Source organism: Streptomyces sp. C36 (assembly GCF_040932295.1).
In the GTDB taxonomy this organism is placed as follows: domain Bacteria; phylum Actinomycetota; class Actinomycetes; order Streptomycetales; family Streptomycetaceae; genus Streptomyces; species Streptomyces triculaminicus.
Genome location: NZ_JBFQGI010000002.1, coordinates 790,144 through 953,568 on the forward strand (window position 1 = coordinate 790,144; position 163,425 = coordinate 953,568).

Consider the following 163,425-nt stretch of genomic DNA (forward strand, 5'->3'; position numbering starts at 1 on the left):
CGTCGTCGCCGCCCTGCTGGGCGGCTTCACGCTTTCCACCGGCGCCGAGGCCGCGATAGCCCAGGACCCCGGCAGGCCCGGCCCGGCGCACGGGCTCCAGGGGGTGGGGTCCGCGTCGCTGTCCGGGGCGAGCACCAGCGACCTGAAGTCGTGGGTCAACGCCCGCCTGGCGAACGACCGCAAACGTCGCGCCGGCACTCTCACCGTCACCCCGGCACCCGCCCCGAAGGCCACGGTCACCGCCGCACAGACGCTCGCCGCCGCACCCGGCACCTCGGCCCTGGTCCTCTACGACACCACCGGCCCCTACGGCCACCTCGGCGAGCTCTACGCCATGGCGATCGCCAACCTGGCCGGCCACTTCGGCACCGTCACCGCCAAGCCGGTCTCCGCCTACACCGCGGGCATGGTGGAGCAGTACACCTCCACCGTCTACGTCGGCTCGACCTACTACGGCGGCTCGATCCCGGACGCCATCCCCGCCGCCTTCTACCAGGACGCGCTGAAGACCACCAAGCCCGTCAACTGGGTCGGCGACAACATCTGGGGCATGGCCAACGCCGTCGGCGTCGAGAACTTCAAGAAGAAGTACGGCTGGGATCCCACCAACTCGTACTTCGAGACCGGCGGCAGCGTCGGCAACATCAACCAGGTCACGTACAAGAACCAGACGCTGACCCGGAAGATCCCCGCCGGCTTCGACGGCGGCGTGCTGCACCCGGCCGTCGTCGACGGCCCGGACTACCCGGACATCACCGAGCTCGCCCAGGCCAAGGACGCCAACAGCGGTGCCACCAGCCCGTGGGCGATCCGGTCGGGCAACCTCACCTACGTCGGTGAGATCCCCTTCACCTACGTCTCCGAGTCCGACCGCGTCATCGTCTTCGAGGACCTCCTCTTCGACTCCCTGGCCCCCGCGACCACCGAGCGCCACCGGGCGTTCGTCCGGCTCGAGGATGTCAGCCCCAAGGCGGACCCGGCCCAGCTGCGGGCCATCGCCGACTACCTCTACGCGCAGAAGATCCCCTACGGGATCAACGTCATCCCGACCTACACCGACCCCAAGGGCGCGTACAACAACGGTGTGGCCGAAACCGTCACACTGGCCCAGGCCCCGCAGGTCGTCTCGGCGCTGAAGTACATGCTCCAGCGCGGCGCGGTGCTGATGAACCACGGCTACACCCACCAGTACGCCAAGGTCGCCAACCCCTACACCGGGGCCACGGGCGACGACTTCGAGTTCTTCCGCGCCCACGTCGACGCCGCCGACAACGTGATCTACGACGGGCCGGTGGCCGAGGACTCCACGATCTGGGCGCAGACGCGGGTGACGGCGGCGCTGAACGGGTTCACGCTGGCGGGCCTGCCCAAGCCCACGCTGTGGACTACCCCGCACTACGCGGCGTCCGCCACCGACTACAAGGTCTTCGGACAGAACTACACGGCGCGGCTTGAGCGTTCGCTGTACTTCGCGGGAACCCTGAGCGGCGGAACGGTGAACCCCGCCCGCTACATCGGCCAGTTCTTCCCGTACTCGGTGAAGGACGTCTACGGTACGACCGTGCTTCCCGAGAACATCGGCAACTACGAGCCCGAGCCCTACAACAACCACCCGGCCCGGCTGCCCGCGGACCTGGTCAACTCGGCCAAGGCCAACCTGGCCGTGCGGGACGGCGTGGCGAGCTTCTTCTACCACCCGTACTACCCGGTGGAGCCGCTGAAGCAGACGATCGAGGGCATCAAGGCCCTCGGCTACACCTTCGTCGGCCCCACGGCCCTGGCGCAGTGAACGCGATGAAGAGGGCGGCCGCCGTGCTGGCGGCGGCGGCCGCCCTCTTCGTCGCCGGATGCTCCTCCTCCGGTGACGGCGACGACCCCGGGCCGTCCCCCGACCGCACCCGGCCCGACAGCAGGAAGGTGAGCGGAATGCGGGGCATGACGCTGCCCTCGTGGAACACCGACGACTACGGCAGCCCCCAGGCCGAAACGTATCTCCGGCAGATCGCCGCCACCGGCGCCCGGTGGGTGACCTTCACCCCCACCTGGTACCAGGACCGCGTCACCGACGCGGCCATGCGCGTCACGGGGGAGACGGCCGGCGACGACAGTCTGCGCCACATCATCGGCCTCGCGCACGACGCGGGCCTGAAGGTCATGCTCAAGCCGCACGTCGACCTCACCAAGGGCGGGGACCGCGCCGAGATCAGGCCACGCGACCGCGACGCCTGGTTCCGCGCGTACGAGCGCTTCATCACCCACTACGCCGACCTCTCCCGCACCACCGGCGTCGAGCAGTTCTCCGTCGGCACCGAGCTCGCCGGGACCTCCGAGGACGGCGAGCGCTGGGGCCACGCCATCGCGGCCGTGCGCGAGCGTTACAAGGGCCCGTTGACCTACGCCGCCAACTACGACGAGTACCGCAAGGTCGCCTTCTGGAAGGACCTCGACGTCATCGGCGTCGACGCCTACTGGCCCCTGGCCGACAAGGCCACCAGCGACCCGGCCCGGCTGCGCCGGGCCTGGCAGCCGATCGCGGAGGAGCTCGCCGCGTTCTCCGAGCGGCAGCACCGCAAGATCCTCTTCACCGAGGCCGGCTACGTCAGCCAGCGCGGCTCCACCACCGCCCCCTACTCCTGGACCGTCAGCAGGCGCGACGGCGACGCCGAACAGGCGGCCGCCTACGAGGCCCTGCTCGCCGCCTTCGAGGGCAAGCCGTGGTGGGCGGGAGTGTGCTGGTGGATGTGGGACGACTGGCCCGACAGCGGCGAGACCGCGAAGCGGCTGGCGTACACGCCGCACGGCAAGCCCGCCGAGAAGGTGCTGCGCAAGTGGTGGGGCACGTCCTGACCGGCCCCCACCGGCGCGCGGACGAACGCGAACGCACTGCCAGCGGAGCGCTTAGGTGTCGCACTCCAGCTCCGTGCGGCACAGCGCGCAGCGCGCCCGCAGCCGCCCGCGCACCGGCACCCGGATGCGCTGGTGGCACGTGGGGCAGGGGAAGCTGACCCGCAGCGGGTCGGAGCCCTCGAAGGCGTAGCCGGCCTCCGCCGAGGCGGTCCGCGTGCGGCGGTCCCGGGCGTAGCGGTGCCGGCCCAGGCGGCCGGCGGCGGCCAGCGGGGGCCGGCGCCCGTCCCGCCGGGCGTGCTCGCGCCCCCGTGCGTACGCGTCGTACGCCTGCGCGCTGGTGAACCACGGTGAGGGGTCCTCGCCGAAGGCCTCGGCCCGCTTGGCCAGCACGTACCCGAACTCCTCGGGCGTCAGATAGCCCAGCTTCTGCGTCGTCACCGACGACTCGCGGTAGGCGTCCAGCAGCAGCCATCCCGCGCCCAGGTAGGCGGCCGCCGTGTCGGTGAGGATCTCGTTGTCCCGGGTGCCGGGGAACTCCAGGCCCAGCCGGTGCAGGTAGACGTGCATGACCTCGTGCGAGAGCGCGGCGCCGATGTCCTTGCGGTGGGTCTTGAAGCGGGAGTTGAGCTCGATGAAGTACTCGGGCCCGGCGGCGAGTTCGACGCTGCCCGCGTGCCGCATGTCGCGGAAGCTGACGATCATGCGGGCGTCCGGCAGCCTCAGGTGCCGGACCATCTCGCCGGCGATGCGCTGCACGCCCAGATACGGGTCTTCGTGGTCGGAGAAGGCCACGTCGGCCGGCGGCATGCTGGCCGCGAAGGAGCGCACGCCGTCGTAGGAGAGCCGCTTGTAGAGCGCGGTGATCGCCGCCCGCACCGTGTCCACGTGCGGGAATCCGTGCTGGATCGCGACGTCCGGGACCGAGCCGCCCACGCGTGACCACCCCCGTGCGGTTGCCGCTGCCCTTCCACTGTAGGGCGGGCGGCAAGACCGCCCCGGTCCCCGGCCCGCGGGCGCGTCCCGACTGGCCGAAAACCCCGCTAGGTGCGCGTGCCAACCGGTTCGATAATCACAGCGCGCATCGTTGTCATGAGCTCTACAACCCCCACCACGCGATGCGCACAACCTCCCACGGAAGGAAGCACGTTGCGCAATCACCTCATCGTGCTCAAGAGAATCCTTGCCGCCGGCGCGGTCGCCCTCGCCGCCCTCAGCCTCCAGCCCGGCACCGCCCAGGCCGCCCAGGACCGCGACCCCGACCCGCGCCCCGGGCCCGGCGTGGTCGGCGGCGTTCCGGCCGCACAGGGCGAGTTCCCCTGGATGGTGCGGCTGTCCATGGGCTGCGGCGGCGCCCTCTACACCCAGCAGATCGTCCTCACCGCCGCCCACTGCGTGAACGGCAGCGGCGCCAACACCTCCATCACCGCCACCGCGGGCGTCGTCGACCTGCAGTCCTCCCAGGCGATCAAGGTCAAGTCCACCCGCGTCCTGCAGGCCCCCGGCTACACCGGCACCGGGAAGGACTGGGCGCTGATCAAACTCGCCAAGCCCATCGGCCTCCCCACCCTCAAGACCGCCGACACCACCGCCTACAACCAGGGCACCTTCACCGTCGCCGGCTGGGGCGCCGACCGCGAAGGAGGCAGCCAGCAACGTCTCCTGCTCAAGGCCGACGTCCCCTACGTCGACGACCAGGCCTGCGCGGGCGCCTACGGCGACAGCCTCACCCCCGCCGAGGAGATATGCGCCGGCTTCCTCGAGAAGGGCGGCGTCGACACCTGCCAGGGCGACTCCGGCGGACCCATGTTCCGCAAGGACGACGCCGGCGCCTGGATCCAGGTCGGCATCGTCAGCTGGGGCACCGGCTGCGCCCGGCCCGGCTACCCCGGCGTCTACACCGAGGTGAGCACCTTCGCCTCCGCCATCAAGTCCGCCGCGGCGAGCCTCGGCGGCTGAGTCCCCTCACCGGCTGAGTCCCCTCACGGCCGGGCCCGACGACCGGCCCGTACCGGCGGGCCCGGCCGTCCGCTGACCCGGACGGCCCAGCCCGGTACGGGCCCGGCGTGTCCTCCCCGGCGTCTCCGGAGACCGGTTCCTCAGGGCCCGGACCGGTCTCCGGTATGACACGGAGGGGGGTCCGTCATCCTTTCGGCCGAGACGACAATGGTCGGACAGTCGAGGTGTGGGGCGCGTAAACGTCCGTAACGTAAGGGGAGTGCCACCGAACGACCGGCGGCCGCAGTCCGAGCCGTCCGTTACGGAAAGGCACTCTCCGTGTCCGTCAAGTCCCGCCTCGCCGCCACCGCCGTCCTCACCGCCGCCGTCGCGGCCGTGGTGTACCCGACGGCCAGTGCGTTCGCGGTGGACAAGCCCGACCACGACGCCCGCCCCAGGACCACCACCGTGCGCCAGGTCCTGCTCCCCGACGGCAGCCGCGCCAGCCTCACCACCGGCAGCGGCGGCACCAGCGTCACCGTCACCACCCACGGCACGCGCCGGAGCACCATCGACGCCGCCCGCCCCTCCGCCGACCTCGACCGGCTCCACCTGCGCATCATCGACGGCGGGGGCACCCGCCCCACCCTGCGCGCCCAGCTCGACGGCAGCCGCCTGACGCACTACTACGACTTCGCCTCCGGCACCCTGCGCCACACCCCCGAGGCCTCCGCCACGACCACCGGCCACCAGGCCGTCACCGGCGCCACGAGCGGCGGCCCCGCCACCGCCGCCGTCGTGGCCCCCGCCACCCCGCCCGCCGTCTCCCCGCAGGGCACACCGCAGACCGCGCCGGCCGCGCACCGCCCGCCCCACGACACCTCCGGCAACCCCGTCAAGCGCGTCGTGGAGGCCGGCCAGGTCATCAAGGCCAGCCACGACGTCGGCGACGCCGTCACCCCCGCCCTCGCCGGCGGGGTGGCCCTGCTGGCCGTCGGCGGCGGCGCGTACGGCGTGCGCGTGGCGCTGCGCCGCAACGGACGCACCGAGGGCTGACCGGCCGGGCGCCCGCCGGAGCGCCCGCGGAGTGCCTGCGGTTGCGGCGCGCGGACGCCCCCGGTGACATGGAAGACGCCCCGGCATACGGCGTGTGAGGAACGAGGGCACAGTTATGGCGATCACCGTGGTCATCGCGGACGACCAGGAGATGGTCCGCACCGGCTTCCGGATGATCCTGGAGAGCCAGTCCGACATCGACGTCGTCGCCGACGTCGTCGACGGCGAGGCCGCCCTGGAGGCCGTCGAGCGCCACCGGCCCGACGTCCTCCTCCTCGACATCCGCATGCCCAAGCTGGACGGCCTCGAGGTCACCCGGCGGCTCTCCGAGCTCTCCGCCGCCCACCCCGAGCGCGGCCCGCGCCCCCGCATCGTCATCGTCACCACCTTCGACCTCGACGAGTACGTCCACACCGCGCTGCGCAACGGCGCCTCCGGCTTCCTGCTCAAGGACGCCAGCCCCGCCATGCTCGTCGAGGCCGTGCACGCCGCCGCCGTCGGCGACTCCCTCATCTCGCCCGCCATCACCGTCCGGCTGCTGCGCGACATGGCCGCCACCGGCACCGGCTCCGCCTCGCCCGCCGTCAAGCAGCCCGCCGAACCGCTCACCGACCGCGAGGCCGACGTCGTCCGCTGCCTGGCGCGCGGCGCCACCAACGCCGAGATCGCCTCCGAACTGTTCGTCTCCCTGTCCACGGTCAAGACCCACCTGGCCAACGTGCAGCTCAAGCTCGACGCCCGCAACCGCGTCGAGATCGCCGCCTGGGCCTGGGAGAGCGGACTGGCCACGAGCGGCACGTGAACGGCCACGAGCGGCACGCGAATGTTTACGCGGGGCACGGGAACCGGGCCCGCACGTGAACCCGTGGGTCCTGCGGACCGCCCGCTCCCCCCGGCGGGCGGGCTGCGGCAAGGCCGCCCTCGGGGCCGCCCTGCTCTTCCTCGTCGGCTTCGAGGGCTTCTCCCTCGCCCGCCAGCCCAGCCAGCCGCACGCCGTCGTCCTCGCCTCCGGCGTCGCCGTCTGCCTGTGCGCCCTGCCCTGGAGCTGGATCCCGCTGACCGTCCGCGCGAGCGTCGCCGTCGCCGTCTCCTGGACCGCCTCGCTCATCCTGATGACCGGACAGCACCCCACCGTCGTCTGGGGCGTCGGCGAGGACGTCGCCCTGCTCGTCCTCCTCACCGAGATCGTCTCCCGTTCCCCGGCCCGCGTCGCCCGCGTCCTGGGCCCCATGCTCGCCATCGCCGCCGTCGCCGCGCCCGTACGCGACCTCAACCCCGGCGGCTTCACCGCCCTCTTCGTCGTCCTGACCGCCGTCGTCGGCGCGTACTCCCTGATCCTGCGCGGCCACGACGCGCAGCGCGTCCGCGACATGGCGGCCGTACGCACCGCCGAGCGCCTCGAACTCGCCCGCGAGCTCCACGACCTCGTCGCCCACCATGTCACCGGCATCGTCGTCCAGGCCCGCGCCGCCCGCTTCACCGCCCTGGAGGGCCCCGCCGCCGCCGACACCCTCGAGCGCATCGAGACCTCCGCCAGCCAGGCCCTGGGCGCCATGCGCCGCCTGGTGGGCATCCTGCGCGAGGGCGAGGCGGAGACCGAACCGGTCGCCGGGCTGCCCGAGGTCCGCGAGCTGACCGAGGAGTTCACGCGCACCGGCCCGCCCGTCGCCCTCTACATCGAGAAGGGCATGGAGAGCTGGCTGCCCGGCGAGGTCGCGGCGGGCGTCCACCGCGTCGTCCGCGAGTCCCTCACCAACATCCGCAAGCACGCGGCGGACGCCACCGCCGTACGCATCGGCGTGCGCGGCGTCCCCGACGGGGTGGAGCTGCGCATCGCGGACGACGGCAAGCGGGCCGCCGGCCTCTCCGAGCAGGCGCGCGGCGGCGGCTTCGGCCTGGTCGGCCTCGCCGAACGGGCCAAGGCACTGGGCGGCCGGCTGCACGCCGGACCCGTGCCGGAGGGCGGGTGGCAGGTGACGGCGCTGTTCCCCGTGGACCGCGAGCGGCGGGGCTGAGCGGGAGCCCGGCAGTTCCCGGATCCGGTTCGCCGGCGGCTCAATCCGCGCACGGCGCAAAGGCTTGGGGCGGCGCCTTCTTGATCATTAGCGTGACGGGCATGACAACGATGCGGACCGTCGAAGTGACGCCGGACATATGGATGCTGCAGTTCCCCGTCGGACAGGCCTACGTGCTGCGCCTGCCGGGCGCCCACGGCTGGGCGATGGTCGACGCCGGGCTCCCGGGCCATGCCGAACCGGTCCTCGACGCCCTCGCCGGCCTGGGCGCGCGCCCCGAGGAGCTCCGGGACATCGTGCTGACCCACTCCCACCTGGATCACACCGGTTCCGCCGCGGCCCTGGCGGCGGCCACGGGCGCGCGCGTCCTGGCGGGCGCGGCCGACGCGGCCGTGATCCGTGGCGAGGCTCCCGAGCCGCCGCCGGTACTGGAGGACTGGGAGGTGCCGCTGTGGGAGTCCGTCCAGGCGGGCCTCACCGACGCCCCGCCGCCGGCGCCCTGCCCGGTCGACCGTGAGCTGGGGGAGGGCGACACCCTCGACTGGGGCGAGGAGGCCCGCGTCGTCCACGTCCCCGGGCACACCGCAGGCAGCATCGCGCTGCACCTGCCGGCCTCCGGCGTGCTCTTCACCGGCGACACCATCGCCAATGTCGAGCAGCTGATGCCGGGCGTCTTCAATGTCGACCGGGCGGGCGTCATCGCCGCCTTCCGCCGCCAGGCGTCGCTCTCGGACGTCGACGTCGCCTGCTTCGGGCACGGCGCGCCGGTCGTCGGCGGCGCGGGCGAGGCGCTGCGCGCGGTGGCGGCCGGGCTGTAGCGGGTCCTAGCCCTAGTCCTGGCCCTGCTGTCCGTAGCAGAGGCAGAAGGGGTGCCCCGCCGGGTCCGAGAACACCCGGAAGCCGGACGGGCTACCGCCGCTGTCGTACAGGAACGTGGCACCCAGCGCGACGACCTCGCGCTGGGCACGCTCGACGTCGTCGACGTCGAAGTCCAGGTGGAACTGCTGCGGGTGCGCCGGCTCGGGCCAGCGGGGCGGGTGGTACTCGCCCTGGACGCCCTGGAAGGCGAGCCGCTGGCTCTTGCCGGGCGCGTTCAGCCACACCCAGGAGGGGTCGCTCTCGTCGGCCTCGACCTCCCACCCCAGGACGGCCGCGTAGAAGTTCGCCAGGGCGAGCGGGTCGGGACAGTCGATGACGGTGCACTGCATGGTGGCGATCATGAATAGATGATGCCGCAGGGGCCTATGTGAGTGCGGTCCGCTTCACGGACGCGATGAAGGCGGACCAGGCCGGCGCCTGGAATATGAGCGGGGGGCGGGTGGTGTCCTTGCTGTCACGGACCGGGACGATGCCGGTGGGATGGTGCGGGGCGAACTCCAGGCAGTTGCCGCCATCCCCACCACTGTGGCTCGACTTGGTCCAGACGGCCCGACATATGTCGGGGGTGCTTCTCATGGAACGTACGCCTCCATCACTTCACGAATGAGGGCCAGTGAGTCGTCCGCTGACAATGCCGAGGCGCGAAGCCGGTCGTATGCCGCCCGCGCCTCAGCGACGTCCGTCGCGGAGTCGTGCACCTGCCCGCCGATCTGCGGACTCTCCACGTAGAGAACCTGCTGCCCGTCATGCTGAGTCAGCACGATAAACGGCAGGTGCGAGGTCGGTGCTCCCGCCCTGAACGGAAGCACCTGGAGCACGACGTGCGGCGACTCGGCCGCGTTCAGGAGATGCCGGAGCTGCCCGCGCATGACGTCGGTGCTGCCCACGACTGTCCGCAGGATCGACTCGTGCAGGATGACCCACAGCAGCGGGGGATTGGGTGCCTCCATGACCTGGCGCCGCTGCAGGCGCGCCTCGACGCGCCGCTTGATGTCCTCGGCCGTCTCGCGAGGGTGCGCGGCGCGGAAGACGGCCTCCGCGTACTCCGGTGTCTGCAGAATGCCCATGATGAACGCGTTGGAGTAGTCGCAGATCGTCGCGGCTTCCCGTTCCAGCTTCAGGTAGGGCACGAACCATGCCGGATGGCCGCGCTCGCAGATGCGGTCCCGTAGGCGGCTGAAGTAGCCGGACGTGCGGAAGAACCGGTCGCACGCCGCCGCGAAGCTCTCGCTGCCGAGCTGCTTGCCGTTCTCGACCTTGCTGACGTAGGGCACTTGGTACAGCGTCGCTTCCGCGAGGTCTTTCTGGGTTTTACCCGCGTGTTCGCGGGCGTACCTGACCTCGAGGCCGAAATAGGCCGGTCCGTCCTGGGGCTCGCTGGCGCGTGAAGGTTCGGTCATGTGTTCAACCCCCGGTGTTTCCAGTGCTGTTGGAAACCTCTTTCCTCTTCCTGAGCCTATGCGCGGGGCGCAACTCTCGAGTTGCGCACAGTGAAAGTCGCTCCCCGCGGGCGACACGACCGCAGAGGTTGCCCCATGCCCCATACCCCCGAACGCGCGGGCGAAGCCACCGCCTACACCCCCGCCCTCGGCGAACTCGTCTGGGACGCCGCGCGCAAGCGCGTAGGCGAGGTCATGGACCGCCAGTGGTCCCGCTACCAGCTGCGCCCACCCGGCGGCGGCATCGAGTGGCACGCGGAACCCCACGACCTCCGCCCCTCCGGGGCCACCCGGCAAGGGCAACGCTGCGAGGAGTGCTCGCGCATCAAGTCCGCGTACTACGCGGCATCGCGCGTCGGCGACCGCGACGGCGCCGCGCAGTGGACCACGGCGATGGGCCTGCACCAGTGGGCGGCGCACGAATGATGGCGACGCGGACGCGAACGTGCCCCCACCCCGAGGGCGGGTGGGGCGTCACGCACGGGATCGCCACCTGCCGCGCCTGCGGGGTCCGGCGGTTCGTGGACTACGGGGCGCTGCGTCTGCCGGGCCAGGCCGTCGCCACGGGGGAGAGAGTCTTCGCGACAGGCCCATCGGCGGCGGTGCCCGGCTGGCATGATGGCGCTACGACGACGGAGGTGCGAATGTGACCGAACCGGCTGATTGGGCGGCTGTCTGCGACCAGGCGCGTCAGGAGAGCGGCTACAGCGGGCCGGAGCCCGCCAGGACCGTCGATGCGATCGGCGCGGCTCTCCGGCTCGACCATAGAGCCGACTTCTACGCGGAGCTGGGCACCTTGGTCGACGGTGCCGCGTTCGACGTGTTCCTCGATCACTGGTGGACACAGGCCCTGGCCGACAACGCTCGCGACGAGGCGGCCAGAGAGGCGGCCATCGACTTCGCCGACCTCGCCGTATCACTCCGCGCACGCGCCGCGGATGGCCCCACCTACACCATGGCCGAGGTGGAAGCCATGCTGGCGGATGCCTCGTGACGTATACCGTGATCTGGGAGAAAGAGGCGACCGCCGGCCTGCACCGTCTGAAGGCTCGCGACGGCGACAAGGTCAGACCGCTGGTCCGGGCGGTCAACGCGCTCGCCGGGGATCCCGAGCCGGCTGCGAGCAGCAAGCTCGGCAACGGTGGGCTGCGACGTCTGCGTGTCGGTGACTACCGGGCGACGTACGAGATCGACGGCAGGCACATGGCGATCAAGGTGCTCATGGTGGGCAAGACCTTGGCGTGACCCGCCTACCGCGCTGTGGGCCGTGGCCGTGCCGGGGGCGGCGAGGACCTGGCCGCGTTCGACGTCGTCGACGGCCGGTCGTTCGACGGGCCAATCGAAAAAATCATGGATTGCGGGAAACCCGGCTCCGGGGCGCGCGCGAGGCTGCACGATGTGAATCCGCCGACTCTCCGCAGCTCATCCCCTAGGTGGCCCGCATGCCCGCACCGCATTCCCGAAGCGATCGCAGCTACGCCCTGTGGGCGGCGGTCATCACGGCGGTGGGCGCGCTGCTGGCCGCGCTGATCACCAAGTACGGGCTGCCGTCCTTCTCGTCCGACGCGTCCGACCGCTCCTCGGCCCGGCACGACGGCGGCGTGCCGGACGCGTTCCTCGGGCAGTGGCGGGGCGACGTCACCGAGGAGGGCGTGCGGCCGTCCGTCTATGCGGCCGCCGTGTCGATCACCGAGGCCGGGCCGGGAGGCGAGGCCGGCGGCATCGAGTACACGGCTCCCGGGCTGCTGTGCAAGGGGGTGCTCGTGCTGCAGGAAGTCGGTGACGACCGCAGGACGATCACGCTGGGGGAGGAGATCAGGTCCGGACGGTGCGTCCCCAGGGGGCGGATCACCCTCACCGCGGGGGCCGAGCGCCATGTGACGTTCTTCTACACCGGCAAGAGGCACGACGGCACCCTCCAGGTGGTCAGGGGAGAGCTGGACAAGGGCGCCTGAGCCCGCGCGCCCGCAACATCAGTCCAATACCGCCCCCGGTTTGTCCATGGTCACCCCAGGCCCCGCAGCCCCACGGTGAGGCGGTGACCGCAGACCAACCGCGCCCCCACGGCCCCAGCCGACGGGCCGTCGTCGTCACCACCGCCCTGGCCGGACTCGGCCTCGGCACGGCCGAGGCGGCAGCGCACGGCACCGAGGCCGTCCTGCGCTCCGCCGAGCTCGACGTCCGCGTCGACACCTCCTTCCCCCGCGTCCTGTCCTACACCGACCGCGCCACCGGCGCCGTGCTGCACGGCCAGGAGGACGCCGTCACCTCCCTGCTCGTCGACGGCGCCGAGCACACCCCCCGGGTCACCCACGCCCTCTCCCCGGCCGGCGACCGCGCCGCCTACGTCCTCGCCCTGGCCGGCGGCACCCGGATCGACGTGGAGATCCGCGTCGAGGGATGGCGCGTCGACTGGCGGGTCACCCGCCTCGCCGACACCCCCGCCCTGCCCGTGGGAACCCTCGCCGTCCCGGGCCTGGCCCTGCTGAGCGTGCGCAGCACCCAGCCCGGCGCGGCCCTGCTCGCGGCCCGCATCCAGCTGGACGCGGCGAAGAGCGGCGACACGCTCGTACGCCTCACCCCCACCCCGCCGCCACCCGACGCCTCGCCCATCGGATGCGCGTACGCCGTCGTCAGCACGGACCGGCTCGCCGCGGCCGTCGAGACCAACACCGTCCACGACCGGCCCGACCGGTCCACGGCATGGGAGAACGGCCGCCTGTGGCGCCAGACCCTCAGGCGCGACGGCTACACCAAGGCCCAGCTCACCTGCGGGCAGTGGACCCACCGTGCGGCGGGCGCGCACACCACCGACCCGCTGCCCTGCGCGAGCGTCATCGTCACCCGGGACCGCAACGGCGACGGCACCGTCGACTGGCAGGACGCGGCCATCGCGATGCGGGACATCATGGTGAACCCGCCCGGCGCCGACGAGCAGCACCTGCGCGTCGTCCCCCACATCCCGTTCAACTTCGCCAGCCAGGCGACCAATCCCTTCCTCGCCACCCTCGACGCCGTCAAACGCGTCCACCTCTCCACCGACGGACTGCGGCAGTTCACGCTGCTCAAGGGGTACCAGTCCGAGGGGCACGACTCCGCGCACCCCGACTACGGCGGCAACTACAACGAGCGCGCGGGCGGCCTGGCGGACCTGAACACCCTGCTGCGCGCCGGAAAGCGGTGGAACAGCGACTTCGCCGTCCACGTCAACACCACCGAGTCGTACCCGGTCGCCAACGCCTTCTCCGAGACCCTCGTCGACAAGAACGACCGGCAGTGGGACTGGCTCGACCAGGCCTACCGCATCGACCCGCGCCGCGATCTGGTCTCCGGCGACATCGCCCGCCGCTTCCGCCGACTGCGCGAGGAGACCGACCCCGCCCTGACCACCCTCTACATCGACGTCTTCCGCGAGTCGGGCTGGAACTCCGACGCCCTCCAACGCCTGCTGCGCGAGCAGGGCTGGCAGATCACCAGCGAATGGGGGCACGGCCTGGAGCGCTCCAGCCTCTGGTCCCACTGGGCCACCGAGACCGACTACGGGCCCGACACCTCGCGCGGCATCAACTCCCGGCTCATCCGCTTCCTCCGCCACCACCAGAAGGACGTCTTCGCCGACAAATGGCCCCTCCTCGGCACCGCCAGAACGGGCAGCTTCGAGGGCTGGCGCGGCAAGACCGACTGGCACGACTTCACCCGGCGGATCTGGGAGGAGAACCTGCCCGCCAAATACCTGCAGGGCTTCGCCATCCGCACCTGGGACGACCACGAGATCACCCTGGCGACCGAGGCGGGATCCCGGTCCACAGGGGGCGGCTCCGCGTCGCCGGCCGTGATCACGACCCGCGTCCGCGACGCCGACGGCACCCGCCGCGTCACCACCGACGGGCGTACGGTCCTCGCCGGCCGCGCCTACCTCCTGCCCTGGGAGCCCCGGCGCGCCACCGACCCCGCCCGGCTCTACCACTACAACCCCGACGGCGGCACCACCACCTGGACCCTGCCCCGCGGCTGGTCCCGGCAGCGGACCGTCTTCCTCCACCGCCTCACCGACCAGGGCCGCGCCGACACCGCCGAACTGCCCGTACGCAGGGGCAGAATCACCGTCACCGCCCGGCCCGGCACGCCCTACGTCCTCACCCGCCGGCGCGGCCGCCCGCCGGCCGACCCCGGCTGGGGCGAAGGCACCCCCCTGCGCGACCCCGCCTTCCACTCCGGAACGCTCGACGCCTGGCGCGTCACCGGCCACGCCACCGTCGAGACGAGCCCCCTCGGCGACGGGGAGCTGGTCATGGGCCCCGGCCCGGCGACCGCCGTCGGCCAGCGGCTGAAACGGCTCGCGCCCGGCACGTACGCGGCGTCCGTGCAGGTCGAGGTCGGCGCCACGGCGGGGGAGCGGCGCCGGGCCGCGCTCGAGGTCCGTACCGGCGACGGCCTCACGGCGGTCAACTGGACCGACACCTCCACCGCCGTCAATCACGTCGCCGCCGACCGCAAGCACGGCACCCGCTTCCAGCGGCTGTTCACCTGGTTCACCGTGCCGCCCGGCGGCGGACCGGTGACGCTGTCGCTGACGGCGGCGGCGGGCGACGCCCGCGTCAGGTTCGACGCCGTCCGCATCGTGCCCGGCCGGCGGGCGAGGGCCGAAGGGGCCCTGGTCTTCGAGGACTTCGAGAACGTGCCCCAGGGCTGGGGGCCCTTCGTCAAGGGCGACGCGGGCGGCAGCACCGACCCGCGCACCCACATCGCGCGCCGCCACGCGCCCTACACCCAGCGCGGCTGGAACGGCAAGGCCGTCGACGACGTCATCGACGGCACCCAGTCCCTGAAGTCGCGCGGCGAGAACCCGGGCCTGGTCTACCGCACCGTCCCGCACACCGTCCGCTTCGAGCCCGGCCGCCGCCACCGCGTGAGCTTCCGCTACGAGAACGAGCTGGCGGGGCAGTACGCCTGGGTGACGGCCGTCGATGAGCCCGGGGCGCGCGAGCTGTCGCGTACGCCCCTGCCGGTCGCCGTGGAGCCCACGACGTACTCCTACGAGTTCACGGCGCCCGCTACGGGTGAGGCGTGGGTGGGGCTGCGGAAGACCGGGGAAAACGGGACCGCTGAGTTCGCTCTGGACGGCTTCATCGTGCAGATAGTCGGGCAATAAACATTCACGGGGTTCCGTCCCGTTGGTCACCGTCATCGGCCGGTGACCAGCGGGACGGGAGTACCACCCGGACCGAGGGCCCACCGGCCCACGCCCCACCGCCCCACGCCCCAGGGCTCGCGCTCATGCGGCGGGGCTCAGCCGGAGCACCGGCCCGCCCGCCCCCTCGCACTCCAGCACCAGCAGCTCGTTGTCCCCCTCCCGCAACACCGGCCCCGGAACGTACAGCGCCCGCTGCGGCCCCCGGTCCCAGTAGCGGCCCAGGCAGAAGCCGTTGACCCACACGAAGCCCCGCACCCAGCCCGGCAGCTCCAGCACGGCGTCACCCGCACCGGCCACCGCGCACGAGGCCCGGTACAGGCCCGGCTCCCCGCCCGCCGCCCCGGCCGACCGCCACCCCACCGCCTCCACCGCCCCCGGCTCCTCCAGGGCGTCCAGGCGCAGCCCGCGCGCCGCCACCTCGTGCACGTACTGCCGCTCGTGCAGCAGCCCGCCCGTGACGCCCTTGGGCTCGCCCAGGCGCGGCCCGTAGTTGACCCGGCCGAGCGACTCCACCCACAGCTCCACCTCGGCCGGCCCCGCCACCTCGCCGACCGGCGCCGGGTCGCGCGCGTCGTCGAGCACGGCCACCCGCACCCCGTCCACGGACACCACCGCCACATCCCGCAGCCCCGCCACCCACAGCGGATATGCCCGGCGCGGCCCCGGCACCGTGAAGCGGTAGCGGACCACCCCCCGGTCGACGCCCAGGTCCTCGAAGGACGGCGGCACCGGCCCCCGCTCCTCCGGCCCGCCGAGCACGTCCATCACCTCGCCCAGCGGCGCCCACCCCGCCGGGTGCGCCACGACCGGCGCGCGCAGCACTGGCGGCGCCGACGGCACGGCGGGCAGCGGCCCGTCCGCGTACCGCGACAGCACCCGCCGGAACGCCCGGAACTTCTCCGTCGCCCGCCCGAACTCGTCGATGGGGGCGTCGTAGTCGTAGGAGGTGACCATCGGCCGCAGCCCGCCCCGGAAATCGTCACCGGCACGGTTGGCCCCCGCCCAGCCGCCGAAGTTCGAGCCGCCGTGCGCCATGTAGATGTTCACCGACGCACCGAGGCCCAGGATCTCCTCGAGCACCCCGGCCGCCTCCCGCGCGTCCCGGGCCGCCTCCTGGCCGCCCCAGTGCGTGAACCAGCCGCACCAGAACTCCGTGCACATCAGCGGCCCGCGCTCCTGATGGCGCCGCAGCGCCGCGAAAGCCTCCCGCGCCCCCGACCCGAAGTTCACCGTGGCCAGCGCCCCCGGCACCGTACCGCCCGACAGCATGTGCTCCTCCGGACCGTCCGAGGTGATCAGCGGAACGGTCACCCCCAGCGCCCGCAGCCGTTCTACGAGACGCCGCAGATAAACCCGGTCGCTGCCATACGATCCGTACTCGTTCTCCACCTGGACGAGCACCACCGGCCCGCCCCGGTCCACCTGCCGCCCCACCACCTGCTCCGCCACCAGAGCCAGCCACCGCTCCGCGGCCCGCACGTACTCCTCGTCGCGGGTACGCACGCGTGCCCCCAGCCGCCCGGTCAGCCACGCGGGCAGCCCGCCGTTGTCCCACTCCGCGCAGATGTACGGACCCGGGCGCACGATCGCGTACAGCCCCGCCTCCCGCGCCGCGTCCAGGAACCGCCCCAGCTCCCCGACGTCCCGCGCCCGCCCCGGAGACGGCTCGTGCCGGTTCCACGGCACATACGTCTCCACGCAGTCGAGGCCCATCGCCCGCAGCATCCCCAGCCGGTGCCGCCACAGCCCCTCGTGCACCCGGAAGTAGTGCAGCGCCCCGGACAGCAGCCGCACCGGCCGCCCGCCGAGCAGGAAGGCGTCGTCCCCCACCACGAATTCCGGCACGTCCCCCGCCTCGTCCCTCGCCGCCCGCGCACCTCGGCCGCACACCATCCTCGCCCTCTGGCGGGGGCGGGGGCCATGGACAAAGATCGGGGCTGATTGGACGGAAGACAGAAGACAGAAGACGCAAGACGGAAGACGGGGACGGCCACCGGAGCTACGGGAGGCATCGGGCGCGTGTACCACTCCTGGATGCGGTACTTCACCCCCGGACCGGTCCACCACCGGCTCGGCCTGGTCTGCCTCGGCGTGGGCCTGCAGCACGGCGCGCTGCCCCCCGTCGGGCCCCGCGTCCTGGACCACCACGTCGCCGTCGTCATCGCCGCCGGCGGCGGCTGGTACCGCACCCCCGACGGCCGCACCCACCCCGTCACCGCGCCCGCCCTCATCTGGCTCGTCCCCGGCGTACCCCACCACTACGGCGCCGGGCCCGGCGCCGGCTGGGACGAGAGCTTCGTCGACTTCGCCGGCTCCGCCGTCGCCGCCTACACCGAGCTCGGCTACATCGGATCCGGCCACCCCGTCGTGCCGCTGGCCGACACCACCGCCGCCCGCGCCGCCGTCGGGCGCATCGCCCGCGCCGCCCGGCGCGGCAACCCCCTCCTGGAGGTCGAGACCGCCGCCGCCGTCCACGAACTGCTCGTCGCCCTGCGCCGCGCCCGCACCGACACGGCAGACGCCCCCGGCGCCACCGATCCCGTGCTGCGCGCCCTGGCCCGCGACGCCTTCCTGCCCCTGTCCGTCACCCAGCACGCCGCCCGGCACGGCATGACCCCGGCCGAGCTGCGCTCGGCCGTACGGCGCGGCGCCGGCTGCAGTCCGAAGGACTACCTGCTCGGCATCCGCCTGGGCCGCGCCAAGGAGCTCCTGGCCGCCACCGAGCTGCCCGTCGCCGCCGTCGCCCGGCGCGTCGGCTACGACGACCCCGCCTACTTCAGCCGGCTCTTCACCCGCCGCGTGGGCACCGCACCCGTGCGCTTCCGCCAGCGCTGCGGCAGGGCCGTACCCGGCGGGTGGAGCAACGAGATCCCCGATCCGGAGCACCCTCCGGTCATCGAATCCCGTCCTTCCGCATAGGCTCGGTGGGTGGACATGAACAACAGTGCCAAAGACGAGCCCGTACGCAGCCTCGGCGACGCGTCCGCGAGCGCCGAGCTGGGCCGCCTGCGCGACAGCATCGACAACATCGACGCCGCGGTGATCCACATGCTCGCCGAGCGCTTCAAATGCACCCAGCAGGTCGGTCACCTCAAGGCCGCCCACAAGCTGCCCCCGGCGGACCCGGCCCGCGAGGCCCGCCAGATCGCCCGGCTGCGCGAGCTGGCGGAGAACGCCAAGCTCGACCCGGCGTTCGCGGAGAAGTTCCTGAACTTCATCATCGCCGAGGTCATCCGCCACCACGAGACGATCGCCCGCGCCTGACGATCGCCCGGCTGCGCGACCTGGCGATCGCCCGCGCCTGACGGCCGCCGTGCCTGACGGCCGTCCGCGCCTGACGGGCGGGCGGGCCCCGGAACACCGGGCCCCGCCCGCCCGGGCGAAAAATCACCGGCCCCCCTCAGGACGGGTGCGGCAGCATGACCCCATGCCTGTACTGACGCGCGACGAAGCGCAGACCCGAGCCCGCCTCCTCGACGTTCACCGCTACGAGATCGACCTCGACCTCACCCGCGGCGACGAGCACTTCGGCTCCACCACCGTCATCCACTTCACCGCCCGCACGGCGGGCACCACCTTCGTCGAGCTCAAACCCGCCACCCTGCACAGCGCACACCTCGACGGCACCCCCCTCGACCCCGCCGCGCTCGACGACAACCGCCTCGCGCTCACCCTCGCCGCCGGCGAGCACGAACTGCGCGTCGAAGCCGACATGCGCTACTCGCGCACCGGCGAGGGCATGCACCGCTTCACCGACCCCGCCGACGGCGAGACCTACCTCTACACCCAGACGTTCATCGACGACGTCCAGCGCGTCTTCGCCGCCTTCGACCAGCCCGACCTCAAGGCCCTCTACGACGCCACCGTCACCGCGCCCCCCGAGTGGACCGTCCTCGGCAACGGCGTCGCCACCCGCATAGGGCCGCCCGGGCAGGGCCGCTGGCGCCTGGCCACCACCAAGCCGCTCAGCACCTACTTCGTCGCCTTCGCCGCCGGCCCCTGGCACAGCGTGCGCACCGAGCACGCCGGGATCCCCTTCGCCCTGCACTGCCGCCGCTCCCTCGCCCCCCACCTGGACGCCGACGCCGACGAGATCCTCGACATCACCCGGCGCTGCTTCGACCGCTTCCACGAACTCTTCGACGAGCCCTACCCCTTCGACTCCTACGACCAGGCGTTCGTCCCCGAGTTCAACGCCGGCGCCATGGAGAACCCGGGCCTGGTCACCTTCCGCGACGAATTCGTCTTCCGCTCCGCCGTCACCGCCACCGAACGCCAGACCCGCGGCGTGGTCATCGCCCACGAGATGGCCCACATGTGGTTCGGCGACCTCGTCACCCTCCGGTGGTGGGACGACATCTGGCTCAACGAGTCCTTCGCCGAGTACATGGGCTACCACGTCCTCGCCGACGCCACCCGCTTCACCGGCGCCTGGACCGAGTTCGCCGTCTCCCGCAAGAGCTGGGGCTACGACGCCGACCAGCGGCCCTCCACCCACCCCGTGGCCCCCACCCCCGAGGACGTCACCGACACCGCCTCCGCCCTGCTCAACTTCGACGGCATCTCCTACGCCAAGGGCGCCTCCGCCCTGCGCCAGCTCGTGACCTGGCTCGGCGAGAAGGACTTCCTCGCCGGCATCAACGACCACTTCGCCCGCCACCGCTTCGGCAACGCCACCCTCGCCGACTTCATCGACTCCCTCGCCCGCCACTCCGACCGCGACGTCCACGCCTGGGCCGCGAGCTGGCTGCGCACCACCGGCGTCGACACCCTCACCCCGCACGTCACCGCCCCCGCCCCCGCCCCCGGACAGTGGCGGCTGGACCTCCACCACGACGGCACCCGCCCCCACCGCCTCACCATCGGGCTCTACGACCACGCACCCGGCGACACGACCACCCTCGTGGCCCGCGACCGCCTCACCACCGACCTCCCGGCCGGCGGCGGCACCCACACCCTCGACCTCACCGGCCCCCGCCCCGCGCTGATCCTGGTCAACGACGGCGACACCTCCTACACCAAGGTCCGCCTCGACCCCCACTCCTGGACCACCGCCCTCGGCTCCCTGTCCGCCCTGCCCGACCCGCTCAGCCGGGCCGTGCTGTGGAACGCCGCCCGCGACATGGTCCGCGACGGCGAGCTGCCCCACGGCGCCTACCTCGACGCCGCCCGCGCCCACCTGCCCCACGAGACCGACGTCGCCATCGCCCAAGGCGTCCTGTCCTTCGCCCGCGGCGAGATCGCCGACCGCTACACCGCCCCCGCCGACCGCCCCCACGCCCTGGCCACCCTCACCGCCCTCTGCCACGACCTGCTCGGCCGCCACCCCGGCGCCGACGGCACGGGCCTGCGCCTGACCGCCGTACGCACCCTGATCGACAGCGCCACCACCCCCGGCGACCTCCGGGACTGGCTGACCGCGGGCACCGCCCCCGGCGGCCCGGCCCTCGACCCCGAACTGCGCTGGCGCGTCCTCGCCCGCCTCGCCGTCCTCGGCGCCGTCACCCCCGCCGAGATCGACGCCGAACTGGCCCGCGACCCCAGCGCGACCGGCCAGGAGGGCGCGGCCCGCTGCCGTGCGGCCCTCCCCGACCCGGCCGCCAAGGCCGCCGCCTGGGAAGCGATGTACGGCGGCGACGAGCTGTCCAACTACCTGTTCACCGCCACCGCCCAGGGCTTCTGGCAGGCGGAGCAGACCGAGCTCGTACGCCCCTACCGCGACCGCTACTTCCCCGCGGCCGTCGCCGTCGCCGCCCGCCGGGGCCCCGCCCTGGCCTCCGCCGCCGGCGGCCCCGGCTTCCCGCGCACCCTGGTGGACGAGGAGACCCTGCGCCAGGGCGAGGCCTGCCTGCGCGAGGCCGACCCCACCCCCGCACTGCGCCGCAGGATCGCCGACCAGCTCGACGACCTGCGCCGCGCCCTGGCCGTGACGGCGGCGCCCACGGCGTAGGCGGGCCCGGAGTCCCGGAGTCCCGGAGGCCCGGAGCCCGGAGGCCCGGAGCCCGGAGGCCCGGAGTCCGGGGTCCTGGGGTTTCTGGGGCCCGGGCTCCGGGACGCCCGGGGCCTCTCGCGGGAACGACAAGGCGCCCGCACCCCTCGTGGGGTGCGGGCGCCTGGGCCTTGGCTTCGCCGGTTGTCAGCCGGTGGGTCAGTCGCGCTTGGTGGCCGCGTCGGACGGCTGGGCCGCGCGCAGCTCCTCAAGGAAGCGGTCGACGACGCCGCTCTCGCGGGCGTAGTCGGCCATCGACTCGCCGACGATCCGGCCCGCCAGCTCCGTCGCCAGCGCACCGACCTGCTCGCGCAGCTCGGCCTCGGCGACCGCGCGCTCGGCGTCGATCACCGCGTGACCCGCGGAGATGATGTCCTCGCGCTGACGCTGGCCCTCGGCACGCAGCTCGGCGATGATCGCCGTGCCCTGCTCGAGCGACTCCTGGCGCAGGCGCGCGGCCTCGTGCCGGGCCTCGGCCAGCAGCGCCTGGTACTCGGCGTGCACCCGCTCCGCCTCGACGCGCGTCTCCTCCGCGTCCTCGAAGGCACCGTCGGTGGCCTTCTCACGCTCGACGAGCACCTTGTTGATCCGGGGCAGGATCACCTTCGCCATCACGGCGAAAACGAGGAAGAAGAGCACCAGCCCGAGAACGAGCGGCGCGGGCTCGGGCTTCAGCGGCCCCACGTCGATAGCAAAAGTCATGGCCATGGTGTGCACATTACCTTGAAGCGCCGCCCCGCCGGAGACCCGCACCCCACCCGGCGACCCAACTCACCCCCGCCACAAGGCCATGCCGGCCCTCTACAGCCAACGCATGCCGGGCCCGTACCACCATCGGGCGAAACCTCCCCCACTCGGGGTCACGCAGCGTATACAGCCGGTAGCTTGAGCCGTCCGCCCCGGCCCGGACCCCCTCACGGGCCGCGCCCCAGGCCCGTAACGGACCGGAAGCAGCACCCGAACCGATCAAGACCGCTCGTAAAACCGCTCGCGACAGATCAACACGACATATCAACTCGATCAGACTCGATCAAAGAGGCCTTCCTCATGCCCGCGCCGCCCACCGCCCGACACACCCCCGCGACAGCACTCGCCGGCGGCACCCAAGGCACCCGCGCCCTGCGCCCCCTCCTCGACACCACCCTGCGCGCCCTCGCCCGCGGCGCCACCGCCCGCGGCGGCCCCCTCCCCGCCGGCGGCCCCGAAGCCGTCGCCGCCCGCATACGAGCAGCCGCCACCCCCGCCCTCCCCGAACACGGCACCGGCCCCGACGAAGCCCTCCACACCCTCGTCCAAGCCCTCGCCGAAGGCGCCGCCGACCCCGCCGACCCCCACTGCGCCGCCCACCTCCACGGCCCGCCCCTCGCCCTGGCCGCCGCCGCCGACCTCGCCGCCGGCGCCCTGAACCCCTCCCTCGACTCCTGGGACCAGGCCCCCTCCGCCACCGCCCTCGAAGCCCTCACCACCCAGGCCCTCGCCGCCCTCGCCTACCCCGACCACCCCCACCCCGACGCCCTCGTCACCACTGGCGGCACCGAATCGAACCAGCTCGCCCTCCTCCTCGCCCGCGAAGCCGCCCGCACCACCACCCCCGACCGGCCCCTGCGCATCATCTGCGGCGCCAACGCCCACCACAGCGTCCACCGCTCCGCCTGGCTCCTCGGCCTCCCCGCCCCCCACACCCTCCCCACCCCCACCGGCACCCTCAACCCCCACGACCTCCACACCGCCCTCACCGACCCCACCGCCGCCCCCGGCGCACCCCACCTCGTCGTCGCCACCGCCGGCACCACCGACACCGGCCGCATCGACCCCATCCCCCCCATCGCCGACCTCTGCGACGCCCACCGGGCCCGCCTCCACATCGACGCCGCCTACGGCGGACCCCTGCTGTTCAGCCACACCCTCAAGACCGCCCTCACCGGCCTCGAACGCGCCCACACCATCACCCTCGACCTGCACAAACTCGGCTGGCAGCCCATCGCCGCAGGCCTCCTCGCCGTCCCCGACCCCGCCGCCCTCCACCCCCTGGCCCACCAGGCCGACTACCTCAACGCCCCCGACGACACCGACGCCGGCCTCCCCGACCTCCTCCACCGCTCACTGCGCACCACCCGCCGACCCGACATCCTCAAGATCGCGGTCACCCTCCGCGCCCTCGGCCGCCGCGGCATCGCCGACCTCGTCGAACGCGTCTGCGCCACCGCCCACCACCTCGCCGACCTCATCGACGCCCACCCCGCACTCGAACTCCACTCCCGCCCCACCATCAGCACCGTGCTCTTCCGCCCCACCGGCGCCGACCACCACACCACCGCCCGCACCAGAAGACGCCTCCTGCACACCGGCCACGCCGTCCTCGGCCGCGCCACCACCCCCGAAGGCCTCTGGCTCAAAGCCACCCTCCTCAACCCCCACACCACCCCCGACGACCTCCGACACCTGCTGAAACTCGTGGAAGGCCACACCACCCGATGACCACCCCCCAGCCCCCAGCCTCAGCCCCCGACCAACCCCTCGACCTCGTCGGCATCGGCATCGGCCCCTTCAACCTCTCCCTCGCCGCCCTCGCCCACCCCCTCGACGACCTCCGCACCGCCTTCTACGACCAGAACCCCGCCTTCCAATGGCACCCCGGCCTCCTCATCGACGGCACCACCCTCCAAGTCCCCTACCTCGCCGACCTCGTCACCCTCGCCGACCCCACCAGCCCCTGGACCTTCCTCAACTACCTCAAAACCCGCGAACGCCTCTTCCCCTTCTACTTCTCCGAGCGCCACCACATCCACCGCGCCGAATACGACGCCTACTGCCGCTGGGTCAGCGAAAACCTCACCGGACTCCACTTCAACCACCACATCGACGCCGTCCGCTGGAACCCCGAACGCGTCCTCTTCGAAATCGACTACACCCAACTCGACCCCGAAGGCGAAGCCGACGCCCTCGGCCGCGCCTACACCCGCAACCTCGTCCTCGGCGTCGGCACCGCCCCCTACATCCCCGAACCCCTGCGCCCCCTCGCCGAAGCCCCCGGCGTCCCCGTCATCCACTCCGCCGACTACCTCGACAACCGCGCCAAACTCCTCGACGCCGAACACATCACCGTCATCGGCTCAGGACAATCAGGCGCCGAAGTCTTCCTCGACCTCCTGCGCCACCGCCCCACAGGCCGCGAAAAACTCCACTGGCTCGCCCGCAGCCCCGCCTTCGCCCCCATGGAATACAGCAAACTCGGCCTCGAACACTTCACCCCCGACTACACCCACTACTTCCGCACCCTCCCCGAACCCGTACGCGACCAGGTCCTGCCCCAGCAATGGCAACTCCACCAGGGCATCGACGCCAAAACCATCGCCGACATCCACGACGAGCTCTACCGCCGAAGCCTCGACAGCGGATGGCCCGACACCGTCCTCACCCCAGGAGTCTTCGTCCGCACCGCCGGACGCGTCGGCGCCACCCGCGTCGAACTCCACCTCGAACACACCCAGCAAGGCACCCGCTCCCGCCTCACCACCGACGCCGTCGTCCTCGCCACCGGCTACCGCGAACGCCGCGTCGACACCCTCCTCGCCGCCCTCGACCCCTACATCCGCCGCGACTCCAACGGCCGCCCCCGCATCGACGAACACCACCGACTCGTCCTCGACCCCTCCGTCAAGGGCGCCGTCCACGTCCAGAACGCCGAAACCCACACCCACGGCGTCGGCACCCCCGACCTAGGCCTCGCCGCCTGGCGCAGCACCGTCATCCTCAACGCCATCACCGGCAAGACCACCTACCCCCAGCCCCAGCGCACCGCCTTCACCACCTTCGGCCTGGAGCCGCGGCCACAACCACGACTCCAGAACCACCACACCTCAGAAAACCGGCACACCATCCCGCGTCAGCTTCCAGTCCACTGACGCGAAGCCGGCCACATCGATCGACCCCTTGGCCTTAACCCAGCCGATGATGGTGTTACGAATCTCCTCCGAATTCGCCCACAACTGCTTGGCGCGCGCCACATGCGGGAAATTACCGCCACCGCTCGCCCGATAGTTGTTCACCGCCAGGACGAATTCGGCGGAGTCCTCGAGCGGCTTCCCGCCGAACGAAAGATTCACGATCCGCGACCCCGGCGCCTTCGCAATGTCGATCTCGTACGACAGGCCGCTCACCACGTCATAGTTGTAATCCGGAATCGACTCGGCATTCGTCAGCTTCGCCGGATCCACCGGCACACCGGCCGCCGTCCGCACGTAATACCGCGCCGAGAACTCCAGATACTCCCGCAGCTGCGCACCCGTCAACAGCCGCGCCTCCAGCGTGTTCTCGAACGGATACAGCCCCGCCACCTGGCGGATCGACACCTTCCCCGCCGGAACCGCGGCCGTACGCGAGAAGCACGACGCCTGCGACAGCACCGGCAGCTTCCCGTACGCCGTACCCGCCAGCGCCGCCTTCACCGTCTCGACCTGCACATGGTTGATGAAATCGATCACCGGCGTGTCCTTGTACGCGGCCTCCGCCGCGCTCATCGCCGCCGTCGACGTACCGATCACCTGGTTGACATACGCCACCACCTTCCGGTGCTCGTCACCCAGCAGACGCGTGATCCTCCGGTCCTCGGCCGCCGTGTTGGAGTTCAGCACCTTCGCGCCCACCGACTCCACCTGCCAGGCACCGTGCTCCCACACCACGGAGAAGTCGAACAACGTCAGCCGCTGCCCCCACTTCAGCGGCTCGGACAACACCACCTGCTTGCCCGTCTTCTTGTTCGCCACCCGGTACTCGGGAATCTCCGTATGCGCATGCCCCACCAGAATCGCGTCGATCCCCGGCACCTGCTCGGCCACCAGCGCCGCCGCGTTCTCCACATACGGAAGCTGATCACCGTACGACGACATCCCACTCGAACCCGAATGCGCCGACACGATCACCACATCCGCACCCAGCGAACGCAGCTTCGGCACCCACTTCGCTGCCTGCTCCTCAAGCCCCGGGAAAACCATCTTCCCCTGCACATTCGCCTTGTCCCAGATCGCGATCCCCGGATTGGTCAGACCCAGAATCGCCACCCGCACATCACGACCGAACGGCGTACACACCTTCTTGATCACATAAGGCCGGAACGCCGGACGCAACGTCTTCGCATCCAGCGCGTTCGCCCCCAGCAACGGGAAATCACACTGCTCCTCGAACTTCCGCAGCGTCGGAATACCGTAATTGAACTCGTGATTGCCCAACGCCGCCGCGTCATACCCGATCGCGTTCATGGCCTGCGCCATCGGATGCACCGGACCGTTCGCACCCGTGATCGGGTCGACCTTCGCGTAGTAGTACGACAGCTGAGTGCCCTGAATCGTGTCACCCGCGTCGATCAACAGCGTGTTCCGGCGACCCTTCTCCGACCGCACCTGGCTCACCAGCGTCGAGATCTTCGCCAGACCCACATCGTTGTGCGCCTTGTCGTCGAACTCGGCATCCGTGAAGTAGTCCCAGTTGAAGACGTTCCCATGCAGGTCCGTCGTCCCCATCACGGTGAACGCGTACCGCTTCTTCCGGCGCCCCGCGGACTCCGCCTCGGCCGGCACCGTCCCCACCGCACCCGCAAGGGCCACACCCGCACCCGTCACGGCCGTACGCCCCAGGAAATTCCTACGATTGAGCGGCATATGTTCTGTTCTCCCCATTCATATCCAGAACCAACGCGCGTAGATTCTGGCCCAGCCCCCACCCCCACCGACACCCTCACAAGGTTGCGATCCCGTCACCACCTGGGACGCTGAACCCCATGACCACACCCCAACACCCCACCACCCCAACCGAGAACCCCCACCTCCCCTACGGAACCCCCGACACCCCCCGCATCGCAGTCCGCGGCGAAGCCCGCCTCGAAGTCGACCCCGAAATCGCCCACCTCGGCATCACCGTCAGCGCCCGCGGCACCGACCGCCGCACCGCCCTCGGCGACCTCACCCGCCGCAACAACCACGTCCTCGACCTCCTCAAGTCCTACGGCGAAGCCGTCGAAAAAATCGAAACCGGCACCTTCACCATCACCCCCCAACTCGCCGAAAAAGGCCGCCACGAACGCATACGCGCCTACCACGGCCGCGTCCGCGTCACCGCCACCCTCATCGACTTCACCGCACTCGGCGAACTCGCCACCCGCCTCGCCGAACTCGAACTCACCCGCGTCGACGGCCCCTGGTGGAGCCTCCGCCCCGACTCACCCGCCCACGGCGAAGCCCGCCGCCAAGCCGTCCACGAAGCCGTCCAACGCGCCCGCGAATACGCCGCCGCACTCGGAGCCCAACTCACCGCCGTCGTCGAACTAGCCGACACCGGAGCCGAAAACCCCACCCCCATGGGCCTCCCCGCCCGACCCGCCGCCGCCGGCCGACCCCGCGCCGGCGGCTCCGGCTTCGCCGGAGCCGCCCCCGAACCGGCCCCCACCCTCGACCTCGAACCCCAGCGACAGACCCTCTACGCCCACGTCAACGCCCGGTTTACGATGACGCGCCCGACCCTGTGAAGCACCCCTGAGGCCCTGAGGCACCCCCTGGGGGCGCTCATCGGAGCGCCCCCCTGCACGTTTCACAAGGTGTCAACAAGCTTTCACTAAAAGGTCGTTGGTCAGATGCGGCAGGACAATTCTCTACCCATGAGTAGGTCATAAGGTCGTGCCATGCGCCGAGCGAAAATCGTCTGCACCCTGGGGCCGGCCACCGACTCGTACGAGCAGATCAAGGCCCTCGTCGAAGCCGGAATGGACGTCGCCCGCTTCAACCTCAGCCACGGCACCTACGCCGAACACGAAGCGCGATACCAACGCGTCCGCAAAGCGGCCGACGAAACAGGCCGCAACATCGGCATCCTCGCCGACCTTCAGGGCCCGAAGATCCGCCTCGGCCGCTTCCGCGAAGGCCCCGTACTCCTTGAACGCGGCGACGAGTTCACCATCACCGTCGAAGAAGGCGTCGAAGGCGACCGCCACCACTGCGGCACCACCTACGAAGGCCTCGCCGGCGACGTCACCCAAGGCGAACGCATCCTCGTCGACGACGGCCGCGTCACCCTCGAAGTCATCGAGGTCCGCGGCCCCCGGGTCAAGACCATCGTCATCGAAGGCGGCATGATCTCCGACCACAAGGGACTCAACCTCCCCGGAGTCGCCGTCTCCGTCCCCGCCCTCTCCGAAAAGGACATCGACGACCTCCGCTGGGCCCTCACCACCGGCGCTGACATCATCGCCCTCTCCTTCGTCCGCACCGGACACGACATCCACGACGTCCACCGCGTCATGGACGAAGAAGGCCGCCGCCTCCCCGTCATCGCCAAGATCGAAAAGCCCCAGGCCGTACAGAACCTCGACGACATCATCGCCGCCTTCGACGGCATCATGGTCGCCCGCGGCGACCTCGGCGTCGAAATGCCCCTCGAAAAGGTCCCGATCGTTCAGAAGCGAGCGATCAAGCTCGCCAAGCGCAACGCCAAGCCGGTAATCGTCGCCACCCAGATGCTCGACTCCATGATCGACGCCTCCCGCCCCACCCGCGCCGAGGCCTCCGACGTCGCCAACGCCGTCATCGACGGCACCGACGCCGTCATGCTCAGCGGCGAGACCAGCGTCGGCAAATACCCCATCGAGACCGTCAAGACCATGGGCCGCATCGTCGAGGCCGCCGAGGAAGACGTCCTCGCCAAGGGCCTCCCTCCGCTGACCGAACGCAGCAAGCCCCGCACCCAAGGCGGCTCCGTGGCCCGCGCCGCCGCCGAGATGGGCGACTTCCTCGGCGCCAAGTTCCTTGTGGCGTTCACTCAATCCGGTGACACGGTACGGAGGCTGTCGCGTTACCGGTCGCCCATCCCGCTGCTGGCCTTCACCCCCGAGCCGGCGACCCGGTCACAGCTCAACCTGACCTGGGGGGTGGAGACGTTCCTCGGGCCGATGGTGCAGACGACCGACGAGATGGTCGAGCAGGTCGACGAGTACCTGCTGCGGATCGGCCGCTGCCGCAAGGGCGACATGGTCATCATCACGGCCGGCTCCCCGCCGGGCACCCCGGGGACGACGAACCTGGTGCGGGTGCACCACATCGGGGAGGACGACTCGCCGAAGTAGGGGTGATCAGTACTTCGGGCCTATGTGGGTGTCCATGAGGGCGACGGAGGCTTTGCGGGCTACGGAGATGTTGTACGGATCGCTGCCGCGCCGGGTCACCTTCCACTCGACCCCGACCTTGTCGAGGGTGTCGCAGTAGAGCTTTCGGATGTCGTCCGACTTGTTGGTGAAGAAGTAGCGCGGGTACTCGTAGCGCTTGCGTTCGCCACCGACAAGGCGGACGGTCCAGTTGGTGATGCGGCAGCCGTCGGAGTGGACAAGTCCGCGGATGAACTCCCAAGGATGTGCGTCCACGATCTGCTGCTGCCAGGGCTCGAGCTCGATCCGCCGCTCGTGCTTCCTGCCTGGGCCGTGTTGGGGGAACATGCACCACAGGTGCTTCGAGTAGACCTTCACGTTGTGGCAGCCGATCTTGCGGACCCGGCAGACGGAGTTGTCGGGGAAGACCGCTTGCATCGCGGCGTGGCACGCGTCCATGAGTCCGGGCCATACGTCACCACAGGTGATCATCAGGCTGGGCACCCGGTGCTGGGAGTACTGGACGATGTGTCCGTCGCCCAGGTACAGACCGAGCAGGTACGAATAGGCGGCCTCGTCGAGCTCACGACCGGTGCACCGAGGACAACTCGTCTGGTGGGCGCCTGGACATTCGCCGCGCTTGGATCTGTCCATATGGAGCCAGTAGCTGACAGTGCCCGGCGGCACAGCCAGTCGTCGGGAGACTTCGGCGTTGGTGACACCTGAGGCGATGAGGTCCAGCGCCCGCTGGCGCACCTCGGAACCGTGAAACTGCATGGCATCACTGTGCGTGATTACTTGTTCACGGTGCGGCGGATTCGTGAAGATTCACGCGATGGGAAAAATCCGCTTTGTGGATGTTGGGTGCCCGGTGTGGGATTCGAACCCACATGCCCAAAGGGCACGAGTGTTTGAGACTCGCGTGTCTGACCAGTTCCACCAACCGGGCGTGCTGCTCGAGACACCATACCGCGTGCGTGTTGTGGGCAGGTGCTAGGTACGCTCGTATGGCACCACCTGCCCTGAGCGAGGAGACCCGTGAGCGCCGCCGAGCCCCAGCCGCCTGTCGACGACGAGCCGCAGCACACCCCTCCGAACGTCACGCGCGTCGTGATCGCCGAGGACGAGGCTCTGATCCGCCTCGACCTCAAGGAGATGCTCGAGGAAGAGGGCTACTCCGTCGTGGGCGAGGCGGGCGACGGCGAGACCGCGGTCGCGCTGGCGCGGGAGCACCGTCCCGACCTGGTGATCCTGGATGTGAAGATGCCGGTGCTGGACGGGATCTCCGCGGCCGAGCGGATCGGTGCGGAGTCGATCGCGCCGGTGTTGATGCTGACGGCGTTCTCGCAGCGTGATCTCGTGGAGCGGGCGCGGGACGCGGGGGCCATGGCCTACCTGGTGAAGCCGTTCAGCAAGAGCGATGTCGTTCCGGCGATCGAGATGGCGGTGTCGCGGTTCACGCAGCTGAAGGCGTTGGAGCGGGAGGTCGCGGATCTTTCGCAGCGGCTGGAGACGCGGAAGCTGGTGGACCGGGCGAAGAGCATTCTGCAGACGCAGTACGGGCTGACGGAGCCGGCGGCGTTCCGGTGGATTCAGAAGACGTCGATGGATCGTCGTTTGTCGATGCAGCAGGTGGCGGAGGCTGTCATCGAGGATGCCAAGGAGAAGAAGGCCGCGAAGGATCAGTAGCGGTTCTGATCGTTTGGTTGTTTGAGGGGCCCGTGTCCGGTTGGATGCGGGCCCTTTTGCATGCCCTCAGTCTTCGCCGAGGTAGGCCTTGCGGACGGATTCGTCGTGGAGGAGGTCGGTGCCGGTTCCGGAGAGGACGATTTTGCCGGTTTCCATGACGTGGGCGCGGTCGGCGAGGGAGAGGGCGGCTTGGGCGTTCTGTTCGACGAGCAGGATGGTGGTTCCGGTGGTTTTGAGTTCGGTGATGGTGTCGGTGATTTTTCGCATCATGATCGGTGAGAGGCCCATGGAGGGTTCGTCGAGCATGAGGAGTTTGGGGCGGGACATGAGGGCGCGGCCCATGGCGAGCATTTGTTGTTCGCCGCCGGAGAGGGTTCCGGCGGGTTGTTTGGCGCGTTCGCCGAGGATGGGGAAGAGCTCGTAGGCGCGGTGGATGTCGTGGGTGATGCCGGTGGTGTCCTTGCGGAGGTAGGCGCCGAGTTGGAGGTTTTCGGTGATGGTGAGGCGGGGGAAGATGTGGCGGCCTTCGGGGGAGTGGGCGAGGCCGAGGGCGACGATGTGGTGGGCGGGGGTGCCGGTGATGGGGTGGCCGTTGAAGCGGATGGTGCCGGTGGTGGGGGTGTGGAGGCCGGAGAGGGTGCGGAGGGTGGTGGTTTTTCCGGCGCCGTTGGTGCCGATGAGGGTGACGATTTCGCCGGCTTCGACGGTGAAGGTGATTCCTTTGACGGCTTCGATTTTTCCGTAGGCGACGCGGAGGTTTTCGACTTCGAGGAGGGCGGTCATCGGTCGGTGTCCTCTGCTGCGTGGGCTTCGGCGGCTTCGACTTCGGCGGCTTCTTCGGCGCCGGGTGCTCCTTCGAAGGGTGTGCCGAGGTAGGCGGCGATGACGCGGTCGTCGCTCTGGACGGTTCGGGGTGTTCCTTCGAGGAGTTTTTCGCCCTGGACGAGGACGGCGACGTGGTCGCAGAGGTTGAAGATGAAGCGCATGTCGTGCTCGATGACGAGGACGGCGATGCCTTGGTCGCGGATGGCGAAGACGAGTTGTTCGGTGGTGCGGGTTTCCTGGGGGTTCATTCCGGCGGTGGGTTCGTCGAGGAGGAGGAGTCCGGGGTCGCTGGCGAGGGCTCGGGCGATTTCGAGCTTGCGTTGTTCGCCGTAGGGGAGGTTGCGGGCGAGGTGGTCGCGTTTGGGGGCGAGGCCGGTGAACTGGAGGAGTTCCATGGCGCGTTCTTCGGAGTTTTTTTCGGCGCGGCGGAAGGCGGGGCCGCGGAGGAGGGCGGAGAAGAGGCCTTCTTTGGTGCGGGTGTGGCGGCCGACGAGGACGTTTTCGAGGACGGTCATGTTGGCGAAGAGGCGGATGTTCTGGAAGGTGCGGGCGATGCCTGCCTGGGTGACGAGGTGGGGTTTGGGGGGTAGGTGGGTGCCGCGGTAGGTGACGGTGCCTTCGGTGGGTACGTAGAGGCCGGTGAGGCAGTTGAAGAAGGTGGTTTTGCCGGCGCCGTTGGGGCCGATGAGGCCGACGATTTGGCCTGGGTTGACGGTGAGGTCGACGGCTCGTACGGCGGTGAGTCCGCCGAAGCGCATGGTGACGCCGGTGGCGGTGAGGACGGGTGTGTCGTCGGGGGCGTTGGGGGTGTCGGGGGCGGTGGCGGTGGTGGTCATGGTGGTTATGCCTCCGCCTTGGTGAGGGGTGTGGGGCCGGCCGTGGCGGGTGGTTCGTGGAATTCGAGCTGTTGTCGTCGGTTGGGGATGATTCCTTCGGGGCGGAAGCGCATGAGGAGGATGAGGGCGGCGCCGAAGGCGAGGAGTTGGTAGTCGTGGAGGAACTGGAGTTTGGCGGGGATGAGGTAGAGGAGGGCGGCGCCGAGGAGGGGGCCGGTGATGGTGCCCATGCCGCCGAGGATGACGGCGGCGAGGAGGAAGGCGGAGTTGGGGGGTACGGGGCCGGCGAAGACGTATTGCTCGGGTACGACGGTGGTGGAGACGTGGGCCTGGACGGTGCCGGCGAGTCCGGCGAGGGTGGCGCCGAGGGCGAAGGCGATGAGTTTGACGCGGAATCCGTTGATGCCCATGGCGGTGGCGGCGGTTTCGTCCTCGCGGATGGCGATCCAGGCGCGGCCGATGCGGGAGTTTCCGGCGCGGCTGAAGACGAGGATGACGAGGAGGGTGACGAGGAGCATGAGGAGGTAGTAGTTGGCGAAGGGGTTGAGGGTGAGGCTGCCGAGGGTGTGGGTGTCGCCGAAGTTGTAGCCGAGGATGTTGAGGTTGGGGATGTTGGGTATTCCGTTGGGGCCGTTGGTGACTGAGGGGCCGGATTCGCCGTTGAGGTTGCCTACGGCGATGCGGAAGATCTCTCCGAAGCCGAGGGTGACGATGGCGAGGTAGTCGCCGCGCAGGCGGAGGGTGGGGGCGCCGATGAGGACGCCGAAGACGAGGGAGGCGGCGGCGCCGGTGAGGGCGGCGGCCCAGAAGGGGAAGTGGATGTGGAGGGTGGAGGCGGTGGAGCCGGAGACGAGGGCGGCGGTGTAGGCGCCGACGCCGAGGAAGGCGACGTAGCCGAGGTCGAGGAGGCCGGCGAGGCCGACGACGACGTTGAGGCCGAGGGCGACGGTGGAGAAGATCAGGATGTTGACGGCGATGAGGGTGTATTCGTCGGTGTCCTGGGTGAGGGGGAAGAGGGCGGCGGCGGTGAAGGCGGCGGTGATGGTGATGCGCCGGTGTTTCGCCGTGAGCTGGGAGAGGCGGGTGATGAGTCCGGCTTTGGCGAGGGCGGCGGTGGTGAAGCCGGTGAGGAGCAGGAAGCCGGTGAAGAGTTCTCCGTAGGCGGTGCCGATGCCGTAGGTGAGGACGTAGAGGCCGGTGCCGAAGGCGGCGGCGATGATGAGTATTTCGGCCCAGGGGGGCAGGGGCTTGGCCGGCGGTGGTGGGGTGGCCTGGCCGGTGGGCAGGGCGTGGGCGCCGAGGAGGGTGATGAGGGAGGCCGCTCCCGCGAGGTAGCCGCCGGGTTCGAGGTTGACGATGCCGCCGAGTTGTACGGCGATGGTGATGAGGGTGTACCAGGTGGTGGCGAGGGTGCCGAGGGCGAGGTGGCGGGTGGCGGTGTGGCTGCGGGTGGGGCTGAGCCGGCGGAGGCCGGGGGTGCCTGAGGCGGCGAGGGTGTGGGCGATGGTGAGGATGGCGCCGGTGAGGGTGAGGACTTGGAGTCCGCCGGGGTAGCCGGTGACGGTGAGGTTGCCGGGGAAGGCGTGGGTCCAGGTCCAGGGGAGGAAGGTGGAGGCGAGGGTGAGGGCGGCGCCGCCGATGACGGTGACGCGGGCGGTGGCGGGGGGCAGGGGGATGCGGGGGATGCCCCTGCTGCCAAAGGTGCGGGCGGTGCGGGCGGTGTCGTAGGGGTGCGGGTCGTCGTCGGGGGTGCCGGGGGTCGTGCCGGTGGGTGGGTTCTTCCGGTTCATGGGTCTCACGCCCGATCCGCTACGCGTTCGCCGAGCAGTCCTTGTGGCCTGACGAGGAGGACGACGATGAGGAGGACGAAGGCCCAGACGTCCTTCCAGCCTCCGCCGCCGAGTTGCTGCATTCCGGGGATGTGCTGGATGTAGGTGGTGGAGGCGGCTTCGGCGATGCCGAGGACGACTCCGCCGAGCATGGCGCCGTAGATGTTGCCGATGCCGCCGAGGACGGCGGCGGTGAAGGCCTTCAGGCCGAGGATGAAGCCCATCTCGAAGTTGATCTGTCCGGCGCGCAGGCCCTGGGCGACGGCGGCGACGGCGGCGAAGGCGCCGCCGATGGCGAAGGCGATGACGATGATGCGGTCGGTGTTGATGCCCATGAGGCGTGCGGTGTCGGGGTCCTGGGCGGTGGCCTGCATGGCGCGGCCGGTGCGGCTTTTGGCGACGAAGAGGCCGAGGGCGAGCATGCACAGGGGGGCGGCGGCGAGGACGAAGAGGTCGTCGCGTTGGAGGTGGATGCCGCCGGTGAGGGCGAAGGCGTCGCCGTGGAACTGGGGGAAGCCGCGGGATTTCTTGGCGTCGGGGTAGAAGGCCCAGATGATTTGCTGGAGGGCGATGGACAGGCCGATGGCGGTGATGAGCGGGGCGAGGCGGGGGGCGCCGCGCAGGGGGCGGTAGGCGAAGCGTTCGGCGGCGGTGGCGACGGCGACGGAGGCGATGGCGCCGCCGAGGAGCATGAGGGGGAGGGCGGCGGTGAGGGGGACGGAGTCGGGGAGCCAGAGGCGGACGGTGAGGGCGCCGAAGCCTCCGATCATGACGATCTCGCCGTGGGCGAAGTTGATGAGCTGGACGATGCCGTAGACCATGGTGTACCCGATGGCGATGAGGCCGTAGAGGGCGCCGAGGGCGAGTCCGCTGACCAGCGTTTGCGGCAGTTCGTGCACCGCGTTCCTCCCCGTTGGGGTGTGGTGGGGGCCCGCGCGAGGGCGTGTGGCCGGCCGGTTCGCGCGGGTGCGGGTGGGTGCTGCGGGGTGGCTGTGGTCAGTCCTGGAAGGTGGCGCTCTTGACGGACTTCCATGCGCCGTCGGTCACCTGGTAGACGGTGAGCTGTTTGTTGGTGGTGTCGCCGTACTGGTCGAAGGAGACCTTTCCGGTGACGCCGTCGAAGGAGACCTTGCCCACGGCGTCGAGGATTTTGGCTCGGGGTTCCGCGGGGAGTTTGCCGTTGTTGTCCTCGACGGTTTTCTTGACGGCCTGGATGATGGCCCAGGCGGCGTCGTAGGAGTATCCGCCGTAGGTGGCGTAGGGGTCTTTGTAGCCGGCGGAGTTGTAGTGGGTGACGAAGGCTTTTGCGGAGTCGAGTTGTTCGACGGGGTAGCCGACGGAGGTGCCGAGGTCGCCGTCGTTGTTCTCGCCGGAGGCGGTGATGAAGCCGGGGTTGTAGATTCCGTCGCCGCCCATGAGGGGGATGTGGGCTCCGGCTTTTTTGACCTGGTCGGAGAGGAGTCCGCCTTCGGGGAACTGGCCGCCGAAGTAGACGGAGTCGGCTCCGGAGGTCTTGATCTTGTTGGCGATGGCGGTGAAGTCGGTTTCCTTGACGGTGAGGTGGTCGGTGCCGGCGATCTCGCCGCCGAGGCGTTTGAATTCCTGGATGAAGATGGAGGCGAGTCCGGCGCCGTAGGTCTGTTTGTCGTCGACGACGAAGACCTTTTTCTTCTTGGCGTCCTTGTAGAAGTACTGGGCGGCGAAGCGGCCTTGGATGATGTCGGTGGTGGCGGTGCGGAAGTAGGTGGCGAAGGGGCGTTTCTTCTCGCCCTTGGCCCAGTCGTCGCCCTGGGTGAGGGCGGGGTTGGTATTGGCGGGGGATATCTGGGTGAGGTCGGCCTTGGCGAAGACGCCCTGCATGGACTGGGCGACGCCGGAGTTCATGGGGCCGACCATGCCGACGACGCTTTTGTCGGCGACGAGTTTGGCGGCGTTCTGCTGTCCGGTGCCGGGGACGGCCTGGTCGTCGAGGGCGATGGTCCTGAAGGTGACGCCCTTGACCTCGTTGTTCTTGTTGGCGGTCTTCACGGCGAGGTCGACGCAGTTCTTGATGCCCTGGCCGAAGGGGGAGAGCGAGCCGGTCAGCGGGGCGTCGACGCCGATGGTCACGGTGGTCTGCTTGCCGCCGCCGCTGTCGCCTCCTGCCGTGTCGTCGCGTGATCCGCAGGCGGACAGGGCGAGGGCTGTGGTGGTGAGCGCGGTGGTGAGGACGAGGAGGGAACGGTGGCGCACGGTGAGTCCTTTCCCTGGCGCGGCGGCCTCTGCCGAGGTGCCGGTTCGCTCGCCGGGCGCGAGGAAAGGTGCTGTGCTGGCTGGGTGATTCGCCCGGCGGGGTCGTGATGGGCCGTGACTCTAAGGGGTGGGCGCCGGGGTGGGGCAGAGGTGCTGACCGTGATGTGACTGTCTTGTTATGACGCAGATCACGTTCCGCTTGGGCGCCGGTCGCGGTGGGCGGCGGCCGGCGCCTGCGGGGCCGGCCCCGTGGCGGGGCGGGCGGGGGTGCGGGTCAGCTCGCGTCGTTGTCGCGCAGGAGGCAGGTGAGGCGTGCGGAGCAGACGCGCTTGTCGTGCTCGTCGGTGACGACGATCTCGTACGTGGCGGTGGTGCGGCCGCGGTGGACGGGGGTGGCGACGCCGGTGACCAGGCCGGAGCGGACGCCGCGGTGGTGGGTGCAGTTGAGGTCCACGCCGACGGCGTAGCGGCCGGGGCCGCCGTGGAGCATGGCGCCGACGGAGCCGAGGGTTTCGGCGAGGACGGCGGAGGCGCCGCCGTGCAGGAGTCCGTAGGGCTGGGTGTTGCCCTCGACCGGCATGGTGCCGACGACGCGGTCGGGGGAGGCCTCGACGACGCGGACGCCCATGCGCTCGCCGAGGTGTCCCGCCGAGAACAGGGCGTTCAGGTCGAGGCCGCTGCCGGCCCACTGCTCGAGGATCTCCGGCGGGAAGGTGGTCCTGCTGTGCTCGCCCATGCGTCGTCGCTCCGATCGTTGTCGGTCGTTGTCGTGTGAACGTCTTTTCAGCTGAACGATACTTCCGTCAACTACCGGCCCCTGCTTGTCCGCTACTGCACCAGACGTCTACCGCGGTGTGGCGTCCGGTGCCGCCGGGGTGCCCTCGGCCCGTCCGGCCGGCTCCAGGCGGATGACGACGGACTTGCTGGCGGGGGTGTTGCTGGTGTCGGCGGTGTGGTCCAGGGGGACCAGGACGTTGGTCTCGGGGTAGTAGGCGGCGGCGCAGCCGCGTGCGGTGGGGTAGTGGACGACGCGGAAGCCGGGGGCGCGGCGTTCGCTGCCGTCGGTCCATTCGCTGACGAGGTCGGCGTAGTCGCCGTCGGCGAGGTGGTGGGCGGCGGCGTCGTCGGGGTGGAGGAGGACGACGCGGCGGCCGTTCTTGATGCCGCGGTAGCGGTCGTCGAGGCCGTAGATGGTGGTGTTGTACTGGTCGTGCGAGCGGAGGGTCTGCAGGAGCAGGCGGCCTTCGGGCACGCGCGGGTACTCGACGTGGGCGGCGGTGAAGTTGGCCTTGCCGGTGGCGGTGGGGAAGGTGCGGCTGTCGCGGGGGCCGTGGGGGAGGGTGAAGCCGCCGGGGCGGGCGACGCGGGTGTTGAAGTCCTCGAAGCCGGGGATGACGCGGGCGATGCGGTCGCGGATGGTGGCGTAGTCGTTCTCGAACTGCTCCCAGGGCGTGGTGCTGGTGGTGCCGAGGACGCGGCGGGCGAGGCGGCTGACGATGGCGGGTTCGGACAGCAGGTGGGGGCTGGCGGGGGCGAGGCGGCCGCGGGAGGCGTGGACCATGCCCATGGAGTCCTCGACGGTGACGAACTGCTCGCCGGTGTGCTGCCGGTCGCGTTCGGTGCGGCCGAGGGTGGGCAGGATCAGGGCGCGCGCTCCGGTGATGACGTGGGAGCGGTTGAGCTTGGTGGAGACGTGGACGGTGAGGCGGGCGCGGCGTACGGCGGCTTCGGTGACGTCGGTGTCGGGGGTGGCGGAGACGAAGTTGCCGCCCATGGCGAAGAAGACCTTGGCCTGTCCGTCGCGCAGGGCGCGGATGGCGCGGACGACGTCGAGTCCGTGGGCGCGCGGCGGGGTGAAGTGGAATTCCTTCTCGAGGGCGTCGAGGAACGCGTCGGAGGGGCGTTCGAAGATGCCCATGGTGCGGTCGCCCTGGACGTTGCTGTGGCCGCGGACGGGGCAGACGCCGGCGCCGGGGCGGCCGATGTCGCCGCGCAGGAGCAGGAGGTTGACGACCTCCTTGATGGTGGGGACGGCGTGCTTGTGCTGGGTGAGGCCCATGGCCCAGCAGACGACGGTGCGCCGGGAGGCGAGGATCATGCGCAGGGCGGTCTCGATCTCCTGGCGGCGCAGGCCGGTGGCGCGCAGGGTTTCGTCCCAGTCGGCGGTGCGGGCGGTGGCGGCGAAGTCCTCGAAGCCGTGGGTGTGCTCCTGGATGAAGGCGGTGTCGAGGGCGCCTTCGGTGTCGAGGAGGAGTTTGTTGAGGAGGCGGAAGAGGGCCTGGTCGCCGCCGAGGCGGATCTGCAGGAAGAGGTCGGTGAGGGCGGTGCCGCCGCCGGCGAGGCCGCGGGCGTTCTGCGGGTTCTTGAAGCGTTCGAGGCCGGCTTCGGGGAGCGGGTTGACCGTGATGATCTTCGCGCCGCCGCGCTTGGCCTGTTCGAGGGCGCTGAGCATGCGGGGGTGGTTGGTGCCGGGGTTCTGGCCGGCGACGATGATCAGTTCGGCCTTGTGGAGGTCTTCGAGGAGGACGCTGCCCTTGCCGATGCCGATGGTCTCGGTGAGTGCGGTGCCGGACGACTCGTGGCACATGTTGGAGCAGTCGGGCAGGTTGTTGGTGCCGAATTCGCGGGCGAAGAGCTGGTAGAGGAAGGCGGCTTCGTTGCTGGTGCGGCCTGAGGTGTAGAAGACGGCTTCGTCGGGGCCGGTGAGGGCGTGGAGCTCTTCGGCGATGATGTCGAAGGCGCGTTCCCAGGTGACGGGTTCGTAGTGGTCGGCGCCTTCGGCGAGGTACATGGGGTGGGTGAGGCGGCCCTGCTGGCCGAGCCAGTAGCCGCTGCGGTCGGCGAGGCCGGCGACGGGGTGTTCGGCGAAGAAGGCGGGGGTGACCCGGCGCAGGGTGGCTTCCTCGGCGACGGCCTTGGCGCCGTTCTCGCAGAATTCGGCGGCGTGGCGCTTGTCGCCTTCGGGCCAGGCGCAGCCGGGGCAGTCGAAGCCGTCCTTCTGGTTGACCTTGAGGAGGGTGAGGGCGGTGCGGCGTACGCCCATCTGTTCGTGGGCGATACGCAGCGTGTGGGCGATGGCGGGCAGGCCTGCGGCGGCGTGCTGCGGGGCGGTGACGTCGGGTGCGTCCTGTACCGGATCGCCGGTGGGCGGGTTGCCTGCCATCTCGCTCCCCCTTGAGCGGTCGGTGGTGCGCGGGTCCGCGCGTTCGGTGCCGATCCTGCCACGGGGTGCGGCGGGGGTGGGGGTGAGGGCGGTGTGGCCGGGATTGTCAGTGGTCCGTGGCAGGATCGGGGGCGTGGCAGCAAAGGCATCGAAGACGAATGAGACGACCGGCACCGAGGCAGTGGAGGGAGGCCGCCCCCGTCTGCTGTTGATGGACGGGCACTCCATGGCGTACCGGGCGTTCTTCGCGCTGCCCGCGGAGAACTTCACGACCTCGTCGGGTCAGACGACGAACGCGGTGTACGGCTTCGCGTCGATGCTGGCCAACACGCTGCGTGACGAGCGGCCCACGCACTTCGCGGTGGCGTTCGACGTGTCGCGCAAGACGTGGCGCTCGGAGGAGTTCCCGGACTACAAGGCGACGCGTTCGGCGACGCCGGACGAGTTCAAGGGGCAGGTGACGCTGATCGGCGAGCTGCTGGACGCGATGGGCGTGCGGCGGTTCGCGGTGGACGGTTTCGAGGCCGACGACGTGATCGCGACGCTGGCCACGGAGGCGGAGGCGGAGGGTTTCGAGGTCTCGATCGTCACCGGTGACCGGGACTCCTTCCAGTTGATCACCGATGCGGTGACGGTGCTGTATCCGACGAAGGGCGTCTCGGAGCTGACGCGTTTCACGCCGGAGAAGGTCGTGGAGAAGTACGGGCTGTCGCCGCGGCAGTATCCGGACTTCGCGGCGCTGCGTGGCGACCCGTCGGACAACCTGCCGGGTATCCCGGGTGTGGGGGAGAAGACGGCCGCGAAGTGGATCAACCAGTTCGGTTCGTTCGCGGAGCTGGTGGAGCGCGTCGAGGAGGTCAAGGGCAAGGCCGGGCAGAATCTGCGCGATCACCTGGAGGCGGTCAAGCTCAACCGCCGCCTGACGGAGATGGTGCGGGACGTGCAGCTGTCCACGCACCCGGACGACCTGGAGCGTCAGGCGTACGACCGTCTGGCGCTGGTGTCGTTCCTGGAGCGGCTGGAGATCCGTAACCAGGGTCTGCGGGACCGGCTGCTGGCGGTCGACCCGGGCGGGGAGTCCGTCGAGGAGGAGCCGGTGGAGGCCGGCGCCGAGGTGGACGGCGTCGTGCTGGGCACGGGCGAGCTGGCGCCGTGGCTGGCCGGGCACGGCGTGGGCCCGTTGGGTGTGGCCGTCACCGACACCTGGTCGCGGGGCGCGGGCCGGGTCGAGGAGGTGGCGCTGGCCACGGGTGAGGGCCCGGCGGCCTGGTTCGACCCCGCGGAGCTGGACGAGGCCGACGAGCGGGCGTTCGCCGCGTGGGTCGCGGACCGGGAGCGGCCGAAGGTGATGCACGACGCGAAGGCCGTGATGCGGGTCTTCGCCGATCACGGCTGGGTGGTCGAGGGTGTGGTGATGGACACCGCGCTGGCCGCCTATCTGGTCAAGCCGGGCCGCCGGTCCTTCGCCCTGGACGCGCTGTCGGTGGAGTATCTGGGCAGGGAGCTGGCCACGGCCGCGGCCGGTGACGGACAGCTGGCCTTCGGCGCCGACGAGCAGGCCGAGGCGGACGCCCTGATGGGCCGGGCCCGTACGGTCCTGGACCTGGGGGACGCGTTCGCGGGCCGGGTCAAGGAGGTGGGCGCGGCGGATCTGCTCACGGACGTGGAGCTGCCGACCAGCGCGGTGCTGTCGGACCTGGAGCGGTCGGGCATCGCCGCGGACCGGGGCTGGCTGGAGCGCATGGAGCAGCAGTTCGCCGCCGCGGTGCAGCAGGCGGTGGCCGAGGCGCACGCGGCCGCGGGCCGGGAGTTCAATCTGGGCTCGCCCAAGCAGCTGCAGGAGGTGCTCTTCGGGGAGCTGGGCCTGCCGAAGACGAAGAAGACCAAGACCGGTTACACCACGGACGCCGACGCCCTGGCCTGGCTCGCGGGCCAGACGGAGAACGAACTCCCGGTGATCATGCTGCGGCACCGTGAGCAGTCCAAGCTGCGGTCCACGGTCGAGGGGCTGATCAAGGCGGTCGCGCCCGACGGCCGTATCCACACCACCTTCAACCAGACGGTGGCGGCGACGGGCCGGCTGTCCTCCACCGACCCCAACCTGCAGAACATCCCGGTGCGCACGGACGAGGGCCGGGCGATCCGCCGCGGCTTCGTGGTCGGCGAGGGCTTCGAGTCGCTGATGACGGCCGACTACAGCCAGATCGAGCTGCGGGTGATGGCGCACCTGTCCGAGGACGAGGGCCTGATCGAGGCGTTCGCCTCGGGGGAGGACCTGCACACCACGGTCGCCTCCCAGGTGTTCGGCGTGGCCAAGGACGAGGTCGACCCGGAGATGCGCCGCAAGATCAAGGCGATGTCGTACGGCCTGGCCTACGGTCTGTCGGCGTTCGGTCTCTCGCAGCAGCTGAACATCGCGCCCGATGAGGCGCGTCGTCTGATGGACACGTTCTTCGAGCGGTTCGGCGGCGTGCGCGACTATCTGCAGCGCGTCGTCGAGGAGGCCAGGGCCACGGGCTACACCGAGACGATGCTGGGCCGCCGCCGCTATCTGCCGGACCTCAACAGCGACAACCGCCAGCGTCGTGAGATGGCCGAGCGGATGGCGCTCAACGCCCCGATCCAGGGCACGGCCGCCGACATCGTGAAGATCGCGATGCTGCGGGTGGCCGTGGCGCTGGAGGGCGAGCGGCTGACCTCCCGCATGCTGCTGCAGGTGCACGACGAAATCGTGCTCGAGATCGCGCCGGGGGAGCGGGAGCGGGTGGAGGAGCTGGTCCGCCGGGAGATGGCCGGTGCCGTCGAGCTGCGGGCGCCGCTGGATGTGTCGGTGGGTGTCGGCGCGGACTGGGAGTCCGCGGCGCACTGATCGCGTCCCTGTTCGCGTCCCTGTCGTGTGCGGCCCCTCTCCCGTCCCGGGAGGGGGGCCGCGCGCGTTCTCGCGCGTGCGTGTGGTTCTCATCGGCGGCGCGCGTTGCTACCGTGCCCATCCCTGACTCCTCGTCAGGTCCGGGGATTTCCGCCGGGAGGCTTCGCATGCGCGCACTGGCCGCCGCGGCCGCCGGACTGGCCGCCGCCCTCGCCCTCGTCCTCGCCGTCACCGCCCTCGGGCCGCCGGGCGGCGACACCTCCCCCGAGCCCCTGCTGTCCTCCCCGCCCGCGCACCCCTGAGAGGGGCCGCCGTGCGCCGCCGAGCGAGCCTGGTCCTGCTGGCCCTCGCCGTGTTCTGCACGGCCCTGTCACCCCTGCTGCGCTGGTACGTCTTCCCCCGGCTCGCCAAGGTGCCCGCCCACCACTACCAGGCCGTCGTCCTGGAGGCGAAGGACGCCACCCTCATCGACTACGCCACCCTCGAGCCCCGGCGGGTCTCCACGGTGACCATGGTCCAGACCCTCAAGGGCAACGTCGAACAGGCCCGCCGGGTCAAGGCCGCCACCGGCCGGGACGTCGTCGTCTGGGACACCCTCACCTACGCCGCCGGACCCGACGGCGCGATGGTCTCCCGCATCCCCGAGCGCTACGTCTTCGACGCCCACAGCCAGCAGCCCGTCCACGCGGGCGGCGAACACGTCGACGACACCCCCGTGCGCCGCGACGGCATCGAGTTCAAATGGCCCTTCCTCGTCGAGAAGCGCGACTACCGCTACTTCGACCTGATGACCCGCACCTCCGCCCCCATCCACTACAAGGGCACCCGCACCTTCCGCGGCCTGGACGTCTACTACTTCGAACAGACGATCCCCTGGACCGAGGTGCCGCTGCCCAGGCGGCTGCCGCTCGGTATCACCCCCGACGCGGTCCGGCAGCTCGGGCTCGAGCGCTGGTACACCACCCGGCGCATGTTCTGGGTCGACCCCGTGACCGGCGCCCCCGTCAACGGCGAGGAGATCCACCGCGAGGAGCTGCGCTGGACCGGGCACCCGGAGAAGAAGCCGGTCACCGCCTTCGCCGGGCATGTGAAGATCCGCCCCGACTACGTCGCCGACACCGTCGCCACCGTCAAGGCCCAGCGCCGGCTCGTCCTCCTGCTCACCCGCGACCTCCCCCTGGGCCTGATCGCCCTCGGCGTGGTGCTGCTCGCCGCGGCGCTCGTCCTCGAGGCCCGAGATCGTCGTGCGCCCGCGACCGGTGTGCCACACGATGGAGGGAAACCCGGACGGCCGCCCCCCGGCGAGGGGGCGCTGAGCAGAGGAGGCTCGCCGTGAAGGAGAGTCCCGAGGACACGTCCACCACGTCCCGCCCGCGCCGGCTCTACACCGGCGGCGAGCGGCCCTTCGACCCCGAGGACCTGGTCATGGCCTCCGGCCGGGATGTGACGCCCGAACGCGTCGAGCTGGCCAGGCGCCTCATCGAGGAGAAGGGGGCCGCGGCTGTCGAGCGGTACCTCCCCTGACGCACCCGGCCATCACCGCCGGGCGGCGGTCGCTCAAGGGCGGCGCGTGTTGGTGCGGCGCGTCGCCGTGGCCGTGGAAGGGTCCTCGGGCCACGGATGCCGGGGGTAGCGGCCGCGCAGCTCGGCCCGTACCGACCGGTAGCCGTCCTTCCAGAACGACGCCAGATCCGCCGTGACGGCGGCGGGCCGCCCGGCCGGCGACAGCAGATGGACCAGGACGGGCACGCGCCCGCCCGCCACGCGCGGCGTTTCCTGCAGCCCGAAGAGCTCCTGCAGCTTGACGGCCAGTACGGGCTGCTCGCCGCCGTAGTCGATGCGGACGCGCGAGCCGCTGGGCACCTCCAGGCGCTCCGGCGCCAGCTCGTCCAGGCGGGCCGCCTCCCCGGTCGCCCACGGCAGCAGGCCCCGCAGCGCCGCGCCGGCGTCCACCCGCTCCAGGTCCGCGCGCCGGCGCGCCCGGTCCAGTTCCGTACCCAGCCAGTCCCCGGCCCGCTCCAGCAGCGCGGCGTCCGAGACGTCCGGCCAGGGCTCGCCCAGCTCACGATGGAGGAACGCCAGCCGCTGCCGCAGGGCCGCCGCGTCCGCGCCCCAGCGCAGCAGCCCCCATCCCTCGGCCCGCAGTCCCTCGAGCAGCGCGGCCCGTACGAGCCCGGCATCCGGCGAGGGCAGCGGGCTCGAGGCGAGCTCCACGGCGCCCAGCCGCGCCACGCGCCGGGCCACCACGTCACGGCGTTCGGCCGACCAATGCACCTCCTCGCCCTCGGCGAGCAGCGCCCCGGCCGCCGCCCTCGCCGTGTCCTCGTCGATCACGGCGCCCAGCCGTACCCGGGCGGAGGCGGCCGTGACCGGCCGGTCGGCCACGGCCACCGCGAGCCAGGGCGCGCTGCGCAGCCGCGAGGCGTCGCCCAGCTCGGCGCCCGTCCCCGACACCATCAGATACGCGCCCTCGCCGCGCGCCCGTGCCACCCGCTCGGGGAAGGCCAGGGCCGCGACCAGACCCGCCGCCGCGTCGTCGGTGAGCGCTCCGGCCCCCGGCGTGTCGCCCGTACGCCCCGCCGGGGCCGCGGCCTCGCCGGTGACGACCCGCAGCGAGCCCTCCAGCCGGCGCGCCTCCGCCCGCCAGCGGGCGCCGTAGGCGTCGCCGCCGCGGCGGGCGGAGCGCCAGGCGGCCGCCAGGTCGTCTCCGTACTCGCGGGGCGGTTCCTCGCTCAGCAGAGCCACGATCTCCGCCGCGCGGCGCGCGCCCACCTCCCGCGCGCCGTCCAGGAGGGCGCGCGCGAGACGCGGGTGCACCCCCAGGCGCGCCATTCGGCGGCCCCGGTCGGTGGGGCGCCCCTCGGCGTCGACGGCGCCCGTGGCCGTCAGCACGGCGCGCGCGGCGCCGAGCGCACCGGCCGGCGGCGCGTCGAGGAGGGCGAGGGAGGACGCCGTCGGGTCGCCCCAGCAGGCGGCCTGCAGGGCGAACGCCGTCAGGTCCGCGACCGTGATCTCGGCGGCCGGGAACGCCGGCAGCCGCGTCTCGTCCGCCTCCGCCCAGCAGCGGTACACCGCCCCCGGCGCCTCGCGCCCCGCACGGCCGGCGCGCTGCCGGGCCGAGGCACGGGACGCCCGTACGGTCGTGAGCGCGCTCAGCCCCCGGGCGTGGTCCGTACGCGGCTCCCGCGCCAGGCCCGCGTCCACCACGACCCGCACCCCCGGCACGGTCAGGCTCGATTCGGCCACCGACGTCGCCAGCACCACCCGCCGCGTCCCCGAGCCGCCCGCCAGCACCGCGTCCTGCACGGCGGCCGGCGCCCTGCCGTGCACCTGCAGCACCTCCGCGCCGCCGAGCGCCCCCGCACCGCCCAGCAGTCCCGCGACACGCCCGATCTCGCCCACGCCGGGCAGGAAGCACAGGACGTCGCCCTCGCGCTCGTCCAGGGCCCGGCGGACGACGGCGGCGACGTGCTCGAGGAGGGCGGGATCCACGCGCATCCCGTGCGGCGGCCGGACCGGGCGGCGCGGCGGGGCCCGGACCACCTCCACCGGGTGCGAGACGCCCTGGGCCTCGACGACGGGCGCGTCGCCGAGCAGGTGCGCCCAGCCCGCGGCGTCCGTCGTGGCGGACGCCGCGACCAGGCGCAGCTCCGGGCGCAGCGCGGCGCGCACGTCCAGCAGGAAGGCGGCGGCGGTGTCGGCGTCCAGATGCCGCTCGTGGCACTCGTCGAGCACCACCGTGTCGACCCCGGCGAGCTCGGGGTCGCGCTGCAGGCGCTGCAGCAGCACACCGGTGGTGACGACCTCGACCACGGTGGCGGGCCCGACCCGTCGCTCGCCGCGGACGGTGAAGCCCACCCGGCCGGTCGCACCCCCCACGTCCTCGCCCAGCAGCCAGGCCATGCGGCGGGCGGCGGCGCGCGCGGCGATCCGGCGCGGCTCGGCGACGACGACGCGCCGCACGGGGGCGGAGGGGGAGGCGGCGCCGGGCCCGTCGGCCGCCAGCCCGGCCAGGACCAGCGGCACCAGGGTGGTCTTGCCCGTGCCGGGCGGGGCGCACAGGACGGCCGCGCCGTGATCGTCGAGGGCCCGGGCGAGGGCGGGCAGGGCCGCTCGTACGGGCAGCCGGTGCAGGGCGTCGGTGCGGGCGGCGGGGGCGTCGGTGCGGGTCACGCACCCAGTCTCGCCGAGGGCGAGGGGCCCGCCCCGCCGGGGCGGGCCCCCGGCCCGGTGCGTCAGTCCCGCTCGCAGACGAAGATCGCGGTGCCCGGGATGAGGCTGCCGCGCAGGGGGGACCAGCCGCCCCACTCCTGGTGGTTCCAGGCCGGCCACTCGGGCTCGACGAGGTCGACCAGCCGGAAGCCGCCGGCCACCACGTCGCGCACCCGGTCGCCGATCGTGCGGTGGTGCTCGACGTAGACGGCCCGGCCCTTGTCGTCCTGCTCCACATAAGGGGTGCGGTCGAAGTAGGAGGCGGCCACCGACAGGCCCTCCGGGCCGGGCTCGTCGGGGAAGGCCCAGCGGATGGGGTGGGTGACGGAGAAGACCCAGCGGCCGCCGGGCCGCAGCACCCGGTGCACCTCGCGCATCACGCGGACCGGATCGGCGACGAACGGCACCGCTCCGTAGGCGGAGCACGCCAGGTCGAAGGAGCCGTCGGCGAAGGGCAGCGCCCCGGCGTCGGCCTCCACCAGCGGGAAGCCGTCGCCGATGCGCAGCGCGTGCTGCAGCTGCCGGTGGGAGAGGTCCAGGGCCACCGGGCGGGCGCCCTGGGCGGCCAGCCAGCGGGAGCACTGGGCGGCGCCCGCGCCGATCTCCAGGACGCGCAGGCCCTTCAGGCCGCTCGCGGGGCCCAGCAGGGCGGCCTCGGCCTCGTCCAGGCCCTCGGGCCCCCAGACGAAGCGGTCGTCGCCGAGGAAGCCGCCGTGCTCGCGCTGGTACTCGTCCGCGTTGCGGTCCCACCAGCCGCGGCTGGCCCGGCTGCTCTCCGTATCGCCGGTCTCACGGCGGGTGGCTTCGGGCTCGTATTCTTGGGTCATCTCGGCGGTCGCACCTCGGTGGTCGATCTTGGGTGCTCGATCTTCGCAGGTTCTCACCTGAACATGACGCTCGGGCGCTGCCGGGGCCCTCGTGGCCTCGCAAAACCTAAGTTGTGCCGGATTTCATGCGATTCATCCCGGGTGTGCGCCTTCGCGCATTGACCCCGCCCGGCTGCCCCCGTATGCTACAAGTTGCGCTGCGGGCCTGCGCGCCTCAGACGGAGCAGGCCGCGCTCGCACTTGTTGTATGTCCCCTCGGTTGTCGAGGCGCTCCCGTTTCCATACGGGTCCTAGGACTCTTTTCGAAGAGTGCGAAGAACGCGTCTCCAAGGCTGTCCGGCTTCGGCGGTGCGATACGGGCTCTCGGCGTAGCAGTGCCTACGACTTCAATGTCCGTACCGGAGCCCTTTCCCACATGACGAGCAGCACCGAGACCACCGCCACCACCCCGCAGGTTGCGGTCAACGACATCGGTAACGAGGAAGCCTTCCTCGCCGCGATCGACGAGACGATCAAGTACTTCAACGACGGCGACATCGTCGACGGCGTCATCGTGAAGGTCGACCGGGACGAGGTCCTGCTCGACATCGGTTACAAGACCGAGGGTGTCATCCCCTCGCGCGAGCTCTCGATCAAGCACGACGTCGACCCGAACGAGGTCGTCAAGGTCGGCGACGAGATCGAGGCCCTGGTTCTCCAGAAGGAGGACAAGGAAGGCCGCCTGATCCTCTCGAAGAAGCGCGCCCAGTACGAGCGCGCCTGGGGCACCATCGAGAAGATCAAGGAAGAGGACGGCATCGTCACCGGTACCGTCATCGAGGTCGTCAAGGGTGGTCTCATCCTCGACATCGGCCTCCGTGGCTTCCTGCCGGCCTCCCTGGTCGAGATGCGTCGCGTCCGCGACCTCCAGCCCTACGTGGGCAAGGAGCTCGAGGCCAAGATCATCGAGCTGGACAAGAACCGCAACAACGTGGTCCTGTCCCGCCGCGCCTGGCTGGAGCAGACCCAGAGCGAGGTCCGCCAGACCTTCCTCACCACCCTCCAGAAGGGTCAGGTGCGCTCCGGCGTCGTCTCCTCCATCGTCAACTTCGGTGCCTTCGTGGACCTGGGCGGCGTCGACGGTCTCGTCCACGTCTCCGAGCTGTCCTGGAAGCACATCGACCACCCGTCCGAGGTTGTCGAGGTCGGCCAGGAGGTCACCGTCGAGGTTCTCGACGTGGACATGGACCGCGAGCGCGTCTCCCTGTCGCTCAAGGCCACCCAGGAAGACCCGTGGCAGCAGTTCGCCCGGACCCACCAGATCGGTCAGGTCGTCCCGGGTAAGGTCACCAAGCTCGTTCCCTTCGGTGCGTTCGTGCGCGTCGACGAGGGCATCGAGGGCCTGGTCCACATCTCCGAGCTGGCCGAGCGCCACGTGGAGATCCCGGAGCAGGTCGTCCAGGTCAACGACGAGATCTTCGTCAAGGTCATCGACATCGACCTCGAGCGTCGTCGCATCAGCCTCTCGCTGAAGCAGGCCAACGAGTCCTTCGGTGCCGACCCGTCCGTGGTCGAGTTCGACCCGACCCTGTACGGCATGGCCGCGTCCTACGACGACCAGGGCAACTACATCTACCCCGAGGGCTTCGACCCCGAGGCCAACGACTGGCTGCCGGGTTACGAGAAGCAGCGCGAGGAGTGGGAGCGCCAGTACGCCGAGGCGCAGCAGCGCTTCGAGCAGCACCAGGCGCAGGTCATCAAGTCCCGCGAGGCGGACGCCGAGGCTGCGGCCGAGGGTGCCCAGGCCGCCCCGCAGGCCGGCGGTGGCCAGGTTTCCGGCGGTTCGTACTCCTCGGAGTCGGCCGACACCTCCGGCGCCCTGGCGTCGGACGAGGCTCTCGCCGCCCTGCGCGAGAAGCTCGCCGGCGGCCAGAGCTGAGGCTCTGACCGGCAGCAGCTGACAGCTGACTGATGTAAGGCCCGCTCTCCTTGGAGGGCGGGCCTTACTCATGCCCCGAAACCGGCCGACCCCGGGAATGGCCGGGGCCTCCAAGAGCGTTCCCCCGTACGGAACATGAGGAGGAACGGTCACTGTGTTGGATCCGCAGGATTTGTACGAATGGGAGCCCAAGGGGCTCGCCGTCGCCGACCTGGCCCTGGCCCAGGACACCGCCGGCCTGGTCATGCTCTACCACTTCGACGGCTACATCGACGCCGGCGAGACGGGCGACCTGATCGTCAAACGGCTGCTCGACGGCCTGCCGCACCAGGTCGTCGCCCGCTTCGACCACGACAGGCTCATCGACTACCGCGCGCGTCGCCCCCTGCTGACGTTCCAGCGCGACCACTGGGCCGCCTACGAGACCCCGGCCATCGAGCTGCGCCTGGTGCAGGACGCCACGGGCGCCCCCTTCCTCCTCCTCAGCGGCCCCGAGCCGGACGTGGAGTGGGAGCGGTTCGCCGCCGCCGTGCGCCAGCTGATCGAGCGGCTCGGCGTGCGCCTGTCCGTGAACTTCCACGGCATCCCCATGGGCGTGCCCCACACCCGCCCGGTCGGCATCACCCCGCACGGCAACCGCACCGACCTCATGCCCGGTCACCGCGGCCCCTTCGACGAGGCCCAGGTGCCCGGCAGCGCCGAGTCCCTCATCGAGTACCGCCTGGCCGAGTCCGGCCACGACGTCCTCGGCGTCGCCGCCCACGTCCCGCACTACGTCGCCCGCTCCCCCTACCCCGACGCCGCCCTCACCGCCCTCGAGGCGATCACCGCGGCCACCGGCCTCGTGCTGCCCAACGCCGCCCACTCCCTGCGCAACGCCGCGCTGCGCACGCAGGAGGAGATCGAGCGCCAGATCGCCGAGGGCGAGGAGGAGCTCGTCTCGCTCGTACGGGGCCTCGAGCACCAGTACGACGCCGTGGCCGGCGCCGAGACCCGCGGCAACCTGGTCGCCGAGCCCGTCGACCTGCCCTCCGCCGACGAACTGGCCGCGGAGTTCGAGCGGTTCCTCGCCGACAGGGAGGGCGACGGCGGGCGCTGACCGGGCGCCCGATAGCGTGGGCCCATGCTGAAGGTGGGCCTCACGGGCGGAATCGGCGCGGGCAAGAGCGAGGTGTCACGGCTCCTGTCCTCGCACGGAGCGGTGATCGTCGACTCCGACAGGATCGCGCGGGAAGTGGTCGAGCCGGGCACCCCCGGACTCGCGGCGGTCGTCGCCGAGTTCGGGCCCGGCGTCCTCACCCCCGAGGGCACCCTCGACCGGCCGAAGCTCGGCGCGATCGTCTTCGCCGACCCGGACCGGCTCGCCGCCCTCAACGCCATCGTCCACCCGCTCGTCCGCGCCCGCTCCGCCGAGCTCGAGGCAGCGGCGGGCACGGCCGCCGTGGTCGTCCACGACGTCCCCCTCCTCGCCGAGAACGGGCTCGCCCCCCTCTACGACCTCGTCGTGGTCGTCGACGCCTCGACCGACACCCGCCTCGACCGCCTCGTACGGCTGCGCGGCATGGCCCCCGAGGAGGCCCGGGCCCGGATGGCCGCGCAGGCCTCACGCGAGGAGCGGCTCGCCGTCGCCGACGTCGTCATCGACAACGACGGCCCCCTCGAGACGCTGGAACCCCGGGTCACGGCGGTGTGGGAGGACCTGCGCCGGCGGGCCGACCAGGACTGACGGCGGCTGGACCGTTCGCCCTATCGGGTGAGGCCCGCGGCGGCCCGCGGGGAGTGCCGGACGGCCCGTACGCGGCCTCGTACCGGCCTTTCCGGCCCCGCCGAGACGCGTGAGCGCCGGCCGGCGTGCTTCGCGGCGCGCGCGGACGCCCGGCGCGGATGAGTAGCGTTGCGCCCTCGACAGCGTCAGTGGAGCCGTCGTGAGGGGAGCACTCATGGCCATGCCCGAACTGCTCGGCGTGAGCCCGCTCGCGCCACCGCCCGTCCGCAGGTACCGGACCCGCGTCGGCGGCTTCTGCGTCGTCCTGGCGGGGCTGGCCCTCATGGAGGTCTCGGTCACGCACGCGGTGAAGGCCGCCGGCTATGTGGCCGACAAGGGCACCGTGACGGTCGCCCACTGCCGGATCCACCCGGCGCGGGGCCGCCGGAACGAGGAGAGCGTCTGCGACGGCGTCTACCGCCCCGCCGGCGGCGGCGCCGCGCGCGACGACGCCGAAATCGACGGGTGGTACGTGCCCGGGGAGCAGGTGACCGTCTACCGCGAGGCCTCCGAGTACTTCCTCCTGAGCATGCGGGCCTTCTGGGGCTGGATGATCCTCTTCTTCCTCGGCATGCTCGGCGCCGCGCACGGCATGGTGACCATCGTCGTCGGCTTCCGCCGCACGACCATCGCCCAGTTCACCGCCGCCCGCGAGATGGTCGGGTGCTCCCTGATGGCGGAGCCCGTGAAGTGGCTGCGACGGGTGGGAGGCGTGGGCGCGCTGCTGTGCCTCCTGCTGGCGCTGGTATCGCCGTAGGACGCACGGGGCGTCCACGGGAAAGGGGGAGGAATCCGATGCGACTTCAGGTGGACACCGGCCGGCTGGAGCAGTTCTCCCGGCAGGTCGGCAGAGGGGCCGAGGACGCGGGGGAACTTCTCGCCTACGCCCGCGGGTTCACGCGTATCTCCGTCGAGCGGGCCGGGCTGATGGCCGACGTGGCCGGACACCATCGCGCCGTACGTGCCGACGTCCTGAGCGCCCTCGAACGGCTCGCCGGCGTTCTGCGGCACTCCTCGGACGAGCTGGGCGCCTCGGCGTCCTACTACCGGCACACCGACCGGGACGTGGCGGCCGACTTCGACGCGGCCCGCCCGCGGGTGAGGCGACCGGGCCGGCCGTGACGTTCACCGATGTCGCGGACCCCACGACGCATCTCGTCCCCCCGGCGAAGCCGGAGGAGTTCACCGATCCCATGAAGCCGATCAACGCCGTGGCCGACGTGCTCAGCCCCGGATCGTGGTTGCTGAAACTGGCCGAGCTGATGCTGCCCAGAGACCCGGTGGAATGGGCGCAGCAGATCTTCGCCGGTGACTGGACGGCCTACGCCGAATGCTCCCAGGCCTGGCGGAACCTCGGCCTGGCCTGCGACGCCCTGGCCCGCAACCTCGAGTCGGGCAACGACGCCATCGACGCTGCCTGGCACGGCAACGCCGCCGACGCGGCCTTCCTCTACTTCGACGCCCTGCGCAGGAACCTCGAGGAGTTCCGCGACTCCCTGAACGCGATGGGCGGCGAGTACCTGGCCATCGCGCAGTCGGTCTCCCTCACCGCCGAGGCCGTCGGCCAGTGCATCGGCGCGATCGTCGACGCCGCGGTCACCGCCGCCATCGCGGCCGCCGCCTCCACGGCCGCCGGGTGGACCGGCTGGGCCGCCGCGATGGGGTACGCGCTGGGGGCGGCGGAGGCCAAGGTCATCCTCAGGGAGTGGGGGCGGATGACCCACCTCGTCAACGCCGCCCAGGTGAGCGTGAGCGCCGGCTACGCGTCCATCGAGCGCCTCGGCGGTCAGATCACGGCCGGGCTCAACGCCTTTCCCCTGCCCCGCGCGAGCTACGACCATCCGGCAGTCTGAGCCAGGAGCGACCCATGGGTGAACGAGAAGTCGGCCACGAGGAGTTCCTCGCCCCGGGCCGCGACGAGACGCAGGCCCGCGTCGTCCACCGGGCGCTGCGGCACCTGGCCGACGGCAGCGCGGGCGAGGTCCTGCGGGAGATGGCCCGCGAGGTCCTCTCCGGCCGTCTCGGCCTCGACGAGGCCGTACGGGTCGGCGCGTACGCCGAGGCGCTGGGCGAGCGGACCCGGCCGCTGCGGGAGGCGTGGGAGCGCGGCGCGCCGCGCGGCCCGCAGGACCCGGAGGCGACGCCGCCGGGCGGCCGGTAGCGGGCGTCGGGCATCGGCGTGCGCCCCCCGAGGGCGGCGCACGCTAGCGGCGCGGCTTTCCTTCGTGGACCGGTTCGTAGGGCGGGACGTCGCGGCCCGGCTGGTAGTGCGGGCCCTGCCGGATATGGCGGATGATCACCGTCAGGTCGACGACGGTCACCAGGAGTAGCAGCCCGCAGGCGACCGCCCATCCCACCCGGCCCGCCAGGGCGAACGCCGCCGTGCCGGCCGCGGCGCACACCAGGCCGAAGACGGCCAGGCCGCAGCGCAGCCGCAGCGGACTGCGGGCGGTGCTCGGTTCGTTGCCCGTACGCATGGCGCACCATCTCCCACCCCCAGGATCCACCCGCGCGGGCGGATCCGGGCGTCAGAGCAGGCGCTGGATCTCGCCGCGCACGCGGTAGAAGCCGGACGCCGTGGGGGACAGGGCCTCGACGACGTAGCGGGCGCCGGCCTGGCGTATGTGGCGGGGGAACTGGACGTTCCAGGTGGGTTCGTAGCCGTCGGAGACGACGTGGACGCGGAGCCGGCCGCCCTGCCGCACGCACTCGACCACGATGCCGGAGGCGGGCGGGGCGGAGACCGTGGCGACCGTGGTGGCGGGGGCGTAGGTGGGCAGCGCGGCGGCCGACTTGATGTCCAGCGGCACCGGGACCGTGCCGCCCTGCGCGGCCGCGATGGCACCCTCCGAGGCGTCGACGCAGACCAGGGAGCCGTCCGTGGTGACCATGTAGAGCTTCTCGTCGAGGTACTGCATGGACAGCGCCGAGCCGCCGCCCGTGCCGAGCTTCCACAGCCGCGTGCCGTCCGCCGCGAAGCAGTACACGGACGAGGAGGAGTCGCCGGCGAAGACGTAGCGGCCGTCGGGGGCGGTGGCGCAGGAGTAGACCGCCGCGTCGCAGCGGTACGTGGCCTCCACGGCGCCGTCGGCCTTGGCCAGCCGCTGGACGACGTTGCGGTGGGTGCCCGCGTACACCGCGTGCGCCTCCTGCCAGCCGAAGAGCACCGAGCCGGTGGTCCGCGTGTGCCACAGCTCGCCGCCGCCGTCCTGGGCGTACGCGGTGACGCCGGCGCTGTGGCCGTGGTAGACCGCGCGCTCGTCGCGGCGCACCATCCAGGCCGCCTGCCCGGAGCTCTTGCGCGACCACTGGTACTCGTCCTCGTGGTCGATGACGGTGAGCCCGCCGTCGCGGTCGGCGACGTTGAGGACCCCCTCGTGGATGTCGAGCCAGAAGATGTCGACGTCGGAGGCGATCTCGTAGGCGGCGAAGGGCACCTTGGCGGACAGGTCGTACACCGTGCCGTCGTCACAGCCCGCGTAGATCCAGAAGTCGTCCGCCACCAGGCACTTGACGCCGTCCGGCAGGCGGTAGCGGGCGAGGACCTCGCCGTCGTGGCCCAGGGTGTAGACGTCGCCGGCCTGGTTGCCCACCCAGCAGCGGTCCTCGCCGATGTGGATGCCGAACGCGGCGGAACCGGTGCGGAAGCGCCACAGGACCGGGGCGACCGCGCGGGCCGTGGAGGGGGCGGAGGCGACCTGGCGGCGCGTCACCGGCCGGGCCGCCCGGCCGCCGGGCACCGCGGGGGCGTAGCCCTTGCGCACCTTCTCGCCGACCTTCCTCGCCGCCGCGGCGCGCGCCTTCTCGACGGTGGGGAAGACCGAGCTCTGCGCCTGCCCGGCCGCGCCGATGCGTCCGTAGCGCACGGCCACCGTCGTGCCGTCGACCGTCACCTCGTAGAACTTGTGCGCCCCGCCGCCGTCCTGGGACAGCTCCAGGTACGTCGTGTTCCCCGCCATGGCAAAGCCCCTCTCCCACCGGCCGCGGCGACCGGTCTCGACTGACGGGAACGCTAGGGGCAGCCACTGACAATCGGTCACGAGCCGGGGGACGAGCGGGCGGAGGAGGGCGCTCCGGCGGCCGGGCCGGAGCGCCTGACGTGCAGGTCAGCGGCGGTTCACAGCGTGTCGGCCAGGGCGGCCTCCGCGTCGGAGGTGGTCGGCAGCCCGTCGAGGAACGAGGGGTCGTCCCCGTCGTCGCCCAGGGCCTCGGCGATGACGTGCGGGGCGTTGGTGATGATGCCGTCGACGCCCATCCGGGCCAGGGCGACCGCCTCGTCGGCGTCGTCGACGGTCCACGCCGAGACCTCCAGCGGCCGCCCGTGCGGGCCCTTGAGGGCGTGGACGGAACGCAGCCAGGAGGGGGTCACGCTCTTGTACGAGGGGTTGATCTGGTCGGCGAAGGCGGCGTAGGAGCGCAGCTCGGAGACCTTGGGGGCGCCCAGGAAGCCCTTCTTGAGGTCGGGGCGGAGGGTGTGCAGCGTCCTCAGGGACGAGGCGTTGAAGCTCTGGACGACCAGCCTGCCTCTGACGTGCGCCGCGTCGAGCCAGCCGGTGCGGCGCAGTTCGGCGACCATCTGCCGCTCGATGCCCGGGTAGAGCTCCGGAGCCTTCACCTCCAGCAGCAGCTTCTGCCGGTTGTGGTCGACCCGGCGCAGATAGCGGTCGAGGGTCGGCACCCGCTCGCCCTTGAAGCGGCGGTCGTACCAGCTGCCGGCGTCCAGCGTGCTGATCTCGGCGAGGGTGAAGTCGGAGACCTTCCACGGCGCGCGCCCGGGGTAGAGCCGCTTCACGTCGGTGGTCCGCTCCAGCGTGGTGTCGTGCATGACGATCAGGGCGCCGTCCTTGGTGCGCTGGACGTCGTTCTCCACCCAGACGGTACCCAGCCGGGCGGCCCTGTCGATGGACGCCAGGGTGTTCTCCGGCGCCTGGACCGGCACCCCGCGGTGGCCGATGACGACGGGCTCGGCGTGGCGCGTGGTGGCGGCCGCCGGGGCGGCGGCGAGGCCGGCCATGGACAGGGAGGCGAGCGTCGTCAGGGAAAGGGAGAGAAGTGCGCTGGTCACGGTGGAGACGGGGCGGATGCGCATGGCGGCTCCTCGTGGCGTCCGGACCGGGTGCGCGGCTCGCGCCCGGCCAGCGTGTACGGAAAGTCGTACCTGGTGCACGGAAAGTCGTACCTACGTGCACGGAAAGTCGTACACGAAACACCTACGCGATCGCGACGGGCAGGGCGCCCGGACGAAGGACCCTTTGCCGAGTCTTCGCCGCGCGTTCGCCCGCGACGGGCCCGGAAAACGGGGGCCGAACGGGCGGGGCGAGGCCATTGTCAGTGGTGGGCCGTACGGTGGTCTCATGCGGCCCGTATCGAAGATCGAACGCAAGGTGGCGCCTTTCGAGGTCGTCAGCTCCTACCAGCCCAGCGGTGACCAGCCGACGGCCATCGCCGATCTGGAGCGGCGCATCCGGGCGGGCGAGAAGGACGTCGTCCTGCTGGGTGCGACGGGTACCGGCAAATCGGCGACCACGGCGTGGATGATCGAGAAGCTGCAGCGGCCGACGCTCGTCATGGCGCCGAACAAGACCCTCGCGGCCCAGCTCGCCAACGAGTTCCGCGAGCTGCTGCCCAACAACGCCGTCGAGTACTTCGTCTCGTACTACGACTACTACCAGCCCGAGGCGTACGTCCCCCAGTCGGACACGTACATCGAGAAGGACTCCTCCATCAACGAGGAGGTCGAGCGGCTGCGCCACTCCGCCACCAACTCGCTGCTCACCCGGCGGGACGTGGTCGTGGTGGCGTCCGTCTCCTGCATCTACGGCCTGGGTACGCCCCAGGAGTACGTCGACCGCATGGTGCCGCTGAAGGTCGGCCAGGAGACCGACCGGGACGAACTGCTGCGCCGCTTCGTGGAGATCCAGTACACGCGCAACGACCTGGCGTTCACCCGCGGCACGTTCCGGGTGCGCGGCGACACCATCGAGATCTTCCCGGTGTACGAGGAGCTGGCCGTCCGGATCGAGATGTTCGGCGACGAGATCGAGGCGCTCTCCACGCTCCACCCGCTCACCGGCGAGGTCATCTCCGAGGACCAGGAGCTGTACGTCTTCCCCGCCAGCCACTACATCGCCGGCGCGGAGCGGATGGAGAAGGCCATCGCGGGCATCGAGGCCGAGCTGGAGGAGACGCTCGCCCGCATGGAGAAGCAGGGCAAGCTCCTCGAGGCCCAGCGGCTGCGCATGCGCACCACCTACGACATCGAGATGATGCGCCAGGTCGGCTCCTGCTCGGGCATCGAGAACTACTCGCTGCACATGGACGACCGCGAGCCCGGCTCCCCGCCGAACACCCTGCTCGACTACTTCCCCGAGGACTTCCTCCTCGTCATCGACGAGTCGCACGTCACGGTCCCGCAGATCGGCGCGATGTACGAGGGCGACGCCTCCCGCAAGCGCACGCTGGTCGAGCACGGCTTCCGGCTTCCCTCGGCCATGGACAACCGCCCGCTGAAGTGGGAGGAGTTCACCGAGCGCATCGGACAGACCGTCTACCTCTCCGCGACGCCCGGGAAGTACGAGCTCTCGCGCGGCAAGGGCTTCGTGGAGCAGATCATCCGCCCCACCGGCCTCGTCGACCCGGAGGTCGTCGTCAAGCCGACCGAGGGCCAGATCGACGACCTGGTGCACGAGATCCGCACGCGCACCGAGCGGGACGAGCGCGTCCTGGTGACGACGCTGACCAAGAAGATGGCCGAGGACCTCACCGACTACTTCCTCGAGCTGGGCATCCAGGTGCGCTACCTGCACAGCGACGTCGACACCCTGCGCCGCGTGGAGCTGCTGCGCGAGCTGCGGGCCGGCGAGTTCGACGTGCTGGTGGGCATCAACCTGCTGCGCGAGGGCCTCGACCTGCCCGAGGTGTCGCTGGTGGCCATCCTCGACGCCGACAAGGAGGGCTTCCTGCGCTCCGGAACGTCCCTGATCCAGACCATCGGGCGCGCGGCGCGCAACGTCTCCGGCCAGGTGCACATGTACGCCGACAAGATCACCCCGGCGATGGAGAAGGCCATCGAGGAGACCAACCGCCGCCGCGAGAAGCAGATCGCCTACAACACGGAGCGGGGCATCGACCCCCAGCCGCTGCGCAAGAAGATCGGCGACATCGTCGCCACGCTCGCCCGCGAGGAGCTCGACACCCAGGAGCTCCTGGGCACGGGCTACCGCAAGGGCGACAAGGACAAGGGCAAGGCCCCGGTGCCGGCCAAGGGCAAGGCGCGCGGCAAGGCCAAGGCGGCCGCCGTGCCCACGGACCGCCCCGCGGCGGAACTGTCCCAGCTCATCGAGGACATGACCGACCGGATGCGGGCGGCCGCGGCGGAGCTGCAGTTCGAGGTCGCGGCCCGGCTGCGCGACGAGGTGGGCGAGCTGAAGAAGGAGCTGCGGCAGATGCGCGAGGCCGGCCTGGCCTGACGGTCCGTGACGCGCCGGGTGCACCGGGTGGGGTGGCGCGCCGGAGGCGGGGCGGGAGCGTACGGAACCCGTGGCGGGGCATGTTGCAAGACCGCCACAAAGCCCCCCTCGGGTGCGTACACCGCGCCCGCCTGTGCATAGGGTCGTTCAAGAAGACCGCGCGAACGGCGCGGTCACGGGGATGAACGAACGAGAGGGACGCGCGTGACGGTCAATTTGTCCAAGGGCCAGGGCATCAGCCTGCAGAAGGCCGATGGGGGCACCCTGACCGCGGTGCGGATGGGGCTGGGCTGGCAGGCGGCCCCTCGCCGCGGACTGTTCGGATCGCGTACGCGGGAGATCGACCTGGACGCGTCCGCGGTGCTCTTCGCCGACAAGCAGCCGGTCGACGTGGCCTTCTTCCAGCAGCTGGTCAGCAAGGACGGCTCGGTGCGCCACACGGGCGACAACCTGGTCGGCGGCGCGGGCCAGGGCGGCGACGACGAGGCGATCCTCGTCGACCTGCAGCGCGTCCCCGTGCACGTCAACAACATCGTCTTCACGGTGAACTCCTTCACCGGCCAGACCTTCGCCGAGGTCCAGAACGCCTTCTGCCGCCTGGTCGACGAGACCACCGGCCAGGAGCTCGCGCGCTACACCCTCGACGGCGGCGGCCAGTACACCGCGCAGATCATGGCGAAGGTGCACCGCGTGGGCAACGGCTGGCAGATGACGGCCATCGGCACCCCGGCCAACGGCCGGACCTTCCAGGACCTGCTGGCGGAGATCCAGACCGTCCTGTAACCGTCCGGGCCGCCATGGGCGGCCCGACGAGCGGCGACAGGGCCCGGCGGAGCATCCGCCGGGCCCTCGGCACACAGCGAGCACGACACAACGAGGGGAAGCGGCGATGACGGCCGAGCTGGTGCGGGGGCAGAACCACCCGCTGTCCGGGACACGACTGGAGGTCCGGGTCTCGGCGGGCCAACCGGTGATGGCGGGGGTGACGCTCGGCGACGCGGACGGCAGGGTTCCGGGCGATGAATGGGTCGCTCACCCCGCGTCGCCGAAGCTGCCGGGCCTGGAGGTTTCCCGGCAGGCCGCCGCCGAGCACCGGCTGGCGGTCGACCTCGACGCCCTCCCGGAGACCGCGCACCGGGTCAACGTGCTGCTCGCCCTGCCCTCCGGCACCTCCGGTCCGGACCGCTTCGGGGCGCTGGCCGCCCCCTTCCTCGCCGTCACCGGCACCGACGGTACGGAGATGGCCAACTACACCGTCACCGGACTGGACGCCGAGTCGGCGGTCGTCGCCCTGGAGCTCTACCGCAGGCAGGGCGCCTGGAAGGTACGGGCGGTCGGCCAGGGATACGCGGGCGGCCTGACCGCCATGCTGCACGACCAGGGACTGCCTCGGGCCGCCGAGACGGCGGCCCGCATCGAGGAGGCGATCGCCCAGGGCGTGGCCCGCGCGGTCGCCGCGCCGCCCGCGCAGGTCGGCGGCGGTGCCGCGGACGGCCGGACGGCGGCCGGCGCGGCCGGCCACGACCCGGCGGTGCCGGCCGCCCCGGCGGCGGGCGGTGGCGCGGCGGGCGGTGGCGGTCCGGCCGGAAGCGGGGGTTCCGTCCCGGAGCCGGGCACGGCCTCCGTCGGCCCCGTCAGCTACCGCCATCCCGGACGCCGGACCTCGGCGCCGCCGGAGCCGGCGCCCGCCGCCCCGGCCGCGGAGCCGGGACAGCCGTACCAGCCGGTCGCGGGCGACGCCACGGGCTGGACCATGAACGAGCGGCTCTACAACCAGGTCTGGGGCATGTTCGAGGACCTGGCCCGCGCGACCGCCGCCTACCGCAGCGCGGTCGACTTCGCGGAGTCGCGCCTGGAGCAGGAGCTGGACCGGGTGCTGTCCGACCCGAGCACCCGGGTCGGCCCGGCCGCCGACGCCGCCCGTCAGGAGGCGCGGGCCCGCCAGGCGGAGCTGGTCGAGCAGGCGCGCGCCGCGCTCGACCGGGACCTCGACCGGCTCGTCGTGGAGGCCGAGGTCGTCGAGCACGCGCTGCCGCCCGCCTTCGCGCGCTGGGACAACCCGGTGTGGCAGGCCTACCAGGTCCCGCTGGAGACGCCGATGGCGCTGCGGCTGGGGGACCTGCACCTGCCCGAGCGCAGGGACCTGCGCATCCCCATGCTGGTGCGGCTGCCGCTGGAGCGCGGGCTGTGGATCGACAGCGGCCGTTCCGCGGGCGGCGCGGACGCGAGCCTGGTGGACGCCGCCGAACGGCGCCGGCTGGCCCTGGACTGCGCGGTCTCCCACGCCGCGCGGCTGCTGGCCGTCCACCCGGTCGGCGACTACTCGGTGCACGTCATCGACCCGGCGGGCGCGGCCGGCACGGCGCTGGCCCCGCTGCTGGAGCACGGGGCGCTGAAGGAGCCGCCCTTGGCGGGGGCCCGGGCCGTGTCGGAGGTGCTGGGACGGTTGACGCAGCGCGTCGATCTGGTGCAGATGGCGGTCCGCAGCGGGGCCGTGGACTCCCTGCCGCCGGACCTCGACACCGCCGAGCAGCTGCTGATCGTCAACGACTTCCCGCACGGCTTCGACGACCGCTCCGTGACCCAGCTGCGCTACCTCGCGGACGAGGGGCCGTCGGTGGGCGTGCACCTGATGATGGTCGCCGACCGCGACGACGCCCGGGCGTACGGGCCGGTGCTGGACCCGCTGTGGCGCTCGCTGCTGCGCGTCACGCCGGTGCCCGACGACCACCTCGCCGACCCGTGGGTGGGGCACTCCTGGACGTACGAGCCGTCGCTGGCCCCGTCCGGCAGCGATGTGCTGCGGCAGGTGCTCCGGCGCGTCGGGCAGGCCCGAAAGGCGTATGGCATCTGACGGAGCAAACCGGCTCTGAGCTGGGGTTTTGGCTTCCTCTTTACTGTTCCTTGGTGTTTCCTGTACTGTTTTGGGAACTGCCGTACGCCCGTACGACGTACCGGAGGAACAGTGGACGTCTCCCTGACCCTGTGGACGCTGACCATCCTTGGTCTGTGCGCCCTCATCGCCGCCGACTTCTTCATCGGAGGCCGTAAGCCGCACGAGGTCTCCGTGAAGGAGGCGGGCGTGTGGACGGCGGTCTGGGTGGCCCTGGCCGGGCTCTTCGGGCTGGGACTCTGGATATTCGGCGGCGGTGCTCCGGCCGGCGAGTTCTTCGCCGGCTTCATCACGGAGAAGTCGCTGAGCGTCGACAACCTCTTCGTCTTCGTCCTGATCATGGCGAAGTTCGCCGTCCCGCCGGTCTACCAGCAGCGGGTGCTCATGGTGGGCGTCCTGATCGCCCTGGTCCTGCGCGCCGTGTTCATCGGCGCCGGCGCCGCGATCATCGCCAACTTCGCCTGGGTCTTCTACCTCTTCGGCGCCTTCCTGATCTGGACCGCGTGGAAGCTCATCCAGGAGGCGCGGGCGGACGAGGACGAGGAGGAGTTCGAGGAGAACCGCTTCCTGAAGCTGGTCGAGCGGCGCTTCCCGTCCACCGACCGCTACCACGGCACGAAGCTGTTCATCACCGAGAACGGCAAGCGGCTGGTGACCCCGATGCTGATCGTCATGCTGGCGATCGGCACCACCGATGTGCTCTTCGCGATGGACTCCATACCCGCGATCTTCGGCCTCACCCAGGACCCGTACATCGTCTTCACCGCCAACGCCTTCGCCCTCATGGGCCTGCGCCAGCTGTACTTCCTGATCGGCGGCCTGCTGAAGAAGCTGGTCCACCTCTCCTACGGCCTGTCGGTCATCCTCGGCTTCATCGGCGTCAAGCTCGTCCTGCACGCCCTGCACGAGAACGGCGTCGCCGTCCCCGAGATCAGCATCCCGGTCTCGCTCGGCGTCATCTGCGCGGTGCTGGCCGTCACGACCGTCACCAGCCTGCGGGCCTCGGCCCGGCAGGCGCGGGAGGAGGCCGCCGAGGCCGCCGTGGCGGCACCGGCGGCCGGGGAGGACAAGGACGACCGGGCGAGCGCCCGCGTCTGACCCTCCCCTCCGGCGGACGCCCGCTCAGGCGGGGGCGGGACCGGTGGCGGCGGCGGGGGGTGCGGCGGGCGTGGGACGGGTCTCGGGCAGCAGCAGGAAGCAGGCCATGCTGAGCAGGGCGACGCCGGACAGATAGGCCGCGACGCCCCAGGGCGTCCCGTCGCCCCGGGCGGCGGTGGTGGCCACCAGGGGGGTGACGGCACCGCCCAGGATGCCCGCCAGGTTGTAGCCGACGGCCGAGCCCGTGCAGCGCACCCTGGCCTCGAACAGCTCGGGCAGGTAGGCGCCGATGGCGCCGAAGGCGGTGCCGAAGGCCAGCATGGCGACGACGAAGCCCAGCAGCATCAGGGCGGGGCGGCCGGACTGCAGGAGGCCGACCAGCGGGAACATCCACAGCGTGACGGCGGCGCAGCCGGCCAGGCACAGCGGGCGGCGGCCGTAGCGGTCGGAGAGGAGGGCGACCAGCGGGGTGGCCGCGCCGTTGACGGCGACCGCCGCCATGGCGCAGCCGAGCATGACGGTCCGGTCGACGCCGAGCCGTTCGGTGCCGTAGGCCAGCGACCAGGTGGTGACCGCGTAGAACACGGCGTAGCCGAACGACAGCGCCCCGGCGGTGAGCAGGAGCAGCCGCCAGTGGTCGCGGACGACCTCGGCCAGGGGGAGCGTGGCGAGGGCGTCACCGTCGGACAGTTCGCGGAAGTCGGGGGTCTCGGTGAGCCCGCTGCGCAGCAGCAGGCCCAGTGCGGCCAGGACGCCGGCCGCCCAGAACGGTACGCGCCAGCCCCAGGACAGGAACTGCGCCTCCGTCAGGGTGGCCGAGAGGCTGAGGGTGATGCCGTTGGCGAGCAGGAAGCCGAGGGCGGGGCCGATCTGGGGGAAGCTCGCCCACAGCGCGCGGCGGTGGGCGGGGGCGTGCTCGGTGGTGAGCAGGACGGCGCCACCCCATTCGCCGCCGACGCCCAGCCCCTGCAGGAAGCGCAGGAGGAGGAGCAGCACGGGCGCGGCGACGCCGATGTCGCGATAGGTGGGCACGAAGCCGACCGCGACGGTGGCGAGGCCGGTCAGCAGCAGGGAGGAGATGAGCACCGGGCGGCGGCCGAGGCGGTCGCCGATGTGGCCGAAGAGCATCGAGCCCAGCGGGCGGGCGATGAATCCGACGCCGAAGGTGCCGAAGGCGGCGAGGGTGCCGACGAGGGGGGAGGTGCCGGGGAAGAACAGCCGGCCCAGGACGAGCGCGGCCGCGGTGCCGTAGGCGAAGAAGTCGTAGAACTCGATGGCGGTGCCGGCCATGGAGGCGGCCGCCAGGCGGAACATGGCCGGGGAGCGGTCACGATTCATGTACGGCCCAACTTCCGCCGGGAGGCCGGGGAAACGGGGGCGTTGGGCCGGAAGCGGGAGCGTGAAGGAGGCATCGGCGGGGGCGCGACGGAATCGCGCCGTCCGCCTGTCGTGCGGACGACGCGCTACCGGGGGCTCCCGCCCCGCGTCACCAGCCGCGCTCGCGCCACTCCGCGAGGTGGGGGCGCTCGGCACCGAGCGTGGTGTCGTTGCCGTGGCCGGGGTAGACCCAGGTCTCGTCGGTGAGTTCGCCGAAGATCTTGGTCTCGACGTCGTGGAGGAGGCTGGCGAAGGCCTTGGGGTCGTCGTGGGTGTTGCCCACGCCGCCGGGGAAGAGGCAGTCGCCGGTGAAGACGTGCGCGTGGCCGTGCGGGTCGTCGTAGACCAGGGCGATGCTGCCCGGGGTGTGGCCCACGAGGTGGCGGGCCGTCAGCTCCACGCGGCCGACGCGGATGACGTCGCCGTCCTCGACGAGCACGTCGGTGGGTACGGGAATGCCCTCGGCGTCGAGCCGGCCGGCGTAGGTGCGGGCGCCGGTGGCGTCGACCACCTCGCGCAGCGCGCTCCAGTGGTCGGCGTGCTGATGGGTCGTGACCACCGAGGCGATGCCGCTGTCGCCGATCAGCGAGAGCAGGGTGTGCGGCTCCGCGGCGGCGTCGATCAGCAACTGCTCGTCGGTCGCGCGGCAGCGCAGCAGATAGGCGTTGTTGTTCATCGGTCCGACCGCGACCTTGGAGATCATCAGATCGGCCAACTCGTGTACGTCCGCAGGTCCGCCGACCTCTACCGCTCCGCTGTACGTCATGGTGATCACCCTATAGCGCGGGCAGAACGGGCAGGGGAGCGCCACCCGTTTCCAGCCCCGTGCCGTCGCGCCGTCCGGCCAGCCAGCCCAGCAGCGCGGGCGCCGGGCCGGTGACGGTCAGCGGGTCGCCGTCCGCGCGGCCGGTACGCCATCGCCGGCCGTCGGTGGCGGCCACCACGATCGCCGGCACGGCGGGGTTGCCCAGGAAGCGGTTGGCGAGGAACTCGATCTCGCCGGCGGTGAACGCGTCCGGCAGGTCCTCCAGCTCGTAGCCGATGCCGAGGTCGACGTGGTGCAGCTCGACCTCCATGAGGCGCCGGAAGGGGATGCGGGCGGCCTTCTCGGTGACGCCGTTGCGCATGAAGACGGTGCGGCTCCAGTCGGCGGGCGCGGTGGCCGTCCGCACGAAGCCCTCGGTGCTCTCGCGCAGGTCGGCGATCTGGGCGTCGAGGGGGCGGGGCGTGTCCCGCTCGATGTCGGCGTCGCGCTCCTCGGAGCCGGCGTACATGGGGCGCCCCTCCAGCACGTTCACCAGGGCGTCGGCGTTGCGGGAGAGGTGGGCGAGGACGTGACCGCGGGTCCAGCCGGGGAGCCGTGACGGCCCGGCGAGCGCGGCTTCGTCCAGTCCGGCGAGCGCGGAGAGCAGCCGGTCGGTCGCCTCACGTACAGCGTTCAGGTCGTGCACATGATCACTCATGCGGCCGACGATAACTCCGCCACTCCTTCGAGTGAAGGAGTCGCCTCTCCGCCGTAAATCGAATATGCGTGCTATAGGCTCGTGGGTGGCATCGCTTACGACATCCGGGTGGTCCGTGGTTGTCAGACGCCCCCCGTACTCTGGATCGAGGGGCCGCGGCCCACCCCCGCACCGCTCTCCAGAGCCGACTCTCACGAAAGGTGCCGACCCGCGTGGCTGACCGTCTCATCGTCCGTGGCGCTCGCGAGCACAATCTCAAGAACGTCTCGCTCGACCTCCCGCGTGACTCCCTCATCGTCTTCACCGGGCTCTCGGGGTCGGGCAAGTCGTCGCTCGCGTTCGACACGATCTTCGCCGAGGGGCAGCGCCGCTACGTTGAGTCGCTCTCCTCCTACGCACGGCAGTTCCTCGGGCAGATGGACAAGCCCGATGTGGACTTCATCGAGGGCCTGTCCCCGGCCGTCTCCATCGACCAGAAGTCGACCTCGCGCAACCCGCGCTCCACGGTCGGCACCATCACCGAGGTCTACGACTACCTCCGCCTGCTCTTCGCCCGGATCGGCAAGCCGCACTGCCCCGAGTGCGCGCGGCCCATCTCCCGCCAGTCGCCGCAGGCCATCGTGGACCGGGTGCTGGAGCTGCCCGAGGGCAGCCGCTTCCAGGTGCTCTCCCCGCTGGTGCGCGAGCGCAAGGGCGAGTTCGTCGATCTCTTCGCCGACCTCCAGACCAAGGGCTACAGCCGCGCCCGGGTCGACGGCGAGACCATCCAGCTCACCGACCCGCCGAAGCTGAAGAAGCAGGAGAAGCACACCATCGAGGTGGTCGTCGACCGCCTCACCGTCAAGGAGAGCGCCAAGCGCCGGCTGACCGACTCCGTCGAGACGGCGCTGGGCCTGTCCGGCGGCATGGTGATCCTCGACTTCGTCGACCTCCCCGAGGACGACCCCGAGCGTGAGCGGATGTTCTCCGAGCACCTCTACTGCCCGTACGACGACCTGTCCTTCGAGGAGCTCGAGCCGCGCTCGTTCTCCTTCAACTCCCCCTTCGGCGCCTGTCCCGACTGCACCGGCATCGGCACGCGCATGGAGGTGGACCCCGAGCTGATCGTCCCGGACGAGGACAAGTCCCTCGACGAGGGCGCGATCAGCCCCTGGTCGCACGGCCACACCAAGGACTACTTCAGCCGCCTGGTCGGGGCGCTCGCCGACGCGCTGGGCTTCCGTACGGACATCCCCTGGGCCGGGCTGCCCCAGCGGGCCAAGAAGGCCCTGCTCAACGGCCACAAGACGCAGATCGAGGTGCGCTACCGCAACCGCTACGGACGCGAGCGCGCGTACACCACCGCCTTCGAGGGCGCGGTGCCGTTCGTCAAGCGGCGCCACTCCGAGGCAGAGAGCGACTCCAGCCGCGAGCGCTTCGAGGGCTACATGCGCGAGGTGCACTGCCCGACCTGTGAGGGCACGCGCCTGAAGCCGATCGTCCTCGCGGTCACCGTGCAGGGCCGCTCCATCGCGGAGGTCTCCGCGATGTCGATCAGCGACTGCGCCGACTTCCTGCGCGACATGAAGCTCACCGGCCGCGAGAAGAAGATCGCCGAGCGGGTGCTGAAGGAGGTCAACGAACGGCTGCGGTTCCTGGTCGACGTCGGCCTGGACTACCTCTCGCTCAACCGCGCGGCCGGCACGCTCTCCGGCGGCGAGGCCCAGCGCATCCGCCTGGCCACGCAGATCGGTTCCGGCCTGGTGGGCGTGCTGTACGTCCTCGACGAGCCCTCCATCGGCCTGCACCAGCGCGACAACCACCGTCTCATCGAGACCCTCGTCCGCCTGCGCGACATGGGCAACACCCTCATCGTCGTCGAGCACGACGAGGACACCATCAAGGTCGCCGACTGGGTCGTCGACATCGGCCCCGGCGCCGGCGAGCACGGCGGCAAGGTCGTCCACAGCGGTCCCCTCAAGGAGCTGCTGAGCAGCGAGGCCTCGATGACCGGGCAGTACCTGTCCGGCAAGCGGTCCATCGCCACGCCGGACGTGCGCCGCCCCGTGGACCCCACGCGCCGGCTGACCGTGCGCGGGGCCCGGGAGAACAACCTGCGCGACATCGACGTCTCCTTCCCGCTCGGGGTGCTCACCGCCGTCACGGGCGTCTCGGGTTCGGGCAAGTCGACGCTGGTCAACGACATCCTCTACACCCACCTCGCGCGGGAGCTCAACGCCGCGCGGGCGGTGCCCGGCCGGCACACGCGCGTGGACGGCGACGAGCTGGTCGACAAGGTCGTGCACGTCGACCAGTCGCCCATCGGCCGTACGCCGCGCTCCAACCCGGCCACGTACACCGGCGTCTTCGACCACGTCCGCAAGCTCTTCGCCGAGACGATGGAGGCGAAGGTCCGGGGTTACCTGCCCGGCCGCTTCTCCTTCAACGTCAAGGGCGGCCGCTGCGAGAACTGCTCCGGCGACGGCACCATCAAGATCGAGATGAACTTCCTGCCGGACGTGTACGTGCCGTGCGAGGTCTGCCACGGCGCGCGCTACAACCGGGAGACCCTGGAGGTCCACTACAAGGGCAAGTCCATCGCCGAGGTGCTGGACATGCCGATCGAGGAGGCGCTCGCCTTCTTCGAGGCCGTGCCGACGATCGCGCGCCACCTGCGCACGCTCCACGAGGTGGGCCTGGGCTACGTCCGGCTCGGCCAGTCCGCGCCGACCCTCTCCGGAGGTGAGGCGCAGCGGGTGAAGCTCGCGAGCGAGCTGCAGAAGCGGTCCACCGGGCGCACGGTCTACGTCCTCGACGAGCCGACGACCGGCCTGCACTTCGAGGACATCAGCAAGCTGATCACCGTGCTGTCGGGGCTGGTCGACAAGGGCAACACCGTGATCGTCATCGAGCACAACCTCGATGTGATCAAGACCGCCGACTGGGTCGTCGACATGGGCCCCGAGGGCGGCTCGGGCGGTGGCCTCGTGGTCGCCGAGGGCACGCCGGAGGAGGTCGCGTCGGTCCCGGCCAGCCACACCGGCAAGTTCCTGCGGGACATCCTGGGCGAGCGCGTCAGCGACGCGCCGTCCGTGCCGGCGACGCGGAAGGCGGCCAAGAAGGCGCCGGCGAAGAAGGCCGCGGCCAAGAAGACCGCCGCCAAGAAGACGACGGCGGCGCGGGCGCCCCGGGCGTAGCGGGAACTCCCGGGTCCAGGGCGCCGCCCCGGACCCGGCATCCCGGCCCGGCTCGGACCCCGGCCCGTCCGGCTACGACGGCGCGAGCTCCGCCGCGTACGGCGGTTCCGCGCCGGTCCGGGCGCAGGTCAGGGCCGCCGCGCGGGCGGCGAAGGACAGGATGGCGGCCCAGGCCGCCGCGTCCAGGGCGGCGAGCCCGGCGGGGGAGAGCGCGCCCGCCGCCGCCAGGCGGTGCAGCAGCGCCGCGTTCACGGTGTCGCCCGCGCCGATGGTGTCCCTCACCTCGACCCGCTCGGCCGGGACGGCGTACGTACGGCCGTCGCGGGTGTGGACGGACATCCCCTCGCCGCCCCGGGTGACCACGACCGCTTCCGGGCCCCGGGCCGCCCAGTCGGCGGGGGAGCCGCCCAGCCACTCGGCGTCCTCGGCGGACAGCTTCAGCAGGCGCACGTCCGGCAGCCAGGAGCGGAAGCGCTCGCGGTAGGCGGTGGCGTCCGGGATGACCCCGGGCCGGACGTTGGGGTCGAGCAGGGTGAAGACCCCGCGCCGGGCCTCCCGCCGCAGCAGCGCCTCGTAGGCGCTCGCGCCGGGCTCCAGGGCCAGCGAGCACGTCCCCAGGCACAGGGCGGGCGTCTCGTCCGGCAGCGGGCCGGGCAGCGCGAAGAGACGGTCCGCCGTGCCGCCCGCGTAGAAGCCGTAGCCCGCCGAGCCGTCCGCTCCGACGGCCGCCACCGCGAGCGTCGTCGGCTCCGGGCCGCGCTGGACGAGCGAGAGGTCCACACCCGCGGCCCGCAGCCCGTCCAGCAGCGCCTCCCCGAAGCCGTCCGTGGACACGCGGGAACAGAAGGCGGCCGGCGTGCCCAGCCGCCCCAGCGCCACGGCGGTGTTGTACGGGCCCCCGCCGCGCCGGGGCAGCAGCGCCGGCAGGCCGTCGTCGCCTCCGGGGCCGCCGGGGACGAGATCGATCAGCGCTTCACCGGCTACGACGATCACTGGGGGAGTCCTCTCGGGTCGGCGGAGCGAATGCTCCCGGTATTGTCACCACGTCGTGCCATCGCTCCCGGCGCCGCGTCCCGTCGTACCGGGGCCGCCCGGACGCCCGTCTCCCCGTTGGAGCCCGCCATGTCCTCCCCCGCTGTTCCGGCCGTTCCCTCGGCGTCCCGCCGCACCGTGCTGCGCGGTGCCGCCCTGGCCGGGGCCGCCGGGCTGTGCGCGAGCGCCTGCACCGGCGGCAAGAAGGACGGCTCGGCCACGCCCACGGCTCCGGTCGACCTCGGGGCCAAGGGTGAGGTCCCGGTCGGCGGGGCCCGGCTCTACCGCGAGCAGAAGCTGGTCGTCGCCCAGACCGCCGAGGGGGAGTACAAGGCGTTCAGCGCCGTGTGCACCCACGCCGGCTGCGTGGTCGACAAGGTCGAGGACGGCAAGGTCACGTGCCCCTGCCACGGCAGCGTGTTCGACGCCGCCACCGGCAAGGTCCTCCAGGGCCCGGCCGGCGCCCCGCTGCCGTCCGTGCCCGTCAAGGCCGACGGCGGAAAGCTGATCGCCGGCCCCGCGGCCTGACCCGCCCGGGCAGACGCCTCGAAGGGCGGTCGGCGGCACGCTCAGCACCAGTCCCACGCGATGCCCAGGATGCCCGGCCGTACCCCCTGCTCCACCAGGTGCACGCCCCGGTGCCGCCCCGACAGGGTCAGCTCCTGCTGCCCGTACCGGGGCGCGCCCGCCGCGCTCTGGGCGAAGCGGCGGCAGCGCACGGGCAGGGCGTCGTCGTCGAAGCGGACCTGCAGCACGTACTGCCCGCCCGCGAAGCCGAAGCCCCGGACGTACTCGCCGCTGACGCCGCCCGTGCCGTCGTCGAATCCGTAGCCGAAGACGTATGTCTCGCCGGCGCGCAGCCGGGTGTCGAAGAGCAGCTCGGCCACCAGCACCCCGGACGCCGCGTGCCACCGCACGCGCCCCACCCGGCAGTTCTCTCCCGCCCGCACGGTCACCCGCCCCGGATCGCAGCCGGGGTCGCCGTGGTGGATGGCCACATAGCGGTCCACCCCGTCGCGGTGCGCCCGCACCACGTGGTGGGAGGAGCGCTCGCGCATCTCCCGGCGGGGGCCGATGAGGACCCGCTCGAGCTGGCAGACGGTGTGCAGCCCGCCGTCGGCCGGCGACTCCAGCTCGCCCAGCAGCCGTTCCACGGCACCCGCCTCCTCGACCAGGGTGCGGTACGAGCGGGCGGCCGGGCGGTCCGGGCGGGGACGGACCGGCGCGTCGGAGAGTAACCGGGTCAGGGCCTGCGCGGGCAGGTCCAGCACCTCCTCCAGCATCCGCACCGCCCGCAGGGACTCCGCCCGCCGGGGCCGCCGGACGCCCTGCTGCCAGTAACTCAGGCTCGTCACCCCGACCTTGACCCCGCGTTGCGCCAGCCGGTGCTGGACCCGGTGCAGGGCCAGCCCGCGCGCCGTAAGGGCCGTGCGCAGGGCCAGGTGGAAGGGGCCCGTGCGCAGCGCCCGGGCCAGTTCGGCCTCGGCAGCGCCGATGCTGCTGCGTGCCATCCGCTCGCTCCTCGCGTGAATGTGAATATTCACGAACGGTGGTCGGGGCCCCGGTGACCAGGTGTGCCGCATTCCTCTTGGACGGGCACCGCTTGTTCACATCCGATTCGATCCGTTCACAGCGTGCTCTCACGCCGTATTGAAGCTGGTTGACCAGTCCTCGACAACACCCGATGCTCCTCACACGCGTCCGGACGCGCTCCTCCACCACGACCCCCCAACGGCGAGGAACGCGAAAATGACCCGTGCTCCGGCATCGGCACATACTGGAAAGCCCCGCATACGCGGCAGACGACTGTCCCTCGCGGCACTTGTCGCCTCCGTCCTGCTCACCGTCCCCACCACGGCGAGCGCGACCACCGGCGAACAGGCGCCCCTGCGTGCGGCCAAGAGGCTCGACATCACCATGCAGGCCCAGCAGAAGAACAATTGGTGCTGGGCCGCGTCCGGAAACACCATCGCGACCTGGTTCGGCCGCAATTACAGCCAGAACCAGTTCTGCAATGCCGCCTTCAACCGCCAGCAGGGCACCACGTGCCCCAACAACCAGGCCACGCTCGGCAATGTGCAGAACGCTCTCGACTGGGCCGGCATCAACGCCGGTTCGTATGTGAGCGGCTGGCTGCGCTACCCCACCGTGCAGAGTGAAATCAACGCGGGCCGCCCGGTCGAGACCCGCATCCAGTGGTCCTCCGGCGGCGGCCATATGCACGTCCTCTACGGCTACGACGACGCGAACAGCATGGTCTACTGGGGCGATCCATGGCCCTCCAGCAACCGGTACAACTGGGCGTCGCACAGCTGGTACGTCAACAACGACCAGTTCTCCTGGACCCACTCGCTCTACCGGATCGGAGCGTGAGGGCGATGACCGACCGCAGGCCCCTCCACTCCCGCCGCGACGCCTCCCGCGCGGCCGCCGCGGGCGCCCTCACCCTCGCCCTGCTCGGCCTCGCGCCCCTCGCGCACGCCGCCCCGCCCCCGGCGGCTCCCGCGCCCCCGCCGGCCTCGGGCGTCGCCACCGCGCACGAGGCGGCCGCCGCCCCCTCGACGCTCGAGACGCTCTCCCGCTTCTTCGCCCGCGACGGCGCCGTCGCCAGGAGCGCCGCCCACCCGCGGATCGAGGGCGCCACGGTGCCCGTCTACACCCTCTCGCCGGCGTTCGTGGCGGGCGGCCACGACGCCGCGATCGCGGAGCTCGACTTCCTCGCCAGCGCGGCGGTCTCGGCCGACGGCCAGAAGGCCTCGGTGTGGACCGTGCGCACCGGGAACGCCTGGAAGGTGGTCAACATCGCCACCGGCGACGACGAGACGCGCTACGCCGCCGAGGGCGCGCACCGGCTCACCGGTGGCACCGTCTTCCGCGAGCCCCAGATCAACGCCTGGTACGTGCAGCGCGGCGACCGGGTGCTCCCGCTCGACGAGGACGCGGTCCGCGCGATCGGGGACAAGGGCACCACCGTCGACGCCTACCGCGACCGTGTGCGGAAGGCCTACGGCGACAAGCTGCCGGGCTCGGCCTACGCGAAGAAGGGCATGGCCGGCGGCTTCGACGAGAACGCCGCGGCGGCCGGGCCCGGTGCGGCGGGCTCCGGCGCGGACCGGCCGGCGACCGCGGCCCCGGAGGGCGACGGCGGCCCGCCGGTCACGGCCACCGCCGCCACGGCCGCGGGCGCGGCCGCCCTGGGCCTGGGCCTGTCGGTCGTGGCCGCCCGCAGGCTCCGTCGGCGCTGACCTCCGAGGGCGCCCTCCGGACCCGGCACCACGGGCCCGGAGGGCGCCCTCACCCGGCCCCGGCACCACAGGCCGGAGGGCGCCCTCGCACCGTCCCGCGCCCGGCTGGGCGATGGTGTTGTCACTGCCCGCAAGTAGGGTGTGTGACATGGCCGACCCCAGCAGCTACCGACCCAAGCCGGGACAGATCCCCGACTCGCCGGGGGTCTACAGATTCCGGGACGAGCACGGCCGCGTGATCTACGTCGGGAAGGCGAAGAGCCTGCGCCAGCGGCTCTCCTCGTACTTCCAGGACCTCGCCGGCCTGCACCCGCGCACCCGCACCATGGTCACCACGGCCGCCTCCGTGGAGTGGACCGTGGTCTCCACCGAGGTCGAGGCCCTGCAGCTGGAGTACTCCTGGATCAAGGAGTACGACCCGCGCTTCAACGTGAAGTACCGCGACGACAAGAGCTACCCCTCGCTCGCCGTCACGCTGAACGAGGAATTCCCCCGCGTCCAGGTGATGCGCGGCCCCAAGAAGAAGGGCGTGCGCTACTTCGGCCCGTACGCCCACGCCTGGGCCATCCGCGAGACCGTCGACCTGATGCTGCGCGTCTTTCCCGTACGGACCTGCTCGGCCGGGGTGTTCAAGCGCTCCGCCCAGATCGGCCGGCCCTGCCTGCTGGGCTACATCGGCAAGTGCTCCGCGCCCTGCGTCGGCCGCGTCAGCGCCGACGAGCACCGCGAACTGGCGGAAGAGTTCTGCGACTTCATGGCCGGCCGTACCGGTGCGTACATCCGGCGTTTGGAACAGCGGATGCAGGATGCCGCCGAGGAGATGGAATACGAGAAGGCCGCCCGGCTGCGCGACGACATAGAGGCGCTCCGGCGCGCCATGGAGAAGAACGCCGTCGTGCTCGCCGACGCCACCGACGCCGACCTGATCGCGGTCGCCGAGGACGAACTCGAAGCCGCCGTGCAGATCTTCCACGTCCGCGGCGGCCGGGTGCGCGGCCAGCGCGGCTGGGTCACCGACAAGGTCGAGGCGGTCGACACCGCCGGCCTCGTCGAGCACGCCCTGCAGCAGCTCTACGGCGAGGAGAGCGGCGACGCGGTCCCCAAGGAGGTCCTGGTCCCGGCCCTGCCGGAGCCCGTGGAGCCCGTCGCCCAGTGGCTGGGCGAGCGCCGCGGCGCCCGCGTCGACCTGCGGATCCCCCAGCGCGGCGACAAGAAGGACCTGATGGCGACGGTCCAGCGCAACGCCCAGCAGGCCCTCGTCCTGCACAAGACCAAGCGCGCCTCCGACCTGACCACCCGCTCCCGCGCCCTGGAGGAGATCGCCGAGGCGCTCGGCCTGGACTCCGCGCCGCTGCGCGTGGAGTGCTTCGACATCTCCCACCTGCAGGGGCAGGACGTGGTGGCGTCCATGGTCGTCTTCGAGGACGGCCTGGCCCGCAAGAGCGAGTACCGCCGCTTCCAGATCAAGGGTCGTGTCGGAGACACGCAGGTCTGGCACGGCGAGGGGCAGGACGACGTCCGCTCCATGCACGAGGTCGTCTCCCGGCGCTTCCGCCGCTATCTGCGGGAGAAGATGAAGACGGGGGAGTGGGCCGAGGAGGCCCCCGGCGGCGAGATCGAGGATCCGCTCCCGGAGGACGACGGAAAGCCCAAGCGCTTCGCCTACCCCCCGCAGCTCGTGGTCGTCGACGGCGGTCAGCCGCAGGTCGCCGCCGCCCAGCGGGCCCTGGACGAGCTCGGGATCACCGACGTGGCCGTCTGCGGCCTCGCCAAGCGGCTGGAGGAGGTCTGGCTGCCGGGCGAGGACGACCCCGTGGTCCTGCCGCGCACCAGCGAGGGCCTCTACCTCCTGCAGCGCGTCCGCGACGAGGCGCACCGCTTCGCCATCTCCTACCAGCGCAGCAAGCGGACCAAGACCCTGCGCGCGAGCCCGCTGGACGCGGTCCCGGGCCTCGGCGAGACCCGCAGGCAGGCGCTGCTCAAGCACTTCGGCTCGCTCAAGCGGCTGCGGGCCGCCACGGTCGAGCAGATCTGCGAGACGCCCGGCATCGGCCGCAAGACCGCCGAGACGATCGCCGCGGCGCTGGCCGGGGCGGCGCCGCCCGCACCGGCTGTCAACATGGCCACGGGCGAGATCATGGACGACGCGGAGGAATGATGGACCTGGCCGGACAGGACCCGGGCCCGCGGAAGCCGCAGTATGGAAGACGGGACGGCGCCCGTGGCGCCGTCGGCAGAACGGGGGAACGCACATGAACGAGACCGATCGGGACGGAGCACAGGTGAGTACGGGCACGACGGCGGACGCGGCCGGTGAGACGGCGGGTATCCCCGAGCTGGTGATCATCTCGGGCATGTCGGGGGCGGGGCGCAGCACCGCCGCCAAGTGTCTGGAGGACCTCGGCTGGTTCGTCGTGGACAACCTGCCGCCCGCGCTGATCCCCACCATGGTGGACCTCGGCGCCCGCTCCCAGGGCAACGTGGCCCGCATCGCGGTGGTCGTGGACGTCCGCGGCCGGCGCTTCTTCGACAACCTGCGCGAGTCCCTGGCCGACCTGGAGGCCAAGAAGGTCAAGCGGCGGGTGATCTTCCTCGAGGCGTCCGACGACGCCCTGGTGCGCCGCTTCGAGTCGGTGCGCCGCCCGCACCCGCTCCAGGGCTCGGGCCGCATCGTCGACGGCATCGCCGCCGAGCGCGACCTGCTGCGCGAGCTGCGCGGCGACGCGGACCTGGTCATCGACACCTCCAGCCTCAACGTCCACGAGCTGCGCGCCAAGATGGACGCCCAGTTCGCCGGCGAGGAGGAGCCCGAGCTGCGGGCCACCGTGATGTCCTTCGGCTACAAGTACGGCCTGCCCGTCGACGCCGACCTGGTCGTGGACTGCCGCTTCCTGCCCAACCCGCACTGGGTGCCGGAGCTGCGCCCCTTCACGGGCCTGAACGAGGAGGTCTCGGGCTACGTCTTCAACCAGCCCGGCGCCAAGGAGTTCCTCGACCGCTACACCGAGCTCCTCCAGCTGATCGCCGCCGGCTACCGCCGCGAGGGCAAGCGCTACGTGACGATCGCGGTCGGCTGCACCGGCGGCAAGCACCGCTCCGTCGCCATGTCCGAGAAGCTCGCCCACCGTCTGGTCTCGGAGGGCGTCGAGACCGTCGTCGTCCACCGGGACATGGGGCGCGAGTGACCGGCCGCACCTTCAGGATGCGCCGCGTCCGCAAGCTGGTGCCCGGCCGGGCGCGCGGCGGCGAGCGCGGCGCGGGCCGTGGCGCGCAGCCCAAGGTCGTCGCCCTCGGCGGCGGCCACGGGCTCTCCGCCTCGCTCGCGGCGCTGCGCCGGATCACCGGCGACCTGACGGCGGTCGTGACCGTCGCCGACGACGGCGGCTCCAGCGGCCGGCTGCGCGACGAGCTGGGCGTGCTGCCGCCCGGCGACCTCCGCAAGGCGCTGGCGGCGCTGTGCGGCGACGACGAATGGGGCCAGACCTGGGCCCGGGTGATCAAGCACCGCTTCGAGAGCCGGGGCGACCTGCACGGCCATGCCGTGGGCAATCTGCTGATCGTCGCCCTCTGGGAGCAGCTGGGCGACCATGTGCAGGCCCTGGACCTGGTCGGCAAGCTGCTGGGCGCGCACGGCCGGGTGCTGCCCATGTCGGCGGTCCCGCTCGAGCTGCAGGCGCTGGTGCGGGGCCACGACCCGGCCGCCCCCGACGCCGTCAGCACGGTGTGCGGCCAGGCCACCGTGGCGCTCACCCCGGGCGAGGTGCAGTCCGTGCACGTCGTCCCGGAGGACCCGCCGGCGGTGCCCGAGGCCGTGGAGGCGGTGCTCGACGCGGACTGGGTGGTGCTCGGGCCCGGCTCGTGGTTCTCCTCCGTCATCCCGCACCTGCTCGTGCCCGAGCTCCTGCAGGCCCTGCAGGAGACCAAGGCCCGCCGGGTGCTGTCGTTGAACCTCGCCCCGCAGCCCGGGGAAACCGATGGCTTCTCCCCGCAGCGTCATTTGGAGGTTTTGGCCCGACACGCCCCTAAACTCGCCCTGGACGTGGTGCTGGCCGACGAGGCCGCCGTGCCCGACCGGCAGAGCCTCACCGACGCCGCCAAGCGGCTGGGGGCCACGGTCGAGCTGGCGCCGGTCGCCTCGCCCGACGGCTGCCCGACGCACGATCCGGAGCTGTTGGCCGCCGCGTACGACCGTATTTTTCGGATGCATGGAAGGATCGGCCCATGGCGATGACGGCAGCGGTGAAGGACGAAATCTCCCGGCTCCCCGTCACCCGGACCTGCTGCCGGAAAGCGGAGGTCTCGGCGATCCTGCGCTTCGCGGGCGGTCTGCACCTGGTCAGCGGGCGCATCGTGATCGAGGCGGAGCTGGACACCGGGATCGCCGCCCGGCGGCTGCGCAAGGACATCCTGGAGATCTTCGGTCACGCCTCCGACCTGGTGGTGATGGCCCCCGGAGGGCTGCGCCGCGGCAGCCGGTACGTGGTGCGGGTGGTGGCGGGCGGTGACCAGCTGGCGCGGCAGACCGGCCTGGTCGACGGCCGCGGCCGGCCGATCCGCGGGCTGCCCCCGCAGGTCGTCTCGGGTGCCACCTGTGACGCGGAGGCCGCCTGGCGGGGCGCCTTCCTGGCCCACGGCTCGCTCACCGAGCCCGGCCGGTCCTCCTCCCTCGAGGTCACCTGCCCCGGTCCGGAGGCGGCGCTGGCGCTGGTCGGCGCGGCCCGTCGGCTGCAGATCGCGGCCAAGGCCCGGGAGGTGCGCGGAGTGGACCGGGTGGTCGTCCGGGACGGTGACGCGATCGGCGCGCTGTTGACGCGGCTCGGTGCCCACGAGTCCGTGCTGGCCTGGGAGGAGCGGCGGATGCGCCGCGAGGTCCGGGCGACCGCCAACCGCCTGGCCAACTTCGACGACGCCAACCTGCGCCGCTCGGCCCGGGCCGCCGTCGCGGCGGGCGCGCGCGTCCAGCGGGCGCTGGAGATCCTCGGCGAGGAGGTTCCCGAGCACCTCGCGGCCGCCGGCCGGCTGCGCATGGAGCACAAGCAGGCCTCCCTGGAGGAGCTGGGCGCCCTCGCGGAGCCGCCGCTGACCAAGGACGCCGTCGCGGGCCGGATCCGCCGCCTGCTGGCCATGGCCGACAAGCGGGCCCAGGACCTGGGCATCCCCGGCACGGAGTCCAACCTCTCCGACCTCTCGGACCTGTCCGAGGAGATGGCCGAGGGCATGGTCGGCTGACGCGCACCTCCCGCGTCTCCAGGCGTCCTCCCGGCGTCCTTCAGTGTCTTCCGTACGCCCCCGTCACCCGCCCAGGGTGGCGGGGGCGCCGCGCTGTGCGGGCCCGTCGCGCCGCTCGGGCCCGGCGCGAAAGGCGCCGTTGACATGATCATGATGCGTTACCAGGCTGGCGCCCACGCACTCACGTGGCAGACAACAGCAAGGGGGGCTCATGAGACGCAGGGCTGGATCAGTCCTCGCGGTGGCTTCGCTGTTCCTCGGCGCGCTCGCCGCCACGCCCGACGCACACGCGCGACCGGCCGCCGAAGCGGCCCCGCGGACAGATACCGGCGCGCTGTCCGTCTGGACCGCCGAGGTCACCGCGGCCCAGGTTCCGCTCCTGCTCCGGGCGGGCATCGACGGCCACGAACTGGGGCGGCGCGTCACCGGCGACAAGCCCGTGCCCGTCGAACTCGACCTCACCGCCGACCAGGCCCAGGGGCTGCGGGACCAGGGCGTACGCCTCACCGAGAAGCGGCTGCCCAAGGGCGTGCTCGAGCACACCCAGGCCGCCGGCGACGGCGTCTTCCGCCCGTACAGCGGGAAGAACGGCCTCCAGCAGGAGATCAGGGACACCGGACGGGCCCACCCGGGCCTGACGAAGGTGGTCTCCATCGGCAAGACCACCCGCGGCCAGGACATCCTCGCCATGAAGGTGTCCAAGAACGCCGCGAAGAGCCCCGACGGCTCCCGGCCCGCCGTGCTCTACATGGCCAACCAGCACGCCCGCGAGTGGATCACCCCGGAGATGACCCGGCGGCTGATGCACCACTACCTCGACCGCTACGGCAAGGACCAGCGGATCACGAAGCTCGTGGACTCCGCCGAGCTGTGGTTCGTGCTGTCCGCCAACCCCGACGGCTACGACTACACCTTCCAGAGCCCCGCCAACCGGCTCTGGCGCAAGAACCTCCGCGACAACGACGGCGACGGCAAGATCACCGCCCGCGACGGCGTGGACCTCAACCGCAACTTCCCCTACAAGTGGGGCTACGACAACGAGGGTTCCTCCCCCCACCCGGCATCCGAGGTCTACCGCGGCCCGGCTCCCGCCTCCGAGCCCGAGACCAAGGCCCTGGACGCCTTCGAGCGGCGCCACGCCTTCCGCTACGCCGTCAACTACCACTCCGCGGCCGAGCTGATCCTCTACGGCGTGGGCTGGCAGGTCGCCACCGCCACCCCCGACGACGTCCTCTACCGGGCGCTGGCCGGCACCCCCGACAAGCCCGCGATACCCGGCTACCGGCCGCAGGTCTCCTCCGAGCTCTACACCACCAACGGCGACGCCGACGGCCACGCGGGCAACGTCAACGGCACGATGATGATCACCCCCGAGATGTCGACCTGCCAGACGGCCTCCGACGTGGACCCCGACGACCGCTGGAAGCCGGGCGACTGCCGCTCCATCTTCACCTTCCCCGACGACGAGAAACTGATCCAGCAGGAGTTCGCGAAGAACGTCCCCTTCGCGCTCTCCGTCGCCGAGACCGCCGTACGCGGCGACCGCCCCGTCTCCTCCGTCGGCCTGAGCGCCCCCGACTTCACCCCGCACGCCTTCACCACCTCCTACGCGCGCGGCGGCCGGCAGACCGTCGCCGTCACCGCCCGCAAGAGCGTCGCCGACAAGCACCTGAACTTCCGGATCGACGGCGGCCGGACGCACACCGAGGAGCTCAGGGCCTGGGACGGCGGCGACCGCTACGGCGGCGAGGACAACATCCGCTTCGACCAGTACCGCGCCACCGTCGAAGGCGCCCGGCCCGGCTCCACCGTCAGCGTCTGGTTCACCGGCCGCACCCGGGAGGGCAAGGCGACCGCTAGTGAGCCCTTCACCTACACCGTCGCCGCCACGCCTCGTGCCGACACCCTGGTCATCGCCGACGAGGGCGGGAAGAAGCCCGCGCACGACGCCGCCCTCTACACCAAGGCCCTCGCCGACAACGGCCGCAAGACCGTCGTCTGGGACGTCGCGACCAAGGGCGCACCCCCGGCGCTGGGCGTGCTCGGCCACTTCGACACCGTGCTGTGGTACTCCGGCGCCTCCCGTCCCGACGGCGCCACCCTGCTGGCCGTGCGGGACTTCGTCAACGAGGGCGGCAAGCTGATCACCGCCGGCATCGAGGCGGGCGGCGGCGTGCGGATCGGCGACGCCGACACCGACGACTTCGGCCAGTACTACCTCGGCGCGGACGACCGGCGCGCCCAGGCCGGGCCGGCCCGCTTCACCGGTAGCGGCGAGCTCGCGGGCACCACGGCCGCCCTCGGCGCCGCCGCCGGCGCCGGCCCGCTGCGCAGCGCCGGCTCCTTCAGTCCCATCTCCGACGTCCTGCCGCCCGAGACCTTCCCGCTGTTCCGCAGCGCCGCCGCCGGCGACTACACCCCGAAGGTCACTCCCCGTGACGGAGCGGGCGCGAAGGCGCGCTGGTCGGCGGCCGTCACTACGCGTGACACCGTGCTACTGGGTTTCGGTCTGGAGAACGTCGCGGACGGCCGTGAGCGGGCCGCGCTGGCAGGGGCCGCGCTGCGTGCCGTCGGCGGCTGACGAACCACCTCATACCGGACGGCCTTCTTTGCTCGTTCGGGCCCCCGACCGCTCGTTCGATCCCAGTCGCCCGAAGGGTTTCGGCCCCAGGCCGCCAATGTCACGTACCTCCCCTGTTAGAGGTAGGGTCGGTGGTGGTCGGGGACATCCCATACACCCGCCGGCGGACAGCCCGGCACACCAACGAGGAGATCGGTTCGTGACGATCCGCGTAGGCATCAACGGCTTTGGCCGTATCGGTCGTAACTACTTCCGCGCGCTCCTGGAGCAGGGTGCGGACATCGAGATCGTCGGTGTCAACGACCTGACCGACAACGCCACCCTGGTGCACCTGCTGAAGTACGACACCATCCTGGGTCGTCTCAAGCAGGACGTCAGCCACACCGACGACACGATCACCGTCGGTTCCATGACCTTCAAGACGATGGCCGAGCGTGACCCGGCCGCGCTGCCCTGGGGCGAGCTGGGCGCCGACATCGTCATCGAGTCCACCGGCATCTTCACCAAGCGTGAGGACGCGGCCAAGCACCTGGCCGCCGGCGCGAAGAAGGTCCTCATCTCGGCTCCGGCCAAGGACGAGGACATCACCATCGTGATGGGCGTCAACAACGAGAAGTACGACGCGGCCAACCACCACGTCATCTCCAACGCCTCCTGCACCACCAACTGCGTGGCGCCGATGGCCAAGGTCCTCGACGAGACCTTCGGCATCGTCAAGGGCATGATGACCACGGTCCACGCGTACACCAACGACCAGCGCATCCTGGACTTCCCGCACTCGGACCTGCGTCGCGCCCGCGCCGCCGCGGAGAACATCATCCCGACCTCGACCGGTGCCGCCAAGGCCACCGCCCTGGTCCTGCCCCAGCTGAAGGGCAAGCTGGACGGCATCGCCATGCGCGTCCCGGTCCCGACCGGCTCGGTCACCGACCTGGTCCTCGAGCTGGACCGCGAGACCAGCAAGGAAGAGATCAACGCCGCCTTCCAGAAGGCCGCCGAGGGTCAGCTCAAGGGCATCCTCGAGTACACCGAGGACGCGATCGTCTCCTCCGACATCGTCAACTGGCCGGCCTCCTGCACCTTCGACTCCTCCCTGACCATGGTCCAGGGCAAGCAGGTCAAGGTCGTCGGCTGGTACGACAACGAGTGGGGCTACTCCAACCGCCTGGTCGACCTGACCGTCTTCGTCGGCGGCCAGCTCTGATCTTCGCCTGAACGACTGGCGTCACAGGCAACGGGATGTAGGGGACGGGGCTCGTACGACGCGATGAAGCGTCGCACGGGCCCCGTCCCATGACTGTCCCCCAGCTGCCGCTGGGCGGATCACGGAAGTCACCGGAGTCAACTGCATGAAGACGATCGACGAACTCCTCCAGGACGGTGTCGAGGGCAAGCGGATCTTCGTCCGCGCCGACCTCAACGTCCCCCTCGAGGGCACCAACATCACCGACGACGGTCGCATCCGCGCCGTCGCGCCGACGATCGCCAAGCTCGCCGAGGCGGGCGCCAAGGTGATCGTCGCCTCCCACCTGGGCCGTCCCAAGGGCGCCCCGGACCCCCAGTTCTCCCTCGCCCCCGCCGCCGCGCGGCTCGGCGAGATCCTGGGCAAGCAGGTCTCGTTCGCCACCGACACGGTCGGCGACAGCGCGAAGGCCACCGTCGCCGCACTGGCGAACGGCGAGGTCACGCTGCTGGAGAACCTCCGCTTCAACGCGGGCGAGACCAGCAAGGACGAGGCCGAGCGCGGCGCCTTCGCCGATGAGCTGGCGGCCCTGGCCGACATCTACGTCGGTGACGGCTTCGGTGCGGTGCACCGCAAGCACGCCTCGGTCTTCGACCTCCCGGCACGCCTGCCGCACGCCGCCGGCGACCTGATCGCCACCGAGGTCGGCGTCCTGAAGAAGCTCACCGAGGACGTCGCGCGCCCCTACGTCGTGGTCCTCGGCGGCGCCAAGGTCTCCGACAAGCTGGGCGTCATCGACAACCTGCTGGAGAAGGCCGACCGCATCCTCATCGGCGGCGGCATGTCGTACACCTTCCTCAAGGCCAAGGGCCACGAGGTCGGCATCTCGCTGCTGCAGGAGGACCAGATCCCGGTCTGCCTGGAGTACCTGGCGCGGGCCGAGAAGCGCGGCGTGGAGTTCGTCCTCCCCGTCGACGTCCTGGTCTCCGCCGACTTCCCGGACCTGAAGACCAAGGCCCCGGCCAACCCGGAGCTCGTCGCCTCGGACGCCATCCCGGCGGACAAGGAGGGCCTGGACATCGGCCCGAAGACGCGTGAGCTCTACGCCTCGAAGCTCGCCGACGCCGGCACCGTCTTCTGGAACGGTCCGATGGGCGTCTTCGAGCACCCCGACTACGCCAACGGCACCAAGGCCGTGGCGCAGGGCCTGCTCGACAGCTCCGCCTTCACCGTCGTCGGCGGTGGCGACTCGGCCGCGGCCGTGCGCCTGCTGGGCTTCGACGAGAACGCTTTCGGCCACATTTCGACCGGCGGCGGCGCCAGCCTCGAGTACCTCGAGGGCAAGACGCTCCCCGGCCTCGCCGCACTGGAGGACTGAACCACTGTGAGTGCACGTACCCCGCTGATGGCGGGCAACTGGAAGATGAACCTCAACCACCTCGAGGCCATCGCCCACGTCCAGAAGCTCGCCTTCGCGCTCGCCGACAAGGACTACGAGGGCACCGAGGTCGCGGTCCTGCCGCCCTTCATCGACCTGCGCTCGGTGCAGACCCTGGTCGACGGCGACAAGCTGAAGATCAAGTACGGCGCCCAGGACATCTCGGCCTACGACTCCGGTGCCTACACCGGTGAGATCTCCGGCGCGATGCTCTCGAAGCTCAAGTGCACGTACGTGGCCGTCGGGCACTCCGAGCGCCGCCAGTACCACGGCGAGTCCGACGAGCTCTGCAACGCCAAGGTCAAGGCCGCCTTCCGGCACGGCCTGACGCCGATCCTGTGCGTCGGCGAGGGCCTGGACGTCCGCAAGGCGGGCAACCAGGTCGCGTACACCCTCGCGCAGGTCGAGGGCGGTCTGAAGGACATCCCGGCCGAGCAGGCCGAGAGCATCGTCATCGCCTACGAGCCCGTCTGGGCCATCGGCACCGGCGAGGTCGCCACCCCCGAGGACGCCCAGGAGGTCTGCGGGGCGATCCGCGGCAAGCTGGCCGAGCTCTACGGCCAGGAGCTCGCCGACAAGGTGCGCATCCAGTACGGCGGCTCGGTCAAGTCCGGCAACATCGCGGCGATCATGGCCCAGCCCGACGTGGACGGCGCCCTGATCGGCGGCGCCGCGCTGGACGCGGACGAGTTCGTCAAGATCGTGCGCTTCCGCGACCAGTAGCAACTATGACGACGGCCCCGCGCCGTCGTACCCTGTCGGGGCCGGGACCGGCGCAAACGCGCCCCCCGGCCCCGCAGCATTGTCCATCCGAGTCAGTCCGAGAGAGTTGGTCCAGCCGTGGTCATCGGGTTCTCGATCGCCCTCATCGTCTTCAGCCTGCTGATGATGATGCTGGTGCTCATGCACAAGGGGAAGGGCGGCGGCCTGTCCGACATGTTCGGCGGCGGCATGCAGTCCTCCGTCGGTGGATCCTCGGTCGCCGAGCGCAACCTCGACCGGATCACGATCGTGATCGGTCTGCTGTGGTTCGCGTGCATCATCGTGCTCGGACTGCTGATGAAGCTCGACAGCTGACATACCGTCGTATGAGCCGCCTATGATGGGGGCTTGCGTCCTTACGGCCGGTCTGTAACTCCTGCCACTGGACGCGCGTTGGGCCTTACGTAGACTGGGCCGCCCGCAGCGGAGCCGATCGAGGACCCCGCGGCGCAGCCGCTATCCGGCACAGTGCAGCACCATCACGCAGGGAGTTACGACCGTGGCAAGTGGCAACGCGATCCGGGGAAGCCGGGTCGGGGCGGGGCCGATGGGTGAGGCCGAGCGGGGCGAGTCCGCGCCGCGCCTGCGCATCTCCTTCTGGTGCTCCAACGGGCACGAGACGCAGCCGAGCTTCGCCAGTGACGCACAGGTGCCGGACACCTGGGACTGCCCGCGTTGCGGCTTCCCGGCCGGCCAGGACCGGGACAATCCCCCGGACCCGCCGCGCACCGAGCCCTACAAGACGCACCTGGCGTACGTCCGTGAGCGGCGCAGCGACGCCGATGGCGAGGCGATCCTCGCCGAGGCGCTCGCCAAGCTCCGCGGGGAGATCTGAGCGACGACAACGACACATCGTCAGCGGCCCGGCCGCACACCCCTTCGCGGGTGTGCGGCCGGGCCGTCGCATGCCCGCCTGTGCCCGGAATGGGCGGCAGATCAATTAGGTTGGAGAGCAGCGGGGCCGTAACGAGAAGAAGTGGGCTGATGTCCGAGATGAACGCAGAGGGCCGCACCCGGCTGGACCGTACTCCCGAGTGGAACGCTCTGGCCAAGCACCGGGACGAACTGGGCGGGACGCACCTGCGGGAGCTGTTCGCCGCCGATCCGCGCCGAGCCGAGACCTACACGCTCAACGTCGGCGACCTGCACCTGGACTACTCCAAGCACCTCGTCAACGACGAGACGCTGCGACTGCTGCGCGAACTGGCGACGTCCGCCGGCGTGGCCGGGCTCCGCGACGCCATGTTCCGCGGCGAGAAGATCAACACCACCGAGGGCCGCGCCGTGCTGCACACCGCGCTGCGGGCCCCCGAGTCCGCCGTCGTCGAGGTGGACGGCGAGAACGTCGTCCCCGCCGTGCACGCGGTGCTGCGCAAGATGCAGGTCTTCGCCGACCGGGTGCGCTCGGGCGCCTGGAAGGGCCACACCGGACAGCGCATCAGGAACGTCGTCAACATCGGCATCGGCGGCTCCGACCTGGGCCCCGCGATGGCCTACGAGGCGCTGCGCGCCTACACCGACCGCGACATGACGTTCCGTTTCGTCTCCAACGTCGACGGCGCGGACCTCCACGAGGCCGTGCGCGACCTCGACGCCGCCGAGACGTTGTTCATCGTGGCCTCGAAGACCTTCACCACCATCGAGACCATCACCAACGCGACCTCCGCCCGCAACTGGCTGCTGGCCGAGCTGGGCGCCGGCGAGGACGCGGTGGCCAAGCACTTCGTCGCGCTGTCCACCAACGAGGCGAAGGTCGCCGACTTCGGCATCGACACCGCCAACATGTTCGAGTTCTGGGACTGGGTCGGCGGCCGCTACTCCTACGACTCGGCCATCGGGCTCTCCCTGATGATCGCCATCGGCCCGGACCACTTCCGCGAGATGCTGGCCGGCTTCCACCTCGTCGACGAGCACTTCCGCACCGCGCCGCCGGAGGAGAACGCCCCGCTGCTGCTCGGCCTGCTGGGCGTCTGGTACGGCAACTTCCACGACGCCCAGTCGCACGCGGTGCTGCCCTACAGCCACTACCTGTCGAAGTTCGCCGCCTATCTGCAGCAGCTGGACATGGAGTCCAACGGCAAGTCCGTCGACCGCGACGGTCACCCCGTCAGCTGGCAGACCGGCCCGGTGGTGTGGGGCACCCCCGGCACCAACGGGCAGCACGCCTACTACCAGTTGATCCACCAGGGGACGAAGCTGATCCCCGCCGACCTGATCGGCTTCGCCAAGCCCGTCGACGACCTCCCGCCGGGGCTGGTGGCCCAGCACGACCTGCTGATGGCCAACCTCTTCGCCCAGGGCCAGGCCCTCGCCTTCGGCAAGACCCCCGAAGAGGTCGCGGCCGAGGGCGTCCCGCCGGAGCTCGTCCCGCACAAGACGTTCCGCGGCAACCACCCGACGACCACGATCCTCGCGAGCGAGCTGACGCCGTCGGTGCTCGGTCAGCTCATCGCGCTGTACGAGCACAAGGTGTTCGTCCAGGGCGCGATCTGGAACATCGACTCCTTCGACCAGTGGGGCGTCGAGCTCGGCAAGGTGCTGGCCAAGCGCGTCGAGCCGGCGCTGACGGAGGGCGCGGACGTGCCGGGGCTGGACGCGTCGACGGCCGCGCTGGTGGCGCGCTACCGCGCCTTGCGGGGGCGCTAGGCCCCAGCCCCGCAGGGTAAGGGCGGTTCGGCACCGCCGGCCCGCGCCGCGTCGGTTGCTCGCCGTCGCGGCGGGGTTCTTGTCCCCGGCCCTTCCCGTAACCGGGGGGGCTGGGGGCTCGCCCCCAGGAAACGGTGAAAGGGCGGGACCGGGGCCCCTCCTCCGCCGCGACGGCGCCCGGCCACCGGCTGTGTGACCGGCGGTGCCGAAAAGGCCCGGCCCCCGCAAAGGGGACCGGGCCTTCGTCGTGTGGGGCGTGTGACCTACGGCGAAGCCGGCGGGTACAGGGCGCGGGGCAGCCTCGCGGCCGCGGCCTGGTCCAGGAGCCACAGCGTGCGCCGGGTCCCGTACGCCCCGGCGGCCGGGGCCTGGATCTCGCCCGCACCGCTCAGCGCGAGCGCCACCGCGTTGGCCTTGTCCTCGCCCGCCGCCAGCAGCCACACCTCGCGGGCCGCCCGGATCGCCGGGAGGGTCAGCGAGACGCGCGTGGGCGGGGGCTTGGGGGCGCCGTGCACGCCGATGACCGTGCGCTCGGCCTCCCGGACGCCCGGCAGCTCCGGGAAGAGCGAGGCGACGTGGGTGTCCGGGCCGACGCCCAGCAGCAGGACGTCGAAGGCCGGCACCGGAGCGTGGTCCTCGGGACGGGCCGCGGCGGCCAGGTCGGCCGCGTAGGCCTCCGCCGCCGCGTCCGCGTCGTCGTACGTGCCGTCCGCCGCGGGCATGTAGTGCACCCGCGCCGGGTCGAGGTCCACCGCGTCCAGCAGCGCCTCGCGCGCCTGCGTGGCGTTGCGCTCGGGGTCGCCCTCCGGCAGGAACCGCTCGTCGCCCCACCACAGGTCCAGCCGCGACCAGTCGACCGCGTCCCGGGCGGGCGCCGCGGCGAGGGCCGCGAGCAGCCCGTTGCCGTTGCGCCCACCGGTGAGGACGACGGAGGCCGAGCCGCGCGCGGCCTGGGCGTCCACGATCTTCGTGATCAGCCGGGCCGCCGCGGCCTGGGCCATCAGCTCCTTGTCCCGGTGGACGACGATCTGAGGCGTGCTCACTTGCCCGCCGCCTTCTTGCCGGAGGCCTTCTTCGCCGGGGCGGGCCGCTCCTCGGCCTGCTCGGTGGGCTCCCCGGCCGGCTGCTCCGTGGCGTCCGGCGCGGCGGCCGCGGGCGTGGCCGGGACCGGCTCGCCGAGCCGTTCCACGCCGTACTTCAGGGCGGACTCGTAGATGAGGTCCGGGTCCAGCCGGCGCAGCTCCTCGGCGAGGAGCTCGGCGGTGTCGCGCCGCTTGAGGGCCACCGAGCGGTCCGGCTGGCCGCGCATGGAGAGCGTGGCCAGGGAGCCGTCCGGGCGGTCGAGGGTGATGACGCCGGCCTTGGTCTCCAGGCGGACGGCCGTCAGGCCGGGGCCGTCGGAGACGGTGCGGCGGGCGGTGACCCCGAGGCGGTCGGCGAGCCACATGGCCAGCAGCTCACCGCTGGGGTTGTAGCCCTCGCCCTCGACCTCGGCCGAGAGGACCTCGACGTCCGGCTGCTGGTCCAGGGCGGCCGCGAGCATCGAGCGCCACGGCGTGATCCGGGCCCAGGCCAGGTCGGTGTCGCCCGGCGAGTAGTTCGCGGCGCGCGAGGAGAGCTCCGCGAGGGGGTCCTCGGCGGCGTAGGTGTCGGTGACCCGGCGCTGGCCGAGCGCGCCGAGCGGGTCCTTCTCCGGGTCGACCGGAGAGGCCACCGGCCACCAGACGACCACGGGGGCGTCCGGCAGCAGCAGCGGCAGCACCACCGACTGGGCGTGGTCTATGACGTCGCCGTACAGCCGCAGCACCACCGTCTCGCCGGCGCCGGCGTCGGCGCCCACCCGGACCTCGGCGTCGAGCCGGGCCTGGGCGCGGTCACGCGGGGAGCGGCTGACGCGCTTGATGACGACGAGCTTGCGCGAGGGGTGCTCGCGGGAGGCCTCGTTGGCCGCCTTGAGCGCGTCGTAGGCGTGCTCCTCGTCGGTGACGATGACCAGCGTGAGCACCATGCCGACGGCGGGGGCGCCCAGCGCGCGGCGGCCCTGGACCAGGGCGTTGTTGATCTTGCTGGCCGTGGTGTCCGTGAGATCGATCTTCATGGCCGACGCCAGCTCCGTCCGTCTCGTGCGAGCATCTCGTCCGCCTCGGCCGGACCCCAGGTGCCGGCCGCGTACTGTGCGGGCTTGCCGTGCTTGTCCCAGTACTCCTCGATCGGGTCGAGGATCTCCCAGGAGAGCTCCACCTCGCGCAGGCGCGGGAAGAGGTTGGCGTCGCCGAGCAGCACATCGAGGATGAGCCGCTCGTACGCCTCGGGGCTGGACTCGGTGAAGGACTCGCCGTAGGCGAAGTCCATCGAGACGTCCCGGACCTCCATCGAGGTGCCGGGCACCTTCGAGCCGAACCGCATGGTGACGCCCTCGTCCGGCTGCACCCGGATGACCAGGGCGTTCTGCCCCAGCTCCTCGGTGGCGGTGTGGTCGAAGGGCGAGTGCGGGGCGCGCTGGAAGACGACCGCGATCTCGGTGACGCGGCGGCCGAGCCGCTTGCCGGTGCGCAGGTAGAAGGGGACGCCCGCCCAGCGGCGGTTGTCGATCTCCAGCTTGATCGCGGCGTAGGTGTCGGTCTTCGACTTGGGGTCGATGCCGTCTTCCTCGAGGTAGCCGACGACCTCCTCGCCGCCCTGCCAGCCGTGCGCGTACTGGGCGCGCACGGTCTCCTTGCCGAGGTCCTTGGGCAGCCGCACGGCGCCGAGCACCTTGGTCTTCTCCGCGACGAGCGCGTCGGCGTCGAAGGAGGCGGGCTCCTCCATCGCGGTCAGCGCCAGCAGCTGCAGGAGGTGGTTCTGGATGACGTCACGGGCGGCGCCGATGCCGTCGTAGTAGCCGGCGCGGCCGCCGATGCCGATGTCCTCGGCCATGGTGATCTGCACATGGTCGACGAAGGACCGGTTCCAGATCGGCTCGAAGAGGGTGTTGGCGAAGCGGAGGGCCAGGATGTTCTGGACCGTCTCCTTGCCCAGGTAGTGGTCGATGCGGAAGACCGCCTCGGCCGGGAAGACCTCGTGGACGATCCGGTTGAGCTCCTGGGCGCTCTTCAGGTCGTGGCCGAAGGGCTTCTCGATGACGGCGCGCCGCCAGGCGCTCTCCGTCTGCTCCGCCAGCCCGTGCTTCTTGAGCTGCTGGACGACCGTGGGGAAGAACTTCGGCGGCACCGAGAGGTAGAAGGCGAAGTTGCCGCCCGTGCCCTGCGCCTTGTCGAGCTCCTGGATGGTCTCCTTCAGCGTCTCGAAGGCCTGGTCGTCGTCGAAGTCGCCCTCGACGAAGCGGCAGCCCTGCACCAGCTGCTGCCAGACCTCCTCGCGGAAGGGGGTGCGCGCGTGCTGCTTGACCGCGTTGTAGACCTCGTGGGCGAAGTCCTCGTCGGCCCAGCTGCGGCGGGCGAAGCCGATCAGGGAGAAGCCCGGCGGCAGCAGGCCTCGGTTGGCCAGGTCATACACGGCGGGCATCAGCTTTTTACGGGACAAATCGCCCGTGACGCCAAAAATGACCAGGCCCGACGGCCCCGCGATACGCGGGAGCCGTCGGTCCAGAGCGTCACGCAGCGGATTGCTGCTGCTCAATTCATGCCTCCGGAGCGAGGCGCTTGAGCTCCGCCTCAGTGGACTTCAGAAGGTCGTTCCACGCCTGCTCGAACTTGTCGACGCCCTCGTCCTCGAGGAGCTGGACGACCTCGTCGTACGAGATGCCCAGCTTCGCGATCGCGTCGAGCTCGGCCTTGGCCTGCTCGTACGTGCCGCGCACCGTGTCGCCGGTGATTCGGCCGTGGTCGGCGGTGGCCTCGAGGGTGGCCTCCGGCATGGTGTTCACCGTGTTCGGCGCCACCAGCTCGTCCACGTACAGGGTGTCCTTGTAGGCCGGGTCCTTGACGCCGGTCGAGGCCCACAGCGCACGCTGCTTGTTGGCGCCGGCCTTCTCCAGGGCGGCCCAACGGTCGGAGGAGAAGACCTCCTCGTACGCCTGGTAGGCCAGGCGGGCGTTGGCCAGCGCCGCCTTGCCGCGCAGCTCCTTGGCCTCGTCGGTGCCCAGCGCGTCCAGACGCTTGTCGATCTCGGCGTCCACGCGGGACACGAAGAAGGACGCGACCGAGTGGATCAGGGACAGGTCCAGGCCCGCGGCCTTGGCCTGCTCCAGACCGGTGAGGTAGGCGTCCATCACCGCGCGGTAGCGCTCGAGGGAGAAGATCAGCGTGACGTTGACGCTGATGCCCCGGCCGATGACGTCGGCGATGGCCGGCAGGCCCGCCTTGGTCGCCGGGATCTTGATCAGGGTGTTGGGGCGGTCCACCAGCCAGGCCAGCTGCTTGGCCTCGGCGACCGTGGCGCGGGTGTCGTGCGCCAGGCGCGGGTCGACCTCGATGGAGACCCGGCCGTCCTGGCCGTCGGTGGCGTCGAAGACCGGGCGCAGGATGTCGGCGGCGTCGCGGACGTCGGCCGTGGTGATCATGCGGATGGCCTCGTCGACGGTGACCTTGCGGGCCGCGAGGTCGGCGAGCTGCTGCTCGTAGCCCTCACCGCTGGAGATCGCCTTCTGGAAGATCGACGGGTTGGTCGTGACGCCCACGACGTGGCTCTGGTCGATCAGTTCGGCCAGGTTGCCGGACGTGATGCGCTTGCGGGACAGGTCGTCGAGCCAGATCGCGACGCCTTCGTCGGAGAGGCGCTTGAGTGCGTCTGTCATGAGTTCGGCTCCTACTTGATGGTGTGTGCGGCGTCAGCGGCGGTTGGCGTCGGCGATCGACTCGCGGGCGGCCTCGACCACGGCCTCGGAGGTCAGGCCGAACTCGCGGTAGAGCACCTTGTAGTCCGCCGAGGCGCCGAAGTGCTCCAGCGAGACGATGCGGCCGGCCTCGCCGACGTAGCGGTGCCAGGTCAGGCCGATGCCCGCCTCGACGGCCACGCGGGCCTTGACGTCCGGCAGCAGCACGCCGTCGCGGTACGCCTCGTCCTGCTCCTCGAACCACTCGACCGACGGCATCGAGACCACGCGGGTCGGGATGCCCTCGGCCTGCAGGACCTCGCGGGCCTCGACGGCCAGCTGGACCTCGGAGCCGGTGCCGACGAGGATCACCTGCGGGCGGCCGCCCTCGGCCTCGAACAGCACGTAGCCGCCCTTGGCGACGCCCTCGTTGGCCTCGTAGGTCGGGACGTTCTGGCGGGTGAGGGCCAGACCGTGCGGCGCCGGGTGGGTGGTGTGACGCTTGGTGATCTCGCGCCAGGCGATCGCCGTCTCGTTGGCGTCGGCCGGGCGGACCATGTTCAGGCCCGGGATGGCGCGCAGGGCGGCCATGTGCTCGACCGGCTGGTGGGTCGGGCCGTCCTCGCCGAGGCCGATGGAGTCGTGCGTCCACACGTAGGTGACCGGCAGCTTCATCAGCGCGGCCAGGCGCACGGCCGGGCGCATGTAGTCGGAGAACACCAGGAAGGTGCCGCCGTAGACGCGGGTGTTTCCGTGCAGCGCGATGCCGTTCATGGTCGAACCCATGGCGTGCTCGCGGATGCCGAAGTGGATCGTGCGGCCGTAGGGGTTCGCCTCAGGGAGGGGGTTGCCCTCGGGGAGGAAGGACGACGACGCGTCGATCGTGGTGTTGTTCGAGCCCGCGAGGTCGGCGGAGCCGCCCCACAGCTCGGGGATCACGCCGCCCAGCGCCTTGAGGACCTCGCCGGACGCCTTGCGGGTCGCGACGTCCTTGCCGGCCGGGAAGACCGGGATGGCCTTCTCCCAGCCGTCGGGCAGCTCGCCCGCGCTGATGCGGTCGAAGTCGGCGGCGCGCTGGGGGTTGGTCTCGCGCCACTCCTGGATCCGCTTGTCCCAGGCGGCGTGGGCCTCGCGGCCGCGGTCGACGACCTTGCGGACGTGGGTGAAGACCTCGTCCTCGACCTGGAAGTGCTGCTCCGGGTCGAAGCCCATCACGCGCTTGGTGGCGGCGACCTCGGCCTCGCCGAGCGCCGAGCCGTGCGAGGCCTCGGTGTTCTGCGCGTTCGGGGCCGGCCAGGCGATGATCGTGCGGGCCGCGATGATCGAGGGGCGCTCGGTCTCGGCCTGCGCCGCCTTCAGCGCCGCGTACAGCGCCTGGACGTCGAAGTCGCCGCTGGCGGCCTGCTCGATGCGCTGGACGTGCCAGCCATAGGCCTCGTAGCGCTTGAGGACGTCCTCGGAGAAGGCGGTCTCGGTGTCGCCCTCGATCGAGATGTGGTTGTCGTCGTACAGGGCGACGATGTTGCCCAGCTTCTGGTGACCGGCCAGCGAGGACGCCTCGGCGGAGATGCCCTCCTCCAGGTCGCCGTCGGAGACGATCGCCCAGACGGTGTGGTCGAAGGGGGACTCGCCCTTCGGGGCCTCCGGGTCGAACAGGCCGCGCTCGTAGCGGGCGGCCATGGCCATGCCCACCGCGTTGGCGATGCCCTGGCCCAGCGGACCGGTGGTGGTCTCCACGCCGCGGGTGTGACCGTGCTCCGGGTGACCCGGGGTCTTGCTGCCCCAGGTGCGGAACGCCTTCAGGTCCGACAGCTCCAGGCCGTAGCCGGCCATGAAGAGCTGGACGTACAGGGTCAGGCTGGTGTGACCGGGGGAGAGGACGAACCGGTCGCGGCCGGTCCAGTCGGCGTCGCTGGGGTCGTGCCGCATCAGCTTCTGGAACAGCAGGTAGGCGGCGGGCGCCAGGCTCATGGCCGTGCCCGGATGGCCGTTGCCGACCTTCTGCACGGAGTCCATGGCCAGGACGCGGGCGGTATCGACGGCCCGCTGGTCCAGTTCGGTCCATTCGAGGTCTGTGGTGGTCGGCTTGGTGCTCACCCTCGGATCAGGGCTCCTCTCCACATGTTCAATCTGCCGGGGGCGGTATTGCCCGCCACGACGCGGCGAAGTCGAGCCTACCCCCGCCTGGACACGCATTTTTTCGACGAACAGTCGGGCTCATGGGCACTCAAATGAGTGCCCGCAATTGATCGTCGCCCCCGGCAACCTCCTCGGCTCGGCAAAGATTCCCGCCACGGCGTGGCGGCCCTTCTCCCAGCCTGCCGGGCGCCGCCCGAGCCCGCCTGTCGAACACGACCGATCTGCCGGATTCGGCCACATGCGATCCGACGGCGTGGCGGCCCCAAGATCCGGTGGCGCGGCGGCCCCAACACGACCCCACCCCGGCGGAGGAGGGGCTCACCCCTGCGTCTAGAGTGGCTTGGTACGCGCAAGCCTTCACCCGGGACAACCCGCCCGGACGCGCTTGCTGGCCTTATCTCTGTCAGGGGTGTGCGTGACGGCCGTCGAAACCCGTCCTGCGGGGGTGCTCGCCGAGGCCCCCGGTCACCGGCCGTTCGGGGCCCGTGTCAAGGCGTTCGTAGCACTGACGAAGCCGCGCGTCATCGAGCTGCTGCTGATGACGACGGTGCCGGTGATGTTCCTCGCGGCCGAGGGCGTTCCCGACCTGTGGCTCGTGCTGGCGACCTGCATCGGCGGCTACCTCTCCGCCGGCGGCGCGGGCGCGTTCAACATGTACTACGACCGCGACATCGACGCGATGATGGACCGTACGTCCCAGCGTCCTCTCGTCACGGGCATGGTCTCGCCCCGTGAGTGCCTGGTCTTCGCCACGGCGCTGACCGTCGGGTCGACCGCGTGGTTCTGGTTCCTGGTCAATCCGCTGTCGGCCATGCTCTCGCTCGGCGCCTCGGTGTTCTACACCGTCGTCTACACGATGATCCTCAAGCGGCGTACCGCGCAGAACATCGTCTGGGGCGGCATCGCGGGCTGCCTGCCGGTCATCATCGGCTGGTCCGCGGTCAAGAACGAGGTCTCCTGGGCCTCCCTGATCCTCTTCCTCGTCATCTTCTTCTGGACGCCGCCGCACTACTGGCCGCTGTCGATGAAGGTGAAGGACGACTACGAGCGCGTCGGCGTGCCGATGCTGCCGGTCGTGGCGGGCAACAAGGCCGTGGCCAAGCAGATCGTCCTCTACAGCTGGGTGATGGTCGCCGTCTCCCTGCTGCTCACCCCGCTGGGCTACACCGGCTGGTTCTACACCGTCGTCGCCGTCGTCTGCGGCGCGTTGTGGCTGAAGGAGGCGCACGCGCTGCAGGCGCGCGCCAAGGCGGGCGTCACGGGCGCGAAGCTCAAGGAGATGCGCCTGTTCCACTGGTCGATCACCTATGTGTCGCTGCTGTTCACCGCCGTGGCGATCGACCCCTTCCTGCGCTAGTCCCGCGCCGCGGCCGCCGATCTCACCGACGGGCGGTCCGGGTGGCCAAAGCCACCCGGACCGCCCGTCGCCGTTTGGGCTACTCGTCGGTAGCATCCTGGCCATGGCAGACAACAAGCAGGCAGCGGCCCACCCCAAGCAGGCGGCGAAGCTGGCCAAGCAGATCACGGCCTTCGCCAAGAGCCACGGCGGCGCCGCGGAGGGCCAGCTCGCCCACATCGCCCGCGGCACCACCCGCATCGCCCTGGTCGGCGCCAACGGCGAGTGGGGCAACCTCGTGGCCGGCTCCTACGAGACCGCGCGGCAGGCCGCCGAGATCGCCGGCATCACCCTCCACGACGACTTCGACGGCGAGCTCGCCGCCAAGGTCCGCACCGGCCCCTACGAGTGGTCGCGCATGGCCGGGATCCAGATCGGCGGCCCCTCCAACGGCCCCGCCGATAACTGACGGCCCCCTCGCCCGTTAGACCCACCGGGAGCGGCGCCGCGCGCCGCGCGGTGGGGGACGGGCGAGGAGGCGGCATGGACGGCCTGACCGGGGGCATACCGCCGCTCGTCGACCAGCACAGCCACGGCGCCGTCCACGGCGACGTGGGCCTGGGAGAGTTCGAGACCCGCCTCGCCGAGGCCGCGGGCGCCACCGGCCCCGCGCCGCCCGGCACCACCTTCTTCGACAGCCACGCGGGCCTGGCCGTACGCCGCTGGTGCCCGCCCCTGCTGGGCCTCGAGCCGCACTGCGCGCCCGTGCGCTACCTCGCCAGACGCCGCGAACTGGGCGCCTACCGCGCCGGCCGGCTGCTGCTGCGCGGCACCGGCATCGGCACCTTCCTGCTGGAGTCCGGCACGTCCGGCGGCCTCACCGCGCCCGCCGAGCTGGCCCGCGCCGCCGACGGCCGCGCCCACGAGGTCGTCCGGCTCGAAGCGCTCGCCGCCCGCGTCGCCGACACCGCCGGCGGAGCGGACCTCTTCCTCGCCCACGTGGCCGAGGCGCTCTACGCCGCCTCCGGCACCGCCACGGCCTTCGCCTCCGGCGTCGCCTCCTGCGACGACGCCCCGCCGCCGGCCGCCGAGGTGCGCGCGGCGGCCGGGCGCTGGCTGCGCGCCCGCCGCCCGGGCGGGACGCCCGGCGACCCGGTGCTCGGGCGGTACCTGCTGTGGTGCGCGGCCGCCACGGGCCTTCCCGTCCAGCTGCACTGCGCCGACCCCCGGCGGCTGACGGGCTTCCTACGGGCGATGGCGGGCCGGGGCGTGGATCTGGTGCTGCTGCCGGATCCCTGGCACCGGCGGCAGGCCGCCCGGCTCGCCGCCGCCTTCCCGCACGTGTACGCGGACGTCGGCGCCCGGCCGGAGGAGACTCTCGGCGAGGCGCCGTTCGGCAAGCTGCTGTTCTCCACGGGCGCCCGGGGGCTGGCGGAGCTCTATGTGGTGGCCGCCCGGCTGTTCGTACGGGCCATGGAGCGGCTCATGGGCGACTGGGTCGCCGACGGCTGGTGCCGGGCGGCGGAAGCGGGACGCATCGCCTCGCTCGTGGCCGCCGGCACCGCGCGCAGGATCTACCGGCTGGACGCCGCCACGGGCTGACCGCCGGCCACGGCCTCGTGCTCCCCGGAGGGCGCCGGCACCGCCGCCGCCTCGCCGCGCTCACGCAGCGACAGGAACACCCGCAGCACCGCGATCCACACCAGGCAGGAGCCGAACATGTGGACGCCGACGACGACCTCCGGCGAGTCGTTGAAGTACTGCGCGTAGCCGATGACGCCCTGGAGCATCAGGACGACGAACAGCTCGACCACGCGGCGGCGCGGCACGGCAGGCGCCTTCACGGCCCGCAGCACGAACCACAGGGCCACGGTCAGGCCGATGACGATGTAGACGAAGTCGACGTGCAGCTGGGTGACCTCGCGCCAGTCCAGCGGGATGCGGTGGACGTCCTTCTTGGCGTCGCCCGCGTGCCGGCCGGAGCCGGTGACCACGGTGCCGACCACGATCAGCAGGGCGCTCGCGACGACCAGCACCCAGCTCAGCTGACGCACCGGCCCGGCCACCAGGTCGCGCGGCTCGTCGTCGCCCTCGCCCGAGCGGTGCCACATCACCACGGCCACCGTCAGCAGCGCGGTCGCCGCCAGGAAGTGCGCGGCGACGATGTACGGGTTGAGCCCCGTGAGCACGGTGATGCCGCCGATGATGCCGTTGCTCGCGATGAGCCAGAACTGCGTCCAGCCCAGCCGGGTGAGGGGACGGCGGCGCGGGGCACACGCGCGTGCCGCGACGATCGCCACGCCGACCACCGCGCACAGCACGTAGGTCAGCATGCGGTTGGTGAACTCGATGATGCCGTTGACGCCCATCTCGGGCGTCGGCGTCAGGCTGTCCTCGGTGCAGGTCGGCCACGTCGGGCAGCCGAGCCCGGACTGGGTGAGCCGCACCGCCCCGCCGGTCACGACGATGATCACGGCCATGACGACGCAGGCCAGCGCCGCCCGGTGGACGAAGCGGGCGGACGGCTGCCAACGGTCGGCGACCATCTGGAGGGGGTTCAGCGTTTTCGGCACGAGGGTCATCGTAAGGGTGTGCTTGTGCACGGATTCACGAGGGGCCCGTCCGGCCGCCGGCGCGCCCTGATCCTGGGGGGATCACTCCCAGCGGAAGAACCGCCCCGCCGCGCCCAGGCCGAGGACGGCCCATGCGGCCAGGACGCCCAGGTCGGCCCAGGGCATGCCCGCGCCGTCCCGCAGGACGTCCCGCAGGCCGTCCGAGAGCGCCGCGATGGGCAGCAGGCCGAGCACCGACCGGGCGGCGTCCGGGAACTTCTCCAGCGGCACGATCACCCCGCCGCCGACCAGCAGGAGCAGGAAGACGAGGTTGGCCGCGGCCAGCGTCGCCTCGGCCCTGAGCGTGCCGGCCATCAGCAGGCCGAGCCCGGAGAACGCCGCGGTGCCCAGGAGGAGCAGCAGCAGGACGGCCAGGGGGTTGCCGTGCGGGGACCAGCCGAGCGCGAAGGCGATGGCCGTCAGCAGCGCGACCTGCAGGACCTCGGTGACCAGCACCGAGCACGTCTTGGCGGTCATCAGCGCCCACCGGGGCAGCGGCGAGGCGCCGAGCCGCTTGAGCACGCCGTAGCGGCGCTCGAAGCCGGTCGCGATGGCCTGTCCGGTGAACGCGGTGGACAGCACGGCGAGCGCGAGCACGCCGGGGGCCAGGAAGTCGACGGCCTTGCCCTCGCCAGTGTCGACGATGTCGACGGTGCCGAACAGCAGCAGCAGGAGGGAAGGGATGATCACCGTCAGCAGCAGCTGCTCGCCGTTGCGCAGCAGCATCCGGGTCTCGAGCGCCGCCTGGGCGCGGATCATCCGGCCGAGGGGGGCCGCGCCGGGCTTCGGCGCGAAGGTACCGGTCGCGGTCATCCGCGCAGCTCCTTACCGGTGAGTTCCAGGAAGACGTCCTCGAGCGTGTGGCGCTCGACCGTTATGCGGTCCGGCATCACGCCGTGCTGGGCGCACCAGGCGGTCACCGTGGCGAGCAGCTGGGGGTCGACCCGGCCGTTGACGCGGTAGGTGCCCGGGGTCGGCTCCACGGCGGCGGAGTCGGCGGGCAGGGCCTTGAGCAGCGAGGCGAGGTCCAGGCCGGGGCGGCCGCTGAAGCGCAGGGTGTTCTCGGCGCCGCCGCGGCACAGCTTCTCGGGGCTGCCCTGCGCGATGACCTTGCCGCCGTCGATGATGGCGACGTCGTCGGCCAGCTGTTCGGCCTCGTCCATGTAGTGCGTGGTGAGCACGACGGTCACGCCGTCGGCGCGCAGCTCGCGCACCAGCGCCCAGGTGGCGTGGCGGGCCTGCGGGTCGAGGCCCGCGGTCGGCTCGTCGAGGAAGACCAGCTCGGGGCGGCCGACGACGGCCATGGCGAGCGAGAGGCGCTGCTGCTGGCCGCCGGAGAGCCGGCGGTAGGTGGTGCGGCCGCAGTCGCCCAGCCCGAGGCGCTCGATCAGCGCGCCGACGTCCAGGGGGTGGGCGTGCAGGGTGGCGGTGTGGCGGAGCATCTCCTCGGCGCGGGCGCCGGCGTAGATGCCCCCGCTCTGGAGCATCACGCCGACGCGCGGGCGCAGGGCGGCGGAGTCGGCGACGGGGTCGAGCCCGAGGACGCGGACGGTGCCGGCGTCGGGGCGGCGGTAGCCCTCGCAGGTCTCGATGGTGGTGGTCTTGCCGGCCCCGTTCGGGCCGAGGACGGCGGTGACGCCGCCGGTCGCGACGGTCAGGTCCAGACCGTCGACCGCGGTCTTCGACCCGTACCGCTTGACCAGGCCGTGGACCTCGACCGCGGGCTCTTCATGCATGCCGGAAGTGTACGGAGGCCCGGCCCGCGCCAGGCCCGGCGGGGTGGCGGCTTAGGTAACCCTAAGTGATCAAAGCCACCGTTCCGTGATCCAGTCGTCGCTTGTCGGTCTCCGGGTAATTACGCAACAATGGTGTTGTGAAATACGCGGGCGAAGCTCCACAGGGGCCCGCGGCCTCCTCGGCCGCCGGGCCGGGCTCCCCCCTGCCCGCCTCCGCCCCGCCGGAGCAGCGCGCTCACGACGAGCAGCGCGGCACCCGCAATCGCGTCGCACGCTCCATCCTCGACCACGGCCCCTCCACGGCGGCCGAGCTGGCCGTCCGGCTGGAGCTGACCTCGGCGGCCGTGCGCCGCCACCTCGACACCCTGGTGGCCGAGGGCGTCGTCGAGGCCCGCGAGAAGCGGATCTACGGCGCCCGCACCCGTGGCCGCCCCGCCAAGGTCTTCGCGCTGACCGACTGCGGCCGGGACGCCTTCGACCAGGCCTACGACAAGCTCGCCGAGGACGCCCTGCGCTGGATCGCCCAGTCCGCGGGCGGCGGCGAGATGGGCGAGGCCGCGGTCGCCGCCTTCGCCCGGGCCCGGATGGCCGCCCAGGCCGACGCCTACCGCAAGGCTCTGGAGGGCCTCGCCCCCCAGGAGCGCACGGAGGCTCTCGCCCGGGCATTGACCGCGGACGGGTACGCTGCTACGGCGCGCAGCGCACCGGTCGGCGAACAGCTTTGCCAGCACCACTGCCCGGTCGCCCATGTCGCCGAGCAGTTCCCGCAGCTGTGCGAGGCGGAGACCGAGGTCTTCTCCCGCCTGCTCGGGACTCATGTGCAGCGTCTCGCCACCATCGCCCACGGCGACGGAGTGTGCACGACGTTCATCCCCAAGAGCAGCAACCCGAAGACCACCACAGCATCCACCAGCACGGCCGGGAGGAACCCCGCATGACTCTCCCCACGGAGACTGCCCACCCTGAGCTCGAGGGCCTGGGCACGTACGAATACGGCTGGGCCGACTCCGACGAGGCCGGTGCCGCGGCGAAGCGCGGCCTGTCCGAGGACGTGGTCCGCGACATCTCGGCGAAGAAGTCCGAGCCCGAGTGGATGCTCAAGCTCCGTCTGAAGGGCCTGCGGCTGTTCGACAAGAAGCCCATGCCGACCTGGGGCTCCGACCTCTCCGGCATCGACTTCGACAACATCAAGTACTTCGTCCGTTCCACCGAGAAGGCCGCGGCCTCCTGGGAGGACCTGCCGGAGGACATCAAGAACACCTACGACAAGCTGGGCATCCCCGAGGCGGAGAAGCAGCGTCTGGTCGCCGGTGTCGCCGCCCAGTACGAGTCCGAGGTCGTCTACCACCAGATCCGTGAGGACCTGGAGGAGCAGGGCGTCATCTTCCTGGACACCGACACCGCTCTGAAGGAGCACCCCGAGCTCTTCCAGGAGTACTTCGGCACGGTGATTCCGGTGGGCGACAACAAGTTCGCCTCGCTGAACACGGCCGTGTGGTCCGGTGGCTCGTTCATCTACGTCCCCAAGGGTGTCCGTGTGGACATCCCGCTGCAGGCCTACTTCCGTATCAACACGGAGAACATGGGTCAGTTCGAGCGGACGCTGATCATCGTCGACGAGGACGCCTACGTCCACTACGTCGAGGGCTGCACCGCCCCGATCTACTCCTCCGACTCGCTGCACAGCGCGGTCGTGGAGATCATCGTCAAGAAGGGCGGCCGCTGCCGCTACACGACGATCCAGAACTGGTCGAACAACGTCTACAACCTGGTCACCAAGCGTGCCGTGGCGTACGAGGGCGCGACCATGGAGTGGGTCGACGGCAACATCGGCTCCAAGGTCACGATGAAGTACCCGGCCGTCTACCTGATGGGCGAGCACGCCAAGGGCGAGACCCTCTCCATCGCCTTCTCCGGTGAGGGCCAGCACCAGGACGCCGGCGCCAAGATGGTCCACATGGCGCCGAACACCTCCTCCAACATCGTCTCCAAGTCGGTGGCGCGTGGCGGTGGCCGTACCTCCTACCGCGGTCTGATCGAGATCGGCGAGGGTGCCCACGGCTCCAAGTCGAACGTGCTCTGTGACGCGCTGCTGGTGGACACGATCTCCCGGTCGGACACCTACCCCTACGTCGACGTCCGCGAGGACGACGTCTCCATGGGCCACGAGGCGACCGTCTCCAAGGTCAGCGACGACCAGCTCTTCTACCTGATGAGCCGCGGTCTGTCCGAGGACGAGGCCATGGCGATGATCGTCCGCGGCTTCGTCGAGCCGATCGCCCGCGAGCTCCCCATGGAGTACGCACTGGAGCTCAACCGGCTGATCGAGCTGCAGATGGAAGGCTCGGTCGGCTGATCGCCGTCCCCCTACCGCCCGCAGCGAACCCTTTGTGACAGGAAGAGAGCACGACGACAGCCATGGCTGACAACACTCCCGCCGGCAGCACGACCGACGGCGCCATCCAGGTGGGCGGCCCGAAGCAGCCCATCGACGCGCGGGTCAGCGCCCCCGCCTCGTACGACGTGGCGGACTTCCCCGTGCCGCACGGCCGTGAGGAGGAGTGGCGGTTCACCCCGCTCGCGCGCCTCCGCGGCCTGCACGACGGCACCGCCGTCGCCGACGGCGCCGGCGTCAGGGTCGAGGTGACCGCCCCCGAGGGCGTGACCGTGGAGACCGTCGGCCGCGACGACGCCCGCCTCGGCAAGGCCGGCAAGCCGGTCGACCGGGTCGCGGCGCAGGCGTTCAGCTCCTTCGAGAAGGCCTCGGTCGTCTCCATCCCCAAGGACACGGTGCTCACCGAGCCCGTCCGGATCGCCGTGCGCGGCGAGGGCGGGGTGGCCTTCGGTCACCAGGTCATCGAGATCGGCGCCTTCGCCGAGGCCGTCGTCGTCCTCGACCACACCGGCGACGCCACGCTCGCCGCCAACGTCGAGTACCTGATCGGCGACGGTGCCAAGCTCACCGTCGTCTCCGTCCAGGACTGGGACCCCACCGCGGTGCACGCCGCCCAGCACACCGCGCTGGTCGGCCGCGACGCCTCCTTCAAGTCCGTGATCGTCACCTTCGGCGGCGACCTGGTCCGCCTCCACCCCCGGGTCGTCTACGCCGGTCCCGGCGGCGAGGCCGAGCTGTACGGCCTGTACTTCACCGACCAGGGCCAGCACCAGGAGCACCGCCTCCTCGTCGACCACGACACTCCGCACTGCCGCAGCAACGTCGCCTACAAGGGCGCGCTGCAGGGCAAGGACGCGCACGCGGTGTGGATCGGCGACGTGCTCATCCGTGCGGCGGCCGAGGGCACCGACACCTACGAGCTCAACCGCAACCTGGTCCTCACCGACGGCGCCCGCGTCGACTCGGTCCCCAACCTGGAGATCGAGACCGGTGAGATCGTCGGCGCCGGCCACGCCTCGGCGACCGGCCGCTTCGACGACGAGCAGCTCTTCTACCTGATGGCCCGCGGCATCCCCGCCGACGAGGCCCGCCGACTGGTCGTCCGCGGCTTCTTCGCCGAGCTCGTCCAGCAGATCGGCATCCCCGATCTGGAGGAGCGCCTCATCGCCAAGATCGAGGCCGAGCTGGAGGCAGCGGTCGCATGAGCGAGTTCGTCAAGGTGGCAGCCCTGAGCGAGCTGGAGGAGGACACCCCCAAGCGGGTCGAGATCGACGGCACGGCGGTCTCCCTGGTCCGCACCGAGGGCGAGGTGTTCGCGATCAACGACATCTGCTCGCACGCCAACGTCTCGCTGTCCGAGGGCGAGGTCGAGGACTGCCACATCGAGTGCTGGCTGCACGGCTCCAGCTTCGACCTGCGCACCGGCAAGCCCGACGGCCTCCCGGCCACGCGTCCCGTCCCCGTATACCCCGTCAAGATCGAAGGGGACGACGTGCTCGTCTCCGTCACCCAGGAGTCCTGAGTTCCCCATGGCAACGCTTGAGATCCACGACCTGCACGTCTCCGTCGAGGCCGAGAACGGCCCCCGGGAAATCCTGCGCGGCGTCGACCTGACCGTGAAGCAGGGCGAGACCCACGCCATCATGGGCCCCAACGGCTCCGGCAAGTCCACCCTGGCCTACTCCCTGGCCGGCCACCCCAAGTACACGATCACCGGCGGCACCGTCACCCTCGACGGCGAGGACGTCCTGGAGATGTCCGTCGACGAGCGCGCCCGCGCCGGTGTCTTCCTCGCCATGCAGTACCCGGTCGAGGTCCCCGGCGTCTCGGTCTCCAACTTCCTGCGCACCTCCGCCACCGCCATCCGCGGCGAGGCCCCCAAGCTGCGCACCTGGGTGAAGGAGGTCAAGGAGGCCATGGAGCGTCTCCACATGGACCCCTCCTTCGCCGAGCGCAACGTCAACGAGGGCTTCTCCGGCGGTGAGAAGAAGCGCCACGAGATCCTCCAGCTCGAGCTCCTCAAGCCGAAGATCGCGATCCTGGACGAGACCGACTCCGGCCTGGACGTCGACGCGCTGCGCCAGGTCTCCGAGGGCGTCAACCGCGTCCGTGACACCGGCGAGGTCGGCACCCTGCTGATCACCCACTACACGCGCATCCTGCGCTACATCAAGCCCGACTTCGTCCACGTCTTCTCCGCGGGCCGCATCGTGGAGTCCGGTGGCGCCGAGCTGGCCGACAAGCTGGAGAACGAGGGCTACGAGGCGTACGTGAAGGGTGGCGTAACCGCGTGACGATACTGCTGCCGGGCCTCCTCGACACCGAGGCGATCCGCAAGGACTTCCCGATCCTGGACCGTGTGGTCCACGACGGGAAGAAGCTCGTCTACCTGGACAACGCGGCCACCTCCCAGAAGCCGCGCCAGGTGCTCGACGTGCTCAACGAGCACTACGAGCAGCACAACGCCAACGTCCACCGCGGCGTGCACGTGCTCGCCGAGGAGGCCACGGCACTGTACGAAGGCGCTCGCGACAAGATCGCAGCCTTCATCAACGCTCCCAGCCGCGATGAGGTGATCTTCACCAAGAACGCCTCCGAGTCGCTGAACCTCGTGGCCAACATGCTGGCCTGGGCGGACGAGCCCTACCGCGTGGACCACGAGACCGAGATCGTCATCACGGAGATGGAGCACCACTCCAACATCGTGCCGTGGCAGCTGCTCGCGCAGCGCTCGGGCGCGAAGCTGAAGTGGTTCGGGCTGACCGACGACGGCCGCCTCGACCTCTCCAACATCGACGAGATCATCACCGAGAAGACCAAGGTCGTCTCCTTCGTGCTGGTCTCCAACATCCTCGGCACGGTCAACCCCGTCGAGGCCATCGTCCGCCGCGCCCAGGAGGTCGGCGCGCTCGTCGTCGTCGACGCCTCCCAGGCCGCCCCGCACATGCCGCTGGACGTCCAGGCGCTGCAGGCCGACTTCGTGGCCTTCACCGGCCACAAGATGTGCGGTCCGGACGGCATCGGCGTCCTGTGGGGCCGCCAGGAGCTCCTCGAGGACCTGCCGCCGTTCCTCGGCGGCGGCGAGATGATCGAGACCGTCTCGATGCACTCCTCCACCTACGCCCCCGCGCCGCACAAGTTCGAGGCCGGTACGCCCCCGATCGCCCAGGCCGTCGGCCTCGGCGCCGCGGTGGACTACCTCACCTCGATCGGCATGGAGAACATCGCCCGGCACGAGCACGCGATCACCGAGTACGCGATCCGCAGGCTCCAGGAGGTCCCGGACCTGCGCATCATCGGCCCCACCACGGCCGAGGACCGCGGTGCCGCCGTGTCCTTCACCCTGGGCGACATCCACCCGCACGACGTGGGCCAGGTCCTCGACGAACAGGGCATCGCCGTCCGCGTCGGACACCACTGCGCACGCCCCGTCTGCCTGCGCTACGGAATTCCCGCGACCACGCGGGCGTCGTTCTACCTGTACTCCACCCCCGGCGAGGTCGACGCCTTGATCGAGGGCCTGGAGCACGTACGGAACTTCTTCGGCTGACGGACGAGGCTGCCACTGTGAAGCTTGATTCGATGTACCAGGACGTCATCCTGGACCACTACAAGCACCCGCACGGCCGGGGCTTGCGGGACGGCGACGCCGAGGTGCACCACGTCAACCCCACGTGTGGCGACGAGATCACACTGCGGGTGCGGCTGTCCGGGCAGACCGTCGAGGACGTCTCCTACGAGGGGCAGGGCTGCTCCATCAGCCAGGCCAGCGCCTCGGTCCTCAACGAGCTGCTGGTCGGCAAGGACCTCGACGAGGCCCGCCGGATCCAGGAGACCTTCCTGGAACTGATGCAGTCCAAGGGCCGCATCGAGCCGGACGACGCGATGGAGGAGGTGCTGGAGGACGCCATCGCGTTCGCCGGCGTCTCCAAGTACCCGGCGCGCGTGAAGTGTGCTCTGCTGAGCTGGATGGCGTGGAAGGACGCGACGGCGCAAGCGCTGTCCGAAGGGAAGACCGCATGAGCGAGAACGCTGAGACCACCACCAAGCCGGCCACCGAGGAAGAGGTCCGCGAGGCCCTCTACGACGTGGTCGACCCCGAGCTGGGCATCGACGTCGTCAACCTCGGCCTGATCTACGGCATCCACATCGACGACGCCAACATCGCCACCCTCGACATGACCCTGACGTCCGCGGCCTGCCCGCTGACCGACGTCATCGAGGACCAGGCGAAGTCCTGCACGGAGGGCATCGTCAACGAGCTCCGGATCAACTGGGTCTGGATGCCGCCGTGGGGCCCCGACAAGATCACCGACGAGGGTCGCGAACAGCTCCGGGCCCTGGGCTTCAACGTCTGAGCGCCCCGGTTCCCCGGCAGCCCGTCACCTGACCAGCGGTCAGGCGGCGGGCTGCTGTCGTGTGGCGCAGTGGATGCCGCCGCCGCCCTCGGCGAGCGTGGGGATCTCCACCGTCCGTACCGCGCGGCCCGGGTGGAGGGCGCCCAGCAGCGCCGCCGCCTCGTCGTCGGCGCGCCGGTCGCCGAAGCGGGGGACGATCACGGCGCCGTTGACGAGGTAGTAGTTGACGTAACCGCCCAGGAAGTCGGGGCCGCGCTCGCCGAGCTCGGCCGGGTCCGGCTCGGGCAGGTCGATGATCTCCAGCGTCCTGCCGTCGGCGTCCGTGGCCGCCTCCAGGGCGGCCCGGGCCTGCCGGTAGACCCGCGTCCAGACGTCGCCGGGCTCCGCTCCGGCGGGCGGTTTGCTGAGCACGACCATGGCCGGCCCCACGAAGCGGGCGAGGGCGTCGACGTGGCAGTCGGTGATGTCCGCGCCGCGCACGCCCTCGAGCCAGATCACCCGGCGCACGCCGAGCAGGTCCTTCAGGTCCCGCTCGATGTCGTCGCGGGACCGGCCGGGGTTGCGGTCGTCGTCGACCAGCGAGCTCTCGGTGGCCAGGAGGGTGCCGGCGCCGTCGGTCTCGAAGGAGCCGCCCTCGGCGACGAGCGGCGCCTCGACGCGGGGGATGCCGAAGAGGTCCAGCACACGCGCGGCGAGCGGGCCGTCGTTGGGGTGCGCCTGCTTGCCGCCCCAGCCGTTGAAGCGGAAGTCGACGCCCGCGAGCTCCCCGCCGGGGCCGGTGACGAACGTGGGGCCGGAGTCCCGCAGCCAGAGGTCGTCCACCGGCACCCGCACGATCTCCACGCCGCCGCCCCCGCACGCCCGGTGGGCGTCCGCGGCGTCCTCGGGCGAGGCCAGCAGCGCCACGGGCTCGTACTCCGCGATCGTGCGGGCGATCGCCGCCACGTCGCGGCGCGCGTCCGGGGTGTGCCGGCCCCAGACGGAGCCGGCGGGGGGCCAGCCCATCAGCGTCCGGGCGTGCGGCTGCGACTCGGACGGCAGATGACGCATCGTCGGCTTCCCTCGGGCTGGGTGGACTGCGGGCGTGCTCCTGATCACCGTACGCCCGGGGCCGGGCGCACCCGCGTCAGAGGCCTCCCGTGTACAGCAGACGGTTGGCGGTGCCGGGCTTGAGGTCCGTCACCGCGTTCCTCGTCGCCTGCCCGATCAGCCAGTCGGCGACCTGGGCGGAGCCGGCCGAGGGGTTGCGCGCCTTGTACAGGGCCGCGACCCCGGCCACGAACGGCGTCGCCTGCGACGTACCGCTCTTCGTCGTCGTGCCGCCGCCCATCCTGGTGGAGACGATGTCCGAGCCGGGGGCCAGGACGCGCACGCAGGGCCCGTAGCTGCTGTAGTCGGTCATCTGGTCCGACTCGTTCGTCGCCCCGACCGCGAGGGCCGCCACCGCGCCCGAGGGGGAGTGGTCGCAGGCGTTGTCGTTCTCGTTGCCCGCCGCGACGACGGGCAGGACGCCCCGGGCGGCGACCCCCGCGGTGGCCGAGTCCACGGCCCGCGAGGCGGGGCCGACGATGGAGGCGTTGACGACCGAGGAGGACGAGGCGGTCCTCGCGACGTAGTCGAAGGCCGCGACGAACCGGGCGATGGTGGTGCGGCCGTCGCAGTTGAGAACGCGCACGCTGACCAGCGTCGCCCCGCGCGCCACGCCGTAGGACCGGCTGCCGATCACACCCGCCACATGGGTGCCGTGACCGCTGCCGGTGCGGCAGTCGCTGCCGTCGCCGCCGACGGTGACCAGGTCGAGGCCCGCGCGCGCCCGGCCGCCGAACTCCGGGTGGGCGTAGTCGATCCCGGTGTCGATCACATAGACGGTGACGCCCGCGCCGGTGGAGGAGACGGTGTACTGGTGGTCGAGCGGCGGATTGTGCTGGTCGATGCGGTCCAGGCCGTACGAGTCCGTGGCGGACCGGGGCCGGGCGGGGGTGGCGGGCGCGGCGGCGGCCCGGGCGGGGCCGTCGGCCTGGTAGAGGACCGTGTCCTGCTCGACGGCCTCGACGTCGGGGGCGCTGCGCACGGCCAGCAGCTGCTCCGGGCTGAGCGTGGCGGCGAAGCCGGTGAAGGCGTGGGTGTAGACGTAGTCGGGGTTCACACCCAGCTTGGTGCTCAGGATGCGCGGTGCGGAGCCCTTGCGGAGGGTGACGATGTAGTGGTCGGGCACGGGAACGCCCCAGGTGGTGCGCAGCGGGGCGAGGCGCGGCGTGGTGCGGTCGGGGTCGGGGTCGGCCGAGGCGGCCGGGGGGATGGCCAGCGGCAGCAGGCTCAGGAGCAGGGCCGCGGGCAGGGCGAGCCGGGCCATTCGCATGCGGGTTCCGTATCTCACGCGGGTTCCGTTCCGGGCGATGGTGGATGATCAACGTCCCAGTCAATGGATATGTCGACTTATCCGTGGCCGCGAACCGGGCTGGGCCATCCGCGCCGGTTCGCCTTGAGAGGCCTGGTCCGGTTAGGTTTTCGGGCATGACCGATGCTGTTGCCCCCGCTTCCCGTACCTCCGGCGCCGTCGCCGCCGGCCTCGCCACGATCACCGTGGACGGCACCGTCCTCGACACCTGGTTCCCGGCTCCCGAGCTCGTCGACGCGCCCGGCCCGGCCGGCACCGAGCGGCTGACCGCCGAGCGCGCCGCCGAACTGCTGGGCGAGGACGCCCTCAAGGCCGTGGGCCCGGACACCCGCCGTGGCGTCGAGGTCGTGGCCGTCCGCACGGTCATCGCCTCGCTCGAGGACAAGCCCGCCGACGCGCACGACGCCTACCTGCGCCTCCACCTGCTCTCCAGCCGCCTGGTCAAGCCCCACGGCCAGAACCTCGACGGCATCTTCGGCCTGCTCGCCAACGTCGCCTGGACCTCGCTGGGCCCCGTCGCCGTCGACCAGGTCGAGGCGGTGCGCCTGAAGGCCCGCGCCGAGGGCCTGCGCCTGCAGGTCACCAGCATCGACAAGTTCCCGCGCATGACCGACTACGTCGCCCCCTCCGGCGTCCGCATCGCCGACGCCGACCGCGTCCGCCTGGGCGCCCACCTCGGCTCCGGCACCACCGTGATGCACGAGGGCTTCGTCAACTTCAACGCCGGCACGCTCGGCACCTCCATGGTCGAGGGCCGCATCAGCGCGGGCGTCGTGGTCGGCGACGGCACCGACATCGGCGGCGGCGCCTCCACCATGGGCACCCTCTCCGGCGGCGGCAAGCAGATCATCTCCATCGGCGAGCGCTGCCTGCTCGGCGCCGAGTCCGGCATCGGCATCGCGCTCGGCGACGAGTGCGTCGTCGAGGCGGGCCTGTACGTCACCGCCGGCACCCGCGTCACCCTGCCGGACGGCGAGGTCGTCAAGGCCCTGGAGCTCTCCGGCGCCGACAACATCCTCTTCCGCCGCAACTCCACCACCGGCGCCGTCGAGGCCCGCCCGTACAAGAGCACCTGGGGCGGCCTCAACGAGGTGCTGCACAGCCACAACTGACGCCCCGTCCCGAGCGCCCTTCCAGGTCCCCGCGGGGGGAACCCGGAAGGGCGCCGGACGCTCTGGTGATCTCGGGACGCACTGCGCCACCATGAGGACCGTGCAGCGGAACCGACCGTCACGGGAGGCGTCATGAGGCTCGGCAAACCACTGGCCGTCGGCATCGCCGAGGAAACGCCCGCATCCGAGGAGACGCCCGCCCCGGCCGGCCGTGAGACGGCGACGCCCGCGGCGGGCCGCGCGCAGGCCCCCGCCGAAACCCCCGCCGAGGCCCCGGCCGCCGCGCTATGAGGCTGCGGCTCCCCCGGGAACACCCCACGACGCCGCCGACCGGCTACAAGATCGCCTACCCGGTGCTCTCCCACGACGGCACCCGGGCCGGCTTCACCGGCGTCTCGCTCGGCGGCGGCAGCCCCTACGGCGCACTGGCCGACGCGCGCTGCGCCTACGGCCGCCGGCACGCCGCCCCCGCCCGCCGCTGCGACTGCGGCTTCCACTGCCTCCACTCGCTCACCGAGACCCTCGGCCTGACCTGCGTCGGCGCCCACCGCCGCGCCGTGGTGCTCGAGGTGTCCGTGCTCGGCTCCTACATCCGCTACGAACGCGGCATGCGCTACGCCCGCCAGCGGGTGCGCACCGTACGGGTCGGCCCCTGCGCCTGCGGCCGGGCCGCCACGCGCTTCGCGGACGCCGGCTGGGGGCGGCCGGGATGGCGGGCCGTGGCCGCCGACTGCGGGGGCTGCGCCCTGGGGCACGCCGGATGGACGTTCGGGGAGTTCGGGGAACTGGCCGGCGGGGAGCTCGCCCTCACCGCCGAGGAGGGGGCCGCCGGCCGGCGGCCGGACGCCTCGACCGTCACCGAGCTCATGGCGGAGGCCGCCCTGCTGCAGGCCCGGCTCGACTGGTTCCAGGGCCGGCTGGAGAAGGCGGCCGGGCGGGGCTACCGGGACAGCGCGCTGTAGGCGTCGAGCAGCGCCGCCGTCCGTTCGGCGTCCGCCGGGCGCAGCGGGGCCCGTACCGGCCCGCCGGGCAGGCCGAGCGCGCCCAGCAGCGCCTTCGCGGTCACCGTGCCCGGCAGGCCGGCGGCCATCATCAGCTCGGTCAGCGGCAGGACGCGCTGGTGGTGGGCGGTGGCCTCGGCGGTCGCGCCGCGGTCGAAGGCGTCGAGGGCGGCGGCCAGCACCGGCCCGGCGACGTTGGCGACCGTGCTCACATAGCCCGTCGCGCCCACCGCGCGCAGCGGGAGGTTGAGCTCCTCGGAGCCGGAGTAGTAGGCGAGGCCGGTCTCCGCGATCACCTTCGAGCTGCCCAGCAGGTCGTACGAGCAGTCCTTCACGCCCGCGATGCGCGGGTGCTCGGCCAGCCGCAGCATGGTCGCCGGCTCGATCCTGGTGCCGGTGCGGCCGGGGATGTCGTAGAGCATCACCGGCAGCCCGACCGCGTCGGCGACCGTGCGGAAGTGCTCGGCGATGTCCTCCTGCGGAGGCCTGCTGTAGTACGGGGTCACCACCAGCACGCCGTGCGCGCCGGCCTTCTCGGCCGCCCGGGCCAGCTCCACCGTGTGCCGGGTGTCGGCCGAGCCCACGCCCGCCGTGATCCGAGCGCGGTCGCCGACCGCCTCGGCCACGGCCCGGATCAGGGCGCTCTTCTCCGCGTCGCCGGTGGTCGGCGACTCGCCCGTGGTGCCGCTGAGGACGAGTCCGTCGCAGCCGCCCTCGCCGACGAGCCGGTCGGCGAGGTGCTGGGCGCCGTCGAGGTCGAGCTCCCCGTCCGCGGTGAAGGGGGTGACCATCGCGCAGACGGTACGGCCGAAGGGGCTGGTGGGCGGCATGGGCGTCACTCTCCCGGGCGGTGCAACAGTGCTTGTCCACCGGATTCTGGGCCCCTTCGACCGTACAGGTCTATTTAATTGTTCTCCTGATCACCGCTAAGTGTTGCTACGGCTTCCAGCGCAGCACCTGCGGGTCGTGGTCGCTGGCCTGGTCGGCGAACTCGGCGTTGACGTGCACGATGTCGTAGTCGACGCGGCTGGCGTTACGGCTGGTCAGGATGTGGTCCAGGACCTGCGAGTTGCCCTGGAAGACATAGCCGTAACGCTCCTTCTTGGGGAGCTTGTCGACCAGGTCGGTCAGGACGGCGCCCGAGGTGAGCGTCTTGAGGGCGGGCGAGAACTGGTAGTCGTTGAGGTCGCCGGCGACGATCACGTTCGCGCGCCGGTCGGCGTCCAGCAGCTGGCGGACGAAGGCGTTGACGGCCTTCGCCTGCTGGGTGCGCTGGGTCTCCGAGGTGCGGGCCGGGGGCTGGAAGCGGCCGTCGACGGCCTGGTCGCCGCCCTTGGAGTTGAAGTGGTTGGCGACGACGAAGACGTCCTTGCCCCGGAAGGAGAACTGCCCCACCAGCGGCTTGCGGCTGTTCGCCCAGGCCGCGTTCGCCGGGTCGATCCGGCCGGGGGAGGCGCTGAGCGCGGCCTTGCCGCCCTCGCGGGTGACCTTCACGGGCGTGGTGGAGTCGCCGCCGGGGACGTCCTTGAACGCCACGCGCGCGGGGTTGAAGAGGAAGGCGGTGCGGATGTTGCCGCCCGGCTGGCCGCCGTCCTGGCCGTCGACCGGGTCGATCTGCCGCCACTCGTAGGCCGGGCCGCCCGCGGCCTTGATCGCGTCCGTGAGCTTCCGCAGCGTCAGGGTGGCGTCGACCACGCCGCCGTTCGTGGTGCCGTCGTTGTCCTGCACCTCCTCCAGGGCCACGACGTCGGGCGAGGAGAGGTTGTTCACCAGCGCGGCCGCCAGGCGGTCGAACTTCGCCTGCGGGGTCTTGGGGGAGAGGTTCTCCACGTTGTACGTGGCGACGGCCAGCTCGTCGTCCTTCTGCTTGCGCGTGGTCTCGCGCGCGAGCTTGTGGTCGGTGAGCGTGCCCAGCTCGGTGGCCTGGATGGTGTAGCCGCCGAAGTTGTTGTAGTCCAGCGGGCCGGCGGTGCTGCCGGTCAGCTCGTCGCCGACGTTCGCGACGGGGAAGGGGCGCTGCGCGTAGGGGATGAGCGAGGCGACCTTCACCCGGCCCGCGTTGGGGTCGGCGTACGAGCCGTAGAGCGTGCCGCCGCGGCCGGTGCGGTTGTGGCGGGGCTCGGCGGTGACCCACAGGTCCTTGTGCTCGCTCGTCGCGCCGACCACGGGGGCGTCGCGGACCTCGACCCGCATGCCCTCCAGGGACTCGTACCGGTCCAGGGCGTAACGGCCGGGCTTGAGCGGGAGCTTCTCGATCGAGCCGCCGCGGGCGTCGGGCGCGTAGCGGTCCGGAACGAGGGACGGGCGCAGCCGGACGGGGGCGGGCAGGACGTTGCCGGAGGACTTCACCGTCACCGTGGGCTTGCCGATCTGGGTGACCGACTGCAGGCCCGCGGCCTCGCCGCCGGGGTAGAACTCACTGACCGTGCCCGAGACCAGCACCGCGTCGCCGACGGCGACCGGGGGCGGGGTCTGGCCGGTGAAGACGAAGACCGCCTCGCTGGTCGCGTCGTCGCGGTCGGGGGCGGTGTCCTGGAACCAGAAGCCGCGGGCCGAGCCGAAGTTCCGCACGGCGGTGACGACGCCCGGCACGTCCTGCACCTGCTGCCCGGCGAGCGGGGATATGCGGGTGGTGCCCTGGATGTCGTGGATCCGTATGCCGGAGCCGGGAGCCGCGCTCGCGGACTGGGCGGGCACGAGGAGTCCGGCCGCGAGGGCGCCGGCGACGAGGGAGCCGACGGTCGCCGCGCGGCGGTGCGTGCGCGTGAAACGGCGGTTGGGCAGCACAAGATCCTCCGAATGGGAGCGATGAGGGGGGTTGACCAGGAATCACTGATCATGTGTGGTGCTGGGTGATTACAAACCGTTGCGTAGGCAACACGCAATCTACGCGCGTCAATGTCCGGTGTGGGCGGGGCAGTTGTCAAGAGGTCGCGGTTATTCCGCTTAGCTGGGTCCGACGCCGGTCCCATGAACCGGGCGGCACGGGACGAAACCCGTCTACGCTGGAGCCTCGCGCGCCCCGATCACCGACGCAACCCGGGCGCGGCCGAACCGACGAGGAGATACCCCCCTGATGTCCGGAGACCGCCCGACCATGCCGCCGGTGCGGCTCCCCTCCGACGCGGAGCTCGCGCGGGACGCGCTCAGCGCACCGCTGTTCGCGCGCGCCGCGAAGCTCGCCCGCTGGGCCGGCGAGGGCACCCCGGTCGGCGCGGGCGGCGAACTGCTCGCCGGACAGCTCCGGACCGCCACCGAACTGCTCGGCCTGGAGGCCGAGGAGGACGGCACGACCTACACCGCCGAGGCCTGGCAGCTCGCGCTCGACACCGGACTGGTGGAGTTCACGGAGGAGCCGGAGCCCGCGGCCGGCGGCGAGGCCGACGAGGCCGGTGAGGACGAGCCCTCCGGCACCGCCCGCGTCGGCGAGGAACTCGCCACGCTCACCTCCGGCAGCCCCGAGGACATCCTCGAGATCTGGCTCGCCGGCCTCGAGACCGTCCTGGCCGACGCCGCCACGCCCGACCTCGGCGACCTCGTCGACCAGCTCGACGAGACCGGGGACATCGACCTCGACTCCATCGACTGGAACCCCGAGGAGGAGGCCGACTTCCTCGACGGCATCCTCGGCAACCTCTACCTCCTCACCGCCCTCGACGACGGCGAGGCCGGCCGGCCCGTACCGCTGCCCGCGCTCGCCGCCTCCCTGATCGTTCCGGACGACATGGACGAGCCCACGGACGACGTCCTCGAAGAGGTCTCCGACGCGATGATGCGGCTCGACGACCAGTTCCGGCTGCTCGAGCCGACCGGCCTGGTGAGCTACCGGCCGGTCGACGAGTCCCTCATCGAGGAGATCGACGGAGAGGGCCACATCCGCGAGTCCGTCGACGGCGTGACCTCCGACCTCCCCGAGGACGAGGACGTCAGCCGCTACGGCATGGTCGCCCTCACCCCCCTCGGCCTGTACGGCGTACGGGCCCGCATGCTCGACGCCGGCATCGACGCCCCCGCCGTCGGCGACCTCGCCGAGGCCGACGCGAACGCCCTGCTCTCCGCGCTGCCCGGTCACCCCGAGGGCCTGGCCCGCACCGAGACCGAGCTGTGGCTCGCCCGCCGCGCCCCGCTGGACGCGGCCCGCGAACTCCTCGCCGCCGCGCACGGCGCGGACGAGGAGGCCCCCCGCCGCCGCCTCGCCTGCCAGCAGACGCTCTCCCTCCTCGGCGCCGAGGCCGAGCCCGCGCTGCGCGAGGTCCTCGACGACCCCCAGCTCGGCGGCCTCGCCCGCGTCTGGCTCGCCGAGCGCGGCGCGGCCGACATCCCCGAGCCCGGCGAGGCGATGGTCTTCTGGCTGACCATCGACACGATCGCCGCACAGCTGGCGGCGCGCGGCGACGACGCCGTGGCGGAGTCGGAGGAACTGCGGGGCCTGGTCATCGGCGTCGTGAGCGGCCACAGCGGCTTCTTCGACGCCGCGTGGCGGGTGGACCACCCGGCGACGGCGGAGGTCCTGGAAGCCATGGGGCGCCTGCACCCTGACAAGAAGACCGCGAAGGAAGCCCGCAAGGCCGCGTTCAAGGCACGCTCGCGCCGCTAGGCGCTGCGCTTGGCTTGCGGGGGTGCGCGGGGCCCCTCGGGGGCCGGCGCGGCGGGAGTTGTCGCCCGGCCCGTGCTTGCGGCCGGGCGGCGGCCCCGCCGGGCCCGGCCTCGCGCGCCGCTCGTGCCCGTCGCGGCGGGAGTTGTCGCCCGGCGCTGGTCGCAATCAGGCCGTCGCATCGGTGCATAGGTGTGTTCATCGGGTGTTCCACGGGCAACGGGACCGTAGCGACGGCGTCCCGGGCGGTCCGGGGCCGTATCGCCCCGGGAGATGACGATGAGCATGGGCTTCAGCCGAAGAGAGTTCGCCAAGCGGTCCGCCCTCGCCGGGGCCGGGGTGGCCCTGACCGGCAGCGTCGGGGCGCTGGCGAGCGCGCCGGGCGCCCTCGCCGCCGAGCCGGACGCCGCCGCCGGCCCCGCCGGCCCCGGCCGGCTCGGGTACGGGCCGCTGCGGCCCGACCCGGCCGGTCTGCTCGCGCTGCCCGCCGGCTTCTCCTACCGCGTGGTGACGCGCACCGGCGTCACCCGGCTCGAGTCGGGGGAGTCCACCCCGTCCAACCATGACGGCACCGCCGCGTTCGCGGGGCCGCGCGGTCGGACCCTGCTGGTCAACAACCATGAGCTCAAGGGCCCCCGGCCGGGCTGGAAGCACCCCGTGCCGCTCGCCGAGGGGCTCGTCTACGACCCGGCCGCGGCCGGCGGCTGCACCGTCGTGGAGGTCGCCGGGCACGGCGAGCACGTGGCCGAGTGGGTCGGCATCGCCGGTACGTCCACCAACTGCGCGGGCGGCAGCACCCCGTGGGGGACGTGGCTGACCTGTGAGGAGACCGAGGACAGGGCCGGGCAGAACGGCATGACGAAGGATCACGGCTACGTCTTCGAGGTCGACCCGCACGACCGGCGGGCCAACCGCGCCCCCAAGCCGGTCAAGGCGCTGGGCCGTTACGCCCACGAGGCCGTCGTCGTCGACCCCGGCCGCGGTCACCTCTACCTCACCGAGGACGCCGCCGGCCCCAACGGGCTCTTCTACCGCTGGACGCCGCCGCGCGGATTCCGGCACGGGCGCGGCCGGCTGCGGACCCTCGCCGACGACGCCGGCGTGCTGCAGGCATTCAAGTGCTTCGACTCCGGCGGCCGGTTCGTGGACGACCTGTCCCGGGCCGCGCGCGTCGGCACGGTCTACGGCGTGGACTGGGCGGACGTACCCGACCGCGACGCGAGGTCCGTCCCCGTGCGCAAGCAGTTCGCGGCCGGCGCGGTCACCCGGGCGCGCAAGCTCGAGGGCATGTGGTGGGGCGACGGCGGCGCGTACGTGGTCTCGTCCTTCGCCCGGGAGGAGAGCCCGGTCCAGCACGACGGCCAGGTGTGGTTCTACGACCCGCGCCGCCGGACGCTGACGCTCAAGGTGCTGCTCGGCGTCAACAAGGACCCGGGCCGCGACGGCGCCTTCGACGGCCCCGACAACATCACCGTCTCGCCGTACGGCGGCCTGGTGATCGCCGAGGACGGCGAGGGCGTACAGCACCTGTTCGGCGCCCTCGACGACGGGCGCACGTACCCGATCGCGCGCAACGAGCTGAACATAGGCACGCCCCAGAAGCCGGAGTTCGGCGAGTTCACCGGGGTGACCTTCTCGCCCGACGGGCGGACGCTGTTCGCCAACATCCAGGAGCCCGGCATCATGCTCGCGATCACCGGGCCGTGGCGGCGGCAGGGGCGCCGGGAATCCTGACGCCCCGGTGATGTTGAAGAGGGGGTGACCTCTCTCCGGCTCTCCGTCCTCGACCGCTCCCGCACCCGGCGGGGGCGGGAGCCGGGGGAGGCGCTGCGCGCGACCGTGCGGTTCGCGCGGGAGGCGGAGGCGCTGGGCTACCACCGGTTCTGGGTGGCGGAGCACCACAGCGTGCCGGGGGTCGCCGGGTCGGCGCCGACCGTGCTCGCGGCGGCGGTGGCCGCGGCGACCTCCCGCATCCGGGTCGGCACGGGCGGGGTGATGCTGCCCAACCACCGGCCTCTGGTGGTCGCCGAGCAGTTCGGGGTGCTGGAGTCGCTCTTCCCCGGCCGGATCGACATGGGGCTCGGCCGGTCGGTGGGCTTCACGGACGGCATCCGGCGGGCGCTGGGCACCGAGAAGGAGGCGATGGGGGGCTTCGACGAGCAGTTGGCGGAGCTCGCCGAGTGGTTCGGCGGGGGCGGGCGCCGCTTCCCCGGGGTGCACGCCTTTCCCGCCGAGGGGCTGCGGGTGCCGCTGTTCGTGCTGGCCAACGACGCGGGGGCCGAGGTCGCGGCCCGGGCGGGGGCCGCCCTGGTCGTCGGGGGCGTGACGGGCGGGGAGGCGACGGCCGCGGCGATCGGGCGGTACCGGGCGGCCTTCACGCCCTCGCCGTGGCGGGACGAGCCGTACGTGGTCGTCGCGGGCAACGTCGCGGTGGCGGACACCCGGGAGGCCGCCCGGCGGCTGCTCGTCCCCGAGGCGTGGGCTCTGGCCCACTCCCGCACCCACGGAGTGTTCCCACCGCTGCGGCCGGCCGAGGAGATCGAGGCGCTGGACATGACGGACCGGGAGCGGACGTTCTTCGAGGACGCGCTGCGCGGGCACGTCCACGGCACGGAGGAGGACGTGGCCGCCGCCCTCACCGCCCTGGTGCGGCGGACCGCCGCCGACGAGGTGCTGATCACCACCAGCTCGTACGACACCGGCGCGCTGCTCGACTCCTACCGGAGGCTGGCCGGAGTGCCACTGCCCGGCGGCACATCCGGGACGTCAGGGTGATCCTTCCCCCGCCTGCCGCTGCCTGGCGCCCGGAGCCGACCCCCGGCCGCAGGAAATGACGAAGCGGGCCCGGATCGTGGAGACGATCCGGGCCCGCTCGTCATGGCCTCGCGGCCGGACGGCGCCTACAGCGCCTGCGCGGCCGGCTGCACCAGGTCGCGGACCGTCTTGGCCTTGACGTAGTCGCCGATGGCCGTCATCTCCCACTCGCCCGAGAACTGACGGATGAACTTGCACATGAGGACGCCCGTCTTCGGCTCGGACCCGGTCAGGTCGAAGCGGACGAGCTCCTCGCCGGTCTGGGCGTCCAGGAGGCGGCAGTAGGCCTTGGCGACCTCGGTGAACTTCTGGCCGTTGAACGAGCTGACCGTGAAGACCAGGCCCGTCACCTCCGGCGGCAGGCCGCCCATGTGGACGGTGATGGTCTCGTCGTCGCCCGAGCCGTCGCCGGTGAGGTTGTCGCCCGAGTGCTGGATGGTGCCGCCCAGGATCTGCAGCCGGCCGAAGTAGCAGGCGTCGATCATGTTGCGCTCGGGGCCGTAGGCGATGACCGAGGCGTCCAGGTCGATGGCCCGGCTGTTCCAGGCGGGCTCCCAGCCCAGGCCCATCCGCACCGAACGGGTCAGCGGCTGCCCGCCCTTGACCAGGGAGACCGTCTCGTTCTTGCGGAGGCTCACCCGGCCCTTGTCGAGGTTGACCTTGCCGGGCGCGGCGGGGGCGGCGGGTGCCGCGGGCGCGGCCGGAACGGCGGGCGCGTGCAGCGGCGCCGGGGGAGCGGTGACGGGCATGGGCGGGACGACCGCCGGGGCCACCGGGGCCGCCGCCGGCGGGGCGGCCGGGGCCGGCTCCTCGACGCTCACGCCGAAGTCCGTGGCGATGCCCGCGAGGCCGTCGGCGTACCCCTGGCCGACCGCCCGGACCTTCCACGCGCCGTTGCGGCGGTAGACCTCCACGACCAGCAGCGCCGTCTCCGTGCCCAGCCGGGGCGGGGTGAACGTGGCGAGCACCGAACCGTCGTCGGCGTTGCGGACGGTCGCGGTCGGCTCGATGCCGGCGAAGGTGGCGCCCTGGGCGTCCGGGCTCGCCGTGACCACGATCTTCTCGATGGCGGCCGGGACGGCCGCGGTGTCGACGGTGATCGCGTCGGGCGTGGCGCCGGACGCGGCCCGGTGGCTCACGCCCGGGCCGTTGGGCTGGTTGTAGAAGACGAAGTCGTCGTCGGAGCGCACCTTGCCGTCGGCGGTGAGCAGCAGGCCCGACACGTCGAGCCGCACCGGGGCGGTGACGTCCACCGTCACACGGGCGACGGAGAGGGGGATGTTCGAGCCAGGTGTCATAGCGGTCATGTCCCGGGTAACGAGTCATGGGGCTTTGCGGTTCCATGACCCGGGGCCCGAAGAGTGGAGGGGGAATATTCGAACGGCCGGGGCGGCTGGAATGGACGCATCCGTATCTCGATCTTGATAGTGGGGGGACATCGTGACTTTCGCGCAGGGCACCGTCGCCGAGGGGTTCGAGCAGGTACGCGAGGCCTTCGAGGCCACGCTGGCGCAGGAGCGCGCCGGGCACTCCGCGCAGCTGGCCGCCTATGTCGGCGGACGGCTGGTCGTGGACCTGTGGGGCGGACCGGGGATCACGGGGGACTCGCTCACCGGAGTGTTCTCCTCCACCAAGGGCGCCGCGTATCTGACCGTGGCGCTGCTGGTCCAGGACGGCACACTGGAGCTGGACAAGGAGGTACGTCACTACTGGCCCGAGTTCGGCGCCGCGGGCAAGGAGGACGTCACCCTGCGGGACCTGATGTCCCATCGCGCCGGAGTGATCGGCGTCGACGGCGGCTTCACCGCCGAGGAGCTGGCCGACGACCGGGCCCTCTCCCGGCGGCTGGCCGCCCAGCGTCCCTACTGGCGGCCGGGGAGCGCCTTCGGCTACCACGCCTTCGTCATCGGGGCCCTGACCGGCGAGATCGTCCGGCGCGCGACCGGTGCCGCCCTCCAGGAGGTCTACGAGACGCGGGTCCGGGCCCCGTACGGCATCGACCTCTACCTCGGCCTGCCCGAGGAGCACGAGCACCGGTTCCTCGACAACCAGCCCATGGACCCCACGCCCGAGCAGAAGCGCGCCCTGGCGGAGACGGAGCCCGGCGCCCACAGCTGGGGCGGCATCGCCTTCAACCGCCACCACGTGGTGCCCACGGACCTGGAGTCCCTGGCCAACTCCCGGGCGGTCCGCGCCGCCGGGCCCGCCTCGGTGGGCGGCATCGGCTCCGCGCGCGGCCTGGCGCGCATGTACGCGGCCGCCATCAGCGAGGTCGACGGCAAGGCGCCGCTGCTGACGCCCACGACGGCGGCCGAGTTCGCCCAGCCGCACTCGGTCGGCCACGACCTGGTGCTGGGCTCGCACAACGTGTTCGGGCTGGGCTTCTCCTCCTCGTCGGCCGACTACCCCTTCCTCGGCGCGCGGTCCTTCGGGCACAGTGGCGCGGCCGGGTCGCAGGCGCTCGCCGACCCCAGCACCGGTATGGCCGTCGGCTACACCCGGCGACGCTTCGCCTTCCCCGGTGGCGCCGCCCCCGAGACCGCGGTGCTGATCAAGGCCGTGCACGATTGCATCGGCTGACCTCCGCGCCGGCGGACGTCGCGTCCGCCGGCGCGGGACCGGGCCCGGTCAGCGGGGGGAGACGAAACCGCACTCGTAGGCGGCGATGACCGCCTGGGTGCGGTCGCGCACCCCCAGCTTGGCCAGCACCGCCGCCACGTGCGACTTGACCGTCGCCGCGCCCACGTGCATCCGTTCGGCGATCTCGGCGTTCGACAGGCCGGCCGTCATCAGCTCGAGCACCTCGCTCTCGCGCCCCGACAGCCGCTCGCGCAGCCTGCGCGCCGCGTCGTCCGCCCGCCGGGCGGTGTGGGCGGCGGCCAGGGCCCGTACCGCCGAGGGGAAGAGCAGCGAGTCGCTGCGGGCCACCACCCGTACGGCCTGGACCAGTTCGTCGGCGCCCGCCCGCTTGAGGAGGAAGCCGGAGGCGCCGGCGCGCAGGGCGTCGTAGACGTAGCTGTCGTTCTCGAAGGTGGTGACGACGATGACGCGCGGCGGCGCGTCCATGGTGGCCAGGATGCGCTCGGTGGCCCGGATGCCGTCGACCTCGGGCATCCGCACGTCCATCAGCACGATGTCGGGGCGCGTCTCGCGCACCAGCGACACGGCCTCCGCGCCGGTGGTGGCCTCGCCGACGACCTCCAGCCCCGGCTCGGCGCCCAGGATGGCCCGCAGGGCGGTGCGGACCAGGTGCTCGTCGTCGGCGAGCACGATGCGTATCGGCGTCACCGGGCGTCCCCCCGCAGGGGCAGGCGCACCGACAGCCGCCATACGCCGTCGCGCTCGCCCGAGGCGGCGCTGCCGCGCAGCAGCCGGGCGCGCTCGGCGATGCCGGTCAGTCCGCGGCCGCCGCCCGGGCGGCGGGGGGCGGCGGCGGGCCGCACGGGGTTCTCCAAGGTGACCTCCAGGTCCTCGTCGTCCAGGGTGATCCGCAGGCGTACGGGCACCCGGCCCGCGTGCCGCAGGGCGTTGCTGAGGCCTTCCTGCACGATCCGGTACGCCTCGCGGGAGACGACCGGCGGTATCTTCTCCAGGTCCCGGGGCGCGGCGCAGTCGACCTCGCCGCCCGCGGCGCGGGTGCGCCTGAGGAGGCCGTCCAGGCCGGCGAGGGTGGGGGCGGGCGCGGAGGAGGCGGGGCCGTCCTCGCGCAGCAGGCCGAGGACGGTGTCGAGTTCGCCGACCGCCTCGCGCGTGGTCTCCTCGATGGCGGCCAGGGCCTGCCGGGCGAACTCCGGGTCGCTGTCCAGGACCCTGCGCGCGGCGCTCGCCTGCAGGGACACCGCGCTGAGCGCGTGCCCGACGGAGTCGTGCAGCTCCCGGGCCAGTCGATTGCGCAGGGCCAGCCGCATGGCGTGCCGTTCGGCCTCGGCGAGGCGGTCGGCCGGCGTCGGCCCCAGCAGGACGGGGGCGCAGCGCGCCAGCAGGCTGCCGGCGGCCCAGGAGGTGGCGACGACCAGCGCCAGCAGCCCCAGCCCGGCCGCAGGGGCCAGCGCCAGCCCGGGGCCCCGGAAGAACGCGACCCAGCCGGTGTCGTGGGCCCGGCCGTGATCGCCCAGCAGGGGAAGGACGAGCAGGTACAGCGCGGCGGGCGGGGTGGCCAGCGACATCCCGCTGACGATCCCGCCGGTCAGCAGGTGCAGCACGTACCAGGCCGCCGTGCGCACCCGCGCCGCCCACGACCGGCTGGGCCGGGGGTCCAGCTCCTCCTTCGGCACCCCGCACAGCGCCCGCACGGCGCCGCCCATCAGCGGCCGTGCGAGCGGGTAGAGCCCCGTGACGGCGGCGGGCGGGAGGGCCAGCGCGAAGGTGGCGAACTGCCAGCCTATGGAGGGGCTCATGAAGATGCTGGTGCCGGGCACGAACAGCGCCAGCACGGTGTTCGCCAGCAGGTAGAAGGGCATCAGCAGCGCGCCGCCGAGCAGTTGGTGCACCCATCGCAGCCGGGCCCGGCTGCCCAGCGTCGCGCGCGCCAGGCGGCGCGGGGCGGCCGTCACGGAGTACGGGCCGCGGCGGTCGCGCGCCGGGCGGCGGTCGCGCGGGCGGGCAGTCCGATGATCACCTGGACAGGGTAGGTGACGGCCCTGGACGTCAGGGGCCCGCACCGGGCGGGGTGCGGCGGGTGGGATGGTCGTCCCGGTTCCCATGGAGCCCTGAAGGCATGAACTGAGGGGAAACAACCGTCTTCGGCATGATCTGCTGTGAATGTTGCGTCAAGTTGCTCATAAGTCCAGAATTCCGCACCGGCCGTCCCGGCACGTCGGCCTGAACGGCAGACCGTCTCGGCCGCCGGTCGGAGATTCTCCTCGTGCCCACGCCCCATGCGGCGCGCCGGGTTGCCCTGCCCCGGTCCCATCCCAGGATCGTCCTCAGGAAGGGTGACCGGGGCCCGTCCGGGGCGGCCGCGGGCTCGTACAGTGCGTGCATGGCCTCCATGAACGAGAGCGCGGCGGTGCGTGACCTGCGGGAGCCGCCGGTGCTGCACATCAAGGGACGGATACTGACCGGCGCGGACCCCCTCGACGGGGTGCGCGACGAGCTGTGGGTGGTGGGCGGGCGGATCACCTTCGACCGGCCGGCCGGGGCGCGCGACGTCACCACCGTCGAGGGCTGGGTGCTGCCCGGCCTGGTGGACGCGCACTGCCACGTCGGCCTCGACGCGCACGGCGCCGTCGACGAGGCGACCGCCGAGAAGCAGGCATTGACGGAACGTCACGCCGGGGCGCTGCTGCTGCGCGACGCGGGCTCGCCCTCCGACACCCACTGGATCGACGACCGCGAGGACCTGCCCCGCATCATCCGCGCCGGCCGGCACATCGCCCGCACCCGCCGCTACATCCGCAACTACGCGCACGAGATCGAGCCCGAGGACCTGGTGGCGTACGTGGCGCGCGAGGCGCGGCGGGGCGACGGCTGGGTCAAGCTGGTGGGCGACTGGATCGACCGCGAGACCGGCGACCTGGGGGCCTGCTGGCCGCGCGGCGAGGTCGAGGCCGCCATCGCCGAGGCGCACCGGCTGGGTGCCCGTGTCACCGCCCACTGCTTCGCCGAGGAGACCCTCGCGCCGCTGGTGGAGGCGGGCATCGACTGCATCGAGCACGCCACCGGGCTGACCGAGGAGACGATCCCGCTCTTCGCCGAGCGCGGCGTGGCCATCGTGCCGACGCTGGTCAACATCGCCACCTTCCCCCGCCTCGCGGCCGGTGGCGAGGGCAAGTTCCCCCGCTGGGCGGACCACATGCGCCGGCTCCACGAGCGGCGCTACGCGACCGTGGGCGCCGCCTACGACGCCGGCATCCCCGTCTACGTCGGCACGGACGCGGGCGGTTCGCTGCCCCACGGCCTGGTCGCCCAGGAGGTCGCCGAGCTGGTCACGGCGGGCATACCGCCGGCGGCCGCGCTGTCGGCCGCGACCTGGGGCGCACGCGCGTGGCTGGGCCGGCCCGGGATCGAGGAGGGCGCACCCGCGGACCTCGTGGTGTACGAGGCCGACCCGCGCGCCGACGTACGCGTCCTGGGCGCCCCGCGCCGGGTGGTGCTGAGGGGGCGCGTGGTGAGCTGAACCGGGCGCGAGCGGCAGTCGTCGCCGGCCGTCCGGACTTCGCGGACCCGACCCGGCGGCCGCCGGGCCTCAGACGACGGTGGTCAGCGCCTCCTCCAGGGCGGCGGCGAAGCGATCCGTGGTCGCGCGGTCCCGTACCGCCAGCCGCAGATAGTCCGGCCCCAGGCCCGGGAACGTGTCGCCCCGGCGCACCGCGAAGCCCAGGCCGCGCAGCCGTGTCCGCACGGCCGCGGCCCGGGGCAGCCGGATCAGCACGAACGGCCCGGCCGCCGGCCCGTACACGGTCACCTCGGCGAACTCCGAGAGGCGCAGCTGCAGATGGGCCCGGTCGGCGGCGATCCGGTCCGCGGCCGCCGCCGCCTCCGCCAGGGCCGGGGCCGCGCTGCAGGCCTCCGCCGCCGCCAGCGCCGGCGAGGACACCGGCCACAGCGGCTGGGCCCGCTCGAGCCGGGCGATCTTGCCGGGCGAGGCCAGCACGTACCCGACGCGCAGCCCCGCCAGCCCCCAGGTCTTGGTGAGGCTGCGCAGCACGATCAGCCCCGGCAGGTCCGTACGGGCGGCGAGGGACTCCCGCTCCCCGGGCACGGCGTCCATGAACGCCTCGTCCACGACCAGGATCCGCCCCGGCCGGGCGAGGCGCGCCAGCGCGCGGGCGGGGTGCAGCACCGAGGTCGGGTTGGTGGGGTTGCCCACGATCACCAGGTCCGCGTCCCCGGGCACCGCCCGAGGATCGAAGCGGAACCCGTCCGCCGCGTCGAGCACCACGCGCTCCACCGTGTGCCCGGCGTCCCGCAGCGCCGCCTCCGGCTCGGTGAACTGCGGATGCACCACCACCGGCCGCCGCACCGGCAGCGCCCGGGCCAGCAGCACGAACGCCTCGGCCGCACCCGCCGTCAGCAACACCCGTTCCTCCGGCAGCCCGTGGCGCGCGGCCACCGCCCGCCGGGCCGCCCGGCCGTCCGGGTACGCGGCGAGCGAGCCGAGCGAGCCGGCTATGCGCTCGCGCAGCCACAGCGGGGGCGTACCGGCCCGCACATTGACCGCGAGGTCCGTCAGTTCCGCGCCCATGCCGCGTACTTCGGCGTCTCCGTGGTGCCGCAGGTCGGGCTCGGTCGATTCGTGCATGCGATAGACGGTACTGAGGGCGCGTGCGCGGCGTTCACGCGGGGCGGCGCGCGACGGCCGCCGTGACGTGCGCGGACTTCCGTTTCGGCACGGCGAGGACCGCCCCCGGGCCGGCCGCCACCAGCGCGGCCGCCTCGGCGACACCGGGCGTGCCCAGGGCCCTGCGGGCCACCTCGGAAGGGTGCGGGACCGGCTGCGCGGCGAGGACCGCCGCGGCGTAGGCGGTCAGGGGCACGCCCAGGCGCGCGGCCGCCTCCAGCAGCCCCGGCTCGGCGGCCCGCGCCTCCACGGTGGCCAGGACGGCGACCGTGCCGCCGCCGGCCTCCGCCAGGGCGCCCCCGACCAGGGCGAGCACCTCGTCGGCGGCCACGTCACGACACGCGCCGACGCCGACGCAGAGCGCGGCACTCACCGCGCGCCCGCCGCCGCGGCCACGAACCGCGCCGCCGTGCCGGGGGCTCCCGCCCAGTGGACGTGCAGGTACGAGGCGTGCACGCCGCCCTGGGCGAAGCCCTCCACCCGGCGCGCGGGATGGGTGATCCCCCAGGCCGGGGCGGCCCCGGCGGCCGGGTCGGTCACCGTGCGGTGGAACTCGTGCCCGCGGACGCGGGTGCCGGCGGCGGCGAGCGGGTTGTCGGCGATCGCCACCGCCTCCCGGTAGCCGAGGGTGAGGCGCTCCGACATGCGGGCGTCCGCCGGGAGGACGCCGCACATCGGCTTTCCGTCGAGGGTGCGGGAGAGATAGAGCAGGCCGGCGCATTCGGCGGCGATCGGTGCGCCGCCGGCCGCCAGGGCGGCCACGGCTTCGCGCAGGGGCTCGTTGGCGGAGAGCTCCGGGGCGTACATCTCGGGGAAGCCGCCGCCGATGACGAGGGCGGCCGTGCGTTCCGGCAGGGCCTCGTCGCGGAGGGGATCGAAGGTGACGACTTCCGCGCCGGCCGCGCGCAGCAGCTCGGTGTGCTCGGCGTACGAGAAGGTGAACGCGGCGCCGCCGGCCACGGCGATCACGGGGGCGCCGTTCGGGTGCGCGCCGGTGGTCGCTTCGTGCCCACCCGTTCCGCCTTGCGGAACGCCTGCCCACGAACCGGGCTCCCATGGCTCGGCTTCCAGTGGCGGTGCCGAGTGCGCCAGGGCCAGGAGCCTCTCCAGGTCGCAGCCTTCCCGCACGCGCGCGGCGAACTCCGCCACGGCGTCGACCGCCTCGGCCCGCCGCTCGGCGACCGGTACGAGCCCCAGGTGCCGGGACGGCGTGTGCACCGGAGCCGCCCGCCGCACCGCGCCCAGGACCTCGACCCCCGACTCGTCCAGGGCCTCCCGCAGCAGTGCCTCGTGACGGTCCGAGCCGACCTTGTTGAGGATCACCCCCGCCACCCGGACCTCCGGATCCCAGGAGGCGAAGCCGTGGACCAGCGCCGCCACCGACCGCGACTGCGACGACGCGTCGACGACCAGGACGACCGGCGCCCGCAGCAGCTTCGCCACGTGCGCCGTCGACGCCAGCTCGCCCTGCCCGGCCGCCCCGTCGTACAGGCCCATGACGCCCTCGACGACGGCCAGGTCGCAGCCCGCCGCCCCGTGCAGGAACAGCGGGGCGATCCGCTCCGGGCCGCACAGGAAGGAGTCCAGGTTGCGGCCCGGGCGGCCCGTCGCCAGGGAGTGGTACCCCGGGTCGATGTAGTCCGGCCCGACCTTGTGCGGGGACACCGCGAGCCCCGCGTCCGCGAACGCCCGCATCAGGCCCGTGGCCACGGTGGTCTTGCCGCTGCCGGACGCCGGCGCGGCGATCACCAGCCGGGGGATGCGCGTACTCACCACTCGATGCCCCGCTGGCCCTTCTGGCCGGCGTCCATCGGGTGCTTGACCTTGGTCATGTCCGTCACCAGGTCGGCGAACTCCACCAGCTTCTCCGGGGCGTTGCGGCCGGTGATGACGACGTGCTGGGTGCCCGGCCGGTCGCGCAGCACCTCGATCACCTCGTCGGTGTCGATCCAGCCCCAGTGCATCGGATAGGCGAACTCGTCCAGCACGTAGAGCTTGTACTTCTCCGCCGCCAGGTCCCGCTTGACCTGCTCCCAGCCCTCGCGGGCCTTCTCCTCGTTGGACAGCTCACTGTCGCGCTGGATCCACGACCAGCCCTCGCCCATCTTGTGCCAGTCGACCGCCCCGCCCTCGCCGGAGGCGCCCAGCACGCGCAGCGCGTTCTCCTCGCCGACCTTCCACTTCGCCGACTTCACGAACTGGAACACCCCGATCGGCCAGCCCTGGTTCCACGCCCGCAGCGCCAGGCCGAAGGCCGCCGTCGACTTGCCCTTGCCGGTGCCGGTGTGGACGAAGACCAGCGGCCTGTTGCGCCGCTGACGCGTGGTGAGCCCGTCCTCCGGTACGACGGTCGGCTGTCCCTTGGGCATTACGCGGCCCTCCTCGAGTTCGTGTTCCGTACGGTACGCACCCCGCGTACGAGAGTGGCGACGCTGTCCGCGCGCAGTTCCTCGAGCGTCACGACCGGCCCGCCCAGCGCCCGGCCCAGCTCGCCCGCGAGCCCGAGCCGCACCGGCCCCGCCTCGCAGTCCACGACGACCGACGCCGTGCCCTCGCCGGCCAGCAGCCCCGCCGCCCGCGCGGCCCGCGCCAGCGGCTCGGGACCACCGGTGGCCCGGCCGTCCGTCACCACCACCAGCAGCGGCCGGCGCGACGGGTCGCGCATCCGCTCCACCCGCAGCACCTCACGCGCCTGCAGCAGCCCCGCGGCCAGCGGCGTACGACCGCCGGTCGGCAGCTTCTCCAGCCGCGCCGCACCCGCCTCCACCGACGACGTCGGCGGCAGCGCCACCTCCGCGCCGGAGCCCCGGAAGGTGATCATGCCGATCTTGTCCCGGCGCTGGTACGCGTCCATCAGCAGCGACAGCACCGCGCCCTTGACGGCGCTCATCCGCTTGCGCGCCGCCATGGAACCGGAGGCGTCGACCACGAACAGCACCAGATTGCCCTCGCGGCCCTCGCGCACCGCCTCGCGCAGGTCGTCACGGCGCACCACCAGGCCCGGCCCGCTGCGCCCGCGCGCCCGCTGGTGCGGGGCGGCGGCCTGCACGGTCGCCGCGAGGTGCAGCCTGCCCAGCGCCCCGCCCCGGGGGCGGCGCGCCCCCGTGGTGCGCCCATGCGCGGTCAGGGCGCGCGACCGGCGCCCGTCGGCGCCCTCGCCCAGCCCGGGCACGTCGAACCTGCGAGCCCGGAAGGGGTCGGCCGCGGCCACGGCGGCGGCCTCGGGGGCCTCGCCTCCGGTGCCGGGCGCGGCTTCCGGAGCGCTCGAGCCCTCCTGGGGCGCGGGCGAGCCGGAGTCCTGCCGCTGCCCCGGCACGTCGGGAGCGGTGTCCGCCCGCTCCGGCCCGTCCTGCGGCCGTCCGCCGTCGGGACCGCGGTCGCCCGGGCCGCCGCCGTCGGGACCGTCGTCGTCCGGGCCCTCGGGCTCCGGGTCCGGCTCGGGCTCCGGCTCGTCGTCCTCGAATCCGTCGAGGATCTCGTCCAGCCGGTCCTCGTCCAGGCCGGGGGCATCGAAGGGGTTGCGCCGCCGCCGGTGCGGCAGCGACAGCAGCGCCGCCTGCCGGACGTCCGCCGTCGTCACGTCCGTACGCCCCGCCCACGCGGCCAGCGCGGTCGCGGTGCGCGCGGTCACGATGTCCGCGCGCATGCCGTCCACCTCGAAGCCGGCGCACACCGCCGCGATCCGGCGCAGCGCGCCGTCACCGAGCCGTACGTCCGGCAGCAGCGCCCGCGCGGCGGCGATGCGCTCGCGCAGCGCGTCCTCCTCGGCGGCCCACTTGGCGGCGAACGCCGCCGGGTCCTCGTCGTAGGCGAGGCGGCGGCGGACGACCTCCACGCGCTCGTCGGTCTCCCGCGAGGCCGCGACCTCCACGGTCAGCCCGAAGCGGTCCAGCAGCTGCGGACGCAGCTCGCCCTCCTCGGGGTTCATGGTGCCGACGAGGAGGAAGCGGGACGCGTGACGGACGGAGACGCCTTCGCGTTCCACGTAGGCGGCTCCGGTCGCCGCCGCGTCGAGGAGGGCGTCGACCAGGTGGTCGCCCAAGAGATTGACCTCGTCGACGTACAGCACGCCCCGGTGCGCGTCGGCCAGCAGGCCCGGCTCGAACGCCTTGACGCCCTCGGCCAGCGCCCGCTCGATGTCGAGCGCGCCGACGAGCCGGTCCTCCGAGGCCCCGACGGGCAGTTCGACCATACGGGCGGGCCGGGTGGCGCTCGACCCACCCTCGTGCGGGCCGTCGGGACACGAGGGGTCCGGGGCGGCGGGGTCGCAGGAGAAGCGGCAGGCGGTGATGGTGTCGACCACCGGCAGCAGCGTGGACAGGGCCCGGACGGTCGTCGTCTTCGCGGTGCCCTTCTCACCCCGTACGAGCACTCCGCCGATGGACGGCGCGATGGCGTTGAGCAGCAGGCCCAGTCGCATGTCGTCCATGCCGACGATCGCGGTGAACGGGTAGGTGGCCGGGGCCATCAGGTGTTACCCCCTTCGAGGGATTCGGTCCGAATGGGCGCGGTGGTGGCCGCTGGGCCTGCCAGGCTGTCGCTCTGCTCCGCGGGTGCGGAGGTGAGCCGGGTACTGCCAAGTCGACGGCCGTCCGCAGCGTAGGGGCTCCGCGCAGGTGGAGATGGCGCCCCCGGCGGTATGAACGGGTAACCGCGCGGCACCCCGTCCTCGATCAGCCGCAGCAGCGCATCCGTGTCCGCGTGCTCCTCGATCAGGTCGCCCAGCCGGTCCAGCTGTTCCTCGCGCAGCGCCGCGAACGACGTGTCCGGCGCCGGGACGAACGCCCGTCCGGCCGCCTGTGCGACCCGGCGCAGGAACGCCCGGCGGAAGCCGTCGCTCTCCAGAGAGCCGTGCCAGTGGGTGCCCCAGACGGCGCCGACCCGGCAGCCGTCGAGGAACGGCTCGTCGCCGCCGTGGACGTCCGCGACGCCGTGGTGGATCTCGTAGCCCTCCACTCGTTCGCCCAGGGCGGTGCCCACCGGCCTCGCCAGGGTCTTCTCCGCCGCGAAGCGCACGCGTACGGGCAGCAGGCCGAGGCCCTCGACCACACCGGCGCGGGACTCCACCTCGTCCTCGATCCGCTCGCCCAGCAGCTGGAAGCCGCCGCAGACGCCCAGCACCGGGCGGCCTTCCGCCGCGCGCCGGGCGAGCGCGTCGGCGAGGCCGCGTTCGCGCAGCCACGCCAGCGCGCGGACCGTGCCGCGCGTACCCGGTACGACCACGAGGTCGGCGTCGGCGAGTTCCTCGGGCCGGTCCACGAAGCGCACCACGACGCCCGGTTCGGCCGCGAGGGCGTCCACGTCCGTGAAGTTGGACATCAGCGGTACCGCGCACACCGCCACCCGCAGCACGTCGGCGCCGTGCGGCGGGGCCACCACCGATTCGCGGACGGCGCCGCGCAGCGAGACCCTCAGGCCGTCCTCCTCGTCGATGCCCAGGCCGTGGGTGAAAGGCAGCACGCCGAACGTCCGCCGGCCCGTCAGGTCGCGCAGCATGTCCAGGCCGGGCTCCAGCAGGCTCACGTCGCCCCGGAACTTGTTGACGATGTAGCCCGCTATCAGTTCCTGGTCCTCGGGCGAGAGGAGCGCCGTGGTGCCGAAGAAGGAGGCGAAGACGCCGCCCCGGTCGATGTCGCCGACGACGACCACGGGCAGCCGGCCGGCCCGCGCGATGCCCATGTTGACGATGTCGCTGCGCCGCAGGTTGATCTCCGCCGGGCTGCCGGCGCCCTCGCAGATGACCGCGTCGTGCGTACGCCGCAGCTCCTCCAGGCACTCCGTCACCGTGCCGAACAACTGCTCCTGGCGGCCCGCGTGATAGCCGCGCGCGCTGAGCTCGCCCACCGGCTTGCCCATCAGGACGACCTGGCTGCTGCGGTCGCCGCCGGGCTTGAGCAGCACCGGGTTCATGAGCGCGCTGGGCTCGACGCGCGCGGCCGCGGCCTGCATGGCCTGCGCGCGCCCTATCTCCGCGCCCTCGCGCGTGACGTACGAGTTGAGCGACATGTTCTGCGCCTTGAACGGCGCGACGTTGACGCCCTTGCGGACCAGCCAGCGGCAGATCCCGGCGGTCACCACGCTCTTGCCCGCGTCGGAGGTCGTGCCGGCCACCAGCAGGCCCCCGCCCCTCCCAGCTGTCACCGACAACGCTTCCTCCTCGTCACGGTCGCGACGACCGTCCTAGTCAGCAGGGCCGTTCCCAGGGCCAGGACCGACACCCGGCGCGAGAGCCGCACCGCGCGTTCGACGTCCGCGACCTCGACCGGCCGGTTCTCCGCGCCCAGGACGGGGCGGTGCTCGACGCGGCCCGCGTAGGCGAGGGTGCCGCCGAGGCGTACCCCGAGCGCCCCGGCGAAGGCGGCCTCGACGGGGCCGGCGTTGGGGCTGGGGTGGCGGGAGGCGTCGCGGCGGGCGACGCGCAGGGCGCCGCGCGGGTCGGGGCCCGCGAGGACGGCGAGGGCGGCGGTGAGCCGGGCGCCGGGCCAGCCGGCGACGTCGTCGAGGCGGGCGGAGGCCCAGCCGAACCGGCGGTAGCGCGGGGACCTGTGGCCGACCATGGCGTCGAGGGTGTTCACGGCGCGGAAGCCCACCAGCCCGGGCACGCCGCCGAGCGCTCCCCACACCAGGGCGCCCACGACGGCGTCGGAGGTGTTCTCGGCGACGGACTCCACGACCGCGCGCGCGATCTGCTGCTCGTCCAGGGCCTGCGGATCGCGGCCGCACAGGTGGGGCAGCCGCTTCCGGGCGGCCGCCAGGTCGCCGGCGGCGAGCGCCCCGCCGACGGCGCGCGCCTCGCGGCCCAGCGATGTGCCGCCCAGGACGGCCCAGGTGGCGGCGGCGGTCAGGGCGACGCGCGCCGTGGGGGAGGGGCGTGCGGTACGGGCCAGCAGCCCGGCGCCGGCCACGGCGCCGCCCGCGCACAGCAGGGTGTGCAGGGCGCCCGTGCCGCGATGGTCGCGCCACAGGCGCTGTTCGACGGCGTGCGCGGCGCGCCCGAAGGCGGCCACGGGATGGCCGCGGCGGGGGTCGCCGAGGAGGAGGTCACCGGCGAAGCCGAGGGCCGCACCGCACGCGAAACCGAGGTGATCGGCGCGCATCGGTCAGGCCGCCGTCGCGCCTCGGCGGAAGGGGGGCTCACTGTCGGACGGTATGCGGCGGCCGGGCATGGCGATGTGTCCTCACTCAGGGTCCGCGCCCTGGCTCGACGTGACCGGCGACCAGAGTCTCCTGGCTCCCGGATCGACGTCGCTCCGGCCTTCCAGCCCGCGGGGCGGGCCGTGGCCCTCGGTGGAGGACGCTCCCCGGTGACAGTGGCGGGACCGCGCCGGATTCACACCGGCTTCCTCTGCTGTCGCCGTTTGGCTCCGGAAGTGCACCACGGCCCGGGAAGGGCAGTCAACTCACAGCTGACCTGCGGCCTTCCCGGGCCGTGGGAGGGATATGCGGAGGTGCTCCGGGCGCTCGGAAGCACCCGGAGGGCGCCCTCAGGAGACGATGAGGAAGATGCCGTATCCGACGGCGGCCGCGCACAGCGCGAAGCAGGCGTACGCGCCGGTGCGCAGGAGCGCGTTGGGAGCGACGGGCGCGGCGACGGTGCCGTCCGGCTGCTCCTGGGCCTTGCGGGGCGCGGTGCCGACGATGCCGAGGGTGAAGACGCCGACGAGCGCGACGGTCACGACGAGGCTGACGCCGAAGACCTGGCCGAGGGCTTCCCAGTTGATCTGCATGACGGGGTTCCTTGGTTCCTTAGCTCGTCGCCGCGGCGGGGGCGGCGGGGGCGGAGGAGGCGGTCGCCGGGGCGGCGGCCAGGGGGCCGGCCGGCGGCGGGGCGACGGCCTGGAGGGCGGCGGTGATGACGCCGGCGGGCTCGAGGGGCTCGGCGTCCACGCCCTGCGGCTGGTTGAGGTCGTTGACGTTGTCGTGCGTCACCGGCTTGCGGCGCGAGGCCAGCCAGATCGCGCCCGAGACGCCGAGGCCGAGGACGGCGACCGCGGCCACGCCCCAGTCGCCCTGGTCGGCGAGGAGGGCGGCGCCACCGGCGACCAGGCCCGCGGCGGGCAGGGTCAGGCCCCAGGCCATGACCATGCGGCCGGCGGTGGACCAGCGCACCACGCCGCCCTTGCGGCCGAGGCCGGCGCCCATGATCGAGCCGGAGCAGACCTGGGTGGTGGAGAGCGCGAAGCCGATGTGCGAGGAGGCGAGGATGACGGTCGCGGCGCCGGTCTGGGCGGCGAAGCCCTGGGCGGGCTTGATGTCGGTCAGACCCTTGCCGAGCGTCTGGATGATGCGCCAGCCGCCGAGGTACGTACCGAGCGCGATGGCCAGGCCCGCGGAGACGATGACCCACATGGGCGGGTCGGAGTGCGGGGCGACGACGCCGCCGGCGACCAGCGCGAGGGTGATCACACCCATGGTCTTCTGGGCGTCGTTGGTGCCGTGGGCGAGGGAGACCAGGGCGGCCGAGGCGATCTGCCCGGCGCGGTAGCCCTTGGCGGTCTCCTGCTCGTCGCGGCCCCGGGCGAGGCGGTAGGTGAGCCGGGTCGCGCACCAGGCGGCGATGCCGGCCACCAGCGGCGCGGCGACGGCCGGGATGAGGACCTTCATCACGACCTTGTCGGTGTTGACCGCGTCGAAGCCGACGGCGACGACCGTGGCACCGATCAGGCCGCCGAAGAGGGCGTGCGAGGAGCTGGAGGGAAGGCCCGCGAGCCAGGTCAGCAGGTTCCAGACGATCGCGCCGACGAGCCCGGCGAAGATCACTTCCGGCCTGATGCCCGCGGTCTCGTCGATGATCCCGCCGGAGATCGTCTTGGCGACCTCAACGGACAGGAACGCGCCGACGAGGTTGAGCACGGCCGACATGGCCACGGCCACCTTGGGCTTGAGGGCCCCGGTGGAGATGGTGGTGGCCATGGCGTTGGCCGTGTCGTGGAAGCCGTTCGTAAAGTCGAACACCAAGGCCGTGACGATCACGATCCCGATGAGAAGCGTGATGTTTTCCATTCACCCAGGCAATCAGCTCGATGGTCAGTACGCGGCGACCGTAGGGACTCAGGGTGAACGGAAGGTGAACTGGGCCCGGCCGGACCATTTCGTGAACCGGAGGCGACGACCGATGAGTGCGCAGGAAGAGATCAGCGGCAGCGGACGCGACGCCGGCCCGGCGGCCGAGGACCCAAGGCGCGCCTGGGCCGAGGTGGTGGCCACGGCCCGCCGCACCACGGCCGACGGGCTGGTCGTCGGCACCTCCGGCAACGTCTCCGCCAGGGTCGGGGACGTGGTGCTCGTCACGCCCAGCGGCGTCCCCTACGACCGTCTGGGCCCCGACGACATCACCGGAGTCGACCTCGCCGGCCGCCAGGTGATCGGCGAACTGACCCCCACCAGCGAGCTGCCCATGCACCTCGCCGTCTACCGCGCCACCGACGCCGCCGCGATCGTGCACACCCACGCCGTGCACGCCACGGCCGTCTCCACCCTCGTCGACGAGGTCCCGCTGATCCACTACATGGCCGCCGCCCTCGGCGGCCCCGTCCGCGTCGCCCCCTACGCCGTCTACGGCAGCGACGAACTGGCCGCCCACGTCCTCGCCGCCCTCGACGGCCGCAGCGGCTGCCTGCTGCGCAACCACGGAACCCTCACGTACGGCGCCACCCTCGAGCAGGCCCTGGACCGCACCGCCCAGCTCGAGTGGATGTGCCGGGTCTGGCTCGCCGCCGCCACCGTCCCCGGCCGCGCCCCGGCCCTGCTCACCCCCGGGCAGCTGGACGAGACGGCCGCCCGGCTGCGCGGCTACGGGCAGCGGGGGGAGTGACCCCGGGCCCCGGCGCGCACGTCCCGCGGGCGCGGCGCGCCGGGCCGCCACGCCCACTGGCCCCGGCCGGGGCCCGAGCCCACACTGGGGGTGATGGACCCGCGCCGGGCGGCGGCCCTGACCGCCGCCACCGTGATCGGTGCCGGAGCGGCCGCGGTGGCGGCCGGACGGTACGCCGGTGACGCTGCCCTCAAGGCCGGCCCCGGCCGGCCGCCGCCCGGCGAGGCGAGGATCGCCGTCCACGACACCGGCCCGGGCACCGTCACGCTCACCCGCACCCCCGCCGCGCTGCGCCCCGGCACCTACGGCCTGACCGGGCGCGGCGTGCACGCCGTGATCGGGGGCGTGGTGGCCGACGTCTCGCACCCCCACCACTGCGTCGTACGGCGCCTGGAGCGCGTCGCGCACGGCAGTCCGCGGCAGGGCGACCACGTCTGGCTGACCCCGCGGCTGCACGCGGGCAACCCGCGCGACGCGCTCGGCCTGGACCACGCCGACGTGGACGTGCCCGGCGAGCTGGGACCGCTGCCCGCCTGGTTCGTGCCCGCCGCCCGCGACACCTGGGTGATCACCGTGCACGGCCTGGGCACCACGCGCGAGCACGCCATGAACCTCCTGCCGTTCCTGCACGCCCAGCGGCTGCCCGTGCTCGCCGTCACCTACCGGGGCGACCCCGGAGCACCCCGCCCGGCGCACGGAATCAGCCACTTCGGCGCGAGGGAATGGCGGGATCTCGATGCCGCCCTGCGGTACGCCCTGCGCCACGGCGCCCGCCGCGTCGTGCTGCACGGCTGGTCCACCGGCGCCACCATGGCCCTGCTCGCCGCCCAGGAGTCCTCGCTCGGTCGCCATGTCGCCGGCCTCGTGCTGGACTCCCCGGTCCTCGACTGGCCCGCCGCGCTGCGCGCCCTCGCCGCCCACCGCGTCCCGGCACCACTCATTCCGCTTGCGGTCCGGGCGACCGAGGGCAGGATCGGCCTCGCCCCCGGCAGCCTGCTGGACGCCGCCGACCCGGCCCACGTGTCCGTACCCACCCTCGTGGTGCACGGCACCGACGACCCCCTCGCGCCGCTGGAGCACTCCCGCGAACTCGCCGCCGGACGACCGGAACTGATCACCCTGCGGACCGTCCGCGGAGCCGGCCACGCCGGGTCCTGGAACGTCGATCCGGCGGGCTACGAGGAGACCCTGCGGCGCTTCCTGATCCCCCTGATGTAGCGGGCGCGCGCGGCGCCCGCGCCCTGCCTGCGACTTCCCATCACGGGGTGCGCGCGGCCGGATAGTTGATTCCGATTGGGTTTTCGGAGCGTGAACGGCAAGACTGCTCCTGTGACGTCCCGTACTCCGCGCGACTCCCGGCTCAGACTCGTCCCCCGACAGCCGATCGCCGCCGCCCGCCGGGCCGTGGCGAACCGGGGCTCCCGCCCGGCGCCCCGACCGCCCGCAGGCACCCCGGCCCGGCCGGAACTGGCCCGGCAGGCCAGAGCAGGACTCGCCGGCGCGGTCCGGCTGGCCCGCTGGGCCGCCGACGAGTGCGCCCGCGGCGGCGGGTTGTGCGACGAGACCGTCGACCGGGCCGCCGCGGCACTGGGACTGACGGCCGGCCAGGTGCGCTCCGAGTGGGACCGCGCCCGCCTCGCCGGGCTCCTCGAGCTCCACGACGGCACCGCCCGCCCCGGCTGGCGGCTGCAGGCCTGGGACCGCGACGACAGCGCCGTGCTGCGCGGCTGGGTCGCCCTCTTCGACGCCTGGTCGCTCGCCCACCCCGAGCCCGCCGGCACCGACCCGACCCTCGCCGCCGAGGTCGTCGAGGCCGCCCCCCAGCTGCTGTCCGTCATGCACCTGTCGGCCGGCCCGGTCTCCGTCGCCATGCTGCTCGACCTGCTCCAGCAGCGCGTCGCGGAGATCCGCGCCGAACGCTGCGAGGTCCCCTACGGCACCCAGCCGCCCCCGGCCCCCGCTCCCGCCCCGGTCGCCGGGGATCCGCTCCCCGAGCTGCTCGACTGGGCGCTGCGCGGCCTCGCCTCCGTGGGCGCGCTCGTCATGCGGGGCGACGCCGGGGCGCGCGCCGAGGCCCTGCTCACGCCCCTGGGGAACTGGGCGGTGTGGGTCAAGCTCGAGCAGATCTGCGTCGCCGCGCAGAGCCCCGCCGGCAACATCGAACTGTCCGCCGAGGCCATGCTGCGCGGCTGCGCCGACCTCACCCCCGGGCCCGCCCGCGCCGAGTACCGCGCCTGGCTGGCCGCCCGGCCCGTGCGCAGCGCCGTCGCCGAGCTCCTGGACGCCGCCCGCGCCGACGACGCCATGGTCCGGGGCCTGGCCTTCGAGGCCCTGCGGGCGGTCGGCGCCCCCGCCGAGCCCACCGTACGGTCGGCGGCCGAGGAGCCGGTGCTGCGCCCGTACGCCCTGCTGTGGCTCGCCGAGCACGAGGGGCACGACCCCGAGGAGGCGGCGGAGGTCCTCACGCGGGAGGAGGCGACGTGGCTGTGGGTGGACACGGCCGCCGCCGTCGCGGACCACGGGGAGAGCCGGCTGCTGGTCCGCCACCTCGACTCCGCCGTCCAGGGCACGGTCCCCGGCCTGCTGGAGGAGGTACGGGCCGTAGGGCACCCCCGCACGGTCCAGGTGCTGGTCGCGCTGGCGGCCGCCCACCCCGACCCGGCGCTGGCCAAGGCCGTGCGCCGGGCCGCCTTCCAGGTGCACCGGGGCGGCGCCTGACCGGGGCCGGGATCCTCAGCCGGTGATTCACGGCCCCTTCGGGGCGTATGTGCCGAAGGTCCAGATGTTGCCCCCGACATCCCGCGCCATGTAGTCGCGGGAGCCGTACTCCTGGTCCGTCGGGGGCGTCAGGACCTCCACGCCGTGCTCCACCGCCCGCGCGTGGTGGGCGTCGGCGTCCTCGACGACGACATAGACCCCCGCCGGGCCCGCCTGCCGCATCGCGTGGTCGAAGACGCCGCCGCGTCCCCGGGAGCCGATCATCACCATGCCGTTGCCGTAGACCAGCTCGGCGTGCAGCACGGTGCCGTCCTCGCTCTCGTACAGCGCGGTCCGCAGGAAGCCGAAGGCCTCCGTGAGCTGGCGGATCGCCGCCTGCGCGTCGTCGTACAGCAGGGCGGGGGAGACGGCCGGCGAGGCCGTGGGGGTGTCCGTCATGACGCTCGCTCCTCGTGCGCCGGCGGAAGGTGTCGCGACGCCGCGGGTCGCCCCGAGGGCCCGGCACCCCTCAGGCCAGGGCTTTCCACCCCGAGTATCGGCGAACCGAGCCCTCCCCGCCCCTTCCGGCGTGCCAGGGGGCGGCGCACGAGGCCCGCGAATCCGCTTGCGCGCCCCCGTTAGACTGGTCCGCATGGCATTCCTCCTCGCGCATTAGACGGCGTCATCGCGACCCCAGTCCGTCCCACCGCCGTCCACTTCGCCCAGGAGTAGAAACCCCCGTGATCACCGCCTCCGGTATCGAGCTGCGCGCCGGCGCACGCGTCCTCATCGAGTCCGCCAGCTTCCGCATCGCCAAGGGCGACCGCGTCGGCCTGGTCGGCCGCAACGGCGCCGGCAAGACCACCCTCACCAAGTGCCTCGCCGGTGAGGGCATCCCCGCCGCGGGCAACATCGCCCGCTCCGGCGAGGTCGGCTACCTCCCGCAGGACCCCCGCACCGGCGACCTCGACGTCCTCGCCCGCGACCGCATCCTCTCCGCGCGCGGCCTGGACTCCGTCCTGCGCAAGATGCGCGAGAACGAGGACCGGATGGCCAACGGCAAGGGCGCCACCCGCGAGCGCGCGATGAAGAAGTACGAGCGCCTGGAGACGGAGTTCCTCACCAAGGGTGGGTACGCCGCCGAGGCGGAGGCCGCGACCATCGCCGCCAGCCTGGGCCTGCCCGACCGCATCCTGACCCAGCCGCTGCACACCCTCTCCGGCGGCCAGCGCCGCCGCGTCGAGCTGGCCCGGATCCTCTTCTCGGACGCCGACACGCTGCTCCTGGACGAGCCCACCAACCACCTCGACGCCGACTCCATCGCCTGGCTGCGGGACTACCTCAGGACCTACCGCGGCGGCTTCATCGTCATCTCCCACGACGTCGACCTCGTCGAGACCGTCGTCAACAAGGTCTTCTACCTCGACGCCAACCGCTCGACCATCGACGTCTACAACATGGGCTGGAAGCTTTACCAGCAGCAGCGCGAGGCCGACGAGAAGCGCCGCAAGCGCGAGCGCCAGAACGCCGAGAAGAAGGCCGCGGCCCTCAATTCGCAGGCCGACAAGATGCGCGCCAAGGCCACCAAGACCGTCGCCGCGCAGAACATGGCCAAGCGCGCCGAGCGGCTGCTCAAGGGCCTGGACGAGGTCCGCGTCTCCGACAAGGTCGCCAAGCTGCGCTTCCCCGAGCCCGCGCCCTGCGGCAAGACCCCGCTGACGGCGGAGGGCCTGTCGAAGTCCTACGGCTCGCTGGAGATCTTCACCGACGTCGACCTGGCCATCGACAAGGGCTCCCGCGTGGTCATCCTCGGCCTCAACGGCGCCGGCAAGACCACCCTGCTGCGGCTGCTCGCCGGCACGGAGAAGCCCGACACCGGCCAGGTCACCCCCGGCCACGGCCTCAAGCTCGGCTACTACGCCCAGGAGCACGAGACGCTCGACCCGGACCGCACGGTCCTGGAGAACATGCGCTCCTCCGCTCCCGACCTGGACCTCGTCGAGGTCCGCAAGACGCTGGGCTCGTTCCTGTTCTCCGGCGACGACGTCGACAAGCCCGCGGGCGTGCTCTCCGGCGGTGAGAAGACCCGGCTGGCCCTGGCCACGCTGGTGGTCTCCTCCGCCAACGTCCTCCTGCTGGACGAGCCCACCAACAACCTCGACCCCGCCAGCCGCGAGGAGATCCTCGGCGCCCTGCGCACCTACAAGGGCGCGGTCGTGCTGGTGACGCACGACGAGGGCGCCGTGGACGCGCTCGAGCCCGAGCGGATCATCCTGCTGCCCGACGGCGTCGAGGACCTGTGGGGCCCGGACTACGCGGACCTGGTGGCACTCGCCTGACGGGTCGCACCCCGGCTTCTTGATCAGTGTGGTCCGGATCATTCGGCCGACGGGTGATCCATCATCTGAGTGAGGGCGGCTCGTACCCCCACACCTCCCCGTGCCCCGGCGCACGCGCTGTGCGAGGTGCGGGGCGCCGTTCGCGCCGCGCGGGGGAGTGCCCCGTCTGACCTGCCGCTTCACCTCGCCACCCGTACGGCCGTACGAGCCGGATCACCTGGAATCGCCTGCTCCGAGGGCCCTCCCGGCCGGAAAACGCGGGATCTCTTTCCCGCGGACTTCGCATCGACCTTGCCGAATGGGTGGCCAGGAGGCCGCCTAGGGGTGATCATGAGAGACAAGAGGCGCATCTCCCATGAGGAGGCACGGGTGGCCGAGACTCTGAAGAAGGGCAGCCGGGTGACCGGCGCCGCGCGCGAAAAGCTCGCGGCAGACCTGAAGAAGAAGTACGACTCCGGTGCGAGTATCAGGGCGCTGGCCGAAGAGACCGGTCGCTCCTATGGCTTCGTGCACCGGATGCTCAGCGAATCCGGCGTGATCCTGCGAGGTCGCGGCGGAGCAACGCGCGGCAAGAAGGCCGCCTCGGCCTGACGCCGCGCACTCCCAGCACAGCAGTCAGGACAGTCCCACCCGGTCGGCCGACCGGCCGACCGGGTGGTTACTGTGCAGTCAACCAACGCGACTGCGGCCGATTCGGAGGCCCCCATGACTGCTCGCAAAACCCTGCTCGACCAGGACGGCGTACAGCTCACCGTCGAGGACACGGTTGCCACCGTCACGCTCACCCATCCCGCCAAGCGCAACGCTCAGTCGCCCGCGCTGTGGCGGGCGCTGACCGAAGCGGGCCGGCTGCTGCCGGGTTCCGTGCGGGTGGTGGTGCTCAGGGGAGAGGGCAAGTCCTTCTCCGCGGGCCTCGACCGCCAGGCCTTCACCCCCGAGGGCTTCGACGGCGAGCCCTCCTTCATCGACCTCGCACGCGGCACGGACGAGGCGCTCGACGCCGAAATCGCCACGTACCAAGAGGCGTTCACCTGGTGGCGGCGCAACGACATCGTCTCCATAGCGGCCGTGCAGGGCCATGCCATCGGCGCCGGCTTCCAGCTCGCTCTGGCGTGCGACCTGCGGGTCTGCGCGGACGACGCCCAGTTCGCGATGCGCGAGACCAGCCTGGGCCTGGTGCCCGACCTCGGCGGCACCCAGCCGCTGGTGTCGCTCGTCGGCTACGCCCGCGCGCTCGAGATCTGCGCCACCGGACGCTTCGTCTCCGCCACCGAGGCCGAGCTCACGGGCCTGGCCAACGTGGTCGTCCCCGCCGCCGAACTCTCGGGGGCCGTCGACGACTTGACCGCCGCCCTGCTGGCCGCCCCGCGCGACGCCGTCATCGAGACCAAGGCCCTGCTGCGCGGCGCGGCCGGCCGCACCTACGACGAGCAGCGCGTCGCCGAGCGCGCCGCCCAGGGCCGCCGCCTGCGCGATCTCGCGGGGCTCGGGGAGTAACGGCCCCGGCCGGAGTTCGTCGCCGCCCGGGCGGGGTACGTGGACCCCGCCTATGGTGGCGATGAGGACCGGAAGAAAGGCGGCCGACGATGGCGGACACCGTGAGCCCGAATCCCCAGACCGGAAAGAGCGGCCCGAGCGGCGGCCACGGCAAGCAGCCGCCGGTCGCCCCCGCGGACCGCGGCCGCACCACCATCGCCGACGGCGTGGTGGAGAAGATCGCGGGCCTGGCCGCCCGGGAGGTGCTCGGCGTCCATGCCATGGGCGGCGGGCTCGCCCGCACCTTCGGGGCCGTGCGCGACCGCGTCCCCGGCGGCGGCAAATCCCCCAGCCGGGGAGTGAAGGCCGAGGTCGGCGAGGTCCAGACGGCCCTGGACCTGGAGATCGTCGTGGACTACGGCGTGGCGATCACCGAGGTCGCCCGCGCCGTGCGGGTGAATGTCATCGAGGCCGTGGAGCGCATGACGGGCCTGGAGGTCGTCGAGGTCAACATCGCCGTGACCGACGTGAAGTTGCCGGACGAGGAAGAGGAAGAGCCGGAGCCGAGGATCCAGTAGGCCGGACGGGCCGGGTGAGGAGCGCACGATGAGTATGGCCACGACCGGGATGATCGCCGGTATGGGCCTGGCGTTCGCCGGGTACTTCGGCGGGTTCGGGGCCTTCCTGCTGGTGGCGGCGCTGGGCGCCATAGGCTTCGTGGCGGGCCGGTTCCTCGACGGGGACCTCGAGCTCGGCGACTTCTTCCGCCCGCGCGACGGGAGCGGGAGGTAGCGCGTGGAGGCACGAGAGGTGGTGGAGCCCGCCGTGCGCGGCGCGACCCGTATCGCCGACCAGGTCGTCGCCAAGATCGCCATGCAGGCGGCGCGGGAGGCGCTCGGCGCACCCACGCCGGACGGCCACGAGCCCCCGCGCACCTCGGTCTCCGTGCACGACGGCTCCGCACGGGTAAGAGTCTCGGTGGAGCTCGGCTATCCGGCGGACATCGGCGCCCGCTGCCGTGCGGTACGGCAGCGGATCACCGAACGCGTCAGGACACTGGCGGGCATGGAGGTCCCGGAGGTGGTGATCACGGTGGAGCGGCTGCACTCCGCGCACGGCGAACGCTCGGGCGGGGAGCGGGTGCGATGAGCGATCCCGCACCACCGCAGAAGAGCCCCGGCCCCGACGACGGCCCCGTGCACGACGGCCCTGTGCACGACGGCGGGGCACACCGCTTCTGGTCGGCCCGTCGGCTGCCCGCCGCACTGGTGGCGGCCGCCGTGCTGGGCGCCGCCGGGGTCCTCCTCTACGACATCGTCTCCGTACGGTCCGGCCACCCGGCCATGGGCTGGCGCCGCCACCTGGCCCACGCCCTCGCCACCCGCCACCTCGACGACCCCTTGATCGCCGGCGGCGCGGCCCTGGCGGTCCTGCTCGGCCTCTGGCTGATCGTGCTGGCCGCCACCCCGGGCCTGCGCCGGGTGCTGCCGATGCGCCGCATCTCCCCGGACGTACGCGCCGGGCTCGACCGGGCGGCGGCCGCGCTGGTACTGCGGGACCGGGCCATGGAGGTCGCCGGGGTGCGGTCCGTGCGGGTCGACGTCCGCCGCCGGGTGGTCAGGGTCCGCGCCCAGTCCCACTTCCGGGACCTGGACGAGGTGCGCACGGACGTGAACACCGTGCTGGCCGAGGGCGTCAGAGAGCTGGGCCTGGCCCGCCAGGCGTCGCTGTCCGTGCACGTCCACCGCCCCGCGAAGAGGTGAACGCCCGGTGCTGAGGACCGCCAACCGGATCCTGCTGGGGCTGGCCGGCGTGCTGCTGCTGGCGCTCGGCGCCGCCGTGCTCGCCGGGGCGCTGGACCTGCCCCGGCGCTGGGGCGTCACCCTGCCGACGGCCTGGCCCTTCGCCGGGCCGGACGACGTGCCACTGAGCGCCGCACGCCGGCGGGGATGGGGCCGGCACGGCTGGTGGTGGCCCACGGTCATCGCGGCGCTGGGCGTCGTCGTGGCGCTGTCCCTGGGCTGGCTGCTCGCCCAGGCGCGCAGGCACCGGCTGCGCGAGGTGGGCGTCGACAGCGGCGACGGCGAGACGGTCGTGGTGCGCGGCCACGCCCTTCAGGACGCGCTGGCGGCCGAGGCGGCGGCGCTCGAGGGCGTGGACGACGCCGTGATCACCCTGACCGGGCGGCGCACGGCCCCCCGGGCGCGCATCGGCCTCACCCTCGCCCCGCACGCCCGGCCCGCCGGTGCCCTGCGGCGCCTGGACGCCGAGGTCCTGCGGCACGCCCGTACCTCCGCGGGCCTGCTCCGCCTGCCGGCGGAGGTACGGCTGCGGGCGGTTCGCCACCCCGCGCGCCGGGTGGGCTGAGGGCGCGCCCACCCATCGGACACGCCCTAGAAGCCGTGCCGGGCGCCGCCGTCGACGGGCAGCATCACGCCCGTCAGGTACGACGCCGCCGGGGACAGGACGAACGCCGCCGTCCTGCCGAACTCCTCCGGGTTGCCGTAGCGGCCGAGCGGGATGGCCTGCGAGCGGCGGGCCCGCGTCGCCTCGGGGTCGCCGGAGAGCGCGTCGAGTTCGCGCAGCCGGTCGGTGTTGATGCGGCCGGGCAGCAGCCCGACCACGCGGATGCCGCGCGGGCCCAGGTCCACCGACAGCGACTTGGCGAAGCCCGCCAGGCCCGGGCGCAGGCCGTTGGAGATCGCGAGGCCGGGGATCGGCTCGTGGACCGACGCCGACAGCACGAAGCCGATCACCCCGCCCTCGCCCAGCTCCGCGGCCGCGGTGCGGGCCATGCGGACCGCGCCGAGGAAGACGGACTCGAAGGCCGCCTGCCATTGGTCGTCGCCGTTGTCGGCCGCCGAGCCGGGCGGCGGGCCGCCGACGCTGATCAGTACGCCGTCGAAGCGCCCGAAGCGCTCCCGGGCGGTGGCGACGAGGCGCTCGGCCGCCGTGGGGTCGGCGTTGTCGGCGCCCACCCCGACCGCACGCGGGCCGATCTTCTCGGCCGCCGCGGCCGCGGCGGCGGCGTCCCGCCCGGAGACGACGACGCCCGCGCCTTCGGCCGCCAGCTCACATGCGGTGGCGAAGCCCAGCCCGCGGCTCGCGCCGGTCACCACGTACGCCCTGTCCTTCAGTCCAAGATCCATAGGGTCAGTGTGCCGTGTCCTCGCCGGTCAGGAGAAGGGCGGTGCCCACGAGCCCGATGTGGCTGAAGGCCTGGGGGAAGTTCCCCAGCTGCCGGCCGGCACGGGGGTCGAACTCCTCGGCGAGCAGGCCGACGTCGTTGCGGACGGCGAGCAGCCGCTCGAACAGCTCCCGGGCCTCCTTCTCCCGCCCGGTCATGCACAGCGCGTCGGCCAGCCAGAACGAGCAGGCGAGGAACGCGCCCTCGCCGCCCGGCAGCCCGTCCACGGGCGCCTCGTCCGGGGCGTCGTCCAGGCTGTAGCGGCGGATGAACCCGTCGCGCCTCAGCTCCCGCCGCACCGCGTCGACCGTGCCGACGACGCGCGGATCGCCGGGCGGCAGGAAGCCCACGCGGGGGATGAGCAGGGTGGCCGCGTCCAGGTCGCGCGATCCGTAGTACTGGGTGAAGGTGTTGCGCTCCTTGTCGTAGCCCTTCTCGCAGACCTCGCGGTGGACCTCGTCGCGCATCGCCCGCCAGCCCTCGAGGTCGCCGGGCAGGCGCGGGTCGTGCTCCAGGGTGCGCACCGCCCGGTCGGCGGCCACCCAGGCCATGACCTTGGAGTGCACGAAGTGCCGGCGCGGGCCGCGGATCTCCCACAGGCCCTCGTCCGGCTCGCGCCAGTGGTCCTTGAGGAAGTCCAGGAAGCAGCGCTGGATGTTCCAGGCGTGCGGCCGCCCGCCGCCGAGCCCGCCGCCGCGGGCCGCGTACAGGGAGTCGATGACCTCGCCGTAGACGTCGAGCTGCAGCTGGCCGACCGCCTCGTTGCCGGTGCGCACCGGGGTGGACCGCTCGTATCCCGGCAGCCAGGACAGCTCCCGCTCGGGCAGCCGCCGCTCGCCCGCCAGCCCGTACATCGTCTGCAGGTCGCCGGGGTCGCCGGCGACGGCGCGCAGCAGCCAGTCCCGCCAGGCGGCGGCCTCGTCCTCGTAGCCCAGGGCGAACAGGGAGTTCAGGGTGAGGGTGGAGTCCCGCAGCCAGCAGTAGCGGTAGTCCCAGTTGCGGACGCCGCCGATCTCCTCGGGCAGGGAGGTGGTGGGGGCGGCGACGATGCCGCCGGTGGGGGCGTAGGTGAGGGCCTTGAGGGTGATCAGCGAGCGGACCACGGCCTCCCGGTGCGGCCCCCGGTAGCGGCAGCGCGCGGCCCACTCCCGCCAGTCCTCCAGGCTGTGCCGCAGCGACTCGTGCGGGTCGACGAGCCGGGGTCGGGCCTCGTGGGAGGGATGCCAGGTGAGGACGAAGGCGACCGTCTCGCCGGCCTCGACGGTGAACTCGGAGCGGGTGCTGAAGTCCTCCCCGTAGGTGCGTACGGGCGGCTCGCTGCGCAGCCAGACCGAGTCGGGCCCGGCGACGGCGACGCGGTGGCCGTCGCTGCGCCGTATCCAGGGGACGATGGCGCCGTAGTCGAAGCGCAGTCGCAGCACGCTCCGCATCTCCACGCCGCCGCTGACGCCCTCGACGATGCGCACGAGGTCGGGGGCGCGGTCGCGCTGGGGCATGAAGTCGGTGACCTTGACGGTGCCGTCGTCGGTCTCCCACACGGATTCGAGGACCAGGGAGTCCTCGAGGTAGGCGCGCCGGGTGCAGGCGCCGGCCCCGGCGGGGGCGAGCCGCCAGTGGCCGTTGTCCTCGTCGCCCAGGAGCGCGGTGAAGCAGGCGGGGGAGTCGAAGCGGGGCAGGCACAGCCAGTCGACGGAACCGTCGCGGCCGACCAGGGCGCCGGTCTGCAGATCGCCGATGAGTGCGTAGTCCTCGATGAGTGCCACGCGGGGCGTCTTCCCTGACCGGGCGGCGGCTACTCGGGGCCGGAGGCTGTCCGGGCGACGCCGGCGGCGTCCTCGGGAGCACTGCCGGACTCGGGCGCGCGCCCGTCGCCGCCCTCCTCCGTGGCCTCCGCCGCCTCCGCCTCGGCTGCTGCCGCCGCCTCGGCGCGGTCGCGGCGCTCGCGGCGGACCAGGATGAACCAGCCGACGGGCACGAAGGCGGAGAACAGCCACCACTGCACGGCGTAGGCCATGTGCGGGCCGATGCCGCTGTGGTCGGGGGCGGACAGCGGCCGCGGCTGGTTCTTTCCGGCGGGGGAGGTGAGTTCGACGTAGCCGCCGAGCAGGGTGCGGTGCAGCTCCCCGGCGCGCTGCGCGCTGCTGATGAGCATCACCTGGCGCGGCGGCAGGCCCGCGGTGTTCTTGATGCCGCTGGCCGTGGTCTCGTCGGCCCTGAGCCGGCCGGTGACGGTGACCTTGCCGGCCGGGGCGGCGGGCACGTCGGGGAACTTGGTCAGGTCGCCGTTCGCCGGGACCCAGCCGCGGTTGACCAGGACGGCACGGCCGTCCGCCATGACCAGCGGCGTGAGGACGAAGTAGCCCTGGTTGCCGTCGTCGTCGGTGCGCATCCGCACCACGACCTCGCCCTTGGGGTCGTACGTACCGCTCGCGGTGACCGTGCGCCAGACGTCGTCGCGCGCCACCGCGCGCCCGGGGCCGGTGAGCTCGGTCACGGGCACGGGATCGGAGGCCAGGCTCCGGGCGATCTGATCGTTCCGCGCTACCCGGTGCTCGTGGCGATGCAGCTGCCAGAAGCCCAGTTGGATCATCGCCGGGATGAGGGCGAGCGCCACGAGTGTGGTGATCACCCACTGCCGGGACAACAGGAAGCGGTACACGCTTTGACGGTACCTGGTGGGGTTCGCCCCCCGGCGGCCGGGTGCCACCGGGGGGCTATGTCGCCTTATGCCTCTTTTGTCGCCGGAGTCACATGGGACAACAGCTGTATGAAGGCCGCCTCGTCGACCACCGGCGTGCCGAACGAGCGGGCCTTGGCGGTCTTGGAGGTGGGCGCCTCCGGATCGTTGGTGACCAGCAGGCTGGTCAGCCGCGAGACGCTGGTGGCCACGTGCAGCCCCGCCTCGACCGCCCGGTCCTCCAGCAGCTCCCGGTCGACGGAGGTGTCGCCCGAGAACGCCACCCGCATGCCCTGTGTGAGCTGGCCGCCCGGTGCGTAGCGCCCCGGGTTGGGGTACGGGCAGGCCGGGCGCTTGCGGCTGGGCCGCCAGGTCCCGGACCGGTAGGACGGCTGATATCCGACCCTGGCCGGGCGGGCCGGGGCCGCCGGCCCGTCGGACCACTCGGTCAGCGGCTGGCAGGCCAGCAGCGGCAGCCGGATCCCCGCCTCCGCCGCCAGCCGCAGGCTCGGCCGGAACGCCTCGGCCAGCACCCGGGCGTCGTCCAGCGCGTGGTGGGCGCGCTGCTGCACGACGCCGTAGTGCGCGGCGAGCGACTCCAGCTTGTGGTTGGGCAGCGGCAGCCGCAGCTCCTTCGACAGCGCGATGGTGCACAGCCGCTGGCGCACCGGGGCGGTCGCCCGGGCGCGGGCGTACTCACGGGCGATCATCGACCAGTCGAAGGCGGCGTTGTGCGCGACGAGCACCCGCCCGTCCAGGCGCTTGGCGAACTCCTCGGCGATCTCCGGGAAGAGCGGCGCGTCGGCGAGGACCTCGGAGGTCAGCCCGTGGATCCACACCGGGCCGGGATCGCGCTGGGGATTGACCAGCGTGTACCACTGGTCCTCCACCCGGCCGCGGGCGTCCAGCTGGTAGACGGCGGCCGACACTATCCGGTCATCCCGGGCGAGCCCGGTGGTCTCCACGTCGACGACCGCGTATCCCTGCGGATACGCGGCCGGCCACGGGGTGGGCGATGCGGCGTCGGTGCGGTCTTCGAGCATGGTCCAAGAGCTTAAGGGCCCCCGCTGACAACGCCGCAATCCGGCCGGGGACCGGACGGATCCGGACGGGGTGGATCAAGCCAGATCCGTGCGCACGGCACCCCCTCGGGACGGCCCGCGCCGCCGCGTGCCGGCACGCCGCGTCCCGGCCTCTGTCACCCGGACGGTGGACACCGGTCCACGGCGCGCGGCCGCCCGCGAGGCCCGGCGGTCACCGGGACCCGGGCCCGCGACCGCTGTGGGTGGTGTCACCACCGAACCAGGGGTAACGATCTTTGGTACCCGAGGGTAACAACCCCTAGCGGCAGGCCTGTCGGCCCGCTTATGGTGCCGCCATGCCGCACCTTCCCGATGTCGTGTTGTGGTCCGTACCCGCCTTCATCCTGCTCACCGCCCTGGAGTTGGTGAGCTACCGGCTGCACCCCGACGACCGCTCCGAGGGCTACGAGGCCAAGGACGCGGCGACCAGCATCGGCATGGGGCTGGGCAGCCTCCTCTTCGACGCGCTCTGGAAGATCCCGATCGTGGCGGTCTACACGGCCGTCTACGAACTCACCCCCCTGCGCGTGCCCGTCCTGTGGTGGACGCTGCCGCTGATGCTCCTCGCGCAGGACTTCTTCTACTACTGGTCGCACCGCGGCCACCACGTCGTCAGGGTCCTGTGGGCCTGCCACGTGGTGCACCACTCCAGCCGCAGGTTCAACCTGACGACGGCCCTGCGCCAGCCGTGGACGTCGCTGACGGTCTGGCCGTTCTACGTGCCGATGATCGCGCTCGGCGTGCACCCGGCGGCGGTGGCCTTCTGCTCGTCGGTCAACCTCGTCTACCAGTTCTGGGTGCACACCGAGCGGGTCGGCACACTGCCCCGGCCCGTGGAGTACGTCCTGAACACCGCCTCCCACCACCGCGTCCACCACGCCTCGCAGGGCGGCTACCTGGACCGCAACTTCGGCGGCATCCTCATCGTCTGGGACCGGATGTTCGGCTCGTTCGTCCCCGAGGTCGAGCGACCGGTGTACGGGCTGACGAAGAACATCGACACCTACAACCCACTGCGCGTGGCCACCCACGAGTACGCGGCCATCGCCCGCGACGTCAGGGCGGCGCGCACCTGGCGGGAGCGGGCCGGGCGCATCTTCCGCGGCCCGGGCTGGCAGCCGCCGTCGGTCTCCCCGCCGCGCGGGGAGGCGCCGGCCGCCGCGGCCGCCGCCACGAGCGGGCGGGCCGCGTGAGAGGGGTCCGCGCGGCCGCGCCGGCCGCGACCGCCGCCGCCCTGGCCGTGGTGGCGGCCGTTCACCTGGGCGCGCTCCTGGCCGGTGCCACGACCGCCGTGCACGTGACCAAGCCGGCGCTGATGCCGCTGCTGGCGGCGTACGTCCTGGCGCGCGGCGGCCCGCGGCTGCTCGCGGTGGGCCTGCTCCTCGGGTGCGGGGGCGACACCCTGCTGCAGACCGGCCGGGAGGCCCTCTTCCTGGTGGGAATGGGCTCCTTCGCGATCGGGCACGTGTGCTACCTCGTGCTGTTCGCCCGGCACGGCGCCGCGTTCACCCGGCACGGCGTCGGCGCGGCCCGTACGTACCGCCTCACGGCCGCCTACGCCGCCGTCTGGGGCACCGTCCTGGCGCTGCTGTGGGCCGGCCTGGAGGCGGACCTGAGGGTGCCGGTCGCGCTCTACAGCCTGCTGCTGACCGTGATGGCGCTGGGCGCGACGAGGGTGGGGCCGTGGGCCGCGGCGGGCGGGGTGCTGTTCCTGCTGTCGGACACGCTCATCGCCGGCGGCCTGGCCGGCTGGCCGCAGGCGCCGGCGCCCCAGTTCTGGATCATGCTCACGTACATCGCCGCGCAGTACCTGGTGGCGCACGGGCTGCTGACCCACCTGCGGACGGAGGAGGAACGGACGAAAGGGGCCGGGCGGAAGCCGCCCGGCCCCTTCGCCGCTCGTCGCGGACGTCAGTCCTGGACCGCCGACAGGGCGTCGACGATGCCGTAGCCGTAGAAGCTGTTGACGTTCTTGTTGCCGGTGCAGGCGGCCTTCCACTTACCGGTGCCGTCCGGGTCGTACGACGCGGTCGGGCAGCCGGGGTTCTTGGCCTGGGCCTTCAGGAGCCACTGGATCTCCTGCGGGCTGGACTTGGGGTGCGTGCTCTTCAGCAGCGCCGCCACGCCCGCCACGTGCGGTCCGGCCATGGACGTGCCCTGCAGGTAGGCCCAGTCGCCGCCCGGCATGGTGGAGAGGATGCCACCCTCCTTGGCCGGGGCGTCGGGCACCTGCATGGTGTCGCCGCCGGGGGCCGCGACGTCGACGGCCTTCAGGCCGTAGTTGGAGTAGAACGACTTGGCCGACTTCACGCCCGTGGCCGAGACGGTGACGACGCCGGGCAGCTGGGCCGGGACGTCGAGGCAGACCTTGGGGTCGACCGTACGGGCCGGCGGCTTGGAGCCGGTGTCGTTCGGGCTGCTGGTGTCGACGATCTTGTCGGCGGCCAGGTCGAAGTTGTCGTTGCCCGCGGAGGCGACGTTGACGACGCCCTTGCCCTGGGCGTACTGCGCGGCCCGGCCGACCGCGTCGGCTATCGCCTTCTGGTCGAGGTTGTCCGGGCAGTTGAACAGCCACGGGTCGACGTAGTAGCTGTTGTTCGTCACCGCGGCGCCGTGGTCGGCGGCGAAGACGAAGGCGCAGACGACGCTCTCGGCGTAGAAGAAGCTGTCCTTGGGCGTGCTGACCTTGATGCCGGAGACCTTCACGCCAGGGGCGACACCGGCCACGCCGACGCCGTTGCGGGCCGCGGCGATGGTCCCGGCCACGTGCGTGCCGTGGTAGTCGGTCTTCGGGTCGAAGGGACGCCACGCGCCGGGCGTGGTGTCGGCCTTGCCGGAGACGCAGCTGGCGGACTGGTTCGCGGCGAAGTTGGGCGCCAGGTCGGGGTGGGTGTCGTCCACGCCGGTGTCGATGACGGCGACGGTGACGTTCTTGCTGCCCGGGTTGACCTTGGCGGCCTTGTCGGCGCCGATGGCGGGCAGGTCCCACTGCAGGCCCTCGAGCGGCTCCTTGCCGGTGGCGGTGGAGCGGGCCAGCGACTTGGCGCCCTCCTTGGAGAGGTCCAGCTTCTTCGGCTTGCCGTACTGCGTGGTGGCCGCCGCCTTCAGCGGGGCGGTGCGGGTGGCGCCGGCGGACTGCACGCCGGGGACCGCGCGCAGGGCCTTGGCGAACTCCGGGTTCTTGGAGTGCGCGACGACGACGCCGATCTTGTCGTAGGAGACCACGACGGTGCCGCCGGCCTGCTTGACGGCCTTCTTCACCTTGGTCAGAGTGGCGCGGTCGGTCGCGGTGTTGACCACGTACGACAGCAGCGGACCGTCGGTGGTGGTGGCCGCCCGCACGGCGGTGACGTCCTGCGGGGCGGCCGAGGCCGCACCGGGCAGGAAACCGAGGGAGGCGGTGAGCGCCAGCCCGACGGGGGCCGCCAGCAGGGCGTGCCGGCGTCTGGGACGCAGCTGAGCCATGGGTTCTCCACATCATCCAGGAAGTCCGCCCGGGCGCATGGGCGCGCGTGGGCGGGTACATGACGAGTGAAGCTAGCGCCGATCATGGCCCTGGGCAATGAATTCACCCGGAAATCACATCGGAAGGAATTATTCCGCGCCAGATGTGGGCAGTTGGGGGGTCTTGCGGCCCCCACGGAACGCTGCTTTCAGGGTAAATTTCAGGGCGAATCTCAAGGCGGATCTCAAGGTGAATCCCAGGGCGAAGTGCCCCCGCCGCGCAGGGTGTCGATGCTCAGCGGCGCCAGTGGCACCCGGGGCCCGTACCAGCGGCCCGGCGCCACGATCGCGGGCGGACGGCCGGTGCCGACGGCCGGTACCGGCGCCGTCAACCTGACGCTCCCGAACGGGCGTCGGCCGCCGGGGGACCGGCCGGGAGGTGGGGCAGCGCTCACACCAGGGTCAACGAGAGCGGCGGCGGGCGGTTTTGCCCGGGGCGGCGGCCGCTGCGACATTCGGTGAACCGCCCCCTGTCGCATACTGCGGTGTCGCTCTACGATGCGTGATCCCAGTCACAGGCTCGGCTCGCGCTCCGTATTCACCCGTCAGGAGAGACCGTGGACTCAGAAGAGGCCGTGGGCACCCCACCGACCACAGCCAAGGGCCCGGACGAGCCCGTTCGTCCCGCCGTCCCCGCACAGCCCGACCGCTTCACGGACGTACGGAACAGCGAGGAGTTCGGCGAACTGCGCCGCGCGCACCGCTCCTTCGCCTTCCCGCTCACCGTGGCGTTCATCGCCTGGTACCTGCTCTACGTGCTGCTGTCCAACTACGCGGGCGGCTTCATGGACACCAAGGTGGCCGGCAACATCAACGTCGCGTTGGTGTTCGGGCTGGCGCAGTTCCTCACCACCTTCCTGATCGCCTGGTGGTACGCGCGGCACGCCGCGGCGAAGATCGATCCGAAGGCCGAGGCCCTCAAGGCCCGTATGGAGGCGGGGGAATGAGCACCAGCACCACCTTGCTGAGCGCCACGGCGCATCCGCTGGCCGCCGGGGGCGCCGGCGAGCACCGCACTCTGATCATCACCCTGTTCTCGGTCTTCGTCGCCATCACCCTGGGCATCACGGTCTGGGCCGGCCGGCAGACGAAGGACGCCACCGACTTCTACGCCGGCGGCCGCTCGTTCACCGGTTTCCAGAACGGCCTGGCCATCTCCGGCGACTACATGTCCGCCGCGTCCTTCCTCGGCATCGCCGGGGCCATCTCCCTCTTCGGGTACGACGGATTCCTGTACTCCATCGGCTTCCTGGTCGCCTGGCTGGTGGCGCTGCTGCTCGTCGCCGAGCCGCTGCGCAACTCCGGCCGCTTCACGATGGCCGACGTGCTCGCCCACCGCCTCCGCCAGCGGCCCGTGCGCACCGCCGCCGGCACCTCCACCATCGTCGTCTCGATCTTCTACCTGCTCGCCCAGATGGTCGGCGCCGGCGCCTTGGTGGCCCTGCTGCTGGGCGCCACCGGCGAGGGGTCACGGCGCTGGATCATCGTCCTGGTCGGCCTGGTGATGGTGCTCTATGTGACCATCGGAGGGATGAAGGGCACCACCTGGGTGCAGATCGTCAAGGCGGTGCTGCTCATCGCGGGCACCCTGCTGATCACCGTGCTGGTGCTCAACAAGTTCCACTGGAACCTCTCCACGCTCCTGGGCCGCGCCGCCGAGGCGAGCGGCAAGGGCGGCGCCTTCCTGGAGCCCGGCCTGCAGTACGGCAAGGACGGCACCTCCAAGCTCAACTTCGTCTCGCTCGGCCTAGCGCTCGTCCTGGGCACCGCCGGACTGCCGCACATCCTGATCCGCTTCTACACGGTGCCCACGGCCCAGGCGGCCCGTAAGTCGGTCAACTGGGCGATCGGCATCATCGGCGCCTTCTACCTGATGACCATCGCCCTCGGCTTCGGTGCGGCGGCCCTGGTCGGGCCCAAGGCGATCACGGCCTCCAACGAGTCCGGCAACACCGCGGCCCCGCTGCTCGCCCAGGAGGTCGGCGGCGGCGCCGGATCCACCGGCGGAGCGATTCTGCTCGCCGTGATCTCGGCCGTCGCCTTCGCCACCATCCTCGCCGTGGTCGCGGGCCTGACCCTCGCCTCCTCCGCGTCCTTCGCCCACGACCTGTGGGCCAACGTCATCCGGCGCGGGAAGACGAGCGAGAAGGAGGAGATCCTCACCGCCAAGATCGCCGCGATCGTCATCGGCGCGATCTCCATCGCGCTGGGCATCTTCGCCCACCGGCTCAACGCCGCCGCCCTGGTGGCCCTCGCCTTCGCCGTCGCGGCCTCGGCCAACCTCCCCACGATCCTCTACAGCCTCTTCTGGAAGCGCTTCACCACCCAGGGCGCGCTGTGGTCGATCTACGGCGGGCTGATCTCCTCGGTCACCCTCGTGATCCTCTCTCCCGTGGTCTCCGGCAACCCCAAGGCGCTCTTCCCGGGCCTGGCCTTCGACTACTTCCCGCTCGGCAACCCCGGGCTGGTCTCCATCCCGCTGGGCTTCCTGCTCGGCTGGGCCGGGTCGCTGCTGTCCCGTCCCGCGCCGGATCAGGAGCGCAAGTACGCCGAACTCGAGGTCCGCTCCCTCACCGGCTACGGGGCGCACTGACCCCTCGCGGACGATCCGTCGCCCGGGCCTTCAACGAAGTGTTGAAGGTTCGGGCGATCGCGTACGCTGCGGAGTTATTGAACGACTGTTCCAGTCCGCGGGAGGGGCCCACACCGTGCTCATCGACACCTACGGGCGCGTCGCCACGGACCTGCGCGTCTCCCTGACCGACCGGTGCAACCTCCGCTGCACCTACTGCATGCCCGAAGAGGGCCTCGCCTGGCTCGCCAAGCCCGACCTGCTCACCGACGACGAGATCGTCCGCCTCGTCTCCGTCGCGGTCACCTCCCTCGGCGTCACCGAGGTCCGCTTCACCGGCGGGGAACCCCTGCTGCGCCCCGGCCTGGTCTCCATCGTCGAGCGCTGCGCCGCCCTCGCCCCCCGCCCCCGGCTGTCACTGACCACCAACGGCATCGGCCTGGCCCGCACCGCCGGCGCCCTCAAGGCCGCGGGCCTGGACCGGGTCAACGTCTCCCTCGACACCCTGCGCCCCGACGTCTTCGCCACCCTCACCCGCCGCAGGCGCCACCAGGACGTCCTCGACGGCCTCGCCGCCGCCCACGCCGCCGGGCTGAGCCCCGTGAAGGTCAACGCCGTGCTGATGCCCGGCCACAACGACGACGAGGCGCCGGACCTGCTCGCCTGGGCGCTGGAGAACGACTACGAACTGCGCTTCATCGAGCAGATGCCGCTCGACGCCCAGCACGGCTGGACGCGCGACGGCATGATCACCGCCGACGAGATCCTGGCGAGCCTGCGCACCCGCTTCACCCTCACCCCCGAGGACGACGCCGCCCGCGGCTCCGCCCCCGCCGAGCGCTGGCTCGTCGACGGCGGCCCCGGGCGCGTCGGCGTCATCGGCTCGGTCACCCGGCCCTTCTGCGGGGCGTGCGACCGCACCCGGCTGACGGCGGACGGCCAGGTGCGCACCTGCCTCTTCGCCCGCGAGGAGTCCGACCTGCGCGGCGCGCTCCGCGCGGGGGCGCCGGATCAGGAGATCGCGGACCTGTGGCGGACGGCCATGTGGGGCAAGAAGGCCGGCTCGGGCCTGGACGACCCCGCCTTCCTCCAGCCGAGCCGGCCCATGTCGGCGATCGGCGGCTGAGCCCCATCGGGGACAGGCCGTCGGGGACACGCGGCTGAGGCCCGTATCGGCGATCGGCTACTGAGGTCCGCGGGCCACGCACCGGCCGTCAGCCGCTGCGGCTCTCCCACTCCTCGAGCGTCACCACGTCCTTGAGGAAACCGCGCAGCGCCAGGAAGTTGGACAGGTGCTCACGGTGTTCGTCGCACGCGAGCCACGTCTTGCGGCGCTCGGGCGTGTGCAGCTTGGGGTTGTTCCACGCGAGCACCCACACCGCTGCGGCACGGCAGCCCTTGGCGGAGCAGATCACGGCGGTTTCGGGGGAGTTCACGCCGTAACCTTACGTGGACACGGCGACGCCGGGCAGCCACGGGGGGAGCCGCCCGGCGTCGGTCTGTCGCTCCGACGGGGGATGCGGAGCGCCTACGAAGTATGTCACGGGGGGCCCGGCCGGGGGCACCGATCCACATGATTGATCTGAGGTTTTCTTGAGCTTGTCACACCGCTCTTGAGGCATCCGCCCGGAAGCGGAGGCTCACTGCTTGTCGGGTCCTTGATCAGGTGCGGGGGAGCGATCGGCTTCCGGGACGGATTCCGCCCCGCCCGCCTGAGAGCTCGCCGCGGAGCCCGCCGTCAGCACCGGCCTGGTGGGCGCCGGAACGAACGTACCCGGCAACGAAGGGGCGTTCTCCCGGCCCGCGTTGGCTATCACGACGGCCACGTACGGCAGCGCCGCGCCCAGGATCAGGGTGCCCACCGCCACGTAGCGCTCGATGTTCCACAGGACCACGGTCAGCACCACCGAGAGCGTGCGGATGCCCATGGAGATCACATAGCGTCGCTGCCGCCCGCGGACGTCCTCCGCCAGGCCCTGACGGGCTCCGGTGATCCGGAAGACCTCGTTACCGCCCAGCTTCCGCATCACGTTCCACCACCCGACTGCCGCGCCGACGCCCCTCGGGCTTCTACGCATCCCACGTTACGCCGCGCCCGGTCCCCGGACGAGACCGGGTCGTCCACCCGGTGGCTTACCCGCAGGCGCCCGACGTGCGCTCACGGCGTACGGACGACTCCGGCGTGCGCCGTAGGAGCGGCCGACCCACAATGGCGGAGCACGCCACATCGCCCGGAACGAGGAGGTGGCATGGACTGGCTGTGGGCAATCATCGTCGGCCTGGTCCTGGGCCTGATCGCCAAGGCGATCATCCCGGGCAAGCAGCAGATCCCGCTCTGGCTCACGCTCCTCTGCGGCCTGGCCGGCAGCCTGCTCGGCAACTGGGCCGCCGGCGCGCTGGGCGTCGAGCACACCAAGGGCATCGACTGGATCCGGCACGCGCTGCAGCTCATCGGCGCGATCATCTTCGTCGCCCTCGGCAACCGGCTGTGGGTGGGCACCCGGGGCGGGAAGCATCGCGTCGGCTGACCCACGCCATGCCATGAGGCGGTCGCGAAACGAGGCGGCCGGTGCGCGCGTCGCGCACCGGCCGCCTCGGAGTTCCGGCGGAAGGATTCCGGCGGAACGGCGGGGGACTACAGCCCGCGCAGCTCCGCGATCTTGCGGCCGGCCTTGAGGTAGACCCCGCTCACCGCGCGACCGGCCAGCAGCTCACGGGCCACCTCGCCCAGCGGCCGGATGGCGTCGGCCTCCGCCAGCACCACGGCCTCCTGAGCTCCGTCGGCCTCCAGGACCAGCCGCAGACCGTTCTGCTTGGCGACCCGGCGTGCGGCCGAGGCGCTCGGCTGGAAGCCCAGCACCTTGCTGAGCACGGCAGTGGCCGGCTCCTCGCCGTGCTCGGCCAGGTCCACCACCGGCGTCTCGACGTCGGTGAAGCTCTTCTTCGAGAACTGCGCGATGAACCCCGCACGCGCCGCCATCGCCGCCTCCAGGCCGTACAGCGCGGCCACGACCTCGCCCGCCAGGACCTTCTTCAGGTCCATCGGGTGCAGCGACTTCTCCTCGACGCGGGAGAGGACGAGCGCGATCTCCGCGTCCGTCCACTCCGTCCAGGCCTTGAGGTACGGCTCCATCAGCCGGTCCGGCACCGACATGATCTTGCCGAAGACATCGTCGGCGGGCGCGGTCAGCCCCACGTAGTTGCCCTTGGACTTGGACATCTTCGCGCCGGTGCCGTCCGTGCCCTCGATCAGCGGCATGGTGACGACGAGCTGCGGCTTCTGGCCCTTCAGCTCCATCAGCTTGCGGCCCATCTGCAGGTTCAGCAGCTGGTCCGCGCCGCCCAGCTCGACGTCGCAGTTCAGCGCCACCGAGTCCAGGCCCTGCGCGATCGGGTAGAGCAGCTCCGACATCGTCAGGCCCGAGCCGGACGCCAGGCGGGTGCGGAAGTCCTCGCGCTGCAGCAGCTGCGAGACCGGCACCTGGGAGAGCAGGCCGAGCAGCTCCGGGAAGGTGTACGGGGCCAGCCACTCGCTGTTCTGGACGAACGAGACCTTCTCGAAGTCGAAGAACGGCCGCACCTGCTCGCGGTAGCCCGCGAGGTTGGCGGCGATGTCCTGGTCGGTCAGCGGCGGACGCTCCGCCGTCCGGCCCGTCGGGTCACCGATCTTGGCGGTGAAGTCGCCGATTAGCAGGGTGACGTCATGGCCCATCCGCTGGAAGCGGCTGAGGATGATCACCGGCACCGCGTGGCCGAGGTGGACGTCGGCGGCCGTGGGGTCGATGCCCAGCTTGATGGCCAGGCCCTTGCCCTCGGCCCGGCGCAGCTCGATCCGCTCGGCCAGCTTGGCCACACCGGGCAGCACCTCGACCGTACGGGAGGCGATGAGCTCGGCCTGGTCCTTCGCCGACAGATCCGTCAGGTCCAGATAGCGCCTCGCCTTCGTCTCCGTGAGCAGCTGCTCCACGGTGGAGTCGGTGGAGAGGTCCTGCGCCAGCAGGGCGCTGGCGCGCGCGACGGAGTCGCCGAGGCGTGTCATCGTGGCGTTCCTGTAGTGGTTGTCGGACAAAGGACAGGTCGAGTCTATTTGCTCGGCGGGGTTCCTTCCGCGCCGGTCACACGCCCCGGCTGACCGAGCTCATGTTGAAGTCGGGGATCCGCAGGGCCGGCATGGCCGCCCGGGTGAAGTAGTCCCCCCACTCGCGCGGCAGCGTCGGCTCGGTGCGGCCCGCCTCGGTGGCCCGGGAGAGCAGCGAGACCGGGGACTCGTTGAAGCGGAAGTTGTTCACCTCGCCGACGACCTCCCCCTTCTCCACCAGGTACACCCCGTCCCGGGTCAGCCCGGTCAGCAGCAGCGACGCCGGGTCCACCTCGCGGATGTACCACAGGCACGTCAGCAGCAGGGCCGGCCCGTCGTGGCCGCTCGCGGCGACCATCTCCTCCAGCGACCGGCTTCCGCCGCCGTCCAGGATCAGGTTGTCGGTGTACGGGGTCATCGGCAGGCCCGTCAGCCCCGCGCTGTGCCGCGTGGTCAGCAGGTGCTCGAGCACGCCCTCGCGGATCCACTCGGTGGCGGCGATCGGCAGGCCGTTGTCGAAGACCGACGCGTCGTCGCCCGAGCTGCCCGCGAGCACGAACGGCGCGCACTCCAGGCCCGGCGCGTGCGGGTCGCTGCGCAGCGACAGCGGCAGGCCCGAGAGCTTCTCGCCGATCCGGGTGCCGCCGCCGGCCCGGGAGAAGACCGTGCGGCCCTCGGCCGCGTCCCGCGCCGTGGCCGACCACTGCTGGTACACCAGCAGGTCCGCCACGGCCGTCGGGGGCAGCAGCGTCTCGTAGCGCCCGGCGGGCAGCTCGAGCCTGCGGGCCGCCCACGCGAGCCGCTCGGCGAGCTCGGCGTCCAGCGCGCCGGGGTCCACGTCGGTGAAGTCCCGGGTGGCCCGCCCCGCCCACGCCGAGCGGGTGCGGTCCGGTGTCTTGGCGTTCATCTCCAGGGCGCCGGTGGGCTGGTCGTGGCGCAGCCGCAGACCCGCCGAGGTGCCCAGGTAGGCGGACTCCGTCTCGTGGCGGGCGAAGCCGTACAGCTCCCGGCCCTGGGAACGGGCCCGGGCGAAGGCCTCGCCGAGGGCCGGCGCGAAGGCGTCGAAGACGGCCGAGGAGGTCTCGGCGGGCGCGTCGGTGAAGCCGGGGGAGTGCGGCACGCCCGTCACCAGCGGCTGGGCGTCCTCCGCGGGCCCCGCCTCGCGGGCCGCCGCCTCCGCCGCCCGGACCAGCGGCTCCAGCTCGTCCATGGTGACGGCGGTCCGGGAGACCACGCCGGACGCCGTGCCCTCGGCCCCGTCCACGGTCGCCACGACGGTGACGCTCCGGCCGCGGGTGACGCCGTTGGTGGTCAGCGCGTTGGCGGCCCAGCGCAGATTGGCGGTGGACTCCTCGCGAGCGATCACGACGCAGCCGTCGGCACGCGAGAGCTCCAGGACGCGCTCGACGATCTCGTGGGGCTTGGTGTTGCGCGGGCTCACTGACCGGCCTCCTGAGTCGTGTTCAAGATGTTGACGCCCTCGAAGAGGGCCGAGGGGCAGCCGTGCGAGACCGCCGCGACCTGCCCCGGCTGAGCCTTGCCGCAGTTGAAGGCACCACCCAGGACATACGTCCGCGGGCCGCCCACGGCCTTCATGGAGCCCCAGAAGTCCGTCGTCGTCGCCTGGTAGGCCACATCGCGCAGCTGCCCGGCCAGCCGGCCGTTCCTGATCCTGAAGAAGCGCTGACCCGTAAATTGAAAGTTGTACCGCTGCATGTCGATGGACCACGAGCGGTCGCCCACGACGTAGATGCCGTTCTTCACGCCGGAGACGAGCTCCTCGGTCGACGGCCCGTCCGCCGCAGGCCGCAGCGAGACGTTGGCCATCCGCTGCACCGGCACGTGCGAGGGCGAGTCGGCGTACGCGCAGCCGTTGGACCGGCCCTGTCCGGTCAGCCGGGCGATGCGGCGGTCCGTCTGATAGCCCACCAGGACGCCGTCCCTGATCAGGTCCCACGACTGGGCGGACACGCCCTCGTCGTCGTACCCGATCGTCGCCAGGCCGTGCTCGGCGGTGCGGTCGCCGGTGACGTTCATGATGGGGGAGCCGTACTGCAGCGTGCCCAGCAGGTCGGGGGTGGCGAAGGAGGTGCCGGCGTAGGCGGCCTCGTAGCCGAGCGCCCGGTCCAGCTCGGTGGCGTGCCCGATGGACTCGTGGATCGTCAGCCACAGGTTGGACGGGTCGACCACCAGGTCGTACGTGCCCGCCTCGACGCTCGGCGCCCGCATCTTCTCGGCCAGCAGCTCCGGCATCTCCGCCAGTTCGGCGTCCCAGTCCCAGCCGCCCGCGCCGGTCATGTACTCCCAGCCGCGCCCCGTGGGCGGGGCGAGGGTGCGCATCGAGTCGAAGTCGCCGGTGGCCGGGTCCACGGCCACCGCGGTCAGCTGCGGGTGCAGCCGCACACGCTGCTGGGTGGTGGTCGTGCCGGCCGTGTCCGCGTAGAACTTGTTCTCGTGCACGGTCGTCAGGGTGGCGTCCGCGTGGTCCACCCCGTCCGCCGCCAGCAGCCGCTCGCTCCACTGGGTGAGCAGCCCGGTCTTCTCGGAGTCCGGCACCCGGAAGGGATCGATGTCATAGGAGGAGACCCAGGTGCGCTCCGCGTGCACCGGCTCGTCCGCCAGCTCCACCCGCTCGTCGGACCCGGCGGCCGCGATCACCTTGGCCGACAGCTTGGCCATGGCCACCGCCTGCGAGGCCACCCGGGCCGCGGCGTCCATGGACAGATCGACGCCCGCCGCGAACCCCCACGAGCCCTCGTGCACCACACGCACCGCATAGCCCAGGTCGGTGTCGTCCGACGAACCCGCCGGACGGGCGTCCCGCAGCCGCCACGACGCGCTGCGCACCCGCTCGAAGCGGAACTCCGCGTGCGAGGCCCCCAACGCGCGGGCGCGCGCGAGAGCGGCGTCTGCCAGCGGCCGCAGCGGCAGCGCCAGGAATGACGGATCGATCTCATGCGGCACGGTCCACTCTCCTTCTCGTATGTGACGGAAGTGAACCATGGCCGTGACCGCCGGACCGCGGTTCTGTAGAGATCCAACAGTGACCGCCGGTCCCCCCTGTCGCAGGTCGATTGCCGCTTTGGTGACGTCTACCGATACGTTCGGTGTAGTCCAGCACTACCTATGGATACGTAAACGGAAGGGTGATCCTGTGAGCCGCTCGGTTCTCGTCACCGGAGGAAACCGGGGCATCGGCCTCGCCATCGCGCGCGCCTTCGCCGATGCGGGGGACAAGGTCGCCTTCACCTACCGCTCGGGGGAGCCGCCCACCGAGCTCCTGGACCTGGGGTGCCTCGCCGTCAAGTGCGACATCACCGACCCGGAGCAGGTCGAGCAGGCCTACAAGGAGATCGAGGAGAAGCAGGGCGCGGTCGAGGTGCTGGTGGCCAACGCCGGCGTCACCCGCGACCAGCTGCTGCTGCGCATGTCCGAGGAGGACTTCACCTCCGTGGTGGAGACCAACCTGACCGGCACGTTCCGCGTGGTCAAGCGTGCCTCGAAGGGCATGCTGCGCGCCCGCAAGGGCCGCGTCGTGCTGATCTCGTCCGTCGTGGGCCTGATGGGCTCGGCGGGCCAGGCGAACTACGCCGCCTCCAAGGCCGGACTGGTCGGCTTCGCCCGCTCGCTCTCCCGTGAGCTGGGCTCCCGCAACATCACCGTCAACGTCGTGGCGCCCGGTTTCGTGGACACCGACATGACCCGCGTGCTCAGCGACGAGCAGCGCGCCGGCATCGTCGCCAACGTCCCGCTGGGCCGCTACGCGCAGCCCGAGGAGATCGCCGCCTCGGTCCGCTTCCTCGCCTCCGAGGACGCCGCATACATCACCGGAGCCGTCGTTCCCGTCGACGGCGGATTGGGCATGGGTCACTGACCGACATGAGTGGAATCCTCGCAGGCAAGCGCATCCTCGTCACGGGTGTCCTCACTGAGTCCTCGATCGCCTTCCAGGCCGCCAAGGTCGCCCAGAACGAGGGCGCCGAGGTCATCCTGACCGGCTTCGGCCGCCTTTCCCTGGTCGAGCGCATCGCCAAGCGGCTGCCCAAGCCGGCCCCGGTCATCGAGCTGGACGTCACCAACCAGGAGCACCTCGACGGCCTGGCCGACAAGGTCCGCGAGCACATCGGCGACGACGTGCCCCTCGACGGCGTCGTGCACTCCATCGCCTTCGGCCCGCAGGGCGCCTTCAACTTCCTCGAGGGCAGCTGGGAGGACGTCTCGACGGCCGTC

149 protein-coding genes, 1 tRNA gene and 1 riboswitch (1 of these 151 only partly in view) are annotated in these 163,425 nt (G+C 72.2%); of the genes, 89 read left to right on the forward strand and 61 right to left on the reverse strand.

Annotated features, from left to right (window positions below; genetic code table 11):
• A protein-coding gene (locus tag AB4K12_RS09195; protein WP_368433692.1) for a DUF2334 domain-containing protein crosses the window boundary here: on the forward strand, window positions 1-1,789 show its 3' portion. Its footprint begins 44 nt before the window's first position; 1,789 of the gene's 1,833 nt are visible here — the last part of the coding sequence; the start codon falls outside the window, past its left edge; it ends in the stop codon at window positions 1,787-1,789.
• Between the two features lie 5 nt (window positions 1,790-1,794).
• Entirely contained in the window at window positions 1,795-2,847 is a 1,053-nt protein-coding gene (locus AB4K12_RS09200; protein ID WP_368433693.1) for a hypothetical protein, read from the forward strand.
• A gap of 51 nt (window positions 2,848-2,898) precedes the next feature.
• Here the strand turns inward: AB4K12_RS09200 and AB4K12_RS09205 are convergent, their stop codons facing one another.
• Complete coding sequence (locus AB4K12_RS09205) at window positions 2,899-3,780, reverse strand: hypothetical protein (protein WP_368433694.1); 882 nt, start codon at window positions 3,778-3,780, stop codon at window positions 2,899-2,901.
• Between the two features lie 213 nt (window positions 3,781-3,993).
• Here AB4K12_RS09205 and AB4K12_RS09210 point away from each other — a divergent pair, with 213 nt between their 5' ends.
• From AB4K12_RS09210 to AB4K12_RS09230, 5 genes are all read left to right on the forward strand, one after another.
• Entirely contained in the window at window positions 3,994-4,803 is an 810-nt protein-coding gene (locus tag AB4K12_RS09210) for a serine protease (RefSeq protein ID WP_368433695.1), read from the forward strand.
• A 318-nt stretch (window positions 4,804-5,121) separates the two neighbouring features.
• Window positions 5,122-5,838, forward strand: coding sequence for a hypothetical protein (locus AB4K12_RS09215; RefSeq protein WP_368433696.1), 717 nt, complete (start codon window positions 5,122-5,124; stop codon window positions 5,836-5,838).
• Window positions 5,839-5,953: 115 nt separating this feature from the next.
• A complete protein-coding gene (locus AB4K12_RS09220; RefSeq protein ID WP_368433697.1) occupies window positions 5,954-6,640 on the forward strand; it encodes a response regulator in 687 nt (228 codons plus the stop codon).
• 55 nt (window positions 6,641-6,695) lie between these two features.
• Window positions 6,696-7,853, forward strand: a complete 1,158-nt coding sequence (locus AB4K12_RS09225) for a sensor histidine kinase (RefSeq protein WP_368433698.1) — start codon at window positions 6,696-6,698, stop codon at window positions 7,851-7,853.
• Between the two features lie 101 nt (window positions 7,854-7,954).
• The gene (locus AB4K12_RS09230) at window positions 7,955-8,671 is read left to right on the forward strand and encodes an MBL fold metallo-hydrolase (protein WP_368433699.1); all 717 of its coding nucleotides are present in this window, start codon (window positions 7,955-7,957) and stop codon (window positions 8,669-8,671) included.
• Between the two features lie 12 nt (window positions 8,672-8,683).
• On the opposite strand, the gene AB4K12_RS09235 is transcribed toward AB4K12_RS09230, so the two are convergent.
• From AB4K12_RS09235 to AB4K12_RS09245, 3 genes are read right to left on the reverse strand one after another with little or no spacing between them, the layout of a single operon-like run.
• Window positions 8,684-9,073, reverse strand: coding sequence for a VOC family protein (locus AB4K12_RS09235; protein ID WP_368433700.1), 390 nt, complete (start codon window positions 9,071-9,073; stop codon window positions 8,684-8,686).
• A 22-nt stretch (window positions 9,074-9,095) separates the two neighbouring features.
• Window positions 9,096-9,308, reverse strand: coding sequence for a DUF397 domain-containing protein (locus tag AB4K12_RS09240; protein WP_368433701.1), 213 nt, complete (start codon window positions 9,306-9,308; stop codon window positions 9,096-9,098).
• Window positions 9,305-10,132: a Scr1 family TA system antitoxin-like transcriptional regulator gene (locus tag AB4K12_RS09245; protein ID WP_368433702.1), complete on the reverse strand. Its 828-nt coding sequence runs from the start codon at window positions 10,130-10,132 to the stop codon at window positions 9,305-9,307. The genes AB4K12_RS09240 and AB4K12_RS09245 overlap by 4 nt, the downstream gene beginning before the upstream one ends.
• 135 nt (window positions 10,133-10,267) lie before the next feature.
• On the opposite strand from AB4K12_RS09245, the gene AB4K12_RS09250 reads away from it, so the two are divergent.
• The 6 genes from AB4K12_RS09250 (at window position 10,268) to AB4K12_RS09275 (ending at window position 15,323) form a co-directional block, all read left to right on the forward strand.
• Window positions 10,268-10,597: a hypothetical protein gene (locus AB4K12_RS09250; protein ID WP_368433703.1), complete on the forward strand. Its 330-nt coding sequence runs from the start codon at window positions 10,268-10,270 to the stop codon at window positions 10,595-10,597.
• Window positions 10,597-10,821, forward strand: coding sequence for a DUF6255 family natural product biosynthesis protein (locus AB4K12_RS09255; RefSeq protein ID WP_368433704.1), 225 nt, complete (start codon window positions 10,597-10,599; stop codon window positions 10,819-10,821). Before AB4K12_RS09250 ends, AB4K12_RS09255 begins: the two co-directional genes overlap by 1 nt.
• Window positions 10,818-11,165: a hypothetical protein gene (locus AB4K12_RS09260; RefSeq protein WP_368433705.1), complete on the forward strand. Its 348-nt coding sequence runs from the start codon at window positions 10,818-10,820 to the stop codon at window positions 11,163-11,165. Before AB4K12_RS09255 ends, AB4K12_RS09260 begins: the two co-directional genes overlap by 4 nt.
• Window positions 11,162-11,416 carry a type II toxin-antitoxin system RelE/ParE family toxin gene (locus AB4K12_RS09265; protein WP_368433706.1) on the forward strand — a complete coding sequence of 85 codons (255 nt, stop codon included), beginning with the start codon at window positions 11,162-11,164 and terminating at the stop codon, window positions 11,414-11,416. The genes AB4K12_RS09260 and AB4K12_RS09265 overlap by 4 nt, the downstream gene beginning before the upstream one ends.
• Window positions 11,417-11,613: 197 nt before the next feature.
• Window positions 11,614-12,126, forward strand: a complete 513-nt coding sequence (locus AB4K12_RS09270) for a hypothetical protein (RefSeq protein ID WP_368433707.1) — start codon at window positions 11,614-11,616, stop codon at window positions 12,124-12,126.
• Window positions 12,127-12,209: 83 nt separating this feature from the next.
• Window positions 12,210-15,323, forward strand: a complete 3,114-nt coding sequence (locus AB4K12_RS09275) for an endo-alpha-N-acetylgalactosaminidase family protein (protein WP_368433708.1) — start codon at window positions 12,210-12,212, stop codon at window positions 15,321-15,323.
• Window positions 15,324-15,446: 123 nt separating this feature from the next.
• Here the strand turns inward: AB4K12_RS09275 and AB4K12_RS09280 are convergent, their stop codons facing one another.
• Window positions 15,447-17,210 carry a beta-galactosidase family protein gene (locus tag AB4K12_RS09280; protein ID WP_368433709.1) on the reverse strand — a complete coding sequence of 588 codons (1,764 nt, stop codon included), beginning with the start codon at window positions 17,208-17,210 and terminating at the stop codon, window positions 15,447-15,449.
• 174 nt (window positions 17,211-17,384) lie between these two features.
• Here AB4K12_RS09280 and AB4K12_RS09285 point away from each other — a divergent pair, with 174 nt between their 5' ends.
• The 3 genes from AB4K12_RS09285 (at window position 17,385) to pepN (ending at window position 21,315) form a co-directional block, all read left to right on the forward strand.
• Window positions 17,385-18,284, forward strand: coding sequence for a helix-turn-helix domain-containing protein (locus AB4K12_RS09285; RefSeq protein WP_368433710.1), 900 nt, complete (start codon window positions 17,385-17,387; stop codon window positions 18,282-18,284).
• Window positions 18,285-18,299: 15 nt separating this feature from the next.
• Complete coding sequence (locus AB4K12_RS09290; RefSeq protein ID WP_207248684.1) at window positions 18,300-18,629, forward strand: chorismate mutase; 330 nt, start codon at window positions 18,300-18,302, stop codon at window positions 18,627-18,629.
• A gap of 163 nt (window positions 18,630-18,792) precedes the next feature.
• Window positions 18,793-21,315 carry an aminopeptidase N gene (gene pepN / locus AB4K12_RS09295; protein WP_368433711.1) on the forward strand — a complete coding sequence of 841 codons (2,523 nt, stop codon included), beginning with the start codon at window positions 18,793-18,795 and terminating at the stop codon, window positions 21,313-21,315.
• 198 nt (window positions 21,316-21,513) lie between these two features.
• Here pepN and AB4K12_RS09300 read toward each other — a convergent pair whose 3' ends face one another.
• The gene (locus AB4K12_RS09300) at window positions 21,514-22,062 is read right to left on the reverse strand and encodes a F0F1 ATP synthase subunit B (RefSeq protein ID WP_368433712.1); all 549 of its coding nucleotides are present in this window, start codon (window positions 22,060-22,062) and stop codon (window positions 21,514-21,516) included.
• Window positions 22,063-22,401: 339 nt separating this feature from the next.
• On the opposite strand from AB4K12_RS09300, the gene AB4K12_RS09305 reads away from it, so the two are divergent.
• Both AB4K12_RS09305 and AB4K12_RS09310 read left to right on the forward strand, forming a co-directional pair.
• The gene (locus tag AB4K12_RS09305; protein ID WP_368433713.1) at window positions 22,402-23,832 is read left to right on the forward strand and encodes an aspartate aminotransferase family protein; all 1,431 of its coding nucleotides are present in this window, start codon (window positions 22,402-22,404) and stop codon (window positions 23,830-23,832) included.
• Window positions 23,829-25,259, forward strand: a complete 1,431-nt coding sequence (locus AB4K12_RS09310; RefSeq protein WP_368433714.1) for a lysine N(6)-hydroxylase/L-ornithine N(5)-oxygenase family protein — start codon at window positions 23,829-23,831, stop codon at window positions 25,257-25,259. Before AB4K12_RS09305 ends, AB4K12_RS09310 begins: the two co-directional genes overlap by 4 nt.
• Here AB4K12_RS09310 and AB4K12_RS09315 read toward each other — a convergent pair.
• Window positions 25,215-27,011, reverse strand: a complete 1,797-nt coding sequence (locus AB4K12_RS09315; RefSeq protein WP_368433715.1) for a bifunctional UDP-sugar hydrolase/5'-nucleotidase — start codon at window positions 27,009-27,011, stop codon at window positions 25,215-25,217. The two genes, AB4K12_RS09310 and AB4K12_RS09315, sit on opposite strands and share 45 nt — an antisense overlap.
• 119 nt (window positions 27,012-27,130) lie before the next feature.
• Here AB4K12_RS09315 and AB4K12_RS09320 point away from each other — a divergent pair, with 119 nt between their 5' ends.
• Both AB4K12_RS09320 and pyk read left to right on the forward strand, forming a co-directional pair.
• Window positions 27,131-27,874 carry an SIMPL domain-containing protein gene (locus AB4K12_RS09320; protein WP_368433716.1) on the forward strand — a complete coding sequence of 248 codons (744 nt, stop codon included), beginning with the start codon at window positions 27,131-27,133 and terminating at the stop codon, window positions 27,872-27,874.
• A gap of 153 nt (window positions 27,875-28,027) precedes the next feature.
• On the forward strand, window positions 28,028-29,464 hold the full coding sequence (pyk, locus tag AB4K12_RS09325; RefSeq protein ID WP_368433717.1) for a pyruvate kinase: 1,437 nt from the start codon (window positions 28,028-28,030) through the stop codon (window positions 29,462-29,464).
• Window positions 29,465-29,470: 6 nt separating this feature from the next.
• On the opposite strand, the gene AB4K12_RS09330 is transcribed toward pyk, so the two are convergent.
• Window positions 29,471-30,259, reverse strand: a complete 789-nt coding sequence (locus tag AB4K12_RS09330) for a helix-turn-helix domain-containing protein (protein WP_368433718.1) — start codon at window positions 30,257-30,259, stop codon at window positions 29,471-29,473.
• An 88-nt stretch (window positions 30,260-30,347) separates the two neighbouring features.
• Window positions 30,348-30,431: transfer RNA gene (locus tag AB4K12_RS09335), tRNA-Leu, on the reverse strand.
• An 89-nt stretch (window positions 30,432-30,520) separates the two neighbouring features.
• On the opposite strand from AB4K12_RS09335, the gene AB4K12_RS09340 reads away from it, so the two are divergent.
• Entirely contained in the window at window positions 30,521-31,171 is a 651-nt protein-coding gene (locus AB4K12_RS09340) for an ANTAR domain-containing response regulator (protein ID WP_086575044.1), read from the forward strand.
• 66 nt (window positions 31,172-31,237) lie between these two features.
• Here AB4K12_RS09340 and AB4K12_RS09345 read toward each other — a convergent pair whose 3' ends face one another.
• The 7 genes from AB4K12_RS09345 to AB4K12_RS09375 all read right to left on the reverse strand — a co-directional run bounded on the left by AB4K12_RS09345 (window position 31,238) and on the right by AB4K12_RS09375 (window position 40,056).
• Window positions 31,238-31,954: an ABC transporter ATP-binding protein gene (locus AB4K12_RS09345; protein WP_368433719.1), complete on the reverse strand. Its 717-nt coding sequence runs from the start codon at window positions 31,952-31,954 to the stop codon at window positions 31,238-31,240.
• The gene (locus AB4K12_RS09350) at window positions 31,951-32,832 is read right to left on the reverse strand and encodes an ABC transporter ATP-binding protein (protein ID WP_368433720.1); all 882 of its coding nucleotides are present in this window, start codon (window positions 32,830-32,832) and stop codon (window positions 31,951-31,953) included. The genes AB4K12_RS09345 and AB4K12_RS09350 overlap by 4 nt, the downstream gene beginning before the upstream one ends.
• A gap of 5 nt (window positions 32,833-32,837) precedes the next feature.
• On the reverse strand, window positions 32,838-34,622 hold the full coding sequence (locus AB4K12_RS09355) for a branched-chain amino acid ABC transporter permease (RefSeq protein ID WP_368433721.1): 1,785 nt from the start codon (window positions 34,620-34,622) through the stop codon (window positions 32,838-32,840).
• A 5-nt stretch (window positions 34,623-34,627) separates the two neighbouring features.
• On the reverse strand, window positions 34,628-35,560 hold the full coding sequence (locus tag AB4K12_RS09360) for a branched-chain amino acid ABC transporter permease (protein WP_368433722.1): 933 nt from the start codon (window positions 35,558-35,560) through the stop codon (window positions 34,628-34,630).
• A gap of 97 nt (window positions 35,561-35,657) precedes the next feature.
• Complete coding sequence (locus AB4K12_RS09365) at window positions 35,658-36,893, reverse strand: branched-chain amino acid ABC transporter substrate-binding protein (RefSeq protein WP_207247134.1); 1,236 nt, start codon at window positions 36,891-36,893, stop codon at window positions 35,658-35,660.
• A 274-nt stretch (window positions 36,894-37,167) separates the two neighbouring features.
• Window positions 37,168-37,629 (reverse strand): PaaI family thioesterase, encoded by a 462-nt coding sequence (locus tag AB4K12_RS09370; RefSeq protein ID WP_368433723.1) that lies wholly within the window; start codon window positions 37,627-37,629, stop codon window positions 37,168-37,170.
• 108 nt (window positions 37,630-37,737) lie between these two features.
• Window positions 37,738-40,056 (reverse strand): FdhF/YdeP family oxidoreductase, encoded by a 2,319-nt coding sequence (locus AB4K12_RS09375; protein WP_368433724.1) that lies wholly within the window; start codon window positions 40,054-40,056, stop codon window positions 37,738-37,740.
• A gap of 133 nt (window positions 40,057-40,189) precedes the next feature.
• On the opposite strand from AB4K12_RS09375, the gene polA reads away from it, so the two are divergent.
• From polA to AB4K12_RS09395, 4 genes are all read left to right on the forward strand, one after another.
• Window positions 40,190-42,925, forward strand: coding sequence for a DNA polymerase I (gene polA / locus AB4K12_RS09380; protein WP_368433725.1), 2,736 nt, complete (start codon window positions 40,190-40,192; stop codon window positions 42,923-42,925).
• 167 nt (window positions 42,926-43,092) lie between these two features.
• Entirely contained in the window at window positions 43,093-43,227 is a 135-nt protein-coding gene (locus AB4K12_RS09385) for an SPW_0924 family protein (RefSeq protein ID WP_362257340.1), read from the forward strand.
• 11 nt (window positions 43,228-43,238) lie between these two features.
• Window positions 43,239-44,261, forward strand: coding sequence for a DUF3068 domain-containing protein (locus AB4K12_RS09390; protein ID WP_368433726.1), 1,023 nt, complete (start codon window positions 43,239-43,241; stop codon window positions 44,259-44,261).
• Window positions 44,258-44,449, forward strand: coding sequence for a hypothetical protein (locus AB4K12_RS09395; protein ID WP_368433727.1), 192 nt, complete (start codon window positions 44,258-44,260; stop codon window positions 44,447-44,449). The genes AB4K12_RS09390 and AB4K12_RS09395 overlap by 4 nt, the downstream gene beginning before the upstream one ends.
• A 33-nt stretch (window positions 44,450-44,482) precedes the next feature.
• Here the strand turns inward: AB4K12_RS09395 and hrpB are convergent, their stop codons facing one another.
• Together hrpB and AB4K12_RS09405 are read right to left on the reverse strand one after the other, a co-directional pair.
• Window positions 44,483-47,098 carry an ATP-dependent helicase HrpB gene (gene hrpB, locus AB4K12_RS09400; protein WP_368433728.1) on the reverse strand — a complete coding sequence of 872 codons (2,616 nt, stop codon included), beginning with the start codon at window positions 47,096-47,098 and terminating at the stop codon, window positions 44,483-44,485.
• Between the two features lie 62 nt (window positions 47,099-47,160).
• Window positions 47,161-47,964: a class I SAM-dependent methyltransferase gene (locus AB4K12_RS09405; protein ID WP_368433729.1), complete on the reverse strand. Its 804-nt coding sequence runs from the start codon at window positions 47,962-47,964 to the stop codon at window positions 47,161-47,163.
• 415 nt (window positions 47,965-48,379) lie between these two features.
• Between AB4K12_RS09405 and rpsA the strand changes: the two genes are divergently transcribed.
• The 7 genes from rpsA to AB4K12_RS09440 all read left to right on the forward strand — a co-directional run bounded on the left by rpsA (window position 48,380) and on the right by AB4K12_RS09440 (window position 53,808).
• The gene (gene rpsA / locus AB4K12_RS09410; protein WP_362257326.1) at window positions 48,380-49,882 is read left to right on the forward strand and encodes a 30S ribosomal protein S1; all 1,503 of its coding nucleotides are present in this window, start codon (window positions 48,380-48,382) and stop codon (window positions 49,880-49,882) included.
• 154 nt (window positions 49,883-50,036) lie between these two features.
• A complete protein-coding gene (locus tag AB4K12_RS09415; RefSeq protein ID WP_368433730.1) occupies window positions 50,037-50,981 on the forward strand; it encodes a PAC2 family protein in 945 nt (314 codons plus the stop codon).
• Between the two features lie 24 nt (window positions 50,982-51,005).
• Window positions 51,006-51,608 carry a dephospho-CoA kinase gene (gene coaE, locus AB4K12_RS09420; protein ID WP_368433731.1) on the forward strand — a complete coding sequence of 201 codons (603 nt, stop codon included), beginning with the start codon at window positions 51,006-51,008 and terminating at the stop codon, window positions 51,606-51,608.
• A 199-nt stretch (window positions 51,609-51,807) separates the two neighbouring features.
• Window positions 51,808-52,404, forward strand: coding sequence for a hypothetical protein (locus tag AB4K12_RS09425; RefSeq protein ID WP_368433732.1), 597 nt, complete (start codon window positions 51,808-51,810; stop codon window positions 52,402-52,404).
• A gap of 38 nt (window positions 52,405-52,442) precedes the next feature.
• Window positions 52,443-52,769 carry a type VII secretion target gene (locus tag AB4K12_RS09430; RefSeq protein WP_368433733.1) on the forward strand — a complete coding sequence of 109 codons (327 nt, stop codon included), beginning with the start codon at window positions 52,443-52,445 and terminating at the stop codon, window positions 52,767-52,769.
• Window positions 52,766-53,500 carry a WXG100 family type VII secretion target gene (locus AB4K12_RS09435; protein ID WP_368433734.1) on the forward strand — a complete coding sequence of 245 codons (735 nt, stop codon included), beginning with the start codon at window positions 52,766-52,768 and terminating at the stop codon, window positions 53,498-53,500. The genes AB4K12_RS09430 and AB4K12_RS09435 overlap by 4 nt, the downstream gene beginning before the upstream one ends.
• Before the next feature lie 14 nt (window positions 53,501-53,514).
• A complete protein-coding gene (locus AB4K12_RS09440; protein WP_207247137.1) occupies window positions 53,515-53,808 on the forward strand; it encodes a hypothetical protein in 294 nt (97 codons plus the stop codon).
• A 43-nt stretch (window positions 53,809-53,851) separates the two neighbouring features.
• On the opposite strand, the gene AB4K12_RS09445 is transcribed toward AB4K12_RS09440, so the two are convergent.
• The 3 genes from AB4K12_RS09445 to AB4K12_RS09455 form a co-directional block, all read right to left on the reverse strand.
• The gene (locus tag AB4K12_RS09445) at window positions 53,852-54,124 is read right to left on the reverse strand and encodes a DUF6343 family protein (protein WP_362257311.1); all 273 of its coding nucleotides are present in this window, start codon (window positions 54,122-54,124) and stop codon (window positions 53,852-53,854) included.
• A 51-nt stretch (window positions 54,125-54,175) separates the two neighbouring features.
• A complete protein-coding gene (locus AB4K12_RS09450; protein WP_368433735.1) occupies window positions 54,176-55,606 on the reverse strand; it encodes a WGR domain-containing protein in 1,431 nt (476 codons plus the stop codon).
• Window positions 55,607-55,764: 158 nt separating this feature from the next.
• The gene (locus AB4K12_RS09455) at window positions 55,765-56,736 is read right to left on the reverse strand and encodes a glycerophosphodiester phosphodiesterase (RefSeq protein WP_368433736.1); all 972 of its coding nucleotides are present in this window, start codon (window positions 56,734-56,736) and stop codon (window positions 55,765-55,767) included.
• Between the two features lie 265 nt (window positions 56,737-57,001).
• Here AB4K12_RS09455 and uvrB point away from each other — a divergent pair, with 265 nt between their 5' ends.
• From uvrB to AB4K12_RS09475, 4 genes are all read left to right on the forward strand, one after another.
• Complete coding sequence (gene uvrB, locus AB4K12_RS09460; protein WP_368433737.1) at window positions 57,002-59,116, forward strand: excinuclease ABC subunit UvrB; 2,115 nt, start codon at window positions 57,002-57,004, stop codon at window positions 59,114-59,116.
• A 204-nt stretch (window positions 59,117-59,320) separates the two neighbouring features.
• Window positions 59,321-59,899, forward strand: coding sequence for a TerD family protein (locus AB4K12_RS09465; protein ID WP_086573324.1), 579 nt, complete (start codon window positions 59,321-59,323; stop codon window positions 59,897-59,899).
• 106 nt (window positions 59,900-60,005) lie between these two features.
• Window positions 60,006-61,970 (forward strand): TerD family protein, encoded by a 1,965-nt coding sequence (locus tag AB4K12_RS09470; RefSeq protein ID WP_368433738.1) that lies wholly within the window; start codon window positions 60,006-60,008, stop codon window positions 61,968-61,970.
• Between the two features lie 111 nt (window positions 61,971-62,081).
• Window positions 62,082-63,107 (forward strand): TerC family protein, encoded by a 1,026-nt coding sequence (locus AB4K12_RS09475; RefSeq protein WP_368433739.1) that lies wholly within the window; start codon window positions 62,082-62,084, stop codon window positions 63,105-63,107.
• A 24-nt stretch (window positions 63,108-63,131) separates the two neighbouring features.
• On the opposite strand, the gene AB4K12_RS09480 is transcribed toward AB4K12_RS09475, so the two are convergent.
• The 3 genes from AB4K12_RS09480 to AB4K12_RS09490 all read right to left on the reverse strand — a co-directional run bounded on the left by AB4K12_RS09480 (window position 63,132) and on the right by AB4K12_RS09490 (window position 65,947).
• The gene (locus tag AB4K12_RS09480; protein WP_368433856.1) at window positions 63,132-64,421 is read right to left on the reverse strand and encodes an MFS transporter; all 1,290 of its coding nucleotides are present in this window, start codon (window positions 64,419-64,421) and stop codon (window positions 63,132-63,134) included.
• Window positions 64,422-64,593: 172 nt separating this feature from the next.
• Window positions 64,594-65,250: an MBL fold metallo-hydrolase gene (locus tag AB4K12_RS09485; protein WP_368433740.1), complete on the reverse strand. Its 657-nt coding sequence runs from the start codon at window positions 65,248-65,250 to the stop codon at window positions 64,594-64,596.
• A gap of 10 nt (window positions 65,251-65,260) precedes the next feature.
• On the reverse strand, window positions 65,261-65,947 hold the full coding sequence (locus AB4K12_RS09490; protein WP_368433741.1) for a maleylpyruvate isomerase family mycothiol-dependent enzyme: 687 nt from the start codon (window positions 65,945-65,947) through the stop codon (window positions 65,261-65,263).
• 212 nt (window positions 65,948-66,159) lie between these two features.
• Between AB4K12_RS09490 and uvrA the strand changes: the two genes are divergently transcribed.
• A complete protein-coding gene (uvrA, locus tag AB4K12_RS09495) occupies window positions 66,160-69,123 on the forward strand; it encodes an excinuclease ABC subunit UvrA (RefSeq protein WP_086569355.1) in 2,964 nt (987 codons plus the stop codon).
• A gap of 72 nt (window positions 69,124-69,195) precedes the next feature.
• Here the strand turns inward: uvrA and AB4K12_RS09500 are convergent, their stop codons facing one another.
• Window positions 69,196-70,116 (reverse strand): carbohydrate kinase, encoded by a 921-nt coding sequence (locus tag AB4K12_RS09500; protein WP_368433742.1) that lies wholly within the window; start codon window positions 70,114-70,116, stop codon window positions 69,196-69,198.
• A 129-nt stretch (window positions 70,117-70,245) separates the two neighbouring features.
• On the opposite strand from AB4K12_RS09500, the gene AB4K12_RS09505 reads away from it, so the two are divergent.
• Window positions 70,246-70,683 carry a Rieske (2Fe-2S) protein gene (locus AB4K12_RS09505; RefSeq protein WP_368433743.1) on the forward strand — a complete coding sequence of 146 codons (438 nt, stop codon included), beginning with the start codon at window positions 70,246-70,248 and terminating at the stop codon, window positions 70,681-70,683.
• A gap of 41 nt (window positions 70,684-70,724) precedes the next feature.
• Here the strand turns inward: AB4K12_RS09505 and AB4K12_RS09510 are convergent, their stop codons facing one another.
• Window positions 70,725-71,666 carry a hypothetical protein gene (locus tag AB4K12_RS09510; RefSeq protein WP_368433744.1) on the reverse strand — a complete coding sequence of 314 codons (942 nt, stop codon included), beginning with the start codon at window positions 71,664-71,666 and terminating at the stop codon, window positions 70,725-70,727.
• 238 nt (window positions 71,667-71,904) lie between these two features.
• Here AB4K12_RS09510 and AB4K12_RS09515 point away from each other — a divergent pair, with 238 nt between their 5' ends.
• The 13 genes from AB4K12_RS09515 (at window position 71,905) to pgi (ending at window position 87,239) form a co-directional block, all read left to right on the forward strand.
• A complete protein-coding gene (locus tag AB4K12_RS09515; protein WP_368433745.1) occupies window positions 71,905-72,528 on the forward strand; it encodes a papain-like cysteine protease family protein in 624 nt (207 codons plus the stop codon).
• A 5-nt stretch (window positions 72,529-72,533) separates the two neighbouring features.
• Window positions 72,534-73,400 (forward strand): hypothetical protein, encoded by an 867-nt coding sequence (locus AB4K12_RS09520; RefSeq protein ID WP_368433746.1) that lies wholly within the window; start codon window positions 72,534-72,536, stop codon window positions 73,398-73,400.
• Between the two features lie 148 nt (window positions 73,401-73,548).
• Window positions 73,549-75,558, forward strand: coding sequence for an excinuclease ABC subunit UvrC (gene uvrC / locus AB4K12_RS09525; protein WP_368433747.1), 2,010 nt, complete (start codon window positions 73,549-73,551; stop codon window positions 75,556-75,558).
• A gap of 94 nt (window positions 75,559-75,652) precedes the next feature.
• Window positions 75,653-76,585, forward strand: coding sequence for an RNase adapter RapZ (gene rapZ / locus AB4K12_RS09530; protein ID WP_179198874.1), 933 nt, complete (start codon window positions 75,653-75,655; stop codon window positions 76,583-76,585).
• Window positions 76,582-77,631: a uridine diphosphate-N-acetylglucosamine-binding protein YvcK gene (gene yvcK / locus AB4K12_RS09535; protein ID WP_086569491.1), complete on the forward strand. Its 1,050-nt coding sequence runs from the start codon at window positions 76,582-76,584 to the stop codon at window positions 77,629-77,631. Before rapZ ends, yvcK begins: the two co-directional genes overlap by 4 nt.
• Window positions 77,622-78,629, forward strand: a complete 1,008-nt coding sequence (gene whiA / locus AB4K12_RS09540) for a DNA-binding protein WhiA (protein WP_086569489.1) — start codon at window positions 77,622-77,624, stop codon at window positions 78,627-78,629. The genes yvcK and whiA overlap by 10 nt, the downstream gene beginning before the upstream one ends.
• A 211-nt stretch (window positions 78,630-78,840) precedes the next feature.
• On the forward strand, window positions 78,841-81,210 hold the full coding sequence (locus AB4K12_RS09545) for a M14 family metallopeptidase (RefSeq protein ID WP_368433748.1): 2,370 nt from the start codon (window positions 78,841-78,843) through the stop codon (window positions 81,208-81,210).
• A 199-nt stretch (window positions 81,211-81,409) separates the two neighbouring features.
• Window positions 81,410-82,414 (forward strand): type I glyceraldehyde-3-phosphate dehydrogenase, encoded by a 1,005-nt coding sequence (gene gap, locus AB4K12_RS09550; RefSeq protein ID WP_368433749.1) that lies wholly within the window; start codon window positions 81,410-81,412, stop codon window positions 82,412-82,414.
• A gap of 145 nt (window positions 82,415-82,559) precedes the next feature.
• Window positions 82,560-83,771, forward strand: a complete 1,212-nt coding sequence (gene pgk / locus AB4K12_RS09555) for a phosphoglycerate kinase (protein ID WP_368433750.1) — start codon at window positions 82,560-82,562, stop codon at window positions 83,769-83,771.
• A 6-nt stretch (window positions 83,772-83,777) separates the two neighbouring features.
• Window positions 83,778-84,554: a triose-phosphate isomerase gene (tpiA, locus tag AB4K12_RS09560; protein ID WP_368433751.1), complete on the forward strand. Its 777-nt coding sequence runs from the start codon at window positions 83,778-83,780 to the stop codon at window positions 84,552-84,554.
• 117 nt (window positions 84,555-84,671) lie between these two features.
• The gene (secG, locus tag AB4K12_RS09565) at window positions 84,672-84,908 is read left to right on the forward strand and encodes a preprotein translocase subunit SecG (RefSeq protein ID WP_107431054.1); all 237 of its coding nucleotides are present in this window, start codon (window positions 84,672-84,674) and stop codon (window positions 84,906-84,908) included.
• 184 nt (window positions 84,909-85,092) lie between these two features.
• Entirely contained in the window at window positions 85,093-85,428 is a 336-nt protein-coding gene (locus AB4K12_RS09570) for an RNA polymerase-binding protein RbpA (RefSeq protein ID WP_003957010.1), read from the forward strand.
• A gap of 158 nt (window positions 85,429-85,586) precedes the next feature.
• Complete coding sequence (pgi, locus tag AB4K12_RS09575; protein ID WP_368433857.1) at window positions 85,587-87,239, forward strand: glucose-6-phosphate isomerase; 1,653 nt, start codon at window positions 85,587-85,589, stop codon at window positions 87,237-87,239.
• Between the two features lie 263 nt (window positions 87,240-87,502).
• On the opposite strand, the gene pgl is transcribed toward pgi, so the two are convergent.
• The 5 genes from pgl to tkt are packed head-to-tail and all read right to left on the reverse strand — an operon-like array spanning window position 87,503 to window position 94,089.
• A complete protein-coding gene (pgl, locus tag AB4K12_RS09580) occupies window positions 87,503-88,282 on the reverse strand; it encodes a 6-phosphogluconolactonase (protein ID WP_368433752.1) in 780 nt (259 codons plus the stop codon).
• Window positions 88,279-89,337: a glucose-6-phosphate dehydrogenase assembly protein OpcA gene (gene opcA / locus AB4K12_RS09585; RefSeq protein WP_368433753.1), complete on the reverse strand. Its 1,059-nt coding sequence runs from the start codon at window positions 89,335-89,337 to the stop codon at window positions 88,279-88,281. Before opcA ends, pgl begins: the two co-directional genes overlap by 4 nt.
• Window positions 89,334-90,857, reverse strand: coding sequence for a glucose-6-phosphate dehydrogenase (gene zwf / locus AB4K12_RS09590; RefSeq protein ID WP_362257256.1), 1,524 nt, complete (start codon window positions 90,855-90,857; stop codon window positions 89,334-89,336). The genes opcA and zwf overlap by 4 nt, the downstream gene beginning before the upstream one ends.
• A 1-nt stretch (window position 90,858) precedes the next feature.
• Entirely contained in the window at window positions 90,859-91,974 is a 1,116-nt protein-coding gene (gene tal / locus AB4K12_RS09595; RefSeq protein WP_086569470.1) for a transaldolase, read from the reverse strand.
• A gap of 33 nt (window positions 91,975-92,007) precedes the next feature.
• Entirely contained in the window at window positions 92,008-94,089 is a 2,082-nt protein-coding gene (tkt, locus tag AB4K12_RS09600) for a transketolase (RefSeq protein WP_368433754.1), read from the reverse strand.
• A gap of 457 nt (window positions 94,090-94,546) precedes the next feature.
• Here tkt and AB4K12_RS09605 point away from each other — a divergent pair, with 457 nt between their 5' ends.
• The 3 genes from AB4K12_RS09605 (at window position 94,547) to AB4K12_RS09615 (ending at window position 97,069) form a co-directional block, all read left to right on the forward strand.
• Window positions 94,547-95,488, forward strand: coding sequence for a heme o synthase (locus AB4K12_RS09605; protein ID WP_368433755.1), 942 nt, complete (start codon window positions 94,547-94,549; stop codon window positions 95,486-95,488).
• 103 nt (window positions 95,489-95,591) lie between these two features.
• Window positions 95,592-95,936, forward strand: coding sequence for a hypothetical protein (locus AB4K12_RS09610; protein WP_086569465.1), 345 nt, complete (start codon window positions 95,592-95,594; stop codon window positions 95,934-95,936).
• 74 nt (window positions 95,937-96,010) lie between these two features.
• Window positions 96,011-97,069 (forward strand): amidohydrolase, encoded by a 1,059-nt coding sequence (locus AB4K12_RS09615; protein ID WP_368433756.1) that lies wholly within the window; start codon window positions 96,011-96,013, stop codon window positions 97,067-97,069.
• Here AB4K12_RS09615 and AB4K12_RS09620 read toward each other — a convergent pair.
• The 3 genes from AB4K12_RS09620 to AB4K12_RS09630 all read right to left on the reverse strand — a co-directional run bounded on the left by AB4K12_RS09620 (window position 97,042) and on the right by AB4K12_RS09630 (window position 99,815).
• Window positions 97,042-98,040, reverse strand: a complete 999-nt coding sequence (locus AB4K12_RS09620) for a heme A synthase (RefSeq protein WP_368433757.1) — start codon at window positions 98,038-98,040, stop codon at window positions 97,042-97,044. The genes AB4K12_RS09615 and AB4K12_RS09620 overlap by 28 nt on opposite strands.
• Before the next feature lie 81 nt (window positions 98,041-98,121).
• On the reverse strand, window positions 98,122-98,892 hold the full coding sequence (locus tag AB4K12_RS09625; RefSeq protein WP_368433758.1) for an ABC transporter permease: 771 nt from the start codon (window positions 98,890-98,892) through the stop codon (window positions 98,122-98,124).
• On the reverse strand, window positions 98,889-99,815 hold the full coding sequence (locus AB4K12_RS09630; protein WP_368433759.1) for an ABC transporter ATP-binding protein: 927 nt from the start codon (window positions 99,813-99,815) through the stop codon (window positions 98,889-98,891). The genes AB4K12_RS09625 and AB4K12_RS09630 overlap by 4 nt, the downstream gene beginning before the upstream one ends.
• Before the next feature lie 137 nt (window positions 99,816-99,952).
• On the opposite strand from AB4K12_RS09630, the gene AB4K12_RS09635 reads away from it, so the two are divergent.
• The 8 genes from AB4K12_RS09635 to AB4K12_RS09670 all read left to right on the forward strand — a co-directional run bounded on the left by AB4K12_RS09635 (window position 99,953) and on the right by AB4K12_RS09670 (window position 106,568).
• Entirely contained in the window at window positions 99,953-100,753 is an 801-nt protein-coding gene (locus tag AB4K12_RS09635; RefSeq protein ID WP_368433760.1) for a helix-turn-helix transcriptional regulator, read from the forward strand.
• Complete coding sequence (sufB, locus tag AB4K12_RS09640) at window positions 100,750-102,171, forward strand: Fe-S cluster assembly protein SufB (RefSeq protein ID WP_086569454.1); 1,422 nt, start codon at window positions 100,750-100,752, stop codon at window positions 102,169-102,171. The genes AB4K12_RS09635 and sufB overlap by 4 nt, the downstream gene beginning before the upstream one ends.
• Before the next feature lie 62 nt (window positions 102,172-102,233).
• Window positions 102,234-103,415 carry a Fe-S cluster assembly protein SufD gene (sufD, locus tag AB4K12_RS09645; protein WP_362257230.1) on the forward strand — a complete coding sequence of 394 codons (1,182 nt, stop codon included), beginning with the start codon at window positions 102,234-102,236 and terminating at the stop codon, window positions 103,413-103,415.
• Window positions 103,412-103,732 carry a non-heme iron oxygenase ferredoxin subunit gene (locus AB4K12_RS09650; RefSeq protein WP_362257227.1) on the forward strand — a complete coding sequence of 107 codons (321 nt, stop codon included), beginning with the start codon at window positions 103,412-103,414 and terminating at the stop codon, window positions 103,730-103,732. Before sufD ends, AB4K12_RS09650 begins: the two co-directional genes overlap by 4 nt.
• 7 nt (window positions 103,733-103,739) lie before the next feature.
• Window positions 103,740-104,504, forward strand: coding sequence for a Fe-S cluster assembly ATPase SufC (gene sufC / locus AB4K12_RS09655; RefSeq protein ID WP_368433761.1), 765 nt, complete (start codon window positions 103,740-103,742; stop codon window positions 104,502-104,504).
• Between the two features lie 2 nt (window positions 104,505-104,506).
• Window positions 104,507-105,760: a cysteine desulfurase gene (locus tag AB4K12_RS09660; RefSeq protein ID WP_086569499.1), complete on the forward strand. Its 1,254-nt coding sequence runs from the start codon at window positions 104,507-104,509 to the stop codon at window positions 105,758-105,760.
• A 17-nt stretch (window positions 105,761-105,777) separates the two neighbouring features.
• Window positions 105,778-106,233 (forward strand): Fe-S cluster assembly sulfur transfer protein SufU, encoded by a 456-nt coding sequence (gene sufU / locus AB4K12_RS09665; protein WP_086569447.1) that lies wholly within the window; start codon window positions 105,778-105,780, stop codon window positions 106,231-106,233.
• On the forward strand, window positions 106,230-106,568 hold the full coding sequence (locus tag AB4K12_RS09670) for a metal-sulfur cluster assembly factor (RefSeq protein ID WP_086569446.1): 339 nt from the start codon (window positions 106,230-106,232) through the stop codon (window positions 106,566-106,568). Before sufU ends, AB4K12_RS09670 begins: the two co-directional genes overlap by 4 nt.
• A gap of 39 nt (window positions 106,569-106,607) precedes the next feature.
• Here AB4K12_RS09670 and AB4K12_RS09675 read toward each other — a convergent pair whose 3' ends face one another.
• Together AB4K12_RS09675 and AB4K12_RS09680 are read right to left on the reverse strand one after the other, a co-directional pair.
• Window positions 106,608-107,618 (reverse strand): agmatine/peptidylarginine deiminase, encoded by a 1,011-nt coding sequence (locus AB4K12_RS09675; protein WP_368433762.1) that lies wholly within the window; start codon window positions 107,616-107,618, stop codon window positions 106,608-106,610.
• A gap of 76 nt (window positions 107,619-107,694) precedes the next feature.
• Entirely contained in the window at window positions 107,695-108,927 is a 1,233-nt protein-coding gene (locus AB4K12_RS09680) for a S8 family peptidase (RefSeq protein ID WP_368433763.1), read from the reverse strand.
• A 155-nt stretch (window positions 108,928-109,082) separates the two neighbouring features.
• On the opposite strand from AB4K12_RS09680, the gene dapD reads away from it, so the two are divergent.
• The 3 genes from dapD to AB4K12_RS09695 all read left to right on the forward strand — a co-directional run bounded on the left by dapD (window position 109,083) and on the right by AB4K12_RS09695 (window position 111,040).
• Window positions 109,083-110,078: a 2,3,4,5-tetrahydropyridine-2,6-dicarboxylate N-succinyltransferase gene (gene dapD / locus AB4K12_RS09685; protein WP_368433764.1), complete on the forward strand. Its 996-nt coding sequence runs from the start codon at window positions 109,083-109,085 to the stop codon at window positions 110,076-110,078.
• Between the two features lie 132 nt (window positions 110,079-110,210).
• Window positions 110,211-110,369 (forward strand): hypothetical protein, encoded by a 159-nt coding sequence (locus AB4K12_RS09690; protein ID WP_368433765.1) that lies wholly within the window; start codon window positions 110,211-110,213, stop codon window positions 110,367-110,369.
• Complete coding sequence (locus tag AB4K12_RS09695) at window positions 110,366-111,040, forward strand: hypothetical protein (RefSeq protein ID WP_368433766.1); 675 nt, start codon at window positions 110,366-110,368, stop codon at window positions 111,038-111,040. Before AB4K12_RS09690 ends, AB4K12_RS09695 begins: the two co-directional genes overlap by 4 nt.
• On the opposite strand, the gene dapA is transcribed toward AB4K12_RS09695, so the two are convergent.
• Window positions 111,019-111,909, reverse strand: coding sequence for a 4-hydroxy-tetrahydrodipicolinate synthase (dapA, locus tag AB4K12_RS09700; RefSeq protein ID WP_368433767.1), 891 nt, complete (start codon window positions 111,907-111,909; stop codon window positions 111,019-111,021). The two genes, AB4K12_RS09695 and dapA, sit on opposite strands and share 22 nt — an antisense overlap.
• A gap of 106 nt (window positions 111,910-112,015) precedes the next feature.
• Window positions 112,016-113,863, reverse strand: coding sequence for an endonuclease/exonuclease/phosphatase family protein (locus AB4K12_RS09705; protein WP_368433858.1), 1,848 nt, complete (start codon window positions 113,861-113,863; stop codon window positions 112,016-112,018).
• 292 nt (window positions 113,864-114,155) lie between these two features.
• On the opposite strand from AB4K12_RS09705, the gene AB4K12_RS09710 reads away from it, so the two are divergent.
• From AB4K12_RS09710 to AB4K12_RS09720, 3 genes are all read left to right on the forward strand, one after another.
• Window positions 114,156-115,676 carry a hypothetical protein gene (locus tag AB4K12_RS09710; protein WP_368433768.1) on the forward strand — a complete coding sequence of 507 codons (1,521 nt, stop codon included), beginning with the start codon at window positions 114,156-114,158 and terminating at the stop codon, window positions 115,674-115,676.
• A 282-nt stretch (window positions 115,677-115,958) separates the two neighbouring features.
• A complete protein-coding gene (locus AB4K12_RS09715; RefSeq protein ID WP_368433859.1) occupies window positions 115,959-117,407 on the forward strand; it encodes an alkaline phosphatase PhoX in 1,449 nt (482 codons plus the stop codon).
• 24 nt (window positions 117,408-117,431) lie between these two features.
• Complete coding sequence (locus AB4K12_RS09720; protein WP_368433769.1) at window positions 117,432-118,448, forward strand: MsnO8 family LLM class oxidoreductase; 1,017 nt, start codon at window positions 117,432-117,434, stop codon at window positions 118,446-118,448.
• A 125-nt stretch (window positions 118,449-118,573) separates the two neighbouring features.
• On the opposite strand, the gene AB4K12_RS09725 is transcribed toward AB4K12_RS09720, so the two are convergent.
• Window positions 118,574-119,785 (reverse strand): TerD family protein, encoded by a 1,212-nt coding sequence (locus AB4K12_RS09725; protein WP_368433770.1) that lies wholly within the window; start codon window positions 119,783-119,785, stop codon window positions 118,574-118,576.
• A 142-nt stretch (window positions 119,786-119,927) separates the two neighbouring features.
• Here AB4K12_RS09725 and AB4K12_RS09730 point away from each other — a divergent pair, with 142 nt between their 5' ends.
• Window positions 119,928-121,067 carry a serine hydrolase domain-containing protein gene (locus AB4K12_RS09730; protein WP_368433771.1) on the forward strand — a complete coding sequence of 380 codons (1,140 nt, stop codon included), beginning with the start codon at window positions 119,928-119,930 and terminating at the stop codon, window positions 121,065-121,067.
• A gap of 48 nt (window positions 121,068-121,115) precedes the next feature.
• Here the strand turns inward: AB4K12_RS09730 and AB4K12_RS09735 are convergent, their stop codons facing one another.
• Together AB4K12_RS09735 and AB4K12_RS09740 are read right to left on the reverse strand one after the other, a co-directional pair.
• On the reverse strand, window positions 121,116-121,817 hold the full coding sequence (locus AB4K12_RS09735) for a response regulator (RefSeq protein ID WP_368433772.1): 702 nt from the start codon (window positions 121,815-121,817) through the stop codon (window positions 121,116-121,118).
• On the reverse strand, window positions 121,772-123,040 hold the full coding sequence (locus tag AB4K12_RS09740; protein ID WP_368433773.1) for a sensor histidine kinase: 1,269 nt from the start codon (window positions 123,038-123,040) through the stop codon (window positions 121,772-121,774). The genes AB4K12_RS09735 and AB4K12_RS09740 overlap by 46 nt, the downstream gene beginning before the upstream one ends.
• A gap of 428 nt (window positions 123,041-123,468) precedes the next feature.
• On the opposite strand from AB4K12_RS09740, the gene AB4K12_RS09745 reads away from it, so the two are divergent.
• Window positions 123,469-124,605: an amidohydrolase family protein gene (locus tag AB4K12_RS09745; protein WP_368433774.1), complete on the forward strand. Its 1,137-nt coding sequence runs from the start codon at window positions 123,469-123,471 to the stop codon at window positions 124,603-124,605.
• Between the two features lie 69 nt (window positions 124,606-124,674).
• Here AB4K12_RS09745 and cobC read toward each other — a convergent pair whose 3' ends face one another.
• The 9 genes from cobC to AB4K12_RS09790 all read right to left on the reverse strand — a co-directional run bounded on the left by cobC (window position 124,675) and on the right by AB4K12_RS09790 (window position 134,772).
• Window positions 124,675-125,730, reverse strand: coding sequence for an Rv2231c family pyridoxal phosphate-dependent protein CobC (gene cobC / locus AB4K12_RS09750; RefSeq protein WP_368433775.1), 1,056 nt, complete (start codon window positions 125,728-125,730; stop codon window positions 124,675-124,677).
• A 34-nt stretch (window positions 125,731-125,764) separates the two neighbouring features.
• Window positions 125,765-126,142 carry a cobalamin biosynthesis protein gene (locus AB4K12_RS09755; RefSeq protein ID WP_368433776.1) on the reverse strand — a complete coding sequence of 126 codons (378 nt, stop codon included), beginning with the start codon at window positions 126,140-126,142 and terminating at the stop codon, window positions 125,765-125,767.
• Window positions 126,139-127,542, reverse strand: coding sequence for a cobyrinate a,c-diamide synthase (locus AB4K12_RS09760; protein ID WP_368433777.1), 1,404 nt, complete (start codon window positions 127,540-127,542; stop codon window positions 126,139-126,141). Before AB4K12_RS09760 ends, AB4K12_RS09755 begins: the two co-directional genes overlap by 4 nt.
• Window positions 127,539-128,138, reverse strand: a complete 600-nt coding sequence (cobO, locus tag AB4K12_RS09765) for a cob(I)yrinic acid a,c-diamide adenosyltransferase (RefSeq protein ID WP_368433778.1) — start codon at window positions 128,136-128,138, stop codon at window positions 127,539-127,541. The genes AB4K12_RS09760 and cobO overlap by 4 nt, the downstream gene beginning before the upstream one ends.
• Window positions 128,138-130,237 (reverse strand): putative cobaltochelatase, encoded by a 2,100-nt coding sequence (locus AB4K12_RS09770; protein WP_368433779.1) that lies wholly within the window; start codon window positions 130,235-130,237, stop codon window positions 128,138-128,140. Before AB4K12_RS09770 ends, cobO begins: the two co-directional genes overlap by 1 nt.
• On the reverse strand, window positions 130,237-131,910 hold the full coding sequence (locus AB4K12_RS09775) for a cobyric acid synthase (protein WP_368433780.1): 1,674 nt from the start codon (window positions 131,908-131,910) through the stop codon (window positions 130,237-130,239). Before AB4K12_RS09775 ends, AB4K12_RS09770 begins: the two co-directional genes overlap by 1 nt.
• Window positions 131,907-132,866 carry a cobalamin biosynthesis protein gene (locus AB4K12_RS09780; RefSeq protein WP_368433781.1) on the reverse strand — a complete coding sequence of 320 codons (960 nt, stop codon included), beginning with the start codon at window positions 132,864-132,866 and terminating at the stop codon, window positions 131,907-131,909. The genes AB4K12_RS09775 and AB4K12_RS09780 overlap by 4 nt, the downstream gene beginning before the upstream one ends.
• Before the next feature lie 123 nt (window positions 132,867-132,989).
• A riboswitch (cobalamin riboswitch) is annotated at window positions 132,990-133,116 on the reverse strand.
• Between the two features lie 137 nt (window positions 133,117-133,253).
• A complete protein-coding gene (locus AB4K12_RS09785; protein ID WP_086574205.1) occupies window positions 133,254-133,496 on the reverse strand; it encodes a hypothetical protein in 243 nt (80 codons plus the stop codon).
• 19 nt (window positions 133,497-133,515) lie between these two features.
• Window positions 133,516-134,772: an anion permease gene (locus AB4K12_RS09790; RefSeq protein WP_368433782.1), complete on the reverse strand. Its 1,257-nt coding sequence runs from the start codon at window positions 134,770-134,772 to the stop codon at window positions 133,516-133,518.
• A 112-nt stretch (window positions 134,773-134,884) separates the two neighbouring features.
• Between AB4K12_RS09790 and AB4K12_RS09795 the strand changes: the two genes are divergently transcribed.
• From AB4K12_RS09795 to AB4K12_RS09805, 3 genes are all read left to right on the forward strand, one after another.
• Complete coding sequence (locus tag AB4K12_RS09795) at window positions 134,885-135,583, forward strand: class II aldolase/adducin family protein (protein WP_368433783.1); 699 nt, start codon at window positions 134,885-134,887, stop codon at window positions 135,581-135,583.
• A gap of 93 nt (window positions 135,584-135,676) precedes the next feature.
• Entirely contained in the window at window positions 135,677-136,801 is a 1,125-nt protein-coding gene (locus AB4K12_RS09800) for an alpha/beta hydrolase (RefSeq protein WP_368433784.1), read from the forward strand.
• 111 nt (window positions 136,802-136,912) lie between these two features.
• Window positions 136,913-138,301, forward strand: coding sequence for a hypothetical protein (locus AB4K12_RS09805; protein WP_368433785.1), 1,389 nt, complete (start codon window positions 136,913-136,915; stop codon window positions 138,299-138,301).
• A gap of 27 nt (window positions 138,302-138,328) precedes the next feature.
• Here AB4K12_RS09805 and AB4K12_RS09810 read toward each other — a convergent pair whose 3' ends face one another.
• A complete protein-coding gene (locus AB4K12_RS09810) occupies window positions 138,329-138,739 on the reverse strand; it encodes a VOC family protein (protein ID WP_368433786.1) in 411 nt (136 codons plus the stop codon).
• Between the two features lie 281 nt (window positions 138,740-139,020).
• On the opposite strand from AB4K12_RS09810, the gene AB4K12_RS09815 reads away from it, so the two are divergent.
• The 8 genes from AB4K12_RS09815 (at window position 139,021) to amaP (ending at window position 144,462) form a co-directional block, all read left to right on the forward strand.
• Window positions 139,021-140,619 (forward strand): ABC-F family ATP-binding cassette domain-containing protein, encoded by a 1,599-nt coding sequence (locus AB4K12_RS09815; protein ID WP_362257145.1) that lies wholly within the window; start codon window positions 139,021-139,023, stop codon window positions 140,617-140,619.
• 369 nt (window positions 140,620-140,988) lie between these two features.
• On the forward strand, window positions 140,989-141,210 hold the full coding sequence (locus AB4K12_RS09820) for a helix-turn-helix domain-containing protein (RefSeq protein WP_030366669.1): 222 nt from the start codon (window positions 140,989-140,991) through the stop codon (window positions 141,208-141,210).
• A 114-nt stretch (window positions 141,211-141,324) separates the two neighbouring features.
• Window positions 141,325-142,116 (forward strand): enoyl-CoA hydratase/isomerase family protein, encoded by a 792-nt coding sequence (locus AB4K12_RS09825; RefSeq protein ID WP_368433787.1) that lies wholly within the window; start codon window positions 141,325-141,327, stop codon window positions 142,114-142,116.
• An 89-nt stretch (window positions 142,117-142,205) separates the two neighbouring features.
• Window positions 142,206-142,673: an Asp23/Gls24 family envelope stress response protein gene (locus AB4K12_RS09830; RefSeq protein ID WP_368433788.1), complete on the forward strand. Its 468-nt coding sequence runs from the start codon at window positions 142,206-142,208 to the stop codon at window positions 142,671-142,673.
• A 28-nt stretch (window positions 142,674-142,701) separates the two neighbouring features.
• Window positions 142,702-142,887 (forward strand): hypothetical protein, encoded by a 186-nt coding sequence (locus AB4K12_RS09835; RefSeq protein ID WP_368433789.1) that lies wholly within the window; start codon window positions 142,702-142,704, stop codon window positions 142,885-142,887.
• Window positions 142,888-142,890: 3 nt separating this feature from the next.
• The gene (locus AB4K12_RS09840; RefSeq protein ID WP_368433790.1) at window positions 142,891-143,244 is read left to right on the forward strand and encodes an Asp23/Gls24 family envelope stress response protein; all 354 of its coding nucleotides are present in this window, start codon (window positions 142,891-142,893) and stop codon (window positions 143,242-143,244) included.
• A complete protein-coding gene (locus tag AB4K12_RS09845; RefSeq protein ID WP_368433791.1) occupies window positions 143,241-143,858 on the forward strand; it encodes a DUF6286 domain-containing protein in 618 nt (205 codons plus the stop codon). Before AB4K12_RS09840 ends, AB4K12_RS09845 begins: the two co-directional genes overlap by 4 nt.
• A 7-nt stretch (window positions 143,859-143,865) precedes the next feature.
• Window positions 143,866-144,462 carry an alkaline shock response membrane anchor protein AmaP gene (gene amaP, locus AB4K12_RS09850; RefSeq protein ID WP_368433792.1) on the forward strand — a complete coding sequence of 199 codons (597 nt, stop codon included), beginning with the start codon at window positions 143,866-143,868 and terminating at the stop codon, window positions 144,460-144,462.
• A gap of 26 nt (window positions 144,463-144,488) precedes the next feature.
• On the opposite strand, the gene AB4K12_RS09855 is transcribed toward amaP, so the two are convergent.
• The 4 genes from AB4K12_RS09855 to AB4K12_RS09870 form a co-directional block, all read right to left on the reverse strand.
• On the reverse strand, window positions 144,489-145,244 hold the full coding sequence (locus tag AB4K12_RS09855; protein ID WP_368433793.1) for an SDR family oxidoreductase: 756 nt from the start codon (window positions 145,242-145,244) through the stop codon (window positions 144,489-144,491).
• 4 nt (window positions 145,245-145,248) lie between these two features.
• A complete protein-coding gene (locus tag AB4K12_RS09860; protein ID WP_368433794.1) occupies window positions 145,249-147,045 on the reverse strand; it encodes a glycoside hydrolase family 15 protein in 1,797 nt (598 codons plus the stop codon).
• A 29-nt stretch (window positions 147,046-147,074) separates the two neighbouring features.
• Window positions 147,075-147,941 carry an SURF1 family protein gene (locus AB4K12_RS09865; protein WP_368433795.1) on the reverse strand — a complete coding sequence of 289 codons (867 nt, stop codon included), beginning with the start codon at window positions 147,939-147,941 and terminating at the stop codon, window positions 147,075-147,077.
• Between the two features lie 65 nt (window positions 147,942-148,006).
• Window positions 148,007-149,002, reverse strand: a complete 996-nt coding sequence (locus AB4K12_RS09870; RefSeq protein ID WP_086567414.1) for a DEDDh family exonuclease — start codon at window positions 149,000-149,002, stop codon at window positions 148,007-148,009.
• A 335-nt stretch (window positions 149,003-149,337) separates the two neighbouring features.
• Between AB4K12_RS09870 and AB4K12_RS09875 the strand changes: the two genes are divergently transcribed.
• Window positions 149,338-150,234, forward strand: a complete 897-nt coding sequence (locus AB4K12_RS09875) for a sterol desaturase family protein (protein ID WP_368433796.1) — start codon at window positions 149,338-149,340, stop codon at window positions 150,232-150,234.
• Window positions 150,235-150,281: 47 nt separating this feature from the next.
• On the forward strand, window positions 150,282-150,992 hold the full coding sequence (locus AB4K12_RS09880; protein WP_368433860.1) for a lysoplasmalogenase: 711 nt from the start codon (window positions 150,282-150,284) through the stop codon (window positions 150,990-150,992).
• Here AB4K12_RS09880 and AB4K12_RS09885 read toward each other — a convergent pair.
• Entirely contained in the window at window positions 150,953-152,506 is a 1,554-nt protein-coding gene (locus AB4K12_RS09885) for a S8 family serine peptidase (protein ID WP_368433797.1), read from the reverse strand. The two genes, AB4K12_RS09880 and AB4K12_RS09885, sit on opposite strands and share 40 nt — an antisense overlap.
• A gap of 614 nt (window positions 152,507-153,120) precedes the next feature.
• Between AB4K12_RS09885 and AB4K12_RS09890 the strand changes: the two genes are divergently transcribed.
• The 3 genes from AB4K12_RS09890 (at window position 153,121) to moaA (ending at window position 156,243) form a co-directional block, all read left to right on the forward strand.
• Window positions 153,121-153,492 carry a DUF485 domain-containing protein gene (locus AB4K12_RS09890; protein ID WP_368433861.1) on the forward strand — a complete coding sequence of 124 codons (372 nt, stop codon included), beginning with the start codon at window positions 153,121-153,123 and terminating at the stop codon, window positions 153,490-153,492.
• Window positions 153,489-155,138, forward strand: a complete 1,650-nt coding sequence (locus tag AB4K12_RS09895; protein ID WP_368433798.1) for a cation acetate symporter — start codon at window positions 153,489-153,491, stop codon at window positions 155,136-155,138. The genes AB4K12_RS09890 and AB4K12_RS09895 overlap by 4 nt, the downstream gene beginning before the upstream one ends.
• 115 nt (window positions 155,139-155,253) lie before the next feature.
• On the forward strand, window positions 155,254-156,243 hold the full coding sequence (moaA, locus tag AB4K12_RS09900; RefSeq protein WP_368433799.1) for a GTP 3',8-cyclase MoaA: 990 nt from the start codon (window positions 155,254-155,256) through the stop codon (window positions 156,241-156,243).
• An 88-nt stretch (window positions 156,244-156,331) separates the two neighbouring features.
• Here moaA and AB4K12_RS09905 read toward each other — a convergent pair whose 3' ends face one another.
• Together AB4K12_RS09905 and AB4K12_RS09910 are read right to left on the reverse strand one after the other, a co-directional pair.
• On the reverse strand, window positions 156,332-156,553 hold the full coding sequence (locus AB4K12_RS09905; RefSeq protein ID WP_362263284.1) for a hypothetical protein: 222 nt from the start codon (window positions 156,551-156,553) through the stop codon (window positions 156,332-156,334).
• Between the two features lie 204 nt (window positions 156,554-156,757).
• A complete protein-coding gene (locus AB4K12_RS09910; protein ID WP_368433800.1) occupies window positions 156,758-157,144 on the reverse strand; it encodes a DUF3099 domain-containing protein in 387 nt (128 codons plus the stop codon).
• A gap of 222 nt (window positions 157,145-157,366) precedes the next feature.
• On the opposite strand from AB4K12_RS09910, the gene AB4K12_RS09915 reads away from it, so the two are divergent.
• Entirely contained in the window at window positions 157,367-157,645 is a 279-nt protein-coding gene (locus AB4K12_RS09915; RefSeq protein WP_368433801.1) for a GlsB/YeaQ/YmgE family stress response membrane protein, read from the forward strand.
• Between the two features lie 107 nt (window positions 157,646-157,752).
• Here the strand turns inward: AB4K12_RS09915 and tyrS are convergent, their stop codons facing one another.
• The 3 genes from tyrS to AB4K12_RS09930 all read right to left on the reverse strand — a co-directional run bounded on the left by tyrS (window position 157,753) and on the right by AB4K12_RS09930 (window position 162,159).
• The gene (gene tyrS / locus AB4K12_RS09920) at window positions 157,753-159,156 is read right to left on the reverse strand and encodes a tyrosine--tRNA ligase (protein ID WP_368433802.1); all 1,404 of its coding nucleotides are present in this window, start codon (window positions 159,154-159,156) and stop codon (window positions 157,753-157,755) included.
• 76 nt (window positions 159,157-159,232) lie between these two features.
• Complete coding sequence (locus AB4K12_RS09925) at window positions 159,233-160,636, reverse strand: metallopeptidase TldD-related protein (protein WP_368433803.1); 1,404 nt, start codon at window positions 160,634-160,636, stop codon at window positions 159,233-159,235.
• Window positions 160,633-162,159 carry a TldD/PmbA family protein gene (locus tag AB4K12_RS09930; protein ID WP_368433804.1) on the reverse strand — a complete coding sequence of 509 codons (1,527 nt, stop codon included), beginning with the start codon at window positions 162,157-162,159 and terminating at the stop codon, window positions 160,633-160,635. The genes AB4K12_RS09925 and AB4K12_RS09930 overlap by 4 nt, the downstream gene beginning before the upstream one ends.
• A 190-nt stretch (window positions 162,160-162,349) precedes the next feature.
• On the opposite strand from AB4K12_RS09930, the gene fabG reads away from it, so the two are divergent.
• Both fabG and AB4K12_RS09940 read left to right on the forward strand, forming a co-directional pair.
• Complete coding sequence (gene fabG, locus AB4K12_RS09935) at window positions 162,350-163,069, forward strand: 3-oxoacyl-[acyl-carrier-protein] reductase (RefSeq protein ID WP_086573878.1); 720 nt, start codon at window positions 162,350-162,352, stop codon at window positions 163,067-163,069.
• Window positions 163,070-163,074: 5 nt separating this feature from the next.
• Window positions 163,075-163,425, forward strand: a 351-nt coding sequence (locus AB4K12_RS09940) for an SDR family oxidoreductase (RefSeq protein WP_368433805.1), incomplete at its 3' end; no start/stop codon positions are given.

Bases quoted from the DNA above. Each gene is read 5' to 3' on its own strand.
- uvrB (WP_368433737.1), top strand. From the start codon at position 57,002: ATGCGGCCCGTATCGAAGATCGAACGCAAGGTGGCGCCTTTCGAGGTC.
- pgk (WP_368433750.1), top strand. From the start codon at position 82,560: ATGAAGACGATCGACGAACTCCTCCAGGACGGTGTCGAGGGCAAGCGG.
- AB4K12_RS09675 (WP_368433762.1), bottom strand. From the start codon at position 107,618: ATGCGTCATCTGCCGTCCGAGTCGCAGCCGCACGCCCGGACGCTGATG.
- AB4K12_RS09300 (WP_368433712.1), bottom strand. From the start codon at position 22,062: ATGGCCATGACTTTTGCTATCGACGTGGGGCCGCTGAAGCCCGAGCCC.
- AB4K12_RS09715 (WP_368433859.1), top strand. From the start codon at position 115,959: ATGGGCTTCAGCCGAAGAGAGTTCGCCAAGCGGTCCGCCCTCGCCGGG.
- AB4K12_RS09680 (WP_368433763.1), bottom strand. From the start codon at position 108,927: ATGCGAATGGCCCGGCTCGCCCTGCCCGCGGCCCTGCTCCTGAGCCTG.
- AB4K12_RS09355 (WP_368433721.1), bottom strand. From the start codon at position 34,622: ATGAACCGGAAGAACCCACCCACCGGCACGACCCCCGGCACCCCCGAC.
- AB4K12_RS09445 (WP_362257311.1), bottom strand. From the start codon at position 54,124: ATGCGTACGGGCAACGAACCGAGCACCGCCCGCAGTCCGCTGCGGCTG.
- AB4K12_RS09230 (WP_368433699.1), top strand. From the start codon at position 7,955: ATGACAACGATGCGGACCGTCGAAGTGACGCCGGACATATGGATGCTG.
- AB4K12_RS09845 (WP_368433791.1), top strand. From the start codon at position 143,241: ATGAGCGATCCCGCACCACCGCAGAAGAGCCCCGGCCCCGACGACGGC.
- AB4K12_RS09350 (WP_368433720.1), bottom strand. From the start codon at position 32,832: ATGACCACCACCGCCACCGCCCCCGACACCCCCAACGCCCCCGACGAC.
- coaE (WP_368433731.1), top strand. From the start codon at position 51,006: ATGCTGAAGGTGGGCCTCACGGGCGGAATCGGCGCGGGCAAGAGCGAG.
- AB4K12_RS09745 (WP_368433774.1), top strand. From the start codon at position 123,469: ATGGCCTCCATGAACGAGAGCGCGGCGGTGCGTGACCTGCGGGAGCCG.
- AB4K12_RS09315 (WP_368433715.1), bottom strand. From the start codon at position 27,011: ATGCCGCTCAATCGTAGGAATTTCCTGGGGCGTACGGCCGTGACGGGT.
- AB4K12_RS09405 (WP_368433729.1), bottom strand. From the start codon at position 47,964: ATGACCCAAGAATACGAGCCCGAAGCCACCCGCCGTGAGACCGGCGAT.
- AB4K12_RS09310 (WP_368433714.1), top strand. From the start codon at position 23,829: ATGACCACCCCCCAGCCCCCAGCCTCAGCCCCCGACCAACCCCTCGAC.
- AB4K12_RS09290 (WP_207248684.1), top strand. From the start codon at position 18,300: ATGAACAACAGTGCCAAAGACGAGCCCGTACGCAGCCTCGGCGACGCG.
- AB4K12_RS09690 (WP_368433765.1), top strand. From the start codon at position 110,211: ATGAGGCTCGGCAAACCACTGGCCGTCGGCATCGCCGAGGAAACGCCC.
- AB4K12_RS09910 (WP_368433800.1), bottom strand. From the start codon at position 157,144: ATGCGGAAGCTGGGCGGTAACGAGGTCTTCCGGATCACCGGAGCCCGT.
- AB4K12_RS09810 (WP_368433786.1), bottom strand. From the start codon at position 138,739: ATGACGGACACCCCCACGGCCTCGCCGGCCGTCTCCCCCGCCCTGCTG.
- AB4K12_RS09630 (WP_368433759.1), bottom strand. From the start codon at position 99,815: ATGCATGAAGAGCCCGCGGTCGAGGTCCACGGCCTGGTCAAGCGGTAC.
- AB4K12_RS09330 (WP_368433718.1), bottom strand. From the start codon at position 30,259: ATGCAGTTTCACGGTTCCGAGGTGCGCCAGCGGGCGCTGGACCTCATC.
- AB4K12_RS09625 (WP_368433758.1), bottom strand. From the start codon at position 98,892: ATGACCGCGACCGGTACCTTCGCGCCGAAGCCCGGCGCGGCCCCCCTC.
- AB4K12_RS09385 (WP_362257340.1), top strand. From the start codon at position 43,093: ATGCGCGCACTGGCCGCCGCGGCCGCCGGACTGGCCGCCGCCCTCGCC.
- AB4K12_RS09320 (WP_368433716.1), top strand. From the start codon at position 27,131: ATGACCACACCCCAACACCCCACCACCCCAACCGAGAACCCCCACCTC.
- AB4K12_RS09885 (WP_368433797.1), bottom strand. From the start codon at position 152,506: ATGGCTCAGCTGCGTCCCAGACGCCGGCACGCCCTGCTGGCGGCCCCC.
- sufC (WP_368433761.1), top strand. From the start codon at position 103,740: ATGGCAACGCTTGAGATCCACGACCTGCACGTCTCCGTCGAGGCCGAG.
- AB4K12_RS09345 (WP_368433719.1), bottom strand. From the start codon at position 31,954: ATGACCGCCCTCCTCGAAGTCGAAAACCTCCGCGTCGCCTACGGAAAA.
- AB4K12_RS09615 (WP_368433756.1), top strand. From the start codon at position 96,011: ATGGACGGCCTGACCGGGGGCATACCGCCGCTCGTCGACCAGCACAGC.
- AB4K12_RS09235 (WP_368433700.1), bottom strand. From the start codon at position 9,073: ATGATCGCCACCATGCAGTGCACCGTCATCGACTGTCCCGACCCGCTC.
- AB4K12_RS09250 (WP_368433703.1), top strand. From the start codon at position 10,268: ATGCCCCATACCCCCGAACGCGCGGGCGAAGCCACCGCCTACACCCCC.
- AB4K12_RS09650 (WP_362257227.1), top strand. From the start codon at position 103,412: ATGAGCGAGTTCGTCAAGGTGGCAGCCCTGAGCGAGCTGGAGGAGGAC.
- opcA (WP_368433753.1), bottom strand. From the start codon at position 89,337: ATGAAGATCGATCTCACGGACACCACGGCCAGCAAGATCAACAACGCC.
- AB4K12_RS09490 (WP_368433741.1), bottom strand. From the start codon at position 65,947: ATGAGTGATCATGTGCACGACCTGAACGCTGTACGTGAGGCGACCGAC.
- pepN (WP_368433711.1), top strand. From the start codon at position 18,793: ATGCCTGTACTGACGCGCGACGAAGCGCAGACCCGAGCCCGCCTCCTC.
- AB4K12_RS09440 (WP_207247137.1), top strand. From the start codon at position 53,515: ATGGGTGAACGAGAAGTCGGCCACGAGGAGTTCCTCGCCCCGGGCCGC.
- AB4K12_RS09470 (WP_368433738.1), top strand. From the start codon at position 60,006: ATGACGGCCGAGCTGGTGCGGGGGCAGAACCACCCGCTGTCCGGGACA.
- AB4K12_RS09800 (WP_368433784.1), top strand. From the start codon at position 135,677: ATGGACCCGCGCCGGGCGGCGGCCCTGACCGCCGCCACCGTGATCGGT.
- AB4K12_RS09725 (WP_368433770.1), bottom strand. From the start codon at position 119,785: ATGACACCTGGCTCGAACATCCCCCTCTCCGTCGCCCGTGTGACGGTG.
- AB4K12_RS09270 (WP_368433707.1), top strand. From the start codon at position 11,614: ATGCCCGCACCGCATTCCCGAAGCGATCGCAGCTACGCCCTGTGGGCG.
- AB4K12_RS09795 (WP_368433783.1), top strand. From the start codon at position 134,885: ATGAGTGCGCAGGAAGAGATCAGCGGCAGCGGACGCGACGCCGGCCCG.
- cobC (WP_368433775.1), bottom strand. From the start codon at position 125,730: ATGCACGAATCGACCGAGCCCGACCTGCGGCACCACGGAGACGCCGAA.
- sufB (WP_086569454.1), top strand. From the start codon at position 100,750: ATGACTCTCCCCACGGAGACTGCCCACCCTGAGCTCGAGGGCCTGGGC.
- AB4K12_RS09255 (WP_368433704.1), top strand. From the start codon at position 10,597: ATGGCGACGCGGACGCGAACGTGCCCCCACCCCGAGGGCGGGTGGGGC.
- AB4K12_RS09835 (WP_368433789.1), top strand. From the start codon at position 142,702: ATGAGTATGGCCACGACCGGGATGATCGCCGGTATGGGCCTGGCGTTC.
- AB4K12_RS09875 (WP_368433796.1), top strand. From the start codon at position 149,338: ATGCCGCACCTTCCCGATGTCGTGTTGTGGTCCGTACCCGCCTTCATC.
- cobO (WP_368433778.1), bottom strand. From the start codon at position 128,138: ATGCCCAAGGGACAGCCGACCGTCGTACCGGAGGACGGGCTCACCACG.
- rpsA (WP_362257326.1), top strand. From the start codon at position 48,380: ATGACGAGCAGCACCGAGACCACCGCCACCACCCCGCAGGTTGCGGTC.
- AB4K12_RS09505 (WP_368433743.1), top strand. From the start codon at position 70,246: ATGTCCTCCCCCGCTGTTCCGGCCGTTCCCTCGGCGTCCCGCCGCACC.
- AB4K12_RS09695 (WP_368433766.1), top strand. From the start codon at position 110,366: ATGAGGCTGCGGCTCCCCCGGGAACACCCCACGACGCCGCCGACCGGC.
- pyk (WP_368433717.1), top strand. From the start codon at position 28,028: ATGCGCCGAGCGAAAATCGTCTGCACCCTGGGGCCGGCCACCGACTCG.
- AB4K12_RS09455 (WP_368433736.1), bottom strand. From the start codon at position 56,736: ATGCGCATCCGCCCCGTCTCCACCGTGACCAGCGCACTTCTCTCCCTT.
- AB4K12_RS09485 (WP_368433740.1), bottom strand. From the start codon at position 65,250: ATGACGTACAGCGGAGCGGTAGAGGTCGGCGGACCTGCGGACGTACAC.
- AB4K12_RS09915 (WP_368433801.1), top strand. From the start codon at position 157,367: ATGGACTGGCTGTGGGCAATCATCGTCGGCCTGGTCCTGGGCCTGATC.
- tyrS (WP_368433802.1), bottom strand. From the start codon at position 159,156: ATGACACGCCTCGGCGACTCCGTCGCGCGCGCCAGCGCCCTGCTGGCG.
- AB4K12_RS09220 (WP_368433697.1), top strand. From the start codon at position 5,954: ATGGCGATCACCGTGGTCATCGCGGACGACCAGGAGATGGTCCGCACC.
- dapD (WP_368433764.1), top strand. From the start codon at position 109,083: ATGACCGATGCTGTTGCCCCCGCTTCCCGTACCTCCGGCGCCGTCGCC.
- AB4K12_RS09520 (WP_368433746.1), top strand. From the start codon at position 72,534: ATGACCGACCGCAGGCCCCTCCACTCCCGCCGCGACGCCTCCCGCGCG.
- AB4K12_RS09245 (WP_368433702.1), bottom strand. From the start codon at position 10,132: ATGACCGAACCTTCACGCGCCAGCGAGCCCCAGGACGGACCGGCCTAT.
- AB4K12_RS09610 (WP_086569465.1), top strand. From the start codon at position 95,592: ATGGCAGACAACAAGCAGGCAGCGGCCCACCCCAAGCAGGCGGCGAAG.
- AB4K12_RS09515 (WP_368433745.1), top strand. From the start codon at position 71,905: ATGACCCGTGCTCCGGCATCGGCACATACTGGAAAGCCCCGCATACGC.
- uvrC (WP_368433747.1), top strand. From the start codon at position 73,549: ATGGCCGACCCCAGCAGCTACCGACCCAAGCCGGGACAGATCCCCGAC.
- AB4K12_RS09855 (WP_368433793.1), bottom strand. From the start codon at position 145,244: ATGGATCTTGGACTGAAGGACAGGGCGTACGTGGTGACCGGCGCGAGC.
- AB4K12_RS09710 (WP_368433768.1), top strand. From the start codon at position 114,156: ATGTCCGGAGACCGCCCGACCATGCCGCCGGTGCGGCTCCCCTCCGAC.
- AB4K12_RS09825 (WP_368433787.1), top strand. From the start codon at position 141,325: ATGACTGCTCGCAAAACCCTGCTCGACCAGGACGGCGTACAGCTCACC.
- AB4K12_RS09780 (WP_368433781.1), bottom strand. From the start codon at position 132,866: ATGCGCGCCGATCACCTCGGTTTCGCGTGCGGTGCGGCCCTCGGCTTC.
- pgi (WP_368433857.1), top strand. From the start codon at position 85,587: ATGAACGCAGAGGGCCGCACCCGGCTGGACCGTACTCCCGAGTGGAAC.
- AB4K12_RS09450 (WP_368433735.1), bottom strand. From the start codon at position 55,606: ATGGCGGGGAACACGACGTACCTGGAGCTGTCCCAGGACGGCGGCGGG.
- AB4K12_RS09430 (WP_368433733.1), top strand. From the start codon at position 52,443: ATGCGACTTCAGGTGGACACCGGCCGGCTGGAGCAGTTCTCCCGGCAG.
- AB4K12_RS09510 (WP_368433744.1), bottom strand. From the start codon at position 71,666: ATGGCACGCAGCAGCATCGGCGCTGCCGAGGCCGAACTGGCCCGGGCG.
- AB4K12_RS09785 (WP_086574205.1), bottom strand. From the start codon at position 133,496: ATGCAGATCAACTGGGAAGCCCTCGGCCAGGTCTTCGGCGTCAGCCTC.
- sufD (WP_362257230.1), top strand. From the start codon at position 102,234: ATGGCTGACAACACTCCCGCCGGCAGCACGACCGACGGCGCCATCCAG.
- AB4K12_RS09830 (WP_368433788.1), top strand. From the start codon at position 142,206: ATGGCGGACACCGTGAGCCCGAATCCCCAGACCGGAAAGAGCGGCCCG.
- AB4K12_RS09670 (WP_086569446.1), top strand. From the start codon at position 106,230: ATGAGCGAGAACGCTGAGACCACCACCAAGCCGGCCACCGAGGAAGAG.
- tal (WP_086569470.1), bottom strand. From the start codon at position 91,974: ATGACAGACGCACTCAAGCGCCTCTCCGACGAAGGCGTCGCGATCTGG.
- AB4K12_RS09370 (WP_368433723.1), bottom strand. From the start codon at position 37,629: ATGGGCGAGCACAGCAGGACCACCTTCCCGCCGGAGATCCTCGAGCAG.
- dapA (WP_368433767.1), bottom strand. From the start codon at position 111,909: ATGCCGCCCACCAGCCCCTTCGGCCGTACCGTCTGCGCGATGGTCACC.
- AB4K12_RS09870 (WP_086567414.1), bottom strand. From the start codon at position 149,002: ATGCTCGAAGACCGCACCGACGCCGCATCGCCCACCCCGTGGCCGGCC.
- AB4K12_RS09480 (WP_368433856.1), bottom strand. From the start codon at position 64,421: ATGTTCCGCCTGGCGGCCGCCTCCATGGCCGGCACCGCCATCGAGTTC.
- AB4K12_RS09240 (WP_368433701.1), bottom strand. From the start codon at position 9,308: ATGAGAAGCACCCCCGACATATGTCGGGCCGTCTGGACCAAGTCGAGC.
- AB4K12_RS09735 (WP_368433772.1), bottom strand. From the start codon at position 121,817: ATGGCGGCTGTCGGTGCGCCTGCCCCTGCGGGGGGACGCCCGGTGACG.
- whiA (WP_086569489.1), top strand. From the start codon at position 77,622: ATGGCGATGACGGCAGCGGTGAAGGACGAAATCTCCCGGCTCCCCGTC.
- AB4K12_RS09375 (WP_368433724.1), bottom strand. From the start codon at position 40,056: ATGGCAGGCAACCCGCCCACCGGCGATCCGGTACAGGACGCACCCGAC.
- AB4K12_RS09545 (WP_368433748.1), top strand. From the start codon at position 78,841: ATGAGACGCAGGGCTGGATCAGTCCTCGCGGTGGCTTCGCTGTTCCTC.
- AB4K12_RS09305 (WP_368433713.1), top strand. From the start codon at position 22,402: ATGCCCGCGCCGCCCACCGCCCGACACACCCCCGCGACAGCACTCGCC.
- AB4K12_RS09200 (WP_368433693.1), top strand. From the start codon at position 1,795: ATGAAGAGGGCGGCCGCCGTGCTGGCGGCGGCGGCCGCCCTCTTCGTC.
- AB4K12_RS09770 (WP_368433779.1), bottom strand. From the start codon at position 130,237: ATGGCCCCGGCCACCTACCCGTTCACCGCGATCGTCGGCATGGACGAC.
- AB4K12_RS09895 (WP_368433798.1), top strand. From the start codon at position 153,489: ATGAGCACCAGCACCACCTTGCTGAGCGCCACGGCGCATCCGCTGGCC.
- AB4K12_RS09790 (WP_368433782.1), bottom strand. From the start codon at position 134,772: ATGGAAAACATCACGCTTCTCATCGGGATCGTGATCGTCACGGCCTTG.
- rapZ (WP_179198874.1), top strand. From the start codon at position 75,653: ATGAACGAGACCGATCGGGACGGAGCACAGGTGAGTACGGGCACGACG.